Annotated in this window: 206 protein-coding genes, 1 tRNA gene, 11 pseudogenes and 1 riboswitch (1 of these 219 running past the window's edge); of the genes and pseudogenes, 109 read left to right on the top strand and 109 right to left on the bottom strand. The window is 70.7% G+C overall.

Annotated features, from left to right (window positions below):
- Positions 1-576, bottom strand: the start of a protein-coding gene (locus ACIRP7_RS03930; protein WP_403653540.1) for an amidohydrolase family protein. It extends 666 nt beyond the left edge of the window; only the first 576 of its 1,242 coding nucleotides appear in the window; it begins with the start codon at positions 574-576; the stop codon falls past the left edge of the window.
- Positions 577-1,293: 717 nt separating this feature from the next.
- Between ACIRP7_RS03930 and ACIRP7_RS03925 the strand changes: the two genes are divergently transcribed.
- Positions 1,294-4,398 carry a BTAD domain-containing putative transcriptional regulator gene (locus ACIRP7_RS03925; protein WP_403653538.1) on the top strand — a complete coding sequence of 1,035 codons (3,105 nt, stop codon included), beginning with the start codon at positions 1,294-1,296 and terminating at the stop codon, positions 4,396-4,398.
- Positions 4,399-5,038: 640 nt separating this feature from the next.
- Entirely contained in the window at positions 5,039-5,227 is a 189-nt protein-coding gene (locus ACIRP7_RS03920; protein ID WP_403653535.1) for a hypothetical protein, read from the top strand.
- 85 nt (positions 5,228-5,312) lie between these two features.
- On the opposite strand, the gene ACIRP7_RS03915 is transcribed toward ACIRP7_RS03920, so the two are convergent.
- The gene (locus ACIRP7_RS03915) at positions 5,313-6,863 is read right to left on the bottom strand and encodes a FadD3 family acyl-CoA ligase (RefSeq protein WP_403653532.1); all 1,551 of its coding nucleotides are present in this window, start codon (positions 6,861-6,863) and stop codon (positions 5,313-5,315) included.
- Positions 6,864-6,968: 105 nt separating this feature from the next.
- Between ACIRP7_RS03915 and ACIRP7_RS03910 the strand changes: the two genes are divergently transcribed.
- Genes ACIRP7_RS03910 through ACIRP7_RS03900 form a run of 3 tightly spaced genes read left to right on the top strand, consistent with a single transcriptional unit; the run spans position 6,969 to position 9,299 of the window.
- Positions 6,969-8,120 (top strand): lipid-transfer protein, encoded by a 1,152-nt coding sequence (locus ACIRP7_RS03910; RefSeq protein ID WP_403653529.1) that lies wholly within the window; start codon positions 6,969-6,971, stop codon positions 8,118-8,120.
- A gap of 1 nt (position 8,121) precedes the next feature.
- Complete coding sequence (locus ACIRP7_RS03905) at positions 8,122-8,529, top strand: Zn-ribbon domain-containing OB-fold protein (RefSeq protein ID WP_403653527.1); 408 nt, start codon at positions 8,122-8,124, stop codon at positions 8,527-8,529.
- Complete coding sequence (locus ACIRP7_RS03900; protein ID WP_403653525.1) at positions 8,514-9,299, top strand: enoyl-CoA hydratase/isomerase family protein; 786 nt, start codon at positions 8,514-8,516, stop codon at positions 9,297-9,299. The genes ACIRP7_RS03905 and ACIRP7_RS03900 overlap by 16 nt, the downstream gene beginning before the upstream one ends.
- On the opposite strand, the gene ACIRP7_RS03895 is transcribed toward ACIRP7_RS03900, so the two are convergent.
- From ACIRP7_RS03895 to ACIRP7_RS03885, 3 genes are all read right to left on the bottom strand, one after another.
- Positions 9,296-9,772, bottom strand: coding sequence for a hypothetical protein (locus ACIRP7_RS03895; RefSeq protein WP_403653522.1), 477 nt, complete (start codon positions 9,770-9,772; stop codon positions 9,296-9,298). The two genes, ACIRP7_RS03900 and ACIRP7_RS03895, sit on opposite strands and share 4 nt — an antisense overlap.
- Positions 9,773-9,795: 23 nt before the next feature.
- Positions 9,796-12,144 carry a PQQ-binding-like beta-propeller repeat protein gene (locus ACIRP7_RS03890; RefSeq protein WP_403653519.1) on the bottom strand — a complete coding sequence of 783 codons (2,349 nt, stop codon included), beginning with the start codon at positions 12,142-12,144 and terminating at the stop codon, positions 9,796-9,798.
- Positions 12,145-12,314: 170 nt separating this feature from the next.
- Positions 12,315-13,067, bottom strand: coding sequence for a VOC family protein (locus ACIRP7_RS03885; RefSeq protein ID WP_403653516.1), 753 nt, complete (start codon positions 13,065-13,067; stop codon positions 12,315-12,317).
- A 123-nt stretch (positions 13,068-13,190) separates the two neighbouring features.
- Between ACIRP7_RS03885 and ACIRP7_RS03880 the strand changes: the two genes are divergently transcribed.
- Complete coding sequence (locus ACIRP7_RS03880) at positions 13,191-13,838, top strand: TetR family transcriptional regulator (RefSeq protein ID WP_403653513.1); 648 nt, start codon at positions 13,191-13,193, stop codon at positions 13,836-13,838.
- A 75-nt stretch (positions 13,839-13,913) separates the two neighbouring features.
- Here the strand turns inward: ACIRP7_RS03880 and ACIRP7_RS03875 are convergent, their stop codons facing one another.
- Positions 13,914-14,384, bottom strand: a complete 471-nt coding sequence (locus ACIRP7_RS03875) for a nitroreductase family deazaflavin-dependent oxidoreductase (protein ID WP_403653510.1) — start codon at positions 14,382-14,384, stop codon at positions 13,914-13,916.
- Positions 14,381-15,580 carry an acyl-CoA dehydrogenase family protein gene (locus tag ACIRP7_RS03870; RefSeq protein ID WP_403653507.1) on the bottom strand — a complete coding sequence of 400 codons (1,200 nt, stop codon included), beginning with the start codon at positions 15,578-15,580 and terminating at the stop codon, positions 14,381-14,383. The genes ACIRP7_RS03875 and ACIRP7_RS03870 overlap by 4 nt, the downstream gene beginning before the upstream one ends.
- Positions 15,581-15,661: 81 nt before the next feature.
- Here ACIRP7_RS03870 and ACIRP7_RS03865 point away from each other — a divergent pair, with 81 nt between their 5' ends.
- Positions 15,662-16,831 carry a thiolase C-terminal domain-containing protein gene (locus ACIRP7_RS03865; protein WP_403653504.1) on the top strand — a complete coding sequence of 390 codons (1,170 nt, stop codon included), beginning with the start codon at positions 15,662-15,664 and terminating at the stop codon, positions 16,829-16,831.
- On the opposite strand, the gene ACIRP7_RS03860 is transcribed toward ACIRP7_RS03865, so the two are convergent.
- Positions 16,828-17,019, bottom strand: a complete 192-nt coding sequence (locus ACIRP7_RS03860) for a hypothetical protein (RefSeq protein ID WP_403653501.1) — start codon at positions 17,017-17,019, stop codon at positions 16,828-16,830. The genes ACIRP7_RS03865 and ACIRP7_RS03860 overlap by 4 nt on opposite strands.
- Here ACIRP7_RS03860 and ACIRP7_RS03855 point away from each other — a divergent pair.
- Positions 17,018-17,683: a pyridoxal 5'-phosphate synthase gene (locus tag ACIRP7_RS03855; RefSeq protein ID WP_403653498.1), complete on the top strand. Its 666-nt coding sequence runs from the start codon at positions 17,018-17,020 to the stop codon at positions 17,681-17,683. The genes ACIRP7_RS03860 and ACIRP7_RS03855 overlap by 2 nt on opposite strands.
- On the opposite strand, the gene ACIRP7_RS03850 is transcribed toward ACIRP7_RS03855, so the two are convergent.
- From ACIRP7_RS03850 to ACIRP7_RS03835, 4 genes are all read right to left on the bottom strand, one after another.
- Positions 17,635-18,534 carry a GNAT family N-acetyltransferase gene (locus ACIRP7_RS03850; RefSeq protein WP_403653495.1) on the bottom strand — a complete coding sequence of 300 codons (900 nt, stop codon included), beginning with the start codon at positions 18,532-18,534 and terminating at the stop codon, positions 17,635-17,637. The genes ACIRP7_RS03855 and ACIRP7_RS03850 overlap by 49 nt on opposite strands.
- Before the next feature lie 39 nt (positions 18,535-18,573).
- Positions 18,574-19,164: a GNAT family N-acetyltransferase gene (locus tag ACIRP7_RS03845; protein ID WP_403653492.1), complete on the bottom strand. Its 591-nt coding sequence runs from the start codon at positions 19,162-19,164 to the stop codon at positions 18,574-18,576.
- Positions 19,165-19,498: 334 nt separating this feature from the next.
- Entirely contained in the window at positions 19,499-19,912 is a 414-nt protein-coding gene (locus ACIRP7_RS03840) for a Zn-ribbon domain-containing OB-fold protein (RefSeq protein ID WP_403653489.1), read from the bottom strand.
- A complete protein-coding gene (locus tag ACIRP7_RS03835) occupies positions 19,912-20,358 on the bottom strand; it encodes a DoxX family membrane protein (protein WP_403653486.1) in 447 nt (148 codons plus the stop codon). The genes ACIRP7_RS03840 and ACIRP7_RS03835 overlap by 1 nt, the downstream gene beginning before the upstream one ends.
- 91 nt (positions 20,359-20,449) lie before the next feature.
- Here ACIRP7_RS03835 and ACIRP7_RS03830 point away from each other — a divergent pair, with 91 nt between their 5' ends.
- The 6 genes from ACIRP7_RS03830 (at position 20,450) to ACIRP7_RS03805 (ending at position 28,015) form a co-directional block, all read left to right on the top strand.
- Complete coding sequence (locus ACIRP7_RS03830; protein WP_403653483.1) at positions 20,450-21,043, top strand: hypothetical protein; 594 nt, start codon at positions 20,450-20,452, stop codon at positions 21,041-21,043.
- A gap of 212 nt (positions 21,044-21,255) precedes the next feature.
- Positions 21,256-22,458: a flavin-containing monooxygenase gene (locus tag ACIRP7_RS03825; RefSeq protein WP_403653480.1), complete on the top strand. Its 1,203-nt coding sequence runs from the start codon at positions 21,256-21,258 to the stop codon at positions 22,456-22,458.
- Between the two features lie 158 nt (positions 22,459-22,616).
- Positions 22,617-24,140: a flavin monoamine oxidase family protein gene (locus ACIRP7_RS03820; protein ID WP_403653477.1), complete on the top strand. Its 1,524-nt coding sequence runs from the start codon at positions 22,617-22,619 to the stop codon at positions 24,138-24,140.
- Positions 24,141-24,299: 159 nt separating this feature from the next.
- Positions 24,300-26,525 (top strand): acetate--CoA ligase family protein, encoded by a 2,226-nt coding sequence (locus ACIRP7_RS03815; protein WP_403653474.1) that lies wholly within the window; start codon positions 24,300-24,302, stop codon positions 26,523-26,525.
- Positions 26,516-27,307, top strand: a complete 792-nt coding sequence (locus tag ACIRP7_RS03810) for an enoyl-CoA hydratase/isomerase family protein (protein ID WP_403653472.1) — start codon at positions 26,516-26,518, stop codon at positions 27,305-27,307. Before ACIRP7_RS03815 ends, ACIRP7_RS03810 begins: the two co-directional genes overlap by 10 nt.
- 120 nt (positions 27,308-27,427) lie before the next feature.
- Positions 27,428-28,015 carry a flavin reductase family protein gene (locus ACIRP7_RS03805; protein WP_403653469.1) on the top strand — a complete coding sequence of 196 codons (588 nt, stop codon included), beginning with the start codon at positions 27,428-27,430 and terminating at the stop codon, positions 28,013-28,015.
- A gap of 102 nt (positions 28,016-28,117) precedes the next feature.
- Here ACIRP7_RS03805 and ACIRP7_RS03800 read toward each other — a convergent pair.
- The 5 genes and pseudogenes from ACIRP7_RS03800 to ACIRP7_RS03780 form a co-directional block, all read right to left on the bottom strand.
- A pseudogene (locus ACIRP7_RS03800) lies at positions 28,118-28,396 on the bottom strand (RNA polymerase subunit sigma-70); the annotation flags it as partial.
- 22 nt (positions 28,397-28,418) lie between these two features.
- The gene (locus ACIRP7_RS03795) at positions 28,419-29,267 is read right to left on the bottom strand and encodes a PhzF family phenazine biosynthesis protein (protein WP_403653466.1); all 849 of its coding nucleotides are present in this window, start codon (positions 29,265-29,267) and stop codon (positions 28,419-28,421) included.
- Positions 29,267-30,154, bottom strand: coding sequence for a carboxylating nicotinate-nucleotide diphosphorylase (nadC, locus tag ACIRP7_RS03790; RefSeq protein ID WP_403653463.1), 888 nt, complete (start codon positions 30,152-30,154; stop codon positions 29,267-29,269). The genes ACIRP7_RS03795 and nadC overlap by 1 nt, the downstream gene beginning before the upstream one ends.
- Positions 30,155-30,434: 280 nt before the next feature.
- The gene (locus ACIRP7_RS03785; protein ID WP_403653460.1) at positions 30,435-30,728 is read right to left on the bottom strand and encodes a DUF1330 domain-containing protein; all 294 of its coding nucleotides are present in this window, start codon (positions 30,726-30,728) and stop codon (positions 30,435-30,437) included.
- 39 nt (positions 30,729-30,767) lie between these two features.
- Positions 30,768-30,965: a hypothetical protein gene (locus ACIRP7_RS03780; protein ID WP_403653457.1), complete on the bottom strand. Its 198-nt coding sequence runs from the start codon at positions 30,963-30,965 to the stop codon at positions 30,768-30,770.
- 218 nt (positions 30,966-31,183) lie between these two features.
- On the opposite strand from ACIRP7_RS03780, the gene ACIRP7_RS03775 reads away from it, so the two are divergent.
- Together ACIRP7_RS03775 and ACIRP7_RS03770 are read left to right on the top strand one after the other, a co-directional pair.
- Complete coding sequence (locus ACIRP7_RS03775; RefSeq protein ID WP_403653454.1) at positions 31,184-31,705, top strand: winged helix-turn-helix transcriptional regulator; 522 nt, start codon at positions 31,184-31,186, stop codon at positions 31,703-31,705.
- A gap of 55 nt (positions 31,706-31,760) precedes the next feature.
- Positions 31,761-32,892, top strand: a pseudogene (locus tag ACIRP7_RS03770) (RNA-guided endonuclease InsQ/TnpB family protein); the annotation flags it as partial.
- A 105-nt stretch (positions 32,893-32,997) separates the two neighbouring features.
- Here ACIRP7_RS03770 and ACIRP7_RS03765 read toward each other — a convergent pair.
- Both ACIRP7_RS03765 and ACIRP7_RS03760 read right to left on the bottom strand, forming a co-directional pair.
- The gene (locus ACIRP7_RS03765) at positions 32,998-34,431 is read right to left on the bottom strand and encodes an MFS transporter (RefSeq protein WP_403653451.1); all 1,434 of its coding nucleotides are present in this window, start codon (positions 34,429-34,431) and stop codon (positions 32,998-33,000) included.
- Positions 34,428-34,790, bottom strand: a complete 363-nt coding sequence (locus ACIRP7_RS03760) for a MarR family winged helix-turn-helix transcriptional regulator (RefSeq protein ID WP_403654237.1) — start codon at positions 34,788-34,790, stop codon at positions 34,428-34,430. The genes ACIRP7_RS03765 and ACIRP7_RS03760 overlap by 4 nt, the downstream gene beginning before the upstream one ends.
- A 338-nt stretch (positions 34,791-35,128) precedes the next feature.
- Here ACIRP7_RS03760 and ACIRP7_RS03755 point away from each other — a divergent pair, with 338 nt between their 5' ends.
- Positions 35,129-36,514, top strand: coding sequence for an SMI1/KNR4 family protein (locus ACIRP7_RS03755; protein ID WP_403653448.1), 1,386 nt, complete (start codon positions 35,129-35,131; stop codon positions 36,512-36,514).
- Between the two features lie 4 nt (positions 36,515-36,518).
- Here ACIRP7_RS03755 and ACIRP7_RS03750 read toward each other — a convergent pair whose 3' ends face one another.
- A complete protein-coding gene (locus ACIRP7_RS03750; RefSeq protein WP_403653445.1) occupies positions 36,519-37,823 on the bottom strand; it encodes an MFS transporter in 1,305 nt (434 codons plus the stop codon).
- Positions 37,824-37,894: 71 nt separating this feature from the next.
- Here ACIRP7_RS03750 and ACIRP7_RS03745 point away from each other — a divergent pair, with 71 nt between their 5' ends.
- Positions 37,895-39,028, top strand: coding sequence for a GlxA family transcriptional regulator (locus tag ACIRP7_RS03745; protein ID WP_403653442.1), 1,134 nt, complete (start codon positions 37,895-37,897; stop codon positions 39,026-39,028).
- Here the strand turns inward: ACIRP7_RS03745 and ACIRP7_RS03740 are convergent.
- From ACIRP7_RS03740 to ACIRP7_RS03730, 3 genes are all read right to left on the bottom strand, one after another.
- Entirely contained in the window at positions 38,950-39,999 is a 1,050-nt protein-coding gene (locus ACIRP7_RS03740; protein WP_403653439.1) for a Zn-dependent alcohol dehydrogenase, read from the bottom strand. The two genes, ACIRP7_RS03745 and ACIRP7_RS03740, sit on opposite strands and share 79 nt — an antisense overlap.
- Positions 39,999-41,150, bottom strand: a complete 1,152-nt coding sequence (locus ACIRP7_RS03735; protein WP_403653436.1) for an acyl-CoA dehydrogenase family protein — start codon at positions 41,148-41,150, stop codon at positions 39,999-40,001. Before ACIRP7_RS03735 ends, ACIRP7_RS03740 begins: the two co-directional genes overlap by 1 nt.
- Positions 41,151-41,258: 108 nt before the next feature.
- Complete coding sequence (locus tag ACIRP7_RS03730; protein ID WP_403653433.1) at positions 41,259-42,125, bottom strand: SDR family oxidoreductase; 867 nt, start codon at positions 42,123-42,125, stop codon at positions 41,259-41,261.
- An 85-nt stretch (positions 42,126-42,210) separates the two neighbouring features.
- Between ACIRP7_RS03730 and ACIRP7_RS03725 the strand changes: the two genes are divergently transcribed.
- A complete protein-coding gene (locus ACIRP7_RS03725) occupies positions 42,211-43,137 on the top strand; it encodes a cyclase family protein (protein WP_403653430.1) in 927 nt (308 codons plus the stop codon).
- A gap of 317 nt (positions 43,138-43,454) precedes the next feature.
- On the opposite strand, the gene ACIRP7_RS03720 is transcribed toward ACIRP7_RS03725, so the two are convergent.
- From ACIRP7_RS03720 to ACIRP7_RS03710, 3 genes are all read right to left on the bottom strand, one after another.
- Positions 43,455-43,916, bottom strand: coding sequence for an ATP-binding protein (locus ACIRP7_RS03720; protein WP_403654235.1), 462 nt, complete (start codon positions 43,914-43,916; stop codon positions 43,455-43,457).
- 509 nt (positions 43,917-44,425) lie between these two features.
- Positions 44,426-45,298, bottom strand: coding sequence for an acyl-CoA dehydrogenase family protein (locus ACIRP7_RS03715; protein ID WP_403653427.1), 873 nt, complete (start codon positions 45,296-45,298; stop codon positions 44,426-44,428).
- A gap of 134 nt (positions 45,299-45,432) precedes the next feature.
- The gene (locus ACIRP7_RS03710; RefSeq protein WP_403653424.1) at positions 45,433-46,569 is read right to left on the bottom strand and encodes an acyl-CoA dehydrogenase family protein; all 1,137 of its coding nucleotides are present in this window, start codon (positions 46,567-46,569) and stop codon (positions 45,433-45,435) included.
- Positions 46,570-46,718: 149 nt separating this feature from the next.
- On the opposite strand from ACIRP7_RS03710, the gene ACIRP7_RS03705 reads away from it, so the two are divergent.
- On the top strand, positions 46,719-48,227 hold the full coding sequence (locus ACIRP7_RS03705; RefSeq protein WP_403653421.1) for a class I adenylate-forming enzyme family protein: 1,509 nt from the start codon (positions 46,719-46,721) through the stop codon (positions 48,225-48,227).
- Here the strand turns inward: ACIRP7_RS03705 and ACIRP7_RS03700 are convergent.
- Both ACIRP7_RS03700 and ACIRP7_RS03695 read right to left on the bottom strand, forming a co-directional pair.
- A complete protein-coding gene (locus ACIRP7_RS03700) occupies positions 48,206-48,718 on the bottom strand; it encodes an EF-hand domain-containing protein (RefSeq protein WP_352388658.1) in 513 nt (170 codons plus the stop codon). The two genes, ACIRP7_RS03705 and ACIRP7_RS03700, sit on opposite strands and share 22 nt — an antisense overlap.
- A 192-nt stretch (positions 48,719-48,910) precedes the next feature.
- On the bottom strand, positions 48,911-49,291 hold the full coding sequence (locus tag ACIRP7_RS03695) for an STAS domain-containing protein (RefSeq protein WP_403654232.1): 381 nt from the start codon (positions 49,289-49,291) through the stop codon (positions 48,911-48,913).
- Between the two features lie 322 nt (positions 49,292-49,613).
- On the opposite strand from ACIRP7_RS03695, the gene ACIRP7_RS03690 reads away from it, so the two are divergent.
- On the top strand, positions 49,614-50,195 hold the full coding sequence (locus ACIRP7_RS03690) for a sigma-70 family RNA polymerase sigma factor (RefSeq protein WP_403653418.1): 582 nt from the start codon (positions 49,614-49,616) through the stop codon (positions 50,193-50,195).
- A 362-nt stretch (positions 50,196-50,557) separates the two neighbouring features.
- Positions 50,558-51,919: a maleylpyruvate isomerase N-terminal domain-containing protein gene (locus ACIRP7_RS03685; protein WP_403654229.1), complete on the top strand. Its 1,362-nt coding sequence runs from the start codon at positions 50,558-50,560 to the stop codon at positions 51,917-51,919.
- A 189-nt stretch (positions 51,920-52,108) separates the two neighbouring features.
- Here the strand turns inward: ACIRP7_RS03685 and purU are convergent, their stop codons facing one another.
- On the bottom strand, positions 52,109-52,978 hold the full coding sequence (gene purU, locus ACIRP7_RS03680) for a formyltetrahydrofolate deformylase (protein WP_403653415.1): 870 nt from the start codon (positions 52,976-52,978) through the stop codon (positions 52,109-52,111).
- Positions 52,979-53,024: 46 nt separating this feature from the next.
- Positions 53,025-53,525 (bottom strand): hypothetical protein, encoded by a 501-nt coding sequence (locus ACIRP7_RS03675; RefSeq protein WP_352388666.1) that lies wholly within the window; start codon positions 53,523-53,525, stop codon positions 53,025-53,027.
- A 118-nt stretch (positions 53,526-53,643) separates the two neighbouring features.
- Here ACIRP7_RS03675 and ACIRP7_RS03670 point away from each other — a divergent pair, with 118 nt between their 5' ends.
- Positions 53,644-54,993 (top strand): ABC transporter substrate-binding protein, encoded by a 1,350-nt coding sequence (locus ACIRP7_RS03670; RefSeq protein ID WP_403653411.1) that lies wholly within the window; start codon positions 53,644-53,646, stop codon positions 54,991-54,993.
- A gap of 34 nt (positions 54,994-55,027) precedes the next feature.
- Here the strand turns inward: ACIRP7_RS03670 and ACIRP7_RS03665 are convergent, their stop codons facing one another.
- A complete protein-coding gene (locus ACIRP7_RS03665) occupies positions 55,028-56,761 on the bottom strand; it encodes a hypothetical protein (protein WP_403653408.1) in 1,734 nt (577 codons plus the stop codon).
- A gap of 116 nt (positions 56,762-56,877) precedes the next feature.
- Positions 56,878-58,263 (bottom strand): transcriptional regulator, encoded by a 1,386-nt coding sequence (locus ACIRP7_RS03660; RefSeq protein WP_403653405.1) that lies wholly within the window; start codon positions 58,261-58,263, stop codon positions 56,878-56,880.
- Between the two features lie 284 nt (positions 58,264-58,547).
- On the opposite strand from ACIRP7_RS03660, the gene ACIRP7_RS03655 reads away from it, so the two are divergent.
- The 3 genes from ACIRP7_RS03655 to ACIRP7_RS03645 are packed head-to-tail and all read left to right on the top strand — an operon-like array spanning position 58,548 to position 61,591.
- A complete protein-coding gene (locus ACIRP7_RS03655) occupies positions 58,548-59,210 on the top strand; it encodes a bifunctional DNA primase/polymerase (protein ID WP_403653402.1) in 663 nt (220 codons plus the stop codon).
- Between the two features lie 24 nt (positions 59,211-59,234).
- Entirely contained in the window at positions 59,235-60,005 is a 771-nt protein-coding gene (locus ACIRP7_RS03650; protein ID WP_403653400.1) for an ABC transporter ATP-binding protein, read from the top strand.
- A complete protein-coding gene (locus ACIRP7_RS03645) occupies positions 60,002-61,591 on the top strand; it encodes a transporter (RefSeq protein WP_403653397.1) in 1,590 nt (529 codons plus the stop codon). The genes ACIRP7_RS03650 and ACIRP7_RS03645 overlap by 4 nt, the downstream gene beginning before the upstream one ends.
- A gap of 365 nt (positions 61,592-61,956) precedes the next feature.
- On the opposite strand, the gene ACIRP7_RS03640 is transcribed toward ACIRP7_RS03645, so the two are convergent.
- Both ACIRP7_RS03640 and ACIRP7_RS03635 read right to left on the bottom strand, forming a co-directional pair.
- Positions 61,957-62,835, bottom strand: a complete 879-nt coding sequence (locus tag ACIRP7_RS03640; protein ID WP_403653394.1) for an alpha/beta fold hydrolase — start codon at positions 62,833-62,835, stop codon at positions 61,957-61,959.
- 589 nt (positions 62,836-63,424) lie between these two features.
- On the bottom strand, positions 63,425-64,117 hold the full coding sequence (locus tag ACIRP7_RS03635; RefSeq protein WP_007382808.1) for a metal-dependent transcriptional regulator: 693 nt from the start codon (positions 64,115-64,117) through the stop codon (positions 63,425-63,427).
- Positions 64,118-64,323: 206 nt separating this feature from the next.
- Between ACIRP7_RS03635 and ACIRP7_RS03630 the strand changes: the two genes are divergently transcribed.
- From ACIRP7_RS03630 to ACIRP7_RS03615, 4 genes are all read left to right on the top strand, one after another.
- Positions 64,324-65,100: an SIS domain-containing protein gene (locus tag ACIRP7_RS03630; protein ID WP_403653391.1), complete on the top strand. Its 777-nt coding sequence runs from the start codon at positions 64,324-64,326 to the stop codon at positions 65,098-65,100.
- 515 nt (positions 65,101-65,615) lie between these two features.
- Complete coding sequence (locus ACIRP7_RS03625; RefSeq protein ID WP_403653388.1) at positions 65,616-66,014, top strand: RidA family protein; 399 nt, start codon at positions 65,616-65,618, stop codon at positions 66,012-66,014.
- Between the two features lie 31 nt (positions 66,015-66,045).
- Complete coding sequence (locus ACIRP7_RS03620; RefSeq protein WP_403654226.1) at positions 66,046-66,465, top strand: GNAT family N-acetyltransferase; 420 nt, start codon at positions 66,046-66,048, stop codon at positions 66,463-66,465.
- A 121-nt stretch (positions 66,466-66,586) separates the two neighbouring features.
- Positions 66,587-67,981 carry a PAS domain-containing protein gene (locus ACIRP7_RS03615; RefSeq protein WP_403653385.1) on the top strand — a complete coding sequence of 465 codons (1,395 nt, stop codon included), beginning with the start codon at positions 66,587-66,589 and terminating at the stop codon, positions 67,979-67,981.
- Positions 67,982-68,001: 20 nt separating this feature from the next.
- Here ACIRP7_RS03615 and pdxH read toward each other — a convergent pair whose 3' ends face one another.
- Positions 68,002-68,631, bottom strand: a complete 630-nt coding sequence (gene pdxH, locus ACIRP7_RS03610; protein WP_393603471.1) for a pyridoxamine 5'-phosphate oxidase — start codon at positions 68,629-68,631, stop codon at positions 68,002-68,004.
- A 179-nt stretch (positions 68,632-68,810) separates the two neighbouring features.
- Between pdxH and ACIRP7_RS03605 the strand changes: the two genes are divergently transcribed.
- Positions 68,811-69,935 (top strand): citrate synthase 2, encoded by a 1,125-nt coding sequence (locus tag ACIRP7_RS03605; protein WP_403653382.1) that lies wholly within the window; start codon positions 68,811-68,813, stop codon positions 69,933-69,935.
- Between the two features lie 18 nt (positions 69,936-69,953).
- Here ACIRP7_RS03605 and ACIRP7_RS03600 read toward each other — a convergent pair whose 3' ends face one another.
- The 8 genes and pseudogenes from ACIRP7_RS03600 to ACIRP7_RS03565 all read right to left on the bottom strand — a co-directional run.
- Positions 69,954-70,568 (bottom strand): TetR/AcrR family transcriptional regulator, encoded by a 615-nt coding sequence (locus tag ACIRP7_RS03600; protein WP_403653380.1) that lies wholly within the window; start codon positions 70,566-70,568, stop codon positions 69,954-69,956.
- A complete protein-coding gene (locus ACIRP7_RS03595; protein WP_403653378.1) occupies positions 70,556-71,290 on the bottom strand; it encodes an enoyl-CoA hydratase family protein in 735 nt (244 codons plus the stop codon). The genes ACIRP7_RS03600 and ACIRP7_RS03595 overlap by 13 nt, the downstream gene beginning before the upstream one ends.
- On the bottom strand, positions 71,287-72,855 hold the full coding sequence (locus ACIRP7_RS03590) for a 4-coumarate--CoA ligase family protein (RefSeq protein WP_403653375.1): 1,569 nt from the start codon (positions 72,853-72,855) through the stop codon (positions 71,287-71,289). Before ACIRP7_RS03590 ends, ACIRP7_RS03595 begins: the two co-directional genes overlap by 4 nt.
- Positions 72,856-72,871: 16 nt before the next feature.
- On the bottom strand, positions 72,872-74,002 hold the full coding sequence (locus ACIRP7_RS03585; RefSeq protein ID WP_403653372.1) for an acyl-CoA dehydrogenase family protein: 1,131 nt from the start codon (positions 74,000-74,002) through the stop codon (positions 72,872-72,874).
- A gap of 68 nt (positions 74,003-74,070) precedes the next feature.
- The gene (locus ACIRP7_RS03580) at positions 74,071-75,912 is read right to left on the bottom strand and encodes a biotin carboxylase N-terminal domain-containing protein (RefSeq protein WP_403653369.1); all 1,842 of its coding nucleotides are present in this window, start codon (positions 75,910-75,912) and stop codon (positions 74,071-74,073) included.
- An 11-nt stretch (positions 75,913-75,923) separates the two neighbouring features.
- The gene (locus ACIRP7_RS03575) at positions 75,924-77,522 is read right to left on the bottom strand and encodes an acyl-CoA carboxylase subunit beta (protein ID WP_403653366.1); all 1,599 of its coding nucleotides are present in this window, start codon (positions 77,520-77,522) and stop codon (positions 75,924-75,926) included.
- Positions 77,519-79,201 carry an acyclic terpene utilization AtuA family protein gene (locus tag ACIRP7_RS03570; RefSeq protein ID WP_403653364.1) on the bottom strand — a complete coding sequence of 561 codons (1,683 nt, stop codon included), beginning with the start codon at positions 79,199-79,201 and terminating at the stop codon, positions 77,519-77,521. Before ACIRP7_RS03570 ends, ACIRP7_RS03575 begins: the two co-directional genes overlap by 4 nt.
- A gap of 191 nt (positions 79,202-79,392) precedes the next feature.
- Positions 79,393-80,181: pseudogene (locus tag ACIRP7_RS03565) on the bottom strand (TIGR03084 family metal-binding protein); the annotation flags it as partial.
- Between the two features lie 137 nt (positions 80,182-80,318).
- On the opposite strand from ACIRP7_RS03565, the gene ACIRP7_RS03560 reads away from it, so the two are divergent.
- Positions 80,319-81,059 (top strand): class I SAM-dependent methyltransferase, encoded by a 741-nt coding sequence (locus ACIRP7_RS03560; protein ID WP_403653361.1) that lies wholly within the window; start codon positions 80,319-80,321, stop codon positions 81,057-81,059.
- A gap of 195 nt (positions 81,060-81,254) precedes the next feature.
- On the opposite strand, the gene ACIRP7_RS03555 is transcribed toward ACIRP7_RS03560, so the two are convergent.
- A complete protein-coding gene (locus ACIRP7_RS03555) occupies positions 81,255-82,184 on the bottom strand; it encodes an EamA family transporter (RefSeq protein WP_403653358.1) in 930 nt (309 codons plus the stop codon).
- Positions 82,185-82,490: 306 nt separating this feature from the next.
- On the opposite strand from ACIRP7_RS03555, the gene ACIRP7_RS03550 reads away from it, so the two are divergent.
- The gene (locus tag ACIRP7_RS03550; protein WP_403653355.1) at positions 82,491-84,248 is read left to right on the top strand and encodes a protein kinase; all 1,758 of its coding nucleotides are present in this window, start codon (positions 82,491-82,493) and stop codon (positions 84,246-84,248) included.
- 18 nt (positions 84,249-84,266) lie between these two features.
- Here the strand turns inward: ACIRP7_RS03550 and ACIRP7_RS03545 are convergent, their stop codons facing one another.
- The 3 genes from ACIRP7_RS03545 to ACIRP7_RS03535 all read right to left on the bottom strand — a co-directional run bounded on the left by ACIRP7_RS03545 (position 84,267) and on the right by ACIRP7_RS03535 (position 88,470).
- On the bottom strand, positions 84,267-84,731 hold the full coding sequence (locus tag ACIRP7_RS03545) for a GNAT family N-acetyltransferase (RefSeq protein WP_403653352.1): 465 nt from the start codon (positions 84,729-84,731) through the stop codon (positions 84,267-84,269).
- A 22-nt stretch (positions 84,732-84,753) separates the two neighbouring features.
- Positions 84,754-85,518 (bottom strand): metallophosphoesterase family protein, encoded by a 765-nt coding sequence (locus ACIRP7_RS03540; protein ID WP_403653350.1) that lies wholly within the window; start codon positions 85,516-85,518, stop codon positions 84,754-84,756.
- Between the two features lie 66 nt (positions 85,519-85,584).
- A complete protein-coding gene (locus tag ACIRP7_RS03535) occupies positions 85,585-88,470 on the bottom strand; it encodes an FAD-binding and (Fe-S)-binding domain-containing protein (protein WP_403653347.1) in 2,886 nt (961 codons plus the stop codon).
- A gap of 91 nt (positions 88,471-88,561) precedes the next feature.
- Between ACIRP7_RS03535 and serC the strand changes: the two genes are divergently transcribed.
- Positions 88,562-89,680: a phosphoserine transaminase gene (gene serC / locus ACIRP7_RS03530; protein WP_403653345.1), complete on the top strand. Its 1,119-nt coding sequence runs from the start codon at positions 88,562-88,564 to the stop codon at positions 89,678-89,680.
- Positions 89,681-89,768: 88 nt separating this feature from the next.
- Here the strand turns inward: serC and ACIRP7_RS03525 are convergent, their stop codons facing one another.
- The 3 genes from ACIRP7_RS03525 to ACIRP7_RS03515 all read right to left on the bottom strand — a co-directional run bounded on the left by ACIRP7_RS03525 (position 89,769) and on the right by ACIRP7_RS03515 (position 94,216).
- Positions 89,769-91,361, bottom strand: a complete 1,593-nt coding sequence (locus ACIRP7_RS03525) for an alpha/beta hydrolase (protein ID WP_403653342.1) — start codon at positions 91,359-91,361, stop codon at positions 89,769-89,771.
- 179 nt (positions 91,362-91,540) lie between these two features.
- Complete coding sequence (locus ACIRP7_RS03520) at positions 91,541-93,058, bottom strand: cellulase family glycosylhydrolase (protein ID WP_403653338.1); 1,518 nt, start codon at positions 93,056-93,058, stop codon at positions 91,541-91,543.
- A 165-nt stretch (positions 93,059-93,223) separates the two neighbouring features.
- Positions 93,224-94,216, bottom strand: a complete 993-nt coding sequence (locus ACIRP7_RS03515) for a WD40 repeat domain-containing protein (RefSeq protein ID WP_403653336.1) — start codon at positions 94,214-94,216, stop codon at positions 93,224-93,226.
- A gap of 189 nt (positions 94,217-94,405) precedes the next feature.
- On the opposite strand from ACIRP7_RS03515, the gene ACIRP7_RS03510 reads away from it, so the two are divergent.
- Positions 94,406-95,083 (top strand): SGNH/GDSL hydrolase family protein, encoded by a 678-nt coding sequence (locus ACIRP7_RS03510; protein WP_403653333.1) that lies wholly within the window; start codon positions 94,406-94,408, stop codon positions 95,081-95,083.
- Between the two features lie 22 nt (positions 95,084-95,105).
- On the opposite strand, the gene ACIRP7_RS03505 is transcribed toward ACIRP7_RS03510, so the two are convergent.
- The 3 genes from ACIRP7_RS03505 to ACIRP7_RS03495 are packed head-to-tail and all read right to left on the bottom strand — an operon-like array spanning position 95,106 to position 97,556.
- Positions 95,106-95,891 carry an ABC transporter permease gene (locus ACIRP7_RS03505; RefSeq protein ID WP_403653330.1) on the bottom strand — a complete coding sequence of 262 codons (786 nt, stop codon included), beginning with the start codon at positions 95,889-95,891 and terminating at the stop codon, positions 95,106-95,108.
- Entirely contained in the window at positions 95,888-96,850 is a 963-nt protein-coding gene (locus ACIRP7_RS03500) for an ATP-binding cassette domain-containing protein (protein ID WP_403653327.1), read from the bottom strand. The genes ACIRP7_RS03505 and ACIRP7_RS03500 overlap by 4 nt, the downstream gene beginning before the upstream one ends.
- 37 nt (positions 96,851-96,887) lie before the next feature.
- The gene (locus ACIRP7_RS03495; RefSeq protein ID WP_403653324.1) at positions 96,888-97,556 is read right to left on the bottom strand and encodes a DUF4097 family beta strand repeat-containing protein; all 669 of its coding nucleotides are present in this window, start codon (positions 97,554-97,556) and stop codon (positions 96,888-96,890) included.
- 246 nt (positions 97,557-97,802) lie between these two features.
- Between ACIRP7_RS03495 and ACIRP7_RS03490 the strand changes: the two genes are divergently transcribed.
- Positions 97,803-98,537, top strand: coding sequence for a helix-turn-helix domain-containing protein (locus ACIRP7_RS03490; protein ID WP_403653322.1), 735 nt, complete (start codon positions 97,803-97,805; stop codon positions 98,535-98,537).
- On the opposite strand, the pseudogene ACIRP7_RS03485 reads toward ACIRP7_RS03490, so the two are convergent.
- Positions 98,530-99,290, bottom strand: a pseudogene (locus ACIRP7_RS03485) (aminoglycoside adenylyltransferase family protein). The gene ACIRP7_RS03490 and the pseudogene ACIRP7_RS03485 overlap by 8 nt on opposite strands.
- Before the next feature lie 156 nt (positions 99,291-99,446).
- On the opposite strand from ACIRP7_RS03485, the pseudogene ACIRP7_RS03480 reads away from it, so the two are divergent.
- The 3 genes and pseudogenes from ACIRP7_RS03480 to ACIRP7_RS03470 all read left to right on the top strand — a co-directional run bounded on the left by ACIRP7_RS03480 (position 99,447) and on the right by ACIRP7_RS03470 (position 101,810).
- Positions 99,447-100,655, top strand: a pseudogene (locus tag ACIRP7_RS03480) (RNA-guided endonuclease InsQ/TnpB family protein).
- A 76-nt stretch (positions 100,656-100,731) separates the two neighbouring features.
- A complete protein-coding gene (locus ACIRP7_RS03475) occupies positions 100,732-101,160 on the top strand; it encodes a Uma2 family endonuclease (protein WP_403654221.1) in 429 nt (142 codons plus the stop codon).
- 17 nt (positions 101,161-101,177) lie between these two features.
- Positions 101,178-101,810: a 1,4-alpha-glucan branching protein gene (locus ACIRP7_RS03470; protein WP_403653319.1), complete on the top strand. Its 633-nt coding sequence runs from the start codon at positions 101,178-101,180 to the stop codon at positions 101,808-101,810.
- Positions 101,811-101,848: 38 nt separating this feature from the next.
- Here the strand turns inward: ACIRP7_RS03470 and ACIRP7_RS03465 are convergent, their stop codons facing one another.
- Entirely contained in the window at positions 101,849-103,453 is a 1,605-nt protein-coding gene (locus tag ACIRP7_RS03465; protein ID WP_403653317.1) for an amidase, read from the bottom strand.
- A 124-nt stretch (positions 103,454-103,577) separates the two neighbouring features.
- Here ACIRP7_RS03465 and ACIRP7_RS03460 point away from each other — a divergent pair, with 124 nt between their 5' ends.
- Entirely contained in the window at positions 103,578-104,570 is a 993-nt protein-coding gene (locus ACIRP7_RS03460) for an aldo/keto reductase (protein WP_403653314.1), read from the top strand.
- 240 nt (positions 104,571-104,810) lie between these two features.
- On the top strand, positions 104,811-107,951 hold the full coding sequence (locus tag ACIRP7_RS03455; RefSeq protein WP_403653311.1) for a sacsin N-terminal ATP-binding-like domain-containing protein: 3,141 nt from the start codon (positions 104,811-104,813) through the stop codon (positions 107,949-107,951).
- 41 nt (positions 107,952-107,992) lie between these two features.
- Here the strand turns inward: ACIRP7_RS03455 and ACIRP7_RS03450 are convergent, their stop codons facing one another.
- Together ACIRP7_RS03450 and ACIRP7_RS03445 are read right to left on the bottom strand one after the other, a co-directional pair.
- Positions 107,993-108,223, bottom strand: coding sequence for a hypothetical protein (locus tag ACIRP7_RS03450; RefSeq protein ID WP_403653309.1), 231 nt, complete (start codon positions 108,221-108,223; stop codon positions 107,993-107,995).
- Positions 108,220-111,696, bottom strand: coding sequence for a colicin E3/pyocin S6 family cytotoxin (locus ACIRP7_RS03445; protein ID WP_403653306.1), 3,477 nt, complete (start codon positions 111,694-111,696; stop codon positions 108,220-108,222). Before ACIRP7_RS03445 ends, ACIRP7_RS03450 begins: the two co-directional genes overlap by 4 nt.
- A 487-nt stretch (positions 111,697-112,183) precedes the next feature.
- Between ACIRP7_RS03445 and ACIRP7_RS03440 the strand changes: the two genes are divergently transcribed.
- The 4 genes from ACIRP7_RS03440 (at position 112,184) to ACIRP7_RS03425 (ending at position 116,152) form a co-directional block, all read left to right on the top strand.
- Entirely contained in the window at positions 112,184-112,615 is a 432-nt protein-coding gene (locus ACIRP7_RS03440) for a hypothetical protein (RefSeq protein WP_352388751.1), read from the top strand.
- 11 nt (positions 112,616-112,626) lie between these two features.
- Complete coding sequence (locus ACIRP7_RS03435) at positions 112,627-114,252, top strand: trypsin-like serine protease (protein ID WP_403653303.1); 1,626 nt, start codon at positions 112,627-112,629, stop codon at positions 114,250-114,252.
- 114 nt (positions 114,253-114,366) lie between these two features.
- Positions 114,367-115,218, top strand: a complete 852-nt coding sequence (locus ACIRP7_RS03430) for a DUF5707 domain-containing protein (RefSeq protein WP_403653300.1) — start codon at positions 114,367-114,369, stop codon at positions 115,216-115,218.
- A gap of 133 nt (positions 115,219-115,351) precedes the next feature.
- On the top strand, positions 115,352-116,152 hold the full coding sequence (locus ACIRP7_RS03425; RefSeq protein WP_403653297.1) for a hypothetical protein: 801 nt from the start codon (positions 115,352-115,354) through the stop codon (positions 116,150-116,152).
- Positions 116,153-116,186: 34 nt separating this feature from the next.
- Here ACIRP7_RS03425 and ACIRP7_RS03420 read toward each other — a convergent pair whose 3' ends face one another.
- Both ACIRP7_RS03420 and ACIRP7_RS03415 read right to left on the bottom strand, forming a co-directional pair.
- The gene (locus ACIRP7_RS03420; RefSeq protein WP_403653294.1) at positions 116,187-118,583 is read right to left on the bottom strand and encodes a cation-translocating P-type ATPase; all 2,397 of its coding nucleotides are present in this window, start codon (positions 118,581-118,583) and stop codon (positions 116,187-116,189) included.
- Positions 118,584-118,695: 112 nt separating this feature from the next.
- Complete coding sequence (locus tag ACIRP7_RS03415; RefSeq protein ID WP_403653291.1) at positions 118,696-118,980, bottom strand: DUF2530 domain-containing protein; 285 nt, start codon at positions 118,978-118,980, stop codon at positions 118,696-118,698.
- A gap of 111 nt (positions 118,981-119,091) precedes the next feature.
- Between ACIRP7_RS03415 and ACIRP7_RS03410 the strand changes: the two genes are divergently transcribed.
- Complete coding sequence (locus tag ACIRP7_RS03410; protein ID WP_403653288.1) at positions 119,092-120,486, top strand: NCS2 family permease; 1,395 nt, start codon at positions 119,092-119,094, stop codon at positions 120,484-120,486.
- 37 nt (positions 120,487-120,523) lie between these two features.
- On the opposite strand, the gene ACIRP7_RS03405 is transcribed toward ACIRP7_RS03410, so the two are convergent.
- Positions 120,524-120,706 (bottom strand): ribbon-helix-helix protein, CopG family, encoded by a 183-nt coding sequence (locus tag ACIRP7_RS03405; protein ID WP_403653286.1) that lies wholly within the window; start codon positions 120,704-120,706, stop codon positions 120,524-120,526.
- Between the two features lie 151 nt (positions 120,707-120,857).
- On the opposite strand from ACIRP7_RS03405, the gene ACIRP7_RS03400 reads away from it, so the two are divergent.
- Together ACIRP7_RS03400 and ACIRP7_RS03395 are read left to right on the top strand one after the other, a co-directional pair.
- Positions 120,858-121,295, top strand: a complete 438-nt coding sequence (locus tag ACIRP7_RS03400; RefSeq protein ID WP_057608571.1) for a MarR family winged helix-turn-helix transcriptional regulator — start codon at positions 120,858-120,860, stop codon at positions 121,293-121,295.
- A gap of 25 nt (positions 121,296-121,320) precedes the next feature.
- Positions 121,321-122,667: an MFS transporter gene (locus tag ACIRP7_RS03395; protein WP_403653284.1), complete on the top strand. Its 1,347-nt coding sequence runs from the start codon at positions 121,321-121,323 to the stop codon at positions 122,665-122,667.
- Positions 122,668-122,670: 3 nt separating this feature from the next.
- Here ACIRP7_RS03395 and ACIRP7_RS03390 read toward each other — a convergent pair whose 3' ends face one another.
- Positions 122,671-123,201 carry a GNAT family N-acetyltransferase gene (locus ACIRP7_RS03390; protein ID WP_403653281.1) on the bottom strand — a complete coding sequence of 177 codons (531 nt, stop codon included), beginning with the start codon at positions 123,199-123,201 and terminating at the stop codon, positions 122,671-122,673.
- 26 nt (positions 123,202-123,227) lie between these two features.
- Here ACIRP7_RS03390 and thpR point away from each other — a divergent pair, with 26 nt between their 5' ends.
- The 3 genes from thpR to ACIRP7_RS03375 all read left to right on the top strand — a co-directional run bounded on the left by thpR (position 123,228) and on the right by ACIRP7_RS03375 (position 125,586).
- Entirely contained in the window at positions 123,228-123,800 is a 573-nt protein-coding gene (thpR, locus tag ACIRP7_RS03385) for an RNA 2',3'-cyclic phosphodiesterase (protein WP_403653278.1), read from the top strand.
- A gap of 231 nt (positions 123,801-124,031) precedes the next feature.
- Positions 124,032-124,649, top strand: coding sequence for an RNA polymerase sigma factor (locus ACIRP7_RS03380; protein WP_403653275.1), 618 nt, complete (start codon positions 124,032-124,034; stop codon positions 124,647-124,649).
- On the top strand, positions 124,642-125,586 hold the full coding sequence (locus ACIRP7_RS03375) for a CU044_5270 family protein (RefSeq protein ID WP_403653272.1): 945 nt from the start codon (positions 124,642-124,644) through the stop codon (positions 125,584-125,586). Before ACIRP7_RS03380 ends, ACIRP7_RS03375 begins: the two co-directional genes overlap by 8 nt.
- An 11-nt stretch (positions 125,587-125,597) precedes the next feature.
- On the opposite strand, the gene ACIRP7_RS03370 is transcribed toward ACIRP7_RS03375, so the two are convergent.
- On the bottom strand, positions 125,598-126,524 hold the full coding sequence (locus ACIRP7_RS03370; protein ID WP_403653269.1) for a DUF3027 domain-containing protein: 927 nt from the start codon (positions 126,522-126,524) through the stop codon (positions 125,598-125,600).
- 382 nt (positions 126,525-126,906) lie between these two features.
- Here ACIRP7_RS03370 and ACIRP7_RS03365 point away from each other — a divergent pair, with 382 nt between their 5' ends.
- The 4 genes from ACIRP7_RS03365 (at position 126,907) to ACIRP7_RS03350 (ending at position 130,345) form a co-directional block, all read left to right on the top strand.
- Complete coding sequence (locus ACIRP7_RS03365) at positions 126,907-128,250, top strand: MFS transporter (protein ID WP_403654218.1); 1,344 nt, start codon at positions 126,907-126,909, stop codon at positions 128,248-128,250.
- 62 nt (positions 128,251-128,312) lie between these two features.
- On the top strand, positions 128,313-128,816 hold the full coding sequence (locus ACIRP7_RS03360; RefSeq protein WP_403653266.1) for a hypothetical protein: 504 nt from the start codon (positions 128,313-128,315) through the stop codon (positions 128,814-128,816).
- A 13-nt stretch (positions 128,817-128,829) separates the two neighbouring features.
- Positions 128,830-129,495 carry a futalosine hydrolase gene (locus ACIRP7_RS03355; RefSeq protein ID WP_403653263.1) on the top strand — a complete coding sequence of 222 codons (666 nt, stop codon included), beginning with the start codon at positions 128,830-128,832 and terminating at the stop codon, positions 129,493-129,495.
- Positions 129,485-130,345, top strand: coding sequence for a 1,4-dihydroxy-6-naphthoate synthase (locus ACIRP7_RS03350; RefSeq protein ID WP_403653261.1), 861 nt, complete (start codon positions 129,485-129,487; stop codon positions 130,343-130,345). The genes ACIRP7_RS03355 and ACIRP7_RS03350 overlap by 11 nt, the downstream gene beginning before the upstream one ends.
- Here ACIRP7_RS03350 and ACIRP7_RS03345 read toward each other — a convergent pair.
- Together ACIRP7_RS03345 and ACIRP7_RS03340 are read right to left on the bottom strand one after the other, a co-directional pair.
- On the bottom strand, positions 130,338-130,793 hold the full coding sequence (locus ACIRP7_RS03345; protein ID WP_403653259.1) for a hypothetical protein: 456 nt from the start codon (positions 130,791-130,793) through the stop codon (positions 130,338-130,340). The two genes, ACIRP7_RS03350 and ACIRP7_RS03345, sit on opposite strands and share 8 nt — an antisense overlap.
- Complete coding sequence (locus ACIRP7_RS03340) at positions 130,793-131,176, bottom strand: cold-shock protein (RefSeq protein ID WP_007382863.1); 384 nt, start codon at positions 131,174-131,176, stop codon at positions 130,793-130,795. The genes ACIRP7_RS03345 and ACIRP7_RS03340 overlap by 1 nt, the downstream gene beginning before the upstream one ends.
- 163 nt (positions 131,177-131,339) lie before the next feature.
- Between ACIRP7_RS03340 and ACIRP7_RS03335 the strand changes: the two genes are divergently transcribed.
- Positions 131,340-131,588, top strand: a complete 249-nt coding sequence (locus tag ACIRP7_RS03335) for a hypothetical protein (RefSeq protein ID WP_352388780.1) — start codon at positions 131,340-131,342, stop codon at positions 131,586-131,588.
- Here the strand turns inward: ACIRP7_RS03335 and ACIRP7_RS03330 are convergent.
- Together ACIRP7_RS03330 and ACIRP7_RS03325 are read right to left on the bottom strand one after the other, a co-directional pair.
- A complete protein-coding gene (locus ACIRP7_RS03330; RefSeq protein WP_403653255.1) occupies positions 131,567-132,217 on the bottom strand; it encodes an HAD family hydrolase in 651 nt (216 codons plus the stop codon). The genes ACIRP7_RS03335 and ACIRP7_RS03330 overlap by 22 nt on opposite strands.
- 52 nt (positions 132,218-132,269) lie before the next feature.
- A complete protein-coding gene (locus ACIRP7_RS03325; RefSeq protein WP_403653252.1) occupies positions 132,270-133,352 on the bottom strand; it encodes a hypothetical protein in 1,083 nt (360 codons plus the stop codon).
- Positions 133,353-133,485: 133 nt separating this feature from the next.
- Here ACIRP7_RS03325 and ACIRP7_RS03320 point away from each other — a divergent pair, with 133 nt between their 5' ends.
- Positions 133,486-136,011 carry a helicase-associated domain-containing protein gene (locus tag ACIRP7_RS03320; protein WP_403653249.1) on the top strand — a complete coding sequence of 842 codons (2,526 nt, stop codon included), beginning with the start codon at positions 133,486-133,488 and terminating at the stop codon, positions 136,009-136,011.
- 306 nt (positions 136,012-136,317) lie between these two features.
- Here the strand turns inward: ACIRP7_RS03320 and ACIRP7_RS03315 are convergent, their stop codons facing one another.
- On the bottom strand, positions 136,318-136,860 hold the full coding sequence (locus tag ACIRP7_RS03315) for a hypothetical protein (RefSeq protein ID WP_403653247.1): 543 nt from the start codon (positions 136,858-136,860) through the stop codon (positions 136,318-136,320).
- Positions 136,861-137,014: 154 nt separating this feature from the next.
- Here ACIRP7_RS03315 and ACIRP7_RS03310 point away from each other — a divergent pair, with 154 nt between their 5' ends.
- A complete protein-coding gene (locus ACIRP7_RS03310; RefSeq protein ID WP_403653244.1) occupies positions 137,015-138,658 on the top strand; it encodes a DNA repair helicase XPB in 1,644 nt (547 codons plus the stop codon).
- Between the two features lie 37 nt (positions 138,659-138,695).
- Here the strand turns inward: ACIRP7_RS03310 and ACIRP7_RS03305 are convergent, their stop codons facing one another.
- Complete coding sequence (locus ACIRP7_RS03305; protein WP_352388792.1) at positions 138,696-138,878, bottom strand: hypothetical protein; 183 nt, start codon at positions 138,876-138,878, stop codon at positions 138,696-138,698.
- A 302-nt stretch (positions 138,879-139,180) separates the two neighbouring features.
- Between ACIRP7_RS03305 and ACIRP7_RS03300 the strand changes: the two genes are divergently transcribed.
- Together ACIRP7_RS03300 and ACIRP7_RS03295 are read left to right on the top strand one after the other, a co-directional pair.
- Entirely contained in the window at positions 139,181-141,259 is a 2,079-nt protein-coding gene (locus tag ACIRP7_RS03300; protein ID WP_403653242.1) for a HelD family protein, read from the top strand.
- Between the two features lie 42 nt (positions 141,260-141,301).
- Positions 141,302-142,129: a hypothetical protein gene (locus ACIRP7_RS03295; protein WP_403653239.1), complete on the top strand. Its 828-nt coding sequence runs from the start codon at positions 141,302-141,304 to the stop codon at positions 142,127-142,129.
- 97 nt (positions 142,130-142,226) lie between these two features.
- On the opposite strand, the gene ACIRP7_RS03290 is transcribed toward ACIRP7_RS03295, so the two are convergent.
- Positions 142,227-142,919 carry a copper homeostasis protein CutC gene (locus ACIRP7_RS03290; protein ID WP_403653237.1) on the bottom strand — a complete coding sequence of 231 codons (693 nt, stop codon included), beginning with the start codon at positions 142,917-142,919 and terminating at the stop codon, positions 142,227-142,229.
- A gap of 149 nt (positions 142,920-143,068) precedes the next feature.
- Between ACIRP7_RS03290 and ACIRP7_RS03285 the strand changes: the two genes are divergently transcribed.
- Both ACIRP7_RS03285 and ACIRP7_RS03280 read left to right on the top strand, forming a co-directional pair.
- On the top strand, positions 143,069-143,710 hold the full coding sequence (locus ACIRP7_RS03285; RefSeq protein WP_403653234.1) for a hypothetical protein: 642 nt from the start codon (positions 143,069-143,071) through the stop codon (positions 143,708-143,710).
- 26 nt (positions 143,711-143,736) lie between these two features.
- Positions 143,737-144,840, top strand: a complete 1,104-nt coding sequence (locus ACIRP7_RS03280) for a GNAT family N-acetyltransferase (RefSeq protein WP_403653232.1) — start codon at positions 143,737-143,739, stop codon at positions 144,838-144,840.
- Here ACIRP7_RS03280 and ACIRP7_RS03275 read toward each other — a convergent pair.
- Complete coding sequence (locus ACIRP7_RS03275) at positions 144,805-145,104, bottom strand: DUF4031 domain-containing protein (protein WP_403653229.1); 300 nt, start codon at positions 145,102-145,104, stop codon at positions 144,805-144,807. The two genes, ACIRP7_RS03280 and ACIRP7_RS03275, sit on opposite strands and share 36 nt — an antisense overlap.
- Complete coding sequence (locus ACIRP7_RS03270) at positions 145,101-145,484, bottom strand: hypothetical protein (protein ID WP_352388802.1); 384 nt, start codon at positions 145,482-145,484, stop codon at positions 145,101-145,103. Before ACIRP7_RS03270 ends, ACIRP7_RS03275 begins: the two co-directional genes overlap by 4 nt.
- A gap of 55 nt (positions 145,485-145,539) precedes the next feature.
- Here ACIRP7_RS03270 and ACIRP7_RS03265 point away from each other — a divergent pair, with 55 nt between their 5' ends.
- Together ACIRP7_RS03265 and murQ are read left to right on the top strand one after the other, a co-directional pair.
- Positions 145,540-146,427, top strand: coding sequence for a MurR/RpiR family transcriptional regulator (locus tag ACIRP7_RS03265; RefSeq protein ID WP_403653226.1), 888 nt, complete (start codon positions 145,540-145,542; stop codon positions 146,425-146,427).
- A gap of 64 nt (positions 146,428-146,491) precedes the next feature.
- Positions 146,492-147,427 (top strand): N-acetylmuramic acid 6-phosphate etherase, encoded by a 936-nt coding sequence (murQ, locus tag ACIRP7_RS03260; protein ID WP_403653223.1) that lies wholly within the window; start codon positions 146,492-146,494, stop codon positions 147,425-147,427.
- A 10-nt stretch (positions 147,428-147,437) separates the two neighbouring features.
- Here the strand turns inward: murQ and ACIRP7_RS03255 are convergent, their stop codons facing one another.
- The 3 genes from ACIRP7_RS03255 to ACIRP7_RS03245 are packed head-to-tail and all read right to left on the bottom strand — an operon-like array spanning position 147,438 to position 149,195.
- Positions 147,438-148,076, bottom strand: coding sequence for a dihydrofolate reductase family protein (locus ACIRP7_RS03255; protein ID WP_403653221.1), 639 nt, complete (start codon positions 148,074-148,076; stop codon positions 147,438-147,440).
- 47 nt (positions 148,077-148,123) lie between these two features.
- Positions 148,124-148,795 carry a class I SAM-dependent methyltransferase gene (locus tag ACIRP7_RS03250; protein WP_403653218.1) on the bottom strand — a complete coding sequence of 224 codons (672 nt, stop codon included), beginning with the start codon at positions 148,793-148,795 and terminating at the stop codon, positions 148,124-148,126.
- Positions 148,796-148,802: 7 nt separating this feature from the next.
- The gene (locus tag ACIRP7_RS03245; protein ID WP_403653215.1) at positions 148,803-149,195 is read right to left on the bottom strand and encodes a hypothetical protein; all 393 of its coding nucleotides are present in this window, start codon (positions 149,193-149,195) and stop codon (positions 148,803-148,805) included.
- Between the two features lie 115 nt (positions 149,196-149,310).
- On the opposite strand from ACIRP7_RS03245, the gene ACIRP7_RS03240 reads away from it, so the two are divergent.
- The 6 genes from ACIRP7_RS03240 (at position 149,311) to ACIRP7_RS03215 (ending at position 153,174) form a co-directional block, all read left to right on the top strand.
- The gene (locus ACIRP7_RS03240) at positions 149,311-150,150 is read left to right on the top strand and encodes a Scr1 family TA system antitoxin-like transcriptional regulator (protein ID WP_403653212.1); all 840 of its coding nucleotides are present in this window, start codon (positions 149,311-149,313) and stop codon (positions 150,148-150,150) included.
- Positions 150,134-150,403, top strand: coding sequence for a DUF397 domain-containing protein (locus ACIRP7_RS03235; RefSeq protein ID WP_403653209.1), 270 nt, complete (start codon positions 150,134-150,136; stop codon positions 150,401-150,403). The genes ACIRP7_RS03240 and ACIRP7_RS03235 overlap by 17 nt, the downstream gene beginning before the upstream one ends.
- Before the next feature lie 25 nt (positions 150,404-150,428).
- Positions 150,429-150,968 carry a DinB family protein gene (locus ACIRP7_RS03230; protein ID WP_403653206.1) on the top strand — a complete coding sequence of 180 codons (540 nt, stop codon included), beginning with the start codon at positions 150,429-150,431 and terminating at the stop codon, positions 150,966-150,968.
- 270 nt (positions 150,969-151,238) lie between these two features.
- Positions 151,239-152,054 carry a hypothetical protein gene (locus ACIRP7_RS03225; RefSeq protein WP_403654215.1) on the top strand — a complete coding sequence of 272 codons (816 nt, stop codon included), beginning with the start codon at positions 151,239-151,241 and terminating at the stop codon, positions 152,052-152,054.
- A gap of 68 nt (positions 152,055-152,122) precedes the next feature.
- Positions 152,123-152,326: a type II toxin-antitoxin system Phd/YefM family antitoxin gene (locus ACIRP7_RS03220; protein ID WP_403653203.1), complete on the top strand. Its 204-nt coding sequence runs from the start codon at positions 152,123-152,125 to the stop codon at positions 152,324-152,326.
- A gap of 278 nt (positions 152,327-152,604) precedes the next feature.
- Positions 152,605-153,174, top strand: coding sequence for a hypothetical protein (locus ACIRP7_RS03215; protein ID WP_352388818.1), 570 nt, complete (start codon positions 152,605-152,607; stop codon positions 153,172-153,174).
- A 27-nt stretch (positions 153,175-153,201) separates the two neighbouring features.
- Here the strand turns inward: ACIRP7_RS03215 and ACIRP7_RS03210 are convergent, their stop codons facing one another.
- From ACIRP7_RS03210 to thrC, 7 genes are all read right to left on the bottom strand, one after another.
- Positions 153,202-154,725, bottom strand: a complete 1,524-nt coding sequence (locus tag ACIRP7_RS03210) for a carboxylesterase/lipase family protein (RefSeq protein ID WP_403653200.1) — start codon at positions 154,723-154,725, stop codon at positions 153,202-153,204.
- A 90-nt stretch (positions 154,726-154,815) separates the two neighbouring features.
- Positions 154,816-155,949: an NADH:flavin oxidoreductase gene (locus ACIRP7_RS03205; RefSeq protein WP_403653197.1), complete on the bottom strand. Its 1,134-nt coding sequence runs from the start codon at positions 155,947-155,949 to the stop codon at positions 154,816-154,818.
- Positions 155,950-156,265: 316 nt separating this feature from the next.
- Positions 156,266-156,820 carry a hypothetical protein gene (locus ACIRP7_RS03200; RefSeq protein WP_403653194.1) on the bottom strand — a complete coding sequence of 185 codons (555 nt, stop codon included), beginning with the start codon at positions 156,818-156,820 and terminating at the stop codon, positions 156,266-156,268.
- 408 nt (positions 156,821-157,228) lie between these two features.
- Positions 157,229-158,854, bottom strand: a complete 1,626-nt coding sequence (gene groL / locus ACIRP7_RS03195; RefSeq protein ID WP_352388821.1) for a chaperonin GroEL — start codon at positions 158,852-158,854, stop codon at positions 157,229-157,231.
- A 710-nt stretch (positions 158,855-159,564) separates the two neighbouring features.
- On the bottom strand, positions 159,565-159,771 hold the full coding sequence (locus ACIRP7_RS03190; protein WP_007382895.1) for a cold-shock protein: 207 nt from the start codon (positions 159,769-159,771) through the stop codon (positions 159,565-159,567).
- Between the two features lie 443 nt (positions 159,772-160,214).
- Positions 160,215-160,490: a MoaD/ThiS family protein gene (locus ACIRP7_RS03185; protein WP_403653190.1), complete on the bottom strand. Its 276-nt coding sequence runs from the start codon at positions 160,488-160,490 to the stop codon at positions 160,215-160,217.
- A complete protein-coding gene (thrC, locus tag ACIRP7_RS03180; RefSeq protein WP_403653187.1) occupies positions 160,487-161,767 on the bottom strand; it encodes a threonine synthase in 1,281 nt (426 codons plus the stop codon). Before thrC ends, ACIRP7_RS03185 begins: the two co-directional genes overlap by 4 nt.
- A 17-nt stretch (positions 161,768-161,784) precedes the next feature.
- Positions 161,785-161,943: riboswitch (SAM riboswitch) on the bottom strand.
- Positions 161,944-162,104: 161 nt separating this feature from the next.
- Here thrC and ACIRP7_RS03175 point away from each other — a divergent pair.
- The 3 genes from ACIRP7_RS03175 (at position 162,105) to otsB (ending at position 165,794) form a co-directional block, all read left to right on the top strand.
- On the top strand, positions 162,105-163,076 hold the full coding sequence (locus tag ACIRP7_RS03175; protein ID WP_403653184.1) for a glucosyl-3-phosphoglycerate synthase: 972 nt from the start codon (positions 162,105-162,107) through the stop codon (positions 163,074-163,076).
- Positions 163,077-163,136: 60 nt separating this feature from the next.
- Positions 163,137-164,534 carry a trehalose-6-phosphate synthase gene (locus ACIRP7_RS03170; protein ID WP_403653181.1) on the top strand — a complete coding sequence of 466 codons (1,398 nt, stop codon included), beginning with the start codon at positions 163,137-163,139 and terminating at the stop codon, positions 164,532-164,534.
- 420 nt (positions 164,535-164,954) lie between these two features.
- Positions 164,955-165,794 carry a trehalose-phosphatase gene (gene otsB / locus ACIRP7_RS03165; RefSeq protein ID WP_403653178.1) on the top strand — a complete coding sequence of 280 codons (840 nt, stop codon included), beginning with the start codon at positions 164,955-164,957 and terminating at the stop codon, positions 165,792-165,794.
- Between the two features lie 25 nt (positions 165,795-165,819).
- Here otsB and ACIRP7_RS03160 read toward each other — a convergent pair whose 3' ends face one another.
- Together ACIRP7_RS03160 and ACIRP7_RS03155 are read right to left on the bottom strand one after the other, a co-directional pair.
- Positions 165,820-166,053 (bottom strand): DUF3263 domain-containing protein, encoded by a 234-nt coding sequence (locus ACIRP7_RS03160; RefSeq protein ID WP_352388826.1) that lies wholly within the window; start codon positions 166,051-166,053, stop codon positions 165,820-165,822.
- 48 nt (positions 166,054-166,101) lie between these two features.
- A complete protein-coding gene (locus tag ACIRP7_RS03155) occupies positions 166,102-167,310 on the bottom strand; it encodes an ABC transporter substrate-binding protein (RefSeq protein ID WP_403654212.1) in 1,209 nt (402 codons plus the stop codon).
- A gap of 166 nt (positions 167,311-167,476) precedes the next feature.
- Here ACIRP7_RS03155 and ACIRP7_RS03150 point away from each other — a divergent pair, with 166 nt between their 5' ends.
- The 4 genes from ACIRP7_RS03150 (at position 167,477) to ACIRP7_RS03135 (ending at position 171,177) form a co-directional block, all read left to right on the top strand.
- Positions 167,477-168,421, top strand: coding sequence for an ROK family protein (locus ACIRP7_RS03150; protein WP_403653175.1), 945 nt, complete (start codon positions 167,477-167,479; stop codon positions 168,419-168,421).
- Between the two features lie 107 nt (positions 168,422-168,528).
- Positions 168,529-169,659: an N-acetylglucosamine-6-phosphate deacetylase gene (gene nagA / locus ACIRP7_RS03145; RefSeq protein WP_403654209.1), complete on the top strand. Its 1,131-nt coding sequence runs from the start codon at positions 168,529-168,531 to the stop codon at positions 169,657-169,659.
- Between the two features lie 85 nt (positions 169,660-169,744).
- Complete coding sequence (locus ACIRP7_RS03140; RefSeq protein WP_403653172.1) at positions 169,745-170,674, top strand: 1-phosphofructokinase family hexose kinase; 930 nt, start codon at positions 169,745-169,747, stop codon at positions 170,672-170,674.
- Positions 170,675-170,829: 155 nt separating this feature from the next.
- The gene (locus ACIRP7_RS03135) at positions 170,830-171,177 is read left to right on the top strand and encodes a peptidase inhibitor family I36 protein (protein WP_403653169.1); all 348 of its coding nucleotides are present in this window, start codon (positions 170,830-170,832) and stop codon (positions 171,175-171,177) included.
- Between the two features lie 98 nt (positions 171,178-171,275).
- Here ACIRP7_RS03135 and ACIRP7_RS03130 read toward each other — a convergent pair whose 3' ends face one another.
- Together ACIRP7_RS03130 and cdgB are read right to left on the bottom strand one after the other, a co-directional pair.
- Entirely contained in the window at positions 171,276-172,223 is a 948-nt protein-coding gene (locus ACIRP7_RS03130; RefSeq protein ID WP_403653166.1) for a CBM35 domain-containing protein, read from the bottom strand.
- A gap of 120 nt (positions 172,224-172,343) precedes the next feature.
- Complete coding sequence (gene cdgB / locus ACIRP7_RS03125; protein WP_403653164.1) at positions 172,344-174,002, bottom strand: diguanylate cyclase CdgB; 1,659 nt, start codon at positions 174,000-174,002, stop codon at positions 172,344-172,346.
- 337 nt (positions 174,003-174,339) lie between these two features.
- Between cdgB and ACIRP7_RS03120 the strand changes: the two genes are divergently transcribed.
- Together ACIRP7_RS03120 and ACIRP7_RS03115 are read left to right on the top strand one after the other, a co-directional pair.
- Positions 174,340-174,915: a flavin reductase family protein gene (locus tag ACIRP7_RS03120; RefSeq protein WP_403653161.1), complete on the top strand. Its 576-nt coding sequence runs from the start codon at positions 174,340-174,342 to the stop codon at positions 174,913-174,915.
- A 42-nt stretch (positions 174,916-174,957) separates the two neighbouring features.
- A complete protein-coding gene (locus ACIRP7_RS03115) occupies positions 174,958-175,434 on the top strand; it encodes a GNAT family N-acetyltransferase (protein WP_403653158.1) in 477 nt (158 codons plus the stop codon).
- Between the two features lie 50 nt (positions 175,435-175,484).
- On the opposite strand, the gene arfB is transcribed toward ACIRP7_RS03115, so the two are convergent.
- On the bottom strand, positions 175,485-175,913 hold the full coding sequence (gene arfB, locus ACIRP7_RS03110; protein WP_403653154.1) for an alternative ribosome rescue aminoacyl-tRNA hydrolase ArfB: 429 nt from the start codon (positions 175,911-175,913) through the stop codon (positions 175,485-175,487).
- A 178-nt stretch (positions 175,914-176,091) separates the two neighbouring features.
- On the opposite strand from arfB, the gene ACIRP7_RS03105 reads away from it, so the two are divergent.
- Together ACIRP7_RS03105 and ACIRP7_RS03100 are read left to right on the top strand one after the other, a co-directional pair.
- The gene (locus tag ACIRP7_RS03105) at positions 176,092-176,667 is read left to right on the top strand and encodes a TerD family protein (protein ID WP_352388835.1); all 576 of its coding nucleotides are present in this window, start codon (positions 176,092-176,094) and stop codon (positions 176,665-176,667) included.
- A gap of 184 nt (positions 176,668-176,851) precedes the next feature.
- Positions 176,852-177,403 (top strand): annotated as a pseudogene (locus ACIRP7_RS03100) (transposase); the annotation flags it as partial.
- A gap of 6 nt (positions 177,404-177,409) precedes the next feature.
- On the opposite strand, the gene ACIRP7_RS03095 reads toward ACIRP7_RS03100, so the two are convergent.
- Positions 177,410-177,724 carry a GNAT family N-acetyltransferase gene (locus ACIRP7_RS03095; RefSeq protein WP_403653151.1) on the bottom strand — a complete coding sequence of 105 codons (315 nt, stop codon included), beginning with the start codon at positions 177,722-177,724 and terminating at the stop codon, positions 177,410-177,412.
- 490 nt (positions 177,725-178,214) lie between these two features.
- On the opposite strand from ACIRP7_RS03095, the gene ACIRP7_RS03090 reads away from it, so the two are divergent.
- Positions 178,215-179,771: an alpha-L-arabinofuranosidase B gene (locus tag ACIRP7_RS03090; protein ID WP_403653149.1), complete on the top strand. Its 1,557-nt coding sequence runs from the start codon at positions 178,215-178,217 to the stop codon at positions 179,769-179,771.
- A gap of 98 nt (positions 179,772-179,869) precedes the next feature.
- Here the strand turns inward: ACIRP7_RS03090 and ACIRP7_RS03085 are convergent, their stop codons facing one another.
- Positions 179,870-180,058 (bottom strand): DUF397 domain-containing protein, encoded by a 189-nt coding sequence (locus ACIRP7_RS03085; protein ID WP_403653147.1) that lies wholly within the window; start codon positions 180,056-180,058, stop codon positions 179,870-179,872.
- Between the two features lie 86 nt (positions 180,059-180,144).
- Between ACIRP7_RS03085 and ACIRP7_RS03080 the strand changes: the two genes are divergently transcribed.
- Together ACIRP7_RS03080 and ACIRP7_RS03075 are read left to right on the top strand one after the other, a co-directional pair.
- Entirely contained in the window at positions 180,145-180,525 is a 381-nt protein-coding gene (locus ACIRP7_RS03080) for a hypothetical protein (protein WP_403653145.1), read from the top strand.
- 33 nt (positions 180,526-180,558) lie between these two features.
- Positions 180,559-181,170, top strand: coding sequence for a hypothetical protein (locus ACIRP7_RS03075; protein ID WP_403653142.1), 612 nt, complete (start codon positions 180,559-180,561; stop codon positions 181,168-181,170).
- 9 nt (positions 181,171-181,179) lie between these two features.
- On the opposite strand, the gene ACIRP7_RS03070 is transcribed toward ACIRP7_RS03075, so the two are convergent.
- Positions 181,180-182,604 (bottom strand): M1 family metallopeptidase, encoded by a 1,425-nt coding sequence (locus ACIRP7_RS03070; RefSeq protein ID WP_403653140.1) that lies wholly within the window; start codon positions 182,602-182,604, stop codon positions 181,180-181,182.
- A 39-nt stretch (positions 182,605-182,643) separates the two neighbouring features.
- Between ACIRP7_RS03070 and ACIRP7_RS03065 the strand changes: the two genes are divergently transcribed.
- Positions 182,644-183,144 (top strand): hypothetical protein, encoded by a 501-nt coding sequence (locus tag ACIRP7_RS03065; RefSeq protein ID WP_403653137.1) that lies wholly within the window; start codon positions 182,644-182,646, stop codon positions 183,142-183,144.
- Between the two features lie 79 nt (positions 183,145-183,223).
- Here the strand turns inward: ACIRP7_RS03065 and ACIRP7_RS03060 are convergent, their stop codons facing one another.
- Positions 183,224-183,901, bottom strand: coding sequence for a pentapeptide repeat-containing protein (locus ACIRP7_RS03060; RefSeq protein ID WP_403653133.1), 678 nt, complete (start codon positions 183,899-183,901; stop codon positions 183,224-183,226).
- Between the two features lie 153 nt (positions 183,902-184,054).
- Between ACIRP7_RS03060 and ACIRP7_RS03055 the strand changes: the two genes are divergently transcribed.
- Complete coding sequence (locus ACIRP7_RS03055) at positions 184,055-185,215, top strand: NAD(P)-binding protein (protein ID WP_403653130.1); 1,161 nt, start codon at positions 184,055-184,057, stop codon at positions 185,213-185,215.
- A 42-nt stretch (positions 185,216-185,257) separates the two neighbouring features.
- Entirely contained in the window at positions 185,258-186,235 is a 978-nt protein-coding gene (locus ACIRP7_RS03050) for a zinc-binding dehydrogenase (protein ID WP_403653127.1), read from the top strand.
- 82 nt (positions 186,236-186,317) lie between these two features.
- Here ACIRP7_RS03050 and ACIRP7_RS03045 read toward each other — a convergent pair whose 3' ends face one another.
- From ACIRP7_RS03045 to ACIRP7_RS03035, 3 genes are all read right to left on the bottom strand, one after another.
- Positions 186,318-189,551, bottom strand: coding sequence for a Tat pathway signal protein (locus ACIRP7_RS03045; protein ID WP_403653123.1), 3,234 nt, complete (start codon positions 189,549-189,551; stop codon positions 186,318-186,320).
- A gap of 98 nt (positions 189,552-189,649) precedes the next feature.
- On the bottom strand, positions 189,650-191,047 hold the full coding sequence (locus tag ACIRP7_RS03040) for an NAD(P)/FAD-dependent oxidoreductase (protein ID WP_403653120.1): 1,398 nt from the start codon (positions 191,045-191,047) through the stop codon (positions 189,650-189,652).
- Positions 191,048-191,058: 11 nt separating this feature from the next.
- Positions 191,059-191,712, bottom strand: a complete 654-nt coding sequence (locus ACIRP7_RS03035) for a rhomboid-like protein (RefSeq protein ID WP_403654206.1) — start codon at positions 191,710-191,712, stop codon at positions 191,059-191,061.
- On the opposite strand from ACIRP7_RS03035, the gene ACIRP7_RS03030 reads away from it, so the two are divergent.
- A complete protein-coding gene (locus ACIRP7_RS03030) occupies positions 191,711-192,646 on the top strand; it encodes an aminoglycoside phosphotransferase family protein (RefSeq protein WP_403653117.1) in 936 nt (311 codons plus the stop codon). The two genes, ACIRP7_RS03035 and ACIRP7_RS03030, sit on opposite strands and share 2 nt — an antisense overlap.
- Entirely contained in the window at positions 192,643-193,125 is a 483-nt protein-coding gene (locus ACIRP7_RS03025; protein ID WP_403653114.1) for a GNAT family N-acetyltransferase, read from the top strand. Before ACIRP7_RS03030 ends, ACIRP7_RS03025 begins: the two co-directional genes overlap by 4 nt.
- Positions 193,126-193,146: 21 nt before the next feature.
- On the opposite strand, the gene ACIRP7_RS03020 is transcribed toward ACIRP7_RS03025, so the two are convergent.
- Positions 193,147-194,229, bottom strand: coding sequence for an endonuclease/exonuclease/phosphatase family protein (locus ACIRP7_RS03020; protein ID WP_403653111.1), 1,083 nt, complete (start codon positions 194,227-194,229; stop codon positions 193,147-193,149).
- A gap of 87 nt (positions 194,230-194,316) precedes the next feature.
- Between ACIRP7_RS03020 and ACIRP7_RS03015 the strand changes: the two genes are divergently transcribed.
- Both ACIRP7_RS03015 and ACIRP7_RS03010 read left to right on the top strand, forming a co-directional pair.
- Positions 194,317-195,012 carry a response regulator transcription factor gene (locus ACIRP7_RS03015; protein WP_403653108.1) on the top strand — a complete coding sequence of 232 codons (696 nt, stop codon included), beginning with the start codon at positions 194,317-194,319 and terminating at the stop codon, positions 195,010-195,012.
- On the top strand, positions 195,005-196,099 hold the full coding sequence (locus ACIRP7_RS03010; protein ID WP_403653105.1) for a sensor histidine kinase: 1,095 nt from the start codon (positions 195,005-195,007) through the stop codon (positions 196,097-196,099). The genes ACIRP7_RS03015 and ACIRP7_RS03010 overlap by 8 nt, the downstream gene beginning before the upstream one ends.
- 11 nt (positions 196,100-196,110) lie before the next feature.
- On the opposite strand, the gene ACIRP7_RS03005 is transcribed toward ACIRP7_RS03010, so the two are convergent.
- Positions 196,111-196,186: transfer RNA gene (locus tag ACIRP7_RS03005), tRNA-Thr, on the bottom strand.
- Between the two features lie 174 nt (positions 196,187-196,360).
- Here ACIRP7_RS03005 and ACIRP7_RS03000 point away from each other — a divergent pair.
- The 8 genes and pseudogenes from ACIRP7_RS03000 to ACIRP7_RS02965 form a co-directional block, all read left to right on the top strand.
- A pseudogene (locus ACIRP7_RS03000) lies at positions 196,361-196,543 on the top strand (helix-turn-helix domain-containing protein); the annotation flags it as partial.
- Positions 196,544-196,862: 319 nt separating this feature from the next.
- Positions 196,863-197,240 (top strand): hypothetical protein, encoded by a 378-nt coding sequence (locus ACIRP7_RS02995; RefSeq protein WP_403654283.1) that lies wholly within the window; start codon positions 196,863-196,865, stop codon positions 197,238-197,240.
- On the top strand, positions 197,173-197,409 hold the full coding sequence (locus ACIRP7_RS02990; protein WP_403653102.1) for a transposase: 237 nt from the start codon (positions 197,173-197,175) through the stop codon (positions 197,407-197,409). The genes ACIRP7_RS02995 and ACIRP7_RS02990 overlap by 68 nt, the downstream gene beginning before the upstream one ends.
- A gap of 48 nt (positions 197,410-197,457) precedes the next feature.
- Complete coding sequence (locus ACIRP7_RS02985; protein WP_403654203.1) at positions 197,458-197,637, top strand: zinc ribbon domain-containing protein; 180 nt, start codon at positions 197,458-197,460, stop codon at positions 197,635-197,637.
- Positions 197,638-197,956: 319 nt separating this feature from the next.
- On the top strand, positions 197,957-199,093 hold the full coding sequence (locus ACIRP7_RS02980) for an ABC transporter ATP-binding protein (protein WP_390006693.1): 1,137 nt from the start codon (positions 197,957-197,959) through the stop codon (positions 199,091-199,093).
- Positions 199,094-199,330: 237 nt separating this feature from the next.
- On the top strand, positions 199,331-199,792 hold the full coding sequence (locus ACIRP7_RS02975; RefSeq protein ID WP_352388858.1) for a hypothetical protein: 462 nt from the start codon (positions 199,331-199,333) through the stop codon (positions 199,790-199,792).
- 59 nt (positions 199,793-199,851) lie between these two features.
- Complete coding sequence (locus ACIRP7_RS02970) at positions 199,852-200,583, top strand: NDP-sugar synthase (protein ID WP_403653097.1); 732 nt, start codon at positions 199,852-199,854, stop codon at positions 200,581-200,583.
- Between the two features lie 246 nt (positions 200,584-200,829).
- A complete protein-coding gene (locus ACIRP7_RS02965) occupies positions 200,830-201,075 on the top strand; it encodes a hypothetical protein (RefSeq protein WP_007382939.1) in 246 nt (81 codons plus the stop codon).
- Between the two features lie 269 nt (positions 201,076-201,344).
- On the opposite strand, the gene ACIRP7_RS02960 is transcribed toward ACIRP7_RS02965, so the two are convergent.
- The 6 genes from ACIRP7_RS02960 to ACIRP7_RS02935 all read right to left on the bottom strand — a co-directional run bounded on the left by ACIRP7_RS02960 (position 201,345) and on the right by ACIRP7_RS02935 (position 207,668).
- Entirely contained in the window at positions 201,345-202,961 is a 1,617-nt protein-coding gene (locus ACIRP7_RS02960; protein ID WP_403653094.1) for a DoxX family protein, read from the bottom strand.
- Positions 202,962-203,079: 118 nt separating this feature from the next.
- Entirely contained in the window at positions 203,080-204,021 is a 942-nt protein-coding gene (rlmB, locus tag ACIRP7_RS02955; protein WP_403653091.1) for a 23S rRNA (guanosine(2251)-2'-O)-methyltransferase RlmB, read from the bottom strand.
- Between the two features lie 102 nt (positions 204,022-204,123).
- Positions 204,124-205,521: a cysteine--tRNA ligase gene (gene cysS / locus ACIRP7_RS02950; protein ID WP_403653088.1), complete on the bottom strand. Its 1,398-nt coding sequence runs from the start codon at positions 205,519-205,521 to the stop codon at positions 204,124-204,126.
- A gap of 72 nt (positions 205,522-205,593) precedes the next feature.
- Positions 205,594-206,091 carry a 2-C-methyl-D-erythritol 2,4-cyclodiphosphate synthase gene (gene ispF, locus ACIRP7_RS02945; protein WP_403653086.1) on the bottom strand — a complete coding sequence of 166 codons (498 nt, stop codon included), beginning with the start codon at positions 206,089-206,091 and terminating at the stop codon, positions 205,594-205,596.
- Positions 206,081-206,845: a 2-C-methyl-D-erythritol 4-phosphate cytidylyltransferase gene (ispD, locus tag ACIRP7_RS02940; protein ID WP_403653083.1), complete on the bottom strand. Its 765-nt coding sequence runs from the start codon at positions 206,843-206,845 to the stop codon at positions 206,081-206,083. Before ispD ends, ispF begins: the two co-directional genes overlap by 11 nt.
- A 340-nt stretch (positions 206,846-207,185) precedes the next feature.
- Positions 207,186-207,668, bottom strand: coding sequence for a CarD family transcriptional regulator (locus ACIRP7_RS02935; protein ID WP_003953493.1), 483 nt, complete (start codon positions 207,666-207,668; stop codon positions 207,186-207,188).
- Positions 207,669-208,255: 587 nt separating this feature from the next.
- On the opposite strand from ACIRP7_RS02935, the gene ACIRP7_RS02930 reads away from it, so the two are divergent.
- The gene (locus ACIRP7_RS02930; RefSeq protein ID WP_403653080.1) at positions 208,256-208,906 is read left to right on the top strand and encodes a DUF461 domain-containing protein; all 651 of its coding nucleotides are present in this window, start codon (positions 208,256-208,258) and stop codon (positions 208,904-208,906) included.
- A gap of 90 nt (positions 208,907-208,996) precedes the next feature.
- Here ACIRP7_RS02930 and ACIRP7_RS02925 read toward each other — a convergent pair whose 3' ends face one another.
- Positions 208,997-209,677 (bottom strand): response regulator, encoded by a 681-nt coding sequence (locus ACIRP7_RS02925; RefSeq protein ID WP_403653077.1) that lies wholly within the window; start codon positions 209,675-209,677, stop codon positions 208,997-208,999.
- Positions 209,674-210,927, bottom strand: coding sequence for a sensor histidine kinase (locus tag ACIRP7_RS02920; protein WP_403653075.1), 1,254 nt, complete (start codon positions 210,925-210,927; stop codon positions 209,674-209,676). The genes ACIRP7_RS02925 and ACIRP7_RS02920 overlap by 4 nt, the downstream gene beginning before the upstream one ends.
- A gap of 224 nt (positions 210,928-211,151) precedes the next feature.
- On the opposite strand from ACIRP7_RS02920, the gene phoU reads away from it, so the two are divergent.
- Both phoU and ACIRP7_RS02910 read left to right on the top strand, forming a co-directional pair.
- Positions 211,152-211,841: a phosphate signaling complex protein PhoU gene (gene phoU, locus ACIRP7_RS02915; RefSeq protein ID WP_352388868.1), complete on the top strand. Its 690-nt coding sequence runs from the start codon at positions 211,152-211,154 to the stop codon at positions 211,839-211,841.
- A 156-nt stretch (positions 211,842-211,997) separates the two neighbouring features.
- Positions 211,998-212,246 (top strand): SCO4226 family nickel-binding protein, encoded by a 249-nt coding sequence (locus tag ACIRP7_RS02910; RefSeq protein ID WP_352388869.1) that lies wholly within the window; start codon positions 211,998-212,000, stop codon positions 212,244-212,246.
- A gap of 12 nt (positions 212,247-212,258) precedes the next feature.
- Here ACIRP7_RS02910 and ACIRP7_RS02905 read toward each other — a convergent pair whose 3' ends face one another.
- Entirely contained in the window at positions 212,259-212,678 is a 420-nt protein-coding gene (locus ACIRP7_RS02905) for a hypothetical protein (protein ID WP_403653071.1), read from the bottom strand.
- Between the two features lie 174 nt (positions 212,679-212,852).
- Here ACIRP7_RS02905 and ACIRP7_RS02900 point away from each other — a divergent pair.
- Positions 212,853-213,308 (top strand): annotated as a pseudogene (locus ACIRP7_RS02900) (DUF5959 family protein); the annotation flags it as partial.
- A 303-nt stretch (positions 213,309-213,611) separates the two neighbouring features.
- On the opposite strand, the gene ACIRP7_RS02895 reads toward ACIRP7_RS02900, so the two are convergent.
- Positions 213,612-213,983 (bottom strand): GIY-YIG nuclease family protein, encoded by a 372-nt coding sequence (locus ACIRP7_RS02895; protein WP_403653068.1) that lies wholly within the window; start codon positions 213,981-213,983, stop codon positions 213,612-213,614.
- A gap of 431 nt (positions 213,984-214,414) precedes the next feature.
- A complete protein-coding gene (locus ACIRP7_RS02890; RefSeq protein ID WP_403653065.1) occupies positions 214,415-215,212 on the bottom strand; it encodes a hypothetical protein in 798 nt (265 codons plus the stop codon).
- Between the two features lie 373 nt (positions 215,213-215,585).
- Between ACIRP7_RS02890 and ACIRP7_RS02885 the strand changes: the two genes are divergently transcribed.
- Positions 215,586-216,779 carry a hypothetical protein gene (locus ACIRP7_RS02885; protein WP_403653063.1) on the top strand — a complete coding sequence of 398 codons (1,194 nt, stop codon included), beginning with the start codon at positions 215,586-215,588 and terminating at the stop codon, positions 216,777-216,779.
- 547 nt (positions 216,780-217,326) lie between these two features.
- Here ACIRP7_RS02885 and ACIRP7_RS02880 read toward each other — a convergent pair.
- A complete protein-coding gene (locus tag ACIRP7_RS02880) occupies positions 217,327-219,171 on the bottom strand; it encodes an IS481 family transposase (RefSeq protein WP_403653060.1) in 1,845 nt (614 codons plus the stop codon).
- A gap of 715 nt (positions 219,172-219,886) precedes the next feature.
- Between ACIRP7_RS02880 and ACIRP7_RS02875 the strand changes: the two are divergent.
- Positions 219,887-220,033, top strand: a pseudogene (locus ACIRP7_RS02875) (IS5/IS1182 family transposase); the annotation flags it as partial.
- 24 nt (positions 220,034-220,057) lie between these two features.
- Here ACIRP7_RS02875 and ACIRP7_RS02870 read toward each other — a convergent pair.
- Positions 220,058-220,885, bottom strand: a complete 828-nt coding sequence (locus ACIRP7_RS02870) for an NAD(P)H-binding protein (protein ID WP_403653057.1) — start codon at positions 220,883-220,885, stop codon at positions 220,058-220,060.
- 98 nt (positions 220,886-220,983) lie between these two features.
- Between ACIRP7_RS02870 and ACIRP7_RS02865 the strand changes: the two genes are divergently transcribed.
- The 3 genes and pseudogenes from ACIRP7_RS02865 to ACIRP7_RS02855 all read left to right on the top strand — a co-directional run bounded on the left by ACIRP7_RS02865 (position 220,984) and on the right by ACIRP7_RS02855 (position 222,887).
- Positions 220,984-221,391 (top strand): winged helix-turn-helix transcriptional regulator, encoded by a 408-nt coding sequence (locus ACIRP7_RS02865; RefSeq protein ID WP_403653054.1) that lies wholly within the window; start codon positions 220,984-220,986, stop codon positions 221,389-221,391.
- A 157-nt stretch (positions 221,392-221,548) separates the two neighbouring features.
- Positions 221,549-222,151 (top strand): annotated as a pseudogene (locus tag ACIRP7_RS02860) (tyrosine-type recombinase/integrase); the annotation flags it as partial.
- A gap of 559 nt (positions 222,152-222,710) precedes the next feature.
- Complete coding sequence (locus tag ACIRP7_RS02855; protein ID WP_403653051.1) at positions 222,711-222,887, top strand: hypothetical protein; 177 nt, start codon at positions 222,711-222,713, stop codon at positions 222,885-222,887.
- A gap of 80 nt (positions 222,888-222,967) precedes the next feature.
- Here the strand turns inward: ACIRP7_RS02855 and ACIRP7_RS02850 are convergent, their stop codons facing one another.
- Positions 222,968-223,729 (bottom strand): phosphoglyceromutase, encoded by a 762-nt coding sequence (locus ACIRP7_RS02850; RefSeq protein ID WP_403653048.1) that lies wholly within the window; start codon positions 223,727-223,729, stop codon positions 222,968-222,970.
- Positions 223,730-223,881: 152 nt separating this feature from the next.
- Here ACIRP7_RS02850 and ACIRP7_RS02845 point away from each other — a divergent pair.
- A pseudogene (locus ACIRP7_RS02845) lies at positions 223,882-224,127 on the top strand (MFS transporter); the annotation flags it as partial.
- Between the last annotated feature and the right edge of the window lie 86 nt (positions 224,128-224,213).

Here is a 224,213-nt window from a genome sequence, read left to right as displayed (position 1 = left end):
GGCGGCGGCGAGCTCGGCGTCCCAGAGGGGTATGAGGGTGAGCGGTATGAGGCGCCCCTGCGCCTGGGGGCCGCACCACTCCTCCACCATCCAGTCGTTGTAGGCCTGGACGCAGAGCAGGCCCAGTTCGTGGTCCTTGGCCTCGGTGAAGGTCTGGCCGCAGAAGCGGGGGAAGGTCGGGAAGCAGACGGCGGACTGGACGTGGTTGACGTCCATGTCGGCGAGACGGGCGGGGACGTCGTACGACCCCGGGCGCATCTGCTCGTAGGTGATGACCTCCAGCTTGATCTCGTCCCTGCTGTAGCCGACCGCGGTGTCGAGGCGGGTGAGGGGGCGCTGGAGTCCCTCGTACAGCCACCAGTCGCCGAGGGGTCCGTCGTCGCCCGGGGCGCCCATCACGGGCTTGAAACGGCCGCCGAGGAAGCTGATCTCCTTGAGCGGGGCGCGGACCGTGCGGGGGCCGGTGTCGAGGTACTTCTTCGGGAGCCGGTTCTGCCAGACGTCGGAGGGCTCCACCGTGTGGTCGTCGACGGAAATGATCTTCGGAAGTGCCGTCGTGGTCTCCATGCCGCTCACGGTAGCGCTGATCTGACGGCCCGTCAGCTCCGTGAACGGGGGCCGAGGGGACGGTTCCTGTGCGGAAGTGTGCGAAGGGCGGGTGAGGACCTTGTGACATCCGGCCCGTCCTCCTGTGATCACCCTCTCCACAGCTGACGCATCCGCCGCGGACAAGGCAGACTGACGGGGTTGTAAACAGGCCCTAGGGGGACGGCGATGGACGGTGCACCGCGAGTGCCGGAGCAGAGACGTCCCGGCTCCTCGACGGGGGCCGGGGAGGACGCGGGGTTCTTGGCGGGGGCCGGGGAGGACGCGGGGTCGGTGGCGGGGGCCGGGGAGGACGCGGGGTCGGTGGCGGGGGCCGGGGAGGACGCGGGGTCGGTGGCGGGGGTTGGGAAGGACGCGGGGTCGGTGGCGGGGGTTGGGAAGTACGTGAGCCCTGCGGGCGGAGCCGAGCAGGACACGGGGTCGATGGCGGGCGCCGGGCAGGACGCGAGCCCTGCGGTGGGCGGAGCCGGGGAGCACACGAGCCCTGCGGCCGAAGCCGGGGAGCACGCGGGGTCGATGGCCGGGGCCGGGCACGACGCGAGCCCCGCCGCGGGCGCCAGGCAACACACCAACCCCGTGACCGCAGCCGGGCACCACACGAGCCCCGCCCCGAGGGCTGGGGAGGGCACGGGCTCCGCGACCGCAGCCGGGCAGCACACGAACCCCCCGGCCACAGCCGGGCACCACATGAGCCCCGTAGCGGGCACCCGGCAGTCCACGAACCCTGCGACCGCAGCCGAGCAACACACCAACCCCGCCGCGAAGGCCGACGAGGACACGCGCTCCGCGACGGGAGCCGGGCAGCAGCACACCAGCCCCGCAGCCGCAGCCGGGCAGCACACGAACCCCGAGACGACGCCCGCCCCGTTGTCCTTCTTCGTGCTGGGGCCGGTGCGGGCTCGGCGTGGAGAAGAGGTGTTGAACACCGGGTCGCCGCAGCAACGTGCCCTGCTCGCGGCCCTGTTGCTGCGTGAGGGCCGTACCGCTACCGCCGCCGAGCTGATCTCCGCCCTGTGGGGCGAGGAGCCGCCGGAGCAGGCGCTGGCCGCCGTGCGCACGTACGCCTCGCGGCTCCGCAAGATCCTCGACCCGGGGATCCTGGTCAGCGAGTCCGGCGGGTACGCGATCCGCGGGCTCGGCGAGGACGCGCTGGACCTCGCCGCCGCCCAGGAACTCGCCACCCGGGCGGAGAAGGCCAGGAGCGCCGGAGACCTCTGCCACGCGCGGGAGATCCTGACCCGGGCACTGGGGCTGTGGGACGGCGAGGTACTCGCCGGCGTACCCGGGCCGTACGCCGAGGCACAGCGCGTGCGGCTGGAGGAGTGGCGGCTGCAACTCCTGGAGACCCGCCTCGACATGGACCTGGAGCAGGGCTGCCACGCGGAGGCGGTCTCCGAACTCACCGCCCTCACCGCCGAGCACCCCCTGCGCGAGCGGCTCAGGGAACTCCTCATGCTCGCCCTGTACCGCAGCGGCCGGCAGGCCGAGGCCCTCGCGGTCTACGCCGACACCCGCCGCCTGCTCGCCGACGAACTCGGCGTCGACCCCCGCCCCGGCCTGCGCGAGCTCCAGCAGCGCATCCTCCAGGCCGACCCCGGTCTCGCGGAACCCTCCTCCCCGCAGCCCGAACCGGTCGCCGCCCCCGTCCGTCCCGCCCAACTCCCGGCCACCGTCCCGGACTTCACCGGCCGCGCCTCCTTCGTCACCGAACTGAGCGAAGTGCTCGCCTCCGGCTCCGAGGGCCGCGTGATGGCGGTCTCCGCGCTGGCCGGCATCGGCGGCGTCGGCAAGACCACGCTGGCCGTGCACGTGGCCCACCAGTCCCGCTCCGCCTTCCCCGACGGGCAGCTCTACGTCGACCTCCAGGGCGCCGGCGCCCGGGCCGCCGACCCGGAGACGGTCCTCGGCGCCTTCCTCAGAGCCCTCGGCACCGCCGACTCCTCGATCCCCGACTCCCTGGAGGAACGGGCCGCCCTGTACCGCTCGGTCCTCGACGGCCGCCGGATCCTCGTCCTGCTCGACAACGCACGCGACGCGGCCCAGATACGGCCCCTGCTCCCGGGCACGGAAGGCTGCGCGGCCCTGGTGACCTCCCGGGTGCGGATGGTCGACCTCGCCGGGGCCCACCTCGTCGACCTGGACGTCATGTCCCCCGACGAGGCACTCCAGTTGTTCACCAAGATCGTCGGCACGGAGCGGGTCGCCTCCGAGCGCAAGGCCGCCCTCGACGTGGTCGCCGCCTGCGGCTTCCTCCCGCTCGCCATCCGCATCGCCGCCTCCCGCCTCGCGGCCCGCCGCACCTGGACGGTGTCCGTCCTCGCGGCGAAGCTCGCGGACGAGCGTCGGCGGCTGGACGAGTTGCAGGCCGGAGACCTCGCCGTGAAGGCCACCTTCGAACTCGGCTACGGCCAGCTGGAGCCCGCCCAGGCCCGCGCCTTCCGCCTGCTGGGCCTCGCCGACGGCCCCGACATCTCGCTGGCCGCGGCCGCCGCCGTACTGGACCTGCCCGTCGAGGACACCGAGGACCTCCTGGAGGCCCTCGTCGACACCTCCCTGCTGGAATCGGCGGCGCCCGGCCGCTACCGGTTCCACGATCTCGTACGGCTCTACGCGCGTGCGTGCGCCGAGCGGGACGAGTGGCCCCCGAGCGTGGGGGCACCTCCCACGCCTTTCGGGCAGTGGGGGAGGGAGGCCGCCCTGTCGCGGCTCCTGGACTTCTATCTCGCGACCGCGGCGGCGGTGTACGCCATCGAGCGGCCCGGCGACCGGCTGGTGGAGCACCTGGAGGAGATCCGCTACCCCGGTCTGTCCTTCGAGGACCGCCACACCGCCCAGGACTGGCTGTACGCGGAGGCCAACGCCCTGCTCGCCTTCGTCCAGCAGTGTGCCAAGGGGGCTCTGCTGCGACGCGCGGTGGATCTGCTGTGGGTGGCGAAGGACCTGGCCGAGTCGGGGGCCAACTCCAAGCAGTACGAGGTCGCCGCCGTCGCCCTGCGGGACGCGGCCGACGCGGCGGACGACCCGCGCAGCCGCGCGCGTGCGCTCACCACGCTCACCAACGTCCATCTGGTCGCCGGCCGCTTCGAGCAGGCCGACGCGGAGGCCCGGCTGGCCATGGACCTCGCCCGTGCGGCGGACGACCTGGCGCCCCGTTGCTGGGCCGCCAACGACCGCGGCATCATCGCGCTGTACCAGGGGCGCCACTCCGAGGGCGAGGCGTACCTGAAGGAGGCCATCGAGAGCTTCCGGCTCGACCGGAACCTCGCGGGCGAGGCCAGCGCGCTGTGCAACCTCTCCCGTATCCACCTGGCCATGGGGCAGAGCACCAGCGCCGTGGAACTCGCCCAGCAGGGCATCGTCATCTACGACCGGCTGGGGCACACGCTGCGCGGGGCGAACGGCCGTTACGCGCTGGGCCTGGCGCTCACCGGGCAGGGACGCCTCGATGCGGCCGTGGACCGGCTGACGGAGGCGCTCGAGGTGTTCCGCGACAGCCGACAGCGGCTGTGGGAGGGCATGACCCTCTTCCGGCTCGCCGAGGCGCACCTCGCCGGCCACCGTCCCGCGCAGGCCGCCGCCCTCACCGAGCAGGCCCTGGCCGTACTGCGGGGCATCGGCGGCGAGTGGCGGCGCGGCAACGTCCTGACGGTCCTCGGCCGCGCCCTCAGCGGGCTCGGACAGCCCGGCCGGGCACAGGCGTGCTGGCAGGAGGCGCTCGGCATCTTCGAGCAACTGGACTCGCCGGAGGCCACCGACGTACGGCTCCTGCTCACCCCATCGGCCACCGTGTAACCCCGCCGGCGCCCACCCCACCGACAGGGCCGGCAGTCCCCCGCGCCCGAGTCCAGCAACAAGACGCTGCCCCCACCCAGCGCCACCGACACCCGACGCCCCCTCACCCCGCCGACAGAGGTGGCATGCCTGCACGTCCGACTCCCGCTCACCCACCCCGTCGGCAGACGTGGCGAGCCACAGACGCCCGACTCCGCACGCCCCGCTGCCCACACACCCCGCCACCAACACCCGGCTCCCGCTCACCCCGTCGGCCACCGTGTAACCCCGCCGGCGCCCACCCCACCGACAGGGCCGGCAGGCCCCCGCGCCCGAGTCCAGCACAAGACGCTGCCCCCACCCAGCACCACCGACACCCGACGCCCCCTCACCCCGCCGACAGAGGTGGCATGCCTGCACGTCCGACTCCCGCTCACCCACCCCGTCGGCAGACGTGCAGGGCGTGCGGCGGACGGGCGTTCATCGTTCGTTTATCGCCGCGCGGCACCCTCAGGGTGTCGATCCGTCGCGTCGGGGGGCAGACGGGTCAGCGGTGGTCGCCATCGCTAGGGTTACCGACCCTGACATGCCCGCCCGGCGACCCTCGGGGGAGTCGCCGGGCGGGCATCGGCCCATCACACCAACGGGAGAGTCACCACCCATGAGTGCAACCGAGAAGCAGGACGGCACGGTCAAGCCGCTCGACAACCACGCCACGCGGACCGAGGACGAGGTCAAGCCGCTCGACAACCACGCCACCGGCGCCGAGAAGGTCGTCACCCTGGCCGCCGGCACGACGGACGGCACGGTCAAGCCGCTCGACAACCACGCCACGGACGAGAAGGCCTGACAAGGACTTTCCACGCACGGGGATCGGCCGCGGCGGCGCGGAGGGGGAGCCGTCGCGGCCGAGGCGTGTCCGGGGGGCGGGTCCTTCAGGGCCGCCGCAGCTCCCCCTTCACCACCTTCCCGCTCGCGTTCCTGGGCAGCCCCGCCACGAACTCCACCGACCTCGGCACCTTGTAGTTCGCCATCTCCCGGCGGGCCCAGGCGATCAGGTCGTCGGCGGTGAGGACCGAGCCCGGGCGGCGGACCACGTACGCCCTGCCGACCTCGCCGAGCCGGGCGTCGGGCACGCCGACGACCGCCACGTCGGCCACCGCCGGGTGCAGGCCGAGGAGTTGCTCGATCTCCGCCGGGTAGGCGTTGAAGCCGCCGACGATGAACATGTCCTTCAGCCGGTCGGTGATCCGCAGGTTCCCGGAGGCGTCCAGGACGCCGATGTCCCCCGTGCGCAGCCAGCCGTCCTCCGTCACCGCCTCCGCCGTGGCCGCCTCGTCCTCGTAGTAGCCGCGCATCACGTTGAAGCCGCGGACCAGCACCTCACCGGGCTCCCCGGCCGGCGCCTCGACCCGCACCTCCGTCCCGGGGATGGCCCGTCCGGACGTGGACGCGATCACCGGCAGCGGGTCGCCGCGCCGGCACATCGTCACGATGCCGCTCGCCTCCGAGAGGCCGTACGCGGTCAGGACCGTCTCCACGCCCAGTTCGCCGTGGAGCTGCTCGACCAGACGCAACGGCACCACCGCCGCACCCGTCACCACCAGGCGCAGCGCGGACAGGTCGTGGGAATCGCGTGCCGGATGGTCGAGGAGCGACTGGTGGAGGGTGGGCGGGCCCGGCAGCACCGAGACGCGTTCCGCCGCGATGTTCGCCAGCGCGGTGTCCACGTTGAACACCGGCTGCGGGATCATCGTCGCCCCCCGCATCAGACAGGCGATCACCCCGGCCTTGTAACCGAAGGTGTGGAAGAAGGGGTTGACGATCAGGTAGCGGTCGCCGTGCCGCAGACCGGCCAGTTCGCACCACACGTCATACGCCCGCAGGGTCTGCTCGTGGGTGATCACCGCACCCTTGGGACGGCCCGTCGTCCCGGAGGTGAAGACGATGTCCGAGGGCCAGGACCCCTCGACCGCCGAGGCCCTCGCCCGTACCTCCGCCTGACCGACCCCGTCCCCGCTCGCCAGGAAGTCCTTCCAGGTGCGGTAGTCGGCGGGGGCGTCGTCCGACAGCACCACCACCTGATCCAGCTCCGGCAGTCCCGGTCCCCGGGCGAGCGCCCGGCGCAGGGACGCCACGTACGAGGTGCCCAGGAAGGTGCCGGTGACGAACAGCAGCCGGGTCCCGCTCCGGCGCAGCACGTCCGCGGCCTCGGTGCCCTTGAAGCGGGTGTTGAGGGGGACCAGGACCGCGCCCGCCGACACCGCGCCCAGCGCCGAGACCATCCAGTCCAGGGAGTTGGGGGCCCAGACGGCCACCCGGTCGCCCGGCCGTACGCCGTTCGCGATGCACGCGGCCGCCGCCCGCTCCACGCGGGCGCCCAACTCGCCGTACGTGACCCGGTTGCGGCCCTCCACGACCGCCTCCGTGGCGGCGTACCGCTGCGCGGCCCGGGCGACCAGCTCCGGGATGCTCCGCCACTCCACATCGGCCTCCCCGAAAGCGGAAACGCGTTAGCTGACTACCCGTCAGATTAGCTGTAGCCTGACGGGCTGTCAGCAGGCCTTACAGTGTGCGGAGGTGCGTGCAGCGTGACCCTCAAGGACGCCACGGCGATCGTCGGTATCGGAAGGACCCCGTTCGCCAAACACCTCGCCGAGGACGAACGGACCCTGGCCTGCCGGGCCGTTCTCGCCGCCCTCGACGACGCCGGGATCGCGCCCCGCGAGGTCGACGCCCTGGCCTCGTACACGATGGAGGAGACGGACGAGGTCGAGCTGGCGAAGGCCGTCGGCCTCGGCGACCTCACCTTCTTCAGCAAGGTCGGCTACGGCGGCGGCGGTTCGTGCGCGACGGTCGCCCATCTCGCGGCGGCCATCGCGAGCGGCCAGGCGAGCGTCGGTGTCGCCTGGCGGTCGCGCAAGCGCGGCTCGGGCCCCCGCCCCTGGACCAACACCACCGTCCAGCTTCCCACCCCCGCCCAGTGGACGAGACCCTTCGGCCTGCTCCGGCCCGCCGATGAGATCGCCATGCTCACCCGCCGGTACATGCACGAGTACGGCGCCACCCGGGACCACCTCTTCAACGTCGCCCTCGCCTGCCGCAACCGCGCCAACCAGAACCCCGCCGCGATCATGTACGACCGCCCCCTGACCCGCGAGATGTACATGACCTCCCGCTGGATCAGCGAGCCGCTGTGCCTCTTCGACAACTGCCTGGAGACAGATGGGGCGTTGGCGTGTGTGCTGGTCAGCAGGGAGCGCGCCCGCGACTGCCCCACCACCCCCGTCTACGTCCACTCCGCCGCCCAGGGCCTGCCCGCCCAGCATCACGGCATGGTCAACTACTGGAACGACGACCCGCTCACCGGCCCCGCCTGGACCGCCGCCCGACACCTGTGGAAACACGCCGACTTCACCCCGCAGGACGTCGACGTGGCCCAGATCTACGACGCGTTCACCTCCCTCGTCCCGCTCTCCCTGGAGGGCTACGGCTTCTGCGGTCGCGGCGAGGGCGGCGCCTTCACGGAGGGCGGCGCCCTGGAGATCGGCGGACGGCTGCCGATCAACACCGGCGGCGGGGGGCTGTCCGAGGCCTATGTGCACGGCTTCAACCTCATCGACGAGGGCGTACGGCAGCTGCGCGGAACCAGTACCGCGCAGGTGCCGGACGCCGCGACCTGCCTCGTCACCGCCGGCGAGGGCGTTCCCACCTCCGCCCTGCTGCTGACCAACAGGAGCTGACATGCTCGAACCGGTGAAGGACGCCACGGGCGCCCCCTTCTGGGAGTACGCGGCCCGGGGCGAACTGCGCGTCCAGGCCTGCGCCGACTGCGGCGAACTCCGCTTCCCGCCCCGGCCCTGCTGCCCGCACTGCCAGTCGTTCGCCGAGGAGTGGCGCCCGGTCTCCGGGCGCGGCCGGATCTGGTCCTACGTCGTCCCGCACCCGCCCCTCCTGCCCGACTACGCGGCGCTGGTGCCGTACAACGTGGTCGTGGTCGAGCTGGAGGAGGCTCCCCGGATACGGCTGGTCGGCAATCTGGTCGCCGTGGCCGGGGCGCCCGTCAACTCCTTCGACCCGGGCCGGATCCGTATCGGCGCCCGGGTGCACGTGGTGTTCTCGGACGGGATGCCGCAGTGGGTGCCGGCGTGAGGGGCCTCAGGGTCACCGCCGACAAGGACACCGGCGTCGCCGTCGTCACCCTCGACCGGCCGCACCGGCTGAACGCCATCGACCTGGAGATGCGGGACGAACTCGTCGCCGCGTGGCGGGAGTTGCGCTTCGACGACTCCATTCGGGCCGTGGTCCTGACCGGCGCCGGGGAGCGGGCCTTCTGCACGGGCCTGGACCGGGACGCCGAGGTGCCGCAGCCCAACTCCCCCTACATGGCGGACGATCCGCTCCTGCGTGCCGGTCCCAAGTCCAACGACCTCTGGAAGCCGGTCGTCGCCGCGGTGAACGGGATGGCCTGCGGGGGCGCCTTCTATCTCCTGGGCGAGAGCGACTTCCTCGTCGCCGACCCGGCCGCCACCTTCTTCGACCCGCACACCACCTACGGCATGGTCAGCGCCTACGAGTCGGTGCTCATGGCGCAGGTCATGCCCCATGGAGAGGCCGCGCGGCTCGCACTGATGGGAACGGCGGAACGGCTCTCCGCCGAGCGCGCCCACGCCATCGGGCTCGTCACCGAACTCACCGAGCCGGGCGGGGCGTTGGCGGCCGCGACCGCCGCCGCCGAAATCATCGCCGGGTATCCGCCGGAAGGGGTGCAGGGCACGGTCCGCGCGCTCTGGGCGGCCAAGGAGGCCGCCGTGGCACAGGGCTTCGCGCAGGCGGCGCACCTCGTCGCGCTCGGGAACCTCCCCCCGGACCGGCAGGCGGAGCTGTTCCGTTCCCGGCAGTCCGGATTCCGGCTGCGTTAGCGCACCAGGTCGGCTTCCGGCTCGACCTGGCAGTGGTCGAGCTCGGCCAGGACGGACCGGCCCGCCTTCACCTGGACGTTCGACGTGCCCCTCGCGGGCACCTTGATCTGCTTGGTCTGCGAACTCAGCGCCTTGCCCGCCGCGTCCGCGAAGGCGAACTCGACCTCGAAGGTGGCCTGGCGGCTGTTCGGGTTGGTGACCTCGACCGTCGCGTAGGGGGTCGCCGTCGTCGCACAGCTCACCACGCGCGCGGTGCCGTCCTCGGGTGCCGAGCTGCGGCGGGTGCTGGTCGTACGGGGTGTGTAGCTGTCGTGGTCCTGGCTGGAGCTGCTGCACCCCCCGCCACCGTCGCTGTCCCCGTGACTGCTCTTGTGCCGCCCGCTGCTCTTGTGCCCGGTGGAGAACCCCGTCAGCGACAGGACCACCAGCACCGACACAGCCGTGAACTTGAGAACGCGCCCCCGTGTGTGCATGTGATCACTCTAATGGCGGAACGCTAGGTCCGCGCGGTCCCCGTCCCCTTCTCCGCGTCCAGCGCGTACACGCACCGGTCCTTGCTGCACGCGTACACCACTCCGTCCTTGACCACTGGCGACCCCGTGATCTCCCCGCCGGTGGCGAGCTTCCAGCGCAGGCGCCCGTCGTCGGCCTTCAGGGTGTAGAGCAGGTGGTCCGTGGACCCGAAGTGGATACGGCCCTCGGCCACCGCGGGCGCTCCCACGATGTCCCCGCCGGCCTGGAACCGCCATTTCGGCGTGCCGGTGACCGCGTCCAGCGTGTACAGGCCCTTGCCGCTGCCCACGTGGACATGGCCGCCGGCCACCAGCACCGGCTCGACCGATGCCCGGGCCTCGGTGGCGATGCGCCAGCGGTCGCGGCCGTCGGTCGCGTCGAGGGCGTACACCGTGCCGAGGTAGTCGGCGAGGTAGATCCCGCCGCCCGTCACCGCGGCCCCGGGCACGAAGGCCGGCGGGCACAGGAAGACCGCCGGGGCCTCGAAGTGCCAGCGGACCCGTCCGCTCGCCACCTCCAGGGCCATGACGCGCGTCCCGGCCGAGATGTACACGTACCCGTCGTGGGCCTGGGCCACCCGGATCGGAACCCCGCCGCAGGACGCGGCGTCACCGATGGGGAACGCCCAGCGCTCCTCGCCGGTGCGGGCGTCCAGGGCCCGCAGGCGGCCCTCCTGCCAGACGTAGACCGTGCCCTGGTGGAGCGCGGGTCCGGCCTCGGGGGACTCGAAGTCGGTCTGGCAGCCGGCGATCTCCCAGAGCTTGTGCCCGTTGGACGCCTCCCATGCCTGGACGCCACCGCCGCGGGTGCCGGTGATGACCGTGCCGTGCTCGGCTTTGAGGGAGTACACCCAGGCGTCCGTGCCGAGCCGCCACTGGTCGGCGCCCTCGCGGGCGTCGAGGGCGAAGAGGGTGGGGCCGTCGGAGGCGTGGATACGGCCGTCCGCGACCGCCATCGACCAGGCCACGTCCCGTGTCTTGAAGCGGCGGCGGCCGGTGCCGACGTCCAGGGCGTGCACCTCGAAGGAGGTGACGTAGACGAGGTCCCCGGCGACGGCCGGGGTGCCCCACACGTCGTTCGACATGCGGAACCGCCAGGGCCGCCAGCCTGCCGCGTTCTCCGGCGGGGCGGGCGGGGGCACCGGTACGGCCGGGCCCACGGCGGCGTCGGTACCGTTGACACCGGGGCGCGGCCGGGACCAGGAGGCGACCAGGCCGGCCTCCGGCGGGGGCGCCTTCACGGCGGCGGCCCGGGCGTCGGCGACGCGCGGTCCGGGCCCGATGGGCACCTGGGCGCCCGCGAGGCGCACCGGGCCGGTGTCGGGGGCGCCGGCCGGGACGGGCACGGGCGGCGCCGGGTCGTAGGCGGGCGGTGGCGGTACGACGGCGGGGCGGCCGCCTCCGCTGCGGGCACCGCCGGTCTGAGTGGGCGCCGGGCGGCCGCCGCGCCGGGTCTCGATCATGGCGACGGCCTTCTCGGGCAGCCACGCCGACGCCGTACCGCTGTCGTCGGAGCCGGAGCCGAAGAGGTGGGGTGCCAGCTGGGCCTGGAGGTCGGCCGGGTTGGGACGGGCGGTGGCGTCCATCTGCATACAGGACTCGATGAGCGGACGCAGTTCGTCCGGGAGTCCTTCGAGGTCGGGGCCCTCGCGCAGCAGCATGAAGACCGTCTCGACCGGGTTGGCGCCGTGGAAGGGCGGGTGGCCGGTGGCGGCGAAGACGAGCATGGAGCCGAGCGAGAAGACGTCGCTGGCGCCGGTGACGCTGCGGGAGTCCTTCGCCTGCTCGGGGGACATGTAGGCGGGGGTGCCGACGGCGACGTTGGTCATCGTCAAACGGGTGTTCGAGACGCCGGACGCGATACCGAAGTCGATCACCCGGGGTCCGTCCTCGACCACCAGGACGTTGGAGGGCTTGAGGTCACGGTGGACCAGACCGGCGCCGTGGATGGACTGCAGGGCCTCGGCGACACCCGCCGCGAACCAGCGCACCGCCTGGGCCGGGAGCGGCCCGCACTCGTTCACTATCTCTTCGAGGGAGGGCGCGGGGACGTACGCGGTGGCCAGCCACGGCACCGCCGCGCGCGGGTCGGCGTCGACCACGGCCGCCGTGTAGAAGCCGGAGACCGCCCGGGCCGCCTCCACCTCCCGGGTGAAGCGGACGCGGAAGAGCTGGTCCTCGGCGAGCTCCGTACGGACCGTCTTGATCGCCACCCGCCGGCCCGACGCCGAGCGCGCGAGATAGACCAGCCCCATGCCGCCGGCACCGAGCCGTCCCAGCACCTCGAACGGCCCGATCCTGCGCGGATCGTGCTGCGTCAGCTGATCCACCACTCTGCCTGCCACCTCCCCGTACAAGCCGCGCCACCCACATATGTACGCGACCCCGTGCAGCGTCTCACCACCGCACCGCCATGGCGGCACGCGACCCTGATTCTTCCTGGCCTGAGGCCTGGTGGCGAACCCAGGGTCAAATAGGGTGTCACGCACCAAAGCGGATCCTTCTACCGCTCCGATCGTTCCAGAACGGCGAATGACGCCCCCTGATTGTCGGTGACGACGGCCACTTTTCCGTACGACGTCTCGAATGGCGGCGCCTGGACCCGTCCGCCGAGCCGGCCGACCGTCCCGAGCACCGACTCGCAGTCCTCGACACCGAAGTGCACGAGGAAATGGGGCGGCATCTCGACGGGGAACACGTCGGAGACGGGGGCACGGCCGAAGTCGGGGTGGGCCTCGGGTCCGAAGAGGGCATCGTGGAAGAGCCCGCCGTAGAAGGCGTTGGCGGCCTCGGTGTCGCGCGCGTACAGCTCGGTCCAGGCGAAGGTGCCGGGCTCGTGCCGGGCTCCGAAGCCGGGGTGGCCGCCCGGCTCCCATAGGCCGAACACGGCCCCCTCCGGGTCCGTGACCAGGGCGGACGTACCCAGCTCGGCGACCGGCATCGGCGCGGTGACGACCTGTCCGCCGGCCGCCCAGATCCGGTCGGCGAGGCCTTCGATGTCCGGGGTGGCGAAGTAGACCGTCCACACGGTGGGCATGCGGCCGTCCGCCTTGCGGGCGAGGGCGGCGACGGGTCGGCCCTCGTGGTGGGCCCACACCGAACCCCCTTGGGCATCCGTACGGTCCTGGAAGGTCCACCCGAAGAGCTCGCCGTAGAACCGCTTGCCGGCGGCCACGTCGGGCAGCTGAGCGTCCACCCAGCAGGGGACGCCCTCGCCGTATCCCGTTCCGTCTGCGGATGCCCTGTTTTCGGCCATACCGTCAAAGTAACGGTGACGCACGCACCCCGCAGGACCAGGCACACCCGTCTCCCGGACCTCGCGCACCCCATTTGCAGTCGGCCGAATCGCGCTCCGATCACCCCTCGGTAAGCTGACGGCATGACAGGACAAGTGCGTACCGTCGACGGCCGTGTGGCCGGCCGGCGTGGGCAGGCGACCCGGCAGAAGCTGCTCGACTGCCTCAGCGAGATGCTCAGCTCCTCCCCTTACCGGGACGTCAAAGTCATCGATGTCGCCCGGAAGGCGGGCACTTCACCCGCGACCTTCTACCAGTACTTCCCGGACGTCGAGGGCGCCGTCCTGGAGGTCGCCGAGCAAATGGCCACCGAGGGCGGCCAGTTGACGAAGCTGCTCGACGGCCGGTCGTGGGTCGGCAAGGCGGGCTGGCAGACCGCGCAGGAACTCGTGGACGGTTTCCTTGAGTTCTGGCGCAAGAACGACGCGATCCTGCGCGTGGTCGACCTCGGGGCCGCCGAGGGCGACAAGCGCTTCTACAAGATCCGCATGAAGATCCTCAATTCGGTGAACAACTCCCTCGCGGACGCGGTCGCCGAGCTCCAGTCCAAGGGCAGGGTCGACAAGGACGTCAACCCGGCCGCGGTCGCGGGCTCCCTCGTCGCGATGCTCGCGGCGGTGGCCTCGCACCAGAAGGGCTTCCAGAGCTGGGGCGTCAAGCAGGCCGAACTCAAGCCGAATCTGGCGCTGTTGGTGCACCTGGGCGTGACGGGCAGGAAGCCGACGAAGTAGCCGGCCCTTTTTCGAGTCCTGTCTGGCGGGCGGCCGTTCACACGGGTGGACGGCCGCCTGTCGTGCGTCCGGGGATCACCTCCGGACGATCCTGAAGAGCCGTATCTCCCGCTCGACCCGCGCCTGATAGGTGGCGTACGGCGGCCAGAACGCCAGCGCGGTCTTCCATACGGCCGTCCGCTCCTCCCCCGTCAGCAGGGTCGCCGTCACGTCGATGTCCTGTCCCTTCCAGCTGACCGAGGCCTCGGGGTGGGCGAGGAGGTTGGCGGTCCAGGCGGGGTGGCCCTCGCGGCCGAAGTTGGAGCCGATGAGGATCCAGGTACGGCCGTCGTCCTCGGGCATGCAGGCGAGCGGGGTCCGCCGGGGCAGCCCGCTTTTCGCCCCCGTCGAGGTGAGGACGACCCCGGGCAGCATCTGCGCGCTGAGCAGGAACCTCCCCCGCGTGATGCGGTGCACGGCCCGGTCCAGGGCCGGGATCACATGCGGCGCGACCTTGGCGAAACCGCGCGTGGACGACACCCTCTGGACCACCCTCGTCCCGATCACACCGACACCTCCGCGCCCGTGAAAAGCCGTGCCGCGTCGGCGGCGTGCGCCCGCAGCCGGTGCGCCGGGCCGAAGAGCAGTTCGTCCGCGGTGGCGCGCTTGAAGTACCGCTGGGCCTCGTGCTCCCAGGTGAACCCGATGCCGCCGTGCAGCTGGATCCCTTCGGCGGCGGCGGTCCGCAGCGCGTCGAGAGCCTGGGCGAGGGCCAGCCCGCCGACCCGCTGCTCCTGGTGAACGGCGGCCCAGGCGGCGAAGTAGGCCGCGGAACGGGCCGCTTGGAGCTGTACGTACACATCGGCGAGCCGGTGCTTGACGGCCTGGAAGGACCCGATCACCCGCCCGAACTGCTCCCGCTGCCCGACGTACTCGACGGTCATCTCCAGCACCCGCTCGGCCGCCCCGACGGCCTCACAGGCGAGGACAGCGGCGGCGGCGTCCCCGGTACGGGCGAGGGCCCCGAGGACGTCGCCCCCATGATCTTCTCCCAGCAACTCGGCTCGCACATGCCGTAGTTGGATGCGAGCCTGGGGGCGAGTGGCATCAAGGGCGGTCTGCCGGGTCCGGACGAGCCCGGGGGCGTCACCGGGCACGAGAAAGAGAAGGGTACGAGAGCGGGCGAACCCTCCGGCATGGGCGGCGACAAGCAGAAGACCGGCACTGTGCCCGTCGAGCACCTGCTCGACCTCGCCGTACAACCGCCAGCCGGGGGTGTGGGGTTGGCTGCCATCGGATCGTCGGGCCTGGACTCCGCCCGCGCGGCCTCCGCCCGCCCACTCGCCGCTGTTGTCGCCGGTGAGGCCCAGGGCTGTTCCCGGTGGCACGGCGAGGGCTGCGGTCAATGTGCCGGAGGCCATCCGGGGGAGCAGGTCGGCGCGCTGCTTCTCCGTACCCAGGGCCAGGACCAGCGGGGCCACGAGGACCGACGTGGCCAGCAGCGGCGTAGCCGCCAGCACTCGGCCCGTCTCCTCGCAGGCCAGCGCCAGTTCGGTCGCCGAGCAGCCCACACCGTCGTACTCCTCGGGAAGCGCCAGCCCCGGCAGTCCCAGCTGTTCGGCGAGGGTCCTCCACAGCGCCGGGTCGTAGCCGGCCGGAGTGTCGACCGCACTCCTCGATTCCTCGGGACCGCAACGCCTCCGCAGCAGTTCCCGCAACGCACTGCGCATCTCGTCCTGTTCGGCGGTGAAGCGAGCGTCCATGGCTCTTCCTCTTCCCTCCCGATCTGACGGTCCGTCATATTAGGAGCGCCCGCACCAGATGCCCAGAGGCAGGAGGCCCTCATGCCCCCCGGGAGCCGGAAAGTCGCGATCACCGGAGTGGCCCTGGCCGACTGCGGTCGCGTGGACGGCACGACCCCCTACGCCCTGCACGCCCAGGCCGCCCGCCGCGCCCTCGCCGACGCGGGCCTGGACCGCGAGCTGATCGACGGCGTGGCCTCCGCCGGTACCGGCACCCTCGCCCCCGCCGAGATCGCCGAGTACCTGGGCCTGCGCCCCACCTGGGTCGACTCGACCTCGGTCGGCGGCTCCACCTGGGAGGTCATGGCGGCCCACGCGGCCGACGCGATCGCCGCCGGACACGCCAACGCCGTCCTGCTGGTCTACGGCTCCACGGCCCGCGCCGACATCAAGGAGGGCCGCCGCACCGGCACCCTCTCCTTCGGCGCCCGCGGCCCGCTCCAGTTCGAGGTGCCCTACGGCCACACCCTGATCGCCAAGTACGCCATGGCGGCCCGCCGCCACATGATCGAACACGGCACGACCATCGAGCAGTTGGCGCAGGTGGCGGTCCAGGCTCGCGCGAACGCCGCCCTCAACCCCGACGCGATGTTCCGCGACCCGATCACCGTCGCCGACGTCCTCTCCGGCCCGATGATCGCGGACCCCTTCACCAAGCTGCACTGCTGCATCCGCTCCGACGGCGGCGCGGCGGTGCTGCTCGCGGCCGAGGAGTACGTACGGGACTGCCGTACCGCTCCCGTCTGGGTGCTCGGCACCGGGGAGTACGTCTCGCACGTCAGCATGTCCGAGTGGCCCGACTTCACCGTGTCCCCGGCGGCGGTGAGCGGACGGCTGGCCTTCGAGCGGGCCGGGGTGCGGCCGGAGGAGATCGAACTCGCCGAGATCTACGACGCGTTCACCTACATGACGCTGGTGACCCTGGAGGACCTCGGCTTCTGCGGAAAGGGCGAGGGCGGCGCCTTCGTGGAGAAGGGGCGGCTGCGGGTCGAGGGCGGGGACCTGCCGGTGAACACGGACGGCGGCGGACTGTCCGCCCAACACCCGGGAATGCGCGGGCTGTTCCTGCTGGTGGAGGCCGTACGGCAGCTGCGCGGGGAGGCGGGGGCACGGCAGGTGCGACGCCGGGACGGGTCGACGCCGGGGCTGGCGGTGGCGTCCGGGACGGGGGGCTGGTTCTGCTCGTCGGGGACGGTGGTGCTGGGGCGTTAGGGCACGACTCTGATGGTCGCCCTGTCGTTGGCGGTGTCCGGGTCCCTGCGGCCCACGTCCCACGGGCTGGACGGGTCCTTCTCCAGGAGGCTCAGCACGCCCTCGCCGAAGAACCACGGCGAATCGGTGATCATCCGGATGCGGCCCGAAAGGTGGGTGACGTCCGACCTCGGTACCGTCTGAGGCATGGCAACGGATCTTCACGAGCTGCTCAGGTCACTGCGGGTGTGGGACCCGGAGGTCACCTCGCTGCCCTCCTTCGACCCCGCAACCGCGCCCGCGACCCCGCTGGAGCTCTTCACCACCTGGTTCGCGGAGGCGGTGGCCGCCGGGCAGAGCGAGCCGCACACCATGTCTCTTGCGACGGCCGACGCGGAGGGCCGGCCGGACGTACGGACCGTGATGCTGCACGGGGCCGACGCGGACGGCTGGGCCTTCGCGAGTCACTCCCACAGCCGCAAGGGAGGGCACCTGTCGGTACGGCCGTACGCCGCCCTCGGCTTCTACTGGCCGGTCCTCGGCCGGCAGGTGCGGGTGAAGGGGCCGGTGAGCGCGGCGCCCTCCGAGGAGGCGGCGGCGGATCTGCACGCCCGCTCGACCGGCGCGCTGGCCGCCGCGCTCACCGGCCGCCAGAGCGAAGTCCTCGGCTCACTGGACGAGTTGGCGCGGGTGTCCGAGGAGGCGTGGGAGCGGGCGCAGCGGGAGCCGGAGGTGCCGGTCCCGTCCTGGAAGCTGTACCGGCTGGTTCCGGACGAGGTGGAGTTCTTCCAGGGGGACGAGCGCAGACGGCACGTACGGCTCGTCTACCGGCGTACGGACGGCGGGTGGGCCCGGGAACTGCTCTGGCCCTGAAAGTCGTACACCGCGAAGTCCGCCACCGGCCGGTAACCGATGCGCTGGTAGAGGGCATTGCTGGTCGGGTTGGCCAGGTCGGTGAAGAGCAGCACCTGGTCGGCGCCCCGCTGCCGGGCGAGCCGGCTGACCTCGGCGGTGGCGGCGCCGGCGTAGCCGCGGCCCCGGAGCGGGGCCGGGGTGTAGACGGGCGCCACCCTGATCTGGCCGGCGACCGGCGGGGTGAGACCGGCCATGGAGACGGGGGTGCCGTCGGGGGCCTCCCAGAGGGCGACACTGTCGTGGGCGAGGCGGGCGTCGGCCCAGGACTCGGCGCGCACGCCCTCGCTCTCGCCGACGTCCCGGCTGAACTCGCCGAACCAGCGGACCAGCAACTCCCGGTCCCGCGTCTCGGCGATCCTCGGCCGCCCTTCCGGGGCCGGCCGCGGCACGGTCAGCGTGTCGAGCCGGTACAGCCGCTGCCGCCGGTACGGCACGGGCGTGGCCCCGGTGCGGCGCCGCCAGGCCTCGGCGAAACCGGCGGCGGTCCCGGCCTCGGCCCCGACCCCGGGGACGGCCCGGCCCAGGGCCTCCAGGTGGGCGGCGAGGGAGTCGACGCGGGCAGCGGTCAGCGGCGTGAGGTACAGCCGGTGGGGCGGGGTCCGGAAGTAGGCCCCGCGCACGCTCCCGTCCTCCTCCAGCAGCCCGAAGCAGGGCGCCTCGTCGCCGTACGCCCGGAGCCCGCAGGTGCGCAGCCCCTCGGTCACGGTGAGGAAGACGGTGTGCAGGTCCGGGCGCGAGTGCAGGAAATCTCCGGCGCGGGTGAGGAACTCGTCGAGGTCGTCGGTGGTGTGCCAGCCGTCGGGGCGCATGCTCCATGGTCCTGCGAAGTCGGCCCCGGCGCCCGCGAATTACTCCGAGTCCGTCGCCAGCCGGGCGTGCAGGTGTACGTCCCGGAACGCGTCACGCCGTCCCGCCTCGAACATCGCGCCCCGCAGCGTGCCCTCGTAGCGGAAGCCGCAGCGTTCGGCGATGGTGCAGGAGGCCTCGTGGCCGAGGGCGTGGCCCAGTTCCAGGCGGTGCAGGCCGAGGTCGGTGAGCGCCCAGTGGGCGGCGAGGCGCAGGGCACGGGTGGCGACGCCGTGGCCGCGGGCCTCGGGGAGCACCCAGTAGCCGACGCGGGCGGTGCGGAAGACATGGTCGATCATGTTGACGCCGAGGTGCCCGAGGGTCGTACCGCTCGTCTCGTCCGTGATCCGGTACGACGCGCTCGTGCCCTGCGCCGCCTGGTCGGCCCTGTGTCGCATCACGGCACGGGCGCCGTCGAGGTCGTGGATCGGGGTGAGAGGCGTGTTCCAGCGCCCGAACTCGGGGTCCAGCGAGCCGCGCAGCCAGTCCTGGGCCTGCACGTCGGAGTGCGCGTCCCAGGCGCACAGGCGCAGGCCGTGGCCGCGCAGCGGGGTGAAGGGGCGGATGAGGTGCTGATCGTCGACGTCGGTCATCCACCCATTCAAACCGCCACGGCCGTCCGGTGCGGCCTGAATCTCGGTAGCGCCAGCCCGGCTCTCAGGCCCCCGTGGGCGCGGTCGACGATCTCCGCCACCACCAGGTCCCCAGCAAGACCGACGCCGTCACTCATGGCCTGATCTTTCAGTCCCCCGCCAAGGAGGACGACCTCCGACTCCAGCCCGCCTGCAGATCCTCACCGGCACAACCGACCGACACCGCCAGGCCTGCGGCAAAGCCGACGCCCATCACTCACCCCGAACCGCGACAGCCCTCCCGCGCGGCCCGGAATCCGCCAAGCCACCAGCAAAGCCGACGCCCACCACCCATTCACCCCCCAACCGCCACAGCCGCCCCGCCCGGCCTGAATTTCGGCACCCCGTCCGGAAAGACCGCCTCCAACTCCAGCCCCGCCCGCAGGTCCTCATGCGCGCAGTCGACGATCTCCGTCATCATCCTGGGGCCCTCGGTGAGGTCGACGACGGCGGCGATGTACGGGACGCGGTCCTTGAAGGGCGGCAGGTCGTTGCGGTGGACGACGGACCAGGTGTGGAGCGTGGCGCGGCCGGTCGCCGGGGACCAGGTGACGTCCTCGCTCCAGCAGCGGGGGCAGAATTCGCGGGGGTAGTGGTGGACTTGGGCGCAGGTTCCGCAGCGCCTGAGCAGCAGGACGCCTCGCGCCGCCGCGTCCCAGTAGGTCCGCGTGAAGGCGTCCGTCTCGGGGAGGTCGTACCTCGCGGCCATCAGAACCAGCCCAGCGCCGCGTCGAGCGACCACGTCTGCCAGGACATCGCGAACAGGGCCACGACCGAGATGAGGGCCATCATCGAGTTCTGCCCCTGCTCGGCCCAGTCGTGGATCATCAGGGTGAAGTAGAGGACGTTCAGCAGCAGGCCGCCGACCAGGGCGAGCGGGGTCAGGAGGCCGAGGATCAGGCCCGCGCCGAGGGCGAGTTCGGCGTAGGCGACGACGTACGCCATGGCCTTGGGGCGCGGTGCGACCATCACCTCGAAGCCGCTGCGGACCGGGCTCCAGCGGTGCTTGGCGGCGATGTCCGCGGCCCAGGTGATGCCGCCGCCCTCGAACCACGTGCTCTTGTCCTTGTGCCGCCAGCTCTCCAGCCACCACAGCCCGAGTCCGATGCGCAGGACGGCCAGCCACTGCGCGCCGGTCAGCCAGATCGTGTCCATGAAATCTGACGGTACGTCAGATCCAAGGGCCCGGGAAGACCGCGGTCACGGTAAGAATCCTGTGCGCGCGGCGGGAAACTGTGGGTCCCCCATGAATGACGACTACCTGGTCAAGCAGTACCTGGAGCCGTCCGCCACCACCTACCTGGCCGCGCTCTCGGACTCCGAGCGCGAGACCTACCTGGCCGCCAACACGTTCATCGCGTGGAAGAACGGCAAGGCCACCTTCACCTGGCCCGACTTCCTCGCCCACGTCGGCGCCCGCAAGAAGGACGCACCCTCCTTCGACGCCTGGGACCTGTCCGCCGGCGAGAACAACGAGTTCGGCGCGAACATCACCGGGGCCCGCCACTTCACGGCGTACGGCGCCGGGAACGACACCACGGGCCTGTCCACCAAGCGCGTGGCGAGCGACATCCCCGAGAAGCTCAACCTGATGAACCCGATGTACCACCTGACGGAGAAGGTCAACGGGAAGCGGTCGAAGCACTGGTGGATCCGCCTCGGCACGAAGGACTCGGACACCTCGCTGACGATCGCCGCGAACCTGGCCGCCGCCGCCGAGAACCTCGGCGACGACGTGAACCACCGCTACTACTGGGACCAGGGCCACGGCGCCAACACCGACCCCGGCGACTTCATCACCTGGATCGCCGAGGTCACGGGTCACAAGAAGACCAAGTAGCCCCCACGAACGCGGCCCCGGTTTCCCGTCAGTCTCCGGCCGCCGCCGCCAGGGCGTCGAGGACCCGCAGCTCGCGGCCCCGACGCCCTGGCACTTTCCGTGTGGGCTACGTCACGCGTCCCACGCACTTCTCCTACAGGCGTGATCGATCCGCAACCAATTCCCGTCTTGACCGAGACCCATCAACGCGCTGTCTGATTACGCTCGCGCTCATGGCCGACTCCACACCCGCAGACCGCCCCGAGCAGCCCGGGCAGCCCGATCGCCCCGTGTACGTCATCGGCGGCGGCCCGGCCGGGCTCTCCGTCGCGTACGCGCTGCGCGCCCGGGGCGTCCGCGCGGTCGTCCTGGAGAAGTCCGAGCACGTCGGCGCGTCCTGGCGGCGCCACTACGACCGTCTCCACCTGCACACCACGCGCCGCCTGTCGGCCCTGCCCGGCCTGCCGATGCCCCGCCGTTTCGGCCGCTGGGTCGCCCGCGACGACGTGGTGCGCTATCTGGAGAAGTACGCCGAGTTCCACGAGCTGGAGACCGTCACCGGCGTCGAGGTGTCGCGCGTCGAGCGCACCCCCGACGGCACCGGCTGGCTGCTGCACGCCACCGGCGGCCGCGAACTGACCGGCGCCGCGGTGGTCGTCGCCACCGGCTACAACCACACCCCGCTGCTGCCCGACTGGCCGGGCCGCGAGGAGTACAAGGGCGAGCTCCTGCACGCCGGCGAGTACCGCAACCCCGAGCCGTACACCGGCCGTGACGTCCTCGTCGTCGGCGTCGGCAACACCGGCGCCGAGATCGCCGTGGACCTGGTCGAGGGCGGCGCCGCACGGGTACAGCTGTCCGTGCGCACCGCCCCGCACATCGTCCGCCGCTCCACGGCAGGCTGGGCCGCCCAGTACACGGGCGTTCTCGTACGGCGGCTGCCGGTCGGCCTCGTGGACCGGCTGGCCCGCCCCATGGCGAAGCTCAGCGTGCCCGACCTGTCCGCGTACGGGCTGCCCCGCCCCGACACCGGGCTCTACAGCCGGGTCAAACAGGGCGCCATCCCGGTCCAGGACGTCGGCCTCGTCGACGCGATCCGCAAGGGCAGGGTCGAGGTCGTGGCCGCCGTCGAGGGCTTCGAGGACGGCGAGGTGCTGCTCGCCGACGGCACCCGCGTCAGCCCCGACGCGGTGATCGCGGCGACCGGGTACGCGCGTTCCCTGGAGGGACTCGTCGGCCACCTCGACGTCCTCGACGCGCGCGGCGGCCCGGTCGTCAACGGCGCCCACGCCCCGGAGAACGCCCCCGGCCTCTTCTTCACCGGTTACGTCACTCCCATCAGCGGTACCTTCCGGGAAGTGGCGATCGACGCGGAGAAGATCGCGAAGGCCGTCGAGAAGCACGGCGCGGGCCGGCTCTCGCGGCTGCCCGTCTGACGGGGAAAGACGGAGTACACCTCAACTCGCTTGACCGGCGCTCCTGTTACATCTGTGAGAGATGTGACGGGAGCGTTGTCGTGTGCCGCCGTACGGGGCCAGAATGTGAACACTTCTCATGTTCTAGCTCCACACTCTCTCCACCACGGAGGACGCACGTGGCACGCGAAAGACAGCTCCCCCCGCTCCCCCAGACCTCTCAGCCGTCCCGGCTCTCCCGCCGCTCCCTGCTCGGCGGTGCCGCCGCCGCGGCCGGGGCCGCCACCCTCACCGCAACCGCCGCCTCCCCCGCCTTCGCCGCCACCCGTGACGTGGACGTCGCGATCGTCGGCGCCGGTCTCGCCGGGCTCACCGCCGCCCGTGACCTGGTCGCGGGCGGAAAGACGGTCGCCGTCCTGGAGGCCCGCGACCGCGTCGGCGGCCGGGTCCTCAACCTGAAACTGGCCAACGGCGGTGTCACCGAGGGCGGCGGCGAGTTCATCGGCCCCACCCAGGACCGCATCAAGGCCCTCGCCGACTCGCTGGGCGTGGGGACCTTCGCCACCTACAACACCGGCAACAACCTCCTCTACAAGGACGGCAAGAAAACCCCCTACGCCACCGACGGCCTCCTCGGCTCGGTCCCGCCGATCGACGCGGCCGGCCTCGCCAACGCGGCGATCGTGCAGGCCTCCCTCGACGACATGGCCAAGACGATCCCGCTCGACGCGCCCTGGACCGCCCCCAAGGCCGACGAATGGGACCGGCAGACCTTCGAGAGCTGGCTGCGCGCCAACGCCGTCATCCCGTCGGCCAAGTTCCTCCTGGACGTGGCCTGCACGTCGATCTTCTCGGCCGAACCCCGCGAACTGTCCCTGCTGTTCGTCCTCTTCTACATCGCCGCCGCCGGCAACGAGACCACTCCCGGCACCCTGGAACGCCTCACCGAGACCGCGGGCGGCGCCCAGGAACTGCGCTTCGTCGGCGGCTCCCAGCTGGTGCCGGTCAAGCTCGCCGCCACGCTGGGCGACCGCGTCGTACTGAACGCCCCGGTGCGCACGATCGCCAAGTCCGGCGCGAAGTACGTCGTCACGGCCGACGGGGTCACCGTCACCGCCAAGCGGGTCGTCGTCGCCGTACCCCCGCCGCTCGCGGCCCGCATCACCTACGACCCGCTGCTGCCCGCCGCCCGCGACCAGCTCACCCAGCGCCTCCCGATGGCCTCGGTCGGCAAGGCGATCGCGATCTACGACACCCCCTTCTGGCGGGCGGACGGCCTCAACGGCCAGGTCGTCAGCGATACCGGCGTGATCAGCTCGACCTTCGACAACTCCCCGCCGGACGCCTCCTACGGCGCCCTGATGGGCTTCATCGAGGCCGACGAGGCCCGCAAGTACGACGCGGCGAGCGAGGCGGAGGTCAAGGCGGCCGTCCTCAAGGACTACGTGATGTACTTCGGCTCGAAAGCGGCCTCCCCCACCTCCTTCGTCCTGCAACGCTGGAACAACGAGGCCTACACCCGCGGCGGCCCCGTCTCCATCGGCGCGCCCGGGGTGCTCACCCAGTACGGCCCCGCCCTGCGCGCCCCTGTCGGCGGCATCCACTGGGCCGGGACCGAGACGTCGATCCACTGGATGGGCTTCATGGACGGTGCGGTGCGGTCGGGCGAGCGGGTGGCCAAGGAGGTTCTCGCGGTCCTGTAGTCGGCGCGGGTGCTGTAGTCGGCGCGGGTGCCGTGGTCGGCGCGGGTGCTGTGGTCCACGTCTCAACTTTGCGTGCACGCCCGTTCCTGACACACCGTCAGTTCTGTAATCTGACAGTGCGTCAGTTATTCAGGCTGTCACACAGGAGCGGGCGGACCGATGCTTGGATCAACCCACGGCACCCTCACCACCGACTCCCGCCGGGCCCGGGTCATCGCGTGCGGCGAGCAACCCGGGCCCGCCGTCCACGGCCGGCCCGCCGAGGTCGACGATCACGACGTCGGCGGCCGGCCGCTGTATACCGACGTCCCCGATCTGGACCGCTTCTTCCGGCCGGAGTCGGTCGCCGTGATCGGCGCCTCGGACACCGAGGGCCGCCCGAACACCGGGGTCACCCGGCAGCTGATCGACTGGGCGGACCGGGTCGGCGCCCGGCTGCACCCGGTGCATCCGACCCGCCCGGCCGTTTTCGGCATCCCCTGTGTGGCCGCCGTGTCCGAGCTGCCCGAGCAGGTCGATCTCGCCGTGCTGCTGGTCGCCGATCCTCTCCCGCTGATCGAGCAACTGGCTGAGATCAAGGTGAAGTTCGCGGTCGTCTTCGCCTCCGGGTTCGCGGAAACCGGCGAGGAGGGAGCGGCCGCCCAGGAGCGTCTCGCGGCCGCCGTGGCGCAGTCCGGGATGCGGCTGCTGGGGCCCAACACCAACCTGAACGCCTTCTCGTCGTTCCGCGAGGACCTCGACGGCCCGGGCATCGCCCTGATCACCCAGTCCGGCCACCAGGGCCGCCCGGTGTACGCCCTCCAGGAACTCGGCATCCGCCTCACCCACTGGGCCCCCACCGGCAACGAGGCCGATCTGGAGACCGCCGACTTCCTGTCCTACTTCGCCGAGCGCCCCGAGGTCGGCGCCATCGCCTGTTACCTGGAGGGCCTGAAGGACGGCCGCTCCTTCCTGCTCGCCGCCGACCGGGCCGCCCGCCGCAAGGTGCCGGTCGTCGCGGTCAAGGTGGGCCGCACCGAGACCGGCGCCCGCACGGCCGCCTCCCACACCGGCAAGCTCACGGGCGCGGACACCGTGGTGGACGCGGCGATGCGCCAGTACGGCGTGATCCGCGTCGACGGCCTCGACGAACTCCAGGACACCGCCGCCCTGTTGGCCCGCGCGAGGCCGCCGCGCGCCGAGGGGGTCGTCGTCTACTCGATCTCGGGCGGCACCGGCGCGCACTTCGCCGACCTGGCGACGGAGGCGGGGCTGAGTCTGCCCACCCTCTCGGAGGCCAAGCAGGCCGAACTGCACCAGTGGATACCGGAGTTCCTGAGCGTGGCCAACCCCGTCGACAACGGCGGGCACCCGGTCGGCGACTGGCGTGGCCGGAAGATCATCGACGCGATCCTCGCGGACCCCTCGGTCGGGGTGCTGATCTGCCCGGTCACCGGGCCCTTTCCTCCCCTGAGCGACCGGCTGGTCCTGGACCTGGTGGACGCGGCGGAGCAGACCGACAAGCTGGTGTGCGTGGTGTGGGGCTCGCCCGTCGGCACCGAGCCGGCCTACCGCGAGGTCCTGCTCGGCTCGTCCCGGGTGGCCACCTTCCGCACGGTCGGCAACTGCATCACCGCCGTGCGCGCCTACCTCGACCACCACCGCTTCGTCGCCGGCTACCGCTCCCCCTTCGACGAGGCCCCGCGCACCCCGTCGCCCTCCTTCCGCAAGGCGCAGGCGCTGATGCGCCCGGGCCAGCAGCTGAGCGAGCACGCGGCGAAGCAACTGCTGCGGGCCTACGGGATCCGGGTGCCGCGCGAGCAGCTGGTGACCAGCGCGGCGGCGGCCGTCCGTGCGGCCGGCCTGGTCGGCTACCCGGTCGTGATGAAGGCGTCCGGCGCGAAGATCGCCCACAAGACGGAGCTCGGCCTGGTGAAGATCGGCCTGACCTCGGCGAGCCAGGTCCGCGACGCCTACCGCGAGTTGACCGACATCGCCCGCTACGAGGACGTCTCCCTGGACGGTGTCCTGGTCTGCCAGATGGTCGAGCGGGGTGTCGAGATGGTCGTCGGGGCGGCGCACGACGAGCTGTTCGGGCCGACGGTGACGGTCGGGCTCGGCGGGGTCCTGGTCGAGGTGCTGCGGGACACGGCCGTACGGGTGCCGCCCTTCGGTGAGGAGCAGGCCCGGGACATGCTCGGAGATCTGCGCGGACGGGCACTCCTGGACGGGGTCCGGGGGCGGCCGCCCGCGGATCTCGACGCGCTCGTGGAGGTCGTGCTCCGGGTGCAGCGGATGGTGCTGGAGCTCGGGGACGAACTCGCGGAGCTCGACATCAACCCGCTGATGGTGCTTCCCCGGGGGCAGGGGGCGGTGGCGCTGGACGCGTTGGTGGTGTGCCGGTGAGCGAGGTGACGCACACCGTCGACGGCCACGTCTCGTACCTCACCCTGAACCGGCCCGAGGTGCTCAACGCCCTCACGCCCGGCCAGCGGGACGTGGTCATCGAGCGGTTGGCGCAGGCGTCTGCCGATCCGGAGGTGCGTGCCGTGGTCCTCACCGGGACCGGGCGCGGCTTCTGCGCGGGTGCGGACCTGCGGGGGGCCTCCGGCGCGGGAGAACGCGTCGCCGGCGATGTGGCCCGCACGCTGCGGCTGGGAGCCCAGCGGTTGATCGCAGCCGTCCTCGACTGCGAGAAACCGGTCATCGCGGCGGTGAACGGCACGGCGGCCGGCCTCGGCGCGCACCTGGCCCTCGCCTGCGATCTGGTGCTGGCCGCCGAGTCGGCGAAGTTCATCGAGGTGTTCGTCCGCCGCGGGCTGGTTCCCGACGGCGGCGGCGCCTATCTCCTGCCCCGTCTGATCGGCCCGCGGCGGGCGAAGGAACTGATGTTCTTCGGCGACCCGCTCACCGCGCACGAAGCCGAACGCCTGGGCCTGGTCAACCGGGTCGTGGCGGACGAGGAGCTGGCCAAGACGGCCCGCGCGTGGGCCACCCGCCTGGCCACCGGCCCGACCCGGGCCCTCGCCCTGACCAAGCAGCTCGTGAACGCCTCCCTGGACAGCGACCGCGCCACCGCGTTCGCCGCGGAGGCCGCCGCGCAGGAGATCAACATGTCGACGGCGGACGCGCAAGAGGGCGTGGCGAGCTTCGTGGAGCGCAGGAGCCCCGAGTACCGGGGCCGTTGACGGCTCAGTCCCGGGTCAGGACGTGTTCCCCCAGCTCATGGGCGCAGCGTACGGGCGGCCCTTCGCTCACGACCCCGACCCCTTCCCATCTGACGTACCGTCAGCTTCAATGGGGATGTGATGGGACAAGCAGGGACGGCGGAAGCGGCCGTCCGCTACCTCAGGTCCGGGAAGGCCCTCGCCGTCGAGGCGTTGCCCCGCCCGGAGCTGCGGTGTGTGCGCGAGGACGAGCGGGCACCGGTCGACCCGGCCGAGTTCCGGCGCGTACTGGGGAACTTCGCGACCGGCGTCACCGTGGTGACGGCCCCCGGGGCACCCGGCGAGGAACCGGCCGGCTTCGCCTGCCAGTCCTTCTCCTCCCTCTCCCTCGACCCACCGCTCGTCGCCTTCATGGTGGGCCGTACGTCGGCGACCTGGCCGCGCATCGCCCGGGCGGGCGTCTTCTGCGTGAACGTCCTGAGCGCGGACCAGGGCGGGCTGTGCAGGGCGTTCGCGGTGAGCGGCGCGGACAAGTTCGCGGGCGTCCCGCACGACCCGGCCCCGGTCTCCGGCGCCCCCCGCCTCGCGGGCACGCTCGCGTGGATCGACTGCACGATCCACGCGGTGCACACCGGCGGTGACCACCTCATCGTGGTGGGACGGGTGGACGCGCTGGGCACGGGCGAGGGCGAGGCCCCGCTGCTGTTCCACCAGGGACGGTTTCTCTGAGCCGCCCCGGCCGAGGGCTCTGCCGCCGCTGGCCTGAGTACCAGCATCGACGTCAGTGGCCTCCTTGAATCCTCCCCCTCGTAAACGAGGGGGATTCCTGGCTCAGGCTGCCTGGCGGAACAGCGTCCCGCCGCGTCTTGCGCCGTCAGCACCAGCCGGGTTGAGACCAGCCCGGGCCGGCATCAGGCGGGCGGAGTTCTTGTGTCTGGGCACCGCCCCCTGCGTGGCTGCGCTGGCGGACAGTTGCGCGCCGGCTGCGACCTTGGTGGCGCCGAGGGTGACGACCACGCCGGACGGGGTGTCGACGGTCAGTTTCACCTCGGGGTCGAGTACCCGCAGCAACTCCTCGAAGTCGCCGCGTCGAGCCGCTGCCAGGAAGGACGAACCAGGTGGACGTCAAACGTCAAGCTTGACGCACGGCTGTTCGTGCGAGAGTTGCTTGGCCACCGACTCGGACTGGGTGTTGCAGGTGGGTGTTGTCGATGGTTGCCGTGATGGCGGATGGGTTGCCGAGGAGATCGCCCATGTCGACAGTGAGGCGGTCCGTGCCGAATCGGGCCATGTGCGCGGCCAGGCAGGCTGTGCTGTTGGCGTTGGCGATGTCCTCGGGGACGCCGATCGACGGGGCGAACATCCGAGCGGCTGCCCGGCCGTGCCGGTCCGGGATCGAGTAGGCGTAGCAGCCCAACAGACCGTACCGGTCGCAGGCAGCACGTAGCAGGGCAAAGTCTGGGGAGAGGTCGGCCAACGCGGCGCGCGATCGGACTGGCAGGAGAAGCCTCGGCCGCCCGTTCGAGGCCACGCAGGCGTTGCCGACGACGGCTTCGCCAGCCAGGCCGAGGCCGGCTGTGACCGCCCTCAGCTCGGGTGCCCGGGCGACGCGCAGGTTCACCGGGCCCGGGTCGAACGACGCTGTCACGCTGTCGCGGTTTCGGATGGCCCAGCCTTCGAAGCTGCGGCTCGTCGTCCACAGCACGGCGTGGTGGTCGCTGCCGCCTTCGCGTATGGCGAGCAGCGCCAGGGCCGCGACGGTGCCGTGGCCGCAGGCAGGAAGTTCGCCCTCGGCGGTGAAGAACCGGAGCGAGTACGAGGGACGGCCGCGCTCAACTCCGGTGGCACGGATGAAGACGGCGTGCGAAGTGCCCAGTTCCCCGGGAATGCGGCATCGCTCCTCGTCGGTGAACGACGCTTCGTCGAGAACGGCGGTCGGGCTGCCGCCCCGGCCCTGCCGCTGACACGCGTCGATGACCACTACCTCGGGCATGGCACCGGGTCGGTCGTCAGCAGCATCGTCAGGTCCAGCGCGGGCGCGCTGTGCGTCAACGCGCCGACCGAGATGAGGTCGACTCCCGTCTCGGCGATGGCGCGGACACTGTCCAGACGGACGGTGCCCGAGGCCTCCAGCAGGATCCGGGAGGCGTCGGTACGCTCGGCCCGGATTTTCACGACCATTTCGATGTCGGCCACCGGCATGTTGTCGAGCATGATCCAGCGGGCCCCGGCATCGAGGGCCTCAACGGCCTGCGCCACGGTCTGCACCTCGACATCGGTCTCCACCTTCTGCCCGGTGCGCGCCATCCCGCGCCGGACCGCGTCGATCGCGGTGGTCACGCCGCCTGCCGCGGCGATGTGGTTCTCCTTGAGCAGCACCATCGCCGCGAGGTTGAGCCGGTGGTTGCGGCCGCCGCCGACGGTCACCGCGTACTTGTCCAGGGCTCGCAGGCCCGGCGCCGTCTTGCGGGTGTCCAGGATGCGCGCCTCGGTCCCGGCCACGGCCTGGACGTAGCGGTCGGTGAGCGTCGCGATGCCGCACATGCGCTGCAGGAAGTTCAGCGCCGTACGCTCCCCGGTGATCAGGCTGCGCGCCGAGCCGGACAAGCGCACCAGGACATCGTCACCGGTCAGCCGGGCGCCGTCGGGGACGAGTGCTTCCACTGTGACCTCGGGGTCGACCTGGGCGAAGACCTCGGCGACCGCGGGGAGGCCGCCGGCGATGCCGCATTGCCGGGCGCGGATCTCGGCCACGGCCGCCATGCCTTCGGGAACGCTCCACGCGGTGGTGACGTCCTGGCCCGACTCATCCTCGGCCAGGGCAGCGGCGACGGCGGTTCGCGCCGCCTGGGAGGGGAACTCTGTCATGGTCCGTGGTCTCCAGTCCTGTGGTTACGGGCCGAAAATCCGAGGTGCCCCGCGCGCGGACCGCTGTCAGAACCGGTTGCGCCGGCACCCTCGGCGGCAGTGGGCGGGGCGTCGGCAAGCTCGGCAGCCCACCGCCGCGACCACTCGGTGACAGAACGCAGGGCCTCGCGGGCGTCGTGGCCGAGCGGGGTGAGGATGTAGCTGCCGTTGCACAACACCTCGGCGAGTCGAGCCTCTTGGAGCTCTGTGAGCCTTCAGTGAAGATCCGACCGGATCTCGGTCAGTCGATGCCTTCGACGATGCGGAAGTCGCGCTCGACGCCGTCGGAGAGGGCGACCAGCGCCTCCTGGTAGGCCGCACTCCCGCGCGCGGCGACGGCCTGCTCGAAGCTGTCGAACTCGACCAGGACGGTGCGCTCGGCGATTCCGGCGTCATACGCCACGACCCGACCGCCACGGACGAGGGTCCGGCCGCCCCAGGGCTCGACGGCCTGACGGGCCAGCTTGTTGTAAGCAGCCAGCTTCTCAGGGTCGGAAATGGTGCGGTAGACGCTGACCCAGTAGCCCTTGGGCATGGGGACCCCCAGTGTTGGGATGAGTGCATCCGACGTGGATCAGTGTGCGGAGATCGGCTCGGTGCCGGGCCCAAGGGGCAGGCGGAGCACCCTGACGGCGAACGAAATGGCGTGGTACCCACCGCAGACCAAGACCGGATCGAGTACGGCATCTTCATCGGCGACAGCGACCAGGTCCGCCCAGGTGTCGTCGGACAGGGCAGAGGCCGCATGGAGCTCGTCGACCGCTTCGAGCACGGCACGATCGGTGGTGCCAGCAGTCGTCCGTCGGCCTTCCATCCGCGAGGCACGCGAGCTGCGTCGCGTCGAGTCCCGCCTTCTCGGCGAAGCACGCGCCGTGCACGGCCCACTCGTAGTCGGCGCCGCACAGCGCGGTGGTCCGGTCGATGACCGGCTCGCGCCGGCGCAGAGTGAGGGCGGAGCGCCGAGAGAAGCAGTAGCTTCCCCAGCCCGCGATGGAGCGGGCGAGCTCGGGCCGGCGGGCCCACACCCGGAACAGCTGGATGAGAATGCCCGAGGAGCTCAAGGGCCTCACCGGCTCCCTCGCCATAGGGCGGCGAGAGTGGTCCGATGCGCCGCTGCTTCGATTTCAGAGGCATAGCGAGACGTTAACATTGGCGCTTCGGAAAGGGAAGCAGATGACACGACCAACACCACTCCCAGGCCGCCGGGTCCGCGGCTCGCACACGGGGCGCCCGATCATGGCGCTCCTGGACCTCTTGGGCCGACGCTGGGCGCTGCGGGTCCTGTGGGAGCTGCGGGACGGCTCATCTCCGACCTTCCGCCAGCTCCAGCAACGATGCGGCGGCGTCTCATCAAGCGTCCTGGCAGACAGGCTTCGCGAGCTTGGACAGGCCGACCTCGTCGAGAACGCCGGCGAAGGATACCTGCTCACTGAACAGGGCAGGACCCTTCAAGAATCTCTCGCCCATCTCGATGCTTGGGCCTCCGGTTGGCGGCCCAAGGCGGCGGACTGACGGCCGTGACGGCAGGAGGGGCACAGTCTCTCCAGTGGTCACAGAGTGTCGCGGCTCCCTCTACAACGGGGCCTTGCAGGAACGGCGTGACGCCTACCGGCATCCGTCGAAGACCAGCGTCAAGTACGGCGACCAGTCGGCGCAGCTCAAGGACATCCGGGCGTTCGACCCGGAGCGTCAGGGTCGCTGGTCCTTCAGCTCACAGCAGGCCACCTTGCGCCGTCTCGACAAAGCGTTCGCCGCGTTCTTCCGCCGGGTCAAGTCCGGTGACACGCCCGGCTATCCGCGTTCCGCGGGGTGAACTGGTTCGACACGGTGGACTTCCCCAAGGACGGGGACGGCTGCCGGTGGAACTCCACCCCGCACAACCCGACCACCCGCGTCCGCCTCCAGGGCGTCGGGCATGTGAAGGTCAACCCGCATCGCGCCGTGGTCGGGCGGGTCAAGACCGTGTCGGTGAAGCGTGAGGGCCGTCGGTGGTTCGTCGTACTGACCGCCGAACAGGAACAGCCCAAGCCGCTGCCCGCGACCGGCAGCCTGGTCGGGATCGACCTGGGCATCGCGAACTTCTCGCCGACTCCAACGGCGAGTTCGTCCCCAACCCGCGCCACGGCCGCCTCGCGGCCGAGAAACTCCAGGCAGCGCAGCAGGCCCTGTCTCACTTCCCGCGCCGTAAAGCCGAGGACCGCACCGAAAATCACCAGCGCGCCGTGAACAAGGTCGCCCAGCTGCACCGCAAGGTACGGCGCCAGCGGCTCGACCACGCACACAAGACCGCCCTCGATCTGGTACGCGCACACGACTTCATCGCGCACGAAGACCTCAAGATCCGCAATATGAGCAAGGCCCCCGCACCGAAGCCCGACCCCGACCGGCCGGACGCGTTCCTGCCCAACGGGGCCGCCGCGAAGGCCGGACTCAACAAGTCGATCCACGATGCCGGATGGGGGGTGTTCCTGACGATCCTGCACGCCAAGGCTGAAAGCGCCGGACGGGAAGTGATCGCCGTGGACCCCCGCAACACCTCCCGCGAGTGCCCCGAATGCGGGCCCACCGCCAAGGAGAACCGGTCCGCACAGGAAAAGTTCCACTGCGTCGCCTGCGGCCGCACCGCCCACGCCGACTCGGTCGGGGCGATCAACGTTCTACGGGCCGGGCTGGTCCGTCGCGACGCCAACACGGCGTAACGAGAAGCCCCCGGCTTCACCGGGGGAGGAGTCACGTTCATGTTCATCGGGACCGGTGCCCGCCTTGCTGCCGAGGCTCGCCACACCACCTATTTACGCGAGCTCTTACGGGTTGGTCTCGGACGAGCGTCGGCGGGCGAGAGCGAGGCTTGTCAGCGTCGTGATCGTCATGGCGCCGATGCCGGCCAGCGCCGCGGTGGTGTAGGCGCTGTCGTCGGGGAAGAGGTGGCCGGGGCCGGTGCCCGCGGCGAGGATCAGGCCGCCGATGGCGCTGCCAAGGGAGTACCCGACGCTGCGGACGACGTAGTTGAAGCTCATGGCGCTCGACGTCTCGCTCTTGGGGGTGACGGCCAGGATGACGCCGGGCATCGCGGCCGAGAAGCCGCCGGCGCCGAAGCCGAGCACGCCCATGGCCGCGAACAGTTCGGCCAGGTCCGACCGGGCCGCCGCGAACAGGGCGAACCCGGCGCCGACCACGACTGCGCTGCCGGCCAGAAGCAGGGGTTCGGCGATCCGCGTCCGGAGCCGCGGCGTGAGCTTGCCGGCGACGAACCCCAGCACGGAGAACGGGATGAGGACCAGCCCGGCGACGAAGGTCGTCAGCCCGAAGCCGTAGCCGGCGCCGTGCGGCGTCTGCGCGTACCGGGTGATGAGCGTGAGCAGGAGGTACATGCCGATCCCGCCGACGAACATGGCGAGGTTCGCCCCGGCGACCGCCGGGTGCCGCACCGCCCGCACATCGACCAGGGGCGTCGTGCTGCGCAGCTCGATGACGGCCCAGACGCAGAGCAGCACCACCGCGACGACGGCGAGGCCCGCCGCCACGGCGAGGTGCCGGCTCCACAGATTCCGTTCGCCGGCGAGGAACAGCACCAGGAGCAGCGCAGCGGCCAGGACGACCGCGCCTGCCACGTCCACGTGGACGGAGCGGCCTTCGGGGGCTTCGGGCATGGAGCGCCACGCGGTCAGGAGGGCGGCGGCGGTGACGACCAGGCCGAGGCCGTAGGCGGCCCGCAGTCCACCGAGCTCGGCGAGCAGTGCGGCCAGCGGGTAGCCGACGCCGGCCCCGATGATCGAGACCACCGAGATCAGGGCGATCACGGCCGCGCTGCGCTCCTCGGGGAGGTGGTCCCGGGCCACGCCCATCATCAGCGCCGTCAGCCCGAGCCCGACGCCCTGGGCCGCCCTGCCGGCCAGCAGCCACGCGAACGGCAGCGGCAGCACGGTGAGCGCGCTTCCGGCGACCACGACCGCCAGCGTGGCGAGGATCGTGGTCCGCCGGTGCGGGCCGGCTCCGAGCCGGCCCAGGACGGGTGTGGCGACAGCGCCGCTGAGCAGGGCGACGGTCAGCGTCCACTGCGCGCTGCCGAGCGAGACGTGGAACGAGGTCGCCACGCTGGTGATGAGCGGCGTCCCGAGGCTGGCGACCGCCGCCACGACCAGAGCGATGAACATCAGGGCGGGGACCAGCAGCCGCGCCTCGGAACGCGCCACCGGGAACGCCTTCACCGCGCCCCCGCCGACCGGCTGCCCGGTCACTGCTTCGACCCTTCGCGGTCCTTGCTTTCGAGCTCTGCCAGATGCTTCAGCGCCGGAAGGGCCGCCACCAGCGCCTCGACCTCGTCGCCGGTGAGCTCGCCGATCAACCGCTCGAACGCGTGGACGCCCGCCTGGCGCCGCGTCCGGACATAGGAGGCGCCGGCCTCGGTCAGGCACACCAGCGTGACCCGCTTGTCGGACGCGTCGCCCCGCCGCTCAACCAGGCCGGACTCCTCCATCACCCGGACCAGGGCGGTCATCGCGGGCTGGGTGACGCCCTCGACCGCGGCCAGATCGGTGATGCGCCGCGGGCCGGTCCGGTCCAGGGTGGCCAGGGTGGCGGCGGACGTCAGGCTCATGTCCCGGGGTAGGCGTCTCGCGGCCCTGGTGGCCAGGCCGTAGAGGGCTGCCCCGATGGCGGCGGACGCGCCAGGATCGATGTCTTGACGACTCATGCTCGAAGCATAGCAATTTTATATTCATAGCTTATGGAAATGGGCGGGCGGCGCGGCCCCTTGGGCAGGCCGCCCCGCCGGATCCGGGTCAGTGCCAGGCTCGGCAGTCGGTCGGCGCGGTCGCCCTCGGCGAGTCCCTGGAGCGCTACGCCCGCCCCGGCGTCGCTGAACGCCGGGGCGTCTCGCAAGAATCAGGTGATAATCCCCTCCGTCCCGTTCACCGGTACGGCCGGAGGCCCCTGTTGTCCTCGCTCCACGAATTCACCACCTGGGAACCGCTGCTGAGGCTGGTGCACGCCGAGAACGCGGAGCGGCTCGCCGCACCGGGCGGTCATGTGGCCGGCCGGATCAGCCGCAGCGGGTGGAGCGTGCCGCTGCGGCGGAACTCCCCGCCGCCCGGACGGGCCTCCCGGATCGAGGACATGCAGGACGAGTTCGACGCGGTGGAACAGGTGCGCACCGCGCTCGCCGACTCCGGCCTGCACGACGTCTCCTTCGTCACGGAGCTCTCCTCGGCCGGACGAGCCGTGCTCCACCTGCTCGATCCCGGTGCCGCCGTGGAGCCCGGCATCGGCGGACCCCATCCGGGGGCGATCCGCCTGGTCGAGGACGCCGTGGCCGAACCATGGCGCCGGCTGCCCGAGCCCGCCGAGGGGGCCTCGCCCGACCCGTCGGCGGACCCGGGGCTGCTGGAGCGCACCCTGCGCGAGCGGCTCCCCGACGCGATCGGCGCCACCGAGGCGGAGCTCGCGGCCGCGCAGGAGCACCTCGGTGTCCCGCTGCCCGCCGAGCTGAAGGCGCTCTACCGGGTGACCCGGGCACGCTGGGAGGACTGGGACGGCGACCACGAGAAGGCGGACCAGGTCTACGACGCGGTCGGCTGCGAGCTCTTCTCCCCGGACCGCCTGTACATCGCCGACGCGGCGTCCCGGAGGTGTCCCTGGCAGTTCGCGGCGATGGAAGCGGTCGTCACCCCGCCCGACGCGGCGGTGCAGGGGGTGGTCGGCTCCCCCGGCTGGATCGTCTTCGGTGACAACGGCGGCGGTGACCGGCTGGCCGTCGACCTGACACCGGGCCCGCGCGGGCACACGGGGCAGATCATCCTGCTCAGCCACGAGGAGAACATCGGCGCCGAGCTGCTCGCCCCCTCCCTCACCGGCCTGGTACTCAACGGGGAGAGCGGGGAGGACGGCTCCCGGCACCGCCACGAGCTGCCCGCTGTGGCCTACGTCAACATCCGCGGGGTGAGCAGCGTTCAGGCCGCCGCCCACCCCGAGCTCGAGGTCCTGTCCATCGGTGTCTGGGAGGGCGAGCCGGTCAGCCTGGCCCCCGTCACCGGGCTGCCCCGGCTGCGGACCCTCACCGCGTATCCCGGTTCGCTCGCCGACCCGCTGGAGATCGCCGCGCTGACCGGCCTCGAGTACCTGGAGCTCGGCCCGGAGGAGTGGCGCGTGCTGCTCGACGCCGGCGCGGTGCCCCACGGCCTGCTTGCCGCCGGCATCGAGATCCGCGGCGAGCGCCACCCGCTCCCGGTCGCGGACCTCGCCGACGAACTCCTCGCGCTGTGGGGCCGCCCTCCGATCCAGCGGACCGTACTGGAGGGCGACCTGTGGGCCACCGGCCTGTGAACCGTCAGGCCGCCGCGAGCACGGCGGTCGGCGGCCGCCGCCGGATGACGAGCGCCATCAGCGCCGCCGCCGCGCACAGCGCTCCCGACGCGTACCAGACCATGTCGTACGTGCCGAAGACGTCCCGTGCCACACCGCCGAGGAAGGCGATCAGGGCCGCGCCGACCTGGTGGGAGGCGAGGACCCAGCCGAAGACGATCGCGCTGTCGTCGCCGTACTGCTCACGGCACAGGGCCACGGTGGGCGGGACGGTGGCGACCCAGTCGAGGCCGTAGAAGACGATGAAGAAGAGCATCGGCGGGTGGACGGAGGGGGCCAGCAGCATGGGCAGGAACAGCAGCGAGATGCCGCGCAGGGCGTAGTAGACGGCGAGCAGGCGGCGGGGCTCGAAGCGGTCGGTGAACCAGCCGGAGGCGACCGTACCGACGACGTCGAAGACGCCGATGACCGCGAGCAGCGAGGCGGCGGCCGTCACGGGCATGCCGTGGTCGTGGGCGGCGGGCACGAAGTGCGTCTGGATCAGGCCGTTGGTGGAGGCGCCACAGATCGCGAAGGTGCCGGCGAGCAGCCAGAAGGGGCCGGTGCGGGCGGCCTTGAAGAGGACCTTGACGGTCCGGCGGGCGGCACCGGGCACGGGTGCCGGCTTCGGCACGAACTCCTGGGCGCCGTACGGCTTCAGGCCCACGTCGGCCGGGTGGTCGCGCAGCAGCAGCCAGACGAAGGGGACGACCGCGAGGGCGGCGAGCGCGACCGTGATCGCCGCCGGGCGCCAGTCGTGCTTCTCCACCATCCAGGACAGCACCGGCAGGAAGATCAGCTGGCCGGAGGCGGAGGCGGCGGTCAGGATGCCGGTGACCAGGCCGCGCCGCTCGGTGAACCAGCGGTTGGTGACGGTCGCGGCGAAGGCCAGCGCCATCGAGCCGCTGCCGAGGCCGACGAGCAGGCCCCAGTAGAGCATCAGCTGCCAGGCGGCCGTCATCCACACGGTCAGGCCCGAGCCGACGGCGATCACGGTCAGCGCGACGGCGACGACCCGCCGGATGCCGAAGCGGTCCATCAGCGCCGCCGCGAAGGGCGCGGTCAGGCCGTACAGCGCGAGGTTGACGGAGACGGCCGCGCTGATGGTGCCGCGCGACCAGCCGAAGTCGTCGTGCAAGGGGTCGATGAGCAGGCCCGGCAGGGAGCGGAAGGCGGCCGCGCCGATGATCGTCACGAAGGCGACGGCGGCCACGAACCAGGCGCGGTGGACACGTCCGGGCTGCTTCTCCGTCCCGGACGTCTGGACGGCGGCTTCGGTTGTCTGGGTCACGACATAGAGCGTGAGGCCTGCGGCCTGCCCGATCCATTGGCCCGAAGGACAGCATTCGTTAGGATCGGGCCATGAGCCGTGACCGTCAGGTCCCCAGTGACCCGGAGTTCCGCCCGCACCGCGTGGTCGTCCTGGCCATGGACGGTGTCCTGCCGTTCGAGCTGGGCATCCCGCACCGGATCTTCGGCCGCCCCAGGGACGCCGAGGGGCGCCTGCTGTACGAGGTCGTCACCTGCTCGATCCGCCCGCCGGGCCCGGTGCGGACCGACGCCGACTTCGCCGTCCAGGTCGAGCACGGCCCGGAGACCCTGGCCACCGCCGACACCGTGATCGTCCCGGCGTCGTACGAACTGGGCCCGGTCTTCGAGCAGGGCGTGCTGACCGGTGAACTGGCCGCCGCCCTCGCCCACATCCGCCCCGGCACCCGGCTCGCCTCCATCTGCACCGGCGTCTACGTCCTGGCCGCCGCCGGTTACCTCGACGGCCGCCCCGCGACCACGCACTGGGCCGACTCCGACCGTCTCCAGCGGCTCTTCCCGCAGATCAAGGTGGACCCGGACGTCCTGTTCATCGACGACGGGGACGTCCTGACCTCCGCGGGCGTCGCCGCCGGCATCGACCTGTGCCTGCACATGGTGCGCCACGACCACGGCACGGCGATCGCCAACGACGTGGCCCGCCGCACCGTCGTACCGCCGCACCGCGACGGCGGTCAGGCGCAGTACATCCACCGGCCGGTGCCCGACCCGCAGCAGTCGACCACGACCTCGGCACGCGCCTGGGCGCTCGGCCGCCTGCACGAGCCGATCCAGCTGCGGGACATGGCCGAGCAGGAGGCCATGTCGGTGCGCACCTTCACCCGCCGCTTCCGCGAGGAGGTGGGCGTCAGCCCCGGCCAGTGGCTCACCCAGCAACGTGTGGAACGCGCCCGGCACCTCCTGGAGTCCACCGACCTCTCCGTCGAGCAGGTCGCCCACGACGCCGGCTTCGGCACCGCACAGTCGATGCGCCAGCACCTGCAGACGGCCCTCGGCGTCACCCCGACCGCGTATCGCCGCACGTTCCGGGCCGGCAGCGCGAGCCCCGACTCCCCTTCCGGGCGCTACGCCGACATGGGCACCCCGCGTCAGAACGTGAGCACCCCCCGTGCCACCCGCCCCGCCTCCGCGTCCCCGACAGCCTTCTCGAAGTCCTCGATCGGGTAGGTCTCCGTGACCAGTTCGTCGAGGAGCAGCCGTCCCTGGCGGTAGAGGTCCGCGTACAGCGGGATGTCCCGCTGCGGCCGTGAGGAGCCGTAGCGGCAGCCGAGGATGGACTTGTCCAGGAACATCGAGGAGACGACGAAGGACGCCTGGGCGCCCGCCGCCGGAACCCCCAGCAGGACCGCCTGCCCGTGCCGGTCGAGCAAGTCGATGGCGGCACGCACGAGTTCGACCCGGCCGACGCACTCGAAGGCGTGGTCCACCCCGTGCGGCAGCAGGTCCCGCACCCCCTCCGTCGAGGTCAGGAAGTCCGTCGCCCCGAACTGCCGGGCCATCGCCTCCTTCGCCGGATTGGCGTCCACCGCCACGATCCGCGACGCCCCCGCGATCCGGGCACCCTGGATGACGTTGAGCCCGATCCCCCCGGTCCCGATCACCAGCACGCTCTCCCCGCGGTCTACCCTGGCCCGGTTGAGCACGGCTCCCACCCCGGTCAGCACCCCGCACCCGATGAGCGCGGCGGACGTCAGCGGAATGCCCTTCGGGATGCGGACCGCCTGCACGGCCTTCACCACGGTCCGTTCCGCGAAGGCGGAGTTGCACGCGAACTGGAACACCGGCTCCCCGCCCCGCGAGAACGGCTTCTGGGGCCGCCCGATGGCCTTGCGGCACATGGTCGGCCGCCCCCGGTCGCAGTCCGCGCAGGCACCGCAGTTGGCGAGCGTGGACAGCGCCACATGGTCACCGGGCCCGACATGCGTGACCCCCTCCCCCACCGTCTCCACCACGCCGGCGCCCTCATGCCCGAGCACCACCGGAACCGGAAACGGAATGGTCCCGTCCACTACGGACAGGTCGCTGTGGCACAGCCCGGCCGCCGAGATCGCGACCCGCACCTCGCCCGGCCCCGGATCCCGCACCTCCAGATCGTCGACGACCTGGATCTGCCTCCCGTCGAACAGCACGCCGCGCATCAGACGACCCCCTTGGGTTCCCTGGGCAGACCGAGCACGCGCTCGGCGATGATGGTGCGCTGGATCTGGTCGGAGCCGCCGTAGATGGTGTCGGCCCGCGAGAACAGGAACAGCTGCTGCAGCGCGTCGAGTTCGTACGGCGAGGAAGACGACCAGACCCCGGGCCCGACCGTCGCCTCCGCCCCCCGCACGAGCATCGCCAGCTCCCCGAGCCGCTGATGCCAGCCCGCCCACAGCAGCTTGGCCACACTGGGGGCCCCGGTGTCCCCCGAACCGCCCAGCGTCCGCAGGGCGTTCCACCGCATGGTCCGCAACTCGGCCCACTGCCGCACGAGCAGAGCGCGTACGACGGGATCGTCGACCGCGCCGGTGCATACGGCGGCCCGCACCACCTGGGTCAACTCCTGGGCGAATCCCACCTGCTGGGCCAGCGTGGACACCCCGCGCTCGAACCCCAACAGGCTCATCGCCACCTGCCAGCCCTGCCCCTCGCCCCCGACGACATGCTCGGCACGCGCGTGTGCCCCGTCGAAGAAGACCTCGTTGAACTCACTGGTCCCGGTCATCTGCCGAATGGGCCGCACCTCGATGCGCCCGGGCTGGTCCATGGGAACGAGAAGAAAGGTCAGCCCGTGGTGCCGGCGCGACTGCGGATCGGTCCGGGCGAGCACGAAACACCAGTCCGCCTCATGAGCGAGGGACGTCCAGATCTTCTGCCCGCTGATCCGGTACGTCCCGTCCCCGGCCCGCGTGGCCCGGGTCCGCACACCGGCGAGGTCGGACCCCGCCCCGGGTTCGCTGTATCCCTGGCACCACAGCTCCTCCCCGGCGGCGACGGGAGGAAGGAAGCGCGCCTTCTGCTCGTCACTGCCGTGCGCGAGGAGAGTGGGCGCGAGCAGCTTCTCCCCGATGTGCCCGGACCGCGCGGGCGCCCCCGACCGCGCATACTCCTCGGCCCAGACGACCTGCTGGGTGAGCGTGGCGGTCCGGTTGCCGTACCCGGATTCGTCCCAGCCGAGCCCGATCCACCCGGCCTTCCCGAGGGTCCGCTCCCAGACCCGCCGATCCTGAGCACCATCGACATGGCTGGACAGCCATTCCCGCACCTCGGAGCGAAATGCGTCGTCCTCAGCACCAAACCCGAAGTCCACGGGCCTCTCCTCTCCATACCGGCCGCGGTGAACTACTCAGGGGCGCGGGGAACTGCGCGACCAGCCACAACCAACCCGCAGCCGCCGAACAACACACACCCCAACCCCCTAGGCATCCGGCCCCGAAAGCAACGGCATCGGATCCACCCCCACACTCCCCGGCAAGAACTCCGCGATCAGCTCCGCCGTCCACCCGCCGGAGGCATACGCGGCACGCAACTCCCGCGGCTGAGCCCACACCGCGATCTTCGGCCCCGCCACGGTGTACACCTGCCCGGTGATCTCCCGCGCCCGCTCCGACAGCAGGTAGACCACCATGGCGGCCACATCCTCCGGCTCCCCGATCTCCGCGAGGTCGAAGGGAACGTTCGCCGACATCCGCGTACGGGCGACGGGCGCCACCGCGTTCGCGGTCACCCCGTACTTGTGCAGCCCGAGCGCCGCACTGCGCACCAGCGAGATGATCCCGCCTTTGGCCGCGCTGTAATTGGCCTGCGAATACGACCCCTGGTGGTTCCCGCTGGTGAACCCGATCAACGTCCCCGCCCGCTGCTGACGCATCACCGCGGAGGCCGCGCGGAACACGGTGAAGGTCCCCTTGAGATGGGTGGCGAGGACCGGGTCCCACTCGTCCTCGGTCATGTTGAACAGCATCCGCTCCCGCAGGATCCCGGCGACGCAGACGACACCGTCGAGCCGCCCGTAGGAGGACAGCGCGACATCGACCACCCGCTGCCCGCCCGCCATCGTCGAGATGTCGTCGGCCACGGCGACGGCCTCGCCCCCGGCCGCCTCGATCTCCTTCACCACGGCCGAGGCGATCTCACTCGTGGGAGAGCCCCCGTCCACGGAGACGCCGTAGTCGTTGACGACGACCCGCGCGCCCTCCGCCGCCGCGGCCAGCGCGACCGCCCGCCCGATCCCCCGTCCCGCGCCCGTCACGGCGACGACCCTGCCTGCCAAGAAGTTCCCCACGCCCGGCCCCTTCCCGCGGTTTCTGACGGACCGTTAGATTTTATGACCCGTCAGATGTGCGGACACAAGCCCCGGGGAGGGCCCGATGTCACTTCCGGCCGCGTTCCACGACATCGCCAAGCGCGTGAACAACTGGGGTCGTTGGGGAGCCGACGACGAGATCGGCACCCTGAACCTGATCACCGACGAGGTCGTCCGCGAGGCCGCCGCGACCGTCCGCACCGGCCGCCGCATCCCGCTCGCCCTCCCCCTCAGGCAGGACGGCGTGCAGACCGGGATGATGCCGGGCCGGGTCAACCCGCTGCACACGATGGTGCAGATCAACCAGGAGATCTTCGGCCCGGGGACGGTCGCGTGCAGCGACGACGCGGTGACCATGGGCCTGCAGGCGGCCACCCACTGGGACGCGCTCACCCATGTCTCGCACTCGGGCATGCTCTACAACGGCCGCCCGGCCGGCACCGTCACCGCACACGGCGGCGCCGAGTTCAGCGGCATCGACAAGGCCCGGTACGTCGTCTCGCGCGGGGTGCTGCTCGATGTGGCCCGGGCGCGGGGCGTGGACCGGCTCGAAGGGGCGCACGCGGTGACGCCGGAGGACCTGGAGGCGGCCGAGGAACTCGCGGGCACGCGGGTGCGTGCCGGGGACATCGTGCTCGTACGGACCGGGCAGGTCCAGGTGTATCTCGCCGGGGACAAGGAGGCGTACGCCTATCCGTCGCCGGGCCTGTCGGTCCGCACCCCGGAGTGGTTCCACGCGCGCGATGTGGCCGCGGTCGCCAACGACACCCTCACGTTCGAGATCTTCCCGCCCGAGATCGAGGATCTGTGGCTGCCCGTGCACGCGCTGGATCTGGTGGAGATGGGGATGCTCCAGGGCCAGAACTGGAATCTGGAAAAGTTGTCCACAGCCTGTGGAGAAGTCGGCCGGTACGCGTTCCTGCTGTCGGCCATGCCCGAGCCGTTCATCGGCGGCACCGGAACACCCGTGGCCCCGGTGGCCGTGCTGTGAAGAGGTCGGTCGGCGGCGCGCGGATCCGCCCCGAGCACGGCTCGCGCGCCGCCGTCATCGACTTCCTTCCGCCCTGAGGAAATCGACACCGCGTCACGATCCGCACTCGTCGAGGGCTCCCGTCACCGCAACCCTCGGCGTCCCCTCGCGGCGAATCGCCGACCACCAGCGTCATCAATCGAACACGGTGCGTCAACACCCGTACGGGGATTTATGGCTTACGAGCCGTTTGTCACGACCGCGCACGGATGCACATCCCCGGCGCACCGCCCTCTCATCGAGGCGGGGTCTTGGGGGTGCCTGCCACCGTGCGCCGGTCACACCGCCTCGAAGGCCAGCCCCTCGTAGGCCGAGGCCTCGATGCCGTAGGTCTCCGTCATCTGCCGCGGCCGGTCACAGCGGTCGAGTTCGCACCAGATGCTCTTGCCGGCGCCTTCGGGGCTCCAGCCCCAGCGGTCCGCCAGGCCGTCGACGAGAGCCAGGCCGCGGCCGCCGGTCGCGTCACCGTCCACGCAGCGCGGCACCGGGGCCCGGCCGCTGCGGTCGGCGACCTCCAGGCGGACGGTGGCCGACTCCCCCTCGGCGCCCGGCAGGGACAGCCGCAGGACGGCCGGACGGCCGGTGTGCACCACGGCGTTGGTGACCAGTTCCGACACGAGCAGGATCAGCGTCTCCGCGAGCGGTTCGTCGCCCCCTATCCCGGATCCGGCGAGCCGCGAGCGGGCCCATCTCCGGGCTCGCCCCACTTCCGAGGGGTCGGGCCGGATCTCCAGCTGCACTTGAAGCACCTGCACCGCTCACACCATCCGAACCGGCGGGCACATGGCCTCGCGCCTCACGAGGGCCACGATCGTAGCCATTTTTTGCATGACCAGAACAATGACCAAAGCCGGGGTCACAGAACGTGAATCCCTTACGAGACAGCATGGTTGACGTACAGTCACGCCAACAAGCGCTTCGGGCATATTCCAGCGCGAAGGAGTACCCCTGCGGGATACTGTGCGACGCTCGCCGCAGGGAGTCGAACAGGCGGTGGACACAGGCCTTCCCGCCCTGCGAGCAGCGGCGCGCACCGCCGGGTCCGGGGCCGCCCCATCGGCAACACCGGCATGGCTCGTGCTCGGAACCACTCGCATCTCACACAAGGTACCGGAGCAGGCCGCCGACTCCAGGACGTGACGAGTCACACATAGGACACAACCCGATATCAACGCTCCGTGATTCCGGTATGCCACAATCCGCGACACCCGCTCCGGGCGCCCCGGAGAGCGGGCCGGTCGCGGGCGCCTCAGGCCAACAGATCGACGGCGAGCAACTCCTCACTCTCCGCACCGCCGCCGCCCCGCCGAGCCCGCACCCAGGCCCGCTTCAGATGCAGCTGCACCTCGCACTCCCAGGTGAAGCCCATCCCGCCGTGCACCTGGAGACAGTCCCGGGCGCCCCGTTCGGCCGCCTCGTCGGCCAGCAGCCGGGCCGCGGCGATGTCCACCGGGTCCGCCGTCACGGATGCCGCGTACACCGCGGCCCGGGCCGTCTCGGTCCGCACCAGCATCCGCGCGCACAGATGCTTGACCGCCTGGAAGGCCCCGATCGGCTGCCCGAACTGCTCCCGCGTCCGAGCGTGTTGCACGGCCAGCTCACCCACGCGCGTGGCCGTACCCAGCTGCTCGGCAGCGGTGAGGAGCACGGCGACGGGATCGGCGGCACGCGCGCGTGCTCCGGGCACCCGGTGCAGCGGCGTGAGCGGATCCACCGACTTCAGGGGTACGGCCCCCGCGGCGTCCCCCCGCACGACGTCAGCCTCCTCCAGCCACTCCACGAGCCCACCCGGGTCGACGTCGGCCACGACGACCGCTCCCTCCGCGGCGCCGTCCACGACACCGGCCGCGAGGTGGGTGGCCACCAGCGGCCCCGGCAGCAGGGCCCGCCCGGCCTCCTCGAAGGCCAACACGGCCTCCGGCAGCCCCAGTCCCACCCCGCCCTCCGCCTCCGGCACCCGCAGCGCGAAGAACCCGGCGGCACCCAGCTCCCGCCACAGCGCCCGGTCCAGTCCGGGGGCGTCCACGGCAGCGCGCAAGGCTTCCCCGTCGAACCGCCGAGCAAGCACCTCGCGCACACCGGCCCGCAACGCCAGCTGATCCCCGGTCAGTTGAAACCGCATGTCACAGCCCCTTCTCAGCACAGGCCGCGGTGGGCAACCAAGGGGCGCGGGGCTGTGCTCGATTTGCGGCTACCGCCGCGTGGGCGCGACCAGCCACAACGAGCCCGCATCCGGTAAACCGCCCCAAGACCCACTCACCTCCCCTTCGGCAGCCCGAGAACCCGCTCGGCCACGATGTTCCGCTGAATCTGCGAGGTCCCCGCGGCGATCGTGTACGACAACGACGACAACCGCTCCAGCACCCACGGCCGTTCAAGATCCAGCGACTCCACACCCAGGACATCCGCCGCCGCGTCGTACAGCTCCTGCCGCGCATGCGAGTACCGCAGCTTGAACACCGACCCCCCGACCCCCGGCACCCCACCCCCACTCGCCTCCGCCTCGCTCACGTTCCACTGCGTGAGCCGCCACAACGCCCGGAACTCCGCGTTGAGCCGCCCCAGCCTCCGCCGCACGGACGGGTCGTCCCAACGCCCGTTGCCCCGAGCCTCCGCGGCCAGTGAACGCAGGACCCGCCGGCAGGCGACGACCTCGCCCACGAAGGCTGTGCCGCGCTCGAAGGACAGCGTCACCATGGTCACGCGCCAGCCGTCGTTCTCCTCGCCGACCCGGTTGGCCATCGGCACCCGCACCTCGTCGAGGAACACCTCGGCGAACTCGGCGGACCCGGCGAGGGTGCGCAGGGGACGCACCACGACCCCGGGCGCGGACATGGGCATCGCCAGCCAGGTGATGCCCCGGTGCTTCGGGGCCACCGGATCCGTGCGCACCAACAGCTCGCACCAGTCGGCGACTTCGGCGTGCGAGGTCCAGATCTTGGACCCGCTCACCACATAGTCGTCGCCATCCCGGCGCGCGCGGGTGCGGAGCGAGGCGAGGTCGCTGCCGGCGTCCGGTTCGCTGAAGCCCTGGCACCAGACCTCCGCACCGCGCAGGATCGGCGGCAGCCAGCGTTCCCGCTGCTCAGGCGTGCCCTCGGCGGCGATCGTCGGTCCCGCGTGGAGCAGCCCGACGAACCCGGCGCCGACATAGGGCGCGCCCGCGCTCTCCGTCTCCTCCAGGAAGATCAGCCGCGTGGTGGGCGACGCGTCCCAGTGCACATGCGCGTACCCGGCGTCGTAGAGCATGCGCTGCCAGCCGAGGTCGTACGCCCGGCGTCCGGGCCAGTCCTGCGGGGACGGTTTCGGCGGCAGCGTGGGGAGCGCCTTGGCGAGCCACTCCCGCAGCCGCGCCCGGAACTCCTCCTCTTCCGGCGTGTACGCGAGATCCATGGCGGCACTCCATATCTGATAACCCGTCAGATACCGCTCGCACCGGAAGGTTAGGTCCCGCACCCCTGGACCGACAAGGCGTGGCGCCCTACGCTCTGCCCACGATCTGACGATACGTCAGTTCTGGTCAGTGCCACGAGGGGGTCGCCGTGACCGACACCGCCCACGCGCTCAGCGCGTCCCGCACCCTGTGGGAGCTGGTCGCCCGCCGAGCCGAGCTGACCCCCGACCGTGCGGTCCTCCTCCAGGACGACCGCGCGCTCACCTTCGGCGAGCTGCACGCGCGCGGCGAGCGGGTGGCGGCCGGCCTGTACGACATGGGCGTACGTCCCGGCACGGTCGTCGCCTGGCAGCTTCCCACCCGTATCGAGACGGCCCTGCTCTCCTTCGCCCTGGCCCGCCTCGGCGCCGTGCAGTCGCCGGTCATCCCCTTCTACCGGGACCGCGAAGTCGGCTTCGCCCTGCGGGAGTCGAAGGCGGAGTTCTTCGCGGTCCCGGGCGTCTGGCGCGGCTTCGACCACACGGAGATGGCCCGGCGGCTCGGCGCGAAGGGCGTCTTCGAGGCGTACGACGACCTCCCGGACGGCGACCCGGCCGTGCTCCCGCCCCCGCCGACCGACGGCACCCGTGTCCGGTGGATCTACTGGACCTCGGGCACCACCTCCGACCCCAAGGGCGTGCTCCACACGGACCGTTCACTGATCGCGGGCGGCTCCTGCCTCGCCCACGCGCTGCGCCTCACGGCTGACGACGTGGGGTCGATGGCCTTCCCGTACGCGCACATCGCGGGCCCCGACTACACCGTGATGCTGCTGCTGTACGGCTTCCCGGCGGTGATGTTCGAGCAGTTCGCGCTGCCGGACGCGCTGGAGGGCTACCGCAGGCACGGAGTGACGGTGGCGGGCGGCTCGACGGCGTTCTACTCGATGTTCCTCACCGAGCAGCGCAAGCGGCCCGGTGTCCCCGTGATTCCCTCGCTCCGGCTGCTCGCCGGCGGCGGGGCGCCCAAGCCGCCGGAGGTCTACCACGCCGTCGTACGGGAGCTGGGGGTGCAGCTCACCCACGGGTACGGCATGACCGAGGTGCCGATGATCACCATGGGGGATCCGGACGACACGGTGGAGAACCTGGCGACGACCGAGGGGCGGCCACCGGAGGGGATGTCCGTGCGGATCGTGGACGGGGAGGTGCGGCTGCAGGGCGAGGCGGTGTGCCAGGGCTATCTCGACCCGTCCCAGACGGCACAGGCCTTCGACGAGGAGGGCTATCTGCGCACCGGGGATCTCGGACATCTCACGGCCACCGGTCATCTGGTGCTCACCGGACGGCTCAAGGACGTGATCATCCGCAAGGGCGAGAACATCTCGGCGAAGGAGATCGAGGACCTGCTGGCCGCGCATCCGGCCGTGGGGGACGTGGCGGTGATCGGGCTGCCGGACGCCGAGCGCGGGGAACGCGTGTGTGCCGTGGTGGAACAGCCCGAAGGCGCCGAGCAGCTGACCCTGGACGCCGTGACGGACTTTCTGCGCGCGGAAGGACTGTCGACGCACAAGCTGCCGGAGCAACTGGAGGTGGTGGACGCCCTTCCGCGCAACGAGGCCCTGCGCAAGGTGCTCAAGTACAAGCTGCGCGAGCGCTATTCGGGGACGGTGAAGTAACGGGCGAAAGCAGGCACGATCTCGGCCTCGCCGACCTTGCCGTCGCCGTCGGTGTCCAGGGTGGCCGCGGCGGCCCGGGCGAGGTCCTCGCTCGCACCGAGAATCCTCAGCACGCGTGCGGTGTCCTCGACGGTGGCGCGTCCGTCGCCGTCCTGGTCGGCGACGGCGATCGCCGCGTGCAGGAAGGGGCGCGCGATCTCGGCGAACCGGTCCGGGTTGTCGCGCAGCCGCTTGAGCGCGCCGTTCACGAACTCGTCGCGGGTGATCCGCTGGTCGCCGTCCCGGTCGGCGATCCCGGCCATGCCCTGCCAGAACGCCTCCGCGCCGACGTACAGCGCCTGTCCCTTGTCGGAGCGCGCGGCCGTACCGAACTCCGTGAGCAGCGCCTTGGCCGCCACGTTGAAGTCCTCGCGGTCGATGTAGCCGTTGCCGTCCTGGTCGAAGGTGGCGAACCGGTCGGCGATCCTGCGCTCGTACTCGCTGCTGACCATTCTCTTCGCGCCGCCTCACATCACATCGGGTGCATCTCGCACGGAGCGTACGACGCGAGCGGCACCCCGGGGGCCGGAAGGCGGCGCTTGTGCCGACACCGGGAGAATTTCGGGACAAAGGTGTGGCAGTCGGGGTGCCCCAGGTCACAGCCGTGCGTACAGAAGAGCCTTACGGGTGTACGGGTGTACGGCTCAGGCGGACAGTGGTTCCGCCTCCTCGTCGGTCGCCGAATCCAGGTCCGGGTGCACCTCGAACAGGCGGCGGACGCCCAGCGCGCCGAGGACGCGGTTGACGTGGGAGCCGTCGGCCGCGCCCTGGGCCGGGAGGATCAGACGCAGATGGCCTCGGCAGGAATGGATCAGGCGGCGGGAGGCGATGAGGACGCCGACGCCGCTGGAATCGCAGAAGTAGACCTCGGAGAGGTCGAGGACGAGACTGTGGCGCCCCTCGGCCACCACGTCGTGGACGTGCTGGCGGAGCACCGGTGAGGTCACCAGGTCCAGCTCGCCCGACACACTGAGCACGGTCCACTCGCCCTGCTCGTCGCTGGTCACATTGAACGCCACCACCATGCCCTTCATTCGCCGGAAAGCAAACGGAAGCCTTTCTTACGCTTCCCTGCAGCGTGGCTGCCCAGCGGCGGTTCCCTGAAACACAGACCCAGAAACGGAAAGCGTGTGAAAGAGGCTTGTTCCGGTCGTCTTCGTTCCTGTTCGATCGGGTCTGGTCAAGGGGTGAAGGGCGAAGAGGCAAGGGAAGGTCCACTACCACCTGAAGCCCTTCGGGGGGCGCGCATTGGAACAAAGGGGCGTGCGCTGCCGGAGGTGCCGACTACATTCGAGGAGATGGTCGGCGCAGGCTTGACCCGGAGACTTCCAGGGGTGAGGGGGCCGCATGGCGAAGAAGGACGCACCACCCCGCTGGGACCGCAAGATGCAGCAGCGGCTCGCACGTGGTGAGGCGGCCGCCCTCTGCGAGCTCTACGACCGTTTCGCTTCACTCGTGCACGGCCTGGCCCACCGCGTGCTCGGAGACGAGCGCGCGGCCGACCGCATCACCCGGGACGTCTTCGCCCACGTGTGGGAGCACCCCGAGACGTACGACCCCAAACAGGGCCCCCTGCGCTCCTGGGTCGCGGGTCTGACCCACCGCCTGGCCGTGCAGCGGCTGCGCGCCACCGAGACCGCCGCACTCACCCGGGCCGGCGAGGGCTCCGCCGAGGAACTGGAGCGCAGGGTGCGCCACGCCTCGGTCGCCGCGCGCGCCGACTACATCGTCCAGTCCATGCCCACCCCGCTGCGGGCCGCCCTGGAGCTGGCCTACTTCCAGCGCCGCGACTACCGCCAGGCCGCCGCCGACCTCAGCATCACCGAGGACGAGGCCCGCCGCCGCCTCCGCCTGGGCCTCCAACTCCTCTCCACGGCCCACGACACCGGAGCACCGGGTGCTCCGCCGGGATACGGGGGCGCGGCATGAGCGACGACTTCGAGACACGGGACGATCGGGACGGGTACGGGGGGCGGGGGGTGGTCTCCGAGGGTGCGGGGGGTGCCGGGGGCACGGGGCGGGCCGGGGACGCTCGCGAAGGCGCGGGCATCGTAGGGGGCGAGGGAACCCGGGGTTCTGGGGGTGCCGGGGATGGCGCCGCCCCTGTAGGGGCCGAGGGAACCCAGGGGCCCGGGGGCGCTCGGGAGGCCGCCGGTGCCGGAGGGAACGAGGGCACCCGGGAAGCTGGGGACATTCAGGGGACCGGGGACGCCCGAACCGCCCTGGAAGCCGAAGGCACCCGGGAAACCGGGGGCACGCCGAGCACGGATGCCCTCGGCCACGGCCCCGGCATCAGCGACCCGGACGACGACGCCGGCCCGCCCAGCGACCCCGACGCAGAAGGGACGGATGGCGCGAGCGGGCCGCCCCACGCCGGCACCGACGGCACAGCCGGTGCCGGAGGACCGGGTGACGCCGGAGGCGGCCACGGCGGCGGGGGCGAACCGGGCCGGCCGCCCCGCATACCGCTGCCCCGCGCCTCCGTCGAGGACACCGGCCGGCCACTGCCCGCGCTGGAGGAGCCGGTTCCGCCCGCTCCCCTCGTCCTGGAGCACCGTGTGCTGAAGTCACTGCTCGGGGCATGGGCGCTCGCCGCGTGTTCCGCGGAGGAGACGGCCGCCGTGGAGGACCACCTCGGCGTATGCGGCTCCTGCGCCGACGAGGCGCTGCGGCTGCGCGGCGCGGTGGGCCTATTGCAGCGGCCGGAGAGCCTCGACCTGGACCCCGGCCTGCGCACCCGCGTCCTCAACGGCTGCCTCGACCGGCGCCCGCCCCGCATCCCGATCCCCGAGTGGGCCTTGCCGTACGACGCCGAGACCGCCCGCCTGGACGCCCTGCTGCAGGACTTCGGCGACGCCGAATGGCACTCCCCGGTCAGGCTCCGCTGGTTCGACGCCGACGAGGCCACGAGCCGCCGTACGACGGTCGCCGGGGTCATAGCCCACCTGCTGTCGGTCGACGGCCTCGTCGCGGTCGCCCTCGGCCTGGACGATCCGCTGGGCGAGACCCCCGCGGACGCGCCCACGCCGTCGAGCCGCACCGAGGCGTTCTGGCGCGCGTCGCACTTCCCGCCGACCCGCACCGTCCGGACCCCCTGGCGCGAGCAGAGCCACGACCTCGTCCGCACGGTGTCCTTCACCGGCGGCACCTCCGGCAAACTCGAGGTGCCCTACGGCGACTTCGTGCTCCCCCTCCACGACGCGATGCTGGACCGCGCCTTCGAGTGCTGGGTCCACGCCGAGGACATCGCGGAGGCGGTCGACTACCCCTACGACCCCCCGTCCCCCCGCCACCTCAACCGCATGATCGACCTGGCCGCGCGAATGCTGCCCGCGGTCCTGGCACAACGGCGGCAGAAGCGGCTGACGTCACCGACCCCTGGACGGCAGCTCGTGAGCGCCGGAGGCCCCGGCCGCACCCTGCGTCTGGAGATCGAGGGGCTGGGCGGCGGCGAATGGCTGATCCCGCTCGACTCCCCCGCGGCGGTGGGTTCGGCGGAGCACGAGGTGGCGCACGTGGCGCTGGACGGCGTGGAGTTCTGCCGGCTGGCGGCGGGCCACGTGTCTCCTGCGGAGGCTGCGGCGGGGCAGGTGGGTGACCGTGAGGCGATCAGGGATGTGCTGTTCGCCGCGGCGAGCTTGAGCCGGATGTAAGGGTGGGTTGCGGATTCGTCGGCGGCTGCGCGTGATCGGTGGTTGCTCGCGCCCGCGCGGCGGAGCCGCAAATAGACACAGCCCCGCGCTCCTGAAGGGGCCTCAGCTGAGCCTATTCAGGGGCGCGGGGAACGGCGCGAACGGCCCCCACCGGCCCGCAGCCGCCCGACGCCCAGAACCCTCGAGCTCCTAGGCGAAAACGACCGTCCGCCGACCGTTCAACAAAATCCTGCGCTCCGCATGCCACTTGACCGCCCGCGCCAGCGCCTGGCACTCCACGTCCCGCCCGATCGCGACGAGCTGGTCCGGAGTGACGCCGTGCCCCACCCGTTCGACCTCCTGCTCGATGATCGGCCCCTCGTCGAGGTCCGCGGTCACATAGTGCGCCGTCGCCCCGATCAGCTTGACCCCCCGCGCATGAGCCTGGTGATAGGGCTTCGCGCCCTTGAAGCTCGGCAGGAACGAGTGGTGGATGTTGATGATCCGGCCGCTGAGCTGCTTGCACAGGTCGTCGGAGAGGACCTGCATGTACCGGGCGAGCACGACGAGTTCGACGTCCTGCTCGCGCACCAGCTCAAGGAGTCGCGCCTCAGCCTCGGCCTTGTTCTCCCGCGTCACCGGAATGTGGTGGAAGGGAATGTTGTACGACCCCACGAGCTCGGCGAAGTCGGTGTGGTTGGAGACCACAGCGGCGATCTCCACCGGGAGGGCTCCTATGCGCGCGCGGAACAGCAGGTCGTTCAGGCAGTGCCCGAACTTGCTGACCATCAGCACGATCCGCATCCGGTCCTCGACCCGGTTGATCTGCCAGTCCATGGCGAAGGAGTCACCGATCGCCGCGAAGGACGCCCGCAGCTTGTCCACCCTCACCGGAGCCTCCGCCGAGAAGTGGACGCGCATGAAGAACAGGCCCGTGTCGCGGTCGCCGAACTGCTGGCTGTCCTCGATGTTGCAGCCGGTCATGAAGAGGTAGCTCGACACGGCGTGCACGATGCCCTGCTTGTCGGGGCAGGACAGGGTCAGGACGTACTGGTCGGCGGGGGCGGACTGCTCGTTCATGCAGGACAGGGTCGCATATCCGCACGCGCGGCAGACACCGCGTCCGTCACGCGGACCGGGTCATGATCTGCAGCACCTGGAGCGTGCGCGGCGGCACATCGGGATCCTCCCCGTCCGCGCTCGCCATCCGCACGTGCGCGTCCCGCGCCGCCCGCACCGCGTCCGGCCAGCCCGGGTTCTCCATGTACACGGAGACGGGGGCGTCCGGGCCGACCTGGTGCATGATCCGCAGCACCCGCAGCACGGCGGTGTCGACGAGGGCCGCCTCCTGGGAGTCCCGGAAGATCGTGCCGACGTATTTCTCGGCGGACCAGTTGTCCAGCCAGGTGTCCTCGACGAGGCGGTACACGGCGTCGGTGACGTCCCCGTACCCCTCGACGCCGGCCAGCCAGACGTTCTGCTGGAAGGCGGGGTCGGAGAGCATGTGCAGCGCGGAGCGCACATTGCTGCGCCAGCGCCACCACGGCATGTCGTTCTGTGGCATGCCGCCCATGGTGGAGGAGCGACGGCCGCGACGGGAAGAGTTCTCCGAACCTTGCACGGTCACCGATCGTACGTTCTTCCCCCATACGTGCCTCACAGGCCCTCGCTGTTCACCCTTACATCACCTTTCGTCGACCGAGAGTCACATCCGAGTTGGCGATGTGGCGGAAGCGTGTGTGCCCATGACCGGCAGGCGACGCATCCGCAGCACCTTCCGCAGCACTTTCCTCCACCGGCACCACCGGCCCGTCAGAGCCACTGCCCTCGCGGTGGGGGCACTGGTGGCGTGTACTGCCCTCACCGCCGGCTGCGGGGTCGTCCCCGGCACCACGGAGGGTTCCGGAGGCGACCCGATCAAGGTGATGACCTGGGCCCCGTCGGACACCGAGGCGACCAACAAGCCCGGCATGCCCGCCTTCGCCCGGGCCTATGCCCGCTGGATCAACTCCAAGGGCGGCATCAACGGCCGCCGACTCACCGTCCTGACCTGCAACGAGCACAACGACGCCGTGTCCGCGGCGACCTGCGCCCGGCGCGCGGTCAAGGAGAACGTCGTCGCGGTCGTCGGCTCCTACAGCCAGTACGGCGACTCCTTCTTCCCGCCGCTCGAGGGCGCGGGCATCCCCTACATCGGCGGCTACGGCGTCACCAACGACGAGTTCACCAGCCCGCTGTCCTACCCCGTCAACGGCGGCCAGCCCACCCTCCTGGCCGGTCTCGGCAAGGAGCTCGCCGCGGCCTGCGGCAACGTCACCCTCGTACGGCCCGACACCATCGCGGGCGACGAGCTGCCCATCCTGCTGGACTCCGGGCTGACCACCGGCGGTCACCGGGTAGCGAGCGACGTGCGGGCGGCGGACGACGCCACCGAGTACTCGGCGCAGTCGACGAAGGCGCTCGACAGCGCGGCCGTCGATGATCCGGCCCGTGATGCGAAGCAGGGATGTGTGGTGCCCGCGCTCGGCGACCGCACCAGCACCTTCATGGACTCCTTCCGGCGCGCCCGCGAGGACTACCCGAGCGTGCGCACCGCCATGGCGATGGGCAGCGTCGACCAGACGGTGATCGACGCGTCCGGCGGGGCGTCCGGGCCTTACGAGGGGTCGTACATCACCGGCTGGTACCCGGTGGAGAGCGACGCCCGCTGGGACGCGATGAAGAAGGTCATCAGCGCCGAGGCCTTCGGCGACAACCGCATCGACTCGGCGGACGCGGGGGTGCAGACCACCTGGATCGCCTACACGGTGTTCGAGAAGGCCGTCGAGTCGCTGGGCGGCGGCGAGGTGTCCGCCGGCAGTGTGCGCGGCGCCCTCAACCACGGCCTCAAGATCTCCACCGGCGGTCTGACGCCGACCCTGCGGTGGCCCACCCGGGACACCTGGAGCTCCACCGACGACCTCGCCTCGGTCGGCTTCCCGCGCCTGGTGAACGCCCACGTGACGCTCCAGGTGGTGCGCCGGGGCCAGCTCGTGTCGGCGCGCGAGGGCTTCACCGACGTGACGAGGACACTGCGGAACGCGGACGTGCACTGACCCGCGGGGGCGCCGACGCGCCCCCGCGGACCGCTCACAGCTGGGTGGCCGTGCGCTCGGTCAGGCTGTACTTCGTGGCGATCGCGTTCCACAGCCGGGCCGCCTCGGCCTTCGCGGTGCTGGCGGTGCCGCTGTCCCGGTTGCCGGCCTGGGTCTGGCCCGTGGTGCGGGCCTGGCCCTTCTTGCAGCCCTTCTTCCCGCCGGCCTGGTCGGCCCAGGCGGCGTAGTGGCTGTCGGCGGACGCGGACGCCTGCCAGGCCTTGGTGAGGGCGTCGGTCAGCTCGGCGTGGTTCGGCAGCCGGTCGACCTCGAGCGTCTTGAGCCGGGTCACCAGGCCGGTGCGCTGGGACGCGGCGTTCCGCAGGTCCGTGGCCGCCTGGCCGAGGTTCTTGCAGGACTTCACGTTCGCCACCGCGCTGATCACCGAGGAACGGCTGTTGCCGCTGTCGGCGAGCAGCTTGTCCAGCTCGACGGCCTGCGCCTTCGCAGGGTCGGCGGCCGGCGCGGAGGACCCGTCTGTCGCGGGGGCCGAAGCCGACACGGTCTGGTTCTTGTCACCGCCGTCACCGCTCCCGCCTCCGGCGAGCAGCGCGCCCGCCCCGATGCCGAGGACGACGATCCCGATGCCCACGGCGGCGATGACCGGCACCCGTGAGCGCCTGCGGCCACCTCGGTCAGCGTCGTCGTAGAGGTCACCGCCCGACGGCCCGTACGGCGGCTGGGCGCCGTACGACGGCTGCTGGGCCCCGTACGACGGCTGCTGGGCCCCGTACGACGGTTGCTGGGCCCCGTACGCGGGCGGTACGGACTCGGGCCGGCCGAAGCGGGGCATCTGCTGCGTGGCGTCGGCCCCACCGTCACCGCCCGGCCCGCCGCGGAAGAGGTTGTCGAAGTCGGAGGGCGGCTGCCGGTCCCCGCCGTAGGACGCGCCGGGGGCCTGTCCGGGCACGGGCGCGATGAACTGCGTGGCCTCGGCGTCGGGGCCGGTGGGAGCGCCGTACGGGGCCTGCGAGTACTGGCCCGGGAACCGCGCCGCCTCGGCGGACACCTCGGGCGGCAGCGCGCCGGGGCGCACGGGCGGGAGGTACTGGGTGGCTCCCTCGGGGGAGCCGGGGGCCGCTGCGACCGGCGGGATGAACTGGGTGGCGCCTTCGTCGGCGGGCGGCAGGGGCGCGGAGGCGGGTGTGCCGGGGGCCGACGGGAGGGGCTGGCCGACGGGCGGCAGGTAGTAGGAGGTCGGCTCGTCGGTGTTGTAGCCCGGCGTGGCCTGCTGCTGCGGTGCGCCGGCGCCGGGGGTCTCGTAGGGCGCGACCTGGCCCTGCTGCGGGGGCAGCGGCTGGGACTGCGGCTGAGCCTGGGACTGCGGCTGGGCTTGGGGCGGTATGCCGCCGGGCTGCTGCTGGGGTGTCCCCCAGGTCTGGGCGGGCGGCTGCGACCAGTCCTGGGCCTGCGGCTGGTAGGCCTGGTCCGGCTGCTGCGCCTGGTCCTGCTGCCGGCCGGGCCCCCACGGGTTGCCCCATGCCTGGCCACCGGGCGGCTGGGCGTAGCCGGCGTCGGCGGCCGGGCCGGGTCCGGCCGCCTGCGGAGGACTTCCGTAGCCGCCCTGCTGCTGGGGGTCGCCCTGCTGCGGAGGCCCGTAGCCGGACTGCGGACCGCCGTGTCCACCCGTCTGTCCCGGCAGCAGGGGTTCCCCGCCGTCGGAGGGCAGCACGATGCCTTCGCGCGCTTCGCGCGCCGAGGGCTGCTCGCCCTGTCCACTCTGCGTCACCGGGACTCCTACTTATGGGGGAACTTCGGAATCGTCGGCTCACGCTACCGGGTCCTCCGAGCCCGGTGCCACGTAGCACAGGACGTGACCTGCGCCCCTGTGACCGCAGTAACAAATTACGCGGCCGCCTGAAGATCCAGCCGGGCCCCGAACTCCCTGACGACGGGCTCGTCCCGGAACGGTTCCAGGCGCTGCTGGAAGTCGTCGAGATACTCCGCGCCCCGGTTGGAGCGCAGGGTCTCCAGCAACTCCACCGCTTTCAGGCCGGTGCTGCAGGCCTGCTCGATCTCGCGCTGCTGCACCTGCGCGGAGGCGAGCAGGACCAGACCGATGGCCCGCCGGCGTGCCTTGTTCTCGGGGAGCCCGTCCAGGGACTCCTGCGCGCACCGCGCCGCCGCGTCGGCCTGGCCGAGGTCACGGTGGCAGTGGGCCAACTCGTCGGCCAGATAGGCCTCGTCGAAGTGCGCGATCCACGCCGGGTCGTCACCGGAGGAGGGGTCCGCCGCCTCCAGGGCGTGCACGGCCCGTCCGGAGGCCGCCTGGGTGGCCCGCGCGTCGCCCATGAGCGCGTGCCCACGGGCCTCCGCCGCGTAGAACATCGCCTCCGCGCGCGGTGTCACCCGCCCCCGCGCCCCCTCCTGCGCCGCCCGCGCCAACTGGGCGATCTCCCGGGGGTTCCCGAGCTGCGCGGCGAGGTGGCTCATGGACGCGGCGAGCACATAGCCGCCGTATCCGCGGTCGCCCGCGGCCTGCGCGAGCCGCAGCGCCTGGATGTAGTACCGCTGGGCGAGGCCCGGTTGCCCGGTGTCGATCGCCATGTATCCGGCCAGCTCGGTCAACCGCGCGACAGCGGCGAACAGTTCACGCCCGGTCGCCTCCCGGTACGACCCCGCGAGCAGCCCGGAGACCACGCTGTTGAGGTAGTGCACGACGACCGGGCGCACATGCCCGCTGCCGTACTGGTGGTCGAGGTCGACGAGCGCCTGGGTCATCGCGCGCACGGCCGCCACGTCGGACTGCCCCACGCGCGGGCCCGCCTGGCGCGCCACCTGCGAGTCGGGCGAGGAGATCAGCCAGTCACGGCTCGGCTCCACCAGCGCGGACGCGGCGACCGAGGAGCCGGACAGGAAGTCCCGGCGGCCCACGTCACTGCGCCACAGCTCACACACCTGCTCGATGGCGCCCAGTACCGTCGGCGAGAACTGGAGCCCGACGCCGGAGGCGAGGTTCTTGCCGTTGGCCATGCCGATCTCGTCGATCGTGACCGTACGGCCGAGTTTGCGCCCGAGGGCCTCCGCGATGATCGCGGGCGCCCTGCCCCGCGGCTGCTGTCCACGCAGCCAACGGGCCACGGACGTCTTGTCGTAGCGCAGGTCGAGGCCGTGCTCGGCGCCGCACATGTTGACCCTGCGGGCGAGCCCGGCGTTCGAGCACCCCGCCTCCTGGATGAGCGCCTGCAGCCGTTCGTTCGGCTGCCGCGCGACGAGAGGCCTTGCGGCCATGGCGTACCCCCTGTGGCTGCGGTGCCTGCCCACGCACCGAGTTGACGTGTCTTCCACCGAAAAGTTCCGGCCGTGAAGATCAATGCCCCGCCGACGTGTCGAAAATGCGAGGCTTGCGAGGATTGCCGGGGTGAAGACTCGTACCGACCCCACACGTGGCTACCCAGCTCACGCCGAGGTTCCTCCTCTGCGCCCCCACACATGCATCCATGCGCCCCAGGTGCGGAATCGATGCGCTGCCCCCGCGCGCGGCACGGCCGTAACCCGAGGTGGGTGCGGGAGTTGTGTTCAGCGTGGAAGAGACGATCGCAGGTACCGAAGCCGCTCAGATTCCGAAGCAGCGCGGTGAATCGCTGCTGGACACAGCCGTACGCTACGCCGAGGAGCGCCACTGGGACGTCTTCCCCGGCACCTGGCTCGAAGCCGTCGACGGGGTGCAGCGGTGCTCCTGCGGTGACACCACGTGCGCCGCACCCGGCGCCCACCCCTCCCGGGAGGACTGGGCGACGCTGGCCACCGGCAGTGCGACGGTCGCGCGCCGGATGTGGCAGAAGCAGCCGGCCGCGTCCATCCTGCTGCCGACGGGGCGGACGTTCGACGCGATCTCCGTCGCCGAGACGGCCGGGTTTCTCGCCCTCGCGCGCATGGAGCGCATGGAGTTGACGCTGGGCCCTGTGACCTTGACGCCGGATCGCCGGATGCAGTTCTTCGTGCTGCCGGGGGCCTCGGTGAAGCTGCCCGAGCTGGTGCGCAAGCTCGGCTGGACCCCGTCGTCGCTCGATCTCGTCGCGCTCGGCGAGGGGGCGTACGTGGCGGCTCCCCCCACTCGGTACGGGTCGTCCGGTGCCGTGCAGTGGGCCTGCCGTCCGACGCCCGCCAACCGCTGGCTGCCGGATGCCGAGGAACTGATCTCGCCGCTCGCCTATGCCTGCGGCCGGGACCGGTGACATGCGCCCGTAAGGTTGGCGTCCATGACGTCGGCTGTGAGTGTGCGTGGGCTCTGGAAGCGGTTCGGGCAGCAAGTGGCCGTTGCCGGGATCGATCTGGAACTCCCCGCGGGCAAGTTCATCGGTCTAGTCGGCCCGAACGGGGCCGGGAAGACCACCACTCTCTCCATGGTGACCGGGCTGCTGCGGCCCGATGAGGGGACCGTCTCCGTCGTCGGCCACGACGTGTGGCGGGACCCGGTGGCCGTGAAGGCGCGGATCGGCGTCCTGCCCGAGGGCCTGCGCCTGTTCGAACGGCTGTCGGGGCGCGAACTGCTCGCCTACTCCGGACGGTTGCGGGGGCTGCCCGGGGCCGAGGTCGACCGGCGGGCCGCTCAGCTGCTCGACGTGCTCGATCTCGCGGGGGCCCAGCACAAGCTGGTCGTCGACTACTCGACCGGGATGCGGAAGAAGATCGGGCTCGCGGCCGCCCTGCTCCACAACCCCGAAGTGCTCTTCCTCGACGAGCCGTTCGAGGGCGTCGACCCCGTCTCCGCACAGATCATCCGAGGCGTGCTGGAGCGGTACACCGCCTCCGGCGCCACCGTCGTCTTCTCCTCGCACGTGATGGAGCTCGTGGAGTCCCTGTGCGACTGGGTGGCCGTCATGGCCGCCGGCCGCATCCGCGCCCACGGGCCACTCGCCGAGGTGCGCGGCGACGCTCTGTCGCTGCAGCGCGCCTTCCTCGAACTCGTGGGCGCCCAGGGCCAGGACGCCGGGGCGAACCTCGACTGGCTGGGCGGCGGAGCCCGATGACCGCGGACATCACCCCGGTCGTCGTACGGCTGAAGCTGTCGCTGCTCAGGAACGGGCTGCGGCAGTCCGGCGGCCGACGCGCCGCCTACATCGCCTCGGCCATCGCCGTACTCCTCTTCTCCGTCCTTCAGCTGCTCGGTCTCATCGCCCTGCGCGGCGACGAGCACGCCGGATCCGTCGTCGTCCCGCTGGTCGCCGTGCTGGCGGTCGGCTGGGCCGTGATGCCGCTGTTCTTCCCCGGCGGCGACGAGACCCTCGACCCCACCCGCCTGGTGATGCTGCCGTTGCGACCCCGGCCCCTGGTGCGGGCGCTCCTGGTCGCCTCCCTGATCGGCATCGGGCCGGTGTTCACCCTCTGCCTGCTCGTCGGTTCCGTCGTCTCGGTCGCGCACGGTGCGATGGCATACGTCTTCTCCGTACTCGGTGTCGTGCTCGCGCTGCTGGTCTGCGTGGCGCTCGCGCGGGCCGTCGCCGTCGCCAACATCCGCCTGCTGACCAGCCGCAAGGGCCGCGATCTGGCGGTGCTGAGCGGGCTCGTCATCGCCGTCGGCGCGCAGGTGGTGAACTTCGGCGCGCAGCGGCTCGGTTCGGGCGGCCTCGGCCAACTGGACGGTCCGGCGGCGGTGTTGAAGTGGCTGCCGCCCGCGTCGGCGATCGGGGCCGTCGACTCGGCAAGCGAGGGGGCGTACGGGGTCGCGGTACTCCAACTCGCCCTCTCCGCGGCAGCATTGGCGGGCCTGCTCGCCCTCTGGTCCCGCCACCTGACCCGGCTGATGACTTCCCCGGACGGCTCCACGCTCCCCTCCGCCGCGGGGGCCGCGCGGGAGCGGAACTCGACGGGACTCGCCCGGCTGCTCCCGGCGGGCCGCACGGGCACGGTCATGGAACGCAGCCTGCGCTACGTGTGGCGCGACCCCAAGACCAAGGCCGCCTGGGTGACCTCGCTGGCCATCGGGCTGATCGTGCCGGTCTTCAACGCGGTGCAGGGCACGGGGTCCATCTATTTCGCGTGCTTCGCCGCGGGCATGCTCGGCGTGCAGATGTACAACCAGTTCGGGCAGGACACCTCGGCGTTCTGGATGGTCGCGATGACGATCTCCTCCACGCGGGACGCCTACGTCGAACTACGCGCGCGTGCGCTGGCACTGCTGGTGATCACCTTGCCGTACGCCACGCTCGTCACGGTTCTGACGACCGCGCTGATCGGCGACTGGCCGATGCTGCCCGAGGTCCTCGGCCTGTCCTTCGCGCTGCTCGGGGCGATGCTGGCGACCGGGGCGTGGACGTCGGCGCGCTTCCCGTACTCGATTCCGCAGGAGGGCTACAAGAACGTGGCCCCGGGACAGTCCGGCCTCGCCGCCGCAGCCGTCGTCGGCGGAATGGTCTCGGCCGCGCTGCTGTGCGCCCCCGTGATCGCCCTGACCCTCTGGGCCCGCCTCAGCGCGAACGGCGACGACTGGAACTGGGTACTGCTCCCGGTCGGCGCGGTGTACGGCACCGCGATCACACTGGCCGGCCTACACCTGGCGGCCCCACGAACGGCACGCCGGCTGCCGGAGATCTTGGGGGCGGTCAGCAAGGGGTGAGGCGGAGGGCGGGGTGGCCGTAGAGGGGGCGGGCGGCCAGGTTCCTGCGGGGGCTGGGGTGGCCGTAGAGGGGGCGGGCGGCCAAGTTCCTGCGGGGGCTGGGGTGGCGGTAGACGGGGCGGGCGGTCACGTCGGCTGTGGGAGCCGTGGCGGGGGATGCGCAGGGCGTGGAACACCGTGGCGGGGATGCGCCGGACGTTGAAGCCATGACCTGGGGCGCCCCCGGGCACCCGAAGCCACGGCCGGGGCGCGTGGGTCGTCAGTCGCTGCCCTCGCCGGGGTCACGCGGAGCCGTGCCAAGGCACAGGCCCGTGGGAGGTCCCGGCACGCGGAGGTGCCGGCACGCCACCGCGAGGGCGTCGACGTCACGTGCCGGGGTCTTCGTCCTGGGTCTCCAGGCCGTCCAGGAAGGGCTCTATGGCTGCCCGCCAGGCCTCCGGCTGGTCGTAGTGGACGAGGTGGCCGGCGTCGACCACCTCGGCGTACTCGCCGCGGGGCAGGACGCGGACCATCTCCTGGGCCTCGGCACGGCCCAGTTCGCCGTCGAGGCCGCGGACGACCAGGGCGGGGCACCTGACCTGGGTCAGTTCCTCCCAGTGGGCGTCGTAGACCCAGGTCTCGCGGGAGGACAGCATCTGCTCGGGCTCGAAGACCGGGCGCCAGCCGTCGGGGGACTCGGCCATCACCTCGGCGTAGAACTCGCCGCGCGCCGGGTTGGGCCGCTCCACCCAGGGATCGTCCTCGCCGAACCACTTGCGTACGTCGGCCAGCGTGGCGAAGGGGACGGGCCAGGCCTTGAACCACTCGCCCCACTCCCGCTGCGAGGCGGCACCGAGGGCGGAGGCCCGCATGTCGCAGATGATCACCCCGCGCACCAGGTCGGGCCGGCGGGCGGCGAGCTGCCAGGCGGTCAGGGCGCCCATGGCATGGCCGATGAGGACGACGGGGGCGAGGCCGAGCTGTTCGAGGGCGGCCTCGGCGTCCTCGACGTACGCGTCACGGGTAAAGGCGGCCCGAGGGGGCTTGTCGCTCCGGCCGTGACCGCGCTGGTCGAGCGCGACGGCCCGGTAGCGCTCGGAGAGCCAGCGGGCGGTGGACGCCCAGTGCGAGGCACGGCCCATCAGGCCGTGGAGTAACAGCACCCCGGGTGATCGTTTCTCCGGGTCGGTCTTGGGAGGGTCCCCGAACTCCCAGGCCGCAAGACGTACGCCGCCCGCCCCGGTCACGTCGATGCGCCGCGCCATTGGCACCCCCCTAGCTCCGCCCGGACCGCCCGCTCCCCGCGCGGGCCGCCCTGTGAACCGTGTCCTGACTGCCGTGCCTGTCCTGCCTGCCTGCCGTTGCCTGCCGAATATCTCTGCGTCTGCCCTACATCCTGCAGCGCACGTCCCGCGCGTCCCGTCACTCGCAGATTATCGAATACCCATTCGAAAATGGCGCCTCGGGCGGTAACACCCCTCGTTCGAGTGACCCCGCTCGAGGAATGATCGCCGCCACCGAGGGGAGATCTTCAGCGGGAGGCGGACCGCTCGGGGACATCGGTCCGAGGGGAATGACCCTGGGAGCTCGGGGCTCCGGGTCAGCACAGGGGAGGACCGGCCCCGGCACCGAAAGGCGCCGGGGCCACCCCCACGTCCACGGCACATCCGCCCGCCCCCCTCAGGTCATATGCCTCACGCGACAGCCTCGCACGACGAGCGTCGAAGCGCTGCGATTCCGCGCAGGGAATCTCGGATCGACGAGACCCGGGACGAGCCCGGGCACGAGACCCAGCAGGAGACCAAGCAAAGCCACAACTGCCGCACAGCCCCAGGCAATTGAGCCTCCGACGGATCAGCGCTTGGCAACGAACACGTGCGAGGCGACGTCCGACTCCAGCTCGGCGGCCTCGCCGCCACTGCCCACCAGCACCCCGCCGGGCGACTCGGTCACGCTCACCACCGAACCGGGCTGCACCCCCGCCCGACGCAGCGTGTACATCAGCTGCGCGTCCGTCTGGATCGGCTCGCCGATACGGCGTACGACGACCGTCTTGCCGTCGAGACCCGGGTCCAGCTCGGCCAGCGACACCATGCCCTCGTCCAGGAACGGGTGGGGGCCGTCCTTCTCGCCCAGCTCCTCCAGACCGGGGATCGGGTTGCCGTACGGCGACTCGGTGGGGTGGCGCAGCAGCTCCAGCACCCGGCGCTCCACCGCCTCGCTCATCACATGCTCCCAGCGACACGCCTCCGCGTGGACCTGCTCCCACTCCAGGCCGATCACGTCGACGAGCAGACACTCCGCGAGCCGGTGCTTGCGCATCACCCGGGTGGCCAGCCGCCGGCCCTCGTCCGTCAGCTCCAGGTGCCGGTCACTGGCGACCGACACCAGCCCGTCGCGCTCCATCCGCGCCACGGTCTGGCTGACGGTCGGCCCGCTCTGGTCGAGCCGCTCGGCGATCCGGGCACGCATGGGGACCACACCTTCCTCCTCCAGCTCGAGGATGGTGCGGAGATACATCTCCGTGGTGTCGATCAGTCCGGACATACGTGCCCCTTGATGAGATCTGCCGGAAGCACGACAGCTTCCCGGTGTGTGCGCTGGCCCTGGCCTCAATTCTGCCGGATGCCGCTGACAAGCGTGCCGCGCCGGTGAAACCGGGCGGTTACGAGCACGCGCGCGGCCGTATTGACATCCCACTGGTCCAGACCGCACGGTGATCCGCGACACAGCGACGAAGGGTTGGGTGACGCATGGGCGGGACGGGCTCCGCGAGCGGTGACGGCAAGCTGTCCGGGCAGTTCTTCGACGCCGCGATCGGGCTGCTGCAACGGGTCCGCGACGAGGAGGCCGAGTCCGTCGCGGCCGCCGGTGAGCTCCTCGCCGACACCGTCGCCGCCGGCGGCCGCCTCTTCGCCTTCGGCGCCGGACACTCCTCGCTCGCCGCCCAGGACCTCGTCTACCGGGCCGGCGGACTCGCGCTGATGAACCTGCTGACCGTGCCGGGGGTCGTGGGCGTCGACGTCATGCCGGCGACCCTGGGCTCGGCCCTGGAACGCGTCGACGGCCTCGCGAGCGCCGTCCTGCACTGCTCGCCCCTCCGCGACGGCGACGCCCTGGTGATCATCTCCCTCTCCGGCCGCAACACGCTCCCCGTGGAGATGGCCCTGACCGCGCGCTCCCTCGGCGTGAAGGTCATCGGCGTCACGTCGGTCGCCTACACGACGGAGACGAAGCCCCGCCACAGCTCCGGCACCTTCCTCAAGGACCACTGCGACGTCGTCCTCGACTCCAAGATCGCCCCGGGCGACGCGGAACTCTCCCTGGACACCATCCCGGCCCCCTTCGCCCCGGCCTCCACGGTCGTGACCTCGGCCCTGCTCCAGGCCGTGATGGCGACGGCGGCGGGCGCACTGACGGAACGGGGCATCGAGCCGCCGCTGCTGCGCTCGGGGAACGTGGACGGCGGCCTGGAGTGGAACGAGCGGGTGTTCGAGGAGTACGGAGACCGGATTTTCTACCGGCAGTAGCGGAACGCAGACGACCCGCGAGCTCTGGTCCCTCCGCCTGGCGGCGAGGGAGCCGGCCGGACGTACCGGCGAGCTCGCGGGTCGGGTGACTGCGTTGAATTGGCCGGCTGCGTGCATCTCGTACACGCTGGTCCGGCACCGCACTCAGTGGGTGACGGGCGCTAGCCCGCAGCCACCTCCGACGTCCGGTATGCATACATGCTCCGAACCACCTCCCTTCCTCGGTGCTCCACACCCTAAGAAGGGGCGAGCCCTCCGATCAACAGGTTTTCCACAAAGTTCTCCTGGGGGTTCCGGTCGGCTGCTGTAGCCGTACCCGTCACCTCTCTGCACGAGCCGCAGATTCCGATGACGGACGTTGAATCGGCCCGCTGACGTGGTGAGACTGTGCTGACCGTTGGCTCGGACGGAGATGCGGCCGGTCCATGTGCCAGCCCAGTTGCCAGTCGGAACCTTGGCACTCACGAGATCCCCCGTGGCGTACCAAAAGTCTGACAGGGATTAGCGTTTCGTGAATGGCAACGCGACGAGTGATCATGAGTTGCTCCCCCTTCGAGGAGCAGATCGGGTACGCGCGGGCCGTGGTCGACGGGGACCGGGTGCATGTGTCCGGGACGACCGGGTTCGACTATGCCGCGATGACGATCTCGGACGACGTGGTGGAGCAGGCCGAGCAGTGTCTGCGGAACATCGGGGCCGCGCTGGCCGAGGCGGGGTGCACCTTCGATGACGTGGTGCGGGTGCGCTGTCTGCTGCCTGAGCGGGAGGACTTCGAGCCCTGCTGGCCGGTCCTGCGCCGCCGCTTCGGCGAGGTCCGGCCGGCCGCCACGATGCTCGTGTGCGGCCTCGCCGATCCCCGGATGAAGATCGAGACAGAGGTGGAGGCGCGGAAGGGGAGTGGCGGCCGTGACTGACCTGCGGATCGAGCCCGTCGTCGGGGACGGCATGCTCGAGCAGTGGCGGTATGTGCACAACGTGATCGTTCCGCCGGCCGCCATGAGCGCCGAAGCAGCACGCGCGCGTGCCGGGCGGTACCGGCTGGAGAACGCCTGTCTCGGGGACACGCTCGTGGGGTGCTCGACCGTACGGCCGCCGGACGGGGACGACGCCGTGGCGACCGTCATCGCGCGCGTGCTGCCCGAGTACCGGGGACGGGGTTTCGGGACGGCTCTCTACGAGAAGGGTCTTGATCATGCGCGTGTGCTCGGCGCCCGGGTGATCGAGACATGTGTGCTGGCCGTCAATGGGGACGGGACGCGGTTCGCGCAAGCGCGCGGGTTCGTCGAGGTCGACCGGTATGTGCTGGACGGCGAGAGCGACGAGTGGATCGACCTGCGGCTGGAGCCGGACCGGAGAGCTGGTTGAGGGGATTCGGGGCGTTTCCGGCGTACAACGATTCTCTCAATCTTGCGGGAACCCGGTGTGTGCTGCGTCACGTTCGAGTTGAATGATTGTTGGTGAGTGAAGCAGCTGGCAGGGGGTCCAGGTGAGTGCTTCCCGGCGTAGTGGGACCACCGACGAGCTGGGACCGGACGGGCCCGAGGGCCCGGGTGGTTCCGATCTGCTCGCCGCGTTGCTGGACGGCATGGACGCGGCACTGTGTGCCTTCGACGCGGATGGTGTCGTCACGCATTGGAACCGTGAGGCCGAGCGGATCCTCGGCTGGACCGCGGCCGAGGCCGTGGGGCGGCACGGGTTCGCCGGGTGGGCGGTGCGGCGGGCGGACGCCGAGGAGGTCGAGGGGCGGCTGATGTCCGCCATGCAGTCGCCCGGCCGGCAGGTGCACGAGTTCGCGTTGCTGACCAAGGACGGCGGCCGGGTGCTCGTACGCACCCAGTCCGCGGCCGTGCGCGGTCCCGACGGGAAGCCGGCCGGGGTGTACTGCGCCTTCAGCGAGGTGCACACGCAGATCGATCTGGAGCGGTCGATCGCGCTGAGCGAGGCGCTCTTCGAGGACGCCTCGTGGGGTGTCGTGCTGGTCGACGCCGATCTGCGGCCCGCCGTGGTCAACGCGCACGCGGCCCGGTCGCTGGGCATCGGGCGTACGTCCGTGCTGGGGCGGCCCCTCGGGGAGCTGCTCGCGCAGGGCGTGGAGGAGCTGGAGGGCGCGCTGACCCATGTGCTGGCCGAGGGTGCGCCGCCGGCGCCGGCCGAGATCTGGGTGGCGGTGCGGACACCGGACGGCGAGAAGCGGCGCTGCTGGCGCTGCGGGTTCGTACGGCTCTCCTCGCCGCTCGCGGAGGAGCCGGTGCCGTTGGGTGTCGGCTGGCTGTTCCAGGACGTCACCGAGGCCAAGCAGAGCGAGCAGGAGGCCTCGCTGCTGCGGTTCCGGACGAACCAGCTGCACCGGGCTGCCCGGGCGGCCGCGGAGTGCGAGGACCCGGCCGAGGCCGCCGTCGTCCATCTGGACTTCGCGCTCGCCGGGTTCGCCGACCACGCGCTGATCGACCGGGTGGCCGGCGGTGCGGTGGCCGACGGGGAGGAGACCGGTCCGGTCCGTCTCGTACGGGTCGCCGCGACGCCGTCCGGGGCGCCGGGGCCGAGTCTGCAGGCGTCGGGAGCGGCCGGGTTGCCCGTGCGGTACGGCGAGGGGCATCCGGCGTTGCAGTGCGTGGAGCGGGTGGGGTCGGTGCGGGCGAGTGTGGGGGCGGTGTCGGGCGACCGGGCCCGCGAGTGGGCCGAGTCCCGCCAGTGGCCCTCGGACGTGGTGCACGCGTTGTGCGCGGTGCTGCGGAGCCGGGGGCGGACGCTCGGAGTCGTGACGTTCCTGCGGGGCTCCGGCAGGGGGCAGTTCGAGCGGGGTGACGCGGTGTACGCGGAGGACGTGGCGGTGCGGATCGCCGCGGCGCTGGATCTGGGTGGGGTGGTGGGGCGGGCGTAGGCCCGTGTCGAGCCGCTTCTTCAGGGGCTCAGCCGCTCCACCCGCCAGCTCCCGTCCGGCTCCGCCACGTACCGCAGGCGGTCGTGGAGGCGGTTCTCGCGGCCCTGCCAGAACTCGACCTGTTCCGGGGCCACCCGGAAGCCGCCCCAGTGCGGCGGGACCGGGACCTGTTCGCCCTCGGGGTAGCGGGCGGCCAGTTCGGCGTAGGCGGTGTCGACCTGTTCGCGGGTCTCGATCACCGAGGACTGCGCGCTGGCCCAGGCGCCGAGCTGGGAGCCGTGCGGGCGGGTGCGGAAGTAGGCGGCGGTCTCGTCGCGGCCGGTGCGGCGGGCGAGGCCGGTGACGATGACCTGGCGGGCCATGGGGTGCCAGGGGAAGAGCAGGGAGACGTACGGGTTCTGTGCGAGGTCCCTGGCCTTGCGGGAGCCGTAGTTGGTGTAGAAGACGAAGCCCTGTTCGTCGAACTGCTTGAGCAGGACCGTGCGGGAGCTGGGGCGGCCCTCGGCGTCCGCGGTGGAGACGATCATGGCGTTCGGCTCGAAGAGGTGCGCCTCGGTGGCCGCCTGCTTGAACCAGCGCGCGAACTGTTCGACGGGTGTGGGTGCCAGGTCGGTCTCGGCGAGGCCCTCCGCGCGGTACTGCTCGCGCATGGAGGCGGGGTCCGGGAAGACGGCGTGCGCTGCGTCGGTCACGCGGTCATCCTGCCGTACGGAGAGCTTCTGCACGGTCGATGGCGGTCGGTGGCACTGAGTGCCGCATCCCCTCCCCAAAGGTGGCACTCGGGGATATCGTGGCGTCATCCGTCGTACACATCATGAGGAGCCGCCTGATGTCCGACCTCGACCCCGGCTTTGACCCCGGTTTCGTACCCGGCCTCGAAGGAGTCGTCGCGTTCGAGACGGAGATCGCCGAACCGGACAAGGAGGGCGGCGCGCTGCGGTACCGGGGCGTCGACATCGAGGATCTGGTCGGCCATGTCTCGTTCGGCAATGTGTGGGGGCTGCTGGTCGACGGCGCCTTCAATCCCGGTCTGCCGCCCGCGGAGCCGTTCCCGATTCCGGTGCACTCCGGGGACATCCGCGTGGACGTCCAGTCGGCGCTCGCCATGCTCGCCCCGGTGTGGGGGCTCAAGCCGCTGCTGGACATCGATGCCGGGCAGGCGCGTGCCGACCTCGCCCGGGCCGCCGTGATGGCCCTGTCCTACGTCGCCCAGTCCGCGCGCGGGCAGGGGCTGCCGATGGTGCCGCAGCGGGAGATCGACAAGGCGCAGTCCGTCGTCGAGCGGTTCATGATCCGCTGGCGGGGGGAGCCGGACCCGAAGCATGTGGCCGCCGTGGACGCCTACTGGACGTCGGCCGCGGAGCACGGGATGAACGCGTCGACGTTCACCGCGCGCGTGATCGCCTCCACCGGCGCGGATGTCGCCGCGGCGCTCTCCGGGGCCGTGGGCGCGATGTCCGGGCCGCTGCACGGGGGTGCGCCCTCGCGGGTGCTGGGGATGATCGAGGAGATCGAGCGGACCGGGGACGCCGAGGCGTATGTCCGGCAGGCGCTGGACCGGGGTGAGCGGCTGATGGGGTTCGGGCACCGGGTGTACCGGGCCGAGGATCCCCGCGCGCGTGTGCTGCGTCGTACCGCGCGGGAGCTGGGGGCGCCCCGGTTCGAGATCGCGGAGGCGTTGGAGAAGGCGGCGCTGGCGGAGCTGCACGCGCGGCGGCCGGACCGGGTGCTCGCCACGAACGTGGAGTTCTGGGCGGCGATCGTCCTCGACTTCGCGGAGGTGCCGGCGCACATGTTCACGTCGATGTTCACGTGCGCGCGTACGGCGGGCTGGTCGGCGCACATTCTGGAACAGAAGCGGACGGGGCGGCTGGTGCGGCCGTCTGCCCGGTATGTGGGGCCCGCGACTCGGAATCCCCGGGACATCGAGGGGTTCGGAGACATCGCCGACTAGGCCGCGGCTGGACCACGACTAGGCGAGCGTCTCGTTCAGCAGGGCCGCCCACTGCGCCACCACACGGTCCCGCCGGCCGGTGTCGTCCGTGAGCAGGTTTGCCAGACCCAGGCCGCGGGCCATGTCCAGGAGGCCCTGGACCGTCTCGCGGACGCCGGGGCGTGACTCGTCCGCGCCCAGCAGGTCCACGGCGATGCGATGGGTCTCGCGGCCCACCCGGGCCTCCAACTCGGTGACCTTCGGGCGCAGTTGTTCCTCGTTGGAGGCGGCGACCCAGAGGTGGAGGGCGGCCCGGAAGAGGGGGCCGGTGTAGAGGTCGACGAGGGCAGCGATCACCGCGCGCCGGTCGTCCGCCGCGCCCCCGGGGAACAGTGCGCGGATGGCCGTCGAGCGTTCCTCCGCCACGTACTCGACGGCCGCGGTGAAGAGGTCCTCGCGGGTGGGGAAGTGGTGTTGGGCGGCGCCCCGGGAGACGCCGGCGCGTTCGGCGACGACGGTGACCGTGGAGCCGGCCCAGCCGTGTTCGGCGAGGCAGGCCACGGCGGCTTCGAGGAGGCGCTGCCGGGTGGCCCGGCTGCGGTCCTGCTTGGGTACGCGGTCGGCCCGGTGGCCGATCGTGGTCATACCACCCATGAGGGATCCCGTCGTTCCAGGAAGGCTGTCATGCCCTCGCGCGCGTGCGGTGCGGCGAACAGCCGGGCCGAGAGCGCGGTCAGGTCGGCCGCGTCCCGGTCGAAGGTCTCCAGCACCCTAGCGGTGAGCAGCCGTTTCGTCTCGGCCAGAGCCTCGGGGGCGGCCCGCCGCAGACCGTCCAGGATCGGTTCGAGTACGGCGTCCACGTCGTCGCCGGCCGCCGTCACCAGGCCGATGCGGGCCGCCTCGGCGGCGTCGAAGCGCTCGCCGGTGAGGTAGTGGCGGGCGAGGGCGCGGGGGTCGGTGCGGGGCAGCAGGGTCAGGGAGATGACCGCGGGGGCGACGCCGATCCGTACCTCGGTGAAGGCGAAGGTCGAGGCGGTGGACGCGGCCGCGATGTCGCAGGCGGCGAGGAGGCCGAGGCCGCCCGCGCGGACGTGCCCGGTGACGCGTGCGACGACCGGCTTGCCGAGCTCCACGATCTGCCGCAGGAGCCCGACCAGGGCCGCCGGGTCCGGGGGGTCTTTAAGGTCGGCGCCCGCGGAGAAGGTGTTGCCGGTGTGGGTGAGGACGACCGCGCGGACCTCGCCGTCCTTGGCGCAGTCCGCCAGCGAGGAGGCCAGCTCCCCCAGCAGTGCCGCGGACAGGGCGTTGCGGTTGTGCGGGGAGTCGAGGGTGAGGGTCTCGACGCCCCGCGTGTGTGTGCGGGCGATCAGTGTCATGTGCGCTCCCTGAGCTGCCGTCGGAGGATCTTGCCGGAGGCGGCCCGGGGCACCGCGTCGACGAAGGTGACGTGGCGGACGCGTTTGTAGGGGGCGACGCGTTCGGCGACGTACATCATGACCTCGCTCTCGGAGAGGTCGCTCGCGGTGGGCCGGCGGACGACGAAGGCCTGCGGGACCTCGTTGCCGTCGTCGTTGTAGACGCCGATGACGGCCGCGTCGGCGATGCCGGGGTGGGTGAGCAGGAGGGCTTCCAGTTCGGCGGGTGCCACCTGGAAGCCCTTGTACTTGATGAGTTCCTTGACCCGGTCGACGACGAACAGCCAGCCGTCGGCGTCGACATGGCCGACGTCCCCGGTGTGCAGCCAGCCGTCGGGGTCGATCATGGCGGCGGTGTCGTCGGGGCGGCCGAGGTAGCCCTTCATGATCTGCGGGCCGCGGATGAGGATCTCGCCGGGCTCGCCGACGCCGAGGTCCTTGCCGGAGTCGTCGAGGGAGACGATCCGCATCTCGGTGCCGGGGATGAGCTTGCCGACGGTCCCCGGGGGTGCCTCGCGCATGGCGGACAGGGGGACGACATGGGTGCCGGGCGAGAGTTCCGTCATGCCGTACGCCTGGCCGACGGGCGGGAGGCCGAGGCGGGCCGAACAGGCGGCGGCGAGCCGGGCGTCCAGCGGGGCGGCGGCGCTGACGATGTAGCGCAGGGACGACAGGTCGTAGTGCTCGACGAGGGTGTGCTTGGCGAGGGCGAGGACGATCGGCGGGGCCACGTACAGGCCGGTGATGCGGTGGTTCTGGATGGCCGCGAGGAAGGTCTCCAGGTCGAAGCGGGGCAGGACGACGACGCTCGCGCCGACGCGCAGGGGCGCGTTCATGAGGGCCGTGAGGCCGTAGATGTGGAAGAAGGGCAGGACCGCGAGGATGCGGTCCTCGGGGCCGGCCGCCATCAGCGGCTGGAGCTGGGCGAGGTTGGTGGCGATCTGCCGGTGCGTGAGCATCACGCCCTTGGGGGCGCCGGTGGTGCCCGAGGAGTACGGCAGTGCCGCGACGTCCGTCGCCGGGTCGATGGCGAGGTCCGGCTCGGGGGCCGTCGAGGCCAGCATGTCGATGAGGGAGCGGTGGCCGGGGGCGCTGTCGCAGACGAAGATCTCCCGTACGCCGCCCGCGAGTTCGGCGGCCCGGCGTGCCGTCTCCAGGAGCGGGGAGACGGTGACGATCCAGCGGGCCGCGGAGTCGCCGAGCTGCTTGGCGAACTCCTCCGGCGTGGAGAGCGGGTGCACGGTCGTGACGGAGGCACCCGCGCGCGTGGCGGCGTAGAACGCGGTCGGGAAGGCGATCGTGTTGGGGCTGTGCAGCGCGAGCACGTCCCCCTTGGCGACGCCCGCCTCGGCGAGCCCCGCGGCGACCCGGCGGTGGAACCGGTCGAGCTGCCCGTACGTGAGGGTCGTGCCGTCGGTTCCGTCGATCAGGGCGGGCGCGTCCCCGAACTCGGCGGCGCGAGCCAGGACGGCCTCATGGATGGGGAGTTCGAGGGGCTGGACGTCTGCGTACTCGCTGCGGAACACGGTTCCTCCAGGACGGTCAGTACGACTTGGGAAGGCCCAGGGTCTGGTGGGAGACGTAGTTGAGAATCATCTCCCTGCTGACCGGTGCGATACGAGCCACGCGCGCGGCCGTTATCAGCGAGGCGATCCCGAACTCCCGGGTGAGGCCGTTGCCGCCGAGGGTGTGGACCGCCTGGTCGACGGCCTTCACGCAGGCCTCCCCCGCCGCGTACTTCGCCATGTTGGCGGCCTCGCCCGCGGCCGCGTCGTCCCCCTCGTCGTAGAGGTACGCGGCCTTCTGCATCATCAGGCGGGCCAGTTCGAGGTCGATGTGTGCCTGGGCGAGGGGGTGGGCGATGGCCTGGTGGGCGCCGATGGGGGCGTTCCAGACCGTGCGGTCCTTGGCGTAGGTGATCGCCTGGGAGAGGGCGTAGCGGCCCATGCCGATCGCGAAGGCGGCCGTCATGATGCGCTCGGGGTTGAGGCCGGCGAAGAGCTGGAGGAGGCCCGCGTCCTCGTCTCCCACGAGGGCTTCGGCGGGCAGGCGTACGTCGTCGAGGGTCAGCTCGAACTGCTTTTCCGCCGCCTGGAGTTCCATGTCGATCTGGCGGCGGGTGAAGCCTTCGGCGTCCCGGGGGACGATGAAGAGGCAGGGCTTGAGGCGGCCGGTGCGGGAGTCCTCCGTGCGGCCGACTATGAGGGTGGCGTCGGCTATGTCCACTCCGGAGATGAAGACCTTGCGGCCGGTGAGCAGCCAGTCGGCTCCGTCGCGGTGGGCCGTGGTGGTGATGCGGTGGGAGTTGGAGCCGGCGTCCGGTTCCGTGATGCCGAAGGCCATGGTGCGGGTGCCGTCGGCGAGGGCGGGGAGCCACTCCTGCTTCTGGGCCTCGGTGCCGAAGCGGGCGATCACTGTGCCGCAGATCGCCGGGGAGACGACCATCATGAGGAGGGGGCAGCCTGCGGCTCCCAACTCTTCGAGGACGATGGAGAGTTCCGCTATTCCGCCGCCTCCGCCGCCGTATGCCTCCGGCAGGTTGACGCCGAGATAGCCGAGCTTGGCTGCTTCGGACCAGAGTTCTTCTCGGTTGAAGTCGCGGCCGTGGCGTTTGCCCAGGGCAGCTACCGCTTCGCGCAGGGACTTGTGCTCATCGGTTTCGATCGTGGGCATGTGGCTCCTTCGTCGTGGCTGGTCGCGCCCGCGCGGCGGTAGCCGCACATTGATGTAGCCCCGCGCCCCTAAGGCGCGTCCACCACCGCCAGTAGAGAGCCGACCGTTACCTGTTGGCCGGGTACTGCCTCGAAGGCACTCAGCGTTCCCGCGTGAGGCGCCGTGATCTTGTGTTCCATCTTCATCGCCTCCAGCCACAGGAGCGGCTCTCCCGCCTGTACGGCGGTCCCTACGGCGAGCCCGTCGGCCACGCGGACGACCGTTCCCGGCATCGGAGCAAGGAGGGAACCCGGTGCGTGCTGGGCCGTCGGGTCGGGGAAGCGAGGTAGGACCTTCAGGGACGTGCTGTTCACGTGCACCTGGTCGCCGTAGCTGGACACCTCGAACTTCCTCTGCACGCCCTCCACTTCGAGTACGACCCGGCTCACGTCCGCGTGGATCACCCGGATCCCGTCCGCCTCCAGGCCATCCCTGGTGTGGCGGTAGTGGACCTCGTGCTCCTCGCCCGCCATCTCGTAGCGCTTGGTCTGCGGGGCCGAGGGCAGGTTGCGGAAGCCGCCGAAACGGGAGCGGCCGACCGCGTCCGCGAGGGCCGCCGCCAGGGGGGCGTGAGGGTCTCCGGTTCCGCCGACGAGTTCCGTGAGGTGGCGGTCGTAGAAGCCGGTGTCCATGCGGGCCGTCGTGAACTCCTTGTGGCGCAGGGAGTTCACCAGCAGGTCCCTGTTGGTGGTCGGGCCGTGGATCGTCGCCCGCTCCAGGGCGCCCGCCAGTTTGCGGACCGCCTCCGCGCGCGTGGGGGCGTACGCGACGACCTTGGCGAGCATCGGGTCGTAGTGGACGCCGATGTCGTCGCCGTTCTCATAGCCCGAGTCCAGGCGGACGGACGGGGGGACCGAGAAGTGGTGCAGGGTGCCGGTCTGCGGGGTCCAGTCGCGCGCGGGATCCTCGGCGTACAGGCGCCCTTCGACGGCGTGGCCGCGCGCGCGTGGGGGCTCGTCGGGCAGTGGGACGCCTTCGGCGACGCGGATCTGTTCCGCCACCAGGTCGATGCCGAACACCGCCTCCGTCACCGGGTGTTCGACCTGGAGGCGGGTGTTCATCTCCAGGAAGTGGGCCTGGGTGCCGGAGACCAGGAACTCGACCGTGCCCGCGCCCACGTAGTGCACCGCGCGTGCGGCTCGTACGGCTGACTCGTGCAGTTCCTCCCTGAGCTCGTCCGGGAGTCCGGGGGCCGGGGACTCCTCGATCACCTTCTGGTGGCGGCGCTGGAGGGAGCAGTCGCGGGTGCCCAGGGCCCACACCGTGCCGTGGGTGTCGGCGAGGATCTGGACCTCGACGTGGCGGCCGTCCTCGACGTACGGCTCGACGAAGACCTCGCCGTCGCCGAAGGCGCTCGCGGCCTCGGCGCGGGCGCTCTGAAGGGCGGCGGCCAGGTCCTCGATGCGGCGGACGACGCGCATGCCGCGGCCTCCGCCGCCCGCGGCCGCCTTCACCAGCACCGGCAGGTCGGCCGGCGTCACGTCCGTGAGGGGCGCGAGGCCCATCAGTTCCTTGGCGCGTGTCTTGGACGCCATCGCCTCGATCGCGGACGGCGGTGGGCCGATCCAGACCAGGCCCGCGTCGAGGACGGCCCGCGCGAAGCCGGCGTTCTCGGAGAGGAAGCCGTAGCCGGGGTGCACGGCGTCGGCGCCGGAGGCGATCGCCGCCTTCACGACCAGGTCGGCGCGCAGGTAGGTGTCGGCGGGGGCCGCGCCCGGGAGTCGTACGGCCGCGTCCGCCACGCGCGTGTGGAGGGCGTTCGCGTCCGGGTCGGAGTGCACGGCGACCGTCCGGATGCCCAGCTCTCGACAGGTGCGGAAGATCCGGCAGGCGATCTCGCCCCGGTTGGCGACGAGCACAGAAGTGATCACTGAAGGGTCCCTCACATCCGGAAGACGCCGAAGCCGCCGCGGGCGCCCTCGTAGGGCGCGGTGTGGATCGCGGACAGGCACAGTCCCAGTACCGTCCGGGTGTCGCGGGGGTCGATGACGCCGTCGTCGTAGAGCCGCCCGGACAGGAACATGGGCAGCGACTCGGACTCGATCTGCTGCTCCACCATGGCGCGCAGGGCCGCGTCGCCCTCCTCGTCGTACGGCAGCCCCTTCGCCGCGGCCGACTGGCGGGCGACGATGGAGAGCACGCCGGCGAGCTGCTGGGGGCCCATGACGGCCGACTTGGCGCTGGGCCAGGCGAAGAGGAAGCGGGGGTCGTAGGCGCGGCCGCACATGCCGTAGTGACCCGCGCCGTACGAGGCGCCCATGAGGACGGAGAGGTGCGGGACCTTCGAGTTGCTGACCGCGTTGATCATCATCGCGCCGTGTTTGATGATGCCGCCCTGTTCGTACTCCTTGCCGACCATGTAGCCGGTGGTGTTGTGCAGGAACAGCAGCGGGATGTCGCGCTGGTTGGCCAGCTGGATGAACTGGGCCGCCTTCTGGGACTCCTCGGAGAACAGGACTCCCTGGGCGTTCGCCAGCACACCGACCGGATAGCCGTGCAGGGCCGCCCACCCCGTCACCAGGCTCGTCCCGTACAGCGGCTTGAACTCGTCGAAGTCGGAGGCGTCGACGATCCGGGCGATGACCTCGCGCGGGTCGAAGGGGGTGCGCAGGTCGCCGGGGACGATCCCCAGGAGTTCGCCGACGTCGTACTTGGGAGGTTCGGCGGGGCCCGGATCGCCGTACGCCTTACGGTGGTTGAGGCGGGCCACGACCCTGCGGGCCTGTCTGAGCGCGTCCCGCTCGTCCACGGCGAAGTAGTCCGCGAGGCCCGACACACGCGCGTGCATCTCGGCACCGCCGAGGGACTCGTCGTCGCTCTCCTCGCCGGTGGCCATCTTGACGAGGGGCGGGCCGCCGAGGAACACCTTGGCCCGCTCCTTGACCATGATCACGTGGTCGGACATGCCGGGGACGTAGGCGCCGCCGGCCGTGGAGTTGCCGAAGACGACGGCGAGGGTCGGTATCCCGGCCGCCGACAGTCTCGTCAAATCCCGGAAGATGGCCCCGCCCGGGATGAAGATCTCCTTCTGCGAGGGCAGATCGGCGCCGCCGGACTCCACCAGGCTGATGCAGGGCAGCCGGTTGGCGAGGGCGATGTCATTGGCCCGCAGGGCCTTCTTCAGCGACCACGGATTGCTCGCACCGCCGCGCACGGTCGGGTCGTTGGCGGTGATCAGGCACTCCACGCCCGCCACCACCCCGATCCCGGTGACGAGGGAGGCGCCGACCGTGTAGTCGCTGCCCCAGGCGGCCAGCGGGGACAGTTCCAGGAAGGGCGTGTCGGGGTCGAGGAGCAGCTCGATGCGCTCGCGGGCGAGCAGCTTGCCTCGCTTGCGGTGCCGCTCGACGTACTTCTCGCCACCGCCGGCGAGGGCCTTCGCGTGCTCGGCGGTCAACTCCTCCAACTTGGCGAGCATGGCTTCGCGGTGGGAGAGGTATTCGGGGCTCTTCGGGTCCAGGGTGGACGGCAGAACAGTCACAGCAACACCTCGGGGATGTCCAGGTGGCGGGAGCGCAGCCATTCGCCGAGGGCCTTGGCCTGCGGGTCGAAACGGTGCTGGGCGGCGACGCCGTCGCCGAGGATCCCCTCCACGACGAAGTTCAGGGCGCGGAGGTGGGGGAGGTCGTGGCGGGTGACGTTCAACTCCGCCGTCTCCGGGAGGAGTTGACGCAGGCGCTCGACGGTGAGGGTGTGCGCGAGCCATCGCCAGCCGTCGTCCGTCCGTGCCCACACCCCGACGTTGGCGTTCCCGCCCTTGTCACCGCTGCGGGCGCCGGCGACGAGCCCGAGGGGCGCTCTGGTGACCGGCCCCGAGGGCAGGGGCTCGGGCAGGGGCGGCCGCGGCACTTCTTCGAGTACGGCGGTCTCCTGGGCCGGCGCCACGGGGATCCGTCGCCCGTCGTGGACGACGGCCACATGGTCCACGGCCCCATGAGGGACGTACACATCCTCGAAGACCCCATAGGGCGAGCCCTTCCCGGGTGGTGCCAGCACATGGAACCCGGGGTAGCTCGCGAGCGCCAGCTCCACGGCGGCCCCGCTGAGCGCCCGTCCGACGGCGTCCTGGTCCGCGTCCCGGACGACCAGCCGCAAAAGGGCGCTGGCGGTTTCCTCCGTGCCGGCGTCGGGGCGGTCCGTGCGGACCAGGTCCCAGCGCACGTCGGTGACCTTGGCCAGGTGGGGCTCCAGCTGCTCCCGCACCAGGGCGGCCTTGGCCTCGATGTCGAGGCCGGTCAGGACGAAGGCGACTTCGTTGCGGAAGCCGCCGAGGCGGTTGAGGCCGACCTTGAGGGCGGGCGGTGGAGCCTCGCCGCGTACGCCGGAGATCCGGACGCGGTCGGGGCCGTCCTGGGTGAGCCGGACCGTGTCGAGGCGGGCGGTGACGTCGGGGCCGGCGTACCGGGCGCCCTGCGTCTCGTACAGCAGCTGGGCGGTCACCGTGCCGACGTCGACGAAGCCGCCGGTACCGGGATGCTTGGTGATGACGGCGGTGCCGTCCTCGTGGAGTTTTGCGAGGGGGAAGCCGGGCCTTCGCAGAACTCCGCGATCGTGCTCGCCGTCGGCGAAGAACGCGTAGTTCCCGCCGGTCGCCTGTGTCCCGCACTCCAGGACGTGCCCGGCGACGACGGCTCCCGCGAGGCGGTCGTAGTCCGTCGGCGACCAGCCGAAGTGGGCGGCGGCGGGCCCGGTGACCAGGGCCGCGTCCGTCACCCGGCCGGTGACGACCACGTCCGCGCCCTCCCTGAGACAGGCGGCGATGCCGAAGCCGCCGAGGTAGGCGTGGGCGGCGAGGGCGCCGGGGTGGTCACGGGTCAGGTCGTCGCCCTCGACGTGGGCGACGCGGACCGGGAGGCCGAGCCGGTCCGCCAACTCCCGTATGCGGGCGGCGAGTCCGGCGGGGTTGAGCCCGCCCGCGTTGGTGACGATCCGCACGCCCCGCTCGTGTGCGAGACCGAGGCACTCCTCGAGTTGGCGCAGGAAGGTGCGGGCGTATCCGGCCCCGGGGTCCTTCAGCCGGTCCCGACCCAGGATGAGCATGGTGAGTTCGGCGAGGTAGTCGCCGGTGAGGACGTCGAGTTCGCCGCCGGTGAGCATGTCGCGCATCGCGTCGAAACGGTCGCCGTAGAAGCCGGAGGCGTTGCCTATGCGCAGGGTCATCCGGCAACTCCCCTTGCCGGGCCGCCGGGAGGCATCCCCTTCGCCGTGTCGGCGGAAGCCGTTCCCTCTCCTGGGCCGACGGAGGTCGTCCCCTTTGCCGAGTCGCCGGGAGGCACCCCCTCCCCCGGGCCGCCGGGAGGCACCCCCTCCGCCGGACCGCCGGGCCGCATTCCCTCCCCCCCACCGCCGGAAGCCGTTCCCTTCGCCGGGCGTCCGGCGCCGGGCGGGCCCGCGAAGGCCTGGGCGATGTCGAGCCACCGGTCGGCGTCCTCGCCCTCGGCGCGCAGGGCGAGGTCGGTGCGGTGGGCCCGCTGGGTGACCAGGAGGCAGAAGTCGAGGGCGGGGCCGGTGACGCGGTCGGTGGCGTCCTCGGGGCCGTAGGTCCACAACTCGCCGGAGGGGGAGGTGAGTTCGATGCGGAACTGCTCGAAGGGCGGGGTCAGTCCGTGCACGCCGAAGGCGAAGTCGCGGGTGCGGACGCCGAGGCGGACGATGTGCCGGATCCGGTCGGTCGGCTCACGGGTCGCTCCCAGCGCGTCCGCCACGTCCAGGCCGTGGGCCCAGGTCTCCATGAGGCGGGCGGTGGCCATGGAGGCGGTGGACATGGGCGGGCCGTACCAGGGGAAACGGGAGCCCTCGGGGGCGTTCCGCAGGGCCTCGGCCAGGTCCTCGCGTCCCGCCCGCCAGTAGGCGAGCAGTCTCGCCGGGGGCTTTCGGGCACCCTCCGCCGCGCCCTCGTCCACGAAGTCCCCGGGCGCGGCCAGCGCCTTCTCGACCTCGCGGGAGAAGGCCCTCTGGTCGGTGACGGCGAGCAGGGAGGCGTGGTCGGTCCAGGCGAGGTGGGCGATCTGGTGGGCGACGGTCCAGCCGGGGGCGGGGGTCGGCAGCGACCACTGCTCCTGGCTCAACTCGGCTACCAGCAGGTCGAGTTCCTCGCCCTCCGCACACAGGTCGTCGATGACGGGCGTGGGGTCTGCCATGGGGAGAGAATGGCAGCGGGGCCAGAAACAAGCAAGCGTGCTTGCATTAATTTTGCGGGACCGACGTGCGCGCCGCTGATGGCCGAGGGCCCGATATTCGGAGGCGCCCGCCTCCGTCCTCGCAGTACGGTCCCCCGGTGATCGATGACGACGGCTACTTCGGAGAGTCCGTCGCGGCGACGTACGACGAGTCGTCGGCGGCGATGTTCGCGCCCGAGGCGGTCGAGCCGGCCGTGGACCTGCTGGCGGAGCTGGCCGGGGAAGGACGGGCCCTGGAGCTGGGCGTCGGAACCGGGCGGATCGCGTTGCCGCTGGCGCGGCGCGGGGTCGGCGTGCACGGCATCGAGCTGTCCCGGGCGATGGCGGACCGGCTGCGGGCCAAGCCCGGCGGCGAGGCGGTCGAAGTGACGATCGGGGACTTCGCGACGGCCCGGGTGCCGGGCGGCTTCTCGGTCGGCTACCTGGTCTTCAACACGATCATGAACCTGACGACCCAGGACGCCCAGGTGGACTGCTTCCGCAATGTCGCGGCCCATCTGGCACCCGGTGGGACCTTCGTCGTGGAGGTCATGGTTCCCCAGCTCCGGAAGCTTCCGCCGGGGCAGAACGCCGTGCCGTTCCACGTCGGCGAGAACCGCCTCGGCTTCGACACCTACGACGTGGCCACCCAGGCGATGGCCTCGAACCACGTCAGGGTCGAGGACGGCCGGGGTTCCTTCCGGACGATCCCTTTCCGGTACGTCTGGCCCGCGGAGCTGGATCTCATGGCGCGGCTGGCCGGGATGCGGCTGCGGAATCGGTGGGAGGACTGGAGCCGCGCGCCCTTCACGAACGAGAGCGAGACGCACGTCTCGGTGTGGGAGAAGCCCGCGGACTGACACCGTGTACGGCCCGCTCGGCACTCACCCACTGGCGCCGCGCACGGCGAGCCCGTTTGGGGCTCACGCACTGACGCCGGGTCCGGACCCACTCGGCGCTCACCCACTGACGCCGTGCACAGACCCCACTCGGCACTCACCCACTGACGCCGCGTACGGCCCGCTCAGGGCTCGCCGTGTACGGCCCGCCCAGGCTCAGGGAGTGATCGCCTTGCCCCGCCCCACCTGTGTCCGCACCGCCCCCATGCTCGCCGCGATCACGAGGGCGACGGCGAGAGCCTGGAGCGCGGACAGGGCCTGGTCGAGGATCAGGAAGCCCGCGAGGGCGGCCAGGGCCGGCTCCAGGCTCATGAGGATGGCGAAGGCGGAGGCGGGCAGGGTGCGCAGGGCGAGGAGTTCGAGGGTGTAGGGCAGGACGGAGGACATCAGGGCCACCGCCGCGCCGAGGCCCACGGTCACCGGGTCGAGAAGCCGGGTGCCGGACTCCGCGATGCCGAGCGGCAGGAACGCCAGCGCGCCGACCGCCATCGCCAGGGCGAGGCCGTCGGCCTGTGGGAAGCGGCGGCCGGTGCGGGCGCTGAAGACGATGTACGCCGCCCACATGGCGCCGGCGCCCAGCGCGAAGGCCACGCCCGCCGGGTCCAGATCGCCGAAGTCCCCGCCGCCGAGGAGGACGACACCGGCGAGCGCGAGCGCGGCCCAAACGGTGTTGACCGCGCGGCGGGAGGCGAGCACCGAGAGGGCAAGAGGGCCGAGGAACTCGAGGGTCACGGCGGCGCCGAGGGAGATGCGGTCGACGGCCTGGTAGAAGAGGCCGTTCATCGCGGCCAGGGTGAGGCCGAAGACGACGACCGTGCCCCAGTCGGTACGGGAGTGCCCGCGCAGCCGGGGGCGGCAGACGACGAGGAGGACGAGCGCGGCCGCCAGCAGTCGCAGGGTCACGACCCCGAGGGCGCCCGCCCTCGGCATCAGGGTCACGGCCAGCGCCGCGCCGAACTGCACGGAGACGCCCCCGGCGAGCACCAGGCCGACGGGACCGAGGGAGCCGTGGCGGCGGGGCCCGCGGGCGGGCGTGGCGGCCAACTGGGTCGGCGACGACGTAGGGGCGCTGCTGGAGGTGGTCACGGGGCTTCCAGGGGTCGGCTCGGGGCTCGTCCATCATGATGCACTGCTCAGTCCACGATAATGGACCTGGTCATGTGCGTAAACCCGATATACGACTGTCGTCGGCCCGGGCAAGGACTGCGTCGGCATCGCCGTGTCTGCCCCAGGCATAGGCTCTGCTTGAAAGTATGATTACTCGCTCGACCAAGGGCGCGCCCTTCAACGGGCCGGAGATTCAGGTGCCGTTGGGGGAGATCCCGATCCGAAGAGTTCCAAGGCACGCACTCCTGACCGGCGCAGCCCCGCAGCAGCGAAAAGGAATCCACGGTGTCTGACGAAGAACGGCTGATCGCCGGCCGATACCGCATCCTCGACCGGATCGGCCAAGGCGGTATGGGCACCGTCTGGCGCGCCCACGACACCGTCCTCGGGCGCCAGGTCGCCGTCAAGAGGCTCCACCCCCAGCCGCACCTCCCCGAGGACGAGCTCGCCACTCTCTTCGAGCGCACCCGCCGGGAGGCCCGCAGCGCCGCCCGGATCAGCCACCCCAATGTCGTCGTCGTCCACGACGTGGTGGACGACGGGGGCCTGCCCGCCATCGTCATGGAATACGTGCCTTCCACCACCCTCGCCGAGCTGGTCCGAGCCCGCGGCCCTCTCCCGCCCGAAGAGGCCGCCAGGATCGGCCTCGGCGTGCTCGCCGCACTGCGGGCGGCGCACCGGGCCGGGGTCCTGCACCGGGACGTGAAGCCCGCCAACGTGCTGCTCACCGAGGACGACCGGGTTGTCCTGACCGACTTCGGCATCGCCCAGGCCTCCGACACCTCGACTCTCACCGTCACCGGCCAGCTGGTGGGGTCGGTCGACTTCATCGCCCCCGAGCGCCTCGCCGGCGCGGCACCGGGCCCGGCAGCCGACTTATGGGCGCTGGGCGCGACGCTCTTCCAGGCGGTCGACGGCCGTTCCCCGTTCCTCCGGGACACGGTGACGGAGACCATGTACGCCATCGCCCTGGGCCCGGTGCCCGAGGTTCGGAAGGCCGGACCGCTGACACCGCTGATCCGGGGGCTGATCGCCACCAGGCCCGACGAGCGGCTGTCGGCCGAGGAGGCCGAGCGTCTCCTGCGGACGGCGGCCACCGAAGGGCACTCCTCCGTCGCCGCGCCGGCCATACCGACGGTCCACACCGTGAACACGGAGCCCGGCAACGCTCCTCCGGAGCAGAAGCCGGAGCAGAAGCCCGAGCGGAAGCCCGAGCGGAAGCCCGAGCCGGAGACGGAGCGGGATCACGGGAAGCGTGTGATCTCCCCCGCCGGGGCCGTTCCGGACGGCCCACCGCCCGCCTCGACCGGGCGGCGGGCGCGGCCGCGCTCGGGTCGCTGGAGGAAACCGGTCGTGCTCGGCACAGCGATCGCCGCGGCGGTACTGATCGCGATCTCGCTGCTGGTCACACAGACGGTGGAGAAGGACGGCACCGGTGCCCGGGCATCGGGCGGCGCCACCGCGGCGGGCGACAGGACCGCGCCGCCGCCCCCGGGCCCGGCCCCGTCCGTGACGCCCTCCCCGTCGGACCCCCCGGGTTCCGGTGCCACGACACCGACGACCGGGACCCGCTCGCCGTCCGAATCGGCGACCGAGGCCGCGGGAGTCGACACCGGGGCGGATGCCGGAACCGAGGCCACGCCCACGAAGAGCCGATCCGGCGCACCGGTCGCTCCGACGGGCCGTTCCCTGGTGGTCGCTGCCTCAGGGAAGTGCCTGAGCCGTGGCAACGGGTCGGAGGGGGTGCAGCTGTACCAGGACACGTGCGACGGCTCGGCGGCGCAGCGGTGGCAGCTGGGTTCCGGGGTCGTCCGGTCCTCGGGGAAGTGCATGACCGTGGCCGGGGGAGCGACCGACGACCGCACCGCGATCCAGCTGGCCGGCTGCGACGGAAGCGGCAGCCAGCGGTTCCGCCTCGACGGCACCGAGTTGCTGGCCGAGCAGTCGCAGAAGTGCGTGGACATCTTCGGAGGCGCGTCCGGAACGGTGGCGGTCCTCTGGGAGTGCAACGGAAGGGACAACCAGATCTGGACGCTCGGCTGACCGCTCCGTCAGGGCCCCTCAGCCCGTGCGCGGCCCCCGCACCATGAAGACGTCCACCGCGTCCTCGCTCTCCACCGTGAACCCGTGCCGCTCGTACAACCGTCGCGCCGCGCTGCCCTGCAGGACGTTCAGGCGGACCAGTGCGTCGTCGGCCTCGGTCCGGGCCAGGAGGGTGTTCAGGACGGCCGAGCCCAGGCCGTGGCCCTGGAGAGCCGGAGTGATGAAGAAGTGCTCCAGCCAGTGGGCGTCCTCGGCCGGCCGCAGGGCGACACAGCCCGCGAAACGCCCCTCGGTCAGGATGATCGACATGTGCCGCTCGTCGAAGGCGTCCCGGAACCGCTGCCGGACCCGGTGCTCGTCGAACCGGCCCAGCCGCTCCAGGTCGGGGCGCATGACCACGGCCCGCAGTTCGGCTATCGGCTCGACGTCGGCGGGCTGCGCGGGACGCAGGGTCCAGTTCGTGAGGGGCGTGTTCGTTTCCACGGCGGGAGTATCGCAACGGGGTCTACGAGCTCGCCCTTCCGTCCCGCGCCCCGAACGTCTCCAACGCCTCCGCGTCCGTCGCCCGCGCGTTGAGGTAGTGGTCCGCCCACTCAGCGATCCCCGGCCAGTCGCACTCCGCGACGAGGCGTTCCACGGCCGCCGGGATGTCGTACGCCGTCACCCGCAGGTCGGTGCCGGGGCCGAGCAGGCACCAGTGGGCGCCGGGGCGGCCGTACGGCATGCCGACGCTGCCGGGGTTCACGACCAGGCGGCCGTGGGCGAGGCGGACGTACGGCATGTGGGTGTGGCCGCAGACGATCGTGCGGACGGTGTCGGGGACGCCCCTGAGGACCTCCGTCCAGCGGGCCGGGCGCGAGTCGACCAGGACGATTTTCTCGTCGTCGCGGGGAGTGGCGTGGCAGAAGAGAACCTCGCCGAGGCCGCGGACGGTGAGGGTGCGGGTGGTGGGGAGCGTGGCGAGGAACTCCACGTCCTCGTCGGTGAGTCGGTCGGCGGCGTAGGGGGCGATCGGGTCGGGGATCTGCGACCGTTCCCCCCTGCGGAACTCGACGAGTTCCCGGTCGGCGTTGCCCGAGACCCACAGCACTCGCTCTCCCTGTGCCCTCAACAGGGCGAGCACTCCGGTGGGTTGGGGTCCGGCGGTGATGTCCCCGGTCAGCACGATCCGGTCGGCGGCGGCCACTTCGGGCTCGGCGAGGACGGCTTCCAGGGCGGGCAGGACACCGTGGACGTCGGAGAGGACGGCGACGCGGTCGAAGGCGAACATGGTGGTGAGTCTCCACCGAGCGGGCCACCGAGCGGGAGGGACTCCGCCGGGGCGGGCGCCGCCTGTTCAGGGCTGTCGTGCGAGTCCCTCCGCCAGCACCTCTGCCAGGTGTCTGCCCCGCACCCCCGCCAGTTGCTCGAGCTGGGTGCGGCAGGAGAACCCGTCGGCCAACACGACTGCCGATGGAGGAGCCTGCCGTACCGTCGGCAGCAGTTGCTCCTCCGCGCAGGTCCGCGACACCTCGAAGTGGCCTTTCTCGAAGCCGAAGTTGCCCGCGAGTCCGCAGCAGCCGCCGCTCAGGTCGCCGGTGAGGCCCGCGGCCTCGCGCAGCCGGCGGTCGGCCGTGTCGCCCAGGACCGCGTGCTGGTGGCAGTGGGTCTGGCCGACGACCGGGCGGTTCAGGGCCGGTGGCCGCCAGTCGGGGGCGAGCCGCTCCAGGGCCTCCGCGAAGGTCAGGACCCGGGAGGCGAGAAGGGCGGCCCGCGGATCGTCGTGCAGCAGTTCCGGCAGGTCCGTGCGGAGGGCGGCCGCGCAGCTCGGTTCCAGGACGACGACCGGGACCGAGGTCTCCAGCACCGGCGCCATCAGGTCGATGGTGCGGCGCAACACCGCACGGGCGCGGTCGAGTTGGCCGGTGGACACGTATGTCAGGCCGCAGCAGACCCGGCCCCGGCCCCGCAGGAGGGACACCGGGTCGAGGGCGACCGTCCTGCCGTCGCCCACCGGCGCCTTCTCCAGGTGGAGGGTGGGCGGCAGCGCCACCCGCAGCCCCGCCGCCTCCAGCACACGTACGGCCGCCTGCCCCACGGACGGCGAGAGGTGCTCGGTGAAGGTGTCCGGCCACAGGATCACCAGGTCACCGATGTCGCGGGGGTTCCGCCCGCGGGCTTTCCGCCCCTCCCACCACCGGCTGAACGTCTCCGCCGCCAACTTCGGGATCCGCCGCTCGGGCGCGATCCCGCCCAGCCGCTTGGCGACGGCCGCCAACGGCCGTACGGCGGCGACGGCGTTGAGCACGGGAGCCAGCCGCAGCCGGTCCACCCGGCGCAGCCACTCCGGCAGCCGGCCCATGCTGTGGTGGGACGCCGGGCGGCGCCGCCCCGCGTAGTGGTGGTGCAGGAACTCCGCCTTGTACGTGGCCATGTCGACCCCGACCGGGCAGTCGGACCGGCAGCCCTTGCAGGACAGGCACAGATCCAGCGCCTCGCGCACCTCCTCGGACCGCCAGCCGTCGGTGACCACCCCGCCCGCCTCGCCCGCGAGCATCTCGTGCAGCAGCCGGGCACGCCCGCGCGTGGAGTGCGCCTCCTCACCGGTGGCCCGGAAGGACGGGCACATGACGGCGGACCCGGTCGCCGCTGTCGTACGGCATTTCGCGACCCCGACGCAGCGGCGTACGGCGGCGGAGAAGTCACCGCCGTCATCCGGGTACCCGAAGGCGACGTCGACCGGCTCGCGGGGCAGGACCGAGAAGCGGAGGTTGGTGTCGAGGGGGGCCGGGCGGACCAGCATGCCGGGGTTGAGCAGGTCGTCCGGGTCCCAGAGGGCCTTCGCCCGCTCGAAGAGGGCGACCATCTCGTCGCCGTACATCCTCGGCAGGAGTTCGGCGCGCGCCTGCCCGTCGCCGTGCTCCCCGGACAGTGACCCGCCGTGCGCGACGACCAGGTCGGCGAGTTCCTCGGAGAAGCGGCGGAACCTTCCGATCCCCGCCCGCGTCAGCAGGTCGAAGTCGATGCGGACGTGGATGCACCCGTCGCCGAAGTGGCCGTAGGGCGTTCCGCGCAGCCCGTGCGCGCCCAGCAGTTCCCGGAAGTCCCGCAGATACGCGCCGAGCCGCCGCGGCGGCACCGCGCAGTCCTCCCAGCCGGGCCAGGCCTCGGTGCCGTCGGGCATCCGGGTCGCCGTGCCGCTGGCGTCCTCGCGGATGCGCCACAGGGCGCGTTGCCCGGCCGGGTCGGTCACCACGAGCGCGTCGAGGACGTCGGCCGCGCGCACGACCTGCTCCGCACGCGCGCGTGCCTCGCTCTCGGTGGAGCCGCCCGTCTCCACGAACAGCCAGGCGCCGCCCCGGGGCAGCGCGGCCGCCGAGGGCACCAGGTCGGCCGCCATGCCCTCCACCGTCAGGGGGCGGTGCACCAGCAGCCCGGCCGCCGCCTCGGCGGCCGCACCTTCGTCCGCGTACCCGAGGACCGCGAGCGCACGCGCGCGTGGCGCCTCCACGAGCCGGACGACGGCCTCGGTGAGCACGCCGAGGGTGCCCTCGCTGCCGCAGAAGGACCGGGCGACGTCGGCCCGGTGTTCCGGCAGGAGGGCGTCCAGGGCGTAGCCGGAGATCCGCCGGGGCAGCTCGGGGAAGCCGGTCCGCAGCCGTGCCAGTTCCCCGTCGACCAGCTCCCGCAGCCCCGTCGGCGCCCCGGCCCACTCCTGTCCGAGCCGCAGCCGCTCCCCGCGCGCGGTGACGACGTCGAGCTCGCGCACGCTGTCCGCGGTGGTCCCCCACGCCACCGAGTGCGAGCCGCAGGAGTTGTTGCCGATCATCCCGCCGAGCGTGCACCGGCTGTGGGTGGAGGGGTCGGGTCCGAAGCGCAGCCCGTGCGGGGCGGCGGCGTCCTGGAGCCGGTCGAGCACCAGGCCGGGCTGGACGACCGCGGTACGCGCCTCGGGGTCCAGCGCCAGGACCCGGTTCATGTGCCGGGTGAAGTCCAGCACGACCCCGGTGCCGGTGGCCTGCCCGGCGATGGAGGTACCGCCACCGCGCGGGACGACGGGGACGCCGTGGGTACGGCAGACCTCCAGCACGGCGGCCACGTCGTCGGCGTCCAGCGGGGCGACGACCCCCAGGGGGACACGCCGGTAGTTGGACGCGTCCATGGTGACCAGGGCCCGGGAGGTGACGTCGAAAGCGACCTCGCCCCGGACGGCCTTCCGCAGATCGGCCTCAAGATCCGTCATGGCTCCAGCAAACCAGGTGGGTCGACACCACCGCGTCTCACCCGACGGACTACGTTTCGACCAGGTTTCCCCCAGCGGCTACGCTCGCCCCGTGGCTGAGATCCAGATTCCCGCTGACATCAAGCCCGCCGACGGTCGATTCGGCGCGGGCCCCTCCAAGGTGCGGACGGAAGCGCTGGACGCGCTGGCCGCAACCGGTACCTCCCTCCTCGGCACCTCCCACCGCCAGGCTCCGGTCAAGAACCTGGTCGGCAAGGTGCGCGAGGGCATCAGTGAGCTCTTCTCCCTCCCCGAGGGCTACGAGGTCGTCCTCGGCAACGGCGGCTCCACCGCGTTCTGGGACGTCGCGACGCACGGCCTGATCGAGAACAAGTCGCAGCACCTGACCTTCGGCGAGTTCTCGTCGAAGTTCGCGAAGGCGTCCAAGCTGGCCCCCTGGCTGGCCGAGCCGACCGTCATCTCCTCCGAGCCCGGCACCCACCCGGAGCCGCAGGCCGAGGCCGGTGTCGACGCGTACGCCTTCACGCACAACGAGACCTCCACCGGTGTCGCCGCCCCCATCAAGCGGGTGGCCGGCGCGGACGAGGGCGCGCTGGTCCTCGTGGACGCCACCTCCGGCGCCGGCGGCCTCCCGGTCGACATCGCCGAGACGGACGTCTACTACTTCGCCCCGCAGAAGTCCTTCGCCTCCGACGGCGGCCTGTGGATCGGCGTGTTCTCCCCGGCCGCGATCGAGCGCGCCGAGCGGATCCACGCGTCCGGCCGTCACATCCCGGAGTTCTTCTCGCTGCCGACGGCGATCGACAACTCCCGCAAGAACCAGACGTACAACACCCCGGCCCTCGCCACCCTCTTCCTGCTGAACCAGCAGCTGGAGTGGATCAACGGCCAGGGCGGTCTCGCGTGGTCGACGGCCCGTACGAAGGACTCCTCGACCCGCCTGTACAGCTGGGCGGAGGAGTCCAAGCACGCGACCCCGTTCGTCACCGACCCGGCCAAGCGCTCCCAGGTCATCGGCACGATCGACTTCTCGGACGAGATCGACGCCGCCGCGATCGCCAAGGTGCTGCGCGCCAATGGCGTCGTGGACACCGAGCCCTACCGCAAGCTCGGCCGCAACCAGCTGCGTGTGGCGATGTTCCCGGCGATCGACCCGGCGGACGTCGAGGCCCTGACGAAGTGCGTGGACTACGTCATCGAGAAGCTCTGACCACTTCTTCGAGTTCTTCGAGTTCTTCGAGTACGACGACGAAGGGCGCCCGGTGTGCAACCGGGCGCCCTTCTCATGTCCCGCCGGTTCAGCCGCGGAAGCCGAGCAGCCCGTGCAGGGTGTCGCCCCGCGAGACGGTGGCCGACTGCTGCGTGCTCATGGCAGCCTTCGCCGCGGCCGGCGGCGTCGGGTCGGCGGTCTTCTTGCAGACCGCGTCGGCCGTGCCGTGGCCGCGCGGCACCGTGCCGTCGGTCAGGTACTTCGCCAGGTACTTGTCCAGGCAGGCGTTCCCGCTCAGCGTGATGCCGTGGTTCCCGCCGCCCTGCTCGACGACGAGGCTGGAGCGCTTGAGCAGGTGGTGGACGGTGACGCCGCCCTGGTAGGGGGTGGCCGCGTCGTTCGTGGCCTGGAAGAGCAGCGCCGGCGGCAGCTTGCTGTTGGCGACGTTCACCGGCTTGAGCGACTTCGTCGGCCAGAACGCGCACGGCGCGTTGTACCAGGCGTTGCTCCAGGCCATGAACGGGGCCTTCTCGTACACGGCCCAGTTGTCCTTCTGCCACTGGCGCCAGTCGCGCGGCCAGGAGGCGTCACGGCACTGCACGGCCGTGTAGATGCTGTAGCCGTTGTCCCCGGAGGCGTCGATGGCGGCGATGTTCTCGTACGCCTCGACCAGCGGGGCGGCGTTCTTGTCGTTCACGTACGCGGCGAACGCCTTGGCCAGGTCGGGCCAGTAGCCGTTGTAGTAGCCGCCCGGGATGAAGGTGTCCTCCAGCTCGGCGGCGCCGACCTTGCCGCCCGCGGGCTTCTTGGCCAACTCGGCCTGCATCGCGTACCACTTGGCCTCGATCGCGGCCGGGTCGGTGCCGAGCTTGTACGTGGAGTCGTACTTGGCTATCCACGCCATGAGCGCCTTCTGGCGGGCGTCGAAGGCGTAGTCCTGCGAGATGTTGGCGTCGTACCAGACACCGTCGGGGTCGACGATCGAGTCGAGCACCAGGCGGCGCACGTGGGTCGGGAACAGCTTGCCGTAGACCTGGCCCAGGTAGGTGCCGTACGAGTAACCGAAGTAGTTGATCTTCTTGGCGCCGAGGGACTTACGGATCGAGTCCATGTCCTTCACGGCGTTGATCGTGTTGATGTACGGCAGCAGGTCCGCGTACTTGTGGCCGCAGGCGGCGGCGAAGGACTTGGCGCGGTCGAGGTTGGCCTTCTCGATCGCGGGGGTGCTGGGAACGCTGGCGGGGCGCACCGGGTTGAAGTAGCCCGGCTTGCAGTCGAGGGCGGGCTTGCTCTTGCCCACCCCGCGCGGGTCGAAGCCGATGACGTCGTACTGAGCCGCGACCGCCTTGGGCAGCGCGGACGCGACGAATCCGGCGAGCGTCAGACCGCTGCCGCCGGGGCCGCCGGGGTTGACCAGCAGCGGGCCCTGGTACTTCTTCGCGGTGTGCGGCACCCGGGACACGGCCAGGGTGATCTTCCGGCCCTGCGGCTTGGCGTAGTCGAGCGGCACCTTCACCGACCCGCACTGGAGGGTCGGGTAGTTCTCCGTGCCGCACTTCTTCCAGGCGACCTTCGCCAGTGGTGCGGTGCTCACGGACGGGCTCGCCTCGGCCGGAAGGGCCGTGAGTGTCCCGGCCAGTACGGCGGTCACGCCGCACAGTACGGCTGCGCTCTTTCTCATCAAGTTCCTTCGGAAGGTGGGGGGTTGCCGAGGACCGAAAATGCTCGGTCCTGGCCGAATCCTTACCGGAGAAACTCGAACACGAGAACCGTTTCGAGCGAATATTTAAAACTCCTTTGAACCAGGAGGCCCTTGGTGCACGCGATGCGGGCGCCCGGCGGGGGCCGGGCGCCCCTCGTTCACGTCGCCGTGCAGCTCACACTCGGCACCCCGCCACCCCCGGGCGCTCCCCCGAATCCGAAGCTCGCCGAACCGCCCACCGCGACAGTCCCGTTGTGCGAGGCGTTCGTCGCGGTCACGGTCGAGCCGGTCTGGGTGTACGACGCGTTCCACATGGAGCTGACCTTCTGCGAGCCTGGCCAGGTCCAGGTGACCTTCCAGGACGAGAGAGCCGTCGTACCGGAGTTGGTCACCTTCACCTCGGCGTTGAAGCCGCTGCCCCAGTCGCTGCTGACGGTGTAGGCGGCGGTGCAGGCGGCCGTGTTCCCACCGGGGCCGCCCGGATCACCGGGACCGCTCCCGCCGCCCGGGAAGCCCGGCGCCTTGATGCTCGCGAGGTACCCGTCCTTCACGGTGTCCACGGTCTGCCAGTCGTCCTTCAGGATCCCGCCCGTGTCACCGGAGTTGGGGTTCCAGGACCAGAAGGTCCAGTGGAAGGAGTCGGCGCCGTACGTCGATGTCGGCCGCAGATACGAGACCAGTGCCGCCAGCCACTTCTGGTCCACGGTCGACTGGAGGGTGGTGCCGAACTCGCCCACCCACACCGGGGCGATGTTCTGCTTGAAGATGTAGCCCCAGTACTTGTCCCAGATGCCCGGCATGTTGGCGGGGAAGGACGGGTCGCTGAACCAGCTCTGCTGGGCCACGCTGGTCGCGTAGTCGTGGGCGGAGTACACGACCCGGTTCGCCACGTTCAGCTGCACCGGGTACTGGGCGACACCCATCAGGTTGCCGCCCCACCAGCCGGAGACGCCGTTGAAGGTCTGCACGCCCTCGACGAAGATCAGCAGCTCGGGGTTGACGGACAGCACGGCGTTCCCTGCCCGCTGGGCGGCCAGCCGCCAGTCCGTGGCGGTGTCTCCGCAGCCCCAACAGGCGGGATCGTGCGGCTCGTTGTGCAGATCGATGCCTACGACGGTGTCCTGGCCCTTGTACCGCGTGGCGAGGGCCTTGAGGTTGGCGATCCACGTCGACTCCGGGACCGCGGCCGTGTACCAGAGCGCCGACTGGCCGCCGGAGTCCGGGCGGTGCCGGTCGAGGATGACCTTGAGACCGTCCTGGCCGGCGTACGACACGAGTCTGTCCAGGACGCCCAGGGAGTTGAGTCCCTGGAGGTCGGCGTTCTTGCCGCTGGAGAAGTCGATGCTGTTGGGGACCGTCCCCGACTTGAAGATGTCGTCGCTGTACGGGATGCGGAGCGTGTTGTAGCCCAGCGACTTCATCTGGTCGATCATGGACTTGTAGTCGCGGGACCAGAGGCCGTGGACCACGTTGTTGGAGGTCTCGAAGCCGAACCAGTTGATCCCGGCGACCCGGACCGGCTGTCCGGAGGCGTCCAGGATCTGACGGCCGCTGGTGTGCCAGTAGCCGGCCCCGGCCGCCTCGGCGGCGTCGGCCGTCTGAAGACCAGCGGTCCCCAGCGGCACCAGGAGAGCCGCCGCCACCGCACACAGCGCTCTTCGCAAGCTGCGGAACATGTTCGCTGCTTCCTCTCGGGAGGCGCGGGCCCGGAACCCGATGGGAGCGCTCCCATCACCCTGCATCTCCTATGGAAGTCAGGTCACATGCACACGTCAAGACGCTCGACGTGTTCATGTGCACGGGATGCTGCCGGCGCGATGCCGCCGTACGGGCGCGAGGGCTCACGAGCGGCGGAACAGCCGCCGGAGCCCGAAGAGGCCGGCGACGGCCACCAGGGCGAGCGCACCGATCTTGATCATGCCGTCCGAGTTCCCGCCGCCGTCGCTTCCGGAGGCCGATGAACTCCCGCTTCCCGAGGGGGACTCGGACCCCGCGTCACCGGGCGCGTCCTGTGCCTCGACCTCGCTGTCGGCGCCCTCCATGCCGAGCAGGAGCTTGGTCCCGTCGGGCGAGTAGGAGACGGACTCCCCCTGCCCGAGGGGCACGCTGAGCCGCCCCTTGCGCTTGATGTCGCCGCCGTTCCAGTCGTACCAGATGCCGCCGAAGTAGCCGCGTACGGCGAGCTGTCGGCCGTCGGGCGAGAAGGCGGCGTCGGTGGCCCAGAGGTCGACGGCCTTGACGGGCTTGAAGACGTTCGTCCCGGAGGAGGAGAGGGTGGTGGGTCCCTCGTAGAGATGCCCGCCGTCCTCCTGCTTGTCGATGATGTAGACGCGCCCGGTCTTCGGGTGGACGACCATCGACTCGGCGTCGCGTGAGCCGTCGGTGTACTTCACGACGTACTGGGTGCCCTTGACGGACTGGTCCTTGAGAACCTTCGGCTCGGGCAGCTTGTAGATCCACACGTAGGGCCAGCTGACCCCGTCGTTGTCCCCGATGTCCCCGACCCAGATCTCATTGCCGGGCCCGATGGCGATGGCCTCGACGTCCCGGGGTGTGCCCACGCCGGTCATGGTGATCCTGGCGACGGTCTTGCCGGTGGCGCTGTCGACGGCGTACAGGTACGCGCCGGTGTCCTGGTCGTTGTGGGTCCAGTAGATGCCCGGGTGCTGCCGGGAGGCGGCGAGCCCGCTGGACTCGGTGATCCGGGGGTCGCTGATGGTGAAGCCCTGGTCCCCCTTCCCGCCCCCGTCGGCGGCGGAGGCGGGTACGGCGACGGGCAGGGTGAAGCCGCCCACGAGCAGAATCCCGGCAAGCAGGGCGAAGGGTCGACGCATGCCCCAAGACTGCCATCCCGGCGTTCGGTTGAAGGGGGGTGGGCGGGGGGCGGGGGTGGCGTGGGAGCGAGGGCACAGCGGACAGCGTCGCCACGTTGACCCGGTCAGCAGCGTCGCTGCCGCCGCGCAGCCCGTCCGCGTGGGCGGATTCACATGCCATCGGGACCCGGGATGATCCATCATGAGCGGATGCTCAGATTCATGCCGGTCGGTGACTCGATGACGATCGGGAGTGCGGGTGAGCACACCTGGCGGTACCGGATGTGGCAGCACCTGCGGGACACATCCGGCGGCCCCTTCACACTCGTGGGCCCGCGCGAGACGCTGTACGACAAGGCGGCAGACGCCCCGACGTCGTACGAGTACGCCGACCCCGACTTCCCCCGGGCCCACCTGGCCGGCTGGGGCGAGGGCTGGCAGCACATGGTCCCGCTGATCGGCGAGGCGGTACGGGCACACCGTGCGGACGTGCTCCTGGTGTCGCTGGGCCTGATCGACCTCGGCTTCTACACGAACGCGGAACAGACGGCACAGAACGTCCGCGCCTTCGTCGCCGAGGCCCGCCGGGCGAACCCCCGGATCCGGATGGTCGTCCTCCCGGTGATCCCCAACGTCCGGGCGGAGTCGGACGCACCCTTCGCGACGGAGGTCACCCGCTTCAACGAGCTTCTGGCCAAGGCGATCGCGGACCTGGACGAGCCCCGCTCGCCCCTGCTGCCGGCGTCGCCTCCGTCGTCGTACGACATCGGCCACGACACCTACGACGGCACCCATCCGAACGCGAGCGGCGAGCACAAGATCGCGGCAGCCTTCGCGGAGGCGATGCACCAGGCGTGGGACCTGGGCGAGCCCTACGAGGCCGGCTGATCCGGCACCAATGCCCGCACGGTCACTTCGGGTCGGCGTTGAACTTCGCGGTCGCCCAGCGGTAGCCGAGCACCGCGAGGCCGAGGCACCAGGCGACGGCGAGCCAGCCGTTGTGGCCGATCTCGGTGCCGAGGAGCAGACCGCGCAGGGTCTCGATGGCCGGGGTGAAGGGCTGGTACTCCGCGATCGGCCGGAACCAGCCCGGCATCGCGTCGACCGGGACGAACGTGCTGGAGATGAGCGGCAGGAAGATCAACGGCATGGCGTTGTTACTGGCGGCCTCGGCGTTGGGGCTGATCAGGCCCATGCCTACGGCGATCCAGGTCAGCGCCGTGGCGAACAGCACGAGCAGCCCGAAGGCCGCGAGCCACTCCAGGGCGGTGGCGTCGGTGGAGCGGAAGCCGATGGCCACACCGACCACGCCGACCAGGAGCACGCTGACCACCGACTGGAGCACGCTGCCGACGACGTGCCCGACGAGCACCGAACCGCGGTGGATCGCCATCGTCCGGAAGCGGGCGATGATGCCCTCGGTCATGTCGTTGGAGACGGAGACCGCGGTACCGATCGTGGTGGAGCCGATGGTCATCAGCAGCAGGCCCGGGACGAGATACGCGATGTAGTCGGAGCGGTCGCCGCCGCCGATGCCCGCGCTCATGGTGTCGCCGAAGATGTAGACGAAGAGCAGCAACAGCATGATCGGCGTGAGCAGCAGGTTCAGGGTGAGGGACGGGTAGCGCCGGGCGTGCAGGAGGTTGCGGCGCAGCATCGTGGACGAGTCGCGCACCGCGAGGGAGAGGTTGCTCATCGGACGGTCTCCTTGGGCTGGTCGGTGACGTCGGCGCCGCCGGTCAGGGCGAAGAAGACGTCGTCGAGGTCGGGGGTGTGCACGGTCAGCTCGTCGGCCTCGACGCCGGCCGCGTCGAGCCGGTCGAGGATCGCGCGCAGCTCCGACTGGCTGCCGCCGCTGGGGAGTTGCAGGGCGAGGGATTCGTCGTCCCGGGTGACCTCGCCCAATGCGGAGGCGGCGCTCCGGTAGGTGCCCGGGTCGGTGAAGCGGAGGCGGATGTGACCCCCGGGAACCAAGCGCTTGAGCTGTTCGGCGCTGCCCTCGGCGGCGATCTTGCCGTCGTGGAGGACGGCGATGCGGTCGGCGAGTTCGTCGGCCTCCTCCAGGTACTGCGTGGTGAGGAAGACGGTGACGCCGTCGGAGACCAGCTCCCTGATGATCTGCCACATGGTGTGCCGGGAGCGGGGGTCGAGGCCGGTGGTCGGTTCGTCGAGGAAGATGATCCGCGGGTCCCCGACCAGGGTCATGGCGATGTCGAGGCGGCGCTTCATGCCGCCGGAGTAGGTGGAGGCGGGTTTCTTCGCGGCCTCGGTGAGGTCGAAGCGCTCCAGCAGTTCGGCGGCGATCCTCCGTCCCTCGCTCTTGGGCAGGTGGTGCAGGTCCGCCATCAGGAGCATGTTCTCCTCACCGGTGATCAGCCCGTCGAGGGCGGAGAACTGCCCGGTGACCCCGATCGCGGCACGCACGCCCTGCGGGTCGGCGGCCAGGTGGTGGCCGGCGATTCGGATGTCGCCGGTGCCCGGGTCGGCGGATACGAGCGTGGAGAGGATCTTGACGGCGGTGGTCTTGCCGGCGCCGTTCGGGCCGAGGAGGGAGAAGATCGTGCCGGCGGGCACCTGGATGTCGATGCCGTCGAGGACGGTCTTGTCCCCGTAGGACTTGCGCAGGCCGTTCGCCGCGATGGCCAGGTCGGTCATGAGAGGTGCCCCTTTTTCTGTTCGTGGGTGCGGGCGGTCAGAGGCTGCGGGCGGTGATGTCGCCGTTGTTGGTGGTGGCGCGGATGTCGAGCTCGGCGGTGCCGTCGTTCTTGAGGGCGTTGCTGATGCGGCCGTGGCCGGTGCCGGCATCCAGGGCGGCGGAGACGCCCGCGGCGGCGCCGACCGAGATGTCGCCGGACTCGGTGCGCAGCACGACCGTGCCGCTCACGGCCTCGGTGATCCGGATGTCGCCCCGTGCGGTGCTGATCTGTGCTGGGCCGCCCAGCCGGCCGACCTCGACGTCGCCGTCGACCGCGGTGAGGCGCAGGCTCGCGGCCTCGTCGATCTTGATCTGGCGGTACGCGCCTTCGAAGGCGATGTTGCCGAGCCGGCCGACGGCCCGGAGTTCCGCGGCGGCCGTCTTCGCCTCGATGCGGGAGCCGGCGGGCAGCTGGACGGTGACCTCGACGGATCCGGAGTTGCCGAGGATCCGGTTCTTCGCCGCCGGGGCCTCGATCCGCAGGACGCCGTCGTCACCGTAGACGACCTCGACCTCCTCCGCCGCCTTCACGTCGCGGCTCTTGGCGGCGTTCGCGGGCAGAACCTCGACCGTGGTGTCGGCACGGTCGGCGGCGATGAACTGGATGCGTCCCGCGGGGATGTCGAGGACGGCGGAGACGGGGGCGGGGGTCTCGAACTTCTGCATGGTGCTCTCCTTCTTCTGCAGTGGGCACTCCGTTGGCCCGCTGTTTCTGATGATGGAAAGCTACGTTGCATTCAATGATCCGACAACACAACCGTTGCACTGAACTATCATCGCTGCAGGTAGATGCCGCTAAATCGTTGCAACGGTCCTGAGTTTAATGCAACATCCCTGCGCCGCTCGTTGCAATGAATCGGAAGTGAACGCTAGGGTGGAGGCACCGAAGAAGGGCGCACGAAGGAGACCGCGATGCCGGGAGGCAGACTCACCCAGCAGGACCGCCAGCAGATCGCGCTGGGACTGGCCGACGGCCTCGCCTACGCGGAGATCGCCCGACGCCTGGACCGACCGACCTCGACGATCACGCGCGAGGTCATGCGCAACGGCGGCCCCACCGGCTACCGCGCCGACCTCGCCCACCGTGCCACCGAACGTCGCGCTCATCGTCGCAAGCAGGCCGTACCCCGGGGGCCGGAGGCGCGGCCGCAGGCCCACGGGCGCGACGCCGAGGCCGTGCGCGCATATGAGGAGACGCTCACCACCGTCTTCATACAGTCGGGCACGCCCACGATGGCGGCCCGGGTGATGGCCGGCCTCACCCTCAGCGACGCGGGTAGCCTCACCGCATCCGAACTCGTCCAACGCCTCCAGGTCAGCCCGGCGTCCGTCTCCAAAGCGGTCGCGTTCCTCGAGAGCCAGGGAATGGTCCGCCGGGAACGCGACGCGGGCCGCCGCGAGCGCTACACCGTCGACGACGACATCATGTACGAATCGATGATGGCCAGCGCCCGCGGCACCGCCCAGGTCGCCGAGACCGCACGGGACGGCGTCGGAGTCATCGGCCCCGGCACCCCGGCCGCCGTCCGCCTCGAAAACATCGCCCGCTTCCTCGACTTCGTCTCCGAGAGCATCGCCCGCGCCGCGGACCAGGCCCGCGAGGTCCTGCACACGAAACCGGAGACACCCTCGGACAGCGCTACGTGAGCGACTGACGCCCGATGGCGTCGACAAGGAAGCCGGCGCAGGGCCGGACCCCGGCTCGCAGCTGGCCGTACCACCGTTCCTCCTCTTCCCCGAGGTAGACGGCCCGGGCGTGGGCGAGGACGGCCCGATGCTAGGGCGGCAGCCGCTCGAGCGCCCAGTCGGCGGCGGCGTCCTTGGAGCGGATGGTGTCCGTGGCGAGGGTGGTCCAGACACGGGCGAGGGTGAGCAGGACGTTGCGGGTGTCGTGATCCAGGTCGCCCAGCAACTGTGGGACTCCGGCGACGATCGCGCGCCTGAGGTCCACGAGGGGTACGGAGTCGAGGAGTTGGGCGGGCGGAGGGCCGTGCAGGGTCGTGTCCCCGGCCAGGGTCATGGTGAGCAGAGGCGCGAGATCGGGACTGGCCTCGGGCTCGGGAAGGACACCCGCTCGTACTCCTCGCGCAGCCACTCTCCGTAGAGGAAGTCGCAGACGGGCGGGTACCGCCAGGGCCGTACCTCGTCCTGCACGACGACGACGAGCTCGACGGGCCGAGCACCCGGAACACCGGACACCCGCATCAACTCCCCCATCAGGGCCCGACGTTGGTCTTCGGTCAGCGACCTCCGCACGACGACCAGCACATCGATGTCGCTGTACCGGCGCAGACCGGCGAGGACGGCGGAGCCGTGGAGGTAGTTGCCGAGGATGTTGTCGCCGAGGGTGTGATGGAGGATCCGCACCACGGCTCGGGTGTCGTCGGCTGGCATGGGCATCGTCTTTTCACCTTGGGTCTCGTGAAGCATGAAGCGCCACCCGCAGCCAGTGGTCGGGCCCGAGGGGAGGCGAACGCGTGTTCCTATGCTCGCCGGATGGGGTGAATGTGTGTGATTGCGGCACGCATGTACAAAGGTCGCACGTACGGTCGCTTCATGGGAACCGGAAAGGGCGGGCGACGTGTGGCAGGGGGTGCTGGGGTGTCGGTGGTTCAGGCCGCACAGGGTGGGCATGCCCGATACACGTACCGGCTGCGCGTGTCGTCGACCGCCCGCACTCGGCTGCTGGCGGAGTGGGACCGCTGCCGGTGGATCTGGAACGAGTGCGTGGCCAAGACCAAGGCCCTGCACGCGCACAGCAAGGCCCATCGCAGCGAGAAGCTGACGTGCGGCCCGGCCCAGCTGGACAAGATGCTGACAAAGGCCCGCGAGCGCACGCCGTGGCTGCGCGAGGGCAGCTCGATGCCGCAGCAGCAGACCATCCGGGACTTCGGCAAAGCCCGCGCCAAGGCACAAAAGGACATCAAGGAACGCCTGCCACAACGCCAGCGGGCGGGGATGCCAAAGTGGAAGAAGAAGCGCGAGGCCGACCCGAGCCTGAACTACACCAGGCGCGGGTTCCGACTCAAGGACGGTCGCCTGCACCTCACGGGCAACATCGTGCTGACGGTCGTATGGTCCCGCGATCTGCCCGCCGCCCCCTCCTCGGTACGGATCTACCAGGACAGCCTCGGCCATTGGTACGCCTCCTTCGTCGTCCCTGCAGAAATCCAGCCACTGCCGGAGACGGGCGCGGTGATCGGGGTTGACTGGGGCGTCACGGAGACCGCCACCACCACCAGTGACGCCCACGACCTGCCCCACGCCCAGCACGGCCGCAAGGCCCGGGCGAAACTGTCGCGCTACGACCGGATGGCCCGCCGCAGACCCGCCAGAGGACAGGCCGCCTCGAAGGGCTACCGGGAGGCAAAGCACCTGCGAGCCAAGGCATACAAGAAGGTGACCCGGCAGCGGCAGGACACCGGCCGCAAATGGGCCAAGAAGGTCGTGCGCGACCATGACGCGATCGCGGTGGAGGACTTCCGGCCGAAGTTCCTCGCCAAGACCACCATGGCCCGCAAGGCCGCTGACGCAGCCGTCGGCGCCACCAAACAGGCCCTCTTGGAGATGGGCCGCAAACACACGCGGGACGTCCGCCAAGCACGCACTTCCGCTGTCGGAACGCACCTACACCTGCACCGCATGCGGAGCCGTCTCCCCCAGAGACAAGAACTCCGCCCGTTGATGCTCGTCCGGGCTGGTCTCAACCCGGCTGGTGCCGAGGGCGTAAGACCTACTGGAGCCCCGCTCCAGGAGGCAGCCTGACCAAGGAATCCCCTCCCCACAGCCTCAGGGAGGGGAGGATTCAAGATGACCGTCCTTGAAGACAGACAGGATCGCGATGGCCGAGAGCGACAGCATCTACGAGCAGCTGCGGACCAAGTACCCGCGGAAGCGCGTGAAGTCCGACGTGCGCATCGACTACCCGGGGCACCTCAACGGATTCGCGACCGATGTGACGGTGATGGCCGAAGGCGCCACCAGGGCGGAGAGCGGCCACTGGTCCTACGAGGACGTCGAGTTCGTCGCCGAGGTGATCTCCAAGGGAACCGCCGCCAACGACTACGGCCCGAAGAAGGCCGCCTACGCCACGGCGGAAGTCCCCGTCTACGTCATCGCGGATCCGTATCAGGGGCGGTGTCACATCTACACCGACCCCAAGGGCAGCGACTACGAGGTCGAGACCAGGGTGCCTTTCGGCAAGGACGTGGACCTCACCGGCACCGTCGTCGGCCTCACCCTCAAAACCGATGAGTTCCCCCGCGACTGACTGACACAATCCACCACATGGCGATCATCCACCACACCACCCTCAAGCCCACCAAGCTGGAACTGCTCACCACGTGGCTGCCCACCTGCCCGTGGTACACCGACAGCGGTACGCCCGAGTTGACCAAGGCTGGCGGCTTCCGGCTGGACGACCCGGAGGGTGAGGTCGGGATCGAGTTCATGGTGGCCCTCGACACCTCCGGCCCCGAACCCGTCGCCTGGCTGACCCCCCTCACCTACCGCGCCGCCCCGCTCCCCGGCGCCGAACACGCCCTGGTCGGCACGACGGAACACGGCGTCCTGGGCCCCCGCTGGGCCTACGACGGTACCCACGACCCGGTCCTGCGCACCGAACTCCTCGCCCTGTTCGAGGGCCGCGCCCGTGCCCAGGCCCAGAGCCTCACCGACACCCCCGACCACGAGGTCGCCCACTCCTACGCAGGTCCCGCCCTCCCCACCGGCCCCGCCGAGGTCACCGACGACCAGGACGGCACCGAACTCCGCCTCCCGGACGGCACGATCCTCCGCCTGCACCGGCGCCCGCAGCCCACGGCCCCCGAGGGAGCAGCCGGCCATGTCTCCGGAGTCTGGGACGCCCCTGACGGCACCCGCGTCCGGGGTGTGTTCGCGACTCTGCACCGGCGCCCCTGATACGGCCCTGTGCGCGGAGTCAGCAACAAGGCGCGAGGTCAGAACCCCACATCAGGCCCCCGGTACGAAGGCACCCGCCGAACCCCGCTCGCCCGCTCGTACGCGTACGCGAGCCGCAGCAGCACCGGCTCACTCCACGCCGTCCCCATGAACGTCACGCCTACCGGCAGCCCGAACGCGAACCCGGCCGGCACGTTCACCGCGGGGTACCCGGCGAGAGCCGCGGGCGTGGACGCTCCACCGCCGTACGCGTCCCCCCGGACCAGGTCGATCTTGGCCGGAGGGCCGGACGTCGGCATCACCAGGGCGTCCAGGCGGTGCCGGCGCAGAACGGCGTCGATGCCCTCCGCGCGGGAAAGGCGATGGTTGGTCGCCAGCGCCTCCCGGTACTCCCGCTCGGAGAAGTCCAGCCGCTCCACCGCCTCCAGCCCGTCCTGCCGTACATAGCGCAGCTCACGGTCCGCGTGTTCGCGGTTGAAGGCGATCAACTCCCCCAGGTCACGCGGGTGTTCACCGCCCGCCCCGGCCAGGTAGGTGTTCAGGGCGCGCTTGAACTCGTAGGCCTGGACGACCATCGAGCCGGGCAGGTCCTCCAGTTGCTCGGCCGTGGGGATGTCCGCGGGGTCGACGACCACCGCCCCGGCCGCGCGCATCACCTCGATCGCCCGCTCCGCGATGGCGTCGGCGTGGTCGCTGTACCCGAAGTACACGGTCCGCGGGACACCGATACGCGCCCCGCGCAGCCCGTCCGCGTCCAGGAACCGGGTGTAGTCACGGTGGAAGTGCCCCCGGCTCGCCGCGGTCGCCGGGTCCCTGCCGTCGATGCCGACCAGCGTGCCGAGCATGATCGCCGCGTCCCGGACCGTGCGGGCCATCGGGCCGACGCTGTCCTGGCTGGGCACGCCGGGGATCACGCCGCCCCGGCCGACCAGTCCGACGGTCGGCTTGACCCCGACGACACAGTTCGCCGACGACGGGTCGATGATCGAACCGTTGGTCTCGGTGCCGATGCCGGCCACGCACAGGTTGGCCGCGACGGCGACGCCGGTGCCGGAGCTGGACTCGTTGGGTGAGCGGTCCAACTTGTACGGGTTGCGGGTCTGGCCGCCGCGTGCGCTCCACCCGGCGTGGTGGGTGAGCGACAGGCCGCCCGCCCACTCGCTGAGGTTGGTCTTGCCGAGGACGACGGCACCGGCGGCCCGCAGCCGGGCGGCGACCGTGGCGTCCCGCGTGGGCCTGAGCCCTTCCAGGGCGAGGGAGCCGGCCGTGGTGTGCATCCGGTCCGCGGTCTCGACCAGGTCCTTCAGCAGCACGGGCATGCCGTGCAGCGGACCCCGGGGGCGCCCGTCCGCGTCCAGCCGCCGGGCCTCCCGCAGCGCGTCGGGGTTGACCTCGATCACCGCGTGCAGCAGCGGATCGATGCGCTCGATCCGCTCCAGGTAGTAGCGGGTGAGCCGCTCCGCGTCGAGCCGTCCGCGGTCCATCAGCGCGCGCAGCTCGGTGATGCCCAGCTCGTCGAACTCCCCGGGCCCGACAACTACCGCCTGTGCCGGGGCGGTGCCCAGCCAGGGCGTGGCCGCCGCCGCGGTGCCGAGCGCCAGCACCCCCCGCCGGGTGGCGCGGAATTCCTCCGTATGTGTCATGTACTGCACGTTAGAGACGGAACCGCCCCAACTCCCTCCGGCTGTCCCCCGATTCCACAGGGGAGCCAACCCCCCGGAGCGCATCCTTGCCTTGAGCGCACTCGAAGGCGTTGGCTGAGGGGTCATGAAGTACACGCAGCTCGGACGCACCGGACTCAAGGTCAGCCGACTCGTCCTCGGCACCATGAACTTCGGCCCGCAGACCGACGAGCCCGACTCCCACGCGATCATGGACTCGGCTCTCGACGCGGGAATCAACTTCTTCGACACCGCCAACGTGTACGGCTGGGGCGAGAACAAGGGCCGTACCGAAGAAATCATCGGCAACTGGTTCGCGAAGAGCGCCGCCCACCGCGACAAGGTGGTCCTCGCCACCAAGGTCTACGGCAACATGGCCGCGGACGGCGAGGCCTGGCCCAACCACGACAAGCTGTCGGCGCTGAACATCCGCCGTGCCGTCGACGCCTCGCTCAAGCGGCTCCAGACGGACCACATCGACCTCTACCAGTTCCACCACGTCGACCGCGCCACCCCCTTCGAGGAGATCTGGCAGGCGATCGACACCCTCGTCCAGCAGGGCAAGATCCTGTACGTCGGGTCCTCCAACTTCCCCGGCTACAAGATCGCCCAGGCCAACGAGATCGCCGCGCGGCGGGGCGGCACCATCGGCCTCGTCAGCGAGCAGTGCCTCTACAACCTCGCCGAGCGGCGCGCCGAGATGGAGGTCATCCCGGCCGCCCAGGAGTACGGCCTCGGCGTGATCCCCTGGTCCCCGCTGCACGGCGGGCTCCTCGGCGGGGTCATCAAGAAGGAGGCCAAGGGCGGCCGCCGCGCCTCAGGGCGGGCCGCCGACACCCTCGCCGACCCGGCCAAGCGGGCCCAGATCCAGTCGTACGAGGACCTGCTGGAGAAGCACGGTCTGGAGCCCGGCGAGGCGGCCCTGGCCTGGCTCCTCACCCGCCCCGGCGTCACGGGCCCGATCGTCGGCCCGCGTACGGCTCAGCAGCTGGAGTCGGCGGTCCGCGCGGTCGAGCTGGAGCTGAGCGAGGAGGTCCTGGCGGGCCTGGACGAGATCTTCCCGGGCCCGGGACCGTCTCCGGAGGCCTTCGCCTGGTAGCTCCCTCCATGGGGCACGGGGTTGTTCGCCCGGTGCGAACGACCGCCGGCCCGGCGGTGGGCGACGGCGACGGCATCGGCGCCCGCAGCGCCCTGTACGCCGGTCCGCCGGCCCGGCCCGGACACCGACGGGCGGCGAGGCAATCTCTCGCCGCCCGTCTTCGCCGCTGCGAACCCTCCCCGAGTTACGGTCCTCCCTCGTCGCGGTACCTTCATCGTCACGCCGATGAGGAGAGTCAACGTGAGCAAGTTCGTGCGGCCCGCCGCCGAGGGTGCCGACCCGTTCGGGACCGCCCGGCTCAGGCGAGGGGTGCTGGACGCCTGGGCCACCAGCCCCGCCCGGTTCCGGGAGGACGCCAACGCCGAGGAGGACCTCGTCCTCGGCGGATACCGGGACCGGCTCGTCGTCGAGCTCGCGCAGAACGCCGCCGACGCGGCGGCCAGGGCGGGCGTGCCGGGACGGCTCCGGCTCACCCTCCGCGAGGGTGTCCTCTTCGCCGCCAACACCGGCGCCCCGCTGGACGCGGCCGGTGTCGAGTCCCTCTCCACGCTCCGCGCCTCCGCCAAGCGCGACAGCGTCGACGGCTCGGTCGGCCGCTTCGGCGTCGGCTTCGCCGCCGTGCTCGCCGTCACCGACGAGCCCGCCGTCGTCGGCCGCCACGGCGGGATCCGCTGGTCCCTCGCCGAGGCCCGCGAGCACGCCGCCGAGACCGCCCGCCACAGCCCCGGGCTCGGCGACGAGATCCGCCGCCGCGACGGCCATGTCCCGCTGCTGCGGCTCCCCTTCGCCGCCGAGGGCAGCGCGCCCGACCCCTACGACACCGTCGTCATCCTCCCGCTGCGCGACGCCGCCGCCGCCGACCTCGCCGAGCGACTCCTGAACGCCGTCGACGACGCCCTCCTCCTCGCCCTCCCCGGGCTCGAGGAGGTCGTGATCGAGACGGACACCACCCGCACGATCAGCCGCCGCACCGAGGACCACCTCACCGTCGTGGAGGACTCCCGGGACGGTACGACCCGGTGGCGTACGGCGTCCGCACACGGGCCCCTCACCCCCGAGCTCCTCGCCGGCAGGCCCGTCGAGGAGCGGCTGCGGCCGCACTGGTCGCTCACCTGGGCCGTGCCCGCCGACCCCGACGGCAGCCCGGCCCACCCCCGCACCAGCCCCGTCGTGCACGCCCCGACGCCCAGCGACGAACCCCTCGGCGTCCCCGCGCTGCTCATCGCGTCCTTCCCGCTGGACACCACCCGCCGGCACGCGGCACCCGGACCCCTCACCGACTTCCTCGTACAGCGCGCGGCGGACGTGTACGCCGACCTCCTCGCCGGCTGGCGGCCGGTCGGCGAAGGGATCATCGCGCTGGTGCCCGGCCCGCTGGGCAAGGGCGAGCTGGACGGCGCGCTGCGGCAGGCGATCCTCGACCGCCTCCCCCGAACTGCGTTTCTCCCACCCGCCCTCCCAGCGTTCCTCCCGCCCGCACTCGAGCCCGGCGACGACTCGGAACTGCCGGAGGTACTGCGCCCGCGCGAGGCGGAGGTCGTCGAGGGCGCGGGCGCCGACACCGTACGGGTGCTCGCCGAGGTGCTGCCCACCCTGCTGCCCGCCGGTCTCGAACGGCGGGTGGAGCTGCGGACGTTGGGCGTGGCCCGGGTCCCGCTGACCGAGGCCGTCGACCGGCTCGCGGGCCTGGAGAAGGAGCCGGAGTGGTGGCAGCGGCTCTACGACAGCCTCGCGGGCGTCGACCCGGACCGGCTCTCCGGCCTGCCGGTGCCGCTCGCTGACGGGCGTACGACCATCGGGCCCCGGCAGGTGCTGCTGCCCACGTCGGACGGGCCCCTGATCGACGCCGAGATCCTCGCCCGGCTCGGCCTCAAGGTCGCCCACCCGGCCGCCGCCCATCCGCTCCTGGAGAAGCTGGGCGCGCTGCCCGCGACTCCGCGCGCGGTGCTCACCACGCCCCAGGTACGGGCCGCCGTGGCCGCCTCCCTGGACGACGACGGGGGCATGAGCTGGGAGGAGGACACCCCGGACGCCGAGGAGCTGGCCGACACCGTCCTCGCGCTCGTCCGGGACGCGGGCCTGGAGCCCGGCGACGAGCCGTGGCTGGGCGCGCTCGCCCTGCCCGACGAGGAGGGGGAACTGGTCCCCGCGGGTGAACTCGTCCTCCCCGGCAGCCCGTTCGCGCGGGTCATGCGGGAGGACGAACTCGCCTTCGTGGACGGCGAACTGGCCGGGAAGTGGGGCGAGCAGCCCCTCGCCGCCTGCGGGGTGCTCGCCGACTTCGCCCTGGTCCGGGCCACGGACGTGGTCCTCGACCCCGACGAACTGGAGCCGCGCGAGGGCGACTTCGCGGAGCCGGACGACGCAGGTCTCCTCGACGCCGTGGACGTGTGGTGCGAGGACATCCTCGACCGCTTCCCGGACACTCCGGTACCGCCGGTCGCCACCGAACTGGTCGCCGTACGCGATCTCGACCTGGTCGACGAGGACAAGTGGCCCGAGGCCCTGGCCCTGCTGTCCCGGCCGCCCCTGCGGGACGCGATCACCCAGCAGGTCCGCATCCTCCTGCCGGACGGCACCCATGAGGTCGTACGGCCGTACACCGCCTGGTGGCTGCGCGGGAACCCGGTGCTCGACGGGCGCCGCCCCGCCGGTCTGCTCGCGGCCGGAGGAGACCCCCTCCTGCGCGGTCTGTACGACGAGGCGGACGCGACCGGGTTCGACGACGAGCAGGTGCTGCGGGCGCTGGGCGTACGGACCTCGGTGGCCGCGCTGCTGGCGGAGCCGGGCGGGGCGGCGGAACTCCTTGACCGCCTCGCCGACCCCGACCGATCGGTGACCGGCGCCCAACTGCACGCCCTCTACAGCGCGTTGGCCGATCTGGACCCCGAACAGGTCACCCTGCCGGACGAGCTGCGGGCGGTGACCGACGGCCGGGTCGAGGTCGTGGACGCGGCCGACGCGGTGGTCGTCGACTCACCGGACCTGCTCCCCTTCACGCAGGGCGTCCCCCTGCTGCCGGTCCGCCCCTCCCGCGCCGCCGAGCTGGCCGAGCTCTTCCAGGTCCGGCGCCTGAGCGAGTCCGTCACCGGTTCCATCGACTCCGAGGGCACCGAACACGACGTACCGGAGGCGGTCGGGCTGCTGCTGGGCCCGAACACCCCGTCCTCGTACATCGAGCACGAGGAACTCGTCGTCGACGGCGTGGAGCTCGACTGGCGCCTCACCGACGACGGCATCCTGCACGCGTCCACGGTGGAGGGCGTGGCCGCGGGCCTGGCCTGGGCGGCGAGCCAGTGGCCCCGCCGCTTCGAGGTCGCGGCCCTCCTGGAGGACCCGACCCGCACGGAGGAACTGGCGAGGGACCGCTGGTTCGACTGAGCGACGGGGGCCGCCCTGACGGACGGCCCCCGCATCTTCTCTCAGTCCGCGCTGGGGTCCAGGAAGTACTCGTACTTCTCCAGGTCGAGCGTGATGCCGGTGAGCTGCCGGACCCGCTCGGCATGCTCCTCCGTCAGAGGCACATCGCCGATCAGCTCGTCCGGGGCGATCCCCACGAGGTCCGCGAGGACGTCCAGGCCGACCGCCGTGACATCGACGGACGAGTCGAGGAACTCGCCGTCCTTCGGGAAACGGGAGATGGCGAGTCTCATGGGGTCACCTTCCGAGTCGGGTCCGCAGGCTTGGTCTGGGCTCCAGTATTGGGGTCGAACTCGCCCTGATGCTTGCCGCGCTTGTTGTACTTCTCGACCGTTCCGTGCTGGTAGTCCCACTCGAAGATGTCACCGGACTTGGGGTCCTTCCAGCGCTTGCGGAGCTGCCCTCCGCCCTGCACGGGCGTCTTGCCCCTGACCCTCCCGGCATTCGGGAATCCGGGCAGATTGTTCGGAGCCGGCTTCGGCCCGGTCTGCGCCTTCTGTACGGCGCTGCTCTTACTCTGTGCCTCGCGCAGTGCCTGGCCCAGGCCGTCGTTGAAGCGGCCGATACCGTCCGCGGCGGTGAACCCACCCCCGACAGCCAGGGTCGTGCTCGCCGCGATCGCCGGAGCACCGGCGAGGCAGCCGATGCCCGTGATGCACAGCGCACCGCCGGCAATGTCGCCGGACGCGCCGACGCCCATCATCAGAACGCCGGCGCCCGTCTCGGCGAGCCCGGACCAGACGTCCGGGTCGGTGAGGATGGCCTCGCCGTAGATGAGGACGGTGTCCGCCTTGTCCTCCAGCCAGTCCGGGATCCAGCCGTCGTCCTCCTCCTGCGGGCCCTCCGGGTCCGGAGCGTTGCGCCAGGCCTCCTCCGTCCTACGGAACTCGGCCTCCTCCTGGAGCTGCTTCGAGACCGCCGTCTGGAAGGCCTCCAGCATGGCCTTGCCGGCCGCGGCGGAGTCCTTTCCGGCAGCCGTGGCCGACGCCCGGGCTTCCCGGGCCGAACTCCAGGCCTCGTCGGCCGATCCCTGCGCCCAGTTCGCGGACACCTGCGCCTCGGCGGCCGAGGAGACGGCCCGTGCCGCCGCCGCGTGGGCGTCGGCCTCCGCGGCGCGCGCGGTGCGGGCCGAGGCCGCGGCGTTGGCCGCTGAAGTCTCCGCCTCCTTGGCGGACTTGAGGGCGTCGTCGGCGTATCCCTTGGCCGCCTTCGCCGATGCGTCGGCCTGCTTGGAGTACTCCGCGGCCTCGGCGGCGGCCTTACGGGCCGTGGCGGCGACCTTGCCCGCCTCCGCCGCGTTCTTCTGCGCGGTGGCAGCCACCGAGGCGGCCTCGGAGATCATCTGCTGCAGCAGGGCCACATGACCGGCGGCGAGCTGGTCCTTGCGCTGTGCCTGGTACTGACCATGCTGGATGAAGGCGTGCAGCAGCGGCGCTGGGCCCTCCAGTGCGATCCGGGCGGACGCCTTGACCTCGGGGCCACCGCTGTCGATGAGCTGCGCCGCCCGGACCCGCTCGTCCTCGGTGCGGGCCGTGTACTGACCGTCGGTGACGAAGGTGCGGTACTTGTCCACGGAGCCGGAGCTCAGCGCCGTACGTCCCGCGCTCTGGACGCTGGGGCCACCGTTGGAGATCACCTTCGAGACGTAGACGCGAAGGTCGTCGGCCATCGCCTCGTACTGACCGCTCTCAAGGAACGAGCTGACCTTGGTCGTGCCGTCGCCCAGGGCCTGCTCGGCCCCGCTGCGGACGGCGGGCGCCGGCGACTCCAGGGCCAGTGTCTCCACCCGCGACCGTGCGTCGTCCTGGGCGGCCTCGACGCGGCCGGAACGCAAGTACGACACCACGTCGGCAGTGTCACCGGAGAGCGCCTCACCGGCCGCCGTACGGCTCCAGGGACCACGGGTCTTCAGGGTGCGCAGCGCGACGTCACGGCCCTCGGTGACCAGCGTCCGCTGATCCGCGTCCGGTGCGGAGGCGGCCGTGCTCAGTCGCCGGGCGTCCGCCTCCAGGTCGGCGGAGGCCTGGACCCCCCGGTCCTCGGCTGCCTGCCGTTGTTCTTCCTGCGCCTTGAGCTGCCGGGCTCGCGCCACGGCCTCGTTGGTACGGGCGGTCAGCTCCTCGGCCTCGATCTGACGGGCCAGCGTGAACACCGACTTGGCCTTGGCCACGGCCGAGCTCGCGATGTCCGCATCCTCCTTGGCGGCCTTCGCGTGGGCGGTCGCCTCGGTCGCCGCCTTTCCGGCCTCCACGGCGTGGTCGGCCGCGTCGTTGGCCGCCTTGGCAGCGTTCTCCGCGTGGGTGGCGGCCGAGTTGGCTGCGTCACGGGCCTCGTTCGCGGCGACGGCAGCCTTGCGAGCCAGGCTCTCGGCGGCGTTCGCAGCACGCGTGGCTTCCGCTGCCTGGGCACGTGCCGCAGCAGCGGCGGCACTGGCCTCGGAGGAATTCGCCCCGGCCTGGTCGGCGTAGCGGCTGGCGTCGGTCGCGGCGCTCGCTGCGGCGTCGGCGTTGGCTCCGGCGCTGGTCGCGGCCCTCGCCGCATCCCCGGCCGCGGTCGCGGCGATACCGGCCTGGTTCGCCGCGTCCGCCGCGAGCCGGGCGCCCTTGGCCGCGGCATTGGCCTCGTCGGCGGCCTTGCGGGCCGTGCTCGCCTTGCTGTGGTCCGCGGCCGCGTCGGCGGCCGCCCCACGGGCCCGGCTGGCGGCCTGGGCGGCGCCGGACGCGGCAGCCGCAGCCTGGGTGGCGGCACTGGCGGCGGTACGGGCCGAGTTATTGGCGGCGCGTGCAGCGTCGATGGCCTGCTGCGCCGCGCGGGCGGCCTGAGTGGCGGCGGTCGCCGCGCGAGATGCGGCGGACGCGGCCCGGACCGAGTCCTTGCGGGCGGCCTCCGTCTCGGCCGCCGCCTTCTGCGCGGCCTCCTTGGCCAGCGCCGAGGCTGCGACGGCCCGCGCGGAGGCGTCCTTGGCCGCCTCCGTCTCCGCACGCGCCTGCCGTCCGGCCTCCTTCGCCTGGGCGGCGAGTTGGGCGATGGTGGCGCGTTCCTGGTCCCGAGACCGGGCCACGTACTGGCCGACCTGCAGGAACTCGCGGATGTCCGCGGCGGTGCCCTCCAGGGCTACCCGGCCGGCGGCCCGGACGTTTGCTCCACCCGTACTCACGATCTGCACGAGCTGGACCCGCTCGTCCTGCTCGCGCTCCGTGTACTGGCCGTCGTTGAGGAAGTCGGCCATGTCGTCGGCCGTGCCGGCCAGCGCGGCGCGGCCGGCCTCCTGCACGCCGGGCCCGCCTGCGTCGACGATCTGGGCGATGCGGACACGCTGGTCCTGTTCCAGGGGTGCCTTCCAGCCATCCTTCAGGAAGGTGTCCAGGTCCCCCTGACTGCCACTCAGCGCCTTACGGGCGGCCTCCTGGAGACCGCGTCCGCCGAGGCCCGCGATCTGCGCGGTCTGTACCCGGTCGTCCTGGTACGCCGTCTCGGTCGCGACGTCGTTCAGGAAGTGCCGGACGTCGTCGTCACCACCGGTCAGGGCGACCTCCGCGGCGGCCCGCAGGCCGGGGCCGCCCGCCTTCCAGAGCTGCAGCACCCGGCCCCGGTCCGAGTACGCGCCGCTCGCCGTACCGCCGTCGTCGGCTGGGGAGTCGGAGGCCGCTACCGGAACGGCGCCGAGCAGACCCATGGCGATCGCCATGGGCAGCACACCAAGCACGGTCCGGTGTATCAGGCGTTTTGATATTCCGGTGGCATCGAACTGGTCAGTTCTTCGATTCACTGGGTACCTGTCTGTAATCGGCGACGACCCCCGAAATGCGAGTCGCCGAATGGTCGACGGGTAAGCATAGCCCCCTTTCATCGAGCGGAAGGAGGAGATTTTCAGACCGGTCATATGGGGCAATGCGGATTTATTGTATGTGCATTGACGTTGACCTCACCTATGCATATGCTGTGCTCCGACTTTGCTTCGGACATGCCCGGCCTGACCAGCCGGGACTTCATCCGGGCTTGCATCTTCAGGGGGTAAACGGGGACCCGGTGCGCCTGTGCGTGACCGGCTCATCAGGGCATATCCAGCAGCCGTCGACGGCTGCAACTCAGTCATGCGTATTTTTCGAAGGGAATTCTCGGTGCCTTTTCGTGCCCGAAATCTCGTTGCTTCCGGAATCGTGGCCGCGTGCGCCACTCTCGCCGGTATTTCTGTGGCTTCCGCCGATGACCCACCGCAATCCCAGGGGGACTCGAATCCGCCCTTCGCGGTCGAGGACTACGGTTACCCCGGAGCCGACCAAATCCTGGCCGAAAAGGGAATCAAGCTGAAGAAGGGAGACGGGCGCATTCTGCTGGCCGACTGCGATGCGGCCGCCCAGCAGATTCGGGTCCTGACCCGCAGGGACGACTCCGTGGGCCGGGCTGGCACCTACTGCTTCACAGCGCTCGGGAAGAGCGGCCGCCTCACCCTTGAGCTTCCCCAGGTCTTCGCCGTGGAAGCCGCGGACCACCCGATCAGCGCCGACCTGACCGCAGCAGGCAAGACCACCACGGTCGCCGTGCCCCAAGGAGGGTTCGAGTCCGTCGGCGAGGCCGCCGGAGGCGCCCCCTCGGTACTCGTCGAGCTCCGGGTCACGGGCTGACCGCCGTGCCCATGCGCCCCACAGCCAACAAGACCCCGGGATTCGAGGGAAACGTGAAAGACGCCCGTCCGCGCGGAACGCGCATGATGTGGGCCGCCGGGCTCGCGGCCGCCGGTCTGACGACCGGTCTGCTCGCCGCGGTCCCGGCCCAGTCCGTCGTAGGCGACCCGCTCGCGGACGACAGCGACCAGTACACGGTCAAGGTCCATGTCGCCGGCGGCACCGACAACGAACGCGCCTGCTCCGGCACTCTGGTCGACCCCCAGTGGGTCCTCACCGCCGCCAGTTGCTTCGCCCCCGATCCCCAGCAGGCGACCACGCTCGCCAAGGGCGTACCGCCCCTTCCCGCTGTGGTGACCGCCGACGGCAACAAGCCGACGGCCGCTGCGCAGCGCACCCAGAAGGTCCAGGAGATCGTCCCCTACGCCGGTCGTGACCTGGTCTTGGCGCGCTTCAACCCGGTCTCCGCCGACGACGCGCTGGGCGGCCCCTTCCCCGACATCGCGTCCGCCCAGGTCAGCGACGCCGCACCGGCCCAGGGCGACCCGCTCAGAGCGGTCGGCTACGGCCGGACCAAGCTGGCGTGGACCCCTGAACGCGCTCACGCCAGCACCTTCGCCGTGGACCTCGTGAACCCGACGACTCTCGCCATCTCGCCCGCCGCTGCCGGGGCGGCCCTGTGCAAGGGCGACGCGGGCGGGCCCGTGCTCAACGGATCCGGCCGGGTCATCGGCGTGGTCAGCGCCTCCTGGGACGGCGGTTGCCTCAACTCGTCGGAGACCCGCACCGGTGCCGTCGCCACCCGCGTCGACGACATCGCGGACTGGGTCCAGCAGGTCCGGCTGACGAGTCGCCAGAAACATCTTACGAACGCCCTCACTGCGGCTGACTTCGACGATGACGGCCGTACGGACATCGCGGCGCTCATGGACAACGGCTCCGCGCAGTTCTTCCACGGTCGTCCGGATGGCACGTTGCAGTTCGGCAGCTTCCTGAGTGCCCTGGGCCGCTCTCCCCAGCAGCAGCTGATCGCGGGTGACTTCCTGGCGGACTCGAAAGGCCTCGAAGTCGTCACTGTCGACAAGGACGGGGACCTCACCCTGGCAAAACAGCGTGTCATCTGGGGACGCTTCCAGAGTTCGATCTGGGAGCACCGCGCGCTCTGGAGCGATGCCACGTGGAAGGACGGCCTGCCAGTCGCCGCTCTGAGGACCGGGACCGCCGGACGCGACACCCTCCTGTTCCAGTGGCCCGATGGCTCCCTCTACACCTACAAGCGGGACGCGGCCGGCAACCTGGTCAACCAAAAGAAGTCGATGTGGCCGGACAAGACATGGAAGAAGAAGCTCATCGCCACGGCCGACTTCACCGGTGACGGACGCGAGGACATCGCCGCCGTCGCCGCCGACGGAGCGCTGCACCTCTACCCGGGCAAGGCCGACGGCACCTTCGACAAGGCCCGCTCCATGTGGCCCGACAAGACCTGGGGCGGCATGCGCGTCGTCCTCGGCGGTGACTTCGACGGTGACGGCAAGGGCGATCTCGCCGGCGTCACGACCGCGGGCGACCTGCGTCTGTACGCCGGTGACGGCAAGGGCGCACTGGCCGCGGGCAAGACCATGTGGCCGAAGGTATGACGCCCGGGACTGGCGGCTGGTAGAAAATCAGGCCGGTCTGCTGCAACGGTTCAGCCCGGTCTCGCATCTGACCCCACGAGCCACCAGGCTCCACGACCAGTCCTGGGGGAACGCATGCGCATCCGCACCATCGTGGCCGCCGTCTCCGGCGGCCTCGTCCTCTCCGCCCTCGCCGTCCCGGCCGCCCAGGCCGACGGCGGGGGCCTGCACAAACCCACTGCTACGGAGCGTTTCGGCGTCTCCAGAGCCGCGATGAGCGCCGCCGCCGACGATGAACTGCCGGTCGTCTCCGACGTGAAGGTCAACGGCGGCAAGAGCATCGTGTTCGGTACTACTGGCGTCAAGACGTTCACCGTGTCGCTGACCGCCAGTCACTCCGCCGGTATCCAGGACGCGTACATCGACTTGTGGCACGGCAGGGACCTGGCCCACCACGACGGCGTGTTCGCCCCGAACGAGCAGAACGCCACCTGCACCGCGGTCAGCGCCACAACCTCGAACTGCAAGCTCACCATCACGGTCGACGTCGGCCGGGAGCTGTACATGAACTCGCTGGCCGGTACCTGGCACGTGACGGCCGCCGCGATCGCCGCCGACGAGGCCGGCAGCGACTACTGGAACGACTCCTACGGCACCCACAAGGTCCAGCGCCTCTCCAAGCTCACGGCCGACGCCGCCCCCGAGCCGGTGAAGAAGGGCAAGACCATCACCGTCACCGGCAAGCTGACGCGGGCCAACTGGGAGACCCGCAAGTACGCCGGCTACTCGACCCAGCCGGTGAAGCTCCAGTTCCGCAAGAAGGACTCCGACACCTACACCACCGTGAAGACGGTCAAGACCAACAGCAAGGGTGACCTGAAGACCACCGTCAAGGCGACGGTCGACGGGTTCTTCCGCTGGAGCTTCGCGGGCACCTCCACCACCCCGGCGGTCAACGCCCCGGGTGACTTCGTCGACGTCAGGTAAGTAGGCCGGAAGTAAAGCGTTGCGCATGTGCGGACAAAATCACGCCCCACCCGTACAACCAGTCCCGTGAGTCACGGATCTAGGGAGTGAGTCATCAGACTCCCAGATCCTTCTCTCCTCATGGGGAACGCACATGCGCATACGCGCCCTCGTCCTCGCCGCCTCCGGCGCCGTGGCACTCTCCGCCCTCGCCGTGCCGGCCGCCCAGGCTGCCACGGCCGGGCCCGCCGTCACCTTCTCCAGCCTGAAGGTCAACAGCGGCAAGGACATCGTGGTCGGTTCGACGGCGATGGTCACGGTCTCGGCCAGCTACACCGTGACCAAGCCCGCGAACCTGGACCCGAACTCCTTCGGTACCTTCCCACTCCTCTACCGCGGCGCCACCCTCGGCATGAACTCCGACGACCTGCTCGGCGGCGACGACCCCGGCACCTGCACGGCGTCCTCCTCGACGGTGCTGAAGTGCACCGCGAAGATCCAGTTCCGCCCCAAGGGCTCCGACGAGGACGGCGACCTGTACAGCAGCGAGGCGGGCACCTGGAAGCTGGGCGCCCTCGCTGTCAACGGCGACGAAGGCCTGACCTGGCAGGGCAACCTCGGCACCACCCACCTCCAGCGCCGGTCCACCCTCACCACCAACGCCGCCCCCGAGCCGGTGAAGAAGGGCAAGACCATCACCGTCACGGGCAAGCTCGCCCGCGCGAACTGGGACACCAACACGTACGCGGGTTACTCGACCCAGCCGGTGAAGCTCCAGTTCAAGAAGAAGGGTGCGACCTCCTACACCACCCTGAAGACCATCAAGACCAGCACCACGGGCGCCCTGAAGACCACGGTGACGGCCTCCGCCGACGGCTCCTTCCGTTACGTCTTCGCCGGTACGACGACGACCTCGCCGGTCACCTCGACCGGGGACTTCGTCGACGTCCAGTAGAACCGCAGCCCACCACCCGGGCTGAAGCCCCGCGCTAAGCGGGAACGCGGCGGTCGACCCACCTCCACAGGAGTTCCAAGGCGGCCGCCGCCACCACCGAGATGCCGACCGCGATCCACGGCATCGTCGCCCCCACCAGCTTCAGCGCGAAGAAGTGCTGGAGCCCGGGCACGGCGAGGACCAGCACGAACCCGAGGCCCATCGCCGCGACCAGCGCGAGACGCCACCAGGTGTACGGGCGGGCGATGATCGCCAGCACCCACATCGAGATCAGGAACAGGGTCAGCGTCGCCGCGCTCGTCTCCGCGTCCAGCGCGCCGGGGCCCGTGTAGTGGTGCCGGGCGATCAGATACGTCACGAAGGTCGCGATCGCCGCCACCACCCCGCCCGGGATCGAGTACCGCATCACCCGCCGCACGAAGTGCGGTCGCGCGCGTTCCTTGTTGGGCGCGAGGGCCAGGAAGAAGGCCGGGACGCCGATCGTCAGCGTCGACAGCAGGGTCAGGTGCCGGGGCAGGAAGGGGTATTCGACCTGCCAGCACACCACGAACACGGCCAGCAGCACCGAGTACACGGTCTTCACCAGGAACAGCGTCGCGACCCGGGTGATGTTGCCGATGACCCGCCGGCCCTCCGCGACCACCGAGGGCAGCGTCGCGAAGCTGTTGTCGAGCAGCACGATCTGCGCGACCGCCCGCGTGGCCTCCGACCCGGAGCCCATCGCCACTCCGATGTCGGCGTCCTTCAGGGCGAGCACGTCGTTGACCCCGTCACCGGTCATCGCGACGGTGTGCCCGCGCGACTGGAGGGCCCCCACCATGTCCCGCTTCTGCTGCGGGGTGACCCGCCCGAACACCGTGCCCTCGTCGAGCGCCTTCGCCATGCCCTCCGGGTCGGCGGGCAGTTGACGTGCGTCGACCACGCTGCCGTTCAGCCCGAGCTTGGCCGCCACCGCCCCGACAGAGACCGCGTTGTCCCCGGAGATGACCTTGGCGCGGACGTCCTGTTCGGCGAAGTACCGCAAGGTGTCGGCCGCGTCGGGCCGCAGCCGCTGTTCCAGGACGACGAGGGCGGTCGGCCGCGCTCCCCGGGCGGCCTCGGGATCGTTCAGGTCGCGGGAGGCCCGGACCAGCAGCAGCACGCGCAGGCCCTGCTCGTTGAGCCGCCCGGTCTCGGAGAGCGCGGGGTCCTCGGGGGCCAGGAGCACGTCCGGCGCCCCCAGCAGCCACGTACTGGACTCGCCGTCGCCCTCGCTGAAGGTGGCCCCGCTGTACTTGCGGGCGGAGGAAAAGGGGAGCGACTCCGTGCAGCGCCACTCCTCGGCGTCCGGGTAGGCGTCGATGATCGCCCGGAGTGAGGCGTTCGGCCGCGGATCCGACTCCCCGAGGGCGCCCAGGACTTTGCGTACGTACGACTCGTCGGCGCCCTGCAGCGGCCTGAGCTCGGTGACGTCCATGCCGCCCTCGGTGAGGGTGCCGGTCTTGTCGAGGCAGACCGTGTCGACGCGGGCGAGGCCCTCGATGGCCGGGAGTTCCTGGACGAGGGCCTGTTTCCGGCCGAGCCGGATCACGCCGATGGCGAAGGCGATGGAGGTCAGCAGGACGAGTCCCTCCGGGACCATCGGCACGATGCCGCCGACCGTCCGGGCGAGGGAGCCCTTGAGGTCGTCGTCCTTCACGAACAGCTGGCTGATGACCAGGCCGATCGCGGTCGGGACCATCATCCACGTCACGTACTTGAGGATCGTGGAGATGCCGGAGCGCAGTTCGGAGTGGACCAGGGTGAACCGGGAGGCCTCCTCGGCGAGCTGGGCGGCGTAGGCCTCGCGACCCACCTTGGTGGCCTGGAAGGCGCCGCCGCCGGCGACCACGAAGCTCCCGGACATCACCTGGTCGCCGGGCCGCTTCACCACCGGGTCGGCCTCGCCGGTCAGGAGGGACTCGTCGATCTCGAGGCCGTCCGCCTCCACGACCACCCCGTCGACCACGGCCTTGTCGCCGGGTCCGATCTCGATGAGGTCGTCGAGGACGATCTCCGAGGTGCTGACCTGGGACGCGGTCCCGTCCCGCCGTACGGTCGGCCTCGCCTCGCCGATCACCGCGAGCGAGTCGAGGGTCTTCTTCGCCCGCCACTCCTGGATGATGCCGATCCCGGTATTGGCGAGGATGACGTACCCGAACAGGCTGTCCTGGAACGGCGCGACGAACAGCATGACCAGCCAGAGCACACCGATGATCGCGTTGAACCGGGTGAAGACGTTCGCCCGGACGATCTCCCCCAGGCTCCGGCTGCTGCGCACCGGCACGTCGTTGACCTGCCCGCGCGTCACCCGCTCGGCGACCTCGGCCTTGGTGAGTCCGCCCGCCGCCGGTGCCGGGAGTGCCACGGGGTGCACAGGGTCGAGTTCGGCGCCCGCGTCGATGTGCGTCATGCATTCGACGGTACGTGCGGTTTTGCGGCTTCACCCGCCGAGTGACCGGAAGTTCCGACCTGGGGAGGAGACGGGAACGGGCGAGTGATGCCGTGGTACTAGGGGGTGCTCGTCACTCGGCAGCAGGGGCGGCGGGGGAATCCGTGCCGCCCGCCTGCTTGATCGCGGCGTCGCGCTTGCGGACGTACCAGGTGCCGTACAGCCCCAGCCCGCCCCCGGCCAGGCAGGTCCACAGCCACCAGGTGTGTCCGTGGTCCTCGAACCAGCCGTAGAACGGGAGCTGTACGAGGAAGAGGACGAACCACAGGATCGTGCCGCCGGTGACCGTGGCGACCACGGGGCCCTCCAGGGGCTCCGGCGCCTCGTGCTTGAAGGATCCCGAAGAGAACACGTCCATGGGGACAGCTTACGAGGCGATCACATCTACGCGCGGAGATGGCCCGGCGGACGTTATACGTTCATACTGAAACGGTTTATGTCTGTCCACTTCTGCTCGTAGGAACATCCAATGCCGACCGCCCTCGACCGCTACTTCAAGATCTCCGAGCGGGGCAGCAGCCTGCCCCGCGAGATCCGGGGCGGCTTCGCCACGTTCTTCGCGATGGCCTACATCATCGTGCTGAACCCGATCATCCTCGGCAGCGCCAAGGACATGTACGGCCATCAGCTGGACAACGGCCAGCTGGTCACCGCGACCGCCCTCACCGCGGCCTTCACCACGCTCCTCATGGGCGTGGTCGGCAACGTCCCGATCGCCCTGGCCGCAGGCCTCGGCGTGAACTCCGTCGTCGCGCTCCAGCTCGCGCCCCGAATGTCCTGGCCGGACGCGATGGGCATGGTGGTCCTGGCGGGCTTCATCGTGATGCTGCTGGTCGCCACCGGTCTGCGCGAGCGCGTGATGAACGCGGTGCCCTTCGGCCTGCGCAAGGCGATCTCCATCGGTATCGGCCTGTTCATCATGCTGATCGGGCTCGTGGACTCCGGCTTCGTCTCCCGCATCCCCGACGTCGCCCAGACCACCGTCCCGCTCCAGCTCGGCGGCGACGGACACCTCGACGGCTGGCCGGTCCTGGTCTTCATCCTGGGCGCCCTGCTCACCCTCGCGCTCATCGTCCGCAAGATCTCCGGCGCGATCCTCATCTCGATCGTCACGATGACGGTCGTGGCGATGATCATCGAGGCCGTCGCCAAGGTCCCCTCCTGGGGGCTCACCGTCCCGAAGTGGCCGGGCAACCCGGTCGCCTCCCCGGACTTCGGCCTGATCGGCAAGGTCAGCCTCTTCGGCGGCTTCGACAAGGTCGGTGTGCTGACCGGCGTCCTCTTCGTCTTCACGGTCCTGCTGTCGTGCTTCTTCGACGCGATGGGCACGATCATGGGCGTCTCCGACGAGGCCAGGCTCACCGACGCCCAGGGTCAGATGCCGGGTATCAACAAGGTCCTCTTCGTGGACGGCCTCGCGGTCGCCGCGGGCGGCGCGAGCTCGTCGTCGGCGACGACGGCCTTCGTGGAGTCGACGGCGGGGGTCGGCGAGGGTGCGCGCACCGGTTTCGCCAACCTCGTCACCGGCGGGCTCTTCACCCTCGCGCTGTTCCTCACGCCGGTCGCGACGATGGTCCCGTCCCAGGCGGCGACCCCGGCCCTGCTCGCGGTCGGCTTCCTGATCCTGGCGGGGAACGTCAAGGACATCGACTGGGCCGACCACACCATCGCGATCCCGGCCTTCATCACCATGGTGATGATGCCGTTCACCTACTCGATCACCAACGGCATCGGCATGGGCTTCATCACCTTCGTGGTGCTGCGGCTGGCGGCCGGCCGTGGCCGCGAGATCCCGGTGCCGATGTACGTCGTGGCCGCGGTGTTCGGGTTCTACTACCTGATGCCGGCGCTCGGCCTGACGTGACCCGCTCCCACGCGACCCGCCCTCACGCGACCCGCTCTCACGTGACCCCGTAGAACTTCTCGGTCTCGTCGACGGCTGTCTGGAACCGCTCGTCGAAGTCGTCCCGGATGAGCGTTCGGATCACATAGTCCTGGATGCTCATCCCCCTTTTGGCCGCATGGTCCCGGAGCCGCTCGAGCAGCTCCCCGTCTATCCGCAGGCTGAACACGCTGGTCCCCATGGAGTCGAGGGTCGCCGCCCACGCTGAGCGGCGTTCACTTTCCGCTGCCGACTCACTCGTACGGGTGGAGATCGGGTTTCCGTGGCGTGAGTCACGGGAATCCCCGTGCACCCCGGTTTGTTTAGCGAGAGTAATGAGTTACGCTAAAGAGATGCCGGACCTTACCCATGGCGACGACGTAGCCGCCGTGAACTCCCTGCGATCAGCCGTGATGCGACTGTCCCGTCGGCTCAAGCACCAGCGGGTCGACGAGTCACTCAGCCCCACCGAGATGTCGGTGCTGGGCACCCTCTCCCTCTGCGGCAAGGCCACCCCGGGCGAGCTCGCCCGCAAGGAGCACGTGCAGCCGCCGTCGATGACCCGCATCGTGGCGCTGCTCGAGGCCAAGGGACTCGTCCGGCTGGAGCCGCACCCCGAGGACCGGCGCCAGAAGGTCGTCACTAAGACCGAGCAGGCCGAGGCCATGCTCGCGGAGAGCCGCGCCAAGCGGAACGCCTTCCTGGCCACCCTGGTCGACGGCCTCGACGAGGACGAGTGGGCGAAACTGCGCGCCGCCGCCCCCGTGCTGGAGAAACTCGCACACCTGTAAGTCACGAAGAGGAGGCGAACGCACTTTGAGTACGGGACCCGGAGCACCCTCCGCCCCCGCACCGATCCCTTCTACCTGTGTGTCCCGCAAGTCATCCATGTTCAGCTCGCTGAAGGTCAGGAACTACCGCCTGTTCTTCCTCGGCCAGGTCGTCTCCAACATCGGCACCTGGATGCAGCGCATCGCCCAGGACTGGCTGGTGCTCAGCCTCACCGGCTCCGCCACCGCCGTCGGCGTGACGACGGCCCTGCAGTTCCTGCCGATGCTGCTCTTCGGCCTCTACGGCGGTGTCCTCGTCGACCGGCTGTCCAAGCGCCGCGCGCTGCTGTTCACGCAGTCCGCGATGGGCGCCACCGGCATCGCGCTCGCGGTCCTCACCCTGACCGGCCAGGTCCAGGTCTGGCACGTCTACCTCGCCGCCTTCGCCGCGGGCCTCGCGACGGTCGTCGACAACCCGGCCCGCCAGTCGTTCGTCTCCGAGATGGTCGGCCCCGACCAGTTGCAGAACGCGGTCAGCCTGAACTCCGCGAACTTCCAGTCGGCCCGGCTGATCGGCCCCGCCGTCGCGGGCGTCATGATCACCGGCGTGGGCACCGGCTGGGCGTTCCTCGCCAACGGCCTGTCCTTCGTCGCCCCGCTGGTCGGCCTGCTGATGATGCGGTCGCGCGAGCTGTACGCCGTCGAGCGCGCCCCGCGCGGCAAGGGACAGCTGCGGGAGGGCCTTCAGTACGTGGCCGGGCGGCCGGAGCTGATCTGGACCATCGTCCTGGTCGGGTTCGTGTCCACCTTCGGCTTCAACTTCCCCGTCTATCTCTCGGCCTTCGCCGACGACGTCTTCCACGCGGGCGCGGGCTCCTACAGCCTCTTCAACACGGTGATGGCGGTCGGCTCCCTGGCCGGCGCCCTGCTCGCGGCCCGGCGCGGCACCGCCCGGATGCGGGTGCTGGTCGTGGGCGCGGTGGCCTTCGGCGCGCTGGAGATCGTGGCCGCGATCGCCCCCTCGCTGTGGCTGTTCGCCCTGCTGATGGCCCCGATCGGGATGTTCGGCATGACGGTCAACGTCACCGCGAACACCAGCGTCCAGATGGGCACCGACCCGGCCATGCGGGGCCGTGTGATGGCCCTGTACATGATGGTGTTCATGGGCGGCTCCCCGATCGGCGCGCCGATCGCCGGCTGGATCACCGACGCGTACGGCGTCCGCGCCGGCCTCGCGGTGGGCGGCGCGATCGCCGCGGTCGCGGCCGCGACGATCGGCCTGGTCCTGGCCCGCATGGGCGACCTGCGGCTGTCGGTCGGCTGGAACCGCGGCCATCCGCACGTGCGGTTCGTGCCGCGCGAGAATCAGGAGCAACTGGCGCCGGCGGCCTGAGCCCTACGGCCGTACCCGCCGGGCCAGCACCTGGCCCGGCCAGTCGTTGTTCGCCCCGGCGGTGTAGGTCTCCGTCGGGGTGAAGCCGTTGGCTTCGTAGTAGGCGACCAGTCTGCGGTCGTCGCCCGCGTAGCAGTCCACCCGCAGCAGGGCGACGCCCGCGCGCCGGGTCTCCTTGGCGGCGTGCGCGAGGAGGGCGCTGCCGATGCCGTGGCCCTTGAAGCGGCGGTCGGAGGCGAGCCAGTGGATGTACCGCTCGGGCTCGCCCGGCGGCGGGAGATGGGCCAGGTACGCGCCCGGCGAGTCGGTGATCGTGAGGGTCGCGGCCGGCACGCCGTCGGCCTCGGCGATGAACACGCGGCCCTCGTCGATGTACCGGGCGACGGACTCCACCGTCCGCGGGCTTCCCGACAGCGGCTCGGTCCCCCACTGACCGGGGCGCCCCTGTGCCACCAGCCACTCCACACAGCTGTCGAGCATGCCGAGGATCACGGGTATGTCGTCGGGTCCGCCGTCCCTGATGCTGATCTCCATGCCCTCATGGTGACAGGCTGCCCTCCATGAGACTCTTCGCCGCGGTGCTGCCCCCGCAGGACGTGACCGATGAACTCGCGCTGAAGGTCGCCGAGTTGAGGCGGCTCCCCGGAGCGTCGGCGCTGCGCTGGACCGGCGTTGCCGGCTGGCACTTCACGCTCGCCTTCTACGGGGAGGTCGACGAGGACGTCGTACCGGAGCTGTCGGAGCGGCTGGAGCGGGCGGCCCGGCACACCGCCCGTTTCCCCCTGGCCGTGCGCGGCGGTGGCCAGTTCGGGCACGGGCGGGCGCTGTGGGCGGGGGCCTTTGGCGATCTTCCGCTGCTGCGGCTGCTGGCCGAGCGGGCGGAGGCGGCGGGACGCAGGGCCGGGGTGGAGATGAGGGAGCACCGGCGGTACCGGGCTCATCTGACCGTGGCGCGCAGCCGGGAGGCCGTGGAGGCAGGGCCGTATCTCTCGGTTCTGGACGGATTCACGAGCCGTACCTGGACCGTCGACGAGCTGGCGCTGGTGCGGAGCAACCTTCCGAAGTCCGGGGTGCCGGGGGAGCAGCCCCGCTACGAGGTGGTCGGCCGCTGGGCGCTGGGCGGGGCCGGTTAGGCTCGACACGTGGACCCGAAGACCCGGAACCGGATCATGGCCGGTGTGCTCGTGATGATGTTCGCCGTCGTGGCGCTGGCCGCCGTGCTCGGAAAGTAGGGCCCCGCTCCCTCATCGCACGTACCTGCTCTTCACGTCTCCTCGTCGTCGTAGGGAACCGGATTCCCGCGAGTGGCGAAGTACGGGTGTAAGCCCGAGCTTCACAGCGCCACAGCGACGAAAGGAGCCCCGATGACCGTCGAACCAGGCGTCAGGGTGGGGCAGGACAGCGACGCCTCGGTGATCGAACGGTCGTGGGACGAGCCCGAGGCGTTCGCCGCGCTCTTCGACCGCCATGCCGACTCGGTGCACCGCTACGCGGCCCGCCGGCTCGGTGCGGAGGCCGCCGAGGACGTCATGGCGGAGACCTTCACCACCGCGTTCCAGCAGCGCTTCCGGTACCGCACGGAGGCGGCCGACGCCCGTCCCTGGCTGTTCGGCATCGCGACCAACCTCATCGGCCGCCACCGCCGTGCCGAGGCCCGCCGACTGAAGACACTCAGCCGGCTGCCCTCGGCCGGCCCCGGCGGGCCTACCGAGGAGACGGTCGCCGACCGGGTGGCGGCACGGGTCAGCGCCCAGGCCGTGGGCGGCGAACTCGCCGGTGCGCTCGCCCGGTTGCCCGCCCGGCACCGCGACGTGCTGCTGCTGGTCGCCTGGGCCGACCTCGGCTACGACGAGGTCGCGAGCGCCCTCGGCGTGCCGGTGGGGACGGTCCGGTCGCGGCTGCACAGGGCTCGCAGAAAACTTCGTGAGGCATTGGGCGGATCCGATCCGACCGCTCTTCGAGAGGAATCCGTCGATGAATGAGATCGAGCTTTTGAGGGAGTGGGACGCGGACGCGCCCCCTCTCTCGGCCACCGCCCGCAGCCGTGCCCGCTTCCGTCTCCAGCAGACGATGCGGGCCCCCGCCGCCCCGGCCGTCGTCGCCGTCCACCGCCGTCCGCTGCTGCGGGTCGCCGTGGCCTGCGCGGCAGCGGCCGCGGTCACCGCGACCGTGGTGGTCACCCAGAACACCGGGGAGAACACACCCCGCACCCGGACGGTGAGCGCGACCACCGTACTGCGGGGCGCGGCGGCCGAGGCACTCCGGACGGAGAAGCCGCTCGCCCCGCGCGACGACCAGTTCGTCTACACCAAGGAGGTCATCGAGCGGACGCCGGTCTCGGGCGGCCCGGCGAAGACGTACGTCGACGAGAGCTGGAGTTCGGTCGACGGTTCCAAGAAGTCCTACGTCAGCGAGCTGGGCCGCACGCAGTGGGTGCCGCCGGCCCGGAAGGGCCAGCACTCCTGGCCGCCGACCGAGTGGTCGGAGCTGGAGAAGCTGCCCCTCGACCCGGGCAGGCTGACGATCACCCTGCGCGACATGGGCGCCAAGCCCGAATTCGGCCGGCCGACCAGGGCCGACGAGTGGCCGATGGTCCAGTACTTCATCTCCGGCCTGCTCCGCGGTCCCGTCCTGCCCAAGGGGCTGCGCTCCGCGGCCTTCGAGGCGCTCGCCGCCGTCCCCGGCGTCAAGGTGCTGCCGGGCACGACGGACGTCGACGGGCACGCGGCCGTCGCTGTCCGGTACACGGGCCCGGCCGGTACCCCCTGGGCGTCCGGGGGCCGGGTGCTGCTCTTCGACGCGGAGTCGTACCAGTACCTCGGGCTGCGTGAGCGGGTCACGGCCGGGGGGAAGTCGTACGAGCAGTGGCAGCACGTGACCGCCCAGGGGGTGGTGGACCGGGTGAAGCAGCGCCCCTGAGCGGGCCCGTCCTACGAGTGACCCAGCTCCGCCGCGTCCTCGTCCGTGACCACCGGCACCGATCCCGAGTCCGGTGCCGGACGCAGCGGGAACGGGTCCACCCGGGTCTCGTCGATCACCGGCAGGGCCGGCTGCGGGGGCTTGGGCATGACGGCCGCTTCGGAGTGGCCTCCGCAGCCGTAGGACAGGGAGACCACGCGGCCGTCCGCCGGGGCGAACTCGTTGGCGCACAGGCCGAATGCCTGGCCCAGCGAGCCTCCCAGCGGAACCAGGAAGCCGCAGCTGGCGCAGGGCGCCGGGGCCGCCTGGGCCATAGGCGTCTTGGCGCCGAAGGACTCCTCCCAGCGGTCGGCGGCGATATGGAGGCCGTAGCGGGACAGGACCCGGGCCCGGCGCATGCCGAGTTCCTCGGCGACCGCGGCGATCGAGCCGCGGGTCGGGACCACCGGGAGGTGCGACGGGGTGCCCGCCGTGAGCTCGGCGTCCTCCGCCTCGACCAGCTCGGCCATCTCCTCGGAGACCGGCGCGCTCGGCAGCGGCTCGTCCTCGCCGGTGTAGCCGGGCTCCAGGCGCAGGTCCTCGGCGTCGGTGGGGAGCAGATCGCCGGGGCCCATGTCGCCGGGGCGCAGGCGTTCGCTCCACGGCACCCACTCCGGTGCCAGCAGCGCGTCGGGGCCGGGGAGCAGGACGACCTCGTCCAGCGTCACCAGCTTGGCGCGGGAGGCGCGCGCCACCGTCACGGCCCAGCGCCAGCCCCGGTACCCGAGCTCCTTGCACTCGAAGAAGTGCGTGACGACCCGGTCTCCCTCGGAGACCAGGCCCGAGTGCTCGCCCACCACCCCGGGCGCGGCGGCCTCCTCGGCGGCGGCGCGGGCGAGGTCGACGGCCTCGGCGCACAGGCGGTCGGGGGTGCGGCTTCGCGTTGTCGCTGCGCTCACAGGTATCGCTTCTCTCCTACGCCGTCACTCGGGTGCGCCGGCCTGAAGGCGGTGGGTGCGGACGGAGCGGACCGGAGGACCGCGTCGACGTCCGCGCCCGATCGCGCTCGGGCGCACCTGCTCCCATCCATTCTGCGGGATGCCGGAGAGGCGCGCGGCCGAGAACGTTCGCCACGGCGCGCTACGCACGCTACCTGTTCGCCGCCGCTCGGCCTACACCGACGTGATGGTTCGTTGCCTCCGGTGGGCCCGCGGTGGCACTTCATATGCGTTCATACGAGCGGTAACCGCACTACTCACAGCTTTCTCGGGGCACTATGACGGGGTGGCAGCCACGAGGACACCCCAGGGAGCCACCGGGATCGGTGGCGGTGCGGGCCGGATGACCGGGCCCGTGCGCGCTGTCGGCCGTGCCCTGCACTTCCCGTTCACCGGTACGGCCCGCGGCATCCGCAAGGCGACCCACGCGCACGGGGCGGGCGAGTCCGGTCTCGGCAAGCTGATCGAACTGCACGCGGTCAACGGCGCCGGGGACGTGATGATCACCGTCGCCCTCGCCTCCACGGTGTTCTTCTCGGTGCCGACCGACGAGGCCCGTGGGCGCGTCGCCCTGTACCTCGCCATCACCATGGCCCCCTTCACGGTCCTCGCGCCCGTGATCGGCCCGCTCCTGGACCGTCTCCCGCACGGCCGCCGCGCCGCCATGGCGGGCGCCATGCTCGCCCGGGCGATGCTCTCGCTGATCATCGCCGGGGCGGTCGCCACGGGCAGCCTGGAGCTGTATCCGGCGGCCCTCGGCGTACTGGTGGCCTCGAAGGCGTACGGCGTCGTCAGAAGCGCGGTCGTGCCCCGTCTGCTCCCGCCGCGCTTCTCCCTCGTCAAGGCCAACTCCCGCGTCACCCTCGGCGGCCTCCTCGCCACGGGTGTCGCGGCCCCCATCGGCGCGGGACTCCAGGCCATCGGACCGCGCTGGCCGCTCTACGGCGCCTTCGTGATCTTCATCGCCGGGATGTTCCTGTCCTTCTCGCTGCCGCCGAAGGTCGACTCCGCCAAGGGCGAGGACGTGGCGCTGCTCGCCGCCGACGAGGAACATCTGCACGGGCCGCACCTCAAGCCCCTCAAGCGGCCCGGGCTGCGCACGGTCGGCACCGCCGTCACCCATGCCCTCGGCGCGAACGCCACCCTGCGCTGGCTGTCCGGCTTCCTCACCTTCTTCCTCGCCTTCCTGCTGCGCGAGCATCCGCTGACCGGCGAGAGCGCGGCGGTCTCCCTGGGCCTGGTGGCCGTGTCGGCGGGCGTGGGCAACGCGCTCGGCACGGCGGTCGGGGCCTGGCTCAGGTCCCGGGCGCCGGAGATCATCATCCTGACGGTGGTGGCCATCGTGCTGGGCGCGGCGATCACGGCGGCGATCTTCTTCGGGGCGTTCCTGGTGGCGTGTCTGGCGGCGGTCGCCGGTTTCTCGCAGGCCCTGTCCAAGCTGTCTCTGGACGCGCTGATCCAGCGGGACGTGCCCGAACTGGTCCGCACCTCGGCGTTCGCCCGCTCCGAGACGCTGTTGCAGGTGTCGTGGGTGTTCGGCGGCGCGGTCGGCATCGTGATGCCGCTCAACGGCTATCTCGGCCTGTCGGTGGCCGCCGCGGTCGTCGCCGCGGGCTGGCTGGCCACGGCGAAGGGGCTGCTCAGCTCGGCCCGGCACGGCAGTGCTCCCAAGGCGCGAGTGGCGTAACGAACAGGGCTCGCCGCACCCCGCGTAGAGGCACCGCTGTACCCGCCCGATAGCCTTCCGCCATGACCACGCTGCAATCCGATGTGCGACGCCGCCGCGCCGTCGCCGCCGCCGGCCTCGTTTCCGCCGGACTGCTCGTCCTGTCGGCCTGCGACAAGCCGACGCCGCGCGTCACCGTCACGGTCGGTTCGACCTCGGTGAGCTCCGAGGCCGTCTGCTACGACGACGGCAACGACCTCGGCAAGGCGAAGGCCGCCAAGTGCGCCCTGGAGAAGTCGGACGTCAAGACGATCAAGGTCAAGCAGAGCGAGACCCTGCGCGTCGGCGTCGACCGGAAGGTCGCGGACACCGGCTGGGCGCTGTGGATCAACGGCCAGCAGATGACGTACGTGTACAAGAAGTCGTACTACTCCTTCGAGGGTGTCGACCTCTTCGCCCAGCAGCAGGGCCAGGCGCCGCAGAAGACGCTGTACATCAGCATCGTCGAGCAGGACAAGCAGTCCTCCGGCGAGAGCAAGGCGTACAAGGGCGTGTGGAACTTCAAGCTGGAGAACTCCGACTACTGATCCGCCGTATCCGATGCGCGTTTTCGTGGCCACCGCCGTCCCGGTCGAACGGGACGCGGTGGCCCGTGCGTTCGAGGGCACTGGGCTCCCCGTGGACGTCCTCGCCGTGGGGGTCGGGCCCGCTCTCGCCGCCGCCCGCACCGCCACCGCGCTCACCCGGGCCGCCGTGGCGGGTTCTCCGTACGGCCTCGTGGTCTCCGCCGGGATCGCGGGCGGTTTCCTGCCGCACGCGCCGGTCGGCTCGCTCGTCGTCGCCGACGAGATCACCGCGGCCGACCTCGGGGCGGAGACCGCCGACGGGTTCGTGCCGGTGACCGAGCTGGGGTTCGGGGTCGTCACCCACCGTCCGCCCGAAACACTCGTACGGGCCGCGGTGGCCGCGACCGGGGGGTGCGCCGGAGCCGTGCTCACCGTCTCCACGGTGACCGGTACGGCCGCCCGCGCGGCCGCCCTGAGAGCACGCCATCCCACCGCCCTCGCCGAGGCCATGGAGGGCTTCGGGGTCGCCGAGGCCGCCGGGGCGCACGGGGTGCCCGTGCTGGAGGTCCGTGCCGTGTCCAACCCGGTCGGTCCGCGCGACCGGGCCGCCTGGCGCATCGGCGACGCCCTCGCGGCCCTGACGGAGGGGTTCGGGAAGCTGACGCCCGTACTGGAGAGTTGGAGACACCATGACGACTGAGCCGACGACCGGATCACTGAGGATCGCCTACTCCCCCTGCCCGAACGACACCTTCGTCTTCGACGCCCTCGCGCACGGCCGGGTGCCGGGGGCGCCCGCGCTGGACGTGACCTTCGCCGACATCGACATCACCAACTCGATGGCGGAGCGCGGTGAGCTCGATGTGCTGAAGGTGTCGTACGCCGTGCTGCCGTACGTCCTCGACCAGTACGCGCTGCTGCCGTGCGGGGGTGCGCTGGGGCGCGGGTGCGGGCCGCTGGTGCTGACGCGGGAGGCGGGGGTGGACCTCACCGGCCGTACCGTCGCCGTGCCGTCCGAGAGGTCGACGGCGTATCTGCTGTTCCGGCTGTGGGCGGCGGACGTCCTCCCGGGCGGGGTCGGGGAGATCGTGGTGCTGCCGTTCCACGAGATCATGCCGGCCGTGCGGGACGGGAAGGTCGACGCGGGGCTCGTGATCCACGAGGCCCGGTTCACGTACCAGAACTACGGTCTGCACAAGCTCGCTGACATGGGCGAGCACTGGGAGTCGACGACCGGGCTGCCGATTCCCCTGGGGGCGATCATCGCGAAGCGGTCGCTGGGGGAGGAGCGGCTGTCACGGCTCGCCGAGTCCGTCCGTGCGTCCGTGCGGGCCGCGTGGGACGAGCCCGAGGTGTCCCGGCCCTATGTCATGGAGCACGCGCAGGAGATGGATCCCGCCGTCGCCGATCAGCACATCGGTCTGTACGTCAACGAGTTCACCGCGGACCTCGGCGAGGACGGGTATGCGGCGATCCGGGGACTGTTGACCCGGGCGGCCGCGGAAGGCCTGGTGCCTGCTCTGCGGCCCGACGCGCTGTCGTTCATCTGACGCTCTTCGGGGCGATCGGCCACTGCGCCAGTTTCAGCATGCCCAGCACTCGGTGGATCAGGAATCCGGCCAGCGGGAGTTCCACGCACACCGCCAGTGCCACCGACCACCACACCTCCGGGGTGCCCAGGGCCAGCGAGACGTCGAACCACGCGTCGCAGACCAGCAGGGCACCCGTCGACACGGCCGCCACCACGACCCCCCGGTGGCGGCGCCAGCCGAGCAGGGCCGTGGCGGCCATCGCGAGCAGGAGCAGGACGTCGAAGCCGACCCAGGTGGTGCGCCACTGACGGACCGTGTAGCCGCTGGGCAGCGTGAAGGCCAGCAGGATCGTCCACGGGACGAGGCCGATGGCGCAGACGGTCAGCAGTTCCAGGGTGTGGCGCCGCTGCCGCCGGATGTGCTCCAGCAGCTGGGGGGACGGCGCCTCGGCCCGTATCTCGCTCACTACACGTCGAGTTGGTCGGCGACCGCTCTCAGAAGGCCGGCGATCTTCCCGCCGGCGGCCTTGTCGGGGTAGCGGCCGCGCTCCAGCATCGGTGTGATGTTCTCCAAAAGGGTCGTCAGGTCCTGGACGATGGAGGCCAGTTCGTCCGGCTTCTTGCGCGTCGCCGCCGCGACCGAGGGGGTCGGGTCGAGGATGGCCACCGAGAGCGCCTGGTCACCGCGCTGCCCGGCGACCACTCCGAACTCCACCCGCTGCCCGGGCTTCAGTGTCTCGACTCCGGCGGGGAGGACCGAGGAATGGACGAAGACGTCACCGCCGTCGTCGCGGGAGAGAAAGCCGAAGCCCTTCTCACTGTTGAACCACTTGACCTTGCCGGTAGGCACGTCTGTCCTCGTCCTCGTACTCGTCGGAAAACTGCTTCTGGAAACGGGTCTTGATAGCACTGGGGCGGGTCGTGGGACCCGCCGGTACCAAGGCTAATGGTCTTCAGGCCGGTGACAAGACGTCCCCCGGTTGTTCCTTCGGGCAGGGAACTACCCTGGTCCGGTGCGTGACAAAACCCAAACGAATTCCGCCGCTCCCGGTGACCGACTGATCCGTGCCGGAGCCATCGTGTTCTTCATCGGCGCGGTGGCCACTTTGGTCACCGTGGCCCCGTTTCTGCTCGGAACGAAGCCATTTCCGACGTACATGTTCGGATTGAGCATGCTCATGGCCGTCGGGTTCGTGGTGGCCGGTGCGGGCGTGCTGCAATCGGTCGCGGCCGGAAGGCGTCAGGCGCGGGCCGGCCGGTAGTCCGCACGATAGGCCGAAAACCATCCCGGGAACTCGGTGAGATCGCCGAGGACGACATCGGCTCCGGCCTCGGTCAGTTCCTCCGCGCTGCACGGCCCCGTGGGCACCGCGACCGAGAACGCCCCGGCGATCCGCGCCCCGCGGACATCGCCGAGGTGGTCGCCGACGTACACGCTCGCGCCCTGCTCGCGCAGCGCCTCGCCCTTCTGCTCGGCCCACAGGTTGCCGATCACCGCGTCGGGCTCCATGCCCAGGTGCTTCATGTGCAGCTTGGCGTTGGGCTCCCACTTGGCCGTCACGACGATCGCCCGCCCGCCGGCCGCCTGTACGGCGTCCATGGCCTCGCGGGCGCCGGGCATCGCCAGGGTGCCGGTGATGGCGTACGACGGGTAGAGCTCGCGGTAAAGGTCCGCCATGGCCGGGACGCGGTCCGCCGGGAACCAGTTCGCCATCTCCTCCGCCAGCGGCGGCCCGAGCCGCGTGACCACCAGGTCGGCGTCGACGTACGTCCCGGTCCGCTCCGACAGCTCCACCCAGCAGGCGTGGATGCCGGGGCGGGAGTCGATGAGCGTCATGTCGAGGTCGAAGCCGACGGTGGGTCCGGGGACGGAGATGCTTGTAGAGGCCATATGGGTCATTGTGCCCGGGGCGCCGGGCGCGCGGACACCGGATTTCCGGGGCCTACCGGCGCCGCTGCGAGCGCCACACCAGGAACAGCGCCGACGCCACGGCCGCGCCCCGCACGACCCACGGCCAGGTCTCGGCGACCGCGTCGTTCATGTGGCCCCGAGCGATCGGCTCGCCCCAGCGGCCCTCGTTCCTCCCCCACAGCCACAGGAGCCCCGCGGTGAGCGAGAGGCTCGGCAGGAACACGACGGCCCATTTGGTCTCGGCGTCGGTCAGCCGGCGGGAGGCCCACGCGATGAGCCAGCCGACGACCAGGACGAGCAGGTTGCCGAGCACGGCACCGGCGACGAGCAGGGCGGCGGCGAGCAGGAGGAGGGGGTTGCTCCAGCCGCCGGCTCCGGGGACTGCGGCTCCGGGGACTGCGGCGCCGGAGCCCTTGACCCGGAAGAAACGGCGCCGGCGAACCGGGGCGGCCTCGACGACCGGTTCCGCGGGCTTGACGACCGTCTTCGGCCTCCACCAGGCCGTGCGGGTCTTCACCACCGGCGCGGGCGGGGCCTGCTCCACGGCGGGCGCGGGCTCGGGCTTCCGCTCCTCCTTGGGCGGCGGTGGCTTCAGCAGTTCCGGGATCTCCACTCCGCCCACGAACCCCGGCACGCTGTCGCCGACCCCGAAGGGGCTGCTGTCCACCCGCCACCAGTCGGGCTGCGCCGCGGTGTCGCCGAGTTCGTCCAGGCCGGCCAGATGGGGTCCGTTGGAGAGGTCGCGGGCGGGGGCGGGCTGCGGCGGGGTGTCGGGGCGCTGCCGGGGGACGGCCTTGCGCAGCCGCTTGGGCCGCTCGGGCTCCTCCGCCTCCCGGTCCCGCTGTACGGGCATGGCGACGACCGGCGCCTGCGGAGCGCTGTCCGCCGTACCTCCGGCGGCGGTGACCACCTCGTCGGGGCTGCCGAGCTTGGCGATGATCCGGCGGACGGCGGCGGGCGAGTCCACGGTGACCTTGGCGCGCCGCCGGTCGATCTCGTTGCGCAGTTCCGAGACGAGCCGCATACGGGTGGACGACGGCAACTGCCGCTGCTGCGCGACATCGCCGACGCGGCTCAGATACTCGTAGACGACCTGATCGCTCTCGATACCCACGAAGTCCCCTCCGGGGTTGGTGCGTTGGCTCCCCCGTGGGACGAAACTAGCGCACCGCACCCCGGGGCGCGCACCCCCGCCGACCCCGCCTGCCCGGCCCGGCCGCCGGGGGCAACCCGCTACCGTTGGTCGGATGAGCAACCCGGCCGTACCGCCGCGCTCCCTCGCGGAAGCGCTCCGGGCCAGGGACGACGCCTCCCTGGCCGCGCTTCTGCGTGCCCGCCCCGACCTCATCACGCCCGTCCCCACGGACCTGACCCAGCTCGCGACCCGGGCCGGGACGCGGGCGTCGGTGGTGCGGGCGCTGGAGCGGCTGGACCGTTTCACGCTGCAGACGGCGGAGGCGCTGGCGGTGGCGGCGGACCCGGCGCCGTACGGGGAACTGCTGGCGCTGCTGACCGGCGACGGCGGCGACCCGGCCGTGTCGGCGGCGCTCCCCCGCGCCCTTGCCGCCCTGCGGGAGCAGGCCCTGGTGTGGGGGGACGACGACCGGCTGCGGCTGGTGCGCACGGCCCGTGAGCTGCTCGCGCCCTCGCCGCAGCATCCCTCGCCGACCGGGCTCGGGCCGACCGTGCAGGAGGCCACCGCGGGGATGTCGCCGGGCCGTATCCAGGACATCGTCACGGCGGCGGGGCTCGGCTCGACCCACGACGCGGTGTCCGCGGTGGCGTCGCTGACGGCCCTGTTCACCGACCGCAAGCGGATGTCGGCGCTGCTCGCCGGACTCCCGGAGGAGTCGCGGGAGGTGCTCTCACGGCTGGTGTGGGGCCCGCCGTACGGCCAGGTCACCGCGGAGCCGGCGGCCCATCTGCGCCGTCTCCTGGACCTCGGGCTGCTGGTGCCGACGGCGCCCGGGACGGTCGTCCTGCCGCGCGAGGTCGCCCTGCATCTGCGCGGTGGCCGTGCGCACCGGGAGGTGGAGCCGCTGCCGCCGGTCGTGGAGCCCGCGGCGACCCACCGTCCACAGGTGGTGGACGCGACGGCGGCCGGGCAGGCGTACACCGCGCTCGCGACCGTCGAGGAGCTGCTGAGGGACTGGGACGAGGGCGGTCCCGCGGTGCTGCGGGCGGGCGGTCTGAGCGTCCGTGACCTCAAGCGCACGGCCGTCGCGCTGGACGTGGCGGAGCCGGTCGCCGCGTTCTGGGTCGAGCTGGCGTACGCGGCGGGCCTGCTGGCCTCCGACGGCGAGGCCGACGAGCGGTACGCGGCGACCCCGGCCCACGACGAGTGGCTGGAGCAGCCCGCGGCGCAGCGCTGGACCCGGCTGGCGGAGGCGTGGCTGACGGCGACGCGGGTGCCCGGTCTGGTGGGCGGCCGGGATGCGAAGGAGCGCACGCTCTCGACGCTGGGCCCGGGACTCGACCGCAGCGCGGCGCCGGCGGTACGGCACCGGGTGCTGACGCTGCTGGCGGGGCTGCCGGAAGGGGCGTCGCCGTCGAAGGAGTCGGTGCTGGCCCGGCTGCGCTGGGAGCGTCCGCTGCGGGGGCCGCAGCGCGAGGACGATCTGCGCTCACGGCTCGCCGAGTGGACGCTGGCGGAGGCGGAGCTGCTGGGAGTGACGGGGCGGGGGGCGCTGTCGGTGCACGGGCGGGCGTTGCTCGGCGTGGCCGCGCCGAAGACGCCGACCACGGCTCCGGAGGGCCCCGGCGACAAACTCCCCGTGCACCACCGTCCCCCTGTCACGGAGCCCCTCTCCCCTGTCGAGCAGGCCACCGCGTCCGCCGCGGCGGCCCGGCTGCTCGCACCGCTCCTGCCCGAGCCGCTCGACCACGTCCTGCTCCAGGCCGACCTGACGGCGGTGGCGCCCGGCCCCTTGCAGCGGTCGCTGGCCGAGGTGCTGGACGTCCTGGCCGACGTGGAGTCGAAGGGCGGGGCGACGGTCTACCGGTTCACCCCCGCGTCGGTACGCCGTGCTCTGGACGCCGGGCAGTCCGCCTCCGACCTGCACGCCTTCCTCGCCACGCACGCGCGTACGCCGGTGCCGCAGCCGCTGACGTACTTGATCGACGACGTGGCCCGCAGGCACGGCCACCTTCGGGTGGGCGCGGCCTCCGCGTACGTCCGCTGCGACGACGACGCCCTGCTCAACGAGATCCTCGCCGACAAGCGCGCCGCGAACCTGCGCCTGCGCCGCCTGGCCCCGACCGTCCTGGCCGCCCAGGCCGACCCGGCGTCGCTCCTTGACGGCCTGCGCGCGATGGGCTTCGCCCCGGCCGCAGAGTCCGCGGAGGGCGATGTCCTGATCACCCGGGCCCACGCCCACCGCACCCCGCCGCGCACCGCCCCCGAACCCGTCCCTGACGGCCCCCCGATTCCCGACGCGACCCTCCTGTCGGCCGCGATCCGCGCCATCCGGGCCGGCGACCTGGCCTCGACGACCCCCCGCCGGCAGTCCGACCAGTCCCTGCCCGCCAACGGCGCACTCCCCCGCACCAGCCCCGCCGAGACCCTCGCCACCATGCAGGCCGCCGTCCTCACCGGCGAGGCCCTGTGGATCGGCTACGTCAACGCCGAGGGCGCCGCCAGCCAGCGCGTCATCGCCCCCGTCCGCGTCGAGGGCGGCTTCGTGACGGCTTACGACCACACGGCGGACGAGGTCCGCACGTATCCGCTGCACCGGGTGACCGGGGTGGCGGAACTGGCGGAGGACACGGACTGACGACCGGCGGGGCGGGCCGCGCGGCCAGCGACCGGACTGCGGCCCGCCACGACCCTGGCCGGCACCCCGGACACCGCCGAGCCCTGGCCGACACCCGAGCGCGTCTCCGACGGAGGACGCGGACTGCCCCACCGGTGAGGCGAGGGCCGCGCGGCCAGCGACCGGACTGCGGCCAGCCACGCCCCTGGCCGGCCCCCCGGACACCGTCGAGCCCTGGCCGGCACCCGAGCGCGTCTCCGACGGAGGACGTGGACTGCCCCACCGGTGAGGCGAGGGCCGCGCGGTCAGTGACCGGACCGGGGCGGCTCAGCAGTCCGTGTTCACCGGGGCCGTGGCCGGCAGGCCGAAGTGGGTGCGGGCCGCCGATTCCAGCGGGGTGGAGGGCACGGTGGTGTCGAGTGCGGCGGTGGTGGCGTGGCCGAAGTGGGTCGTCAGCCACTCCGCGTTGCCGGCGCCCTCGGGCGGCTCCTCCTGCGACACGACCACGTAGTCGCCGTCGGCCTCCCGCCGCAGCCGCAGCACCTGGGGCACCTCGGCACCGCTGCACTCCACCAGCCGCCCCCCGCGCACCCCGTACTCCAGGCACAGCGTGCTGACGCCGGCCCGCACGAGTCCGTCCCGCTCGTCGAGGTCCAGCGCCTGCGCCCGGCAGAACCACCGGGCCCCGAGCCCGGGCTCGCTCTCCCCGTACCCGGTGCCGCGCGCCTGGTCCACGAGCCGCGCCTCGATGGGCGGCCGCACCCGGCTCCACAGGTCCGTGTCGACGTCCACCGGCCGCAGCGCCCAGACACCGGTCGTCACCAGCAGCACTGCCGCGCCCCCGCCGACCACCCATCTGCCCGCAGACATCCCCATGTGTCCTCCCCGGCCCAGTCCCGCCAGTCAAGACACACGAACGAGGGCCGAGGTTGCCCCGGGAGACCCGGCGGTCTCCTCGGCCTCCCTTGATCGTCCCCGGTTGAGGCACACTGGACGTTTGGCCCGTGCGGAAGGATGCCTGTACGTGAACGGTCCTCTCATCGTCCAGTCCGACAAGACCCTGCTGCTCGAGGTCGACCACGAGCAGGCCGACGAGTGCCGTCGGGCCATCGCGCCGTTCGCCGAGCTGGAGCGGGCGCCCGAGCACATCCACACCTACCGGGTGACCCCGCTGGGGCTGTGGAACGCGCGCGCCGCCGGACACGACGCCGAGCAGGTGGTCGACGCCCTGGTGCAGTACAGCCGGTATCCGGTGCCGCACGCCCTGCTCGTCGACGTCGCCGAGACGATGGACCGGTACGGGCGGCTCACGCTCAGCAAGCACCCGGCCCACGGGCTCGTGCTCACCACCACCGACCGGCCGGTGCTGGAGGAGATCCTGCGCTCGAAGCGGATCATCCCGCTGGTCGGGGCGCGGCTCGACCCGGACACCGTGGCCGTGCACCCCTCCGAGCGCGGGCAGATCAAGCAGACGCTGCTGAAGCTGGGCTGGCCCGCCGAGGACCTCGCCGGGTACGTCGACGGCGAGGCGCACGCGATCGAGCTGGACGAGGACGGGTGGGCGCTCAGGCCCTACCAGAAGCAGGCCGTGGAGAACTTCTGGCACGGCGGCAGCGGGGTCGTGGTGCTGCCCTGTGGTGCCGGTAAGACCCTCGTCGGCGCCGGGGCCATGGCGCAGGCCAAGTCGACCACCCTCATCCTCGTCACCAACACCGTCTCGGCCCGGCAGTGGAAGCACGAGCTCATCAAGCGCACCTCCCTGACCGAGGAGGAGATCGGCGAGTACAGCGGGACGCGGAAGGAGATCCGGCCCGTCACCATCGCCACCTACCAGGTGCTGACGACCCGGCGGAAGGGCGTCTACCCGCACCTGGAGCTCTTCGACTCCCGGGACTGGGGGCTCATCCTCTACGACGAGGTGCACCTGCTGCCGGCGCCCGTCTTCAAGTTCACCGCCGACCTCCAGGCCCGGCGGCGGCTGGGGCTGACCGCGACCCTCGTGCGGGAGGACGGGCGGGAGTCGGACGTCTTTTCACTGATCGGGCCCAAGCGGTTCGACGCGCCGTGGAAGGAGATCGAGGCGCAGGGCTACATCGCGCCGGCCGACTGCGTCGAGGTGCGGGTGAACCTCACCGACTCCGAGCGGCTCGCCTATGCCACCGCCGAGCAGGAGGAGAAGTACCGCTTCTGTGCCACGACCGCGACGAAGCGGAAGGTCACGGAGGCTCTGGTACGACGGTTCGCGGGCCAGCAGATCCTGGTGATCGGCCAGTACATCGACCAGCTCGACGAACTCGGCGAGCACCTGAACGCCCCCGTCATCAAGGGCGAGACCTCCAACGCCCAGCGCGAGAAGCTCTTCGAATCCTTCCGGCAGGGCGAGATCAGCGTGCTGGTGGTGTCCAAGGTCGCGAACTTCTCCATCGACCTGCCGGAGGCGACCGTCGCCATCCAGGTCTCGGGCACCTTCGGCTCCCGCCAGGAGGAGGCTCAGCGGCTCGGCAGGGTCCTGCGCCCGAAGGCGGACGGCCACCAGGCCCACTTCTACTCGGTGGTCGCCCGCGACACCATCGACCAGGACTTCGCCGCGCACCGCCAGCGGTTCCTGGCGGAACAGGGGTACGCCTACCGGATCGTGGACGCGGACGAGCTGCTCGCGGACAGCTGACCGGCGGCCACCTGCGGCTGCCGACGACTACCTGCGACTACCTGCGGCGGACGCCGGCTTCCTCGCCGTACTCGCCGAGTATGACGACGTCGAAGGCGGCACCGGCGAAGACGCGGATCGCCCGCAGGGCGTTGCCCAGGCGGTGGGTGCTGTGGGTACCGGAGAGGGGGGTCGCCCCGGACGGGCGACCGGGGGCTGGGGTGAAGGTCGCTGCGCTCATGCCTCCATAGTGGCTTTCGAGGCATAAGGAGGGCATCGGTCCCAGGTATCCACTTCTTGTGCTACCTGAGGACTGCCCGTGGGTGGCGCCACCCCGAGAGGAGGAGGGGCCATCCCTTAGGGGCCCGGGGGGTCGAGGGGCGGGGGTCCGGGGCCGGGGCGCGGGGAAATCCGTTGGCCTCCTCCCACGCCGCCCCTCTAGAATCTCCCCCCTTGCCCGCCTCCCTCACGGAGTGCCGCCGCCCGGACGGAAACCGGTCGGCATCCCACCACGCGGCCCGCAGCACCTTCGGAGGCACCCCCTTGTCCAGGCCGTCCACTCCTGTGCCCGCAGATCCCGTGCCCGCACACGACGACCCCCTCGCCCGCGAACGCTCCCACCTCGCCGGGTCCCGCGCCGCACTGCGCGCCATGCGCGAGGACGCCGAGTCGCTGGACATCAAGGACGTCACCGCGAACTGGGTCAACGCCGAGGTCCTGGCCCGCCAGATCGGCGAGCGCATCAAGTCGCTGGCCGACCTCAGCGACACCCCGCTGTTCTTCGGCCGCCTCGACTACCTGCACTCCCCCGGCGCCGACCGGGCCGAGGGCGCGGAGGGAGAGCGCTTCTACATCGGCCGCCGGCACGTCCACGACCACGACGGCGACCCGATGGTGATCGACTGGCGGGCGCCGGTCTCGCAGCCGTTCTACCGGGCGTCCAAGAAGGACCCGATGGACATCGGGCTGCGCCGCCGTTTCGGCTACACACGCGGCGAGATCACCGCCTACGAGGACGAGCACCTCTCCGACCCCGCCGAGGCCGCGGCCACCAGCAAGCTGCTCCAGCAGGAGATCGAGCGCCCGCGCGTCGGCCCGATGCGCGACATCGTGGCGACCATCCAGCCCGAGCAGGACGAGATCGTACGGTCGGGTCTCGGCGGCACGGTCTGTGTGCAGGGAGGTCCGGGTACCGGGAAGACCGCCGTCGGCCTGCACCGGGTCGCCTATCTCCTCTACGCCCACCGCGAGCGGCTCGCCCGCACCGGCACCCTCGTCATCGGGCCGAACCGGTCCTTCCTGCACTACATCGAGCAAGTGCTGCCCGCGCTGGGTGAGTTGACGGTGAAGCAGGCCACCGTCGACGACCTGGTCGCGGCGGGCCTTCAGGTGCGCGGCACCGATGACGCGGCCGCCGCGGTCCTCAAGGGCGACGCGAGGATGGCTCAGGTGCTCAGGCGGGCCGTCTACTCGCACGTGACCATGCCCACCGAGCCGGTGATGGTGGTGCGCGGGTCGCGCAGATGGCGGGTCCCGGCGTACGAGATCGAGGAGATCGTGAGGGAGCTGCTCGACCGGGGGATCCGGTACGGGGCCGCCCGCGAGGCGCTTCCGCAGCGGATCGCGCATGCCGTGCTGGTGCAGATGGAGCGGTCGGGGGAGGCGCCGGACGACCGGGTGCAGGACGCGGTGGCCCGCAATCCGGCGGTGAAGGCGGCGGTGAAGGCGATCTGGCCGCCGGTGGATCCGGCGAAGCTGGTGCTCCGGCTGCTGACGGACGCGGACTTCCTCGCCGTACACGCGGACGGGATCCTCGACGAGGACGAGCGCAAGACGATCCTGTGGGCGAAGCCGGTGCGGTCGGTGAAGTCGGCCAAGTGGTCTTCCGCGGACGCGGTGTTGATCGACGAGGCGACGGACATCGTGGAGCGCACGCACTCGCTGGGGCATGTGGTGCTCGACGAGGCGCAGGACCTGTCCCCCATGCAGTACCGGGCGGTCGGCCGCCGCTGCTCGACCGGTTCGGCGACGGTCCTCGGCGACCTGGCGCAGGGCACCACGCCGTGGGCGACGCGGAGTTGGGACGAGGCGCTGGCCCATCTCGGCAAGGCGGACGGGGTGATCGAGGAGCTGACGGCCGGTTTCCGCGTTCCGACGGACGTCATCACGTACGCCTCCCGTCTCCTCCCGCACATCGCGCCGGGTCTGGCGCCGGTCGCGTCGGTCCGTGAGAACCCGGGCTTCTTCGACGTGCGCGAGATCTCCGGTACGGGCGAAGTGGTCGCCGCGTGCGAGGAGTTGCTGCGCAATGAGGGTTCGACCGGTCTGATCGCGGCGGACGCCCGCGTCCCGGAACTGGCCGAGGCGCTGACGGCGGCGGGCATCCCGTACCTCGCCCCGGGTGAGGAGACCACGGCCGAGACCCGTCTGACCCTGGTCCCGGCGTCTCTCGCCAAGGGCCTCGAGTACGACTACGTCGTCCTGGACGAGCCGCAGGCGGTGGTGGACGGCGAACCGGACGAACGCACGGGCCTGCGACGGCTGTACGTGGCCCTGACCCGAGCGGTGTCAGGCCTGACCGTGACCCACACGGCCCCGCTGCCCGCGGCGCTCGCCGGGTAGGGTGCTGATCCGTTCCGCCATGTCCCCCCGGAGAGGCACCCGTTGAGCACGCCGCCGCCCTCGCACCCGGCGTATTCGCCGAATCCGGGGCCTTATCAGCAGACACCGGCTTCGGGGACCTACCAGCAGGCGCCGACGCCCGTCCCGGGGCCGTATCAGCAGCTGCCCGCCCCCGGGTGGCCGCAGCAGTACGGCGGCGGGCAGCCGGGGGCGGGCGGACCGGGGCCGGTGGCCTGTCAGATCTGCGGGGCGGCGCCCGCCGCGCCGGTGACGATCCGCGGTCACCAGGGGATGCTGGTGATCATGCGGTTCCTGAAGCGCGAGGGGATGTTCTGCCGCACCTGCGCGCTGGCGAGCTACAGGGACATGCAGGCGGACACGATGGTGCTGGGCTGGTGGGGTCCGCTGTCGCTGCTGATGACGCCCTTCACCCTGCTGGCCAACCTCGGCGCGCTGTCCGGCATCCGGCGCATACCCGAGCCGGTCACGGCGGGGTTCCGGCCGCCGCTGGATCCCGGCAAGCCGGTGTTCAGGCGGCCCGCCGGGATCCTCGCACTGATCCCGGTGGGACTGCTCGGCCTGGCGGTGTTCGCGTTCACGGTGCTGTTGGTCATCGGCCTTGTGGCGGGGCCCGTCGGGCTGCCGACAGGCTCCGGCGGCCATCAGAACCTGACGGTCGGCTCGTGCGCACGCAACAACGGCACCTGGGCCGACCAGGATCTCGAGAAGGTGGGCTGCGGCTCCGGCGACGCGCAGTTCCGCGTCGATGCGCCCGTGGACGCCACCTGCGCCTCGGGGGGCTACATCGCCGACCTGGAATACAGCGAGCACGACGACACCTCTCTGTGTCTGCACCCTCTGAAGAGCTAGGGCCTCGCGCCCACGCGGTGGAGCCGGCCCTGGGCCCCCGCGGTGGAGCCGCACATCGAGACCGCCCTGCGCCTTGGCCGGTTCCAGGCCCGCCCCCTCACCCCAGATCCAGCGCCCGCCGCCACTCCGCAACCGCCTCCGCCGACACCGGCACCCCCCAGCCCTCCGGCCTCGCCGCCCCGCCGATGTGGAAGGCGTCGATGCCTGCCGCCCGGAGTCTCGGGACGTGGTCCAGTCGTAGGCCTCCGCCGACCAGGAGCTGGGGCTCGTATCCCGGGTCCCCCGCCCTCGACGCCTCCGCGAGGAGCACCGGGAGCCCCTCGTCGACGCCCGCCGCCGAGCCTGCGGTGAGGTAGGTGTCCAGACCCGGGAGATCGGCCAGCTGCTTGCGCAGGGCGTCCCGGTCCGCCGCGTGGTCGATGGCCCGGTGGAAGGTCCAGCGGCACCCGTCCAGCGCCCCGACGACCCGCTCCACGGCCCTCAGGTCCACCTCGCCGTCCGTGTGCAGGAACCCCAGCACGAACTCCTCGGCCCCGGTGTCCCGCATCTCCCCCGCCGCCCGGACCACCCGCGAGACGTCCCCGGCGCCGAACCCGCCCGACAACCGCAGCATCACCCGCAGCGAGATGTCCACGGCCCCCCGGATCTCCGCGACCGTCGCGACCGCCGGCGTCAGACCGTCCGCCGCCATGTCGGTCACCAGTTCCAGCCGGTCCGCGCCTCCGGCCTGGGCGGCGATCGCGTCCTCGGCGTCGAGGGCGATCACCTCCAGGACTGCACGCTTGCTCATGGGACCCCATTCGTCGACGGTCTCGGGCGGCTACAGGTCTGACAGGTCTTTCAGGCCTTACAGGTCTAGTCCAATTCCAGAATACGCCGATACAGGGCCCCCCTCACCAGTGCACCCCGCGAACGGCTGACGCGCGGGACAATGAGGCCATGGCCGATCTCGACGACCTCCGCGACCGTTTCGTCCGTGCTCTGGAGAGCGCCCGGGCCGGTGACGGCCCCGACCCGGCGCCGTACGCCGACAACCTCCTCGGCCGCTGGCAGGAGCCGCAGCGGCGCTACCACACGCTCTCCCACCTGACGGCGGTCCTCGACCACATCGACGTACTGCAGGAGTACGCGGACGACCCGGACCTGGTGCGTCTCGCGGCCTGGTTCCACGACGCCGTCTACCTCCCGGACCGCTCGGAGAACGAGGAGCGCTCCGCCCGTCTCGCCGAACGCGCCCTCCCGGAGGCCGGACTCACCCAGCGAGGCACGGCCGAGGTCGCCCGCCTGGTCCGTCTCACCACCGACCACGATCCCGCCGACGACGACCGCGACGGCCAGGTCCTCTGCGACGCCGACCTCGCGATCCTCGCCGCCCCGCCCTCCGCGTACGCCGCCTACACGGCCGCCGTCCGCGAGGAGTACGGCTTCGTCCCGACCGACGCCTTCCGCGCGGGCCGGTCCGCGGTCCTGCGTCAACTGCTCGAACTGCCCCGGCTGTTCAGGACGCCGTACGGGGAACGGGAATGGGAGGCCACGGCCCGTTACAACCTCACCTCGGAGCTGGAAATGCTGTCGCTCTAGGGCGCCCGGCGCCTTAGCCTGCCCGCATGGCAGACATGGGCGCGGAACGGGTGACGGAGGCCGTCGCGGACGCGGTGGCGGTGCTGCGGGCGGCGGTGGACCGGGACTGGTCCGGGGTACCGGCCGGCCGGGTGGAGTGGAGCTGTCTGAAGACGGCCGAGCACATCGCGAGCAACCTGATCGCGTACGCGGGGCAGTTGGCGGGCCGAGCACAGGACAGGTGGGTCCCCTTCGAGATCCACCTCGACGACGGCACGGACGCCGAGGGCGCCCTCCAGGTGATCGAGACGGCGGGCACCCTCTTCGCCGCCACGATCCGCACCACCCCGCGCGAGGTCCGCGCCTTCCACCCGTACCCCTTCCGCAGCGCGAACCGCGTGGGCTTCGCCGCGATGGGCATCGCCGAGGTCCTGCTGCACACGTACGACATCGCGGCCGGACTGGGCCTGCCGTACGAGCCCCCCGCCCGGCTCCCCGAGTACGTCCTGACGCGGATCTTCCCCGAGGTCCAGCCCGGCCCCGACCCGTGGCGCACCCTCCTGTGGGCCACCGGCCGCGGCGACCTGCCCGGCCGCGCCCCGCGCACCCAGTGGCGCTGGAGCAACAACCTGGTCCTGCCCACCGAACGCCTGACTCTCCAGGGCGTCACGCCCGCGTCCGCCGCCGAACTGGCCGCAGGCGGCGACGGGGACTTCGAGTGGGTCGGGGACGGCCCATTCGAGGGCACCCGCGAGGCCGCCGGCATGACCATCAAGGCCTACGAGGCGGGCGTCCACCGCCCGGAGTTCGGCCTCTTCGTCCTCGTACGGCGGGAGGACGGCCGGGCGATCGGCGGCATGGGCTTCCACGGCGCCCCGGACGAGGACGGCCGAGCGGAGGTCGGCTACGACCTCGCCGAGAGCGCCCGAGGCCAGGGCTACGCCACGGAGGCCCTGCGCGCCCTGAGCGACTGGGCCCTGGCCCGCGACGACGTGCGCAGCCTCTGCGCCACCATCGAGCCCGACAACGCGGCCTCGCAGCGGGTCATCGCCCGCGCCGGATTCGTCCGGGCGACCGTGGAGGAGGAGCAGACGTACGGGGAGGCGGAGCCGGGGCTACGGCTGTACGTCCTTTCCGGCGGGGCCGGTTGACCACGCGCGGCCTTTGGGTCGCCGCAGTCCCGCACCCGTGAGCAGCCGCACCACCTCCCGACTGCTCACCTCCACCGCGCCCGCGGCGACGACATCGGCGTACCGGTGTGACGGGATGTCGTAGTGGTCGCGCTCGAAGGCACGCCTGGGGACGCCCACCTCCTCGGCGAACGCGTGGAGTTCCTCGAAAGAGGTGTCGCTGACCAGGTGGGACCACATGCGGCCGTGGCCCGGCCAGGTGGGTGGGTCGACGTAGACGGTCACGAGGGGGCGCTCCCGCCCGCCGCGGTCCCGAGCGAGCCGACCGCCGCCACCTTCACGCCCGCCTTGTGGCACACCCAGTGCGGATCGGGGCCCAGTTCCGGCTCGACCTCCAGGGCGTGCGGGTCACCGGAGCCGCACACCGGGCACAGGGGCCAGCGGCCGTAGCGTTCGAGCAGCGCGTCCTGGACGTCCTGGGCGACCAGCCCCGGCACGAATTCCGCGCCCTCGGGCCACTGCTCCACCCACCAGCGGCGCTGTACTACGGAGTCCTCGACCAGCGACACCACGTCGGGCGCGGCGACCTCCCCCGCGGCCAGATCGGCGAGGACACGGGCGCGGGCGGTGTGCAGGGCCTGCTCAAGTGGACCAATGGACTCCATGGAGCCATTGTGCGCGCTCTTGACCACCGGCCCGGGCCGAAAATATCTTTCAGGCGTGCCCCAGGAAGTGAAGGAAATTTTCGGCAGCGCTCTCGCCTCGAAGGTGCGCACGCTGGGTCCGTCCATGACCCGTTCCATGCAGCGGGTCGCCGAGGCCGTCTCGAAGGACCCCGCGGGGTGCGCGGCACTCACCGTCACGGGCCTCGCCGAGCTCACGGGGACGAGTGAGGCCACGGTGGTGCGAACGGCCCGGATCCTCGGCTACCCCGGCTACCGCGACCTGCGGCTCGCCCTCGCCGGGCTGGCCGCGCAGCAGCAGTCCGGGCGGTCGCCCGCGATCACCACGGACATCGCGGTGGACGATCCGATCGCGGACGTGGTCGCCAAGCTCGCCTACGACGAGCAGCAGACCCTCGCGGACACGGCGGCCGGTCTCGACACCGTGCAGCTGGGGGCGGCGGTCGCCGCGACGGCCTCGGCGCGGCGGATCGACGTGTACGGCGTGGGGGCCTCGGGGCTCGTCGCGCAGGACCTCACACAGAAGCTGCTGCGAATAGGGCTGATAGCGCAGGCGCACAGCGACCCGCACCTCGCGGTGACGAACGCCGTGCAGCTACGGGCCGGGGATGTCGCGATCGCGATCACGCACTCGGGCTCGACCGGGGATGTCATCGAGCCGCTGCGGGTCGCGTTCGAGCACGGGGCCACGACCGTCGCCATCACCGGGCGGCCGGACGGGCCGGTGGCGCAGTACGCCGACCAGGTGCTGACCACGTCCACGGCGCGGGAGAGTGAGCTGCGGCCGGCCGCGATGTCGTCCCGGACCAGTCAGCTGCTGGTGGTGGACTGCCTGTTCGTGGGGGTGGCGCAGCGGACGTACGAGACGGCGGCGCCGGCGCTCTCCGCGTCCTATGAGGCACTGGCGCACCGGCACCGCCGGTAAACACGGCTGGCAGTAGACACGCCCCACCCGCCAGACGTCGGTGACGAAGAAAGAGCCGATTTCCATGACCTCCACCTCCGACCCCCGTGATCTGCAAGCTCAGCTGGAGTCACTGACCACCGAGGCCTTCCGGCCCGAGCTCGCCGACATCGACCGGCTGCCGACCCTCGACATCGCCCGGCTGATGAACGGCGAGGACACCTCCGTGCCCGCCGCGGTGTCCCGGCAGCTGCCCGGGATCGCCGCCGCCATCGACGCGATCGCCGACCGGATGGCCCGTGGCGGCCGGCTGATCTACGCCGGTGCCGGCACCGCCGGACGCCTCGGCGTACTGGACGCCTCCGAGTGCCCGCCGACCTTCAACACGGACCCGGCGCAGGTCGTGGGCCTGATCGCGGGTGGCCCCGGGGCCCTGGTCACGTCCGTCGAGGGGGCGGAGGACTCCGCGGAGCTGGCGCGGGCCGACCTCGATGGGCTCGCGGTGACCACCCTGGACACGGTGGTCGGGGTGTCCGCGTCCGGCCGTACCCCGTATGCCGTGGGCGCGGTTCAACACGCCCGCGCGCAGGGGGCGTTGACGGTCGGCCTGTCCTGCAACGCGGGCAGCGCGCTGGCGGCCGCGGCCGATCACGGCATCGAGGTCGTCGTCGGCCCCGAACTGCTCACCGGCTCCACCCGCCTCAAGGCCGGCACCGCCCAGAAGCTCGTCCTCAACATGCTGTCGACGATCACGATGATCCGGCTCGGCAAGACCTACGGAAACCTGATGGTCGATGTCCGCGCCTCCAACGACAAGCTGCGCGCCCGCTCCCGCCGTATCGTCGCCCTGGCCACCGGCGCCGACGACGAGGAGGTCGAGCGCGCCCTGGCCGCGACGGACGGCGAGGTCAAGAACGCGATCCTGACGATCCTGGCCGACGTGGACGGCCCCACGGCGGCCCGGCTGCTGGAGGAGACGGGGGGCCACCTGCGGGCGGCGCTGGCGGCGAGGACCCGCTAGCAGGACGTGTTCAGCGGCGGACGAGCCGCGCGTGGGTCACGTTCGGCGAGCTGACCAGCTCGGACACGCGGTAGCCGTCGATCCCCTCGCCCAGGTCGTCGAGCAGCCGCTCGCCGCGGCCGATGAGGAGCGGCGCGATCGCCACGTGCAGTTCGTCGATCAGTCCGGCGCGCAGATACTGCCGGATGACCGCCGCCCCGCCGCCGATCCGGACGTCCTTGCCGTCCGCGGCGTCGAAGGCGCGCCGCAGGACCGCCTCCGGCGGCTCGTCGGTGAAGTGGAAGGTGGTGCCGCCGGCCATCTCCAGTGCCGGGCGCAGATGGTGGGTGTGGACGAAGACGTCGTGGTGGTAGGGCGGGTTCTCGCCCCACCAGCCCTGCCAGGACTCGTCCTCCCACGGCCCGCGCTGCGGACCGAACATGTTCCGCCCCATGATCGTGGCGCCGATGTTCTGATCACCGCGGACGAAGTGGTCGACGTCGGTCCCGGTCTTCCCCGCGGCCGCGTCCTCGGACGCGGAGATGAACCAGCTGTGCAGCTCGTCGCCCCAGCCGACGCCGTCGCCGAACGGGGCGTCCAGTCGCTGGTTCGGACCGGCCATGAAGCCGTCGAGGGAGATCGTCACGTTGTGGACCCGGACCTTGGGCATGGCCTTCACCTCTCGTGGGATGTCGTGCTCTCTCACCCCTGCGTCGTTCAGAGCCTGCCTGGATCGACATCCCCGCGCACCTTTTTCCAGACGAGGGTGTATCGCCAGAAGAGCCGCCGCCGCAGCCGGACCCCGGGGAGGATGCGGCGGGCTTCCCGGACGAACTCGGTGTGGGGGACGTCGGCCGGCCGGGTCGGGGCGGTCATCGCGACGGGACGCCGTGGTGCCCTGCGTCCCCTGTTCTTGACCCACCCGGTGACCAGGTTGAGCGGTACGGACGCGAGGCCGAGGAGTGTCTGGACGCGGGTGTCTTCTCGCGTCAGCCCGACGATCACCAGCGTTCCACCGGGGGCCAGCTGTTGCCGGAAGCGGGTGAGGGTCTCGGTCAGGGGAAGGTGGTGGAGTACGGCGACGCAGGTGATGACGTCGTAGGGGGCACCTTCGTCGTACGACAGCGCGTCCGCGACGGAGAAGGTGACGGGGAGATCGGGGCCGGTCAACTCCCCTGCTTTGTCGATGATTCGCTCGTCGACGTCGATGCCGTGGACCTGTCTCGCGCGCGTGGCCAGCAGCCGGGCCAGGTCGCCGGAACCGCAGCCGACGTCCACGGCGCGGTCGAAGCGGCGGGGCAACTGGCGCATGAGCCACGGGTGGAAGTGGGCGTTGTGGGACCACGGGTGGGCGTCGTTGAAGCGAGCGAGGGCGTCCAGGAGAGGCATGGTTCATTCAACAGGGCAGCCGTCCCTCCCTGTTGGCCTTCCGCGCCCTGGCCCGTAGTACGTCGGCCTGTGGGGCGGGCCCGGTGGACTCCGGTGGACAGTCCCACTCCCGCCCGCCACCGAGGGGCCTGAGCTGGACTCTTCCGCCCAGGTGTCCCATCACCTCCCCCACGCGCCCGTCCCGCTCGTCGACGACGTACGACCCCACCGGCGGCCGCTCCCCGCGCAGTACGGACGCCAGCCGCTCGGCCGTCCGTACGTTGCAGCGCCCCAGGTCGACCAGCGGGAAGGGCTCGCCACCGGCGCCGGTGAGGGGGTCGACCGCGAGGGACGGCAACACGACGCCTACGCCGGTGAGTGCCTCCCGCAGGGACTCCAGGACTTCTTGGGTGGACCGCACGCTTCCTCCATCGGCACGCAGGGTTGGTGATTCGCAACACAGCGTGTCGGGTGCGGCTCTAACCTGGCCAGACAGGGCGTCCCAACAACCTCGTCTGCTGGATCGGGAGCTGGGCATGGCAGGACCGAAGGATCTGGACCCGTCGTCGTCACCGAGGGCGCTGCTGGGCGCGGAGTTGCGGCACGCGCGGGAGAAGGCGGGGCTGAGCCAGGAGGAGCTGGGGCAACGGCTGTTCGTGAGCGGGTCGTTCGTGGGGCAGTTGGAGGCGGGTACGCGGAGGATGCAACCGGATGTCGCGCGACAGCTGGACGAGGTACTCGGAACCGACGGGTTCTTCCAGCGGAACTGCGCGGCAGCGGCCAAGTCCAAGTACCTGGAGGACTTCGCGGAGGCGGCGGAGGCCGAGGCTCAAGCCACGGCGATCAGGCAATACGCGCCGCTCCTGATCCCTGGCCTGCTGCAGACGTCCGCGTACGCACGTGCCGTGAACCGTGCGTACGATCCGACGGCACCGGAGGAGACCATCGACGAGTGGGTGGACGGCCGGTTGGAACGAATCCGTCTGCTCGACCATCCAACAAAGCCGGTGTTGTGGGCAGTGCTTGACGAGGCAGCGATGCGCCGGGAGACCGGTGGCCGGGCGGTAATGGCGGAGGCTCTGCGCCACATCGCCGGCCTGGCCCGCCGGAACCGGGTCATCGTGCAGGTTCTGCCACTCAGCGCGGGAGCGCACGCGGCGATGGACGGTGCCCTGAAGCTGATGGAGTTCGAGGAGGCACCTCCGCTGGTCTACTTCGAGGGGGTCGGCACCGGCCGGCTGGAGGACGACCCGGCCACCGTCTCCCAACTGAGGTTCACGTTCGATCTCCTCGTGGCCTCCGCGCTCTCGCAGGAGAAGTCCCTGGTCCTGATCGAGTCGTTGGCGCAGGATTACAGCCATGAGGAACATTCCTGACCACGACCTGAGTACAGCCACCTGGCACAAGTCGAGCTACAGCGGCGGCGGCGGAAACGACTGCCTCGAAATCGCCCGCTGGCGCAAGTCGACGTACAGCGGCGGCACAGGCGGCGACTGCCTCGAAGTATCCGACGGTCATCCCACCACCGTCCCCGTCCGCGACTCCAAGACCCCCCACGGCCCGAAGCTCATGCTCCGGCCGGAGTCATGGTCCGCCTTCGTCGAGGCGGTCGTAGAGGTCAGGATCTGACCTATACGGCTCCTAGCGTGGTCCCATGACCGACACCACACACACCACCGCCACCACCACCGACGAGCGCACCGACCTGCTTGAGGCGCTGGCCCACAGCCGGCGCTTCCTACGCTTCACGACCCGCGATCTCACCGACGAGCAGGCCGGGCAGCGGACCACCGCCAGCGAACTCTGTCTGGGCGGCCTGATCAAGCACGTCACGTCGGTGGAGCGGAACTGGGCGGACTTCATCCTCAACGGCCCCGCGGCCATGCCCGACTTCAGCGCGATGACCGAGGAAGACTTCGCCCGGCGGGCCGACGAGTTCCGGATGCAGCCCGGCGAGACGCTGGCCGGCGTGCTGGCCGACTACGACGAGACGGCCCGCCGCACCGACGAACTCGTCACCGCCCTGCCCGACCTGAACGTCTCTCACCCGCTGCCCAAGGCGCCCTGGAACGAGCCCGGGGCCCGCTGGTCGGCCCGCAGGGTGCTGCTGCACATCGCCGCCGAGACCGCCCAGCACGCGGGTCACGCCGACATCATCCGCGAATCCCTGGACGGCGCCAAGAGCATGGGCTGACCGGTCCCGAAGCTCAAGCCTCCAGCTCCGAGCCCTCTTTTCAAGGAATGGGTGGAGGGCCCCAACCCGCCCACCCACCCCGCTTGTTGACGTGAAGCGACCGGCTTGCCACGCACAGTCACGATCGTCTAGCGTGCCCGCATAACGAACAGCCCCCGTCAGGTGCTAGCAACACCTGCGGGGGCTTGACCAACGAGATCTCAAGGGGATCCCGTGGCTGACGCCAATCTTAGTCCTGCCCTCCTGCCCGCGCACGCATCCCAGCACCCCATGGCGAACCCGGGGTACGGCAAACGCTCCGTCCCGGACCAACGCCCCCGCGCCGCGCACGACTTCGCCCACCTCCCACCTCGCGAAGCCGCCATCGCCGCGTACCTGGACCGCCTCCCCGAGGGCGCCGACATCTCCGTAAAGACGCTGGCCAAGCAGCTGCCATACGGACAGTGCGCCCTCGGCACGGCCCTCAACCGCCTTCAGCGGGCAGGCCACTTGCGCCGGGGGCGCGAACGCCTGGACTCCGCTTCCGGAGGGCATCGCTGGATCACCCGATCGTGGTTCTCCCGTACCGCACGGGAGGATGACTGGTGGGCCGCCTTCACGCGGGGTGACGTACCGCAGGACCCACCGAGCCGCCCGCCCACCCGCTCCCGCGCCCACATCCTCCTCGCCGCGCTGGGCCGCGAGACCCCTTCGCTCTCCCTCTCCGCCGCCGACTGCGCGGCCCTCGCCCCGCTGGTGACGGAGTGGTTCGCCCGGGGGGTGAGCGAGGACGTCGTACGCCACGCCCTGACCAGCGGGCTGCCGACCCCGGTCCACCACCCGGCCGCCCTGCTCCGCCGCCGCCTGACCGACAAAATGCCCCCGGAGCTGCCGCTTCCCCAAGCGCCCCACCGGATCCTGGAGTGCGCGGAGTGCAGAGTGCCCGGGCCTCCGGAGGCCCTGCCGGGGGGCGTCTGCAACGGCTGCCGGGACGGATACGCCCCCGCGCGCCCCACCACACTCCCGTCCGCCCCAGTGGTCCACGCCCGCGCGAACGAGATCCGGGCCGCGATGTCCCAGAAGCGAGAAGAGCGCACGTACGCATGACGGCCTACCCCATCCCGGCTCCGTCGGGGAAGGCAGCGCACACACCCGCCGGTGTGTACAGTTTTCCCATGGACACGTATCCGCTCGTCGAAGCCCGCAACCAGCTCGGCCAACTGGTCGGCCGGGTCCGGCACGGACAGGAGCAGATCCTGATCACCGAGTACGGCAAGCCCGCCGCGGCACTCATCCCGATAAGCGAACTGGAAGAGCTGCAGCGGCTACGTGACGAGGCGGACATCGCCGAGGCGCGCGCTCGTGAGGCCGCTTCGTGACGTAGACGGTGGTGTGGGAGAACCATGCCATGAACGAGTTCCGACGGCTCCGCGTCCTCGATCCGGTAGGTGCCAAGGCGACTGCCATGGCAGTACGTGCCCTCGCCGAGGATCCCCGTCCCGATGCGGCCCGGGCCCTGGGAACTTCCGGCTACTAACGGCTGCACGTCGGAAGTTGGCGCGTGCTGTACCGGCCGGACGGACCCACCGTCACCGTGCATGTGCTGAAGGTCGGACGCAGCAGCTGAAGCCGGCCCCCACGACAACCGGAGCCACCCATGAACCACGCCCAGCTCACCGCCCTGGGCCGCGCCCTCCGTCTCCTCGGCGAGCACGGCGAGTCGCTCTCCGGCGACGCCCCGGACGCCAAGCTGCACGAGGTCAGGACCGACCTCAAGCGGGCCCTGGAGCTGCTGGAGACCACCGTCACCACCGCCGTCCCCACCACCCGCTGCGCCGAGCACCCGAACGGCCCGGTCGACGAGAACGCCCCCGACCTGTGCCTGCTGTGCGAGACCCGGCGCAGAGCGGCCCGCCGCGCCGAGATCAACGGCCCCGCCGCGCGCCCCCGCTCCGCCGAACCCACTCCCTCCCGCTACGGCGTCCGCGAGGACCGCCCCCAGCCCCAGCAGCGCTGGCTGCCGGAGCTGTGGACCGGCCAGGAGTGGCAGCTGTGCGGGACGCCGAGGCGGGACCGGCACGAGGCCGAGCTGTACATCAACGCCCAGCGCCGCGGACCGCGCGCCGCGATGGCGTACCGGCTCGTCCACGAGTTCACCGACTACGAGGTGCTGCGGGTGTGGGGCACCCCGGTGCGGGTCGACATCGAGCCGCTCGGCAATCTCTAGAGCCCGAACGCCCGAGAGCCCGGGAACCTACTTGAGCAGCGGCAGTGCCGCGAAGTCGTACCCCTCCCACAGCCGCCGCGAGACCTCCTCCGGGTACGGCCGCACCTCCGGCGTGGCGTCCAGGACCTGAGTGGCGCGCCCCTCGCCGTCGTACACCGGCCATCCCGGGTCCCCGGTCCGCGCGAAGCCCGTCCACGCCGCCTGGAAGCGCGCGGTCAGTGCCCTCGCCTCGTCCGGCACCCCGGTCCCCGCGAACAGCAGATTCCCGAGGTCCGCATCGTAGGTGCCGAACAGCAGCGGGATGTCCAGGCCGTGACAGGCACCGAGCGCACCGCCGAACGCCGGTGCCGGCCAGGTCAGTTCGTAGAGGTGGGCTCGGCCACCGCCCGCGGTCTGCGCCTCGGCCAGCCGCAGGGAGGGGATGTTGAACAGCCAGTCCGTCTGCACGCGTTCGTGGAGTCCGGTCGGGGTGGCGTCCGGGAATGCCTCGCGGTAGGAGCGCTCGCCGTCCGGGCCCGGCGCGAAGATCCGCAGCGCCGCGGCCGCCTGTTCCTCGGTGATCCGGCCGAGCTGCTCACCGAGGGCGAGGAAGAGCCGGTACTCGTCGCGGTTGTGCCCGACGAGCAGTTCCACGTCCCGCGCCGCCCCCGCCGCCAGCGCCTCCCAGGGGGTCATGGGCAGCACCTCGCCGTCGACGACCGGTGCGAACGGCGTCGCCGTGGGTGCCACCTGCCCCCACCGGTCGTCGTACTCGCGCATCCGCGCGCTCAACCGCTCCCCGGCCGCGGGGAGTTCCCGCGGATCCACGGCGGACAGCGCGGCGGCGGTCGGCGCCAGCCCCGCCTCCTTGCCGATCTCCACGGCTATGTCCCGGGCGAGTTCGGCGGAGAAGTACGTGCCGGGCACGCTCTGTGCGACGGCCCGCCCGAACAGCCCCCGCGCGCTCGGCATCGCCAGCAGCGAGGCCACCGACCCGGCCCCGGCCGACTCCCCGAACACCGTGACCTGCCCGGGGTCCCCGCCGAACGCCGTGATGTTGTCCCGCACCCACTCCAGCGCCGCGACCTGGTCCAGCAGCCCCCGGTTCGCGGGCGCCCCCTCCAGCAGGGCGAATCCCTCGATGCCGAGGCGGTAGTTGAGGGTCACGACGACCAGCTCACCGGCGCGCGCGAGGTGCTGGGCGTCGTAGCCGGGGCTGCCGGAGTGGCCCAGCTTGTAGGCGCCGCCGTGGATCCACACCATCACCGGGCGGCGGGCCGCCGGGTCCGTGCCGGGCGTCCAGACGTTGACCGTCAGCCAGTCGTCGCCGGTGGGCGTCTCCAGCGCCCCCGCGCGCGCCTGGAAGGCGGACTCCTGCGGGGGCGGGGGCCCGAAGTCGTACGCCTCCCGGGTCCCCTCCCAGCCCTGCACGGGCCGTGGCGCCTGGAACCGCGCCTCGCCCACCGGCGGTTCGGCGAACGGGATCCCCCGGAAGACCACCAGTCCGTCCTCGGCCCGCCCGCGCACGGCACCGGCCGCGGTGCGTACCTCGAGACCCTCGGCTGACGTCATCGGTCGAACTCCTCACAGGTCGGGGCTGCTTCGCCTCACTCCAGCCCACGTCCCTTGACCGAGTCAACCAAGCCGGGGAGCCTTGTGCCGTCAGCTCAACGACTTCAGCGCGGACGCGTCGTACGGCTGAAGTTCGTCGAAGCGGCCGGCCAGTACCTTCGTGGCCCACTCGGGGTCCTGGAGCAGTGCCCGGCCGACGGCGACCATGTCGTACTCCTCGCGCTCCAGGGCGTCGAGCAGGTCGTCGATGCCCTTGACCGGGGAGCCCTCGCCCGCGAAGCCGCGGATGAAGTCGCCGTCGAGGCCGACCGAGCCGACGGTGATGGTGGTCCTGCCGGTGAGCTTCTTGGTCCAGCCGGCGAGGTTGAGGTCGGAGCCGTCGAACTCGGGGAGCCAGTAGCGGCGGGTGGAGGCGTGGAAGGCGTCGACACCGGCCGCGGCGAGCGGGGCGAGGATCGCCTCCAGCTCCTCCGGCGTCTCGGCGAGCCGCGCCTTGTAGGCCTCCTGCTTCCACTGCGAGTAGCGGAAGATGATCGGGAACTCCGGCGACACCGTCTCGCGTACTGCTGCGACGATCTCCGCCGCGAACTTCGTACGGGCGACGGGGTCACCGCCGTAGGCGTCGGTGCGGCGGTTGGTGCCCGCCCACAGGAACTGGTCGACGAGGTAGCCGTGGGCGCCGTGGATCTCCACACCGTCGAAGCCGATGCGCTCTGCGGCGGCCGCGGCCTCGGCGAACGCACCGATGACGTCGTCCAGGTCGCGCTGGGTCATCGCCCTGCCGGTGGGCTCGTCGGCGCCGGGACGGATGCCGGAGGGGCCGACCGCGGGGGCGTCGGCGTAGGGCGGCTGGCCCTGCTCACGCACCATGCCGATGTGCCACAGCTGCGGGACGATGGTGCCGCCCGCCGCGTGCACCTGCTCGGCGACCTTCGCCCAGCCCGCCAGCTGCTCCTCACCGTGGAACCGCGGGACGCTGCCGCTGTTGCCGGCCGACTCGTGGCCGATGTAGGTGCCCTCGGTGACGATCAGACCGACCCCGGCTCCCGCCCGGCGGGAGTAGTACGACGCCACGTCGTCACCGGGGACGCCGCCCGGGGAGAACATCCGGGTCATGGGCGCCATCGCGATGCGGTTCGGGACGGTCAGGCCGTTGATGTGGACCGGACGGGAGAGGATCTCGGCGGCCCGGGAGGCGGCCGGAGAGGTGGCGGAGGCGGTCACGTGGAGGTACTCCTCGGTATGTGCATGCGCATGGACAGTACCCAGGAGTCAACCGCCCCGACCGTCGCTTCATTTCCGATCGCCCCTGTGACGCCAGCCATGCTCGACGACTCACACACCTTGACGACTCCACCATGTTGGTGTGCTCAGGAGGGCTGGCGGAGTGCGCTGACCAGTGCGCGCGGGTCGTCGGCTTGGAAGCGGATGGTGTGGGCTTCTTCCGTTGCGCCGAGCGGGCGGGTGAAGGGGGGTGGCCGGTTCTCTCAGCGCCGACGGCTGTACCGATGTTCCGACCGCCGCGGTCTGTGCCGAACCCTCAGCCGCGCTTGCCTGACGGAAGGTCTGTGTCGTCCAAGGCCGCCCGCGCCGCCGACGTGAAGCTGCCGAGACGCTCGGAGACCATGGTCACCTCGACGGCGTGACGCTCAACGAAGTTGACGTTGAGATCCGGAGCGCCCAGGGAGTCGCGCCAAGCGAGAAGGGTCGTATGCATTGAGTGGAGCCCTACGTGAACGCTGTGAGCGGCCTGCTCCACTGAATCGGGTCCCTCGACTGCGAGGCTGGCCCAAGCTGCCTGCACCAGAACCAACTGATCTTGCGCAATCTGGAGCCGCCGATCAGCCTCCGCCACATCTGAGGCATCGCCGATCAGCGCTCGTCCAGCCATCTTCAGAGCGCTGCGGGACTCGTTGGCCGGCGCTAGGAAGGCGCTGTACGCGTCTCGCCGCAGATGTCTGCGCCATTGAGCGTGCTCGACCTTGGCTTGCCCCTCCAACTGCCGCCGAGTCGCGCCGCTGGACATCGCGGACGCCGCAACCGTGCCGATAACGCCCACCGTTGCACCGAGCAACGCCGCAAGTCCCTGATCCATACGGGGGATTATTCACCCAGGCAACCACACAGCGTCACCGGCAGAGCGGGTTCCATGGAGAACTGGCGACACTTGAAAGAGGCTCCCCCTGACGCGGGGGACAACTCCGCAGGACCCTTGCCCACGCACCTGAAACCCCGGCCACGCACGTCAGAAGCCCGCCCCACGAGTGCGGGGCGGGCTTCTTGTGGAGCGCCGGGCAGGCCTTGCACCTGCATCTCCCCGCAGGAAGCGGGGCGTCTTTCCTTGGACCACCAACGCGTAGTCGACCGACGGGAGTTCACGTCGGGCGGCTCGTGATCAAGCATAGCGCAAGAAAAGCCCGGGGGCGGACACCTCCTGTTTCCAGGAAGTGCCGCCCCCGGCAAGGACGTTGATCAACCGTCAGGCCTGGCGGCCAGGGGTCGATCAGAAGTCCATGTCACCGCCCGGCATGCCGCCGCCGGCCGGGGCAGCGCCCGCCTTCTCCGGCTTGTCGGCGATGACGGCCTCGGTGGTGAGGAACAGCGCGGCGATGGAGGCGGCGTTCTGCAGGGCAGAGCGCGTGACCTTCGCCGGGTCGATGATGCCTTCGGCGATCATGTCGACGTACTCACCGGTCGCGGCGTTCAGGCCGTGGCCGACGGGCAGGTTGCGCACCTTCTCGACGATGACGCCACCCTCGAGACCACCGTTGACGGCGATCTGCTTGAGCGGGGCCTCCAGGGCCAGCTTCACGGCGTTGGCGCCGGTCAGCTCGTCACCCTCCAGGTCCAGCTTCTCGAAGACCGAGGAGGCCTGGATGAGGGCCACGCCACCACCGGCGACGATGCCCTCCTCGACGGCCGCCTTCGCGTTGCGAACGGCGTCCTCGATGCGGTGCTTGCGCTCCTTGAGCTCGACCTCGGTCGCGGCACCGGCCTTGATGACGGCGACGCCACCGGCGAGCTTCGCCAGGCGCTCCTGGAGCTTCTCGCGGTCGTAGTCCGAGTCGCTGTTCTCGATCTCGGCGCGGATCTGGTTGACCCGGCCCTGAACCTGCTCGGAGGAGCCGGCACCGTCGACGATGGTGGTCTCGTCCTTGGTGATGACGACCTTGCGGGCGCGGCCCAGGAGGTCGATGGTGGTGTTCTCCAGCTTGAGGCCGACCTCCTCGGAGATGACCTCGCCGCCGGTGAGGATGGCGATGTCGTTCAGCATCGCCTTGCGGCGGTCACCGAAGCCCGGGGCCTTGACGGCGACGGACTTGAAGGTGCCGCGGATCTTGTTGACGACCAGGGTCGACAGGGCCTCGCCCTCGACGTCCTCGGCGATGATCAGCAGCGGCTTGCCCGACTGCATGACCTTCTCCAGGAGCGGGAGCAGGTCCTTGACGGAGCCGATCTTGGAGTTGGCGATGAGGATGTAGGGGTCGTCGAGCGACGCCTCCATCCGCTCCATGTCGGTGGCGAAGTACGCCGAGATGTAGCCCTTGTCGAAGCGCATACCCTCGGTGAGCTCCAGCTCCAGACCGAAGGTCTGGGACTCCTCGACGGTGATGACGCCTTCCTTGCCGACCTTGTCCATCGCCTCGGCGATGAGCTCGCCGATCTGGGTGTCGGCGGCGGAGATGGAGGCCGTGGAGGCGATCTGCTCCTTGGTCTCGACATCCTTGGCCTGCTCGAGCAGGGCGGCGGAGACGGCCTCGACGGCCTTCTCGATACCGCGCTTGAGAGCCATGGGGTTGGCGCCGGCGGCTACGTTGCGCAGGCCTTCCTTGACCAGGGCCTGAGCGAGCACGGTCGCGGTGGTCGTACCGTCACCGGCGACGTCGTCCGTCTTCTTGGCGACTTCCTTGACCAGCTCGGCGCCGATCTTCTCGTACGGGTCCTCGAGCTCGATCTCCTTGGCGATGGAGACACCATCGTTGGTGATCGTGGGGGCGCCCCACTTCTTCTCGAGGACGACGTTGCGGCCCTTGGGGCCGAGCGTCACCTTCACGGCGTCCGCGAGCTGGTTCATGCCGCGCTCGAGGCCGCGCCGCGCCTCCTCGTCGAACGCGATGATCTTGGCCATGTGAAGTGGTCCCTCCAGGACTGGGGGTGATTCCTTCGGACCGCGCCCGCGCCCGCGACGGACGGCTCGCCGGCCTGTGGATCCTTGCCCCACAAGGCCTGCGGGCCTCACCGACCCGGTCCATCTTTGTCACTCTCACCTTCAGAGTGCTAACGCCAATGATTAGCACTCGGCATGGTCGAGTGCAAGCGCCTCTCGCGTATCGGGCCCCCGGGGCGGGGGTGGGTGGGCTGTCCGGGCGGGTCGTCCGGGGGGCGTCAACGGGGCCGGCTTCGGGGTGTCGTGCCTCGTCGCGACTGCGGTCGGGGTGGGACTCGCGGGGTGGGGAGAGGCCGGGCGGGCCGCAAGCCGCGTACGGCGGGCAGGGGACGGGGTGGGGGGGTCCGCCCGCAGCGGCCGGCGTCCGTTACCGGGCATCACTCAAGGGACCGAGCCGCCGGACCGAGGACGGACACCCTCCACCCCGGCACCGACCTGCAACACACCTGCACGCGCTACCCAAGGCCCCACCGGAGCCGCACGGGCCGCCGCAGGCATCCAGGGGCGCGGGGAACTGCGCACCACACTCGCCCCCACCGGACCCGCAGACAAACACTGCTCAACCGCCGGAGGTACACGCATGCCGAAGGGCCCGTACCCATGACTCCCCATGGGGTACGAGCCCTCCGAAGAAGAACGAAGAACGACGCTGTTGTTACCCGGCGCGTGCTTCAGCCAGTCGCGAGACGGACCATGTCCGCCTGCGGCCCCTTCTGACCTTGCGAGATCTCGAACTCGACCCGCTGGCCCTCTTCAAGGGTGCGGTAGCCGTCCATCTGAATCGCGCTGTAGTGGACGAATACATCCGCACCACCGTCGACCGCGATGAAGCCGTACCCCTTCTCCGCGTTGAACCACTTGACGGTGCCCTGAGCCATGCCTAACTCCCCTATTACTGGCCCTTGCACGGATCCACACTTCATGGATCCGGGTCAGACCTCACCCCCCACATGGTTGGGGGCGTGCGCCGGAACGCGTCGACCGCGGCTGAATGTATCTGTCCAACTGCCGTCTGCAACAGGTCAATCGGACGAGAATTCTGGACGGAAGGGGTCCGGAATGTAGTGAGAATTCACCCGAATTCGGGGCAAGTCGGGCCCCATAAAAGGAGCATAAGACGCAAAGAACCCACACATTTTGGCTACTTCTCGTCGCATCCGAAGTCGGAACTCATATGCGTCCGGCATGAAGGAAGTAGCAGGTTCCCCAACTGTACCGTGCTCAACCATAGAGAATTGCCCCCTCCGCTTCTCTCGCGGAGAGGGCAATCGGATGAACACTCGGTAATTTCTGTTACCGAAGGTAATGACCAGTCATACGGTCACCCGCCGGCGACCGCCGGGATGATGGAGACACCGGCCCCGTCGGGCGTCACCGTCTCCAGCCCCTGCTCGAACCGCACATCGTCGTCGTTGACGTACACATTCACGAACCGCCGCAGCTTGCCCTGGTCGTCGAGAACACGCGCCGCGATACCGGTGTGGTTCTTCTCCAGATCGGCGATGACCTCGGCGAGGGTCCCACCCTCGGCCTGCACCTCGGCCTTGCCGCCGGTGTAGGTGCGCAGGATGGTGGGGATGCGGACGTTGACGCTCATGCGAGGCCAGCCTCTCGGAAAGAGTCCAGATTCGGACGGATCGTGGCGGTGAGCCCGGTACCGGCCACCGCGTCCAGGGTCTTGAGACCGTCGCCGGTGTTCAGCACCACCGTGGTCTTCGTCGGGTCGAGGACGCCGTTCGCGATCAGCTTGCGGGTCACACCCACCGTCACGCCACCCGCGGTCTCCGCGAAGATCCCCTCGGTCCGCGCCAGCAGCTTGATCGCGTCGACGATCTGCTCGTCGTTCACGTCCTCCACCGCACCGCCGGTACGACGCGCGATGTCCAGCACGTACGGACCGTCCGCGGGGTTGCCGATGGCCAGCGACTTGGCGATGGTGTCCGGCTTCTGGGGGCGGACCACGTCGTGCCCGGCCTTGTACGCCACCGACACCGGCGAGCACCCCTCGGCCTGCGCGCCGAAGATCTTGTACGGCCTGTCCTCGACGAGCCCCAGCTTGATCAGCTCCTGCAGACCCTTGTCGATCTTCGTGAGCTGCGAGCCGGAGGCGATCGGCACGACCAGCTGGTCGGGGAGCTTCCAGCCCAGCTGCTCGCAGATCTCGTACGCCAGGGTCTTGGAGCCCTCCGCGTAGTACGGCCGCAGGTTGACGTTGACGAAGCCCCAGCCCTCGCCGGCCGGGTCGCCGATCAGCTCGGAGCAGAAGCGGTTCACGTCGTCGTAGTTGCCCTCGATGCCGACGAGCTCGCCGCCGTAGATCGCGGCCATGACGACCTTGCCCTGCTCCAGGTCGTGCGGGATGAACACGCAGGAGCGGAAGCCGGCCCGGGCCGCGGCGGCACCCACGGCGCCGGCCAGGTTACCGGTGGAGGAGCAGGAGAGGGTGGTGAAGCCGAAGGCGCGGGCGGCCTCGATGGCCTGCGCGACGACGCGGTCCTTGAAGGAGTGCGTCGGGTTGCCGGAGTCGTCCTTGATGTACAGGCCGCCGGTCACGCCGAGCTCGCGGGCGAGGTTGTCGGCCTTGACGAGGTGGGTCCAGCCGGGGTTGATGTTGGGCTTGTCGGCCACGTCCGCGGGGACGGGCAGCAGCGGGGCGTAGCGCCAGATGTTCGAAGGTCCCGCCTCGATGCGCTTGCGGAGCTCCTCGGTTTCGTAGGCCGAGAAGTCGTACGCGATCTCGAGCGGGCCGAAACACTCCTCGCAGGCGAAGACCGGGCCGAGCGGGACGCGGTGGCCGCATTCGCGGCAGCTCAGTGCCGCGGCGGGACCCAGATCGACGGAGTTCGTGGTGCTTGCAACAGTCTGCGCAGCCATGGAGGCGAGGCCCTTTCTCCTCATCTTCCTCACGACGCACTTCGCCGTGAGACGGATTTGGCACCTTCCCGAGTCGGGAGCCTCGCGGAGACGATCGTCAGCGATCGCTACGAGAACCGACTGGAGGGTTGCCGGGGCTTCATCGGGCCGTATCCCTCTGCCCCTCTGGATGAGCGGTATGAAGTTGTTAACGGCGGCCACCCAGGACATGCGATGGTCATCCGCGTTGTTCAAGACTGTAACCGAAGACCAGGACAGTTGAGAGAGACGTCCGAACCGCGAGATGACCTACCCAACAGCCGCTTCCAGCGGCGGGCACGCTAAGGAGCCGCGCACTGTGCTGAACGAAGTCGAGCGCTGGCTGGCCACCAGGTCCTGGTCCGCGACTGATCGCCCGCTCCACCGGATCATGGCCGCGAAGCGGAGTTCGGGACAGACCGTCAGTGTCGTCCTGCCCGCGCTCAACGAGGAGGAGACGGTCGGTGACATCGTCGCCGTGATCCGTCATGACCTCATGCAACAGGTCCCGCTAGTCGACGAGATCGTCGTCGTCGACTCGGGATCGACCGACCGCACGTCCGAGGTCGCGGCCGCGGCCGGCGCGCGGGTCGTCCACCGCGACGACATCCTCCCGCGCATGCCCGCCGTGCCCGGCAAGGGCGAGGTCCTGTGGCGCTCCCTGCTGGTCACCAGCGGGGACATCGTCTGCTTCATCGACGCCGACCTGAAGGAGTTCTCCTCGGACTTCGTCTCCGGCATCGTCGGCCCGCTGCTCACCGATCCCGGGGTCGACCTGGTCAAGGGCATGTACGACCGTCCCCTGGGCACTGAGTTGGATTCGCTCGCCTCCGGCAAGACCGCCGGGCAGGGCGGCCGGGTCACCGAGCTCATGGCGCGCCCGCTGCTGAACATGCACTGGCCGCAGCTGGCCGGTTTCGTGCAGCCGCTGGGCGGCGAGTACGCGGCCCGGCGCTCGTTGCTGGAGCAGCTTCCGTTCCCCGTGGGCTACGGCATCGAGCTGGGCATGCTGGTCGACGCCCTGCACCTGGTCGGTCTTGACGCCCTCGCCCAGGTCGACGTCGGGGTGCGCAAGCACCGCCACCAGGACGGCCAGGCCCTGGGCCGGATGTCCGCAGCGATCTACCGCACCGCCCAGCTGAGGCTGGCCCGCGGCCATATGATCCGGCCCGCCCTCACCCAGTTCGAGCGGGGCCGGGACGGCTTCGAGCCGCGGACGTACTCCGTGGACACCGAGGAGCGGCCGCCGATGGTGGAGATCGCGGAGTACGCGGAGCGGAAGGTCGCGTAAGTGCGCGGAAGTGCGCAACCGCACGTTTGAGCGTTTGGGGGCCGGGCTAGGTTGAGGCGTATGGCGTCAACCAACAGTGCTGCTCAGGTGCTGGTCGCGTCCAACCGCGGCCCGGTCTCGTACGAAGTGCGCGAGGACGGCTCGCTGCATGCCAAACGCGGTGGCGGCGGGCTGGTCTCGGGCCTGTCGGCGATCGGCTCCGACGCGGGCTCCCTGTGGGTGTGCTCGGCGCTCGGCGACGGCGACCGCGAGGCGGTCCGGCGGGGGGTCGGCGAGGCGGGGGTCCGCATGCTCGACATCCCGGCCGACGTGCACGCCGACGCGTACAACGGCATCGCCAACTCGGTGTTGTGGTTCGTCCACCACCTGCTGTATCAGACCCCGCTGGAGCCGTCCTTCGACGCGGAGTTCCGGCGGCAGTGGGCGTCGTACGAGACGTACAACCGCGCGTTCGCCGAGGCGCTGGCGGAGGAGGCGGCCGAAGGGGCGGCGGTCCTGGTCCAGGACTACCACCTGTGCCTGGTGCCGGGCATGCTCCGTGAACTCCGCCCCGACCTGCGCATCGCCCACTTCTCACACACGCCGTGGGCGCCGGTGGACTACTTCCGGATGCTGCCCGACGACATCGCGGGCCGGCTCCTGCGCGGCATGCTGGGCGCCGACCGGCTCGGCTTCCTCACCCGGCGTTGGGCGGACGCGTTCACGGCCTGCTGTACGGAGCTCGCGGACGGGCTCGGCGAGACCCGGATCGGGGTGCACGGGCTGGGCGCGGACGCGGACTTCCTGCGCGCCCGTTCCCACGAGGCCGACGTCGAGGAACGCATCGTCGGACTGCGCGAGGAGATCGGCGCGGGCCGGAAGACGATCGTGCGGGTGGACCGGACCGAACTGTCCAAGAACATCGTGCGCGGGCTGCGGGCCTACCGGCGGCTGCTGGAGTCGCGGCCGGAGTGGCGGGAGCGGGTCGTGCACGTGGCGTTCGCGTATCCGTCGCGGCAGGACCTGGCGGTGTACCGGGACTACACGGCCGAGGTGCAGCGGGTGGCCGAGGAGATCAACGACACGTTCGGCACACCGGGCTGGACGCCGGTCCTGCTGAATCTGAAGGACGACTTCGCGCGCTCCCTCGCGGCGTACCGGCTGGCCGACGTGGCGCTGGTCAACCCCATCCGGGACGGCATGAACCTGGTCGCGAAGGAGGTGCCGGTGGTGTCCGACGAGGGGTGCGCGCTGGTGCTGTCGCGGGAGGCCGGGGCGTACGAGGAGTTGGGTGACGACGCGATCGTGGTGAACCCGTACGACGTGGAGCAGACGGCGGCGGCCCTGCACGAGGCCCTGACGATGCCGGCCCACGAACGGGTGGAACGCGCGAAGAGGCTCACCGCGGCGGCTACGGCACTCCCGCCGGCCCAGTGGTTCCTGGACCAGCTGAACGCCCTGAAGGCGGTGGATGGGTGAGCAGCGTGGGCGACCGCCCCCGGTGAGCGCTCGGCCGTAGGGCGCACCTGGCGCCGAGGCCGGGGACCCCGGCGAGCGACTGCGCAGGTCAGCCGCCTGACCGCCTGACCGACCGACGCCTAACCAACTGACTGACCGACCACCTGACCGGCCGACCACCTGGCAGCCCGACCGACCGACGCCCAACCGACTGACCGGCCGACCAACTGGCCAGCTGACCGGCCGATCGCCTGATCGTCTGACCAACCGACCAACCGACTGCGGACCGGCCGACCGGCTGACCGCGGGCCGGCTGGTCGGCTGGCCGCCTGGCCACCTGACCGACTCGACCGCCTGGCCGACTGTCGCAACCGATCGCCCCGACCCACCGATGCCGTGACTGCCCAGACTGCCGAACCCCACCCCGCGGAAAGGGACCCCATGAGCCACACCGACCCCGGTGCCCTGCCGAGCCCGGTGACGTCTGCCGGGCGGGACGGCCTGCGGGCGCTTCTCGCGGAGCCGCGGCGGGCGGTGATCGGGCTCGACTTCGACGGGACGCTGGCGCCGATCGTGGCGGATCCGGAGCAGGCGCGGGCGCACCCCGAGGCGGTGGCCGTCCTCGCCGCCCTGGCGCCGAAGGTGGCCTCCGTCGCGGTGATCACCGGCCGCCCGGCCGAGATCGCGGTCCGCTACGGCGGCTTCGCGGGCGTGCCCGGCCTGGAGCACCTGACCGTCCTGGGCCACTACGGAGCGGAACGCTGGGACGCGGCGACGGGCGAGGTCACGGCGCCCGAGCCGCATCCCGGCGTGGCCGCGGTCCGTGCCGAGCTGCCGGAGCTCCTCGACGGGACCGGCGCCTGGGTCGAGGAGAAGGGCGGCCGGGCGGTGGCCGTGCACACCCGCCGCGCCCCGGACCCGCAGGCCGCGTTCGACGCCCTCCGCACCCCTCTCGGCGACCTGGCCGCCCATCACGGCCTGATCGTCGAGCCGGGCCGACTGGTCCTGGAACTGCGCCCCCCGGGCATGGACAAGGGCGTGGCCCTGCTGACCCACGTCCGCGACCTGTCCGCCGGCTCCGCCCTCTACGCCGGCGACGACCTGGGCGACCTGCCCGCCTTCGCCGCGGTCGATCAACTCCGCGGGGCCGGCACCCCCGGCCTGCTGGTGTGCAGCGGCAGCGACGAGGTGGCGGAACTGCGCAAGCGGGCGGACCTGGTGGTGGACGGCCCGGCCGGTGTGGTGGGCCTGCTGCGGGGCCTGGCGGAACGGCTCGCCTGACCCGCAGCCGACGTTCAGCCGGCCCTCAGCGCTCCGCCCGCCGGGCCTCCCGCACCCGCCGCAGCCGGTTCACCGTCACCGGGTCGAACACGAGCGCGCGTTCGTCGTCCAGCAGGGCGTTGAGCAGCTGGTAGTAGCGGACCGGCGCCAGGCCGAGTTCCTCGCGTATGGCCCGCTCCTTGGCGCCGGGCCCGGCGAAGGAGCGGCGCTCCAGCGCGAGGATGTCCCGCTCCCGGCGGTCGAGTTCCGCATGCTCCATGCCCCCGACCGTAACGTCCGCCACGGACAGACAGCGCCTACCCGGTGCCTACTCGGCGTTCCGCGCGGTCAGCTGCAACGCGCGCAGTACCTCCGTGGGGTTCCCGTCGGAGCTCACCGCCGAGCCGATCCGCCGTTTCACGGCCGCGCTGACCGAGGCCCAGGACGTCTTGCCCACCGGAGGCAGCTCCGCGGAGGGCAGCGCGTCGAGGAAGGGCTTGAGGTCGGCGTCCCGGGAGGCCCTGCTCATGACCTCGGAGGCGGAGTTGGTCACCGGCAGCAGGTCGTACTCCCGGGAGAAGGCGAGCACGTTCTTCTCGCTGTAGACGAAGTCGAGGAAGTCGCCCACCTGCTCGGCGTGCCCGTTCTGCTTGAAGGCCATCATCCAGTCGGCGACCCCCATGGAGTTCTTGGTCGGCCGGTCGGCGCCGGGCATGGGCACCATCCCGAACTTCACCCCCTTGTCGGCGGCGATCTTCATCAGCGAGGGGTGCCCGTTGAGCATCCCGACGTCCCCGGCGGCGAACGCCGAGAACGCGGCGGCCCGGTTCAGGTTCTCGGGTGCCACCGGACCGGTCAGTCCCTTGCCGACGAGGTCGTCCTTGAGCCAGGTCAGCGTCGCGATGTTCTCGTCGGAGTCGATGCCGTACGTGCCGACGTCGTCGACGTACCCGCCGCCCCCGCTCAGCAGCCACTGCATGGTCTCGGCCTGCGCCTCCTCGGGGCCGAGCGGCAGCGCGTACGGGTATTTCACCCCGTCCGCCTTGAGCGCCTCGGCGTCGGCGGCCAGCTGCTTCCACGTCTTCGGCGGGGTGAGCCCGGCGTCGGCGAAGAGGGTCTTGTTGTAGAAGAGCAGCCGGGTCGACGCGGCGAACGGCATTCCGTACTGCATCCCGTTGATCCGTCCCGCGGAGCCGAGCTGGGCGACGAAGTCGGCCTGCTCCCGGATCCCGATCAGGTCGTCGGCCTTGTAGAGCAGCCCCTTGTCCGCGTAGTCGGCGTACGCGCCGATCTGCGCCATGTCGGGCGCCTTCCCGGCGTCGACCAGCTCCTTGACCTTGCGGTCGACATCGGTCCAGGAGTACACGCTGACGTCGATCTTCACGCCGGAGTGCCGGGCCTCGTACTCCTTGACGAGCTCGTCCCAGTACTTCTGGGAGCTGTTGGCCGAGCTGTCGCCGTAGTCGGCGGCGACCAGCTTCAGCGTCACCTCGTCCGATCCTTCGCCCATCCCGCAGCCACCGAGGACCGCCGTCATACCCAGTGCGGACACTGCCGCGATCGTTCCCGTCCTACGCCGCCGCACCGACAACCGCCCCTTACTCACGTTCGAAACTTTCGAAAAGTCATACATATCTCGAACTAGGTCTACACGACGTAAGTGGACTAGACCTCTCGCGGGTCCAAGGGCCACACTGTCCCCCGTGAGACATGTCATCGCCCTCGACGTGGGCGGCACCGGGATGAAGGCGGCCTTGGTCGGCGCGGGCGGCGAGCTCCTGCACCGGGCCCGCCGAGCGACCGGCCGCGAGCACGGACCGGACGCGGTCGTCGACGGCATCCTCGACTTCGCCGCCGAGCTGCGCGCGTACGGCACCGAGCACCTCGGCGCCCCCGCGGCCGCGGCCGGCGTCGCCGTCCCCGGCATCGTCGACGAGGACCTCGGCGTCGCGTCCTACTCCGCCAACCTGGGCTGGCGGGACGTCCCCCTGCGCGAAATGCTCGCCGACCGCCTCGGCGGCGTCCCGGTAGCCCTCGGCCACGACGTCCGCACCGGCGGCCTCGCCGAGGGCCGCATCGGCGCAGGCAAGGGCACGGACCGCTTCTTCTTCGTCGCCCTGGGCACCGGCATCGCGGGCGCGATCGGCATCGCGGGGCAGGTGGAGGCGGGTGCGCACGGCTTCGCGGGCGAGATCGGCCACGTCGTCGTACGCCCGGACGGCGCCGCCTGCCCGTGCGGCCGGCGGGGCTGTCTGGAGCGGTACGCCTCCGCGGCGGCCGTCAGCGAGGCCTGGGCCTCGCTCACCGGAAACCCCGAGGCGGACGCGGCGGACTGCGCGAAGGCGGTGGAGGCGGAGGACCCCAGGGCGCGGAAGGTCTGGCAGCACGCCGTGGACGCCCTCGCCGACGGCCTGGTCACAACCCTCACCCTCCTGGACCCGCGCACCCTGATCATCGGTGGCGGACTGGCGGAGGCGGGGGAAACCCTGTTCACACCGCTGAGGGACGCGGTCCGGCAGCGGATCACGTTCCAGAAGCCGCCGACCATCGTCCCCGCGGCCCTGGGCGACACGGCGGGCTGCCTGGGCGCCGGGCTCCTGGCATGGGATCTGCTGGACAACACCGACGCTTCGGAGGTAACTGCGTGACGGCCAACCTGCCAGGGGCGCGGGACAGCGTCGACTCTGCGGCTACCGCCGCGCGGGCGCGACCAGCCACAGCGCACCCGCACCCCGCTACCGGCAAGGCCCCCCTCATCCTCTCCGGCGCAACGGTCGTCCTGCCCACAGGAACCGTCGAACACGGTCAGGTGATCGTCGACGGCACCCGCATCACCGCCATCGCCCCAGAAAACGCCCAGGTCATCGACGTAACCGGCAACTACCTGGTACCCGGCTTCGTCGACCTCCACAACCACGGCGGCGGCGGAGCCTCCTTCACCTCGGGCACGGTCGACGACGTACTCAAGGGCATCCGCACCCACCGCGACCACGGCACCACCACCCTCGTCGCCTCCACCGTCACCGGCGACATGGACTTCCTCGCCCAGCGAGCCGGTCTGTTGAGCGAGCTCGCCGAGCAGGGCGACATCGCCGGCATCCACTTCGAGGGCCCGTTCATCTCCCCCTGCCGCAAGGGCGCCCACTCGGAGGAGCTGCTGCGCCACCCCGACCCGGCGGAGGTCCGCAAGCTGATCGACGCGGCACGCGGGCAGGCGAGGATGCTCACCCTCGCCACCGAACTCCCCGGCGGCATCGACTCCGTACGGCTGCTCGTCGAGCATGGGGTCATCGCGGCGGTCGGCCACACGGACGCGACCTACGAGCAGACCGTCGAGGCGATCGACGCGGGCGCGACCGTGGCCACCCACCTCTTCAACGCGATGCCGCAGATCGGCCACCGCACCCCCGGCCCCATCACCGCGCTCCTGGAGGACGAGCGGATCACGGTCGAGCTGATCGACGACGGCACGCATCTGCACCCGGGCGCGCTGCAACTCGCGTTCCACCACGCGGGCGCACAACGGGTCGCCTTCATCACGGACGCCATGGACGCGGCGGGCTTCGGCGACGGCCGTTACATGCTCGGCCCCCTGGAGGTGGAGGTCAGCGAGGGCGTGGCCCGTCTGGTCGAGGGCGGTTCGATCGCCGGCTCGACCCTCACCCTGGACCGCGCCTTCAAGCGGGCGGTGACGATCGACCGGCTGCCCGTCGAGGACGTGGTCGCGGCGATCTCCGCCAATCCGGCCCGTCTGCTGGGGATGGACGACCGCATCGGCTCCCTGGAGCCCGGCAAGGACGCCGACCTGGTCCTCCTCGACCATCATTTCGACCTCAAGGGCGTCATGCGCCGGGGGGAATGGGTGGTCGATCCCCAACTGGGGTGATGTGTCCCGCTGTTGGGGCCGGGGCGGTCCTGGGAGACTGGACGGGCACATTCTGTCGTCGGGGGACACGTGGGAGGTCGGCCAGGTGATCCTCACGGTCACGCTGAACACCGCTCTCGACATCACCTACCGCGTACCGTCGCTGCGGCCGCACAGCAGCCACCGGGTCACCGAGGTCGTCGAACGCCCCGGCGGCAAGGGGCTGAACGTGGCCCGGGTGCTGGCCGCGCTCGGCCACGAGGTGACGGTCACCGGGTTCACGGGCGGCGCGACGGGCCGTACGGTCCAGGACCGACTCACCGACGCACCCGGCCTAGTGGACGCGCTGGTCCCGGTCACCGGCCCGACCCGGCGCACGATCGCCGTCGTGGACGAGCGGTCCGGCGACACCACCCAGCTCAACGAACCGGGTCCGACGGTGACGCCCGAGGAGTGGTCGGCCTTCCAGGAGGCGTACGAGGATCTCGTCCCGTCCGTCTCGGCGGTGGCCCTGTGCGGGAGCCTGCCGCCGGGGGTGCCGGTGGGGGCGTACGCGGGCCTGGTCCGCACGGCGAAGGCGGCCGGCGTGCCGGTCCTCCTCGACACCAGCGGGGAGGCACTGCGCCGCGGAGTCGCCGCCCGCCCGGACATCCTGAAGCCGAACGCCGACGAACTGTCCGAACTGACCGGCTCCCACGAGCCGCTGCGCGCGACGCAGGACGCCCGGCGGCGGGGTGCCCTCGCCGTCGTCGCCTCCCTGGGCAAGGAGGGCCTCCTGGCGGCCACACCCGAGGGCCGCTGGCGAGCCGCTCTCCCGGCCCCGGTCCACGGCAACCCGACGGGCGCCGGCGACTCGGCGGTGGCGGCCCTGCTGTCGGGCCTGGTCGAGCAACTCCCCTGGCCGGACCGCCTGATCCGCGCGGTCGCCCTGTCGGCGGCGACCGTCCTGTCCCCGGTGGCGGGCGAGTTCGACCGAGCGACCTACGAGGAGTTGGCGACGCGCGTGGTGGTGACCGGCGAGGCCATCGTCGCGTGAAAGCCGCGCACCCCTCGCCCGAAAGTGTCCGCCTGCAGCTTGGCCGAGAAACATCCTCCTCGTAATGCCCCTCACAAGATCAGATGATCACTCATTCACTGCATCGACCAATTTCGCTACATGACCAATAGCGAACGAGATACGGGGAGCCTCTGATGAGCCTGCTCAGGAAGAGCCTGACGACGGCTGCTGTGGCCGGAGTGTTGTTGGGCGGGGTTTTTGCCACACCAGCTGCGGCGGCCGATCCCAACACCTGTCCGCAGGGCAAGTTCTGCGGATGGTCGGGGAAGAACAGGACCGGAACCAGGACGGTCTACTCCGAAAGTCCTGGTTGCTACCCTCTCGACCACATCGCCAAGTCCGTCTCGAACCAGACTTCTTACAAGCTGGTCTTCTGGAAGGCCACCCTCGGCTGTGCCACCGGCACCAAGCTGGTCACTCTGAAGCCGGGGACCTACTCGGACAACCCCGGCAGCGCCAACTCGGTAGAGATTTACGGCTGAGGTGCAACAAAAGCGCTCGACCTGAAGTTCAGGATCTTCGACAGCCGCCGGAAGTCAACACGTCCGGCGGCTGTAGGACCGGACCCTTGCTGGCGTCCCTACTGGTCGGCGTTCTCCGTGACGTAGAACTGGTCGAGCAGGGCGTTGCACTGGTTGCCCTGCTGGCAGGAGAGCTGAATCGTGTTGGTGCCCTTGGTCAGGGAGACCTGGGCCCAGGTCTCCTGCCATTCGTTGGCGGGCAGCCCACCGAAGTTCTTCATGTTCAGCGGCCGGGAGGCGGCCTTGCCGTTGACCGTCATCGTCCCGTTGGCATCCTCGGCGGGGAGGGCGTAGCGGACGTAGACCCGATAGGTGCCGGCCTTCTTGATGCCGTTGACGGTCCAGGTGACCGAGGCGCCGACCTGGTTGAAGCCCTGGACGTAGACGCCCCCGTCGGACTTGGCGCCCTTCACGTCGGACGCGACGCCTGTGCCGCCCTCCAGCCGCATCGTCTTCGCGTCGGCCTTCGGAAGCTCCACCTCCGCTGCCGCCGAGTTGGACGCACTCGGCTGCGAGCTCTGCGACGCGCTCGGGGTCGTCGAAGGCTTGTTGCCGGCGTCGTCCTTCTGGTCGTCGCCGCCCGCCATCGCGATGCCGATGCCGATGACCACCGCGGCGACCACCGCGATCGCGCCGATCAGCAGACCCTTGGTGTTGGGGCCGCCGCTCCGGCCGCCGCCGCCGTGGCCCGGCATGGGCTGCTGGGAGGTGGGCGCCGAGCCCGGGAAGGTCTCGGGGGCCGCGTAGTGGGCGCTGGGCTGGCCGTAACCACCCTGGGCCTGCTGCTGCGGGACCTGGCCGTACGCCGCGGTCGGCGCGGTCTGCGCCTGCTGCTGCCCGTACTGGCGCTGGCCCACCGAGCGCGACCGGTTGACGGAGTTCGGGTAGCCGTAGCCGTAGCCGCCTCCGGACGGCGGCTGGGCCCCGTTGGCCTGGCCGTCGGCGTAGAGGTAGCCGAACGGGTCGTCGTCCTCGGGCGTGCTCGCGCCGTTGTTGCCGGACGTCATCCCTTGGTACTCCTCAGCAGGTGCGATCGGATGCGATACGTGGAGTCAGAATGGCGAGCCTACCCGCTCCCGCTGGCCCAAACGGGTGACTCGGATCGCACCAGCCCGCTGACCTGGGACTCAGCCCGCGCGTCTGTGTTGTTTGGGACGAGATCGTTTCTCGACGTACATCCGCTCGTCAGCCGACTTCAGCACTTCGTCCGCGGTCATGCCGCAGTGCGCCCAGCCGATACCGAAGCTGGCACCGACCCGCACGGCCCGTCCCTCGGCCCGGATGGGCTGGATGATCTCGTTGCGCAGGCGTACCGCGAGGTCGGCCGCGTCGGCCTTGCCGAGCCCGTCGGCGAGGATCACGAACTCGTCGCCGCCGAGCCGCGCCACGGTGTCGCCGTCACGGACGCACTGGGACAGCCGCCGGGCGACCTCGATGAGCACCGCGTCACCCGCGTTGTGCCCGAACCGGTCGTTGATCGACTTGAAGCCGTCGAGGTCGCAGAAGAGCACCGCGAGCCCCTTGGTGCCGTCGTCGCGCTCCCCCTCGGGGGCGACGGTGTGCACATGGTGGTCGAAGGCGGCGAACGCCTCGGTGCCGCCCTGCCGGAAGTCGAAGCCGTGCCCGTTGGCGTCGAAGGCCGGGTGCCCGAAGGCGGCGTCTATGGACTCCAGGGCGGCGCCGGTGTGGGTGGAGCGCTGACAGAGCCGGGAGGACAGCCGCGAGCGCAGCTCGGCGGAGTTCGGCAGGCCGGTCAGGGAGTCGTGGGAGGCGCGGTGGGCGAGCTGGAGCTCGCGGCGCTTGCGGTCCTCGATGTCCTCGACGTGGGTGAGCAGGAAGCGCGGCCCGTCGGCGGCGTCGGCGACGACGGAGTTGCGCAGGGACACCCAGACGTACGTGCCGTCCCGGCGCGCCAGGCGCAGCTCGGCCCGGCCGCCCTCCGCCGAGGTGCGCAGCAGGGTGCCTATGTCCTCGGGGTGGACGAGGTCGGAGAAGGAGTAGCGGCGCATCGCGGAGGCGGGGCGGCCCAGGAGGCGGCACAAAGCGTCGTTGGTGCGCAGGATCCGGCCGTGCTGGTCGCCGCCCATCTCGGCGATGGCCATGCCGGAGGGGGCGTACTCGAAGGCCTGCCGAAAGCTCTCTTCACTGGCCCTGAGGGCCTGCTGCTCCCTTTCGAGCCTGACCAGCGCGCGCTGCATGTTCGCACGTAGACGCGCGTTGCTGATCGCGATGGCGGCCTGGAAGGTGTACATCTGGAGCGCCTCGCGGCCCCATGCGCCCGGCCTGCGGCCGTTGCGCGGGCGGTCCACGGAGAGTACGCCGATCAGCTCGCCGCACTGGCCGCCCTGCACGCCCGGCGTGTACATCGGCGCGAACAGCCGGTCGGAGGGGTGCCACTCGTCCTCGAAGCGGGGCGCGGGCCCGTCGGTGTACCACTGCGGGACGTCGTCGTCGTCGAGGACCCAGCCCTCGGTGTGCGGGATGAAGACCAGGTCGCCCCAGGTCTCGCCCATGCTCAGCCGGCGGTCCCAGGACTCGCGCGAGCCCACCCGGCCGGTGATCAGCGCCTCGGCGGCCTGGTTCCCGGAGAACGCGGCGACCACGAGGTCACCGTCGGGGCGCACGAGATTGACGCACGCCAGTTCGTAGCCGAGTGCGGTGACCACGCCGTTCGCGACGGTCTGCAGCGTGTCGGCCAGGCTGCGGGCCGTGTTCATGTCGGCCATGACCTCGTGCAGCTGCCGCAGGGACGCAAGACGGACGTACGGCTCCGACTCGCTCTCCATTGCTCGCCCTCCCCCCGAGACCTCGCAGCGAATCAAGGGTGCTCTTCGGCGTATCTTCAGTGCCGTTTCGTTGGTGCGCTTCGTCGGTACTTCCCCGCCACTGAATCACAGCGCGCTGCCCACTCGGTACACAGGGTCAACAATTAGCGTCCCTTGTGACTCAAGTCACAGCAAAAGATGAACAATTGAGTGGGGTTTCTGCGTTTTTCCTGTGCGTTTACTGAACGTAAACTTTGGCCGTTTGTGAACGCCGTCACGTCTCCGCCGGTAGACCTAGGTCCGGCCTCGGACGAAGGCCCGATGCGGGCCGCCCCGACGTGACATTAGCGTTTCCGGCGTGCCGAACACTGCTGCCGCCACCGCGCCGATGATCCCTCCGCCCGCTTCCGGGCATGCTGTGGGGGTGAGCAACGACGAGTTCCGCGCCGCCATGTCCCGGCTGGCCGCGGGCGTGGTCCTGGTAACCGCGTTCGAGCCGCCGCTCGACGCGGAGGGCCCCAAGGGCGAGGACGTCGGCATGACGGCCACGGCGTTCCTGTCGGTCTCCCTGGACCCGCCTCTGGTGCTGGTCAGCCTGCGTACCGGCTCCCGCATGGACGACCTGCTCGACGAGCAGCCGCTGTGGGCGGTGTCCGTCCTGTCCGAGAGCCAGCGGCACATCGCCGGCCGCTTCGCCATGAAGGGCCGCATCAGCGACCGCCTGCTGTTCGAGGACATCCCGTACGTCCGCGGCTCCACGACCGGCGCCCTTCTGGTGGGCGGCGCCCTCGCCACCCTGGAGTGCCGCACCGAACAGCGCGTGGAGGCCGGCGACCACACCCTGGTGATCGGTCGCGTCCTGACCGCCGACGTACCGAGCGCGGAAGGTGGGCCGCTGACGTATTTCCGCGGCCGGTACCGGCAGTTGGGATGAATTGCGTGGCGGCGTCCGGCCGGCCCGCCCTAAGGTCCCCGGATGACATTCGCACTCCGCCTCGAAGAGATCACACCCGGGAATTTCGAAACGGCGACCGGCATACGCGTCCGCCCCGAGCAGGAATTCGCGGTCTCCCCGGTCGTGCAGTCCCTCGCCGAGGCCTACGTCCATCCCGCGGGCGTCGCCTGGCCCCGCCTGATCGTCGACGGTGACCGCACGGTCGGCTTCCTGATGGCCTTCCTCGACATCGACTGGAACACCGACGGCGGCAAGGTCGTCCGCTCCGGCCTGTGGCGCCTGAACATCGCGGCGGGCGCCCAGGGCATGGGATACGGCCGTTTCGCCGTGGAGTCCGTCGCCGCGGAGCTGCGCCGCCGGGGCACGAAGGAGTTGTACGTCACCTGGCACGAGGGCGCGGACGGCCCGGCGGAGTTCTACCTGAAGCTCGGCTTCCGCCGCGCCGGGGAGCTGAGCGAGGGGGAGACGGTGGGAGTTCTGGACCTCGCGCAGGGCTGACCCGGTCGCTCACGAATGATCCGCTCGTGTACGAACGTGAACGCGAGCCGTCAGCCCCAGTCCCGGCCCTGTCGCCCCCGCTTGGTGTCCGAGCGCTGCTTCTTCTCCCGCAACCGGCGTTCGTTGATCCCGCGCGGGATGCGTGTCGCTCTGCGGGGCTTGGGCGGGGGCGCGGTGGCCTCGGCGAGCAGCGCCGCCAGCCGTACCGCCGCGGTCTCGCGGTTGCGCCACTGCGAGCGGTGCTCGGAGGAACGGACGACGACAACCCCGTCGACGAGCCGCCCGGCCAGCTTGGCCAGCGCCCGCTGCTTCCACACGTCGGGCAGGGACTCGGTGCGGGCCAGGTCGAACCGCAGCTCCACCTGGGAGTCACTGGTGTTGACGTGCTGGCCACCGGGGCCTGAGGAGCGCGAGAAACGCCACATGAGCTCGGCCTCGGGAAGGGAGACGGAGCCGCGGATGACGTGGGGACCGGACATGGGGTCCATGTTCCCGGGTCTGTCCGGTCCACGTCACCCCAATATCGCCTGTCCGCCCCCCGGGTGGGATTGGGTAAAGAAAGTAAAGAAGCGGGGAACCTTCGACACCGCTCGCGGCGTTCATAGTGGTAGCTGTAGCTTCGTGCCCGTTACTTAACGAGGGAAGGGACTCCCAACAATGGCTGTAAGCCTGTCCAAGGGTGGCAACGTCTCGCTCACCAAGGAGGCTCCGGGCCTGACCGCCGTCACCGTGGGCCTCGGCTGGGACGTCCGCACCACCACCGGCACGGACTTCGACCTCGACGCGTCCGCGATCGCGGTCAACCCCGAGGGCAAGGTCTACTCCGACGCCCACTTCGTCTTCTTCAACAACAAGCAGACCCCGGACCAGACCATCGTCCACACCGGTGACAACCGCACCGGCGAGGGCGCCGGCGACGACGAGGCGATCAACGTCAACCTGGCCGGCCTCCCGGCCGACGTCGACAAGATCGTCTTCCCGGTCTCGATCTACGACGCGGAGAACCGCTCGCAGAACTTCGGCCAGGTCCGCAACGCCTACATCCGCATCGTCAACCAGGCCGGCGGCGCCGAGATCGCCCGCTACGACCTCTCCGAGGACGCGGCCACGGAGACGGCGATGGTCTTCGGCGAGCTCTACCGCAACGGCGCGGAGTGGAAGTTCCGCGCGGTGGGCCAGGGCTACGCGTCCGGCCTGGTCGGCATCGCCCAGGACTTCGGCGTGAACGTCTGACACCGCCGCACCGATCTGAGCTGTGCTGTGCGGAGCCCCTGGTCATGTCGGCCGGGGGCTCCCGGCGTTCTGTCTAGTGCTCCGACCGCGAAGGTTCGCCGGGTTGGCGGTTGGATGGCGGTGACGTCCGTGGCGATCGCTGGAGGTGTGGTGGCCGAGCCTGTGCGGGTGCGCAGACTGACCGATCCGCCCCACCACAGGCTCCTGCTGGGCCCAACAAGGCAAGCCCAACCGCCTGTCGGCGACCTAACGCCGTACCCACGGCGTCACCTACTTCCACGGCTGCTACTCCGTCGGCGACGACACGCTATGGGGCGTCAACCGCCGCCGCAAAGGCACCTCCAACAGCCTGGCCGCTCTGAAGTCGATCCGCGCCGCCCGACCCGACGGCGCCCCGATCCACATCATTCTGGACAACCTCTCCACCCACACCGGCGCGGATATCCGCCGCTGGGCGAAGAAGAACAAGGTCGAGGTGTGCTTCACCCCGACCTACGCCTCCTGGGCCAAGCCCATCGAGGCGCACTTCGGCCCACTGCGGCAGTTCACGCTGGCCAACTCCCACAATCGCAACCACCCCGCGCAGACGCGGGCCTTGCACCGCTACCTGCGCTGGCGCAACGCCGATGCCCGCCATCCCGACGTACTCGCCGCCCAGCGCAAGGAACGCGCCCGCATCCGCAGCGAGAAGGGCGTCCGCTGGGGTGGTCGGCCGGCACTCCCTGTCGCGGCCTAACCAACGTCACCGCTCGGAGAGGACCATGACCATGGTGTCGGAGTCCGGTCCCGATTCGACGGTCGTAAATCCTTCGGTGACGTAGAGACGACGTGCGTGGTTCGCTCGCTCGACGCTCAGAGAGACTCGGGCGAAGCCGTGTTCCACTGCCCTCCGAGCCAGCTCGGTCAATAGGGCACGTCCCACTCCTTGACCCCGCCACGGCGGGAGTACGCCTGCAGAGAGTTCCGGAACGTCCTTCGCCACAAACCCCTCGCTCTGCAGCCTGAGCGACCCGACGTAGCTGTGCGCTCCGAGCAGTGCCGCAGGCCGCCGTGACAACGCAGCAGATCAGGCCGGGGCCAGTGAGTCAGGACCCCCCTGCCTCGCACCTACCCGTCCGACGCACGGCGTGCGGCGTGCGGCGTCAGTGCCTCAGCGGGAACGGCTCGGCGCAGGCCGGGTGTTGAGGGCGCCGGCCGGGTGGCGGGGGTGGTGGCGGGCGGGAGCCAATCGGAACTTAACTGGTCAGTTCCATTGACGAGTCGTTGACCGGATCCTATCTTCGAGCGCGGTTCACGGTTCGCAATTCCGCACACCGTTCGATATTTCGGACTTACTGCGAGCAGCTAGAGAAAACAGCGGCACCGGTTATTCCATCCAGTCCTTCAACCACCTGGCCGAGTACATCCGCCACCACCCCTGACCCGGTGTCGGGAACGACCGGAACCTCACCGACACGGAGGCGTCAACGAAACCCGCACCGTCCGCACAGCCGGACACCAGGGGTTCGTCGACGCCCACCCTCAACCCATCCTTGAAGGAGTTCTTCATGATCAAGCCACCGTGGATACGAGGCGTCAGACGCGCGCTGCTCGCGGCCGGTGCCACGGCTGCGCTCGCCGTCGGCCTGCTCACCGCCACGGCCGCCCCCTCGCAGGCCGCCACCCAGGGGCCGTGTGACATCTACGCCGCGGGCGGCACCCCCTGCGTGGCCGCGCACAGCACCACCCGCGCCCTGTACGGGGCGTACACCGGCCCGCTGTACCAGGTCAGGCGCGCCTCCGACAACACGACCAAGGACATCGTCCCGCTGACCGCCGGCGGCGTCGCCGACGCCGCCGCGCAGGACTCCTTCTGCGCGAACACCACCTGCGTCATCACCGTCATCTACGACCAGTCCCCCAAGGGCAACAACCTCACCCAGGCACCCGCGGGCGGAGCCGCCCCCGGGCCGGACAACCTGGCCAACGCCATCGAGGCGCCGGTCACCGTCGGTGGACACAAGGCGTACGGCGTCTACATCGCCCCCGGCACCGGTTACCGCAACAACAACACCAACGGCATCGCCACCGGCGACCAGCCCGAGGGCATGTACGCCATCTTCAACGGCAAGCACTTCAACGGCGAATGCTGCTTCGACTACGGCAACGCCGAGACCAACAGCCTGGACACCGGCAACGGCCACATGGAGGCCCTGTACTTCGGCAACAACAAGGGCTGGGGCTGGGGCAGCGGCAACGGCCCCTGGGTCATGGCCGACCTGGAGAACGGCCTGTTCTCCGGGGTCAACCGTGGCTTCAACGCGGGTGACCCGAGCGTCGACAACCGGTTCCTGACCGCCATGCTCAAGGGCGGCGCGAACCAGTGGGCCCTGCGTGGCGGCAACGCCCAGTCGGGCGGCCTGTCCACCTACTACAACGGAATACGTCCCACCGCCGGCGGCTACAACCCGATGAGCAAGGAAGGCGCGATCATCCTCGGCATCGGAGGTGACAACAGCAAGTGGGCCCAGGGCACCTTCTACGAAGGCGTCATGACCTCGGGCTACCCCTCGGACGCCACCGAGAACGCCGTCCAGGCCAACATCACCGCCGCCGGCTACGACAGCGGCTCGACCAGCACCGGCTCACTGACCCCGGGCTCCCGGATCTCCCTGAAGGCCACCACCTCGCCCTGCTGCACCTCGCACTACCTGCGCCACAACGACGCCGACACCAAGGTCGTCATCTCCAGCATCAACTCCTCCAGCTCGGCCACCGACAAGGCCGACGCCACCTGGATCGTCCGTGCCGGCCTGGCCAACCCCTCCTGCCTGTCCTTCGAGTCCGTCGACAAGCCCGGCCAGTTCCTGCGCCACTTCAACTACCAGCTCAACCTGAACTTCGACGACGGCGGCAGCGCGTTCGCCAAGGACGCCACCTTCTGCCCCACCGCGGGCAACAGCGGCGTCGGCACCTCCTTCCAGTCCGCCAACTTCCCGACGAAGTACCTCCGCCACTACAACTACACGGCCTACATCGCCAGCAACGGCGGCACCAACGCCTGGGACGCCACGACGTCGTGGGCCCAGGACACCAGTTGGCTCACCGCATCCCCCTGGAACTGACGACCTGCCCAACCCGTGGGCGCGTCCGGCCGGACGGCTCACGGGTCCGGGAGCCGCCCACGGTCGTGGGGGGCTCCCGGACCGGTGAACCTTCCCGGTCAGGGCACAAGGGCCTGCGAGACGAATGCGGCCCAGGTGGCGGGGGTGAAGGCGAGGCGGGGGCCGGTGGGGGCGTTCTTGGAATCGCGGACGTGGATCGTGCGGGGTGCCACCGCGATCTCGACGCAGGAGTTACCGTCATTGCCGCCGCTGTAGCTGCTCTTGAACCACGCGAGTTCGGAGGTCATGTCTCTCCCTACGCCTGTGAGACGAACGCGGTCCATGAGAACCCGTAACCGCGACTGCCGACGCGATCTCCAGGAGGCCGCCTAGCATGAACTCCCACCAGTACCGGGCCATGCGCGACCTCGTTCTGTCCATGGACGACGCCCTCCCCTGCAAGTTCGAGGTCACCAAGGAGGGGATCGTCCACGACAGGGCAGCGGGTGTCGGTCGGCACGAGCTGACCACTCTGGTCGTCCGGAAACGCCTCGAACACGTGATGCCGGAAGCGATCGTGGCCCACACGGGCAAGCCGGATGTCGAGGACGAGACCGAAGGGATCATGCGCCGCCCAGATGTCATGGTGATCGCCGAGACAGAAATAGTCGGCGAGGGGGCACTCGACCCACGCACCCTCATCGCCGCCATCGAGGACGTCACGATCGGCGACTGGACGATCTCCACGGACGACCTGCCGCGCTACAAGGACTGAATCCGCGCTCCGCGTGGCTGAGACGATGCGTCGGTGAACTCCTACTCGTACGACCGCATCGGTCCTGGTCATGACCGGCCGGATCTCTCGAAGCCCAGGCGGGCCGAGCCCGGTGAGTGGCCGATGTTCGAGGCCGCACTCGCTGTGGTCAATCGCGACGTGACGGCGACCCTGCCCGGTCAGGACGCGCTGATACTCATGGTCGCCCCGTCCTGGCAGCCGCTGCCCGCGAGCGGGATCGACAGGGGACTGGTCCATGTGGCGATGCCGGACGGCCGTTGGCAGGGCAATGCGGTGAACGTCTTCGACGTGGAGGAGGGCGACCCGCCGGAGCCGGATGACGCGATGACGGCCCTGACGCTGGTCGCGGAAGCGGCACAGGAGACGGTCATGGAGCTGCTCTGGCAGGTCTGGCCGATCTGTCGGGAACACAAGATCGGGGTGCACGTTCGCCCCGCGGGGACCGCTGACGACTGGTGCGGGGGCGAGGCGGAACCGTCGGACCCGGTGGTGTGGTGGTGCCGGGGCAGCCGGGACGGCACAGGCCATGACGTCTGTCTCGTGGGTGAGTTGGCCGCCACCCTGCCGGGAAAGGAGCGTCGCGCACTGCGGCGCGGCGAGCGCAAACGAGACGGTGGCCGATAGGCCTGTCGGCTACGCGGAGCGCTCCGGCTTTCCGTCCCCGTACAGCCACTGCTCCCAGATCGGGCCGAAGTCCTTGTCGGGGGCGAGATCTTCGACGTAGGACGTGAAGTCCTCGGTGTCCGCGTTGCCGTGGCGGTGGGTGGTGGGCCAGTCGCGGAGAAGGGCGCGGAAGGCGGTGTCGCCGAGCTGCCGGCGGATCTGGTGGAGGACCATCGCGCCGCGCTGGTAGACGGGGCTGTCGGAGAGGTGCGCGGCGCCGGACGGCTTGCCGGGCGGGAAGGACCACAGGTCGGCGTAGACGTCGTCGCCGTGCCTGTACAGCTCGTCGAAGGTCTTCTGGGCGCTGTCACCGCCGTGGTCCTCGGCCCACAGCCACTCGGCGTAGGTCGCGAAGCCCTCGTTGAGCCACATGTCCCGCCAGGTCTTCGGGGTGACGGAGTCGCCGAACCACTGGTGGGCGAGTTCGTGGACGAGGGTCTCGGTGTCGGGGGCGCCGGGGAAGTAGGGGCGGTTCTGGGTCTCCAGGGCGTACTCGGCGTCCCCCTGGCGGTCGACGATCGCGCCGGTGGAGGAGAAGGGGTACGCGCCGAAGGTGTCCTCGGACCAGGCCATGACGGCGGGGATCTGCGCCAGTACCTTCCGGCTCGCGGCCGCCTGCGCCGGGTCGACCGCGGTGTAGACGGGCAGGCCGTCGGGGGTGGCGGTGCGGTGGATGTCGTAGTCGCCGATCGCGAGCGTGGCGAGGTAGCTCGCCATGGGTTCGGCGGTGTGCCAGTGGGATGCCGTACGGCCGCCGCTGGTCCTGCTCGCCGTCAACTCGCCGTTGGAGACGGCCTTAAGGCCCTCGGGCACGGTGATCGTGAGGTCGTAGGACGCCTTGTCGGAGGGGTGGTGGTTGCCGGGGAACCAGGCCGCCGAGCCGGTCGGTTCGCCGAGGGCCACCGCGCCGTCGTCGGTGGGCAGCCAGCCCTCCTCGGAGCCGTCCGGGTCGGTGACGGTCTTCGGGGTGCCGGAGTAGGCGACGCTCACGCGGAAGACGCGGCCCTCGTCGAGGTCGTCGTGCGGGCGTACGGTCAGCTCCCGGCCGGTGCGGTTCCAGCGGGCCGGGTCGCCGCCGACGGTGACCTTCTCGACGTCCAGGCCGTCGAGGTCGAGGTTGAGGGCGGAGAGGTTCTGGGTGGCGCGGGCGGTGAGGGTCGCGGTGCCGGAGAGCCTGGATGTGTCCGGGTCGTAGGCGAGGTCGAGGTCGTAGTGGGTGACGTCGTAGCCGCCGTTGCCGGACTTCGGGAAGTACGGGTCGCGGTCGCGCAGGCCGGAGCCGCCGGGGGTGCCGTGCACTCCGCCGTCGCACGCGGTGAGGGCGAGGGCTCCCGCCAGGAGCAGGGCGGTGGGGACGAGCGGGGCACGGTGGACGAGGGGCACGGATCGGGGCACGCCGTGATCCTATGAGGGCCGCGTGACACCATCGGCTACGTGCTCGACATCGGCTACGCCCTCTCCAACCGTTTCCCGGACCCCCCGCAGACCGACTACCGCCGCGCGGACGTCCACGCGCTGCGGTACGACCTGTTCTGCGGGGACGTGTATCTCGCGGACACCAAGGAGGACCGGGAACTGTCCACAGCCTGGGGATGGGTGCCGGTGCTCGACTTCGCGTGGGCGCTGTGCGACATCGTGGAACGCCTCGACCGCGATCCCGCGGGCTCCCGCGCCTCCCGCCCGCAGCACGCCGAACTCGACTTCACCGAGTCCAGCGATCGCATGCTCTTCGAGCGCCGCTTCGGGTGGGTGGACATCGAGGCCGACTGGATGCCGGTGGAGGAACCCCCGCTCACCTTCTCCCACGCGGACCTGCGCCGCGAGGCCCGCGACTTCCTCCACGACCTGATCGCCGACCTGGTCGACCTGCACGAGGACCTGGGCGAGAACCCGGCGATCTGGACGCTCCAGGCACGATTCCCGAGGGTGAAGTGAGCGGTGAAGGAAGCGGCGGAATGCGCATGGCGGGCAGCGACATGCCGCCCCTGGTTCCTTCGGCCTGACCCCTCCCCCGTCACCCCTCCACCCGAATCCCCACCTCCGCCGCCAGCACCGGTGCCAGGTCCAGGAGTTGGGACGGGCTGATCACCGCCCCGGCGAGGCGGTCGATGCCCCGGGCGATCTCCAGGGACGCGGCGCCGCGCAGGTCGACGTCCTTGAGGGTCGCCGCCGTGAGGTCCGCGCCCTTCAGAGCGCAGTCCACGAACTCCACGCGCTCCAGGCGGGCGCCGCCGAAGTCCGGTTCCACCAGGACGCAGCTCTCGAAGACGACGTCCTTCAGGACCGCCGTACGCAGGTTCAGATAGTCGATCTTGCCGCCCCGGATCACGACCCGCTCCAGCGCCGCCCCGTGCAACTGCACTCCGCCGAGGCGCGCGTCGATCAGCTCGACGTCACGCAGGGTCGACTCCGCGAGATCGGTGCCCACGCCCCGTATGCCGGTGAGGACCGAGTCGAGGAAGCGGGCGTGGTGGAGCCGGGTCTCGTCCAGCGCGCAGCTTCTCAGCGCGCAGTCCATGAAGCGGGCCCCCGCCCCGTCCTGCCCCGCGAAGTCCGCCTCCAGGAACTCCAGACCGTCATAGTCCCCGTCCGGCTCCAGCTCTCCTCCCCCGTACGGCTCCAGCGGTGGCAGCCGCACCTCCGGCCGCCGCGCCCCCTTCACCCTGCTCGCCCCCACCGCTCGACTCACCATGCCCCCATCCTGCACCCCACCACTGACAATCCCCTGAGCTGCGCGAACCGCCTCCATGTCACATTCCGGTGCCCCCAATCAGTCATAGCGGCGAGGACGAAGAAGACGACGACGAAAAAAGACACGCACCCGAGCAGAGGGAGACCCCCGGACATGCACCGCATCACCGTCATCGGCGGCGGCCTCGCCGGACTGACCGCGGCGATCACCGCCGCCGAGGCGGGCGCCAAGGTCACCGTGTACGAGGCCCATCACACGCTCGGCGGTCGGGCCAGGACCGCCGAGGGGCCGTACCGCACGAACGACGGCCCGCACGCCCTCTACAACGGCGGCCCGCACTGGTCCTGGCTCCAGCAGCGCGACCTCGTCGGACCGCTCGCACCACTCCCACCCCTGGAGGCGGCCCGGCTGCGCCTGCGGCACAAGGGCGCCCTGCGCCGCACTCCGCCCTTCGCGATGCTCAAGCTGCTGCGCCGCGGCGCCCGACAGGCCCCGGTCGACGTGGACTTCATGTCCTGGGCCACCGGGCAGGCCGGCGAGGAAGGCGCCCGTGCCGCCGCCCACTACTCCGCCGTCGCCCTCTTCCACCACGACCCCGGTGCCCTGTCCGCCGCGTTCGTGCAGGAACGGCTCCGGCGTGCCACCAAGCTGCCGCCCGAGGCGCACTACCCGCTCGGTGGCTGGGCCGGCGTCGTCGACCGGATGGCCGCCCGCGCCTGGAACCTGGGCGTCCGGATGGAGACCCTGTCCCGCGTCGACACCCTCCCCACCGACACCCCGGTCGTCGTCGCCACGTCCCTCGACGCGGCCCGCCGCCTCCTCCGCGACGACTCCCTGACCTGGCCGAGCGGCCGTACGACACTGATCGACCTCGCCCTGCGCACCCGGCGCGGCGACGCCTTCGCCGTCTCCGACCTCGACTCCCCCGGCTGGATCGAACGGTTCACCGCCCAGGACCGCACCCTGGCACCCGCGGGCGAACAGCTCCTCCAGGGCCAGATCCCGATCGCCCCGCACGAGACCAAGGCCGACGGGGTCGCGCGCGCGGAGCAACTGCTCGATCTCGCCTTCGACGGCTGGCGCGAGCGCGTCACCTGGCGGCGTGAGTCCGTCGCGAACGGCCGTACCGGAGCCGTCGACCTGCCCGGCACCAGTTGGCGGGACCGGCCCGCCGTCGACCGGGGTGACGGCGTCTATCTCGCGGGCGACCAGGTCGCGGCGCCCGGGGTGCTCTCGGAGGTCTCCTTCACCAGCGCGCTCACCGCCGTGTCGCTGGCACTCGGCCGGAACGCCCTTGACCTCAAGCACGCTTGAGGCCGGAGGGTGGGTGCACACCTACGGAGGAGGGTTCCACCCATGCACGCCGTCCGCCTGCACACCTTCGGCCCCGCCGAGAACCTCACCTACGAACAGACGGAGGATCCGGTACCGGGCCCCGGCCAGGTCCGTATCGCCGTACGGGCGGCCGGGGTCCACCTCCTGGACACCGCCCTGCGCGAGGGTCACCAGGGGCCGGCGCCCCGGCCGACCACGCTTCCCACCATCCCTGGCCGTGAGGTCGCCGGCACGGTCGAGTCCCTCGGCGAGGGCGTCGCCGGGCTGTGGCTCGGCAAGCGCGTGACCGCCCACCTCGGCTTCGCCCCCGGCGGCTACGCCGAACTCGCCGTCACCGAGGTCGACCGCGTCCACGAGATCCCCGGGAACCTCGACTTCGCCCAGGCCGTCGCCATGGTCGGCACGGGCCGTACGGTCATGGGGATCGTCCGGTTCGCCGAGCTCGGCCGCGACTCGGTGGCCGTGATCCCGGCGGCCGCCGGAGGCATCGGCACGCTGCTCGTGCAGTACGCGAAGAACGCCGGGGCGACGGTCATCGGCCTAGCGGGCGGACCGTCGAAAACGGCCCGGGTTCAGGGCAACGGCGCCGACCTCGCCGTCGACTACACAGACCCCTCGTGGCCGGACAAGGTCCGTGCCTTCCTCGGCGGCCGCACCGCCACCGTCGTCTTCGACGGCGTGGGCGGGGACATCGCGCGCGAGTCCGTGGCCCTGCTCGGTGACGGAGGCCGGCACATCGTCTTCGGCTGGTCCGGCGAGGGCATCCACGACGGGCAGCCGTACCTCGTCGAGGGCGTCTCCGAGCAGGTCCTCGGCCCCGTGATGCTCCAGAAGGCGGGCCCCGACCCCGTCCGCACCCTCGAACTGCGCGCCCTCGCCGAAGCCGCCGCGGGCCGTCTCACCCCCGCCGTACAGCGCTTCCCGCTCGCCGAGGCGGCCGCCGCGCACCGGGCGCTGGAGACCCGCGGCACGACCGGGAAGGTGGTACTGGAGCCCTGACGCGCCCAATCGGTGGCCTGAACGATCGGTGGCCTGAACGGCAAAGGGGCGGCCGCGGAGGCCGCCCCTTCGACACCTCAGCTCACCTGACGACGGCCTTCGTCGGCTTGCTCACCGCCGACCCGTCCTGGTGCCCGGTGCGGTGCGCGACCACCTTCACGGTGATCTTCTTGCCCTTCTGAGCGGTCTTCAGCACCAGCGACGACTTGGTGGCACCGCTGATAGCCGTGCCGTTCGCGTACCACTGGTAGGCGTACGAGGTCGCCGCCGGACTCCACGTGCCGTTGGTCGTCTTCAGCGTCCTGCCCACCTTCGCGGTGCCGCTGATCACCGGCAGCCTGGTCGCCTTGGGCGCGTCGCCCTTGGCCACGGTCACCGCGCCCGAGGTCGCCGTACCGCTCTTCCAGCCACTCCTGACGGCGGTGACCGTCACGGTGAGCTTCTTGCCGACGACCGCGGCGGTAACGGTGTACGTCTTCGCCGTAGCCCCGCTGATCGCCGTGCCGTCCGCCTTCCACTGGTACGTGTACGACGTCGGCGCCGCCGACCAACTGCCCGGCTCCGCCGTCACCTTGGCGCCGGTCTTGGCGGTCCCGGTGATCTTCGGTGCGGCCGTGCTGGTGAGCTGGGGCTCGGTGACGGTGAACGTGCCCTTCTGGAACTCGCAGCAGCCCGCGTACACGCTGACGTTCCAGGTGCCGGCCGCCGCCCCCGTCAGATCGAGGGTCGCGGTCAGGGTCCGGTTGTCGGCGGATACCGAGTCCGTCGTCGCGGTCAGGGTCTTGCCGCTCTGACTGAGCCGTACGGTCGCGTTCAGGGGCAGTGCGGTACCGGTCACCGTGAGCTTCACCTTGGTGCCGGCGACCCCGGTGGCGGGACCGACCGCCGCGACGCTCACCCTGTCCGGCCCGCACAGTGTGAACGTGCAGGTCAGCTTGGCGCTGTAGGAGGTGCTGGACGCCTTCTCCGGCAGGCCGAGCACGAGGACGCTAGGGCTGGCCGCCGAGGAGGAGCCGCCCGCCGCACACTGCCAGCCGGACGGGATGTACAGCGAACAGCCGTTGTTCCAGGACTTGTTGTAGAGCGCCGGCACCGCCGTGGTGGTCGCCCCGGTGGTGTCCGTGATCGCCATGTCGAAGCGGTCGAACCCCGCCGTGGGCAGCACCGCGCACACCGCGCTGTGCTGCTCGTCCAGCGTGCCGGTGACGGGCCCGTAGCCGTACGACACCGAGGGCACCCGGGTGCACTCCGGTGCCGGTCCGTCCGCCGTCGCGACGCGCAGGGCGTCCAGGTGGTACTCGGGCGCCGCCTTCAGGGTGACCGGGGTCTGCACGAGGACCTGGTGGGTGGTGGACCCGGTGACCGCGCAGGAGCGGTTGCGGAAGGAGCACTCGGAGCCGCCGTCACCGCCGAACACCGCGAGGTTGGCGGTGCCCAGGGCGTCCCGCACGTCGAGGTGCAGGGCGTCGGCGGCCGCGTCGGTGGTGACCTGGTGGCAGGTCAGGGTGCCCGGCTCGCCGGCCACGCCGGTCACGGACGGGCCGCCGACCTTCGCCGCCGCGGTCTTCACGCAGCCCGCCGAGGAGGCGCTCGCGGTGACGTCCCGCCTGGCCAGCGTGTAGGTGGCGGCCAGGTCGCGGCCGGTGACCAGCACGGTGTGGGCCACGCCCGGGGTCAGCGCGCACACCACCCAGCCGTTGCTGGTGGCGGTGCGGTCGCAGACCTGCTTGCCGGTGGCGTCCAGCACGGAGAACCTCGCCGGCACGCCCCCGGAGGTGTTGACCAGCTGGAGTACCTCCGCGCCCGTGTGCGCGTCGGCCGGAATACCCAGGCACTGCGAGAACACGCCGTCACCCGTGCCGAAGGTGGCCTTCGCGCCGTCGGCACCGAAGCTTCCGGCGGGCAGGACCGGGCAGTCGTTCGCCCCGTCGACGCGGTGGAAGGCGATCGAGTAGGGGCCGGTGGAGTTGCCCGTACCGAGGGCGTCGGTGTGCACCAGTGCCCGGAAGGGAGCCGTGCCGGCCAGCACGCAGTTGCCGTCGGCCAGTTTCGTGGTGCCGCACTGGACGGTGCCGTTCGCGTCGACGACCTCCACCTCGGCGTCGACACCGTCGGAGCCGATCGGGGTGAGCGCGGCGATCGTGGCGCCCTGGGGGACGTCGAGCGCCAGGCAGTCGTACTCGCCCACGACGCTCAACTCGCCCTGGAACACGCCGGTCCCGGCCGCCACGCACCCGGCGTCGGAGGCACGGTCGAGGAGGAGCAGGTCGTCACCGGGGTCGACGCCGAGGTAGATGATCGCGGTGTAGGTGCCCGCGGACCGCAGCCTGCAGGGGTCGGTCTCCTCGCAGGCGATCTTCCCGGCCGCGTCGTACACGAGGGCGGCGCTCGCCGAGTAGTCGTCGACCTCGTGGACCACGTACGGTCCGGCCTTGCCGACGGTGAAGGTGAAGCAGGGGTTGTCCTGGTAGTCCAGGCCCTCCGGCGCTCCGAAGGGGCGCACGGACGCGGTCCGGCAGCCCTCGGGGTCGGTCAGCGAGTGCACCCCGGCCGTGTACTCGGCGGGGAAGCCCTTCTCCGAGTACGTCACCTCGGAGATCACCCGGTAGGGGCCCTCACCGGGCAGCACACAGCTGAGGCTGCTCTCGTCGTCGGCGATGACACGCGGGCAGATACGGGTGCCGGTCGCGTCGGTGATCCAGGAGACCATCTCGCCGTAGACCTTGGTGACCCGGCTGAGCAGGACGCGCTCGCCCGGTGTGCCCTCGAAGGCCTGGCAGTCGATCTCCAGCTCGCTCACGGTGGTCCGGACGGGCAGGGGCGGGTACCAGGCGGTGCCGACGTCGTCGTAACAGCCCTCGGTTGCCGAACTCAGCGGGACGACGGTGAACGCGGTGTCCGTCAGGTCCCACTGGCCACTGTTGACGATCTTGACGGTGTAGTCGCCGGGCGCGGGCAGGTCACACCGGCCGCTCTCGGAGAACGCCTCGTCGTAGCAGTCGACTTCGGTGCCGTCCGCGGCGAACATCTGCGCGTAGGCGGCGCTGCCACGGTCGATGGACACCAGGTACCGGCCGGCCGCCGACGCCGCCAGGGAGAAGCAGGTGCTCTCCCCGACCGGGACGGTCGCCTTGTTGACGGCGTCCCCGGGATCGCCGAAGGGCGCGAGCACGAGCGGTGCGCAGTCCGCGTCCTCGGCGGCGGCCGGGCTCGCCCCGGTCAGGCTCAGCAGCGAGACGAACAGCGCGACGAGAGCGGCGAAGACGGCCGCCCGTCTCTGTCTTCCGACAGGCGGACAGGAGTCAACGTCGAACAAAGGATCCCCCCTGGATCAGCAAACGTTGAGGCGATAGTGACACAGGGGTACGACAACGCCCTCACGAGTATCCACAGGGCGCAGAAAGCGTTATCCGATCAGTGCCGCCCCGCGATCCGGTCCGCCCACCGCGCCAGCCGGGACGACTCCGCGCGGTGGCCGGTGAGCTCCCGCCGGTCCGCCGTGCGGTAGGTGGCGTACATGCCCTGCACGCCGAGCCACCGCAGCGGTTCCGGCTCCCACCGGCGCACCTTGTGGCCGACCCACGGCAGTTCGGTGAGCTCGGTCCGGCCGCCCTGCCCGGAGTCCTGCTGGACCAGGTCCCGCAGGGTCCGGGCGGCCAGGTTGGCGGTGGCGACACCCGAGCCGACGTAACCGCCCGCCCACCCGATACCCGTCGAACGGTCCAGGGTCACCGACGCGCACCAGTCGCGGGGCACGCCGAGCACCCCCGACCAGGCGTGCGCGATCCGCGTCCCGGCCAGCATCGGGAAGAACCCGACGAGGATCTCCCGCAGCGCCTCGACGGTCGCCGCCTGCGTACGGCCGTCGTTGTCGGTGCGCGATCCGAAGCGGTACGGCACCCCGCGCCCGCCCAGCGCGATCCGCCCGTCGGCGGTGCGCTGCGCGTACATGTAGGCGTGCGCCATGTCGCCGAGTGTCTGGCGTCCCTCCCAGCCGATCGCCGCCCACTGCTCGTCGGTCAGCGGCTCGGTGGCGATCATCGAGGAGTTCATCGGCAGCCAGGTCCGCCGCTGGCCCTTCAGCGCGGCGGTGAAGCCCTCGGTGCAGCGCAGCACATAGGGCGCGCGGACGGTGCCGTACGGGGTGACCGCGTGCTTGGGCCGGATCTCCGTCACCGGCGTCTGCTCGTGGATCGTGACGCCGAGTGCCTCGACGGCCGCCGCGAGCCCCTTGACGAGCTTCACCGGATGCACCCGCGCCCCGTGCGGCGTCCACGACGACCCGACCGCGTCCGCGACCCGGATCCGCTCGGCCGTCTCCCGGGCGCCGTACAGCTCACGGTCCTTCTCGCCGTACGACAGCTCGTGCTCGTGGAAGGCCCGCAGCCGCGCCAACTGCGCGGGCGTACGCGCGACTTCGAGGACGCCGCCCTTGTGGAGCCCGGCGTCGAAGCCCTCTTCCCCGACCACCCGGACGACCTCGTCGACGGTGCCGTTCATGGCCTTCTGCAGGCGTACGGCGGCCTCGTGGCCGTGCAGCTTCGCGTACCGGTCGCGGCCCGCGATGCCGTTGTAGAGCCAGCCGCCGTTGCGCCCGGAGGCGCCGTAACCGCAGAACTTCTGCTCCAGGACGGTGATCCGCAGAAAGGGCACGGCCTTCTTCAGGTAGTACGCCGTCCACAGTCCGGTGTACCCGCCGCCCACGATCACGACGTCCGCCGACGCGTCACCGCCGAGCGGCTCCCGCGCCTCGGGGAAGCCGTCGTCCGCGTACCAGAAGGAGATGCCGCCGTTCACGACCCTGCTGCTCATGGCCAGGGACGTTAACCCGCCGGCACACCCGCTGTCTCCTTCGGATTCCGTGCTTTCTCCCGCCCGGCGACCAGCGGGTAACACCCGAACCCGATCAGCGCCGAGGCGAAGTGCCCGAGATCGGTGAAGGTCCGCCCGGTCACCAGGGGCACCGCGTACACGACGAGGACGGCGAACCCGTAGACGTACCGCCACGGCGCCGGAATCCGGTACACCAGCACGGCGATCACCCCGGCCAGCGCGTAACTCACTCCGATGTCCAGCGTGTTGACCGCGGAGGCGGGCGCCATCCCGTGCCGGATCCCCCACAGCAGCGCCCCCTCGCTGATCAGCGTGGCCAGCACGTGCGCCGCCGCGCACACCGCCAGCCAGCGCGCCGTACCCAGCCAGCGCTCGGCCGGTGCGTGGAAGAGGGAGTAGAGGACGACGTACGGCAACCAGTGCCCGCTGTCGATCCACATCGCGCTGGAGACCAGCACCCGCGGCGGATCGCTCGACAGCTCGTGGATGTTGGTCGAGCGCTGCCGCAGGAACTCCTCCTCGAACTCCGGCGACATGTGGTGCAACGCCACCGTCGTCACGAAGAGGACCGCCAGCCACACATAGGTGCCGGGGGCGCTGCGGACGTACGCCCACACCCTGTGGACACCCCGGTTAATTCGCATGAGTCGATTCACGCACGCCGGTAGGGTCCGGCACGTGATCGACATCCCGGAGGAACTGGCGGCCGCGCAGGAGCTTTACAACGGCGACCGGGGCCGGGAGTTCATCGCCGGGCTGCCGGCTCTGACCGAGGACTTCCTGGAGCGCTGGGAACTCACACCGGACGGCTCCCCGATGCACGGGGTCACCGCCCTGGTCCTGCCGGTCGTCCTGCGCGGCGACGGCACCCGGGCCGTGCTGAAACTGCAACTCCTCGACGAGGAGAGCGCCGGCGAACCCGTCGCCCTGCGCCTGTGGGACGGCGACGGGGCGGTCCGCCTCCTCGACCACGACCCGGTCACCCACACCATGCTCCTGGAGCGCCTCGACTCCACCCGCATGCTGTCCACCCTGCCCGGCACCCGGGACGCGGTCCTCGTCATCGCCGGTCTGCTGGCCCACCTGACCGCGGGGCCCGCCCCCGCCGGGATGCGCCGCCTCGGTGACATCGCGCGAGCCATGCTGGACCGCACCCCCGAGGCCCTCACGCGCATCCCCGACCCCGGGATCCGCCGTACCGTCGCCGACTGCGCGGCCGCCGTACGCGAGGTCGTGGACGAACCCGGCGACCGGCTCCTGCACTGGGACCTGCACGACGAGAACGTCCTCGCCGCCGACCGCGCGCCCTGGCTCGCCATCGACCCCAAACCCCTGGCCGGTGACCCCGGGTTCGAACTGTGGCCCGCCCTCGACAACCGCTACGAGGCCGACGAGGTCACCTGGCGCTTCGACGCCATGACCGACATCCTCGGCCTGGACCGCGCACGCGCGCGTGCCTGGACCCTGGGACGGCTCCTCCAGAACGCCCTCTGGGACATCGAGGACGGCCGCCCCCTGGAACCCCGCCAACTCGACATCGCCGACCGCCTGCGCACCCCCCGGAGCCGACAGCCGTGATCCGCCCCGCCACCCCCGCCGACGTCCCCGCGATCCACGCCCTGATCCGTGAACTCGCCGACTACGAAAGGGCCTTGTCCGAAGCGAAGGCGACCGAGGAACAACTCCACGAAGCCCTCTTCGGCCCCCGCCCCGCCGCCTACGCCCACGTGGCGACCGACTCCACGGACTCCGTGATCGGCTACGCCGTCTGGTTCCTCAACTTCTCCACCTGGCGCGGCGTCCACGGCATCTACCTCGAAGACCTCTACGTCCGCCCCACCGCCCGCGGCGGCGGCCACGGCAAGGCCCTCCTCACCGAACTCGCCCGCCTCTGCGTCGAACACGGCTACCAACGCCTCGAATGGTCCGTCCTGAACTGGAACACCCCCGCGATCGACTTCTACGAATCCCTCGGCGCCCGCCCCCAGGACGACTGGACGGTGTACCGCCTCACCGACGAGGCCCTCGCGAACGCCGCAGGCGTTTCCGCGCGCTGAAGAAGCCCCGCCTCACGGCGCTCACCAGCTGATCCCGGCCGCCACCGGGCGGTGGTCGCTGCCGGTGGACGGCAGGACCCAGGAGCTCCGCGGGGTCACTCCGCGCACCAGGATCTGGTCGATCCGTGCCACCGGGAACTTCGCCGGCCAGGTGAACCCGAAACCGTCGCCGGCCGTGTCCTGGACCGACTGCAGCCGTGAGGTGAGGCCGGCGAGCGCGCGGTCGTCGGTGGTGCCGTTCAGGTCGCCGAGCAACACCACCCGGTCGTTCGGCTCGGCGGCGACGGCCCGGGCGAGCGCCTTCGCGTTGCGGTCCCGGCTGTCCGTCCAGAAGCCCGTCGTGGGCATCACCCGTACGGACCCCAGGTGGGCCACGTACACCGCCAGTGGCCCCCGGCTCGTCACCACCGTGGCGCGCAGCGCGCGGTTGTAGGACAGCTTGACGGCGGCCGACTTGGTGTCCCCCAACGGCCCGGCGTCCATCCCCGTGTCCACCGGCCGGACGTCCGACAGCGGCAGCCTGCTCCACAGCCCGACCGTGCCGAGCACCGCGTGGTACCGGTACGCCTTCGCCAGACCCTCCTCGTACACCGGCCTCGCCCGCGGGGTGATCTCCTCCAGGCCCAGCACGTCCGCCCCCGACGCGGCCAGGTCGCGAGCGGTACCGGCCGGGTCGGGGTTGTCGGCGCCGACGTTGTGACCGGCCACGACGAGGTCACCACCCGAGTGGGACCGGTCGCCGAGCAGCCCCCCGAACAGACTCACCCACACCGAGACCGGCAGCAGCAGCGCGACCACCGCGGAAGCGGAACGGCGCCACAGCGCACCGACCAGCAACACCGGCACGAACAGGCCGAACCACGGCAGGAAGGTCTCCACCAGACTCCCGAGCCCGCCACGGTCCGGGATCTGCGCGTGCAGCAGCATCACCAGGCCGAGCAGCACCGCCAGCCCCGCGAGCACCGGGCCGCGCCTCCAGAGACCCGGCCGGGAGCAGGCGCGGAGCACCCATCGGATGCCGGCGTGCCCGCGGCCGGAGCCACCCTGCGGGGACGGGTGAGTCCGGCGAGTCGCTGTCCGCACCGAGGGCGGGTATCTCGTCATACGACCAGTCAAGGCAGCACGGTGTTGCCGCCCCGTATGCGGATTCCGATACGCCGACGATATGCACCCGCTCGTAGCATCGAAGGCATGCGTGTGCTCATCGTCGAGGACGAGCTCTACATGGCAGAAGCCATCCGCGATGGTCTACGCCTCGAAGCGATCGCGGCCGACATCGCGGGCGACGGCGACACGGCCCTCGAACTGCTGAGCATCAACACCTACGACATCGCCGTCCTCGACCGGGACATCCCCGGACCCTCCGGCGACGAGATCGCCACCCACATCATCGCCTCCGGCACCGGCACGCCGATCCTCATGCTCACCGCCGCCGACCGCCTCGACGACAAGGCCACCGGCTTCGAACTCGGCGCCGACGACTACCTCACCAAACCCTTCGAACTCCAAGAACTCGCGCTCAGACTCAGAGCACTCGACCGCAGGCGAGCCCACCACCGCCCACCCGTACGGGAGATCGCGGGCCTACGCCTGGACCCGTTCCGCCGAGAGGTCTACCGGGACGGCCGCTACGTCGCCCTGACCCGGAAGCAGTTCGCCGTGCTCGAAGTCCTCGTCGGCGCCGAAGGCGGTGTCGTCAGCGCCGAAACACTCCTGGAACGCGCCTGGGACGAGAACGCCGACCCGTTCACCAACGCCGTACGCATCACCGTCTCGGCCCTGCGCAAACGGCTCGGCGAACCCTGGATCATCGCCACCGTGCCGGGCGTCGGCTACCGCATCGACACACAGCCGGGGGCCCGAGGCGAGGGAGCGGACCGTGGATAGAGCGCCCGGACTGAGTGTCCGCCTCAAACTCACCCTCAGCTACGCCGGGTTCCTCATGCTCGCGGGCATCCTGCTGATCGTCACCGTGGGGCTGTACCTGTCTCTCCAGGGGGAGTTGTTCAACGAAGCGGGAGCGGTGCAGGCAACCCCGGGCACCATGTTCCTCAAGGCCTTCGCCCCGACGGCAGCCGCGACGATGGCGTTCCTGCTGGTGTTCGGCGTCCTGGGAGGCTGGATCCTCGCCGGCCGCATGCTCGCCCCCCTGAACCGCATCACGGACGCCACCCGCACGGCCGCGACCGGATCCCTCTCCCACCGGATCAGGCTGCCGGGCCGCAAGGACGAATTCCGCGAACTGGCCGACACCTTCGACGCGATGCTCGCCCGCCTCGAAGCACACGTCGCCGAACAGCGCAGATTCGCGGCCAACGCCTCCCACGAACTGCGCACCCCGCTCGCGATCTCGAAGTCACTCCTCGACGTGGCCCGCACCGACCCGCACCACGACACCGGCCGGCTCATCGACCGCCTCCACACCGTCAACACCCGCGCCATCGACCTCACCGAGGCACTGCTCCTCGTCAGCCGCGCCGAGCAGCGGTCCTTCACCCGGCAACGCGTCGACCTCTCCCTCATGGCGGAAGAGGCCACCGAGACACTCCTCCCCCTCGCGGAGAAGCACGGCGTCACCATCGAGACCCGCGGGGACATCACCCCGACGACCGGATCGCAGGCCCTTCTGCTCCAGCTGACCACGAACCTCGTGCACAACGCGATCGTCCACAACCTGCCCGAGCAGGGCACCGTGTGGATCACCACCGAGGTCCGCCCGGGGACGGTGGTCCTCACCGTCGAGAACACCGGCGACCACCTCACCCCGGAACTGGTCCCGACCCTCACCGAGCCCTTCCAGCGCGGCACCGAACGCATCCACACCGACCACGCGGGCGTCGGCCTGGGCCTCGCCATCGTCAAAACGATCACCCAGGCCCACGACGGCACGCTCACCCTCACGCCACGCCCCACAGGCGGCCTGCGCGTCACCGTAGAACTGCCAGCACAAAACCCCAGGCCAGATAGCATCTGACCTGGGGTCAATGGAGCCGCCTGTCGGAATCGAACCGACGACCTTCGGGTTACAAAGCCGGCGCTCTACCAACTGAGCTAAGGCGGCAACGCGTACTGCAATGCCGTACGCGAAGGCGGCTCCACTGTACACAGCACCCGTTTCCTCTAGCCACGAAGTTCCGCACTCCACACGCTCCCAAACCGTGCGTAACCATCCGCGCACCCGTTCGTTGATCGAGCTGACGTGCTGTTCCGAAGATCGGATCGTCAGGGAGGGGTCATGGGGGAGACGGAGCGCGCCAAGCGCGAGGTCCTCGGCATCGGCGGGCGCCGGAAGCACCACACACGCAAGGCGACTCCGCTGAAGTCCCACGCCAAGGCGCCCGACACGCATCACCGTCTGTACCGGTTCCGCTTCTATCCGACCGAGGAGCAGGCCGAGCAGTTGGAGCGGACGTTCGGGGCGTGTCGGTGGGTCTACAACGAGGGGCTGGCGCTGCGTTCGGGGGCCTGGGAGCGGCACCGGGTGAATGTGGGGTTCGCGGAGACGTGTCGGGCGTTGACCGGCTGGAAGCGGAAGGAGGAGACGGCCTGGTTGGGGGATGTGTCGTCGACGGTGCTTCAGCAGTCTCTGCGTCATCTGGATCAGGCGTTTCTTCAAGGGTGTGGCCAGGTATCCGAGGCGGAAGAAGAAGGGTCGTTCGCGGGATACGGCGACGTATGTGCGTACGGGGTTCAAGTGGGTGGAGGATCCGGGGCGGCCGGGGACTGGGCTGATCACGTTGGCGAAGCAGTCGGTGCCGTTGGAGATCCGGTGGTCTCGGGCGTTGCCTGCCGGGGAGGTTCCGGTGCGGTTGTCGGTGACGCGGGATCGGGCGGGCCGGTATTTCGTGTCCGTGCTGGTGGAGGAGCGGATAGCGGCGCTGCCTGTGGTGTTCGTGCCGGGGACGCGGGAGCCGAAGGCGGTCGGGGTGGATGTCGGGCTGGCGTCGCTGGTGATCCTGGATGACGGGACGAAGTTCGATCATCCGCGGTTGTTGAAGCGGTACGCGGAGAAGTTGGCGCGGTTGCAGCGGGAGCTGCACACCGAAGGTGCGGGGGTCGAAGAATCGGCAGAAGGTTCGGGAGAAGATCGCGCGGCTGTACGCCCTGATCAGTGACGTACGCAGGGACATGCTGAACCAGCTCACCACCCGCCTCGTGCGCGAGAACCAAGTGCTCGTGGTGGAAGACCTGTCGGTCAAGACCTTGATGCGGGTGGCGCGCGGCAAGGGACGTGGACGGAAGGCGAAACTGAATCAGGCGATCGTGGACGCCTCGTGGGGATAGTTGCTACGGCAGCTCCGCTACAAGTGCGAGTGGTACGGCCGGACGCTGGTGGTTGTAGATCGCTTCTTCCCCTCGACACGGCGGTGCTCCGCCTGCCATGTCACGGGGCCAAGACTGGACGTCTCGGTTCGCAAGTGGACGTGCGCCGGCTGCGGGGCCCTCCACGATCGTGACGTGAACGCCGCCGTGAATCTCAGGGACGAGGGTTTGCGCTTGCTGGCCGCGTAGAGCGCGGCTGCTGCAGTACGGACCGACGGGCCGTCGGCCGGAATGCCTGTGGAGTCCCCGTAAGACCGGTCAGACGCAGCTCACCAGGGCTGTGTGTGGTCGGCTGTGGACGATGAAGCAGGAAGCCGAACAGCAAGGTCAAAAGTGCGGTGCTCTGCCCCATTCGAAAGTTTCCGCGAAGTTCACAGTGGCCCAGGTACTGACATACGCGTGACCGCCAGGTACCGTCCAGAGCCAGTCCACACCTGTGTGGACTACACCACCTTCCTACAACGGATCGTCCGGCACGTTCCTGCCGGTAGAAGGGGGCCTCTGAGCCATGGCCACTGTTTCGTTCGACAAGGCGACCCGCATTTACCCGGGTTCCACGAAGCCCGCCGTCGACGGTCTCGACATCCACATCGAGGACGGCGAGTTCCTCGTCCTGGTCGGCCCGTCCGGCTGTGGCAAGTCCACCTCGCTCCGCATGCTGGCGGGGCTCGAGGACGTCAACGGTGGTGCCATCCGCATCGGTGACCGCGACGTCACGCACCTGCCGCCGAAGGACCGGGACATCGCCATGGTGTTCCAGAACTACGCGCTCTACCCGCACATGACCGTCGCCGACAACATGGGCTTCGCGCTCAAGATCGCCGGAATCAACAAGGCGGAGATCCGGCAGAAGGTCGAGGAGGCCGCGAAGATCCTCGACCTCGTGGAGTACCTGGACCGCAAGCCGAAGGCGCTCTCCGGTGGTCAGCGCCAGCGTGTCGCGATGGGCCGCGCCATCGTGCGTGAGCCGCAGGTCTTCCTCATGGACGAGCCGCTGTCGAACCTGGACGCCAAGCTCCGTGTGTCGACGCGTACGCAGATCGCCTCGCTCCAGCGCCGTCTCGGCATCACCACCGTCTACGTCACCCACGACCAGGTCGAGGCCATGACGATGGGCGACCGGGTCGCCGTGCTCAAGGACGGTCTGCTCCAGCAGGTCGACTCGCCGCGCAACATGTACGACCGCCCGGCGAACCTCTTCGTCGCCGGCTTCATCGGCTCCCCGGCGATGAACCTCGTCGAGGTCCCGATCACCGACGGCGGTGTGAAGTTCGGCAACAGCGTGGTGCCCGTCAACCGCGAGGCCCTCAAGGCCGCCTCCGACAAGGGTGACACCACGGTGACCGTGGGCGTCCGCCCCGAGCACTTCGACATCGTCGAGCACAACGGCGCCGCCGCCTCGGCCCTCTCCAAGGACACCGAGGACGCCCCGGCCGGTCTCGCTGTCACCGTGAACGTCGTCGAGGAGCTCGGCGCCGACGGTTACGTCTACGGTTCCGCCAAGGTCGACGGCGAGCTGAAGGACCTGGTCGTCCGCGTCAGCGGCCGCGCGGTCCCGGAGAAGGGCGCCACGCTGCACGTCGTGCCGCGTCCGGGCGAGACCCACGTGTTCTCGACCTCCACGGGCGAGCGCCTCACCGACTGAGGACGAACCGCAGCAATTCACCCAGGTTGACGAGAAGGGCCCCGCAGAATCTCTGCGGGGCCCTTCTCGCGCCCGGAACTCGCCCCGAACGCCCCCGAACGCGTCGCCAAATACCCCGGCACTCCGGCCATTTCGAGCAGTGTTCGTCAACGCCCTACCCGAAAATCGGCACCGCCTCATCCCCCGAACCGGTGACTAAATGTCGCCAAATCATTACCGCACGCTACCCTCACACGCGTGAAGCACTCCACTTACCAACAGACGCGACGCGGCCGGGGCCCCGCCCGCCGTATCGGCCGCTCCCTCGCCCTTGTCCTGCCGGTCGTCCTGGTGCTCTCCGGGACCCTCGCGGTCACCCGAGTCAACTGGTCGGGGGATCCCTCGAGCTCCTCGGTGCTCACCGCGTCGGACGCGACGGTCTCGGACAGCAAGCCGCGCAGCGCCCCCCTCGCCCCCCAGGACGCCCTGCGCGGGCAGCTCCTGACCGAGCTCCAGGAGAAGAACCCCGGCATCGCCCTCACGCACCTCCAGGAGGCCGTGAACGAGCGCCCCTCGCTCGCCAGACACTGCGCCTCCATCGCGAAGGCCCTGGGCCGCGCCGCGGTCCGTGTGTACGGCCCCACGCGCGCGCAGTCCTACGCCCGCCCCGTCTGCGACACGTCCTTCGCGACGGGTGTGGCCGCGGCACATAGCGGCTGACCCCGCGAGAGGGGATGCCGAGCGAGGTCGGGAGAGGGGCGCGTCGTAAGGTTCCGGTCATGACCGATCCGAACGCCGCGTCCCGCCCCACCCAGGCCGTGATCCTGGCCGGCGGCCAGGGATCCCGGCTGCGCCCCTACACCGACACCCGCCCCAAGCCGATGATCGAGATCCCCGGCACGGGAACTCCGATCATCGGCCATCAGCTCGTCTGGCTCGCCGAGGAGGGCGTGACGGACGTGGTGGTCAGCTGCGGGCATCTCGCCGAGGTGCTCCAGGACTGGCTGAAGACGGCCGACCTGCCGCTGCGCGTGCAGACGGTCATCGAGACGGAGCCGCTCGGCCGGGGTGGCGGACTGAAGTACGCGGCGGCACATCTGCCGCACCCGGATCAGGCGTGGTACGCGACGAACGGTGACATCTGGACCCGGTTCTCGCTGCGGGACATGGCGGACTTCCACACCGAGCGGGACGCGGTCGCGACGCTCGCGCTGGCGCGGCCGCGCATTCCGTGGGGTGCCGTGCAGACCGACGGGTTCGGTCACATCACCGACTTCATCGAGGCACCGCCGTCGACCTTCGAGATCAACGCGGGGGTGTACGTCTTCTCGCCCGCGTTCGCCCGGCTGCTGCCGGAGCGAGGGGATCATGAGCGGACGACGTTCCCCACACTGGCCCGTGAGCTGCGGCTGGCCGGGTTCCCGATTCCGCAGGGGGCGTACTGGCGGGCCATCGACACCGCGAAGGATCTGACCGAGGCGGCCAAGGAGCTGGCGGCTCTCGGTCGGTGACGCAGGGCGTCAGGTTGCGGGTCCGTCGGGACCAAGCCCCCAGGGACCAAGCCCTCAGGGGCGTGGGACCCGACGCGGGAGCCGGGCCCTGGCCTGGCCCAACAGGCCGCAACAGCCGACCCTTTACCTGACGAGTCGTCAGGTATTGCCAGGGCTGAGTGAGGGTGTGCCGGGTCTTCGAGGGTGCTTCACCCGTGCGGATGCGCTCGGCGAGCAGCTGATCGCGAGGGTGTGCAAGGTGAGTGCATGAACACAACACCTCTCTCCGAGAAGACCGTTTGCCGGATTCCGCGAGCATTCGCGGTCACTGCCGTCGTGGGCATCATGTGTGCGGCGGGGATGGCGACCGCCACCTCCGCTGTGGCCGCGACACCCGCCACGCACGTCGCGACCAAGGCTGCCCCGGCCAAGGGTCACGGCGGTGGGGACGGGGACGGCGAGCACTTCCAGTGCGGCAACGGCCTCCTGCCCATCCTCAACTTCTGCAACTGACGCACGGCCCACGGCGGTTCCTGCCGTAGTCGCAGAAGAAGGAGTCCACGCCGCAGGGCGATCGGGAGTGAGGGCGCAGCTCCTTTCTCCCGATCGCCCTGCCGATCCAACCCAAGGCCTGGGCCGAGCGCTCCGGCCCGAGCTTGCGCGAAACCGGTGAAATCCGATCCAGGTGAGAAAGGTCCCGCACCTCCGTGGGTGCGGGACCTTGTCTTGGGCTCATGTCTCTCAGCCGGTGGGGTCGCCCAGTACGTCGCCCACCGGCCCGCCTACCCCAACAGGCCGCCCACCAGGCCCGGTTCGCCGGAGGAGGAACCTCCGGTGCCGGAGCCGCCCGTGGAACCGCCGGAGGTGCTCGTGCCCCCGGTCGGGCCCGAGGTGGTGCTGGGGGCCTGCTGGGCCGGGGAGGACTGCTGGGGGGCGGTCCGGCCCGTGGTGCCCTGGGTCTGGCTGGGCGAGCCGCCGGTGGTGGTCGTGTCGGTGTCGCGGGTGGCGCCGGGGGTCACCGAGGTGCCGGTGGAGGGGCCCGTGGTGGCGCCCTGGCTGGGCCGGGTGGACGCCGACGGGCTCTTCTTGCGGGCCTTGGCGGAGTCCTGCGGGAGCGGGGAGCCGGGCAGCTCGTTGCGCGGGGCCTCGCCGGGGCCGGGGACGATGATGCGGTCGGCGTCGCGGACGGCACTGCCGAGCACAGAGCCGATCAGCAGGGTCAGGCCCATCACGATGGCGGTGACGAGGGCGCCGCGCCGAAGGACGTAGCGGCGCAGTTCCCAGATGTCGGAGTGGGGTCCGAGGCGGCGCCAGGCGCGGCCCGCGAGGCGGCCGTCGATGGAGTAGACGGGGGCGCCGGCGATGATCAGCGGGGACCAGGCGGCGAGGTAGATGATGTCGGGGGTGTCGTAGGCGGGGACGCTCTTCCAGCTGACGGTGACCAGGAGCGCGGCGGACAGGCCGGCGCCGACGACCGCGGCGACGCGCTGCCAGCAGCCCAGGATCGTGAGGACGCCCACGATGACCTGGAGGAAGGCGATGACGAGGCCGGAGCCGACGGGGTGCTGGAGGGCGAACTGGCGCAGTGGTTCGGCGACGTCCCACGGGTGCAGGGTGTTGAGCCACTTGACCATGGAGCCGCGCTTGCCGCCGTCGAAGTAGACGGGGTCGCACAGCTTGCCCATGCCGGCGTAGATGGAGATGAAGCCGAGGAAGATCCGGAGCGGGAGGAGGACGACGCCGAGGTTCATCCGGCGGCCCGGGTAGTAGGAGTGCCGCGCGGCTTCGTCGCCCTGGCGCCTGGTGGCGCGGTCGGCGCGGGCCTCGTCGAAGCCGTCGTCGAACTCCTCGCCCTCGTGGGCGGGTTCGTCGTACGCGCTGCCCACCGTGCGCATGTGGGGCAGGAGCCGGGTGCCGTTGCCGTCGGGGGTGCGCTGGGCGCCGACGAGCGGGGCCGCCATGGTCTGGGCAAACTCGTCGTCGTAGTCGGCCTGGTAGCCGTGGTCGACGTCGACACGGGGGATGACCTGGGTGGCTCCGGCGTCGGCGGCGGGCGGCTCGGCATGGCCGACGCTGCCGCCCCGCACGGCCTGCAACAGGCGGTGGGCGCCGGTGTCGTCGGGGGCGGACCTGCCGCTCCACACGACGGGCCGACGGCGCCCCGCGGCGCCTACGGCCGGCATCCGGGCGGTGTCCTCGGCGGCGATCAAGTGCCGTGCGATGCGCGGGGATTGGGCGCGTCTCGTCGACGCGCCCAACTGCACGCGGAAGCTCGCATGATTGACGATGATCTGCGCCGGATCGCTCGGCACCTTCACCATGCTCAGCGCGGGAGCGTCGTCGAATCCCGACGGGCCGTCCCCCGTGGGTGTGCGGGGTGTTCTGGTGTCCACACTCATCTAACCGAGTGACGTGTGGTTAGGACACTGCTTTGACTCGCCGGATGTGTCCGGACCCCGTCAAGCTTGCCCCGTACGCCGGGAACACCCCGTGTGGGGGACTGCGCCGAACAGTTGTTCAGGCCCGCCGACGAGCCGCTTCGTAGAGCACGATCCCGGCCGCCACACCGGCGTTGAGCGACTCCGCGCCGCCCGGCATGGGAATCCGCACCCGGTAGTCGCAGGTCTCGCCGACCAGGCGGGACAGGCCCTTGCCCTCGCTGCCGACCACGATGACGACGGGGCCGCCGAGGGCTTCCAGGTCGCCGATCTCGTGCTCGCCGTCGGCGGCGAGGCCGACGACCGCGATGCCCTGCTTCTTGTACGCCTCCAGGGCGCGCGTCAGGTTGGTGCAGCGGGCGACCGGGGTGCGGGCGGCCGTACCGGCGGACGACTTCCACGCACCGGCGGTCATGCCGGCCGCGCGCCGCTCGGGTACGAGGACGCCGTGGCCGCCGAAGGCGGAGACGGAGCGGACGGCGGCACCGAGGTTGCGCGGGTCGGTCACGCCGTCGAGGGCGACGATCAGCGGGTCCTGCCCCTCGTCGTAGGCGGCGTTGGCCAGTTCCTCGGGGTGGGCGTACTCGTACGGCGGGACCTGGAGGACCAGGCCCTGGTGGTTGAGCCCGTTGGTCATGCGGTCGAGCTCGGGGCGGGGGGCCTCCATGAGGTGGACGCCGCCCCGGTCGGCGACGAGCTGGAGCGCCTCGCGGACCCGCTCGTCGTTGTCGATGAACTGCTGGACGTAGAGCGTCACCGCGGGCACGCCCTCGCGCAGCGCCTCGACGACGGGGTTGCGTCCGACGACCATCTCCGAGGTGCCCTTGCCGCCGCGGCCGCGCGGCGCGGGACGGCGCACCGTCTGCTTCGCCTTGGCGTTGGCGATTCGGTTCTTCTTGTGGCCCTTGCGCGCCTCGGCGGGCGGGGTCGGCCCCTTGCCCTCCAGGCCCCTGCGTCGCTGGCCGCCACTGCCGACCTGCGCGCCCTTCTTGCCGGACATGCGGCGGTTGTTGGCTGCCATGACCTACCTGTTCTCCGTGAGTGTCTGCGTCGGTGAAACGTTCATACGTCTATGCAGTGTGCCGCCCGGAGGGCCGGGCGGCACAATCGATCAAGAAAGGGGCTAGCGGGGACCCAGCGTCCAGCGCGGCCCCTGCGGGCCGTCCTCGATGGTCAGGCCCGACTGGCCGAGCTGGTCCCGGATGGCGTCGGCGGTGGCCCAGTCCTTGCGGGCACGGGCCGCCTCCCGCTGGTCGAGGACCAGGCGTACGAGGCTGTCGACCACGCCGTGCAGGTCCTCGCCCCGGTCGGACTCGCCCGCCCAGTGCGCGTCGAGCGGGTCGAGGCCGAGGACGCCGAGCATGGCGCGCACCTCGGCGAGGCGGGCCACCGCGGCTTCCTTGTCGTCGGCCGCGAGGGCGCTGTTGCCCTGCCGGACGGTGGTGTGCACGACGGCGAGCGCCTGCGGGACGCCCAGGTCGTCGTCCATGGCCTCGGCGAAGGCGGGCGGTACCTCGGCGGAGGGCTCCACGGGACCGGCCTTCTCGACCACGCGCTGCACGAAGCCCTCGATCCGCGCGAACGCCGACTCGGCCTCGCGCAGGGAGTCCTCGCTGTACTCGATCATCGAGCGGTAGTGCGGGGTGCCGAGGTAGTAGCGCAGCACGATCGGGCGCCACTCCTTGACCATCTCGGAGACGAGCACCGAGTTGCCCAGCGACTTGGACATCTTGTCGCCGGCCATGGTGACCCAGGCGTTGTGCACCCAGTACTGCGCGAAGTCGTCGCCGTAGGCCTTGGCCTGGGCGATCTCGTTCTCGTGGTGCGGGAAGATCAGGTCGAGGCCGCCGCCGTGGATGTCGAAGGCGGTGCCCAGGTACTTGTGGGCCATCGCCGAGCACTCCAGGTGCCAGCCGGGGCGGCCCGGACCCCACGGCGTGGACCAGGTCGGCTCGCCCGGCTTGGCGGACTTCCACAGGGCGAAGTCACGCGGGTCCCGCTTGCCGGTCTCGCCGTCGCCGGACGGCTGGAGCAGGTTGTCCAGCTCCTGCCGCGACAGCTCCAGGTAGCCCGGGAAGGAGCGCACGTCGAAGTAGACGTTGCCGTCGGACTCGTAGGCATGGCCGCGCTCGATGAGGCCCTGCATCATCTCGACCATCTCGGTCATGTGCCCGGTGGCACGCGGCTCGTAGCTGGGCGGGAGGCAGCCGAGGGCGGTGTAGCCGTCGTTGAACGCGCGCTCGTTCTCGTACCCGATCGCCCACCAGGGGCGCTTCTGCTCGGCCGCCTTGACGATGATCTTGTCGTCGATGTCGGTGACGTTCCGGACGAAGGTGACCTCGTAGCCGCGGTACTCGAACCAGCGGCGCATGATGTCGAAGTTCAGGCCGGAGCGGATGTGACCGATGTGCGGGGCGGCCTGCACGGTGGCACCACACAGGTAGATCGAGACACAGCCCGGCGTGAGCGGGGCGAAGTCACGGATCTGCCGGGCGCTGGTGTCGTACAGGCGAATAGTCACGGGACCTAGCGTAGTGGGCCGAAGGGGGTGCGTGGAGCAGTCCTTTTGTCACCCTTCCCTTACGGCCGATTGTCACCCCTGCCTGACGACCAGGGCCGTCGCCACCGCCATCAGTCCCTCGCCGCGGCCGGGGAATCCGAGGCCGTCCGTGGTCGCCCCCGACACCGACACCGGGGCACCCGCCGCCTCCGACAGGATTTTCTGCGCCTCGTCCCTGCGCTTGCCGATCTTCGGGCGCGGACCCACCACCTGAACGGCGATGTTGCCGATCCGGAAGCCCGCCGCGCGGACGATCCGGGCCGCCTCCGTCAACAGCGTGACGCCGGACGCACCGGACCATTCGGGGCGGCCGGTGCCGAAGTGCCGGCCGAGGTCGCCGAGGCCGGCCGCGGAGAAGAGCGCGTTGCAGGCGGCGTGGGCGACGACGTCCGCGTCGGAGTGGCCGGCCAGGCCGGTGCCCTCGCCCTCCCACTTCAGGCCGGCGCACCACAGGTCGCGGCCCTCCTCGAAGGCGTGGATGTCGGTGCCGATGCCGACCTGGGGCAGGAGCACGGGCTGCTCAGAAGCCATCGTTGAGCCTCCTGCGGGCCAGGACCGCCTCCGCGAGGACCAGGTCCAGGGGGCGGGTCACCTTGAAGGCCTCCTCGTGGCCGGGCACCACCACGACGGTGAGCCCCAGCTGCTCGACCATGCTCGCGTCGTCGGTGACGTCCTCGGTGACCGTCTCGTGGGCGCGGATCAGGGTCGCCCGGTCGAAGCCCTGCGGGGTCTGTACGGCACGCAGCCGCGCGCGGACCGGGGTGGCCACCACCGGCTCCGGCTCACCGGGAGCGGCGGCTGGCTCGACCTCCTTCACGGTGTCCGCGAGGGGCAGCGCCGGGACAACGGCGGGCGCGCCGTCCCGTACGGCCTCGATGACCGCGTCGACGGTGTCGACCGGGACGAGCGGGCGGGCCGCGTCATGGACCAGGACGATGCCGAAGTCCGAGGGCAGGGCGTCCAGGCCGAGCCGGACCGATTCCTGCCGGGACTCGCCGCCCGGGACGACGAGGAAGTCCGTGCGCTCGGGCAGCGCGTGCGCGTCGAGGAGGGACTTGACCTCGCCGGCGCCGTCGGGCGGGGCCACGACGACGACCAGGGAGACGGCGCGGGATGCGGCCATCGCGCGGACCGCGTGGATCAGCATGGGTGTGCCGTTCAGCGCCCGGAGCGCTTTGGGAGCGCCCGGACCGAGGCGTACGCCCCGTCCGGCGGCCGGAATCACCACCGCGGTGCGGGCCCCCGCACGTGCTTCGGCGGGCGAAGGACGCGAAACGTCAGACATCGGTTCCTGTCAGGTTTGTGTGCTCGGCCAACGTGGGTACGGAGACAGCGTGCCGGGCGCGACGCTTTGACCGGACCCTTCCGTGAACCCGGTCGAGCCTGCTGCCCGGGCCCGGCACGCCAAGTATCGGGGGATCTTTCTCCGAGAGAAACACGCGCACGGCACTCCGGGCGTCTTCGCCGGAGCGTCTTCGGGGCGTGATGGGTCCGGCATCCGGAGACAGACATGCCGCAGCGCCCGGCGACAGCTGTTGCGTCATCGGGCACCGCGGCATTTCAGTGCGGCAATTCGGATTCAGTGTGTGCTGAGCTGAGCGGGCGAGGTGCCTGCACAGAGACGCTCAGGACGCGAGAACCTCGTCGAGCAGCGCCTCGGCCTTGTCCTCGTTCGTGTTCTCCGCGAGGGCGAGTTCACTCACCAGGATCTGCCGAGCCTTGGCGAGCATGCGCTTCTCACCTGCGGAGAGTCCGCGCTCGCGCTCACGACGCCACAGGTCACGCACGACTTCCGCGACCTTGATGACATCGCCGGAGGCGAGCTTCTCCAGGTTTGCCTTGTAACGACGGGACCAGTTAGTGGGCTCCTCGGCGTACGGTGCGCGCAGCACCTCGAAGACCCGGTCCAGCCCGTCCTGACCGACCACATCCCGCACGCCGACGAACTCCGCATTGTCCGCTGGCACACGTACCGTCAGGTCACCCTGGGCGACCTTCAGCACCAAGTAGGTCTTGTCCACGCCTTTGATCTGGCGAGTTTCGATAGCCTCGATCAGCGCGGCCCCGTGATGGGGATAGACCACGGTGTCGCCAACCTTGAACGTCATGTGACAGGTACCCCTTCCGTGGCTATCCAGGGTAACACGGAAACTGCCGGTTCTGAATGGTGTTTTCGCAGGTCAGAGCATATCTCGGGGCTTGACAACAGCAACAGGAACGTGCTGCGGAGGCCGAGCGGAAGAAGGAATTCGCAGGTCGGAGCGGCTCTCCGGGCGAGGTGAAACGCGTACGTTACACGCATCCGGAGGCCTCGCCGGGCGGGCTAACGTCCCCAAATGTCCGGTTCCAAGTGTGCGACTTCCGCTACTCCGTTCGGTGCTCGGTGTCACTTCCCCGCCGAATCCGGAATTGATCACGCGCGGTGGGCGGATCAGGTGGTGATCAATTCCGGGGGCGATCACACATTCCTTCACGGAAGTTTTGCTACTGGCTGCGAACGCGGTTATGTGAAAGCCGGACCGGGTCGGAGTACGGGTCACAAGTGACTGGTGAGTCACTTGTGAAGCGAGTGACACGCCTCTTGGGGAGGGTCGGGTGCGGCCCTGCGGGAACGGCTCGGTAACCTAAGGCCGCTGACAGACACTTAGCGCGGCTTTACGGGCCGCCCCGCTCAAGTCAAGGAGTTGCCGCCGCCGTGAGCAGCAGCCTTCGACGCGGCGCCCTCGCCGCCTCCGCCATCGCGTTCTCGATCGCCGCGCTCTCCGCGTGCGCGGCCGGCAGCAACGCCCAGACCCTGGAGGTCAAGCCGGACAACGCGGAGACCCGCGTGGGCGACATCAAGCTCCAGAACGTCGTGGTGATCACCCAGACGACCCCCGAGGCCTCCGGTGAGACCAAGGGTCCGGCCGTCATCTCCGCCACCGTCTTCAATGCCGGCGACAAGCCCCAGACGCTGGACTCCGTGAGCATCGACGGCGGCGGCAGCGCCGAGATCACGCCCGCCAAGGGCAAGGGCAAGGTGACCGTCCCGGCCCACGGCTCCGTCGTCCTCGGCGGCAAGAACAACGCCTCCGCCGCGGTGACCGAGCTCGGCGCGAGCGTCAAGAACGGCAACGCCCAGAAGGTCACCTTCACCTTCAGCACGACCGGTGACGTGAGCCTGCGCGCCTTCGTCGTCCCGGCCGACAGCTACTACACCCAGTGGGGCCCGAGCGCCGTGCCGTCGGCGCCGAAGACCTCGCCGAAGCCGACCGGCTCCGCGACCCCGACCGGTGCGGCCACGCCGACCGACGCGGCGTCCGCTTCCGCGAGCGCGACGGCCGGCGAGTCGGCCGCGAGCCACTGAGCGGCCGTACGAGACCGTCGTACGACACGAAGGGCGGGACCTCCGAGGAGGTCCCGCCCTTCGGCGTACCGCAGCTGTTCTTCAGGCTCTCTACGGCTCGAACTTGTAGCCGAGGCCGCGGACCGTCACCAGGTACCGGGGCGCGCCCGGGTCGGGCTCGATCTTGGCGCGCAGGCGCTTGACGTGGACGTCGAGGGTCTTGGTGTCACCGACGTAGTCGGCGCCCCAGACGCGGTCGATGAGCTGCATGCGGGTCAGGACGCGGCCGGCGTTGCGCAGCAGCATCTCCAGCAGGTCGAACTCCTTGAGGGGCAGGTCGATCTTGGAGCCGGAGACCGTGACCACGTGGCGGTCCACGTCCATGCGGACCGGACCGGCCTCCAGAGCGGCCGGGGTGACCTCCTCGGGCTCGCCGCGGCGGCGCAGGACGGCGCGGATACGGGCGACCAGCTCGCGCGAGGAGAACGGCTTGGTGACATAGTCATCGGCTCCTATTTCCAGGCCGACGACCTTGTCGATCTCGCTGTCCTTGGCGGTCACCATGATGACGGGGACGTTGGAGCGGCCGCGCAGCTGGCGGCAGACCTCCGTGCCGGGCAGGCCCGGCAGCATCAGGTCGAGGAGGACGAGGTCGGCGCCGTTGCGGTCGAACTCCTCGAGTCCGTCGGGGCCCGTGGCCGCGATGGCGACCTCGAAGCCCTCCTTGCGGAGCATGTACGAAAGGGCGTCGGAGAAGGACTCCTCGTCCTCGACGACGAGCACTCGGGTCACGGAAGGACCTCCGGGGCGGGAAGCGGGTCGTAAGAAGCCGACTCGGGAGTGGGCCCGTCCTCGTCGTCGAGGTCGGGGTGCTGGAGCGCGCGGTCGCGGGCCGCGCCCGCCTCCGGCAGCCTGAGGGTGAACGTGGAGCCCTGTCCCTCGGAACTCCACACCGTGACCTCCCCGCCGTGCGAGGCGGCCACGTGCTTGACGATCGCGAGGCCGAGGCCCGTACCGCCGGTCTGGCGGGAGCGGGCCGGGTCGACGCGGTAGAAGCGCTCGAAGATGCGCTCCTTGTCCTTGTCGGAGATGCCGATGCCCTGGTCGGTGACGGCGACCTCGATGAGGTCGCCGCTCGGCACGGCCACCCGGCGGGCGGATATGCCGACGCGGGTGCGGACGGGCGAGTAGTTGACGGCGTTCTCGACGAGATTGCCGAGGGCGGCGGCGAGCTGGCCGCGGTTGCCCCAGACCTTCAGCTCGGCCGCGCCGGCCGCGGCCATGGTGATCTGCTTGGTGCCGGCCTGGTGCCGGCAGCGGTCGATGGCCTCGGCGACCAGCTCGTCCACGCGGACCGGCTCGGCGTCCTCCAGCGGGTCGTCGTTCTGCACCCGGGAGAGGTCGATGATCTCCTGGACCAGGCTGGTCAGGCGGGTGGCCTCGATCTGCATCCGGCCGGCGAAGCGCTCCACGGCCTCCGGGTCCTCGGATGCGTCCATGACGGCCTCGGACAGGAGGGAGAGCGCGCCGACCGGGGTCTTGAGTTCATGGCTGACGTTCGCGACGAAGTCGCGTCGTACCGCTTCGATCCGCCGGGCCTCGGTGAGGTCCTCCACGAGGAGCAGCACCAGCCGGGAGCCGAGGGGCGCGACACGGGCGGAGACCGCGAGGGCCTCGCCGCGTCCGGTCCCCCGCCTGGGCAGGTCCAGCTCGACCTGGCGTATCTCCCCGTCCCTCCTGGTGTCCCGGGCCATCTGGAGCATGGGCTCCACGGAGAGCTTGCCGCCGCGGACCAGCCCGAGGGCGTACGCGGCGGAGCTGGCCTTGACGACGGCGTCGGCCTCGTCGAGGACGACGGCGGAGGAGCGGAGCACGGACAGGACGGTGTCCACGCCCGGCGGAAGCATCGGGTCGGTGTGCAGGGAGGTGCGGGTGGGGCGTTTCTGCTCCCGCTCGCTCCAGCGGAACGCCAGCATCGCGATGACACCGGTGAGCACACCGGCGATCGCTGCCGCTGCGGCGACCGCCGCGTTCACGTCCATGCCTCCAGGTTAGGCATGGGATCCGTCCTGGCCACAGCCGTCCGAGTGCGAGCTCGAACACTCGTCGCCCAGAGTTCACCTTGGAGCCAGTGCTGGTTCATTTGGGAGGGCGGAAACGGACGCGTAGGAGGCCGAACGTGGGAGCGTGGGGTACGCGGCACCGGTTTCACGGCCGGTTTCGGCCCCTGGAGCCCACAGGAACGACGTACGAGAGGGAACCGACGATGCGGGACGCGTACCACGAGGAACTTGATTCGATCGGCGACGGTCTGGTGGAGATGGCCCGGCTGGTCGGGTCGGCGATCGGACGCGCCACGACGGCCATCCTCGACTCCGACCTGAAGCTGGCCGAAAGCGTCATCGAGGCCGACCAGAAGGTGGACGACCTCCAGCACGACCTGGAGGCCCGGGCGATAGCGCTGCTCGCCCGGCAGCAGCCGGTGGCGACGGACCTCCGCATCGTCGTGACCTCGCTGCGCATGTCGGCCGACCTGGAGCGCTCCGGCGACCTGGCCCAGCACGTGGCGAAGCTGGCCCGGCTGCGCTTCCCCGAGAAGGCCATCCCGCACGACCTGCACGCGACCATCCTGGAGATGGGCCAGCTCGCCCAGCGCCTGATGGCGAAGGCGGCGGAGGTCATCATCACCAAGGACGTCGACCTGGCGCTCCAGCTGGAGCAGGACGACGACGAGATGGACCTGCTGCACCGCACGCTCTTCCAGCACCTGCTGGACGACAAGTGGAAGCACGGCATCGAGACGGCGGTGGACGTCACCCTGCTCGGCCGCTACTACGAGCGGTTCGCCGACCACGCGGTATCGGTGGCCAAGCGGGTGGTGTACCTGGTGACGGGCGAGCACGCGGACGACCTCCAGCAGGACGTCCAGCCGGTGACGGGGGTCGAGGGGACCTGAATCCGGGATCTCGTACGACGTTGAGGGGCCCCGGGTGATTCCGGGGCCCTTCGTCGTTCGGGTCGACCGGGCGGGTGGAGAGGAGGAGCATGAGAGGGCGGGGGCGCAGGGGTGAAGGTCACCGCTCGGCTCGGGGATGGCAGGAAGGTGAAGGCCATGGCGCGGTTCATGGACGTACACCATGGGATGCAGGGCATCACGGCCGACCAGTTGATGGCAGCCCACCAGGCGGACCTCGCGATAGAGAACGAAGAGGGCGTGCACTTCGAGCGCGCCTGGGCCGACCCCGAGGCCGGCCTCGTGTACTGCCTCTCGGAGGCCCCGTCGGCGGACGCGGTCCAGCGCATCCACGAACGGGCGGGACACAAGGCGGATGAGATCCACTCGGTGCCGCTGTCGGTCTGACAGCGGGGTCTCCTATTCCAGGTGGTCGCGGACGAGGTCGAGGAACGCCCTGCGGTTGGGGCGGATGTACGCCCAGACCATCTCGTCCCGCGGCTCCCCGGGAGCGGGGCCGTTCCTGATCACGTTCTGGACGTCGTACGCCAGCAGACGTGCCGCGTCGTTGACCTCGGAGCCGCACAGCATGTGGATCGTCTTCTGCGCGACCCACATCCTGTCGATGGACTGCTTCGCGCGCGCCTGCCACTGTTCGTCGCTCTCACCGTGGTGATAGCGGTCCACCGCGACCCGTTCGGCTTCCTGCACCGCGGACAGGAAGTCGATGAGACGGGTGACGCGTTCACCACGCCGCACCTCCACCCGCTCACGCAAACTCCGCCGCACTTCAGCCTGCTCCGACGCGCGCCCCAGGGAGTACTGGGCCAACGTCGACACGAGCCCGCCGAGAACAACGCCGAGAAATGGCACGTATGTTGTCGATGTCACAGCTCACGGTGACATGAGGTGATTCGCGGCACGGCGTTTTCGCCGTATCGCGGACGGCATCTCGGATCATGGTGTATTCGAAGCGCGGTACTCCGCGCTGAGAGCCGTGGGTGGTCCGGCGGGATGCTCGGACTGGTAGCTCAGGGGAGGGAAACCATGGACTCGACGAATGACGTCATCGAGCTGATCCACCTGGCCGACCGGCCCGGTGCCAGCGGACGCGGTGTCTCCGTGCGCGTCCTGGGTCGCTCTCAACCGGGAGTTCTGACCGGCCACGACGTCCTCGACTGCGAGATCGCCATTGAGGCGGAGTCCGTCAAGGGCACCTTCCCGGTGACTCTTCTCCCCGAGGACCTGAAGGACTGGGAGGACGCCTTGGCGGCCCTGGAGTCCGGCCGGTCCGCCATGTGGCTCGTGTCCGGGCGGACTCCTTCGATGAAGTTCGAGCCTGACGAGAGCGGCGGGCTCCGGGTGTCGGTGCACGACGGGCCGTCGTCGGGAGTCACCGTCACCGTCCCGTTGTCCGCGCCGCCACCGAAGTGGGTCACCGAACAGCGCGACCTGCTCGCCCTTGCCCGCGAGGTCTACCCCTCGAGGTCGTCGAGACATCAACCGGCGCCTACGAGTGGCGGCGTGCTCGCAGCGTCTGACGGCCCACCCCGGCAAAAACCCCCGACCCGCACCGTAGGCGCAGGTCGGGGGCGGGATCACGAAATCTACTTCTTCTTGCCCTGGGTCTTGCCGGGGATCTCGGTGAGCTGGGTTTTTGCTGGTCAGGTGCCGTGGGCTCGTGCGCGCGGTGGTCATCATTGGTCGTCATGGTCACTGTCGAGCGACCTCGGACGGCCCAGGGACGGCCCAGGCAACGGCCCGTTCGACGGCTTACGAGCTGATGGGCAACTCTCGTGCTCGCTGGCGTGCTTGGGCTCGTATCTCCTTCAGTCGACTGTGGAACGCGTCGTGGCGGTTCTGGTCGAGGTTCAGCGGGAGGTCGAGCTGGGAGATGAGCTGTGACTCCAGGTCCCATGGTTCGCTCTGCTCGATCCAGCACACCCGAGCGTTGTCCGCCATCCACTGGCTCAGGGTCGCTTCGCCGACCTTGCCGAAGGTCATCCGCTTGCCGCTGCCCACGTGGCGCAGCTCAAGTCCGAGCAGGCATCCGAGGGTGAGCCGCAGCGTCGAGCCGGCCGCGTTGCCCCTGTAGTGGTAGCACACCCGCTTGCGAAGGTTCTGCGTGCTGGTCCGGTTCGCCATGAACCGCGGGGCTATACCGACGTACAGCAGGCGCCCAGCATCCAGGTCCGGGTGGGGCGACTGTTTGAAGTGCCACCCGTAGACCCCTGCTGCCGCCGGGACAGGACTCGGGCGAACCAAGACCTCCTGCGCCGACCACAACTGACCGGGGCTAGCGAGAGCAGTGGCTTCCACGGCACCTCCAGGCACGTGACGGCTGATCGTCGCAGGTTACTGGTCACCGCTGACAGAACACCCCTCGCCTACTTAGCCGCGTGACATCAGCTTGGGAAGCTTGGGTTCTTTGGCGGCGGTTGCTGAGCTGACCTGCGGCGGAGCGGTGTTGGAGTCCTGGTCGCACCCGGGGCAAGTTCCCGCTGTTCCCCGTGGTTCCCCGCAGGATCTGGCACGCGTGTGGCACGGCCTCCCTGTCCACGACCCCGGTGGTCTGGCTACGCGGGGTCCCATGCCCCGCTGAAGAGGGCCAGTTCAAGGACGTCCGGCGCTGCAGGCCACTCGATCGATCCAGCCGTCAGCTGCTCGCTGGCCGCGTACATCCACTGGAGGTAGATGTGATAGCGGTAGGACGTCCAGTTACTGTCACGCCAAATGCGATTGGCGATCACCGGGGCCCATTCGTAGCCAGCCACGACCCCCATTTTCGTGGCATGCCGACGGAGAACCCCAGCAAGCACACTGTCGAGGATGAGTGGGCGCAGCCCCTTCACCTCCGGCAACGCCTGACCAGCAAAGTAGAGGAACTTGGTAAGAAACGCTGGCCCAAGACCGTCCAACACCTGCAGCCTCTCGTAGGCCGCGGACGCGCCTTCGTCAGTGAGCAGGGATACGGCTTCCGCGAAGGCTTCCTCGGCACCTGGCTGGGCGAGCATCTGACCCGTGCGGTACGGGCCGTAGCCCGTGAGGCCGTAGCCCCAGACCTGGGTGGCCACGAACGCCGCTGCCCAAGTCTGTGATTGTTCCGCGGCTCGGAGTGTGGCCACGACCTCGGCCCGGCTCACAGAAGCCGAAGCAACAGCCACCCGATCGGCGAAGTCGTTGGGCCAGCGCTCTACGGCGATCCAACTGGAAGGCGCGTACGGAACGGTGTGGACCCCACTTCCGTCCCTGTACTGCTGGCCCCTCTCCGGGTCAGTCAGCCACCTGCCCAGTGACTTCACTGCATCGTCCGGCAGCAACTGCGCGAGCATCGTCGCGTCGAGCGTGTCTGCCAGGCTCTGGTCAAACCTCATGAAAACGCCGCCCCCTCCATGCGCGAGACGCCATCGTGCCACGCATGGAGGGGGCCGGCCGTGACGAGTTCGTGTACAACACAGCAGGTCACGTCCCTGCACGGCCCAGATCAGAAGGGACGCGTCCACGGATAGGCCACCGCTACCGAGCGTCGCTTCAAGAGTTCGATCAGCTCGTCCCGACAGATACGCCTGGTTGGGGCATCAGGGACGTGAAGGTACACCAGACGTCGCCGGTTCCCCCATTGCGACCGTGGAGCGGTGACGCCGTGTTGGACGGCTCGATCGGTACCCACATGGCGGTTCCCGGAAGACCTGCCGCACCACATAATTGCTGAACGTCTTTCCGTTTCCAGCACTGTGAGTGACACGTATGGCGTCCGGCGACAAATTGAAGGAAGAAGATTACCTTAAAGTTTATGAAACTGAGCGGCGTGATGAACAGAATACCGCCTCTCTCATCATCGCCGTCACGACAGGCACCCTTGCCTACTTCAGTGCAGCTGCCGCATATCTTGCCGATGAGGCAAGACAGGCTAAAATCTCCCCGAACATCCTCATGTTGGCCCCCTTCCCTCTACTGATTTTGACTGGCTATGTAACGTTCCAGTACGCCGCCTCTCGAATCCGGCAAAGTTATTTGATGAATATTGAAAGGAGATTCAGGTCTGAACCCTGGGCGAAGGGCGTTAATTATCCAGGGTTCATTACACTCCATCAGGGAATTTTCGCGGGCTTCAAGAGGGGTCTTTGGCCTTACGCGATCCTGACCGGCCTGACAATCCTGTCGCATGTAATTATCGTTGTCTTCTTCACTGGGTACACGTCATACATTGCCCATCGCGAGCATGCGCAATCAGGATGGTTTTGGTTTTTGGTTGCCTTCTACTCGTTGACCATCTGCGTGAACGTTGCCGCTATTTACCTGGTGTTCGAAGTCACCGTAAATCCCCAGAGTAAACGATTTAAAGCGCTGCGTATTATCGCTGATGACACCATCAGGACAGAAGCGAGGCGATGGTCGAACATGAGTGAAGATAATCGAGCTGCTGCGCCCAAGCTCGTTGGTGGTGCTTGGCTGCTTCGGAGAGTGCCCCCTTTTTGGGTAGCCGTTGGCGTCGCTTTGTTCAGCTTCTGCATGATCGGAATCCTTCGCCTTGTTTCCGAGGGGCGCTATTATGATTACGCCCTTTCTAGTCAATTTGGCGACGTGATGATTGCTCTCGAACTAGCAATCATCAGCTGGATTCTGAGGAAGGAACTTCCCGATAATCCTGGCCCTCTAGGAAATGCAGGCTGGCATCTCACAGTTGGGCTCTTGTGTTTTTTTGCTGGATTGTCACTATTTCTTTGGAGTGACGGCGGGTCGAGCACTGTAGCGAATAGTTACCACAACCTAATGGTGGTCACGTTTCTCAGCTATCTTGTCATTTCTACATTCCCGATCCTGCTTGCTTCCCGTGACCTCTTTAAATTGGCTGCGACCTTCTGCCTGCTTGGCTGGCTGACTCTTGTGCTCTACGACGTCAGCCACGGAAACTTGACACAGAACTCACCAGGTCACTGAAGCTTTGAGATTGCGTGGCGTGCGTGAATCGCACCCCGGCACAACTTCCTCATCCTGAACTTTTGAATGGCGGGTCATCGAGCGGTGCAGCTCCTGGGCCAGCATGACCGGCTGAAGCACATTTGGGCAGGTCACAGGTGCCGATGGGGCCTCGGTCCTCACCCGTCCTCACCAAGGCAGCGCGCAATGGTGGCCTGCATTTGCGTATGTCGGGCGGCCTAGCAATTACCGCTTTAGGAGAGAGACTGGGTGATCCTGTCGGTGACCTGCGGCTTTGATAACTGGTGAGGCGTCCGGCAACTGGACCGCGAGGGACCATCATTGACCGTGGCTGACCTCTGCATGTGGCACGGTTGTGGCACGAACCTCAGCCGACGACAGTCAGCCACGATGGCGAGTGGGCCGGCCGACCACTCGCGCGCGTGTGCCTCGCTGCACCCCCACCGGCCTCAGCCACGCTATTGGGCTGTGTCGTCGACCAGAGCAATCGGACACGGCCAGCCCGTGACGACGTCCGGAGCCCTCAGCTTGGTGTCGGTGTGAGGTCTCAGGACTTCCTTGACGGTTTGTCGTCCGGAGATCCTTGACGGTCCTTCTGGGTGCCCATGCCTTTGACGTAGAGCCTGGTGATGGGTCCGAGGTTTTTGCGCGGCCGGACGGCGAGTTCGTCCTCGCCGTGCAGGATCCGGTAGTGGGTGTCCTCGATGACGACGGTGACGATCTTTCCCGCATGCCGAGGACCGACCTTGATGAACTGACCGTTGACCATGAAGCGGCCGCTCGCATGCACCTTGCGCTGGGCCCGGATGGCACCGGCCGGCAGGGGTGGAGGCGGCAGAGGGGACGTCGCCGTCCGTGCCCCGTCGATCTGCCCCAGACGGCCGGCTGGAACCGGGCAGGGCCACGTCCCCATTAGGGCGTCGTCGGCGATGGCGTGCATGAGGTGCCCGTCGAGGCGGAGGGTGATCGTGCGGCCGGCGAGGGCGAATCCGACCTGGTAGCGGCCTCCGGCCAGGCAGACGATCCCGTCTCGATGGACCTTGCGGTCGACCTCGACCGGTTCGCCGGCGGCGAGGATGGCCGTGCCGCTGCGGGCCCTGGGCAGGGCGGCGGGTGCGGGCTCGGGACCGGCCGGACGAGCGCCGTAGCGCATGGTCAGGTAGGCGAGATCCTCCGGCCGCAGCCGGGACGGGACCGTGGTGACGAGGTGCCCGTCGAGGAGGAAATGGACGCTGCGGTGGTTCGCCCAGACCGTCAGCGTCCTGCCGGCCAGTGCCTGGTGGATGCCCACCCGCTGCCTGCCTGTCACCAGGGTGATCTCGCCGCTGGGCGGCACCCGCACTTTGAACTCGACCGCGGTGCCCTGCGGCGGCAGGACGGGCGGTTCGACGACCTCGATGGACAACTCCGGCTCCGCCACTGTCTGTTCAGGATGTTCATCATCACTGCGGAGGCGGACGGCAGTGTGGGGCCGGAAGAGGCTGATCGGGGTGGCCATGTTCAGGGCCTGGTGCGGGCGCTGGTGGTTGTAGGCGTGTACCCAGCCGTCGATCGCTTCCTGGGCCGCGGTCAGCGACTCGAACGGCACGACGTGATCGAGGAACTCCTCGCGCAGGGTGCGGTGAAAGCGTTCGATCTTGCCCGTGGTGGTGGGTGACCGCGGCTTGGTCAGCCGCTGGGTGATGCCGTTCTCCCGGCAGATGCGCTCGAAGAGCACCTCCACCGGCTGTGGCCGTTGGTGCCGGCCGGTGAACTGCTTGCCGTTGTCCGTCAGCACCTCGAAGGGCACGCCGTAGCGGCGCATCGCGGCGGTGAAGGCCGAGCACACCGCACGGGCGCTGGGCACGGCCACGACGGAAGCGATCACAACGAACCGGGAGTGGTCATCGATGCCGGTGACCATCTTGCACTCCCGGCCGTCGGCCAGCGGAACCCCGCCGACCAGGTCCATCTGCCACAGGTGCATGGGCGCCTCGCGCTGCCACCGGCGGTACTTGCGCGGATGCTGCTGTTCCTGGGCGCGGACCAGACCGTTGCGGGACAGCACCCGGTGGACCGTGGCCCGCGACGGCGTCGGCTCCAGCCCGCGGCGGACGAGTTCGTGGGCGATCCGGCGGGCACCCCACCGCGGATGCCGGCGGCGCAGCTCGCAGATCTCTGCCTCCACCTCGGCAGACAGGCGCGTGGGGCTGTTCCGCGGGCGCCGGGAGCGGTCCAGCAGACCGGGCATGCCCTCCTGCTCGAACCTCCGCCGCCAGGTGTGCAGGGTCTGACGCGAGGTGCCGTACCGGGCGGCGACCTCCCCGATCGGAGACCCGCTGAGCACCTCGCGGACGGCCCGGTAGCGGTACTCGGCCAGCTGCTGTACATCCACGACCACCGACCGAAGCACCTCCGCCCCACCGAGGGACGGGAGACGGCGGACGTTCAACCGAACGTGTCACCCATGTCCTGAGCACAAACGGTCAAGCATCTCCTGAGACCTCACACCGACAAGCTTGGGAAGCTTGGGTTTTCGCGGGCCGATTACTGCGCTGACCTGACCTGTGGCGGAACGATGTTCCGACCTCGGTGGATCCGTGGCCTGGCCCCGCTGTTCCCCGCGAGTTCCACGGTGCCGGCTAGTGACCGTGGTTCCCCGTGAGTTCCCGGCCTATCGGGCACGGCTGGGGCACGGGCTTCAGTCTGCGAGGTCGTCCAAGGCAGCGAGCTGGCGCTCATCGGTACACCGTTGCCCCAGATCGGGGACCTCTCCGAGAGCAACGGCAGCCTCCTGCTCGTTCATCAGAGCATCTCCGTACGGATCCACGGCGGTCAGCCGCCCATGCACTCCGAGCAGACGGAGCGAGCCGATTGCATCGGCCAACGCGTCCCCGTGCCCATATGAGCTCTGCAGCAGCGTCGCTCGGGACTTACGCCAGTTGCGCGTTGGCCGTGCTGAGTGCAGCTCCACATCTATGCCCACAGGCCCATGACGCCTGCTACAGAGACTCAGCATCTGATCCGTAGCTCTACAGCGAACGGTCATTGAAGTGCATACAGACTGCCGGGAAGCCTGTGGGGGCCGATGTAGGTCGCCGGCGGTTACTGGGGTTGCTGTACTTCGTTACCGGCTCGCCCGCTGCTACGAGCGGCGCGCCACCGTGGTCGATGCGTACTTCGATCTCGCCGACACGATCATCATCGTGCGCAGCCTGATCCGGCGGGCATGGACCACCCACCGCTGGGAGGAACGCCCGAACCGCCGGCCATGACTGCACCCCTATCCGCGCCACCTCCTATTTGAAGGCTGCGACGTTGCGTGCAGCCCACTCGGCGAAGGTACGGGGCGGACGTCCGAGGACCTGCTCGACGTCGGGGCTCACCCGCTGCTCAGCGGCTTTCGGCGTGCCCAGGATGTCAAGGGTGGCCTCCACGATCGGCTCAGGCATGAACTGCAGCATCTGTGCCCGAGCCTCCGCGCGGCTCTGCTCGACGAACCGCACCAGCTCACCCAGCGCGTCGCCGATCGCCATCGCCTGCTGCCGAGGTGAGATCGGCGCCGGCCCGGTCAGCTCATAGGCCCTGCCGGCGTGGCCGGCCTCCCGCAACGCCACGGCGGCGACCTCGGCGATGTCGGCCGGGTCGATGGTCGGCAGCGCGACGTCACCGAACGGCGCGCCGACCATCCGCTGCGCGCGGACCATCTCGGCCCACTGCAACGTGTTGGAGTCAAAACCTCCCGGCCGCAGCAGTGTCCACTCCAGATCCGACTCCGTGACGGGGTCCTCCAACGTAGAGGGGTGGCTTCCCATGGCAACGCCTCGGGAGGACAACAGGACAACCCGGCTGACCCCGCCCGCCCGCGCGACATCGAGGACGTCGCTTACGCTGCCGCCAGCCGATACGAAGTCGCCCGAGGTCAGCAGGAACAGTGCGTCGGCGCGGTGGAGCGCGGGCACGAGGCTTTCCGGCTCGGCCAGGTCGGCCTGATGGTGCCGTACCCCCGCTGGCATGTCCCGTGCGGAGATCCCTCGCGACACCGCTGTCACCTGTTCACCGGCCGCGACGAGCGCCCGAACCAGCGGCTGTCCGACGTTGCCCGTAGCTCCAGTAACCACAATCACGTTCGCTCCCGTTGATGAGTCCTCTGTGGGCCCAACAGAAGCTACCGGCATAGGGATAGTAGGTACCTACAGGAAAGTAATGGAGAGAAAGGCTCACTGTGACCCACAACACGACTCCGGCGGTTCGTATCGACATCGCCCCCGAGCAGGCGTGCCCGATCGCCCCGGTGGTCGACATCGTCTTCAGCCGCTGGACCACTCCGATTCTGTGGGCGCTCCATGAATACGGGCGGCACCGGTTCGTGGAGCTGGAACGCCGCATCACCACCATCACACCCAAGGTGCTGACCGAACGGCTACGGCAGCTGGAACGCGACGGCCTCGTCGTGCGCACCTACCACCCAGAGGTTCCGCCCCGGGTTGAGTACGAGATCAGCGAACTGGGCCGCAGCCTGGCACCGCTGTTTGCCGCACTCGCCGACTGGTCGGTCAACCTGGGCAAGGTAGAACGGGCCCGGCAGGAATACGACGCCAAGGAGCATCGGCCCGGTAGCCGTCGAAACTGAAAGAGCCTCGGTCAACCTGACGCAAGCGCAGACACAGGACTCCAGTGATCACAGAGCGTCGCACCTCCATGATCGCCAAGACCTGTGCCTGTTCCACCTTCCTCAGTCCCCACCACGCCTACCCGTGCGGCCTCTCAGTCGGTCCGCTGGGGTGTGAGGCTCCGTGGGACTGCGACAGGGCGAGATCCTCGGTGTGGCCGTCGACGCGATCGACTTCGCGTCGGACACGTTGCACGTGGTCCAGCAGCTGAAGCTGAGCCGAAGCAAGGCCGTCTTCGCCCCGCCACAGGGTGGCAGGCTCCGGGACGTGCCGCTACCCGGTCCGGTCGCAGATGCGCTCCGGACTCACGTGAAGCGGTTCCCGCCGGTCGACGTCACCTTGCCATGGAAGGTGGCGGACGGGCCTCCGGTGACCAAGCGGCTGATCTTCACCGGGCCGCGCGGTGGTCACGTCTGGCGGACGTCCCTCAACGAGGAGGTATGGAAGCGGGCGCTGGCCTCGGCTGGAGTGATCCCCGAGCGGAAGCCTGGCGAGTCGTACGCCGAGTCCCGCGAGAACGGCATGCACGCGCTCCGCCACTTCTACGCCTCGGTGCTCCTGGACGCCGGGGAGAACATCAAGGCCCTCGCCGAGTACCTGGGGCACTCGGACCCAGGACTGACGCTTCGCGTCTACGCGCACCTCATGCCGTCCAGTCAGGAGCGCACTCGCAAGGCTGTGGCCGCCATATTCACCAACTGTCAGCCCCTCCATCCGTAATCTTCTCCAGCAAAACCAAGTCACGTTACACAATCGCGAACACCAGCATTGCGGATCACCAATCACAAATGCTCCACCCGGCGAAACCAAATCACGGTACACAAATCACGGACACCAGCATTGCGGATCACCAATCACAAATGCTCCACCCGGCGAAACCAAATCACGGTACACAAATCACGGAACCGTTTGGCCTCGCAGCCCATCCAACGTGCAGGACGACATGCAGGACGACATGCAGCACTACATGCAGGACGACATGCAGCACTACATGCAGGACGACGTGCAGCACGACGAAAGCGAATGACTCGAAGAACGCCTTCACCTGGAAGCTGGATAGAGCCCAGAAAGCTCCGGGTGGGCACCCCCACCGACCGGCCACGTGATTATCGACCGATACCCGGCCAGGGTGTCGGTCGAATTTGGCCCGCCAGATGATCCGTGGTTAAGTTCTCCTCGCGGATTGGAAAGGCCGCCCCCGTTACAGCGGAGGCGGCCCCTTCTCCATCCATGCTCGGAAAACCTGCGACGGCTCCTCAAGACGATGGAGAACACAAGCATGCCACGATTCGGATTGACCATCGACGTCTGGCCTCGAGATCTGCCGTTCTCGCTGCTGGGGGTGGCGGTGGCGGGGTACGCCCACTGGACCGGCGTTCCCGCCGAAGTCGCCGACCCCGTGGCGCTATTGATCGTCCTCGACATCCGCATCCGGCGCTCGCGTCGGCGCATCTGACGGCCCACAGACGGCCCAGCCCCACCAAAAAGCCCCCGCCCTGCCAAGAAACAGCAGGTCGGGGGCTTGCTGGTGTCGCGTTACTTCTTCTTGCCCTGGTTCTTGACCGCCTCGATGGCCGCCGCGGCCGCCTCCGGGTCCAGGTACTTGCCGCCCGGCGTCACCGGCTTGAAGGACGCGTCGAGTTCGTAGTACAGGGGGATGCCCGTCGGGATGTTCAGGCCCGCGATGTCGGCGTCGGAGATGCCGTCCAGGTGCTTGACCAGGGCGCGGAGGCTGTTGCCGTGGGCCGCGACCAGGACGGTGCGGCCGGCGAGGAGGTCCGGGACGATGCCGTCGTACCAGTACGGGAGCATGCGGACGACCACGTCCTTCAGGCACTCCGTGCGGGGGCGCAGCTCCGGGGGGATCGTGGCGTAGCGGGCGTCGTTCGACTGGGAGAACTCCGTGCCGTCCTCGAGGGGCGGGGGCGGGGTGTCGTAGGAGCGGCGCCACAGCATGAACTGCTCCTCGCCGAACTCCGCGAGGGTCTGGGCCTTGTCCTTGCCCTGGAGGGCGCCGTAGTGGCGTTCGTTCAGGCGCCACGAGCGGTGGACCGGGATCCAGTGGCGGTCGGCGGATTCGAGGGCCAGCTGGGCCGTGCGGATCGCGCGCTTCTGGAGGGACGTGTGGACCACGTCGGGCAGGAGGTCGGCGTCCGTCAGGAGTTCGCCGCCGCGGACTGCCTCCTTCTCGCCCTTCTCGTTGAGGTTGACGTCCACCCAGCCGGTGAACAGGTTCTTCGCGTTCCATTCGCTCTCGCCGTGGCGGAGGAGGATCAGCTTGTACGGTGCGTCGGCCATGCGTATGAGCGTAATCCACGCCCTCGGTCCGGGTGGTGCCCGCTCGACAGACGGACGGTTGACGGGACCCGTTAATTGAGTGGCCCCAGGTCATCTCGCCTTCGTAAGGTGTGCTCGCTTACCGAGCCGCTTACATACGTGGGGGACCGTCCATGCCACTCGCCACCCTGAGACGCGCCACCCGCGAGACCGTCTCCGGGCTTCCCCCCGCGTTCTGGTGGCTGTGGACCAGCACCCTCGTCAACCGGCTCGGTGCCTTCGTCGCCACCTTCATGGCGCTGTACCTCACCCTCGACCGCGGCTACTCCGCCTCCTACGCCGGTCTCGTCGCCTCGCTGCACGGCCTGGGCGGAGTCGTCTCGTCGATCGGGGCGGGGGTCATGACCGACCGGCTAGGTGTACTGACCCGTGAGGTTGGGGACGCGGCTGGCGGGTGGTTGGCCTTTCAGCGCGGTGTGTCCGCGGTGGTGATTGTAGGTGTGTA

Origin of the sequence: Streptomyces sp. NPDC102270 (assembly GCF_044766405.1) — a bacterium.
Taxonomy (GTDB): domain Bacteria; phylum Actinomycetota; class Actinomycetes; order Streptomycetales; family Streptomycetaceae; genus Streptomyces.
The sequence above is the reverse complement of the archived record's forward strand: the minus strand, read 5'-3'. Positions and strand labels throughout refer to the sequence as shown.

Excerpts from the sequence above, each read along its gene's own strand:
- ACIRP7_RS03925 (WP_403653538.1), top strand. The coding sequence starts at position 1,294 with ATGAGCCCCGTAGCGGGCACCCGGCAGTCCACGAACCCTGCGACCGCA.
- ACIRP7_RS03920 (WP_403653535.1), top strand. The coding sequence starts at position 5,039 with ATGAGTGCAACCGAGAAGCAGGACGGCACGGTCAAGCCGCTCGACAAC.
- ACIRP7_RS03905 (WP_403653527.1), top strand. The coding sequence starts at position 8,122 with ATGCTCGAACCGGTGAAGGACGCCACGGGCGCCCCCTTCTGGGAGTAC.
- ACIRP7_RS03895 (WP_403653522.1), bottom strand. The coding sequence starts at position 9,772 with ATGCACACACGGGGGCGCGTTCTCAAGTTCACGGCTGTGTCGGTGCTG.
- ACIRP7_RS03885 (WP_403653516.1), bottom strand. The coding sequence starts at position 13,067 with ATGGCCGAAAACAGGGCATCCGCAGACGGAACGGGATACGGCGAGGGC.
- ACIRP7_RS03880 (WP_403653513.1), top strand. The coding sequence starts at position 13,191 with ATGACAGGACAAGTGCGTACCGTCGACGGCCGTGTGGCCGGCCGGCGT.
- ACIRP7_RS03870 (WP_403653507.1), bottom strand. The coding sequence starts at position 15,580 with ATGGACGCTCGCTTCACCGCCGAACAGGACGAGATGCGCAGTGCGTTG.
- ACIRP7_RS03865 (WP_403653504.1), top strand. The coding sequence starts at position 15,662 with ATGCCCCCCGGGAGCCGGAAAGTCGCGATCACCGGAGTGGCCCTGGCC.
- ACIRP7_RS03855 (WP_403653498.1), top strand. The coding sequence starts at position 17,018 with ATGGCAACGGATCTTCACGAGCTGCTCAGGTCACTGCGGGTGTGGGAC.
- ACIRP7_RS03860 (WP_403653501.1), bottom strand. The coding sequence starts at position 17,019 with ATGCCTCAGACGGTACCGAGGTCGGACGTCACCCACCTTTCGGGCCGC.
- ACIRP7_RS03850 (WP_403653495.1), bottom strand. The coding sequence starts at position 18,534 with ATGCGCCCCGACGGCTGGCACACCACCGACGACCTCGACGAGTTCCTC.
- ACIRP7_RS03845 (WP_403653492.1), bottom strand. The coding sequence starts at position 19,164 with ATGACCGACGTCGACGATCAGCACCTCATCCGCCCCTTCACCCCGCTG.
- ACIRP7_RS03840 (WP_403653489.1), bottom strand. The coding sequence starts at position 19,912 with ATGGCCGCGAGGTACGACCTCCCCGAGACGGACGCCTTCACGCGGACC.
- ACIRP7_RS03835 (WP_403653486.1), bottom strand. The coding sequence starts at position 20,358 with ATGGACACGATCTGGCTGACCGGCGCGCAGTGGCTGGCCGTCCTGCGC.
- ACIRP7_RS03830 (WP_403653483.1), top strand. The coding sequence starts at position 20,450 with ATGAATGACGACTACCTGGTCAAGCAGTACCTGGAGCCGTCCGCCACC.
- ACIRP7_RS03825 (WP_403653480.1), top strand. The coding sequence starts at position 21,256 with ATGGCCGACTCCACACCCGCAGACCGCCCCGAGCAGCCCGGGCAGCCC.
- ACIRP7_RS03815 (WP_403653474.1), top strand. The coding sequence starts at position 24,300 with ATGCTTGGATCAACCCACGGCACCCTCACCACCGACTCCCGCCGGGCC.
- ACIRP7_RS03805 (WP_403653469.1), top strand. The coding sequence starts at position 27,428 with ATGGGACAAGCAGGGACGGCGGAAGCGGCCGTCCGCTACCTCAGGTCC.
- nadC (WP_403653463.1), bottom strand. The coding sequence starts at position 30,154 with ATGACAGAGTTCCCCTCCCAGGCGGCGCGAACCGCCGTCGCCGCTGCC.
- ACIRP7_RS03785 (WP_403653460.1), bottom strand. The coding sequence starts at position 30,728 with ATGCCCAAGGGCTACTGGGTCAGCGTCTACCGCACCATTTCCGACCCT.
- ACIRP7_RS03775 (WP_403653454.1), top strand. The coding sequence starts at position 31,184 with ATGGAGCGGGCGAGCTCGGGCCGGCGGGCCCACACCCGGAACAGCTGG.
- ACIRP7_RS03760 (WP_403654237.1), bottom strand. The coding sequence starts at position 34,790 with ATGAGCCTGACGTCCGCCGCCACCCTGGCCACCCTGGACCGGACCGGC.
- ACIRP7_RS03745 (WP_403653442.1), top strand. The coding sequence starts at position 37,895 with ATGAGCCGTGACCGTCAGGTCCCCAGTGACCCGGAGTTCCGCCCGCAC.
- ACIRP7_RS03740 (WP_403653439.1), bottom strand. The coding sequence starts at position 39,999 with ATGCGCGGCGTGCTGTTCGACGGGAGGCAGATCCAGGTCGTCGACGAT.
- ACIRP7_RS03725 (WP_403653430.1), top strand. The coding sequence starts at position 42,211 with ATGTCACTTCCGGCCGCGTTCCACGACATCGCCAAGCGCGTGAACAAC.
- ACIRP7_RS03715 (WP_403653427.1), bottom strand. The coding sequence starts at position 45,298 with ATGCGGTTTCAACTGACCGGGGATCAGCTGGCGTTGCGGGCCGGTGTG.
- ACIRP7_RS03710 (WP_403653424.1), bottom strand. The coding sequence starts at position 46,569 with ATGGATCTCGCGTACACGCCGGAAGAGGAGGAGTTCCGGGCGCGGCTG.
- ACIRP7_RS03700 (WP_352388658.1), bottom strand. The coding sequence starts at position 48,718 with ATGGTCAGCAGCGAGTACGAGCGCAGGATCGCCGACCGGTTCGCCACC.
- ACIRP7_RS03695 (WP_403654232.1), bottom strand. The coding sequence starts at position 49,291 with ATGGTGGTGGCGTTCAATGTGACCAGCGACGAGCAGGGCGAGTGGACC.
- ACIRP7_RS03690 (WP_403653418.1), top strand. The coding sequence starts at position 49,614 with ATGGCGAAGAAGGACGCACCACCCCGCTGGGACCGCAAGATGCAGCAG.
- purU (WP_403653415.1), bottom strand. The coding sequence starts at position 52,978 with ATGAACGAGCAGTCCGCCCCCGCCGACCAGTACGTCCTGACCCTGTCC.
- ACIRP7_RS03670 (WP_403653411.1), top strand. The coding sequence starts at position 53,644 with ATGACCGGCAGGCGACGCATCCGCAGCACCTTCCGCAGCACTTTCCTC.
- ACIRP7_RS03660 (WP_403653405.1), bottom strand. The coding sequence starts at position 58,263 with ATGGCCGCAAGGCCTCTCGTCGCGCGGCAGCCGAACGAACGGCTGCAG.
- ACIRP7_RS03650 (WP_403653400.1), top strand. The coding sequence starts at position 59,235 with ATGACGTCGGCTGTGAGTGTGCGTGGGCTCTGGAAGCGGTTCGGGCAG.
- ACIRP7_RS03645 (WP_403653397.1), top strand. The coding sequence starts at position 60,002 with ATGACCGCGGACATCACCCCGGTCGTCGTACGGCTGAAGCTGTCGCTG.
- ACIRP7_RS03640 (WP_403653394.1), bottom strand. The coding sequence starts at position 62,835 with ATGGCGCGGCGCATCGACGTGACCGGGGCGGGCGGCGTACGTCTTGCG.
- ACIRP7_RS03635 (WP_007382808.1), bottom strand. The coding sequence starts at position 64,117 with ATGTCCGGACTGATCGACACCACGGAGATGTATCTCCGCACCATCCTC.
- ACIRP7_RS03630 (WP_403653391.1), top strand. The coding sequence starts at position 64,324 with ATGGGCGGGACGGGCTCCGCGAGCGGTGACGGCAAGCTGTCCGGGCAG.
- ACIRP7_RS03625 (WP_403653388.1), top strand. The coding sequence starts at position 65,616 with ATGGCAACGCGACGAGTGATCATGAGTTGCTCCCCCTTCGAGGAGCAG.
- ACIRP7_RS03620 (WP_403654226.1), top strand. The coding sequence starts at position 66,046 with ATGCTCGAGCAGTGGCGGTATGTGCACAACGTGATCGTTCCGCCGGCC.
- pdxH (WP_393603471.1), bottom strand. The coding sequence starts at position 68,631 with ATGCGCGAGCAGTACCGCGCGGAGGGCCTCGCCGAGACCGACCTGGCA.
- ACIRP7_RS03605 (WP_403653382.1), top strand. The coding sequence starts at position 68,811 with ATGTCCGACCTCGACCCCGGCTTTGACCCCGGTTTCGTACCCGGCCTC.
- ACIRP7_RS03600 (WP_403653380.1), bottom strand. The coding sequence starts at position 70,568 with ATGGGTGGTATGACCACGATCGGCCACCGGGCCGACCGCGTACCCAAG.
- ACIRP7_RS03595 (WP_403653378.1), bottom strand. The coding sequence starts at position 71,290 with ATGACACTGATCGCCCGCACACACACGCGGGGCGTCGAGACCCTCACC.
- ACIRP7_RS03585 (WP_403653372.1), bottom strand. The coding sequence starts at position 74,002 with ATGCCCACGATCGAAACCGATGAGCACAAGTCCCTGCGCGAAGCGGTA.
- ACIRP7_RS03570 (WP_403653364.1), bottom strand. The coding sequence starts at position 79,201 with ATGACCCTGCGCATAGGCAACGCCTCCGGCTTCTACGGCGACCGTTTC.
- ACIRP7_RS03540 (WP_403653350.1), bottom strand. The coding sequence starts at position 85,518 with ATGTTCGCCTTCGACCGCGTCGCCGTCCTCTCCGACGTCCACGGTGTC.
- ACIRP7_RS03535 (WP_403653347.1), bottom strand. The coding sequence starts at position 88,470 with ATGACGGATCTTGAGGCCGATCTGCGGAAGGCCGTCCGGGGCGAGGTC.
- ACIRP7_RS03525 (WP_403653342.1), bottom strand. The coding sequence starts at position 91,361 with ATGAGAAAGAGCGCAGCCGTACTGTGCGGCGTGACCGCCGTACTGGCC.
- ACIRP7_RS03520 (WP_403653338.1), bottom strand. The coding sequence starts at position 93,058 with ATGTTCCGCAGCTTGCGAAGAGCGCTGTGTGCGGTGGCGGCGGCTCTC.
- ACIRP7_RS03515 (WP_403653336.1), bottom strand. The coding sequence starts at position 94,216 with ATGCGTCGACCCTTCGCCCTGCTTGCCGGGATTCTGCTCGTGGGCGGC.
- ACIRP7_RS03510 (WP_403653333.1), top strand. The coding sequence starts at position 94,406 with ATGCTCAGATTCATGCCGGTCGGTGACTCGATGACGATCGGGAGTGCG.
- ACIRP7_RS03505 (WP_403653330.1), bottom strand. The coding sequence starts at position 95,891 with ATGAGCAACCTCTCCCTCGCGGTGCGCGACTCGTCCACGATGCTGCGC.
- ACIRP7_RS03500 (WP_403653327.1), bottom strand. The coding sequence starts at position 96,850 with ATGACCGACCTGGCCATCGCGGCGAACGGCCTGCGCAAGTCCTACGGG.
- ACIRP7_RS03495 (WP_403653324.1), bottom strand. The coding sequence starts at position 97,556 with ATGCAGAAGTTCGAGACCCCCGCCCCCGTCTCCGCCGTCCTCGACATC.
- ACIRP7_RS03490 (WP_403653322.1), top strand. The coding sequence starts at position 97,803 with ATGCCGGGAGGCAGACTCACCCAGCAGGACCGCCAGCAGATCGCGCTG.
- ACIRP7_RS03475 (WP_403654221.1), top strand. The coding sequence starts at position 100,732 with ATGGCCGAGAGCGACAGCATCTACGAGCAGCTGCGGACCAAGTACCCG.
- ACIRP7_RS03470 (WP_403653319.1), top strand. The coding sequence starts at position 101,178 with ATGGCGATCATCCACCACACCACCCTCAAGCCCACCAAGCTGGAACTG.
- ACIRP7_RS03465 (WP_403653317.1), bottom strand. The coding sequence starts at position 103,453 with ATGACACATACGGAGGAATTCCGCGCCACCCGGCGGGGGGTGCTGGCG.
- ACIRP7_RS03460 (WP_403653314.1), top strand. The coding sequence starts at position 103,578 with ATGAAGTACACGCAGCTCGGACGCACCGGACTCAAGGTCAGCCGACTC.
- ACIRP7_RS03450 (WP_403653309.1), bottom strand. The coding sequence starts at position 108,223 with ATGAGACTCGCCATCTCCCGTTTCCCGAAGGACGGCGAGTTCCTCGAC.
- ACIRP7_RS03435 (WP_403653303.1), top strand. The coding sequence starts at position 112,627 with ATGCGCCCCACAGCCAACAAGACCCCGGGATTCGAGGGAAACGTGAAA.
- ACIRP7_RS03430 (WP_403653300.1), top strand. The coding sequence starts at position 114,367 with ATGCGCATCCGCACCATCGTGGCCGCCGTCTCCGGCGGCCTCGTCCTC.
- ACIRP7_RS03425 (WP_403653297.1), top strand. The coding sequence starts at position 115,352 with ATGCGCATACGCGCCCTCGTCCTCGCCGCCTCCGGCGCCGTGGCACTC.
- ACIRP7_RS03420 (WP_403653294.1), bottom strand. The coding sequence starts at position 118,583 with ATGACGCACATCGACGCGGGCGCCGAACTCGACCCTGTGCACCCCGTG.
- ACIRP7_RS03415 (WP_403653291.1), bottom strand. The coding sequence starts at position 118,980 with ATGGACGTGTTCTCTTCGGGATCCTTCAAGCACGAGGCGCCGGAGCCC.
- ACIRP7_RS03410 (WP_403653288.1), top strand. The coding sequence starts at position 119,092 with ATGCCGACCGCCCTCGACCGCTACTTCAAGATCTCCGAGCGGGGCAGC.
- ACIRP7_RS03405 (WP_403653286.1), bottom strand. The coding sequence starts at position 120,706 with ATGGGGACCAGCGTGTTCAGCCTGCGGATAGACGGGGAGCTGCTCGAG.
- ACIRP7_RS03400 (WP_057608571.1), top strand. The coding sequence starts at position 120,858 with ATGCCGGACCTTACCCATGGCGACGACGTAGCCGCCGTGAACTCCCTG.
- ACIRP7_RS03390 (WP_403653281.1), bottom strand. The coding sequence starts at position 123,201 with ATGGAGATCAGCATCAGGGACGGCGGACCCGACGACATACCCGTGATC.
- thpR (WP_403653278.1), top strand. The coding sequence starts at position 123,228 with ATGAGACTCTTCGCCGCGGTGCTGCCCCCGCAGGACGTGACCGATGAA.
- ACIRP7_RS03380 (WP_403653275.1), top strand. The coding sequence starts at position 124,032 with ATGACCGTCGAACCAGGCGTCAGGGTGGGGCAGGACAGCGACGCCTCG.
- ACIRP7_RS03375 (WP_403653272.1), top strand. The coding sequence starts at position 124,642 with ATGAATGAGATCGAGCTTTTGAGGGAGTGGGACGCGGACGCGCCCCCT.
- ACIRP7_RS03365 (WP_403654218.1), top strand. The coding sequence starts at position 126,907 with ATGACCGGGCCCGTGCGCGCTGTCGGCCGTGCCCTGCACTTCCCGTTC.
- ACIRP7_RS03360 (WP_403653266.1), top strand. The coding sequence starts at position 128,313 with ATGACCACGCTGCAATCCGATGTGCGACGCCGCCGCGCCGTCGCCGCC.
- ACIRP7_RS03355 (WP_403653263.1), top strand. The coding sequence starts at position 128,830 with ATGCGCGTTTTCGTGGCCACCGCCGTCCCGGTCGAACGGGACGCGGTG.
- ACIRP7_RS03350 (WP_403653261.1), top strand. The coding sequence starts at position 129,485 with ATGACGACTGAGCCGACGACCGGATCACTGAGGATCGCCTACTCCCCC.
- ACIRP7_RS03330 (WP_403653255.1), bottom strand. The coding sequence starts at position 132,217 with ATGGCCTCTACAAGCATCTCCGTCCCCGGACCCACCGTCGGCTTCGAC.
- ACIRP7_RS03320 (WP_403653249.1), top strand. The coding sequence starts at position 133,486 with ATGAGCAACCCGGCCGTACCGCCGCGCTCCCTCGCGGAAGCGCTCCGG.
- ACIRP7_RS03315 (WP_403653247.1), bottom strand. The coding sequence starts at position 136,860 with ATGTCTGCGGGCAGATGGGTGGTCGGCGGGGGCGCGGCAGTGCTGCTG.
- ACIRP7_RS03305 (WP_352388792.1), bottom strand. The coding sequence starts at position 138,878 with ATGAGCGCAGCGACCTTCACCCCAGCCCCCGGTCGCCCGTCCGGGGCG.
- ACIRP7_RS03290 (WP_403653237.1), bottom strand. The coding sequence starts at position 142,919 with ATGAGCAAGCGTGCAGTCCTGGAGGTGATCGCCCTCGACGCCGAGGAC.
- ACIRP7_RS03285 (WP_403653234.1), top strand. The coding sequence starts at position 143,069 with ATGGCCGATCTCGACGACCTCCGCGACCGTTTCGTCCGTGCTCTGGAG.
- ACIRP7_RS03280 (WP_403653232.1), top strand. The coding sequence starts at position 143,737 with ATGGCAGACATGGGCGCGGAACGGGTGACGGAGGCCGTCGCGGACGCG.
- ACIRP7_RS03270 (WP_352388802.1), bottom strand. The coding sequence starts at position 145,484 with ATGGAGTCCATTGGTCCACTTGAGCAGGCCCTGCACACCGCCCGCGCC.
- murQ (WP_403653223.1), top strand. The coding sequence starts at position 146,492 with ATGACCTCCACCTCCGACCCCCGTGATCTGCAAGCTCAGCTGGAGTCA.
- ACIRP7_RS03255 (WP_403653221.1), bottom strand. The coding sequence starts at position 148,076 with ATGCCCAAGGTCCGGGTCCACAACGTGACGATCTCCCTCGACGGCTTC.
- ACIRP7_RS03250 (WP_403653218.1), bottom strand. The coding sequence starts at position 148,795 with ATGCCTCTCCTGGACGCCCTCGCTCGCTTCAACGACGCCCACCCGTGG.
- ACIRP7_RS03240 (WP_403653212.1), top strand. The coding sequence starts at position 149,311 with ATGGCAGGACCGAAGGATCTGGACCCGTCGTCGTCACCGAGGGCGCTG.
- ACIRP7_RS03235 (WP_403653209.1), top strand. The coding sequence starts at position 150,134 with ATGAGGAACATTCCTGACCACGACCTGAGTACAGCCACCTGGCACAAG.
- ACIRP7_RS03230 (WP_403653206.1), top strand. The coding sequence starts at position 150,429 with ATGACCGACACCACACACACCACCGCCACCACCACCGACGAGCGCACC.
- ACIRP7_RS03225 (WP_403654215.1), top strand. The coding sequence starts at position 151,239 with ATGGCGAACCCGGGGTACGGCAAACGCTCCGTCCCGGACCAACGCCCC.
- ACIRP7_RS03220 (WP_403653203.1), top strand. The coding sequence starts at position 152,123 with ATGGACACGTATCCGCTCGTCGAAGCCCGCAACCAGCTCGGCCAACTG.
- ACIRP7_RS03215 (WP_352388818.1), top strand. The coding sequence starts at position 152,605 with ATGAACCACGCCCAGCTCACCGCCCTGGGCCGCGCCCTCCGTCTCCTC.
- ACIRP7_RS03210 (WP_403653200.1), bottom strand. The coding sequence starts at position 154,725 with ATGACGTCAGCCGAGGGTCTCGAGGTACGCACCGCGGCCGGTGCCGTG.
- ACIRP7_RS03200 (WP_403653194.1), bottom strand. The coding sequence starts at position 156,820 with ATGGATCAGGGACTTGCGGCGTTGCTCGGTGCAACGGTGGGCGTTATC.
- groL (WP_352388821.1), bottom strand. The coding sequence starts at position 158,854 with ATGGCCAAGATCATCGCGTTCGACGAGGAGGCGCGGCGCGGCCTCGAG.
- ACIRP7_RS03190 (WP_007382895.1), bottom strand. The coding sequence starts at position 159,771 with ATGGCTCAGGGCACCGTCAAGTGGTTCAACGCGGAGAAGGGGTACGGC.
- ACIRP7_RS03185 (WP_403653190.1), bottom strand. The coding sequence starts at position 160,490 with ATGAGCGTCAACGTCCGCATCCCCACCATCCTGCGCACCTACACCGGC.
- thrC (WP_403653187.1), bottom strand. The coding sequence starts at position 161,767 with ATGGCTGCGCAGACTGTTGCAAGCACCACGAACTCCGTCGATCTGGGT.
- ACIRP7_RS03170 (WP_403653181.1), top strand. The coding sequence starts at position 163,137 with ATGGCGTCAACCAACAGTGCTGCTCAGGTGCTGGTCGCGTCCAACCGC.
- otsB (WP_403653178.1), top strand. The coding sequence starts at position 164,955 with ATGAGCCACACCGACCCCGGTGCCCTGCCGAGCCCGGTGACGTCTGCC.
- ACIRP7_RS03160 (WP_352388826.1), bottom strand. The coding sequence starts at position 166,053 with ATGGAGCATGCGGAACTCGACCGCCGGGAGCGGGACATCCTCGCGCTG.
- ACIRP7_RS03155 (WP_403654212.1), bottom strand. The coding sequence starts at position 167,310 with ATGACGGCGGTCCTCGGTGGCTGCGGGATGGGCGAAGGATCGGACGAG.
- ACIRP7_RS03135 (WP_403653169.1), top strand. The coding sequence starts at position 170,830 with ATGAGCCTGCTCAGGAAGAGCCTGACGACGGCTGCTGTGGCCGGAGTG.
- ACIRP7_RS03130 (WP_403653166.1), bottom strand. The coding sequence starts at position 172,223 with ATGACGTCCGGCAACAACGGCGCGAGCACGCCCGAGGACGACGACCCG.
- cdgB (WP_403653164.1), bottom strand. The coding sequence starts at position 174,002 with ATGGAGAGCGAGTCGGAGCCGTACGTCCGTCTTGCGTCCCTGCGGCAG.
- ACIRP7_RS03115 (WP_403653158.1), top strand. The coding sequence starts at position 174,958 with ATGACATTCGCACTCCGCCTCGAAGAGATCACACCCGGGAATTTCGAA.
- arfB (WP_403653154.1), bottom strand. The coding sequence starts at position 175,913 with ATGTCCGGTCCCCACGTCATCCGCGGCTCCGTCTCCCTTCCCGAGGCC.
- ACIRP7_RS03105 (WP_352388835.1), top strand. The coding sequence starts at position 176,092 with ATGGCTGTAAGCCTGTCCAAGGGTGGCAACGTCTCGCTCACCAAGGAG.
- ACIRP7_RS03090 (WP_403653149.1), top strand. The coding sequence starts at position 178,215 with ATGATCAAGCCACCGTGGATACGAGGCGTCAGACGCGCGCTGCTCGCG.
- ACIRP7_RS03085 (WP_403653147.1), bottom strand. The coding sequence starts at position 180,058 with ATGACCTCCGAACTCGCGTGGTTCAAGAGCAGCTACAGCGGCGGCAAT.
- ACIRP7_RS03080 (WP_403653145.1), top strand. The coding sequence starts at position 180,145 with ATGAACTCCCACCAGTACCGGGCCATGCGCGACCTCGTTCTGTCCATG.
- ACIRP7_RS03060 (WP_403653133.1), bottom strand. The coding sequence starts at position 183,901 with ATGGTGAGTCGAGCGGTGGGGGCGAGCAGGGTGAAGGGGGCGCGGCGG.
- ACIRP7_RS03055 (WP_403653130.1), top strand. The coding sequence starts at position 184,055 with ATGCACCGCATCACCGTCATCGGCGGCGGCCTCGCCGGACTGACCGCG.
- ACIRP7_RS03050 (WP_403653127.1), top strand. The coding sequence starts at position 185,258 with ATGCACGCCGTCCGCCTGCACACCTTCGGCCCCGCCGAGAACCTCACC.
- ACIRP7_RS03040 (WP_403653120.1), bottom strand. The coding sequence starts at position 191,047 with ATGAGCAGCAGGGTCGTGAACGGCGGCATCTCCTTCTGGTACGCGGAC.
- ACIRP7_RS03030 (WP_403653117.1), top strand. The coding sequence starts at position 191,711 with ATGAGTCGATTCACGCACGCCGGTAGGGTCCGGCACGTGATCGACATC.
- ACIRP7_RS03035 (WP_403654206.1), bottom strand. The coding sequence starts at position 191,712 with ATGCGAATTAACCGGGGTGTCCACAGGGTGTGGGCGTACGTCCGCAGC.
- ACIRP7_RS03020 (WP_403653111.1), bottom strand. The coding sequence starts at position 194,229 with ATGACGAGATACCCGCCCTCGGTGCGGACAGCGACTCGCCGGACTCAC.
- ACIRP7_RS03015 (WP_403653108.1), top strand. The coding sequence starts at position 194,317 with ATGCGTGTGCTCATCGTCGAGGACGAGCTCTACATGGCAGAAGCCATC.
- ACIRP7_RS02980 (WP_390006693.1), top strand. The coding sequence starts at position 197,957 with ATGGCCACTGTTTCGTTCGACAAGGCGACCCGCATTTACCCGGGTTCC.
- ACIRP7_RS02970 (WP_403653097.1), top strand. The coding sequence starts at position 199,852 with ATGACCGATCCGAACGCCGCGTCCCGCCCCACCCAGGCCGTGATCCTG.
- ACIRP7_RS02965 (WP_007382939.1), top strand. The coding sequence starts at position 200,830 with ATGAACACAACACCTCTCTCCGAGAAGACCGTTTGCCGGATTCCGCGA.
- ACIRP7_RS02960 (WP_403653094.1), bottom strand. The coding sequence starts at position 202,961 with ATGAGTGTGGACACCAGAACACCCCGCACACCCACGGGGGACGGCCCG.
- rlmB (WP_403653091.1), bottom strand. The coding sequence starts at position 204,021 with ATGGCAGCCAACAACCGCCGCATGTCCGGCAAGAAGGGCGCGCAGGTC.
- ispF (WP_403653086.1), bottom strand. The coding sequence starts at position 206,091 with ATGGCTTCTGAGCAGCCCGTGCTCCTGCCCCAGGTCGGCATCGGCACC.
- ispD (WP_403653083.1), bottom strand. The coding sequence starts at position 206,845 with ATGTCTGACGTTTCGCGTCCTTCGCCCGCCGAAGCACGTGCGGGGGCC.
- ACIRP7_RS02935 (WP_003953493.1), bottom strand. The coding sequence starts at position 207,668 with ATGACGTTCAAGGTTGGCGACACCGTGGTCTATCCCCATCACGGGGCC.
- ACIRP7_RS02920 (WP_403653075.1), bottom strand. The coding sequence starts at position 210,927 with ATGGACGTGAACGCGGCGGTCGCCGCAGCGGCAGCGATCGCCGGTGTG.
- phoU (WP_352388868.1), top strand. The coding sequence starts at position 211,152 with ATGCGGGACGCGTACCACGAGGAACTTGATTCGATCGGCGACGGTCTG.
- ACIRP7_RS02910 (WP_352388869.1), top strand. The coding sequence starts at position 211,998 with ATGGCGCGGTTCATGGACGTACACCATGGGATGCAGGGCATCACGGCC.
- ACIRP7_RS02895 (WP_403653068.1), bottom strand. The coding sequence starts at position 213,983 with ATGGCGAACCGGACCAGCACGCAGAACCTTCGCAAGCGGGTGTGCTAC.
- ACIRP7_RS02890 (WP_403653065.1), bottom strand. The coding sequence starts at position 215,212 with ATGAGGTTTGACCAGAGCCTGGCAGACACGCTCGACGCGACGATGCTC.
- ACIRP7_RS02885 (WP_403653063.1), top strand. The coding sequence starts at position 215,586 with ATGGCGTCCGGCGACAAATTGAAGGAAGAAGATTACCTTAAAGTTTAT.
- ACIRP7_RS02855 (WP_403653051.1), top strand. The coding sequence starts at position 222,711 with ATGCCACGATTCGGATTGACCATCGACGTCTGGCCTCGAGATCTGCCG.
- ACIRP7_RS02850 (WP_403653048.1), bottom strand. The coding sequence starts at position 223,729 with ATGGCCGACGCACCGTACAAGCTGATCCTCCTCCGCCACGGCGAGAGC.